237 protein-coding genes, 6 tRNA genes, 7 pseudogenes and 3 riboswitches (2 of these 253 only partly in view) are annotated in these 225721 nt (G+C 53.9%); of the genes and pseudogenes, 51 read left to right on the plus strand and 199 right to left on the minus strand.

The features are described from left to right. Positions 1-223: the beginning of an alpha/beta fold hydrolase gene (locus FHS19_RS20265; RefSeq protein ID WP_246426696.1), read on the minus strand. The gene continues 719 nt to the left of window position 1, outside the view; 223 of the gene's 942 nt are visible here — the first part of the coding sequence; it begins with the start codon at positions 221-223; its stop codon lies beyond the left edge, outside the window. A gap of 189 nt (positions 224-412) precedes the next feature. Between FHS19_RS20265 and FHS19_RS20270 the strand changes: the two genes are divergently transcribed. After that, positions 413-760 carry a winged helix-turn-helix transcriptional regulator gene (locus tag FHS19_RS20270; RefSeq protein WP_183583619.1) on the plus strand — a complete coding sequence of 116 codons (348 nt, stop codon included), beginning with the start codon at positions 413-415 and terminating at the stop codon, positions 758-760. Between the two features lie 166 nt (positions 761-926). On the opposite strand, the gene FHS19_RS35740 is transcribed toward FHS19_RS20270, so the two are convergent. Continuing rightward, the gene (locus FHS19_RS35740) at positions 927-1208 is read right to left on the minus strand and encodes a winged helix-turn-helix domain-containing protein (protein WP_204797549.1); all 282 of its coding nucleotides are present in this window, start codon (positions 1206-1208) and stop codon (positions 927-929) included. Between the two features lie 468 nt (positions 1209-1676). Here FHS19_RS35740 and FHS19_RS20280 point away from each other — a divergent pair, with 468 nt between their 5' ends. Both FHS19_RS20280 and FHS19_RS20285 read left to right on the plus strand, forming a co-directional pair. Then, entirely contained in the window at positions 1677-2336 is a 660-nt protein-coding gene (locus tag FHS19_RS20280) for an FMN-dependent NADH-azoreductase (RefSeq protein ID WP_183583620.1), read from the plus strand. A gap of 426 nt (positions 2337-2762) precedes the next feature. Then, positions 2763-3680, plus strand: a complete 918-nt coding sequence (locus FHS19_RS20285; protein WP_183583621.1) for an aldo/keto reductase — start codon at positions 2763-2765, stop codon at positions 3678-3680. Positions 3681-3733: 53 nt separating this feature from the next. On the opposite strand, the gene FHS19_RS20290 is transcribed toward FHS19_RS20285, so the two are convergent. From FHS19_RS20290 to FHS19_RS20310, 5 genes are all read right to left on the minus strand, one after another. Further along, the gene (locus tag FHS19_RS20290; protein ID WP_183583622.1) at positions 3734-4210 is read right to left on the minus strand and encodes an SRPBCC family protein; all 477 of its coding nucleotides are present in this window, start codon (positions 4208-4210) and stop codon (positions 3734-3736) included. 25 nt (positions 4211-4235) lie between these two features. Further along, positions 4236-5246 (minus strand): serine hydrolase domain-containing protein, encoded by a 1011-nt coding sequence (locus tag FHS19_RS20295; protein ID WP_183583623.1) that lies wholly within the window; start codon positions 5244-5246, stop codon positions 4236-4238. A 33-nt stretch (positions 5247-5279) separates the two neighbouring features. Then, positions 5280-5720: a hypothetical protein gene (locus FHS19_RS20300; protein ID WP_183583624.1), complete on the minus strand. Its 441-nt coding sequence runs from the start codon at positions 5718-5720 to the stop codon at positions 5280-5282. A gap of 15 nt (positions 5721-5735) precedes the next feature. Next, positions 5736-6191, minus strand: coding sequence for a hypothetical protein (locus FHS19_RS20305; protein ID WP_183583625.1), 456 nt, complete (start codon positions 6189-6191; stop codon positions 5736-5738). A gap of 88 nt (positions 6192-6279) precedes the next feature. Beyond that, a complete protein-coding gene (locus FHS19_RS20310) occupies positions 6280-6735 on the minus strand; it encodes an NUDIX hydrolase (protein WP_183583626.1) in 456 nt (151 codons plus the stop codon). Between the two features lie 107 nt (positions 6736-6842). Here FHS19_RS20310 and FHS19_RS20315 point away from each other — a divergent pair, with 107 nt between their 5' ends. Next, positions 6843-7112: an excalibur calcium-binding domain-containing protein gene (locus FHS19_RS20315; RefSeq protein ID WP_183583627.1), complete on the plus strand. Its 270-nt coding sequence runs from the start codon at positions 6843-6845 to the stop codon at positions 7110-7112. A gap of 218 nt (positions 7113-7330) precedes the next feature. On the opposite strand, the gene FHS19_RS20320 is transcribed toward FHS19_RS20315, so the two are convergent. The 5 genes and pseudogenes from FHS19_RS20320 to FHS19_RS20335 all read right to left on the minus strand — a co-directional run bounded on the left by FHS19_RS20320 (position 7331) and on the right by FHS19_RS20335 (position 9958). Next, complete coding sequence (locus FHS19_RS20320; protein ID WP_183583628.1) at positions 7331-7933, minus strand: dienelactone hydrolase family protein; 603 nt, start codon at positions 7931-7933, stop codon at positions 7331-7333. A 47-nt stretch (positions 7934-7980) separates the two neighbouring features. Further along, positions 7981-8379, minus strand: a complete 399-nt coding sequence (locus FHS19_RS35005; RefSeq protein ID WP_312887292.1) for a nuclear transport factor 2 family protein — start codon at positions 8377-8379, stop codon at positions 7981-7983. Then, positions 8353-8895, minus strand: a pseudogene (locus tag FHS19_RS35010) (O-acetyl-ADP-ribose deacetylase); the annotation flags it as partial. The gene FHS19_RS35005 and the pseudogene FHS19_RS35010, both read right to left, overlap by 27 nt. A gap of 198 nt (positions 8896-9093) precedes the next feature. Next, positions 9094-9531, minus strand: a complete 438-nt coding sequence (locus FHS19_RS20330) for a GNAT family N-acetyltransferase (protein ID WP_183583630.1) — start codon at positions 9529-9531, stop codon at positions 9094-9096. Between the two features lie 217 nt (positions 9532-9748). Further along, positions 9749-9958, minus strand: coding sequence for a KGG domain-containing protein (locus tag FHS19_RS20335; RefSeq protein ID WP_076173330.1), 210 nt, complete (start codon positions 9956-9958; stop codon positions 9749-9751). Positions 9959-10335: 377 nt separating this feature from the next. On the opposite strand from FHS19_RS20335, the gene FHS19_RS20340 reads away from it, so the two are divergent. The 3 genes from FHS19_RS20340 to FHS19_RS20350 all read left to right on the plus strand — a co-directional run bounded on the left by FHS19_RS20340 (position 10336) and on the right by FHS19_RS20350 (position 13881). Continuing rightward, the gene (locus tag FHS19_RS20340; RefSeq protein WP_183583631.1) at positions 10336-11511 is read left to right on the plus strand and encodes an AGE family epimerase/isomerase; all 1176 of its coding nucleotides are present in this window, start codon (positions 10336-10338) and stop codon (positions 11509-11511) included. After that, on the plus strand, positions 11508-12689 hold the full coding sequence (locus tag FHS19_RS20345; RefSeq protein ID WP_183583632.1) for a glycoside hydrolase family 130 protein: 1182 nt from the start codon (positions 11508-11510) through the stop codon (positions 12687-12689). The genes FHS19_RS20340 and FHS19_RS20345 overlap by 4 nt, the downstream gene beginning before the upstream one ends. Before the next feature lie 175 nt (positions 12690-12864). Beyond that, positions 12865-13881 carry a substrate-binding domain-containing protein gene (locus tag FHS19_RS20350; protein ID WP_183583633.1) on the plus strand — a complete coding sequence of 339 codons (1017 nt, stop codon included), beginning with the start codon at positions 12865-12867 and terminating at the stop codon, positions 13879-13881. 54 nt (positions 13882-13935) lie between these two features. Here FHS19_RS20350 and FHS19_RS20355 read toward each other — a convergent pair whose 3' ends face one another. The 45 genes and pseudogenes from FHS19_RS20355 to FHS19_RS20570 form a co-directional block, all read right to left on the minus strand. After that, the gene (locus FHS19_RS20355) at positions 13936-14481 is read right to left on the minus strand and encodes a GrpB family protein (RefSeq protein WP_183583634.1); all 546 of its coding nucleotides are present in this window, start codon (positions 14479-14481) and stop codon (positions 13936-13938) included. A 104-nt stretch (positions 14482-14585) separates the two neighbouring features. Beyond that, positions 14586-14726 carry a hypothetical protein gene (locus FHS19_RS20360; RefSeq protein ID WP_183583635.1) on the minus strand — a complete coding sequence of 47 codons (141 nt, stop codon included), beginning with the start codon at positions 14724-14726 and terminating at the stop codon, positions 14586-14588. 51 nt (positions 14727-14777) lie between these two features. Further along, positions 14778-15350 carry a GNAT family N-acetyltransferase gene (locus FHS19_RS20365; protein ID WP_183583636.1) on the minus strand — a complete coding sequence of 191 codons (573 nt, stop codon included), beginning with the start codon at positions 15348-15350 and terminating at the stop codon, positions 14778-14780. A 37-nt stretch (positions 15351-15387) separates the two neighbouring features. Continuing rightward, positions 15388-16158, minus strand: a complete 771-nt coding sequence (locus FHS19_RS20370) for a nucleotidyltransferase domain-containing protein (RefSeq protein ID WP_183583637.1) — start codon at positions 16156-16158, stop codon at positions 15388-15390. Positions 16159-16219: 61 nt separating this feature from the next. Continuing rightward, a complete protein-coding gene (locus FHS19_RS20375; RefSeq protein WP_183583638.1) occupies positions 16220-16606 on the minus strand; it encodes a tautomerase family protein in 387 nt (128 codons plus the stop codon). A gap of 49 nt (positions 16607-16655) precedes the next feature. Further along, positions 16656-17588, minus strand: a complete 933-nt coding sequence (gene cysK, locus FHS19_RS20380; protein ID WP_183583639.1) for a cysteine synthase A — start codon at positions 17586-17588, stop codon at positions 16656-16658. Between the two features lie 135 nt (positions 17589-17723). Further along, positions 17724-18305: a DJ-1/PfpI family protein gene (locus FHS19_RS20385; RefSeq protein ID WP_183583640.1), complete on the minus strand. Its 582-nt coding sequence runs from the start codon at positions 18303-18305 to the stop codon at positions 17724-17726. Positions 18306-18373: 68 nt separating this feature from the next. Beyond that, positions 18374-18580, minus strand: a pseudogene (locus tag FHS19_RS20390) (GNAT family N-acetyltransferase); the annotation flags it as partial. A gap of 17 nt (positions 18581-18597) precedes the next feature. Continuing rightward, on the minus strand, positions 18598-19152 hold the full coding sequence (locus FHS19_RS20395) for an ATP-binding protein (protein WP_183583641.1): 555 nt from the start codon (positions 19150-19152) through the stop codon (positions 18598-18600). Continuing rightward, positions 19149-19538 carry a VOC family protein gene (locus FHS19_RS20400; RefSeq protein WP_183583642.1) on the minus strand — a complete coding sequence of 130 codons (390 nt, stop codon included), beginning with the start codon at positions 19536-19538 and terminating at the stop codon, positions 19149-19151. Before FHS19_RS20400 ends, FHS19_RS20395 begins: the two co-directional genes overlap by 4 nt. A gap of 41 nt (positions 19539-19579) precedes the next feature. Beyond that, positions 19580-19807 carry a hypothetical protein gene (locus FHS19_RS20405; RefSeq protein WP_246426697.1) on the minus strand — a complete coding sequence of 76 codons (228 nt, stop codon included), beginning with the start codon at positions 19805-19807 and terminating at the stop codon, positions 19580-19582. A gap of 31 nt (positions 19808-19838) precedes the next feature. Next, positions 19839-20024, minus strand: coding sequence for a hypothetical protein (locus FHS19_RS20410; protein ID WP_183583644.1), 186 nt, complete (start codon positions 20022-20024; stop codon positions 19839-19841). A 79-nt stretch (positions 20025-20103) separates the two neighbouring features. Beyond that, positions 20104-20748: an HAD family hydrolase gene (locus FHS19_RS20415; RefSeq protein WP_183583645.1), complete on the minus strand. Its 645-nt coding sequence runs from the start codon at positions 20746-20748 to the stop codon at positions 20104-20106. Between the two features lie 18 nt (positions 20749-20766). Continuing rightward, entirely contained in the window at positions 20767-21258 is a 492-nt protein-coding gene (locus FHS19_RS20420) for an NUDIX hydrolase (protein WP_183583646.1), read from the minus strand. A 92-nt stretch (positions 21259-21350) separates the two neighbouring features. Next, positions 21351-21587, minus strand: coding sequence for a DinB family protein (locus tag FHS19_RS35355; protein ID WP_183583647.1), 237 nt, complete (start codon positions 21585-21587; stop codon positions 21351-21353). A gap of 245 nt (positions 21588-21832) precedes the next feature. Continuing rightward, positions 21833-22402 carry an HAD-IA family hydrolase gene (locus tag FHS19_RS20430; protein WP_183583648.1) on the minus strand — a complete coding sequence of 190 codons (570 nt, stop codon included), beginning with the start codon at positions 22400-22402 and terminating at the stop codon, positions 21833-21835. A 25-nt stretch (positions 22403-22427) separates the two neighbouring features. After that, the gene (locus FHS19_RS20435; protein ID WP_183583649.1) at positions 22428-22583 is read right to left on the minus strand and encodes a hypothetical protein; all 156 of its coding nucleotides are present in this window, start codon (positions 22581-22583) and stop codon (positions 22428-22430) included. 269 nt (positions 22584-22852) lie between these two features. Then, complete coding sequence (gene comI, locus FHS19_RS34610; protein ID WP_221224054.1) at positions 22853-22948, minus strand: competence inhibitor ComI; 96 nt, start codon at positions 22946-22948, stop codon at positions 22853-22855. Positions 22949-22993: 45 nt separating this feature from the next. Next, positions 22994-23383 (minus strand): hypothetical protein, encoded by a 390-nt coding sequence (locus FHS19_RS20440; protein ID WP_221224010.1) that lies wholly within the window; start codon positions 23381-23383, stop codon positions 22994-22996. Positions 23384-23464: 81 nt separating this feature from the next. Next, complete coding sequence (locus FHS19_RS20445; RefSeq protein WP_183583650.1) at positions 23465-23983, minus strand: GNAT family N-acetyltransferase; 519 nt, start codon at positions 23981-23983, stop codon at positions 23465-23467. 59 nt (positions 23984-24042) lie between these two features. Next, the gene (locus FHS19_RS20450) at positions 24043-24687 is read right to left on the minus strand and encodes an HAD hydrolase-like protein (protein WP_183583651.1); all 645 of its coding nucleotides are present in this window, start codon (positions 24685-24687) and stop codon (positions 24043-24045) included. Positions 24688-24736: 49 nt separating this feature from the next. Then, positions 24737-25513, minus strand: coding sequence for a Cof-type HAD-IIB family hydrolase (locus tag FHS19_RS20455; RefSeq protein WP_183583652.1), 777 nt, complete (start codon positions 25511-25513; stop codon positions 24737-24739). Positions 25514-25595: 82 nt separating this feature from the next. After that, positions 25596-26027, minus strand: coding sequence for a GNAT family N-acetyltransferase (locus FHS19_RS20460; protein WP_183583653.1), 432 nt, complete (start codon positions 26025-26027; stop codon positions 25596-25598). A gap of 40 nt (positions 26028-26067) precedes the next feature. Continuing rightward, positions 26068-26502 carry a VOC family protein gene (locus FHS19_RS20465; RefSeq protein ID WP_183583654.1) on the minus strand — a complete coding sequence of 145 codons (435 nt, stop codon included), beginning with the start codon at positions 26500-26502 and terminating at the stop codon, positions 26068-26070. Between the two features lie 97 nt (positions 26503-26599). Next, the gene (locus tag FHS19_RS20470; protein ID WP_246426699.1) at positions 26600-27640 is read right to left on the minus strand and encodes an NAD(P)-dependent alcohol dehydrogenase; all 1041 of its coding nucleotides are present in this window, start codon (positions 27638-27640) and stop codon (positions 26600-26602) included. A 75-nt stretch (positions 27641-27715) separates the two neighbouring features. Further along, positions 27716-28240: a DinB family protein gene (locus tag FHS19_RS20475; RefSeq protein WP_183583970.1), complete on the minus strand. Its 525-nt coding sequence runs from the start codon at positions 28238-28240 to the stop codon at positions 27716-27718. Positions 28241-28322: 82 nt separating this feature from the next. Next, positions 28323-28811: a hypothetical protein gene (locus FHS19_RS20480; protein WP_183583655.1), complete on the minus strand. Its 489-nt coding sequence runs from the start codon at positions 28809-28811 to the stop codon at positions 28323-28325. A gap of 147 nt (positions 28812-28958) precedes the next feature. Continuing rightward, the gene (locus FHS19_RS20485; protein WP_183583656.1) at positions 28959-29402 is read right to left on the minus strand and encodes a VOC family protein; all 444 of its coding nucleotides are present in this window, start codon (positions 29400-29402) and stop codon (positions 28959-28961) included. Positions 29403-29430: 28 nt separating this feature from the next. Further along, the gene (locus tag FHS19_RS20490; protein WP_183583657.1) at positions 29431-29784 is read right to left on the minus strand and encodes a hypothetical protein; all 354 of its coding nucleotides are present in this window, start codon (positions 29782-29784) and stop codon (positions 29431-29433) included. 318 nt (positions 29785-30102) lie between these two features. Next, positions 30103-30609 carry a DUF6886 family protein gene (locus FHS19_RS20495; RefSeq protein WP_183583658.1) on the minus strand — a complete coding sequence of 169 codons (507 nt, stop codon included), beginning with the start codon at positions 30607-30609 and terminating at the stop codon, positions 30103-30105. A 13-nt stretch (positions 30610-30622) separates the two neighbouring features. After that, the gene (locus FHS19_RS20500; RefSeq protein ID WP_183583659.1) at positions 30623-31468 is read right to left on the minus strand and encodes a P-loop NTPase family protein; all 846 of its coding nucleotides are present in this window, start codon (positions 31466-31468) and stop codon (positions 30623-30625) included. Positions 31469-31544: 76 nt separating this feature from the next. After that, complete coding sequence (locus FHS19_RS20505) at positions 31545-31757, minus strand: tetratricopeptide repeat protein (protein WP_183583660.1); 213 nt, start codon at positions 31755-31757, stop codon at positions 31545-31547. 160 nt (positions 31758-31917) lie between these two features. Next, a complete protein-coding gene (locus tag FHS19_RS20510; RefSeq protein WP_183583661.1) occupies positions 31918-32475 on the minus strand; it encodes a GNAT family N-acetyltransferase in 558 nt (185 codons plus the stop codon). Between the two features lie 38 nt (positions 32476-32513). Next, entirely contained in the window at positions 32514-32951 is a 438-nt protein-coding gene (locus FHS19_RS20515) for a GNAT family N-acetyltransferase (RefSeq protein ID WP_183583662.1), read from the minus strand. Between the two features lie 249 nt (positions 32952-33200). Then, complete coding sequence (locus FHS19_RS20520; RefSeq protein WP_183583663.1) at positions 33201-33725, minus strand: DNA topology modulation protein; 525 nt, start codon at positions 33723-33725, stop codon at positions 33201-33203. Between the two features lie 191 nt (positions 33726-33916). Beyond that, the gene (locus tag FHS19_RS20525; RefSeq protein ID WP_183583664.1) at positions 33917-34150 is read right to left on the minus strand and encodes a hypothetical protein; all 234 of its coding nucleotides are present in this window, start codon (positions 34148-34150) and stop codon (positions 33917-33919) included. 138 nt (positions 34151-34288) lie between these two features. Further along, the gene (locus FHS19_RS20530) at positions 34289-35473 is read right to left on the minus strand and encodes an alanyl-tRNA editing protein (RefSeq protein WP_183583665.1); all 1185 of its coding nucleotides are present in this window, start codon (positions 35471-35473) and stop codon (positions 34289-34291) included. A gap of 156 nt (positions 35474-35629) precedes the next feature. Beyond that, positions 35630-36169 (minus strand): GNAT family N-acetyltransferase, encoded by a 540-nt coding sequence (locus FHS19_RS20535; protein WP_183583666.1) that lies wholly within the window; start codon positions 36167-36169, stop codon positions 35630-35632. Between the two features lie 142 nt (positions 36170-36311). Then, positions 36312-36905: a YdeI/OmpD-associated family protein gene (locus tag FHS19_RS20540; RefSeq protein WP_183583667.1), complete on the minus strand. Its 594-nt coding sequence runs from the start codon at positions 36903-36905 to the stop codon at positions 36312-36314. 109 nt (positions 36906-37014) lie between these two features. Next, positions 37015-37497 (minus strand): NUDIX domain-containing protein, encoded by a 483-nt coding sequence (locus FHS19_RS20545; RefSeq protein ID WP_183583668.1) that lies wholly within the window; start codon positions 37495-37497, stop codon positions 37015-37017. 51 nt (positions 37498-37548) lie between these two features. Beyond that, positions 37549-38145 (minus strand): NUDIX hydrolase, encoded by a 597-nt coding sequence (locus FHS19_RS20550; RefSeq protein WP_183583669.1) that lies wholly within the window; start codon positions 38143-38145, stop codon positions 37549-37551. Positions 38146-38446: 301 nt separating this feature from the next. Continuing rightward, entirely contained in the window at positions 38447-38995 is a 549-nt protein-coding gene (locus FHS19_RS20555) for a GNAT family N-acetyltransferase (protein ID WP_183583971.1), read from the minus strand. Between the two features lie 33 nt (positions 38996-39028). After that, positions 39029-39403, minus strand: coding sequence for a VOC family protein (locus FHS19_RS20560; RefSeq protein WP_183583670.1), 375 nt, complete (start codon positions 39401-39403; stop codon positions 39029-39031). Between the two features lie 83 nt (positions 39404-39486). Then, complete coding sequence (locus FHS19_RS20565; RefSeq protein WP_183583671.1) at positions 39487-39966, minus strand: DinB family protein; 480 nt, start codon at positions 39964-39966, stop codon at positions 39487-39489. A 1214-nt stretch (positions 39967-41180) separates the two neighbouring features. Beyond that, the gene (locus FHS19_RS20570) at positions 41181-42545 is read right to left on the minus strand and encodes an aminotransferase-like domain-containing protein (RefSeq protein ID WP_183583672.1); all 1365 of its coding nucleotides are present in this window, start codon (positions 42543-42545) and stop codon (positions 41181-41183) included. Positions 42546-42947: 402 nt separating this feature from the next. Here FHS19_RS20570 and FHS19_RS20575 point away from each other — a divergent pair. After that, positions 42948-43538: pseudogene (locus FHS19_RS20575) on the plus strand (penicillin-binding transpeptidase domain-containing protein); the annotation flags it as partial. A 217-nt stretch (positions 43539-43755) separates the two neighbouring features. Here the strand turns inward: FHS19_RS20575 and FHS19_RS20580 are convergent. From FHS19_RS20580 to FHS19_RS20610, 7 genes and pseudogenes are all read right to left on the minus strand, one after another. Then, positions 43756-44322: a GNAT family N-acetyltransferase gene (locus tag FHS19_RS20580; RefSeq protein ID WP_183583673.1), complete on the minus strand. Its 567-nt coding sequence runs from the start codon at positions 44320-44322 to the stop codon at positions 43756-43758. 59 nt (positions 44323-44381) lie between these two features. Then, positions 44382-45443: a CHAP domain-containing protein gene (locus tag FHS19_RS20585; RefSeq protein WP_246426700.1), complete on the minus strand. Its 1062-nt coding sequence runs from the start codon at positions 45441-45443 to the stop codon at positions 44382-44384. A gap of 75 nt (positions 45444-45518) precedes the next feature. Next, positions 45519-45881, minus strand: coding sequence for a VOC family protein (locus tag FHS19_RS20590; protein ID WP_183583674.1), 363 nt, complete (start codon positions 45879-45881; stop codon positions 45519-45521). A 63-nt stretch (positions 45882-45944) separates the two neighbouring features. After that, a complete protein-coding gene (locus FHS19_RS20595) occupies positions 45945-46337 on the minus strand; it encodes a VOC family protein (RefSeq protein WP_221224055.1) in 393 nt (130 codons plus the stop codon). A gap of 78 nt (positions 46338-46415) precedes the next feature. After that, positions 46416-46642 (minus strand): annotated as a pseudogene (locus tag FHS19_RS20600) (class I SAM-dependent methyltransferase); the annotation flags it as partial. A 147-nt stretch (positions 46643-46789) separates the two neighbouring features. Then, complete coding sequence (locus FHS19_RS20605) at positions 46790-47254, minus strand: VOC family protein (RefSeq protein WP_183583675.1); 465 nt, start codon at positions 47252-47254, stop codon at positions 46790-46792. A 494-nt stretch (positions 47255-47748) separates the two neighbouring features. Then, positions 47749-49320 (minus strand): copper amine oxidase N-terminal domain-containing protein, encoded by a 1572-nt coding sequence (locus tag FHS19_RS20610; RefSeq protein WP_183583676.1) that lies wholly within the window; start codon positions 49318-49320, stop codon positions 47749-47751. A 150-nt stretch (positions 49321-49470) separates the two neighbouring features. Between FHS19_RS20610 and FHS19_RS20615 the strand changes: the two genes are divergently transcribed. Then, a complete protein-coding gene (locus tag FHS19_RS20615; protein WP_183583677.1) occupies positions 49471-49854 on the plus strand; it encodes a winged helix-turn-helix transcriptional regulator in 384 nt (127 codons plus the stop codon). Between the two features lie 122 nt (positions 49855-49976). On the opposite strand, the gene FHS19_RS20620 is transcribed toward FHS19_RS20615, so the two are convergent. Beyond that, entirely contained in the window at positions 49977-50483 is a 507-nt protein-coding gene (locus FHS19_RS20620) for a GNAT family N-acetyltransferase (protein WP_183583678.1), read from the minus strand. Positions 50484-50583: 100 nt separating this feature from the next. After that, positions 50584-51429, minus strand: coding sequence for an SDR family oxidoreductase (locus tag FHS19_RS20625; RefSeq protein WP_183583974.1), 846 nt, complete (start codon positions 51427-51429; stop codon positions 50584-50586). A 321-nt stretch (positions 51430-51750) separates the two neighbouring features. Here FHS19_RS20625 and FHS19_RS20630 point away from each other — a divergent pair, with 321 nt between their 5' ends. Together FHS19_RS20630 and FHS19_RS20635 are read left to right on the plus strand one after the other, a co-directional pair. Continuing rightward, complete coding sequence (locus FHS19_RS20630) at positions 51751-52482, plus strand: MBL fold metallo-hydrolase (RefSeq protein ID WP_183583679.1); 732 nt, start codon at positions 51751-51753, stop codon at positions 52480-52482. Between the two features lie 187 nt (positions 52483-52669). Continuing rightward, positions 52670-53761: a M24 family metallopeptidase gene (locus FHS19_RS20635; protein ID WP_183583680.1), complete on the plus strand. Its 1092-nt coding sequence runs from the start codon at positions 52670-52672 to the stop codon at positions 53759-53761. A 120-nt stretch (positions 53762-53881) separates the two neighbouring features. Here FHS19_RS20635 and FHS19_RS20640 read toward each other — a convergent pair whose 3' ends face one another. The 14 genes from FHS19_RS20640 to cobD all read right to left on the minus strand — a co-directional run bounded on the left by FHS19_RS20640 (position 53882) and on the right by cobD (position 69592). Continuing rightward, entirely contained in the window at positions 53882-54565 is a 684-nt protein-coding gene (locus tag FHS19_RS20640; RefSeq protein ID WP_183583681.1) for a queuosine precursor transporter, read from the minus strand. A gap of 291 nt (positions 54566-54856) precedes the next feature. Further along, entirely contained in the window at positions 54857-55939 is a 1083-nt protein-coding gene (locus tag FHS19_RS20645; RefSeq protein WP_183583682.1) for a hypothetical protein, read from the minus strand. A gap of 429 nt (positions 55940-56368) precedes the next feature. Further along, on the minus strand, positions 56369-57763 hold the full coding sequence (locus tag FHS19_RS20650) for an L-cystine transporter (RefSeq protein ID WP_089545559.1): 1395 nt from the start codon (positions 57761-57763) through the stop codon (positions 56369-56371). 238 nt (positions 57764-58001) lie between these two features. After that, positions 58002-59615, minus strand: a complete 1614-nt coding sequence (locus FHS19_RS20655; protein ID WP_246426702.1) for a cobyric acid synthase — start codon at positions 59613-59615, stop codon at positions 58002-58004. A gap of 16 nt (positions 59616-59631) precedes the next feature. Then, positions 59632-60465, minus strand: a complete 834-nt coding sequence (cobS, locus tag FHS19_RS20660; protein WP_246426703.1) for an adenosylcobinamide-GDP ribazoletransferase — start codon at positions 60463-60465, stop codon at positions 59632-59634. Beyond that, positions 60462-61055 (minus strand): bifunctional adenosylcobinamide kinase/adenosylcobinamide-phosphate guanylyltransferase, encoded by a 594-nt coding sequence (gene cobU / locus FHS19_RS20665; RefSeq protein WP_183583683.1) that lies wholly within the window; start codon positions 61053-61055, stop codon positions 60462-60464. Before cobU ends, cobS begins: the two co-directional genes overlap by 4 nt. Beyond that, the gene (gene cobT, locus FHS19_RS20670) at positions 61052-62122 is read right to left on the minus strand and encodes a nicotinate-nucleotide--dimethylbenzimidazole phosphoribosyltransferase (RefSeq protein ID WP_183583684.1); all 1071 of its coding nucleotides are present in this window, start codon (positions 62120-62122) and stop codon (positions 61052-61054) included. Before cobT ends, cobU begins: the two co-directional genes overlap by 4 nt. Positions 62123-62211: 89 nt before the next feature. After that, positions 62212-62997: an ABC transporter ATP-binding protein gene (locus FHS19_RS20675; RefSeq protein WP_183583685.1), complete on the minus strand. Its 786-nt coding sequence runs from the start codon at positions 62995-62997 to the stop codon at positions 62212-62214. Continuing rightward, a complete protein-coding gene (locus tag FHS19_RS20680) occupies positions 62994-64040 on the minus strand; it encodes a FecCD family ABC transporter permease (RefSeq protein ID WP_183583686.1) in 1047 nt (348 codons plus the stop codon). The genes FHS19_RS20675 and FHS19_RS20680 overlap by 4 nt, the downstream gene beginning before the upstream one ends. Beyond that, positions 64040-65053 carry an ABC transporter substrate-binding protein gene (locus FHS19_RS20685; protein WP_105446008.1) on the minus strand — a complete coding sequence of 338 codons (1014 nt, stop codon included), beginning with the start codon at positions 65051-65053 and terminating at the stop codon, positions 64040-64042. The genes FHS19_RS20680 and FHS19_RS20685 overlap by 1 nt, the downstream gene beginning before the upstream one ends. Positions 65054-65391: 338 nt before the next feature. Then, a riboswitch (cobalamin riboswitch) is annotated at positions 65392-65610 on the minus strand. 257 nt (positions 65611-65867) lie between these two features. Continuing rightward, positions 65868-66653, minus strand: a complete 786-nt coding sequence (locus tag FHS19_RS20690; protein ID WP_183583687.1) for a histidine phosphatase family protein — start codon at positions 66651-66653, stop codon at positions 65868-65870. Further along, positions 66638-67612, minus strand: coding sequence for an adenosylcobinamide-phosphate synthase CbiB (gene cbiB, locus FHS19_RS20695; RefSeq protein ID WP_183583688.1), 975 nt, complete (start codon positions 67610-67612; stop codon positions 66638-66640). The genes FHS19_RS20690 and cbiB overlap by 16 nt, the downstream gene beginning before the upstream one ends. After that, positions 67609-68331 carry an adenosylcobinamide amidohydrolase gene (locus tag FHS19_RS20700; protein ID WP_183583689.1) on the minus strand — a complete coding sequence of 241 codons (723 nt, stop codon included), beginning with the start codon at positions 68329-68331 and terminating at the stop codon, positions 67609-67611. The genes cbiB and FHS19_RS20700 overlap by 4 nt, the downstream gene beginning before the upstream one ends. Before the next feature lie 166 nt (positions 68332-68497). Beyond that, entirely contained in the window at positions 68498-69592 is a 1095-nt protein-coding gene (cobD, locus tag FHS19_RS20705) for a threonine-phosphate decarboxylase CobD (RefSeq protein ID WP_183583690.1), read from the minus strand. A 172-nt stretch (positions 69593-69764) separates the two neighbouring features. Here cobD and lplA point away from each other — a divergent pair, with 172 nt between their 5' ends. Further along, entirely contained in the window at positions 69765-70766 is a 1002-nt protein-coding gene (gene lplA / locus FHS19_RS20710; RefSeq protein ID WP_183583691.1) for a lipoate--protein ligase, read from the plus strand. 200 nt (positions 70767-70966) lie between these two features. Next, complete coding sequence (locus FHS19_RS20715) at positions 70967-71431, plus strand: GNAT family N-acetyltransferase (protein WP_183583692.1); 465 nt, start codon at positions 70967-70969, stop codon at positions 71429-71431. 53 nt (positions 71432-71484) lie between these two features. Here the strand turns inward: FHS19_RS20715 and FHS19_RS20720 are convergent, their stop codons facing one another. Next, positions 71485-71745, minus strand: coding sequence for a YqkE family protein (locus FHS19_RS20720; RefSeq protein WP_183583693.1), 261 nt, complete (start codon positions 71743-71745; stop codon positions 71485-71487). Positions 71746-71920: 175 nt separating this feature from the next. On the opposite strand from FHS19_RS20720, the gene FHS19_RS20725 reads away from it, so the two are divergent. Both FHS19_RS20725 and FHS19_RS20730 read left to right on the plus strand, forming a co-directional pair. Next, positions 71921-72823 (plus strand): DMT family transporter, encoded by a 903-nt coding sequence (locus FHS19_RS20725; RefSeq protein WP_183583694.1) that lies wholly within the window; start codon positions 71921-71923, stop codon positions 72821-72823. A gap of 122 nt (positions 72824-72945) precedes the next feature. Further along, positions 72946-73743 carry a Cof-type HAD-IIB family hydrolase gene (locus FHS19_RS20730; protein WP_183583695.1) on the plus strand — a complete coding sequence of 266 codons (798 nt, stop codon included), beginning with the start codon at positions 72946-72948 and terminating at the stop codon, positions 73741-73743. A 125-nt stretch (positions 73744-73868) separates the two neighbouring features. On the opposite strand, the gene FHS19_RS20735 is transcribed toward FHS19_RS20730, so the two are convergent. The 3 genes from FHS19_RS20735 to FHS19_RS20745 all read right to left on the minus strand — a co-directional run bounded on the left by FHS19_RS20735 (position 73869) and on the right by FHS19_RS20745 (position 77274). Further along, positions 73869-75377, minus strand: coding sequence for an alpha-glucosidase/alpha-galactosidase (locus FHS19_RS20735; protein ID WP_183583696.1), 1509 nt, complete (start codon positions 75375-75377; stop codon positions 73869-73871). Between the two features lie 141 nt (positions 75378-75518). Further along, positions 75519-76466: an AraC family transcriptional regulator gene (locus tag FHS19_RS20740; RefSeq protein ID WP_246426704.1), complete on the minus strand. Its 948-nt coding sequence runs from the start codon at positions 76464-76466 to the stop codon at positions 75519-75521. A 31-nt stretch (positions 76467-76497) separates the two neighbouring features. Beyond that, on the minus strand, positions 76498-77274 hold the full coding sequence (locus FHS19_RS20745; protein WP_183583697.1) for an MBL fold metallo-hydrolase: 777 nt from the start codon (positions 77272-77274) through the stop codon (positions 76498-76500). 350 nt (positions 77275-77624) lie between these two features. Here FHS19_RS20745 and FHS19_RS20750 point away from each other — a divergent pair, with 350 nt between their 5' ends. Continuing rightward, the gene (locus FHS19_RS20750) at positions 77625-78884 is read left to right on the plus strand and encodes an MFS transporter (RefSeq protein WP_183583698.1); all 1260 of its coding nucleotides are present in this window, start codon (positions 77625-77627) and stop codon (positions 78882-78884) included. Between the two features lie 133 nt (positions 78885-79017). Here the strand turns inward: FHS19_RS20750 and FHS19_RS20755 are convergent, their stop codons facing one another. The 7 genes from FHS19_RS20755 to FHS19_RS20785 form a co-directional block, all read right to left on the minus strand. Then, complete coding sequence (locus FHS19_RS20755) at positions 79018-80088, minus strand: sulfate ABC transporter substrate-binding protein (RefSeq protein WP_183583978.1); 1071 nt, start codon at positions 80086-80088, stop codon at positions 79018-79020. 211 nt (positions 80089-80299) lie between these two features. Continuing rightward, entirely contained in the window at positions 80300-81364 is a 1065-nt protein-coding gene (locus tag FHS19_RS20760; RefSeq protein WP_183583699.1) for a sulfate/molybdate ABC transporter ATP-binding protein, read from the minus strand. Position 81365: 1 nt separating this feature from the next. Further along, complete coding sequence (locus tag FHS19_RS20765; protein WP_116231956.1) at positions 81366-82163, minus strand: sulfate ABC transporter permease subunit; 798 nt, start codon at positions 82161-82163, stop codon at positions 81366-81368. Further along, the gene (gene cysT, locus FHS19_RS20770) at positions 82160-82975 is read right to left on the minus strand and encodes a sulfate ABC transporter permease subunit CysT (protein WP_183583700.1); all 816 of its coding nucleotides are present in this window, start codon (positions 82973-82975) and stop codon (positions 82160-82162) included. The genes FHS19_RS20765 and cysT overlap by 4 nt, the downstream gene beginning before the upstream one ends. Positions 82976-83302: 327 nt before the next feature. After that, a complete protein-coding gene (locus FHS19_RS20775; protein ID WP_183583701.1) occupies positions 83303-84214 on the minus strand; it encodes a DMT family transporter in 912 nt (303 codons plus the stop codon). A 101-nt stretch (positions 84215-84315) separates the two neighbouring features. After that, positions 84316-85314 carry an alpha/beta hydrolase gene (locus FHS19_RS20780; protein ID WP_183583702.1) on the minus strand — a complete coding sequence of 333 codons (999 nt, stop codon included), beginning with the start codon at positions 85312-85314 and terminating at the stop codon, positions 84316-84318. A 37-nt stretch (positions 85315-85351) separates the two neighbouring features. Next, complete coding sequence (locus FHS19_RS20785; RefSeq protein ID WP_183583703.1) at positions 85352-86236, minus strand: MBL fold metallo-hydrolase; 885 nt, start codon at positions 86234-86236, stop codon at positions 85352-85354. A gap of 310 nt (positions 86237-86546) precedes the next feature. Between FHS19_RS20785 and FHS19_RS20790 the strand changes: the two genes are divergently transcribed. Further along, positions 86547-87092, plus strand: a complete 546-nt coding sequence (locus tag FHS19_RS20790) for a helix-turn-helix domain-containing protein (RefSeq protein WP_183583704.1) — start codon at positions 86547-86549, stop codon at positions 87090-87092. A gap of 128 nt (positions 87093-87220) precedes the next feature. Further along, positions 87221-87622: a secondary thiamine-phosphate synthase enzyme YjbQ gene (locus tag FHS19_RS20795; RefSeq protein WP_116231952.1), complete on the plus strand. Its 402-nt coding sequence runs from the start codon at positions 87221-87223 to the stop codon at positions 87620-87622. Between the two features lie 175 nt (positions 87623-87797). Here the strand turns inward: FHS19_RS20795 and FHS19_RS20800 are convergent, their stop codons facing one another. From FHS19_RS20800 to FHS19_RS20810, 3 genes are all read right to left on the minus strand, one after another. After that, entirely contained in the window at positions 87798-88382 is a 585-nt protein-coding gene (locus FHS19_RS20800) for a TetR/AcrR family transcriptional regulator (protein WP_076173442.1), read from the minus strand. 5 nt (positions 88383-88387) lie between these two features. Next, the gene (locus tag FHS19_RS20805; protein WP_183583705.1) at positions 88388-89020 is read right to left on the minus strand and encodes a YigZ family protein; all 633 of its coding nucleotides are present in this window, start codon (positions 89018-89020) and stop codon (positions 88388-88390) included. A gap of 107 nt (positions 89021-89127) precedes the next feature. Then, positions 89128-90483 (minus strand): glucose-6-phosphate isomerase, encoded by a 1356-nt coding sequence (locus FHS19_RS20810; protein WP_183583706.1) that lies wholly within the window; start codon positions 90481-90483, stop codon positions 89128-89130. Positions 90484-90696: 213 nt separating this feature from the next. On the opposite strand from FHS19_RS20810, the gene FHS19_RS20815 reads away from it, so the two are divergent. Next, positions 90697-91596, plus strand: a complete 900-nt coding sequence (locus tag FHS19_RS20815) for an NAD(P)-dependent oxidoreductase (protein ID WP_183583707.1) — start codon at positions 90697-90699, stop codon at positions 91594-91596. 125 nt (positions 91597-91721) lie between these two features. Here the strand turns inward: FHS19_RS20815 and ppnP are convergent, their stop codons facing one another. Continuing rightward, positions 91722-92039: a pyrimidine/purine nucleoside phosphorylase gene (gene ppnP / locus FHS19_RS20820; RefSeq protein ID WP_076173446.1), complete on the minus strand. Its 318-nt coding sequence runs from the start codon at positions 92037-92039 to the stop codon at positions 91722-91724. A 49-nt stretch (positions 92040-92088) separates the two neighbouring features. Continuing rightward, positions 92089-94131 (minus strand): transketolase, encoded by a 2043-nt coding sequence (tkt, locus tag FHS19_RS20825; protein WP_183583708.1) that lies wholly within the window; start codon positions 94129-94131, stop codon positions 92089-92091. A 435-nt stretch (positions 94132-94566) separates the two neighbouring features. On the opposite strand from tkt, the gene FHS19_RS20830 reads away from it, so the two are divergent. The 4 genes from FHS19_RS20830 (at position 94567) to FHS19_RS20845 (ending at position 98102) form a co-directional block, all read left to right on the plus strand. Beyond that, positions 94567-95259 carry a response regulator transcription factor gene (locus tag FHS19_RS20830; RefSeq protein ID WP_183583709.1) on the plus strand — a complete coding sequence of 231 codons (693 nt, stop codon included), beginning with the start codon at positions 94567-94569 and terminating at the stop codon, positions 95257-95259. 181 nt (positions 95260-95440) lie between these two features. Beyond that, the gene (locus FHS19_RS20835) at positions 95441-96361 is read left to right on the plus strand and encodes an ABC transporter ATP-binding protein (protein WP_183583710.1); all 921 of its coding nucleotides are present in this window, start codon (positions 95441-95443) and stop codon (positions 96359-96361) included. Next, complete coding sequence (locus tag FHS19_RS20840; RefSeq protein ID WP_183583711.1) at positions 96358-97107, plus strand: ABC transporter permease; 750 nt, start codon at positions 96358-96360, stop codon at positions 97105-97107. The genes FHS19_RS20835 and FHS19_RS20840 overlap by 4 nt, the downstream gene beginning before the upstream one ends. A gap of 83 nt (positions 97108-97190) precedes the next feature. After that, positions 97191-98102, plus strand: a complete 912-nt coding sequence (locus tag FHS19_RS20845; RefSeq protein WP_183583712.1) for a sensor histidine kinase — start codon at positions 97191-97193, stop codon at positions 98100-98102. Positions 98103-98297: 195 nt separating this feature from the next. On the opposite strand, the gene FHS19_RS20850 is transcribed toward FHS19_RS20845, so the two are convergent. The 10 genes from FHS19_RS20850 to FHS19_RS20895 form a co-directional block, all read right to left on the minus strand. Beyond that, positions 98298-101237, minus strand: a complete 2940-nt coding sequence (locus FHS19_RS20850) for a VWA domain-containing protein (protein ID WP_183583713.1) — start codon at positions 101235-101237, stop codon at positions 98298-98300. Further along, complete coding sequence (locus FHS19_RS20855) at positions 101221-103230, minus strand: vWA domain-containing protein (RefSeq protein WP_183583714.1); 2010 nt, start codon at positions 103228-103230, stop codon at positions 101221-101223. The genes FHS19_RS20850 and FHS19_RS20855 overlap by 17 nt, the downstream gene beginning before the upstream one ends. Before the next feature lie 34 nt (positions 103231-103264). After that, a complete protein-coding gene (locus FHS19_RS20860) occupies positions 103265-104194 on the minus strand; it encodes a DUF58 domain-containing protein (RefSeq protein ID WP_183583715.1) in 930 nt (309 codons plus the stop codon). After that, the gene (locus FHS19_RS20865) at positions 104191-105180 is read right to left on the minus strand and encodes an AAA family ATPase (RefSeq protein WP_183583716.1); all 990 of its coding nucleotides are present in this window, start codon (positions 105178-105180) and stop codon (positions 104191-104193) included. The genes FHS19_RS20860 and FHS19_RS20865 overlap by 4 nt, the downstream gene beginning before the upstream one ends. Positions 105181-105203: 23 nt before the next feature. Beyond that, positions 105204-106898, minus strand: coding sequence for a DUF8809 domain-containing protein (locus FHS19_RS20870; protein ID WP_183583717.1), 1695 nt, complete (start codon positions 106896-106898; stop codon positions 105204-105206). Positions 106899-107117: 219 nt separating this feature from the next. Beyond that, complete coding sequence (locus FHS19_RS20875; RefSeq protein ID WP_183583718.1) at positions 107118-108053, minus strand: ABC transporter permease; 936 nt, start codon at positions 108051-108053, stop codon at positions 107118-107120. Continuing rightward, on the minus strand, positions 108050-108979 hold the full coding sequence (locus tag FHS19_RS20880; RefSeq protein ID WP_089545525.1) for an ABC transporter ATP-binding protein: 930 nt from the start codon (positions 108977-108979) through the stop codon (positions 108050-108052). The genes FHS19_RS20875 and FHS19_RS20880 overlap by 4 nt, the downstream gene beginning before the upstream one ends. Continuing rightward, positions 108976-111348 (minus strand): DUF8725 domain-containing protein, encoded by a 2373-nt coding sequence (locus FHS19_RS20885; protein WP_183583719.1) that lies wholly within the window; start codon positions 111346-111348, stop codon positions 108976-108978. Before FHS19_RS20885 ends, FHS19_RS20880 begins: the two co-directional genes overlap by 4 nt. Before the next feature lie 369 nt (positions 111349-111717). After that, a complete protein-coding gene (purU, locus tag FHS19_RS20890; RefSeq protein ID WP_183583979.1) occupies positions 111718-112617 on the minus strand; it encodes a formyltetrahydrofolate deformylase in 900 nt (299 codons plus the stop codon). Between the two features lie 70 nt (positions 112618-112687). Continuing rightward, on the minus strand, positions 112688-113809 hold the full coding sequence (locus FHS19_RS20895) for a deoxyribonuclease IV (protein ID WP_183583720.1): 1122 nt from the start codon (positions 113807-113809) through the stop codon (positions 112688-112690). 123 nt (positions 113810-113932) lie between these two features. Between FHS19_RS20895 and FHS19_RS20900 the strand changes: the two genes are divergently transcribed. Both FHS19_RS20900 and FHS19_RS20905 read left to right on the plus strand, forming a co-directional pair. Next, on the plus strand, positions 113933-114403 hold the full coding sequence (locus FHS19_RS20900) for a DUF2621 family protein (RefSeq protein WP_183583721.1): 471 nt from the start codon (positions 113933-113935) through the stop codon (positions 114401-114403). Between the two features lie 197 nt (positions 114404-114600). Continuing rightward, positions 114601-115506, plus strand: a complete 906-nt coding sequence (locus FHS19_RS20905; RefSeq protein ID WP_183583722.1) for a TIGR01777 family oxidoreductase — start codon at positions 114601-114603, stop codon at positions 115504-115506. 17 nt (positions 115507-115523) lie between these two features. Here FHS19_RS20905 and FHS19_RS20910 read toward each other — a convergent pair whose 3' ends face one another. The 13 genes from FHS19_RS20910 to FHS19_RS20970 form a co-directional block, all read right to left on the minus strand. Further along, entirely contained in the window at positions 115524-117605 is a 2082-nt protein-coding gene (locus tag FHS19_RS20910; protein WP_221224012.1) for a DUF6382 and FHA domain-containing protein, read from the minus strand. Positions 117606-117650: 45 nt separating this feature from the next. Further along, positions 117651-118157 carry an A24 family peptidase gene (locus tag FHS19_RS20915; RefSeq protein ID WP_312887279.1) on the minus strand — a complete coding sequence of 169 codons (507 nt, stop codon included), beginning with the start codon at positions 118155-118157 and terminating at the stop codon, positions 117651-117653. Between the two features lie 62 nt (positions 118158-118219). Further along, positions 118220-119251 (minus strand): TadE/TadG family type IV pilus assembly protein, encoded by a 1032-nt coding sequence (locus FHS19_RS20920; protein WP_246426706.1) that lies wholly within the window; start codon positions 119249-119251, stop codon positions 118220-118222. After that, complete coding sequence (locus FHS19_RS20925; RefSeq protein WP_183583983.1) at positions 119220-121445, minus strand: ATP synthase subunit B family protein; 2226 nt, start codon at positions 121443-121445, stop codon at positions 119220-119222. Before FHS19_RS20925 ends, FHS19_RS20920 begins: the two co-directional genes overlap by 32 nt. 32 nt (positions 121446-121477) lie before the next feature. Further along, complete coding sequence (locus tag FHS19_RS20930; protein WP_312887280.1) at positions 121478-122167, minus strand: TadE family protein; 690 nt, start codon at positions 122165-122167, stop codon at positions 121478-121480. Beyond that, positions 122148-122336: a Flp1 family type IVb pilin gene (locus FHS19_RS20935; RefSeq protein ID WP_183583724.1), complete on the minus strand. Its 189-nt coding sequence runs from the start codon at positions 122334-122336 to the stop codon at positions 122148-122150. Before FHS19_RS20935 ends, FHS19_RS20930 begins: the two co-directional genes overlap by 20 nt. A gap of 11 nt (positions 122337-122347) precedes the next feature. Further along, positions 122348-123220, minus strand: coding sequence for a type II secretion system F family protein (locus tag FHS19_RS20940; protein WP_183583725.1), 873 nt, complete (start codon positions 123218-123220; stop codon positions 122348-122350). 13 nt (positions 123221-123233) lie between these two features. Further along, positions 123234-124025, minus strand: coding sequence for a type II secretion system F family protein (locus tag FHS19_RS20945; RefSeq protein ID WP_376771944.1), 792 nt, complete (start codon positions 124023-124025; stop codon positions 123234-123236). 194 nt (positions 124026-124219) lie between these two features. Next, positions 124220-125443, minus strand: coding sequence for a TadA family conjugal transfer-associated ATPase (locus tag FHS19_RS20950; protein WP_183583726.1), 1224 nt, complete (start codon positions 125441-125443; stop codon positions 124220-124222). Further along, positions 125436-126596, minus strand: a complete 1161-nt coding sequence (locus tag FHS19_RS20955; RefSeq protein WP_183583727.1) for a P-loop NTPase family protein — start codon at positions 126594-126596, stop codon at positions 125436-125438. The genes FHS19_RS20950 and FHS19_RS20955 overlap by 8 nt, the downstream gene beginning before the upstream one ends. A gap of 187 nt (positions 126597-126783) precedes the next feature. Beyond that, a complete protein-coding gene (locus tag FHS19_RS20960; RefSeq protein WP_246426707.1) occupies positions 126784-127206 on the minus strand; it encodes a thiol-disulfide oxidoreductase DCC family protein in 423 nt (140 codons plus the stop codon). Between the two features lie 130 nt (positions 127207-127336). Next, positions 127337-127615: a hypothetical protein gene (locus FHS19_RS20965; protein ID WP_089549992.1), complete on the minus strand. Its 279-nt coding sequence runs from the start codon at positions 127613-127615 to the stop codon at positions 127337-127339. Positions 127616-127794: 179 nt separating this feature from the next. Continuing rightward, positions 127795-127959: a zinc ribbon domain-containing protein gene (locus FHS19_RS20970; protein ID WP_312887293.1), complete on the minus strand. Its 165-nt coding sequence runs from the start codon at positions 127957-127959 to the stop codon at positions 127795-127797. Between FHS19_RS20970 and FHS19_RS35535 the strand changes: the two genes are divergently transcribed. Continuing rightward, positions 127912-128166, plus strand: coding sequence for a hypothetical protein (locus tag FHS19_RS35535; protein WP_312887294.1), 255 nt, complete (start codon positions 127912-127914; stop codon positions 128164-128166). The genes FHS19_RS20970 and FHS19_RS35535 overlap by 48 nt on opposite strands. 136 nt (positions 128167-128302) lie before the next feature. Here FHS19_RS35535 and FHS19_RS20975 read toward each other — a convergent pair whose 3' ends face one another. Next, on the minus strand, positions 128303-128722 hold the full coding sequence (locus FHS19_RS20975) for an organic hydroperoxide resistance protein (protein WP_089549991.1): 420 nt from the start codon (positions 128720-128722) through the stop codon (positions 128303-128305). A 237-nt stretch (positions 128723-128959) separates the two neighbouring features. On the opposite strand from FHS19_RS20975, the gene FHS19_RS20980 reads away from it, so the two are divergent. Continuing rightward, the gene (locus FHS19_RS20980) at positions 128960-130309 is read left to right on the plus strand and encodes an Nramp family divalent metal transporter (RefSeq protein WP_183583729.1); all 1350 of its coding nucleotides are present in this window, start codon (positions 128960-128962) and stop codon (positions 130307-130309) included. Between the two features lie 63 nt (positions 130310-130372). Here the strand turns inward: FHS19_RS20980 and kdpC are convergent, their stop codons facing one another. The 5 genes from kdpC to FHS19_RS21005 form a co-directional block, all read right to left on the minus strand. Then, positions 130373-130990: a potassium-transporting ATPase subunit KdpC gene (gene kdpC, locus FHS19_RS20985; protein WP_183583730.1), complete on the minus strand. Its 618-nt coding sequence runs from the start codon at positions 130988-130990 to the stop codon at positions 130373-130375. Between the two features lie 35 nt (positions 130991-131025). Next, positions 131026-133056, minus strand: a complete 2031-nt coding sequence (kdpB, locus tag FHS19_RS20990; protein ID WP_183583731.1) for a potassium-transporting ATPase subunit KdpB — start codon at positions 133054-133056, stop codon at positions 131026-131028. A 16-nt stretch (positions 133057-133072) separates the two neighbouring features. Next, entirely contained in the window at positions 133073-134752 is a 1680-nt protein-coding gene (gene kdpA, locus FHS19_RS20995) for a potassium-transporting ATPase subunit KdpA (protein ID WP_221224013.1), read from the minus strand. Between the two features lie 58 nt (positions 134753-134810). Continuing rightward, a complete protein-coding gene (gene kdpF, locus FHS19_RS35745) occupies positions 134811-134888 on the minus strand; it encodes a K(+)-transporting ATPase subunit F (RefSeq protein ID WP_376771945.1) in 78 nt (25 codons plus the stop codon). Between the two features lie 140 nt (positions 134889-135028). After that, positions 135029-135418, minus strand: coding sequence for a hypothetical protein (locus FHS19_RS21005; RefSeq protein ID WP_183583733.1), 390 nt, complete (start codon positions 135416-135418; stop codon positions 135029-135031). A gap of 136 nt (positions 135419-135554) precedes the next feature. Continuing rightward, positions 135555-135727, minus strand: a riboswitch (cyclic di-AMP (ydaO/yuaA leader). Positions 135728-135849: 122 nt separating this feature from the next. After that, positions 135850-136060: riboswitch (cyclic di-AMP (ydaO/yuaA leader) on the minus strand. Between the two features lie 311 nt (positions 136061-136371). Here FHS19_RS21005 and FHS19_RS21010 point away from each other — a divergent pair. Then, entirely contained in the window at positions 136372-136866 is a 495-nt protein-coding gene (locus FHS19_RS21010; protein ID WP_183583734.1) for a glutathione peroxidase, read from the plus strand. Between the two features lie 143 nt (positions 136867-137009). On the opposite strand, the gene FHS19_RS21015 is transcribed toward FHS19_RS21010, so the two are convergent. Next, positions 137010-137092, minus strand: a tRNA-Leu gene (locus FHS19_RS21015). A 261-nt stretch (positions 137093-137353) separates the two neighbouring features. Between FHS19_RS21015 and FHS19_RS21020 the strand changes: the two genes are divergently transcribed. Further along, entirely contained in the window at positions 137354-138013 is a 660-nt protein-coding gene (locus FHS19_RS21020) for an urease accessory protein UreF (RefSeq protein ID WP_183583735.1), read from the plus strand. A gap of 89 nt (positions 138014-138102) precedes the next feature. On the opposite strand, the gene FHS19_RS21025 is transcribed toward FHS19_RS21020, so the two are convergent. Next, complete coding sequence (locus FHS19_RS21025) at positions 138103-138459, minus strand: helix-turn-helix domain-containing protein (RefSeq protein WP_076173486.1); 357 nt, start codon at positions 138457-138459, stop codon at positions 138103-138105. A gap of 245 nt (positions 138460-138704) precedes the next feature. Here FHS19_RS21025 and FHS19_RS21030 point away from each other — a divergent pair, with 245 nt between their 5' ends. The 5 genes from FHS19_RS21030 to FHS19_RS21050 all read left to right on the plus strand — a co-directional run bounded on the left by FHS19_RS21030 (position 138705) and on the right by FHS19_RS21050 (position 144452). Next, complete coding sequence (locus tag FHS19_RS21030) at positions 138705-139322, plus strand: PAS domain-containing protein (RefSeq protein ID WP_183583736.1); 618 nt, start codon at positions 138705-138707, stop codon at positions 139320-139322. 206 nt (positions 139323-139528) lie between these two features. Beyond that, positions 139529-139912 carry a MarR family winged helix-turn-helix transcriptional regulator gene (locus FHS19_RS21035; protein ID WP_183583737.1) on the plus strand — a complete coding sequence of 128 codons (384 nt, stop codon included), beginning with the start codon at positions 139529-139531 and terminating at the stop codon, positions 139910-139912. A 9-nt stretch (positions 139913-139921) separates the two neighbouring features. Further along, the gene (locus FHS19_RS21040; RefSeq protein WP_183583738.1) at positions 139922-141139 is read left to right on the plus strand and encodes an MFS transporter; all 1218 of its coding nucleotides are present in this window, start codon (positions 139922-139924) and stop codon (positions 141137-141139) included. 292 nt (positions 141140-141431) lie between these two features. Beyond that, the gene (locus FHS19_RS21045) at positions 141432-142271 is read left to right on the plus strand and encodes a helix-turn-helix domain-containing protein (RefSeq protein ID WP_183583739.1); all 840 of its coding nucleotides are present in this window, start codon (positions 141432-141434) and stop codon (positions 142269-142271) included. Positions 142272-142499: 228 nt separating this feature from the next. After that, complete coding sequence (locus FHS19_RS21050; protein WP_246426708.1) at positions 142500-144452, plus strand: amidase family protein; 1953 nt, start codon at positions 142500-142502, stop codon at positions 144450-144452. Positions 144453-144564: 112 nt separating this feature from the next. Here the strand turns inward: FHS19_RS21050 and FHS19_RS21055 are convergent, their stop codons facing one another. The 6 genes from FHS19_RS21055 to FHS19_RS21080 form a co-directional block, all read right to left on the minus strand. After that, positions 144565-145305 (minus strand): SDR family NAD(P)-dependent oxidoreductase, encoded by a 741-nt coding sequence (locus FHS19_RS21055; protein ID WP_183583740.1) that lies wholly within the window; start codon positions 145303-145305, stop codon positions 144565-144567. A gap of 29 nt (positions 145306-145334) precedes the next feature. Beyond that, entirely contained in the window at positions 145335-146000 is a 666-nt protein-coding gene (locus FHS19_RS21060; protein WP_183583741.1) for an SDR family NAD(P)-dependent oxidoreductase, read from the minus strand. A gap of 6 nt (positions 146001-146006) precedes the next feature. Continuing rightward, positions 146007-146663, minus strand: a complete 657-nt coding sequence (locus FHS19_RS21065; RefSeq protein ID WP_183583742.1) for a ThuA domain-containing protein — start codon at positions 146661-146663, stop codon at positions 146007-146009. 148 nt (positions 146664-146811) lie between these two features. Then, positions 146812-146897 (minus strand) — tRNA-Leu (locus tag FHS19_RS21070). A gap of 29 nt (positions 146898-146926) precedes the next feature. Continuing rightward, positions 146927-147002: transfer RNA gene (locus tag FHS19_RS21075), tRNA-Lys, on the minus strand. 56 nt (positions 147003-147058) lie between these two features. Beyond that, a tRNA-Glu gene (locus tag FHS19_RS21080) sits at positions 147059-147133 on the minus strand. A gap of 194 nt (positions 147134-147327) precedes the next feature. Here FHS19_RS21080 and tlp point away from each other — a divergent pair. Further along, positions 147328-147537, plus strand: a complete 210-nt coding sequence (gene tlp, locus FHS19_RS21085) for a small acid-soluble spore protein Tlp (protein WP_076174820.1) — start codon at positions 147328-147330, stop codon at positions 147535-147537. A 163-nt stretch (positions 147538-147700) separates the two neighbouring features. On the opposite strand, the gene FHS19_RS21090 is transcribed toward tlp, so the two are convergent. The 3 genes from FHS19_RS21090 to FHS19_RS21100 form a co-directional block, all read right to left on the minus strand. Then, positions 147701-147789 (minus strand) — tRNA-Ser (locus tag FHS19_RS21090). Positions 147790-147796: 7 nt separating this feature from the next. Continuing rightward, positions 147797-147872: transfer RNA gene (locus tag FHS19_RS21095), tRNA-Asn, on the minus strand. A gap of 31 nt (positions 147873-147903) precedes the next feature. Then, positions 147904-148383 (minus strand): SprT family protein, encoded by a 480-nt coding sequence (locus FHS19_RS21100; RefSeq protein ID WP_183583988.1) that lies wholly within the window; start codon positions 148381-148383, stop codon positions 147904-147906. 137 nt (positions 148384-148520) lie between these two features. On the opposite strand from FHS19_RS21100, the gene FHS19_RS21105 reads away from it, so the two are divergent. Then, positions 148521-148874 carry a hydrolase/acyltransferase gene (locus tag FHS19_RS21105; protein WP_183583743.1) on the plus strand — a complete coding sequence of 118 codons (354 nt, stop codon included), beginning with the start codon at positions 148521-148523 and terminating at the stop codon, positions 148872-148874. Between the two features lie 209 nt (positions 148875-149083). Then, on the plus strand, positions 149084-149212 hold the full coding sequence (gene cmpA / locus FHS19_RS21110; RefSeq protein ID WP_089549977.1) for a cortex morphogenetic protein CmpA: 129 nt from the start codon (positions 149084-149086) through the stop codon (positions 149210-149212). A gap of 106 nt (positions 149213-149318) precedes the next feature. Here the strand turns inward: cmpA and FHS19_RS21115 are convergent, their stop codons facing one another. Next, positions 149319-149807: a DinB family protein gene (locus FHS19_RS21115; RefSeq protein ID WP_183583744.1), complete on the minus strand. Its 489-nt coding sequence runs from the start codon at positions 149805-149807 to the stop codon at positions 149319-149321. A gap of 151 nt (positions 149808-149958) precedes the next feature. Here FHS19_RS21115 and FHS19_RS21120 point away from each other — a divergent pair, with 151 nt between their 5' ends. Then, on the plus strand, positions 149959-150516 hold the full coding sequence (locus FHS19_RS21120; protein ID WP_183583745.1) for a CGNR zinc finger domain-containing protein: 558 nt from the start codon (positions 149959-149961) through the stop codon (positions 150514-150516). A gap of 195 nt (positions 150517-150711) precedes the next feature. On the opposite strand, the gene FHS19_RS21125 is transcribed toward FHS19_RS21120, so the two are convergent. The 9 genes from FHS19_RS21125 to FHS19_RS21165 all read right to left on the minus strand — a co-directional run bounded on the left by FHS19_RS21125 (position 150712) and on the right by FHS19_RS21165 (position 162712). Next, positions 150712-152910, minus strand: coding sequence for a Tex family protein (locus FHS19_RS21125; RefSeq protein WP_183583989.1), 2199 nt, complete (start codon positions 152908-152910; stop codon positions 150712-150714). Between the two features lie 636 nt (positions 152911-153546). Next, a complete protein-coding gene (locus FHS19_RS21130) occupies positions 153547-155736 on the minus strand; it encodes an alpha-galactosidase (RefSeq protein ID WP_183583746.1) in 2190 nt (729 codons plus the stop codon). 210 nt (positions 155737-155946) lie between these two features. Then, the gene (locus FHS19_RS21135; RefSeq protein ID WP_076174838.1) at positions 155947-156297 is read right to left on the minus strand and encodes a type II toxin-antitoxin system PemK/MazF family toxin; all 351 of its coding nucleotides are present in this window, start codon (positions 156295-156297) and stop codon (positions 155947-155949) included. Between the two features lie 3 nt (positions 156298-156300). Next, complete coding sequence (locus tag FHS19_RS21140; protein WP_036648438.1) at positions 156301-156582, minus strand: CopG family ribbon-helix-helix protein; 282 nt, start codon at positions 156580-156582, stop codon at positions 156301-156303. A gap of 230 nt (positions 156583-156812) precedes the next feature. Next, entirely contained in the window at positions 156813-157997 is a 1185-nt protein-coding gene (gene alr / locus FHS19_RS21145) for an alanine racemase (protein ID WP_183583747.1), read from the minus strand. A gap of 316 nt (positions 157998-158313) precedes the next feature. After that, on the minus strand, positions 158314-159420 hold the full coding sequence (locus FHS19_RS21150; RefSeq protein ID WP_183583748.1) for an outer membrane lipoprotein-sorting protein: 1107 nt from the start codon (positions 159418-159420) through the stop codon (positions 158314-158316). 134 nt (positions 159421-159554) lie between these two features. Continuing rightward, entirely contained in the window at positions 159555-160163 is a 609-nt protein-coding gene (locus tag FHS19_RS21155; protein WP_246426709.1) for a YkoP family protein, read from the minus strand. A 306-nt stretch (positions 160164-160469) separates the two neighbouring features. After that, positions 160470-161765: an aspartate aminotransferase type Ic gene (locus tag FHS19_RS21160; RefSeq protein WP_376771933.1), complete on the minus strand. Its 1296-nt coding sequence runs from the start codon at positions 161763-161765 to the stop codon at positions 160470-160472. Positions 161766-162142: 377 nt separating this feature from the next. Then, positions 162143-162712: a GbsR/MarR family transcriptional regulator gene (locus FHS19_RS21165; protein WP_183583750.1), complete on the minus strand. Its 570-nt coding sequence runs from the start codon at positions 162710-162712 to the stop codon at positions 162143-162145. A 365-nt stretch (positions 162713-163077) separates the two neighbouring features. Between FHS19_RS21165 and FHS19_RS21170 the strand changes: the two genes are divergently transcribed. Genes FHS19_RS21170 through FHS19_RS21180 form a run of 3 tightly spaced genes read left to right on the plus strand, consistent with a single transcriptional unit; the run spans position 163078 to position 166022 of the window. Next, on the plus strand, positions 163078-164295 hold the full coding sequence (locus FHS19_RS21170; protein WP_183583751.1) for a quaternary amine ABC transporter ATP-binding protein: 1218 nt from the start codon (positions 163078-163080) through the stop codon (positions 164293-164295). Beyond that, positions 164273-165106 (plus strand): ABC transporter permease, encoded by an 834-nt coding sequence (locus FHS19_RS21175; RefSeq protein WP_183583752.1) that lies wholly within the window; start codon positions 164273-164275, stop codon positions 165104-165106. Before FHS19_RS21170 ends, FHS19_RS21175 begins: the two co-directional genes overlap by 23 nt. Before the next feature lies 1 nt (position 165107). Beyond that, a complete protein-coding gene (locus tag FHS19_RS21180; protein ID WP_183583753.1) occupies positions 165108-166022 on the plus strand; it encodes a glycine betaine ABC transporter substrate-binding protein in 915 nt (304 codons plus the stop codon). Between the two features lie 179 nt (positions 166023-166201). Here FHS19_RS21180 and FHS19_RS21185 read toward each other — a convergent pair whose 3' ends face one another. The 6 genes from FHS19_RS21185 to FHS19_RS21210 form a co-directional block, all read right to left on the minus strand. Then, positions 166202-166963 carry a DUF6081 family protein gene (locus FHS19_RS21185; RefSeq protein WP_183583754.1) on the minus strand — a complete coding sequence of 254 codons (762 nt, stop codon included), beginning with the start codon at positions 166961-166963 and terminating at the stop codon, positions 166202-166204. A gap of 46 nt (positions 166964-167009) precedes the next feature. Beyond that, complete coding sequence (locus FHS19_RS21190; RefSeq protein WP_183583755.1) at positions 167010-167921, minus strand: prenyltransferase; 912 nt, start codon at positions 167919-167921, stop codon at positions 167010-167012. A gap of 410 nt (positions 167922-168331) precedes the next feature. Beyond that, positions 168332-168748 carry a VOC family protein gene (locus FHS19_RS21195; RefSeq protein ID WP_183583756.1) on the minus strand — a complete coding sequence of 139 codons (417 nt, stop codon included), beginning with the start codon at positions 168746-168748 and terminating at the stop codon, positions 168332-168334. 100 nt (positions 168749-168848) lie between these two features. Continuing rightward, a complete protein-coding gene (locus tag FHS19_RS21200) occupies positions 168849-170360 on the minus strand; it encodes a YheC/YheD family protein (RefSeq protein ID WP_183583757.1) in 1512 nt (503 codons plus the stop codon). A 193-nt stretch (positions 170361-170553) separates the two neighbouring features. Beyond that, the gene (locus FHS19_RS21205) at positions 170554-171384 is read right to left on the minus strand and encodes an alpha/beta hydrolase (RefSeq protein WP_183583758.1); all 831 of its coding nucleotides are present in this window, start codon (positions 171382-171384) and stop codon (positions 170554-170556) included. 90 nt (positions 171385-171474) lie between these two features. Beyond that, a complete protein-coding gene (locus FHS19_RS21210; protein ID WP_183583759.1) occupies positions 171475-173481 on the minus strand; it encodes a glutaminase family protein in 2007 nt (668 codons plus the stop codon). A gap of 188 nt (positions 173482-173669) precedes the next feature. Between FHS19_RS21210 and FHS19_RS21215 the strand changes: the two genes are divergently transcribed. Next, positions 173670-174188, plus strand: coding sequence for a DUF3231 family protein (locus FHS19_RS21215; RefSeq protein ID WP_183583760.1), 519 nt, complete (start codon positions 173670-173672; stop codon positions 174186-174188). 165 nt (positions 174189-174353) lie between these two features. On the opposite strand, the gene tyrS is transcribed toward FHS19_RS21215, so the two are convergent. The 3 genes and pseudogenes from tyrS to FHS19_RS35020 all read right to left on the minus strand — a co-directional run. Continuing rightward, entirely contained in the window at positions 174354-175613 is a 1260-nt protein-coding gene (tyrS, locus tag FHS19_RS21220; protein ID WP_183583761.1) for a tyrosine--tRNA ligase, read from the minus strand. A gap of 433 nt (positions 175614-176046) precedes the next feature. Beyond that, on the minus strand, positions 176047-176316 hold the full coding sequence (locus tag FHS19_RS21225; protein WP_094595256.1) for a metal-sensitive transcriptional regulator: 270 nt from the start codon (positions 176314-176316) through the stop codon (positions 176047-176049). Positions 176317-176435: 119 nt separating this feature from the next. Continuing rightward, positions 176436-176801, minus strand: a pseudogene (locus tag FHS19_RS35020) (sulfite exporter TauE/SafE family protein); the annotation flags it as partial. A 31-nt stretch (positions 176802-176832) separates the two neighbouring features. Here FHS19_RS35020 and FHS19_RS35025 point away from each other — a divergent pair. After that, positions 176833-176955 carry an SDR family oxidoreductase gene (locus tag FHS19_RS35025; RefSeq protein ID WP_376771946.1) on the plus strand — a complete coding sequence of 41 codons (123 nt, stop codon included), beginning with the start codon at positions 176833-176835 and terminating at the stop codon, positions 176953-176955. Positions 176956-176990: 35 nt separating this feature from the next. On the opposite strand, the gene FHS19_RS21235 is transcribed toward FHS19_RS35025, so the two are convergent. Together FHS19_RS21235 and FHS19_RS21240 are read right to left on the minus strand one after the other, a co-directional pair. Then, the gene (locus tag FHS19_RS21235; protein WP_183583763.1) at positions 176991-177212 is read right to left on the minus strand and encodes a DUF6199 family natural product biosynthesis protein; all 222 of its coding nucleotides are present in this window, start codon (positions 177210-177212) and stop codon (positions 176991-176993) included. Positions 177213-177667: 455 nt separating this feature from the next. Then, a complete protein-coding gene (locus FHS19_RS21240) occupies positions 177668-177865 on the minus strand; it encodes a YqaE/Pmp3 family membrane protein (protein ID WP_183583764.1) in 198 nt (65 codons plus the stop codon). 131 nt (positions 177866-177996) lie between these two features. Between FHS19_RS21240 and FHS19_RS21245 the strand changes: the two genes are divergently transcribed. Next, complete coding sequence (locus FHS19_RS21245; RefSeq protein WP_183583765.1) at positions 177997-178677, plus strand: SOS response-associated peptidase; 681 nt, start codon at positions 177997-177999, stop codon at positions 178675-178677. Positions 178678-178720: 43 nt separating this feature from the next. On the opposite strand, the pseudogene FHS19_RS21250 reads toward FHS19_RS21245, so the two are convergent. The 3 genes and pseudogenes from FHS19_RS21250 to FHS19_RS35360 form a co-directional block, all read right to left on the minus strand. Beyond that, positions 178721-179006 (minus strand): annotated as a pseudogene (locus FHS19_RS21250) (DUF4183 domain-containing protein). A gap of 129 nt (positions 179007-179135) precedes the next feature. Then, positions 179136-179432 (minus strand): DUF4183 domain-containing protein, encoded by a 297-nt coding sequence (locus FHS19_RS21255; RefSeq protein ID WP_221224015.1) that lies wholly within the window; start codon positions 179430-179432, stop codon positions 179136-179138. Positions 179433-179434: 2 nt separating this feature from the next. Next, a complete protein-coding gene (locus tag FHS19_RS35360) occupies positions 179435-179941 on the minus strand; it encodes a collagen-like domain-containing protein (RefSeq protein WP_221224016.1) in 507 nt (168 codons plus the stop codon). A 210-nt stretch (positions 179942-180151) separates the two neighbouring features. On the opposite strand from FHS19_RS35360, the gene FHS19_RS21265 reads away from it, so the two are divergent. Then, complete coding sequence (locus tag FHS19_RS21265; protein WP_089549950.1) at positions 180152-180379, plus strand: hypothetical protein; 228 nt, start codon at positions 180152-180154, stop codon at positions 180377-180379. 148 nt (positions 180380-180527) lie between these two features. Here FHS19_RS21265 and ppk1 read toward each other — a convergent pair whose 3' ends face one another. The 3 genes from ppk1 to FHS19_RS21280 form a co-directional block, all read right to left on the minus strand. After that, positions 180528-182666 (minus strand): polyphosphate kinase 1, encoded by a 2139-nt coding sequence (ppk1, locus tag FHS19_RS21270; RefSeq protein ID WP_204797551.1) that lies wholly within the window; start codon positions 182664-182666, stop codon positions 180528-180530. Continuing rightward, the gene (locus tag FHS19_RS21275) at positions 182663-183574 is read right to left on the minus strand and encodes a Ppx/GppA phosphatase family protein (RefSeq protein ID WP_183583766.1); all 912 of its coding nucleotides are present in this window, start codon (positions 183572-183574) and stop codon (positions 182663-182665) included. The genes ppk1 and FHS19_RS21275 overlap by 4 nt, the downstream gene beginning before the upstream one ends. A gap of 540 nt (positions 183575-184114) precedes the next feature. Next, complete coding sequence (locus FHS19_RS21280; protein WP_246426710.1) at positions 184115-185950, minus strand: ABC transporter ATP-binding protein; 1836 nt, start codon at positions 185948-185950, stop codon at positions 184115-184117. A gap of 167 nt (positions 185951-186117) precedes the next feature. Between FHS19_RS21280 and FHS19_RS21285 the strand changes: the two genes are divergently transcribed. Both FHS19_RS21285 and FHS19_RS21290 read left to right on the plus strand, forming a co-directional pair. Continuing rightward, positions 186118-186543: a MarR family winged helix-turn-helix transcriptional regulator gene (locus FHS19_RS21285; protein WP_204797557.1), complete on the plus strand. Its 426-nt coding sequence runs from the start codon at positions 186118-186120 to the stop codon at positions 186541-186543. Continuing rightward, a pseudogene (locus FHS19_RS21290) lies at positions 186536-186616 on the plus strand (VOC family protein); the annotation flags it as partial. The gene FHS19_RS21285 and the pseudogene FHS19_RS21290, both read left to right, overlap by 8 nt. An 89-nt stretch (positions 186617-186705) precedes the next feature. Here the strand turns inward: FHS19_RS21290 and groL are convergent. The 7 genes from groL to FHS19_RS21325 form a co-directional block, all read right to left on the minus strand. Continuing rightward, positions 186706-188334, minus strand: a complete 1629-nt coding sequence (gene groL, locus FHS19_RS21295; RefSeq protein ID WP_183583768.1) for a chaperonin GroEL — start codon at positions 188332-188334, stop codon at positions 186706-186708. Positions 188335-188426: 92 nt separating this feature from the next. Then, complete coding sequence (gene groES, locus FHS19_RS21300; protein WP_076174926.1) at positions 188427-188708, minus strand: co-chaperone GroES; 282 nt, start codon at positions 188706-188708, stop codon at positions 188427-188429. A gap of 371 nt (positions 188709-189079) precedes the next feature. After that, positions 189080-189832, minus strand: a complete 753-nt coding sequence (tatC, locus tag FHS19_RS21305; protein ID WP_183583995.1) for a twin-arginine translocase subunit TatC — start codon at positions 189830-189832, stop codon at positions 189080-189082. A 120-nt stretch (positions 189833-189952) separates the two neighbouring features. Next, entirely contained in the window at positions 189953-190210 is a 258-nt protein-coding gene (locus FHS19_RS21310; protein WP_076175208.1) for a twin-arginine translocase TatA/TatE family subunit, read from the minus strand. Between the two features lie 219 nt (positions 190211-190429). Beyond that, a complete protein-coding gene (locus tag FHS19_RS21315; protein WP_183583769.1) occupies positions 190430-190915 on the minus strand; it encodes a MogA/MoaB family molybdenum cofactor biosynthesis protein in 486 nt (161 codons plus the stop codon). A gap of 79 nt (positions 190916-190994) precedes the next feature. Continuing rightward, complete coding sequence (gene moaC / locus FHS19_RS21320; protein WP_183583770.1) at positions 190995-191468, minus strand: cyclic pyranopterin monophosphate synthase MoaC; 474 nt, start codon at positions 191466-191468, stop codon at positions 190995-190997. Continuing rightward, complete coding sequence (locus FHS19_RS21325; protein ID WP_183583771.1) at positions 191449-192075, minus strand: 5-formyltetrahydrofolate cyclo-ligase; 627 nt, start codon at positions 192073-192075, stop codon at positions 191449-191451. The genes moaC and FHS19_RS21325 overlap by 20 nt, the downstream gene beginning before the upstream one ends. Before the next feature lie 192 nt (positions 192076-192267). Here FHS19_RS21325 and FHS19_RS21330 point away from each other — a divergent pair, with 192 nt between their 5' ends. Beyond that, positions 192268-194232, plus strand: a complete 1965-nt coding sequence (locus tag FHS19_RS21330; RefSeq protein ID WP_183583772.1) for an ABC-F family ATP-binding cassette domain-containing protein — start codon at positions 192268-192270, stop codon at positions 194230-194232. 633 nt (positions 194233-194865) lie between these two features. Here the strand turns inward: FHS19_RS21330 and tsaD are convergent. The 6 genes from tsaD to FHS19_RS21360 form a co-directional block, all read right to left on the minus strand. Next, entirely contained in the window at positions 194866-195912 is a 1047-nt protein-coding gene (tsaD, locus tag FHS19_RS21335) for a tRNA (adenosine(37)-N6)-threonylcarbamoyltransferase complex transferase subunit TsaD (RefSeq protein ID WP_183583773.1), read from the minus strand. A gap of 16 nt (positions 195913-195928) precedes the next feature. Next, the gene (gene rimI, locus FHS19_RS21340) at positions 195929-196429 is read right to left on the minus strand and encodes a ribosomal protein S18-alanine N-acetyltransferase (protein ID WP_183583774.1); all 501 of its coding nucleotides are present in this window, start codon (positions 196427-196429) and stop codon (positions 195929-195931) included. Between the two features lie 19 nt (positions 196430-196448). Further along, positions 196449-197225: a tRNA (adenosine(37)-N6)-threonylcarbamoyltransferase complex dimerization subunit type 1 TsaB gene (tsaB, locus tag FHS19_RS21345; protein WP_183583775.1), complete on the minus strand. Its 777-nt coding sequence runs from the start codon at positions 197223-197225 to the stop codon at positions 196449-196451. Further along, a complete protein-coding gene (tsaE, locus tag FHS19_RS21350) occupies positions 197222-197716 on the minus strand; it encodes a tRNA (adenosine(37)-N6)-threonylcarbamoyltransferase complex ATPase subunit type 1 TsaE (protein ID WP_376771934.1) in 495 nt (164 codons plus the stop codon). The genes tsaB and tsaE overlap by 4 nt, the downstream gene beginning before the upstream one ends. Positions 197717-197831: 115 nt before the next feature. Continuing rightward, positions 197832-198383, minus strand: coding sequence for a nucleotidyltransferase family protein (locus FHS19_RS21355; protein WP_183583776.1), 552 nt, complete (start codon positions 198381-198383; stop codon positions 197832-197834). Between the two features lie 192 nt (positions 198384-198575). Then, positions 198576-199064 carry a DUF2269 domain-containing protein gene (locus tag FHS19_RS21360; RefSeq protein WP_246426763.1) on the minus strand — a complete coding sequence of 163 codons (489 nt, stop codon included), beginning with the start codon at positions 199062-199064 and terminating at the stop codon, positions 198576-198578. 351 nt (positions 199065-199415) lie between these two features. Between FHS19_RS21360 and FHS19_RS21365 the strand changes: the two genes are divergently transcribed. Continuing rightward, positions 199416-200153 carry an alpha/beta fold hydrolase gene (locus FHS19_RS21365; RefSeq protein ID WP_183583778.1) on the plus strand — a complete coding sequence of 246 codons (738 nt, stop codon included), beginning with the start codon at positions 199416-199418 and terminating at the stop codon, positions 200151-200153. A gap of 63 nt (positions 200154-200216) precedes the next feature. On the opposite strand, the gene FHS19_RS21370 is transcribed toward FHS19_RS21365, so the two are convergent. The 20 genes from FHS19_RS21370 to FHS19_RS21465 form a co-directional block, all read right to left on the minus strand. Then, positions 200217-200612 carry a DUF1801 domain-containing protein gene (locus tag FHS19_RS21370; RefSeq protein ID WP_183583779.1) on the minus strand — a complete coding sequence of 132 codons (396 nt, stop codon included), beginning with the start codon at positions 200610-200612 and terminating at the stop codon, positions 200217-200219. A 205-nt stretch (positions 200613-200817) separates the two neighbouring features. Continuing rightward, positions 200818-201900 carry an LLM class flavin-dependent oxidoreductase gene (locus FHS19_RS21375; RefSeq protein ID WP_183583780.1) on the minus strand — a complete coding sequence of 361 codons (1083 nt, stop codon included), beginning with the start codon at positions 201898-201900 and terminating at the stop codon, positions 200818-200820. Positions 201901-201929: 29 nt separating this feature from the next. After that, positions 201930-203429 carry a DHA2 family efflux MFS transporter permease subunit gene (locus FHS19_RS21380; protein WP_246426711.1) on the minus strand — a complete coding sequence of 500 codons (1500 nt, stop codon included), beginning with the start codon at positions 203427-203429 and terminating at the stop codon, positions 201930-201932. A gap of 34 nt (positions 203430-203463) precedes the next feature. Beyond that, positions 203464-205545: a dipeptide ABC transporter ATP-binding protein gene (locus FHS19_RS21385; RefSeq protein ID WP_183583781.1), complete on the minus strand. Its 2082-nt coding sequence runs from the start codon at positions 205543-205545 to the stop codon at positions 203464-203466. Between the two features lie 15 nt (positions 205546-205560). Continuing rightward, on the minus strand, positions 205561-206457 hold the full coding sequence (locus FHS19_RS21390; RefSeq protein ID WP_183583782.1) for an ABC transporter permease: 897 nt from the start codon (positions 206455-206457) through the stop codon (positions 205561-205563). 19 nt (positions 206458-206476) lie between these two features. After that, complete coding sequence (locus FHS19_RS21395; RefSeq protein WP_183583783.1) at positions 206477-207403, minus strand: ABC transporter permease; 927 nt, start codon at positions 207401-207403, stop codon at positions 206477-206479. 19 nt (positions 207404-207422) lie between these two features. Beyond that, positions 207423-209078 carry an ABC transporter substrate-binding protein gene (locus FHS19_RS21400; RefSeq protein WP_183583784.1) on the minus strand — a complete coding sequence of 552 codons (1656 nt, stop codon included), beginning with the start codon at positions 209076-209078 and terminating at the stop codon, positions 207423-207425. 89 nt (positions 209079-209167) lie between these two features. Continuing rightward, positions 209168-210496, minus strand: a complete 1329-nt coding sequence (locus tag FHS19_RS21405; RefSeq protein ID WP_183583785.1) for an LLM class flavin-dependent oxidoreductase — start codon at positions 210494-210496, stop codon at positions 209168-209170. Between the two features lie 318 nt (positions 210497-210814). Further along, complete coding sequence (ssuE, locus tag FHS19_RS21410) at positions 210815-211381, minus strand: NADPH-dependent FMN reductase (protein WP_183583786.1); 567 nt, start codon at positions 211379-211381, stop codon at positions 210815-210817. Positions 211382-211383: 2 nt separating this feature from the next. Then, on the minus strand, positions 211384-212622 hold the full coding sequence (locus FHS19_RS21415; RefSeq protein ID WP_183583787.1) for a M20 metallopeptidase family protein: 1239 nt from the start codon (positions 212620-212622) through the stop codon (positions 211384-211386). 11 nt (positions 212623-212633) lie between these two features. Next, positions 212634-213971 carry an LLM class flavin-dependent oxidoreductase gene (locus tag FHS19_RS21420; protein WP_183583788.1) on the minus strand — a complete coding sequence of 446 codons (1338 nt, stop codon included), beginning with the start codon at positions 213969-213971 and terminating at the stop codon, positions 212634-212636. A gap of 191 nt (positions 213972-214162) precedes the next feature. Beyond that, positions 214163-214630 carry a DinB family protein gene (locus FHS19_RS21425; protein WP_183583789.1) on the minus strand — a complete coding sequence of 156 codons (468 nt, stop codon included), beginning with the start codon at positions 214628-214630 and terminating at the stop codon, positions 214163-214165. A gap of 24 nt (positions 214631-214654) precedes the next feature. Further along, positions 214655-215821: an N-methyl-L-tryptophan oxidase gene (gene solA, locus FHS19_RS21430; RefSeq protein WP_183583790.1), complete on the minus strand. Its 1167-nt coding sequence runs from the start codon at positions 215819-215821 to the stop codon at positions 214655-214657. A gap of 2 nt (positions 215822-215823) precedes the next feature. Continuing rightward, on the minus strand, positions 215824-217002 hold the full coding sequence (locus FHS19_RS21435; protein WP_183583791.1) for an amidohydrolase: 1179 nt from the start codon (positions 217000-217002) through the stop codon (positions 215824-215826). A 73-nt stretch (positions 217003-217075) separates the two neighbouring features. Then, positions 217076-218092: an LLM class flavin-dependent oxidoreductase gene (locus tag FHS19_RS21440; protein ID WP_183583792.1), complete on the minus strand. Its 1017-nt coding sequence runs from the start codon at positions 218090-218092 to the stop codon at positions 217076-217078. A 12-nt stretch (positions 218093-218104) separates the two neighbouring features. Further along, positions 218105-218857: an amino acid ABC transporter ATP-binding protein gene (locus tag FHS19_RS21445; protein ID WP_183583793.1), complete on the minus strand. Its 753-nt coding sequence runs from the start codon at positions 218855-218857 to the stop codon at positions 218105-218107. Further along, positions 218854-219564 (minus strand): amino acid ABC transporter permease, encoded by a 711-nt coding sequence (locus tag FHS19_RS21450; protein ID WP_183583794.1) that lies wholly within the window; start codon positions 219562-219564, stop codon positions 218854-218856. Before FHS19_RS21450 ends, FHS19_RS21445 begins: the two co-directional genes overlap by 4 nt. Then, positions 219561-220346 (minus strand): amino acid ABC transporter permease, encoded by a 786-nt coding sequence (locus tag FHS19_RS21455; protein ID WP_183583795.1) that lies wholly within the window; start codon positions 220344-220346, stop codon positions 219561-219563. The genes FHS19_RS21450 and FHS19_RS21455 overlap by 4 nt, the downstream gene beginning before the upstream one ends. Positions 220347-220380: 34 nt before the next feature. Further along, the gene (locus FHS19_RS21460; protein WP_376771947.1) at positions 220381-221184 is read right to left on the minus strand and encodes a transporter substrate-binding domain-containing protein; all 804 of its coding nucleotides are present in this window, start codon (positions 221182-221184) and stop codon (positions 220381-220383) included. 154 nt (positions 221185-221338) lie between these two features. Continuing rightward, entirely contained in the window at positions 221339-222238 is a 900-nt protein-coding gene (locus FHS19_RS21465; RefSeq protein ID WP_183583797.1) for a LysR family transcriptional regulator, read from the minus strand. A 352-nt stretch (positions 222239-222590) separates the two neighbouring features. On the opposite strand from FHS19_RS21465, the gene FHS19_RS21470 reads away from it, so the two are divergent. Then, positions 222591-223130, plus strand: a complete 540-nt coding sequence (locus FHS19_RS21470) for a GNAT family N-acetyltransferase (protein ID WP_183583798.1) — start codon at positions 222591-222593, stop codon at positions 223128-223130. Between the two features lie 94 nt (positions 223131-223224). Here FHS19_RS21470 and FHS19_RS21475 read toward each other — a convergent pair whose 3' ends face one another. The 3 genes from FHS19_RS21475 to FHS19_RS21485 form a co-directional block, all read right to left on the minus strand. After that, positions 223225-224106, minus strand: a complete 882-nt coding sequence (locus FHS19_RS21475) for a phosphotransferase family protein (protein WP_183583799.1) — start codon at positions 224104-224106, stop codon at positions 223225-223227. A 174-nt stretch (positions 224107-224280) separates the two neighbouring features. Next, positions 224281-224460: an H-type small acid-soluble spore protein gene (locus FHS19_RS21480; RefSeq protein ID WP_094595213.1), complete on the minus strand. Its 180-nt coding sequence runs from the start codon at positions 224458-224460 to the stop codon at positions 224281-224283. Between the two features lie 140 nt (positions 224461-224600). Beyond that, positions 224601-224924 (minus strand): hypothetical protein, encoded by a 324-nt coding sequence (locus FHS19_RS21485; protein WP_221224069.1) that lies wholly within the window; start codon positions 224922-224924, stop codon positions 224601-224603. Positions 224925-225087: 163 nt separating this feature from the next. Between FHS19_RS21485 and ku the strand changes: the two genes are divergently transcribed. Further along, positions 225088-225721, plus strand: partial view of a non-homologous end joining protein Ku gene (gene ku / locus FHS19_RS21490; RefSeq protein ID WP_183583800.1) — the 5' portion only. The gene runs 275 nt beyond the window's last position; only the first 634 of its 909 coding nucleotides appear in the window; it begins with the start codon at positions 225088-225090; its stop codon lies beyond the right edge, outside the window.

Raw genomic sequence — 225721 nt, forward strand, 5'->3', positions numbered from 1 at the left:
ACATCCCGAAGCCGGGGTAATCCGGGGCGATCAGCCGGCATCGACCGCTCAACTCTTTGATCACATTCCGGTACAAATAAGACCATGTGGGGTTGCCGTGCAGAAGCACGACAACCGGCCCCTCGCCTTCATCAATATAATGAATCGCACCGTCGCGGTAAGGCAGCCAATGATCCTGAAACGGATATTCCGAAGCGTTTACCTCAAAGGGTCTTTGCATCATATTTCTCCTATCTTCACCATGGTTATATTCCAAGACTTGGATCCAGCAAGCCCGATAATCGATTATGGGTCGGGACCGGAACTTTATGGAATCCGTTCCCTTTCCTAAGATTAGACGACTGTGGTACATTTGAAAAGTAGTTACATTTAAGTGCACTAGTTTCAAAAAATGAACTAGGAGGGTTTAGTCATGATCGATCCCAAATGCCCGGATACCATTACCCCGGTGATCGAGTTGCTGGAGGGAAAATGGACGCTTCTGATCCTCCGCGACCTGTTCAACGGAATGAAACGGTTCGGGGAGCTGCGCCGGTCACTACATCCCATCAGCCCGAAAACGCTGACCGACCGGCTGCGCCTCCTGGAAGAGAATCACATCGTTACACGGACCATTTTTTCAGAAGTGCCGCTGCATGTGGAATATGAGCTTACGGATAAAGGCCGGCGCCTTCAGCCGATCTTTGCTGCCATGCGGGAGTGGGCCGAGCAGCCTTGTCCAACGACACATATAGCGGAGCTGCAGGAAGCCAAGGCCTAAAAACGGCTCGACCGAAAAACTTCTCATTTTCTCCCCAGCCAAAGAGCACGGCGGTATCGAGCAAGGTCACGTGCATAACGCCCATTACTGAAATGAAAAAAGGAGCAATTGCCGCCGGCAAACTGCTCCTTTTTCTTAAAATAACTCTTTTCATGACTAGTGTTATTTATTTCTTATGGGCTGGCGCTGGTTCCACGTCAATAATTTGATGTAAGACCTCTACGTAATTTTTAAACGCAGATTGCCCGGTCTCTGTGATTGCAAGCCAGGTCCTTGGCCTTTTCCCCACATACCCCTTAATTACCTTCACATATCCTGCCTCTTCGAGGACACTAAGGTGTTTAGATAAAAGGGAGTCACTAACCCCAATGGCGTCACGCAAAAATTTAAAGTCAACTCGTTCCGCTGGAGCAAGTGCTGCCATAATAGGATAATCGTATCGGTACATGGATCAATTCATCTAGGACAGGCACTGCAAAAGTAACCACGTATTGCAGCCAGCCGGTCGTAACAGAAGGAGCTAACACGCCGAAAGCCGCGATTACTACCCCTACGATGAACCATAACCATCCAGTCCATTGACCTCCAAGTCGAACTTTACGTTCTAATCGCTTTATTTCAGTGAGTGTGTACTTTACCGCCGTTCAAGTATTTGAATAACGTTATGTCTTGAAGTCAAAAAAGCAGGTTAAAGTTTAATCTTCATTCCACTGCCCCTGTTAGCTTAGCCCAATCCTATCCATGCCTCTTGAGCGTAGCCTTTATTACGTTTTGTAAATTCACATAAATTACATGGGTATATTCATTGACTTGCCTTTGTGGAAAATATATTATAGATTATGTTAATCGTCGATTATATTGATCGACGATTAAATTAGTCCATAATTACAACTTTTCACTTTAGGAGGAAATATACATGGGTAAATTACTGATCATCAATGCACACCCAGATTTTGATTCTAAAACCTCTGCAAGTCTGGATGTATTTAATTACTTTCTAAAAGTATACAAAGAGAGACATTCCAATGACGAAGTCATTGAACAAATCAACCTTTACGACGTTGAAGTACCCATGCTAGATAAAATTGTTTTTAGCGCATGGGCGAAACAAGCAGAAGGAAAGGAGTTAACAAGTCAGGAAAAAAATGTGACAGATCGTATGGGTGAAATATTAAAACAATTCAAAAGTGCCAATAAGTACGTCATTGTGCTTCCAATGCATAACTTTAGTATCCCCTCAAAACTAAAAGATTATATAGATAATGTTATGATTGCAAGGGAAACGTTTAGATATATCGAAACCCCAATGAGTAACGGAAGAGCATCCGTCGGACTTCTCGACGATGGAAGAAGCGTAGTTACAATCCAAGCCAGTGGATCAGTTTATACCAATAATGACTTTTATACCGAACTTGAGTACTCGAATAAATTTTTGAAGTCCATCTTTTATTTAATGGGAATCGAAGATTTTGAAACTGTACGCATTCAAGGAACAGGATTCCTGGACAGAAATGAAGTATTACAAAAAGCATATAAAGAAGCTGAAGAACAAGCTTCAACATTAGCAGCAAAATAAGATATTATTTTGTCTGGCCGATCATTTTTGATCGGCTGCTTTTATATATAAGAAACCAGTTATTCTCAACTACAGCTCCCAACTTAATGTCACTGAACAAGGGATCCCCTGCTCTCTTCCTGCCACCAGTTTGTCGCCATAAACTCATAACTTCCCATTATCCTCATAAAAAGACTTGAATCCTGCCACACGCGGTGTCATTATAAACAGGGGACTGTCTGCAAAACTATTCATCACTAGATCACGCTTACTATATAGAATGGACTAAAGAATAATGCACTTTTCAAGCGGAAGCACTCCGTATGAGGAGAGCACAATGGACGAGCTTTAGTTCAATCTATGTAGAGGAAAACTTCAGCAGGAAGCCGGAACTTTCGTGTTGGAGTCGAAACATCCAAACCCATATGAATACGGAGGACAGGATTCATGAAAACGATTAAGCTTGGCAGCAGCAGCTTGGAAGTACCTGTAGTTGCAGTAGGCTGCATGCGCATCAACTCCCTGGACAAAAACGAAGCGGAGCGTTTCGTACAAACGGCACTGGAGCAAGGAGCCAATTTCTTTGACCATGCCGATATCTATGGCGGCGGTACTTGCGAGGAAATTTTCGCAGATGCCATCCAGATGAACAGCGACGTCCGTGAGCAAATCATTCTTCAATCCAAATGCGGCATCCGTAAGGGCATGTTCGACTTTTCCAAGGAGCACATCCTGAATTCGGTGGACGGTATTCTGAAAAGACTGAAAACCGACTACCTGGATGTTCTGCTGCTGCACCGTCCGGATGCATTGGTTGAACCGGAAGAGGTAGCGGAAGCGTTCGACCAGCTGGAATCCTCCGGTAAAGTGCGCCATTTCGGCGTATCCAACCAGAACCCGATGCAGATCCAGTTGCTGAAAAAATTCGTGAAGCAGCCGATTGTAGCCAACCAGCTGCAGCTCAGCATCACGAACGCCACCATGATTTCCGCCGGCATTAACGTGAACATGGAAAATGAATCGGCCGTAAACCGTGACGGCAGCGTCCTGGATTTCTGCAGACTGAACGACATTACGGTTCAGCCTTGGTCGCCTTTCCAATACGGCTTCTTCGAAGGCGTGTTCCTTGGAAACGACAAATTCCCGGAACTGAACCAGAAGATCGACGAAATTGCCGGTAAATACGGCGTAACCAATACGACCATCGCTATCGCGTGGCTCCTCCGCCATCCGGCTAACATGCAGCCGGTAATTGGCACAATGAACCTTGAGCGTCTGCAAGACTGCATCAAAGCAAGCGATGTGACCTTGACCCGCGAAGAATGGTACGAAATTTACCGCGCAGCCGGTAACATTTTGCCATAAATCACTGTATAGCGGCCGCTCGTATGCACGGACGGCCAGAAACAAAAACAGCCTCAAGTCGACGACTTGGGGTTGTTTTCGTTTTCGATGAGTGCCTTGAGCGTCCGCTGGCGGTAGCGGATAAAGGCCCTCATGTATTTTTCCAACACGAGCGCATCGAACACCCGCCCAACCCATCCGAACGGGGCACTGAAATCGAGAATGTCCCTGACCAGCGTTCCTTCGGCAATTTCCTCAAATTCATGGCGGTGGGTCAAATGGCGAAAGGCCCCCTTTTGCATCTTGTCGGTAAAAGAATAGGGCTTATCCATCTCGGCCACCTTCGAGGTCAGCCGCTGCCGAATCCCAAAATGCCTTGCTTCGAACACCACCGTGTCCCCGGCCTCGAGCAAACCGCTCATCCTTCCCGCGACGACCCGCTCTTTGGTGTGCGGCCATACCGTTCGGGAATGGTCATCCACATTTCGGGAGACGTCAAAGCAGACGCCGATCGGGGCATATATGATCATTTCTTCTCGTATCGTCGACATACCGTTCATCCTGTCATAATGTGTTTTAAAATGATTTGAGCAATTCGCCCGCCATATTTCCGAACTGCCGGATATCCGCTAAATAATCGTAACCTTCCGGATTACCGAGCTGGTTATACATCCGAACGACCACCGTATGATACTCCGGTATGACGAGGCAGGCACATCCTGTAATTCCAAGCACTTGGTAGGCTCCGCCTGGCAGCCGTTCGCCTAGCTGGTTCAAGGGTGTATCCCGCTGCAGCCACCAAATGAATCCGTTGAGCGGTTCATGATTCGGCAAGGAAGGCGGGGTTTGCGGCGAAACGATGCGATCAAACACGCTTTGGGGAATCGGCTGCTCCCCTCTGATGTTCCCTTTGTTCATATGAATCGCACCCCAGCGTGCCAAATCCCTTGCACTGGCGAATAAATTACTCTGGTCCCCCGCCGCGCTGTCATTAGGTCCAACCCAGGTGTCCGGATCTTCATAATAGTTATAAATCAGCTCTTCCCGCTTTTCCGTTCTCCATCCTGTTTCGTGAAGCCCGTAAAGGTCGAATACGTTTCTTTGCATATATGTACTGAGTGGATATCCTGTTAATTGATGGACCAATTCGGTGAGCAGAGCGATGCCTGTATTTCGATAGGCCCAACCGCTGCCGGCAGTAAATTCACGCACGAGCTTGCCCTCCATTTCCATTAACCCGTGGGTATGGGTAAGAAGGTGCCTCAGCGTCACTTCTTCAGCTTGCGGGATGTCCTTATCCAGATAACGACAGATCGCATCGTCAATGCTGTGAATTTCCCCCTGCTCGATCAGCAGGCTGATGGCAAAGCCCAAATACGTTTTGCGAATGGAGCCCAGGTTGAACTGGGTTTTCTCATCTACAGGCCGGGAATCCGGTTCGGATCCATGCCTTCCGCCATACCATTCATTCACCACTTCATCCTCATGGATCATGTAGACTGCCGCCGCCGTAGCTCCGATCGTATCTTGAACCTGATGCACATAATCATTCAGGGATTGAAAGCGGCTGTTTTGAGTATATTTCAATGGAATCCCCCTTTATCTTTGATAATTCTGGGGCTAGTACAACATCAATCCTTCGATCTCTCTAAACTGCAAAATTTCCTCCCCGTCATCTGTATTGATCCATGCCTCATGCTCATGAGCGATATTAACGAGCCAGGGCTGACTGCCTTTAAAAAAACATAAATCCTCCAACAAATCTGGCCACACCCAGTCATATAGGCCATGAGCGGACTCCAAGACCAGCTTTTCCAATGGCGGCTTGCATTCAAAATAATATACGTCGGTATAATGCCCGAACAGTTGGGTTCCCGGCCAAGCGTCCTGCTTTTTCACCACTTTGACGTCAGGCTTTAATCGTTCGACCAGCGCCTCCGTTGCAGGCGTTAGCGATAGTTGATCCTTTTTGACAAGGATAAATTGATCGCACACACGGAATGCCATCGAAATCAACCCCTGATAAGCTCTGCCGCGGGGTTCCTCTAAAATGTATATCAAAAGCTCCCTCCTCTGCTACCTTTGCGACATCGTACTAAAAAAGCTCTTCCCCTGGATCATCCAATACCGTTCCGATTCCGGCACCCGTTCCAGAAAATCGCGATATTCTCCAACCCAGCCCTCGGGAACATAATGCTCGAAGGACATCGGTTCCGGGAACAGCGAATACAGCACACGGTCGTCGAAATGGACGTAAAGCGCCGGAACAAACTCGAGAACCTCATCTTGATGCTGAAAAGAGTCCTGCAGATCTATGAGCATTTGAGAGAGCTCAGTTGAAGACACCCGATAGTCCGCGATAAGACGGAAAAATTCCGCAGCCGTGGTTTCGTCCAGCACTTCGATGCCAAAGCGGTCTTCCATTTCCACATTCAAAAACCAATATTCTCTCTCCGTAATGTACCAGCTCCACTGGTTTTGAAAGACAACGCCGACGATAATATTGCGGGCGTATTCAGACATTAGCTTCATGCTGCTCTCCTAACGGTTACAAAGATGGTTCTGCCAAAAGATAGCCTCTTTCGTTCTTGACTACTATACTACTCTATTTCCATGATACTCATCGAATCATTCCATGAAATACGTCAAGCGGATAGAACTCTTTCCGTAACAACCGCCTGGTGATCTGCTTGATGACTTTCGCTTCCCGCAGCTGTTCATCCGGCTGATGGAGCAGCGTATCAATGGCAACCCACCGGCCATCCATAATTTCATCATTCTGTACTCTTAAAACGCCACCCGCTGCTTCGCCTACAAAATGAAACAAGATCACCTGCTGACCACTGGCGCTTCGAAACGGATACACGCCAGTAGCAGCCTTCAGCCGTACGTCTAGTCCAGTCTCCTCCTTGACTTCCCGAACAGCGGTCTGGGCTAAATCTTCCCCTGTCTCCCGCTGCCCTGAAGGAAAGTTCCACAACCCATACGCGGAGGCCTTCTTCTCCTGGATCATGAGCACCTCTCCGTTCCGAAGAACGGAAACGCTGGCGACAATGATGTTTTCCTCTGGGTTCATTCGATCTCTCCGTTTATGTTCGATTTTTCCTCCAAATTCCCGTTATCGCATGCTATGATAGCGATGGTCCTATGAACCTTAATAGACGAACAGGGGTGGTTTGGAGAATGAAAAAAAGCATTTTACTTTCTCTAAGTGTGATTCTATGTACCGGGATCAGTCTTGGCACCATCAGTCATGCGCAAGCGGCAGGTCAAGTGAAGAAGTACAGGAACTGCACTGAATTAACCAAAGATTACAAGGGGGGCGTCGCCCGCTCGGCTTCCGTTAAAAACAAAGGCGGCAAGACCAAATATAAGCCCTATGTTTCTAAGGAGCTCTATGACGCCAACAAAAGCAAAGACCGTGACAAAGATTCGATTGCGTGCGAAAGATGACGGAAAAGAAAATGACCAGTGCCTCAGCAGTATGATCCCTTTCTTATGGGGTCATGCTTGTTTTCGTTTTTGACCAGTTCGAAGATGGCGGTGTGACCGGCTCTAGTAAACCAGCTCGCAATCCCGATGCTCCCATACGACCCCCCCATTTGGAATTTATACCCATACCCAGTTTACAGGAATGTATGTTCGCATGTAAAGCAAAAAATAAGCCTCTACTACACTTCCCTCTTCGCTACCCTCCGCAAAAAATTAAAGCTCATCTCCAGACATGCCTGATAGGCTTGGGGAAAATAGCTTTTGGAATAAGGATTCATGAACCCATGTTCCCCTTCGATGACGTGAACGTGCGTATTCCGGCGATGCTCCAGTTTCTCTGAGAGCTCCGATACGTCAAATGATTTTTCGTTACTTGCAAAAAACAACAAAGCCGGGCACTTCGGCTCCATTTCGGCGTAGCTGCGAATTCTTGATCCGTAATATCCGATGATCCCGTCGATTCCGGATCCACTGCACCGCCAGGCAATGGTTGCCCCAATACTGAAGCCGACGATCATGATGCAGTCGTATCGATCCCGGTGATCCCGCACGATTTGATTCACTTCATCCACAGCCCGGTCAAAGCCAATCTGGTTCACGAAATAGGAGTAGGCCTCTTCCTCTTGTTCATATGGAAAAGGCCCCCGTATCAGCAGGTTCGGGGTGAGCACCTCGTAACCCGACCGGGAGACCTTATCGCCAAAAGCAAGAATATGCTCGTTAAGCCCATAGATTTCATGGAGTATGATGACCAGTGTCTTTCTGGATGTTGGAAAATTCATGTTTGCCATCTCTTTCTGTATTAAATCGTTAGAGCTCTGTCGCGGCATTAACTGTAATCCTCAATAAGAGACAGCTTTCCATCCCGGATCGTAAAGATCGACCTTCCTTGTAACCGAATGGTATCTCCCGCCTTCGCACCGTCCGGAAGATCTGACGCCAGCACCCCCGTGTAGTCAATGTCTGCCTCGATCCGGCCGTTCATCTCCCGAAGCTCCAAGATGGTCTGAAGCCGGGTTGAAAATAGAGCTGCCGCCTTTTCCGCCAAACCACGAAATGACTGCAGTCCTTTCGTTTCTACTGAAACCTCGTTACCGACGATATTTCTGAAAACAACATCCGGATGAAGCACACTTAGCATCCCCTCAATGTCAAAAGCGTTATAAGCTTCGATGTAATGGCGAATAAGCAGCTCGGCATCCTCGTGTTCTAACAGCTTCCGGTATATCTCTTCATTTTCCTCGTCAAAGCAAACAAACTGCACCTTCTTGATCGAGGTCTGCGGATGAGCCGATAGGAACTCCTTCACCGCACGGATGGCAACCGGCGCCGCCAACGCTTTGGGAAAACCGTAGATTCCCGTGCTAATGTTTGGAAAGGCTACGCTTTCCAGCTCGTACTGATCAGCCAGCTCCAACGATTGGATATAGCAGCTGTGCAGCTTGGCCTCTTCCTCATGCTGTCCGCCGTTCCACACGGGCCCCACAGTATGAATAACATATCTGGCCGGCAGCCGGCCAGCCGTCGTGATCACGGCTTCGCCTACGGGGCATCCTCCTTGTCTGGCCCGAATTTTCTGGCATTCTTCAAGAATTTCGCTCCCCCCGGCACGATGAATGGCCCCGTCGACACCGCCTCCGCCCAGCAGGCTCGAATTCGCAGCATTCACGATGCCATCCACTTCCGCGCGGGTAATGTCTCCCTGAACTAATTCGATCGCGGCCGATTGATAGTTTCGTTCCATACATCGTTCTCCTTTCCGCCTGAACCTTCTAGCGATGGATCTTTATTCTATTTAAATTGTTCCAACTAGCTTTCCCGATGCCTTGTCCTGAATTCCCCATGGCGCCACCTGCTGCTGGCTATATCTTTCCAGCACGGGGAGGTCTTGATAGACGTTTTCCCCCATTCCCTTCACCCTTTATGATCGATCTGAATCGTTTTATGCGGAGCCGCCATTATCCATATTTCTGATGTAATCCGCCATGCGCCGCATCATTTCCATTCTTGTAAAATGGTATTGTTCGTATAACCCGTGCGCATCCTTGGTGCCAAGCAGGCCGTTCAAATCTTTGAACTCATCGGCATTGGTAATCGTCCCAACCAGCTTTTTCCCGATGCCTTGCCCCCTGTATTCCTCGTCCACAAACACGTCGCACAACCAATACATTGTGGCCCCGTCGGTCACGACCCGCGCAAAGCCGACCAGCCTGTCTCCGATATAAGCCCCGTAGCAAATGGAATTTTCGATCGATTTCAGGATTCTTTCTCTGGGCCGTTTATTTGCCCAATAGCTCCGCGACAGAAAATCGCAAACCTTCTCCACGTCCAGTTTTGACTTGTCGGTGCTGATCACCAAATCGCCGTTCAAGTTTTCCATTTATATCCACCCTTTATGTATTTAAGGGCAATAGTAACAAGTCTGATTCCAAAGTTCAATCGTTTTTTTGCAAAATAAAAAGAACAAAACCCGAGAAATCTCGGGCCTTGTTCTTAGGCTGGGCTCCACGTGTCGCAGGATCCGGTTTTTCTTTCAAAAAGCCGGATTCAATCGCCGCTTACCCTAATGTCATATTCCAATTTAGGGGGCCATCGTATTAATCGTTGTCACGCTGACGTGCGCGGGCTTCGCCGCCTTTTTCACCGATTTTACGGTAAAAGTCCTTGTCGTGGGACTCGGCTGTAGCCTCCCCGCCCTTGCGGCCGATTTCCTGATAAAATTCTTTGTCATGATTTTTCGCCGTGGCTTCTCCACCCATACGGCCTCGTTCTTCCGGACTCATTTTGCCATTTTGGTTATTTGCCATGATTAATCACTCCTCTGAATTTTTGGAATTCCTTCACGCCATGTATTTAACCGCATGAAAAAATATTAAACATGTTCTCCTTCCATTTGCCAGCATGAAATTTTTAACTTATTTCAGCTCGATTATACTTTAGTTACGATTAGTTAATCGTTTAGGTTATTGAATAAATCAACATATACCCTTTCTATATCAGCTTCTCATTAAAAAAAGAGAGTGTCTCCATTCTGCCTGTTACAGACTCTTTAATAGTATGCTAAAGATAGAATTCACGTACTTCCAGCCCCTCTCTCATTTCTCATTGACAATATCGCTACCGGATTATTAATATAAATTTGTAAGGTTAACGATAACTTAATATAAAAGGAGTGCGTTAAGCGTTGAAATCCATTGAACAGGAAATCCGTAGGGAGTGGACAGAGCATATCCTCCCCTTTTGGGCGGCATTGCGGGATGACCGGCATGGGGGATATTACGGCGAAGTGAGCGTAGACCTGCAAACGGACACTCTAGCTCCCAAGGGAGGGATCGCCACCGCGCGCCAGCTGTGGTCGTTTTCCGCAGCCTACCGGGTAACCGGCGATGAGATATGGGCATCCCATGCGAAGCATGCCTATTTGTTTTTAAAAGACCGGCTTATAGACCGGGAGTACGGCGGTATTTACTGGATGGTTGATCATGAGGGACAGCCGCTGGACACGCGCAAGCATGTGTATGCCCAGTCCTTCGCCGTCTACTCGCTCAGCGAATACAACCGGGCCACCGGCGATGCGGAAGCGCTTGAGCTGGCACGCGAACTTTTCGGGCTGATTGAAGAGAAAGGCTATGATTCCGGCATTCAGGCTTATAAAGAAGAGTTTGACCGCGAGTGGCATGAGCAGCCAAACGAAATGCTCAGCGAAAATGGGATTAACGCGGACATCACGATGAACACCACCATCCATGTGCTTGAAGCGTATACGACGCTGTATCGCGTATGGCCGGATCCCCGGGTCCGCTCCGCACTGGAACATTTGCTGTCCATGCTCTACAACCGGATTTACGATCCAGAGAAGAAGCGTCTGAATGTGTTCTTTGACCGCAGCTGGAACTCTCTGCTGGACCTGACCTCGTTCGGTCATGACATTGAAGCGAGCTGGCTCATTGACGATGCGATGAAAGCCATCGGTTCCGACCATGCCGATTACGCAAAGATGGTGGTAGACATTGCTTATCAGGTCGCCGATACCGCAGTTTCGGAAGACGGCTCCCTGATGAACGAGCAGCACGGCGACCGTATCGACGATACCCGCATTTGGTGGGTGCAGGCCGAGTCTATGGTCGGTTTCTATAACGCCTATCAGCGGACGGGCGACACCCGTTTTCTGGATCTGATCGACCGGATGTGGACGTATACGAAGACCCATATCATTGATCCTAGAGGCGGCGGGGAATGGTATTGGTCGGTTCAGGCGAACGGGCAGCCGGATCGCCGTGAAATAGCCGGACCTTGGAAGTGCCCTTATCATAACAGCCGATTTTGTATCGAAATGATCGAAAGGATGAATGAAGCATGATCCATAAAAAATACGCCGAGCTGGCTTCCCGCCAGGAGGAACTGTTGTCCCGGCCTAATGAGCGGAATACGGAGTTTTACAATGGAGTCTATGACCGGTACAAGTACCCTGTGATCACCCGCCACCACGTGCCGATCCATTGGAGGTTTGACCTGGATGCGAAGCGCAATCCGTTCTTTATGGAACGGCTGCGCATGAACGCCACGCTGAATCCGGGAGCCATTTATCACGATGGAAAATATATTCTGGTCGTACGGACCGAGGGCCTGGACCGCAAGTCGATATTCACCCTGGCTGAGAGCGAGACCGGAATCGATAACTTCCGTTTCGTGGATCAGCCGTTGGTCTGGGACGATATCGACCCGAACGAAACGAATATGTACGACATGCGCCTCGTCAAGCATGAGGACGGCTGGATTTACGGAATCTACTGCTCCGAGCAAAAGGACCCGGACGCACCGGCTTACGATACGTCGAGCGCTGTAGCGCAGGCCGGGCTTGTCCGCACCCGGGACCTCAAAACCTGGGAGCGTCTGCCGAACATTCAGACCGGCTCACCGCAGCAGCGGAACGTGGTCCTTCATCCGGAATTCGTGGACGGCAAATATGCGTTTTACACGCGGCCGCAGGATGGCTTCATCTCTACCGGTTCGGGCGGCGGTATTGCTTTTGGGTTGTGTGAGGACATCCTGAATCCGGTCATTGACCAGGAGACGGTGATCGACGAGCGCCGGTATCATACGGTATATGAAGTGAAGAACGGTCAAGGGCCTGCCCCTATCAAAACCGACCGCGGCTGGATCCATATCGCCCACGGCGTCCGCAATACGGCAGCGGGTCTTCGCTATGTCCTGTATATCTTTGCAACCAGCTTAGACGATCCGGCCAAGGTTATTGCTAAGCCAGGCGGCCACTTCATCGCACCGTACGATGACGAACGCGTCGGGGACGTCTCGAACGTGATTTTCTGCAACGGGGCGGTCGTCAACGAGAAGAATGAAGTCTTTATTTACTATGCTTCAAGCGATACCCGCATCCATGTGGCCACGACGACGGTAGACCAGCTGGTCGATTACACGTTCAACACGCCGGCGGATGAGTTCCGTTCGCTGGACAATGCGGCCCAGCGCGCCAAGCTGATCGCACAGAACGAAGAGCTGCTGCGCGTGCGCGCTTAAGTTTTACCAACACTGTATAACCCCGGCCTTATTTAGATACATCTTTCTTTATTCGCTTGCCAAAGCAGGCTATACTGTACTATATGATGAATGGAGCGTCCGGCTGCCGTAAGGCAGCCGGCGTTCAATGTAACGGACCTTTCGAATAACCAATCGTTGTAAAGGAGATGGTGGAATGAACAAGCATATCACCTTGCGGGACATCGCCGAGCGAATGGGCGTCAGCAGCGTCACCGTCTCAAAGGCTTTGAATGATAAGGAAGGCGTCAGCGGCGAATTAAAGGAGCGGATCAAGCAGCTTGCGGACGAAATGGGATACCGCATCAATAAAGTCGCCAAGTCGATGAAGGAAGGCTTAACCTATAACATCGGCGTCGTCATTCCCGAGCGTTTTACCGGACAGACGCAGTCTTTTTACCTGAAAGTGTACCAGCAGATTGCGATGGCCCTTGAGCCATACGGCTACGACGGCATTCTGCATATTTTGTCCGCCGAAGACGAGAAACTGCTCCACCTGCCGCGCATCTACTATGACCGCAAAGTAGACGGATTCATCCTCCTCGGCCAAATCAGCAAGCCTTATATCGAAGCGTTGGAGCACATGGAACAACCCAAGCTGTTTCTCGACTTTTATGACGAGCATTCCGACATCGACTCGGTGACGACCGACAATTTTTACTGCGCTTATGAGATCACGAACTATCTGGTCCAACAGGGACACCGGAAGATCGGCTACGTCGGCAATCTGTATTCGACCAGCAGCATCCAGGACCGGTACCTGGGCTACTATAAATCTTTGCTGGAGCACCGAATTCCGTTGAATGACCACTGGATCGTCAATGACCGCGACGAGGAAGGAACGCTGATCGATATGGAACTGCCGGAGGATATGCCTACCGCCTTCGTCTGCAACTGCGACCGGGTCGCCCATTTGCTCGTCCTGAAGCTGAAATCGCAGGGCTACCGTGTGCCGGAGGACTGCTCGGTGGTCGGGTTTGATAATGACGTGTTCGCTACCTTGACTGAACCGCACCTGACGACGGTCGAGGTCGATACGCCGCAAATGGCCCAGACCGCCGTCCACTCCCTGCTGAAGAAGATCAGCTCGCCGGAAATGCGCTTTGGCCGCGTTCTTGTTCAGGGTAAGATCATTTACAGAAACTCCGTTAAGAAAGCAGACTCTACAGGTTGACTCAGACCGTGATCCTCGCTTTACGATGCTACGGCATGTCGGTCTTCCGATTCGCTATGCATCCGATTTCAGCGGCGTCCAGCCGGTCGCTTGCGACCAATCATGGGCTCTCTGCAGAATCTCCCATACGACGGGTCCCTTCCCCTCTACGTATTTCTCGCGTTCATGCTGAAACCGCTGCATCAGAAGATGCTTCTCGGCCGAATAACGCCGGCAGTCTTGGGGATGTTCGCGCAGGTAGTCCCTAAATAATAGGGTCAGCTGCTCGGACCAGCTCCCTGCCTGCCGCACATGGATATGCGTTCTGCGGGTACCGGGAATTTCACGAAAGTACTTTTTCGTCAGGTCGGGATTATCCTCCCTGTGTACAAAACCGACGGACTCAAGCTTGGCCCGGTAACGGGCAACATCCTGCAATGCCGCAACCGACACCTGAATATCAATGATCGGCTTCGCATCCAGCCCGGGAATGGAGGTCGATCCCACATGATCGATTCGCACGGCCGCCTCCCCTAAGGCTTTTCTTAGTTTCTTTCCCAATTCGGAAAAGAGATGTCTCCACACCGGATCGTACGGCGCGATTCTCCACTGGTTTTCCATTTCCGGCTCCTTTCCTGGCGACACAAAAGAGAGGAATCCACGCAGGACGCCTCTCTTTCTTCATGTCAAAGACTTGATGTATCGGGATCGGATGCAAGCCGGCGTCACTCCCTGCTGCGGTCGCTTAATTTCTCACTGATCTCCCGCAGGGTTAGCTGCAGCGCATCCATCTTCTTCAGGCTTGTATATTGGTTGTTGATGATGGCAACCAGAGCGATCAGCAGGATGACAAACAGAAATAGCATGTGATCGTCCTCCAATCGTTATAACTGCTGCTCGAAGTTATTCACGAGCACTTAGGTAGTCCATTCTTTATCCTTCCGTAAAATGGAGTACATCCGTTGATCCACAAACTTCCCCTTCATCTTCAGCTGTTCCCGCAGCACTCCCTCGAAGCTCATCCCGAGCTTCTCCATTACCCGGTAAGACCCCGGATTGCTAGCGTTGCATCTGGCTTCCAGCCGATGGAATCCTGCTTGGACGAAAGCGTAACGCACGATTTCCCTCGTCGCTTCCGTGACGATCCCCTGACTCCAATAAGCTCTGGCCAACGCATAACCTATTTCGGCTTTTTCATGCACCGGATCTACATTAATGAGGCCAGTTCTGCCTATCAGTTTGCCACTCGCTTTCTCGACAATCCCCCAATGGATCGCTTGCTTCATGTCAAACCTTAAATTGACCCTGGTTAGATAATCGATGGTCTCCTGCATAGAAGTATGCCGATCCCACAGTGTTTCAGCCGACACATCCGGATCGCTTGCGAGCTCAAAGTAATCTGCGGCATCAGAGAGTTCCAGTCTTCGAATCCGAAGTCTCGCCGTTTCAAATGTTGGAGGACTTGAAAATAGTTTTCCTACATCCATCATCCATGGGCCTCCCCATTCTAAGCGCTTCTATTAGGCATTAGCTCCAAACAACCTTCAAATACTTTCGAAACAGCTCATCCAGCAGCGGAGTCGGATCCTGGAGTTCTGTCTTAAAGTCCTTCAAAAAATCGATAACGTGTTCAATTTCGGCTTCGATAAAGTCATTGATGCGATCGATCCGCTTTTCATAATCCAGTTCCTCCCCAGCCATCTTGCGACTTAAGAGAGAATGGACCTCTTTTAAAAGGGATTCATCCGAAATTAAATCCGCAACGAGATCCTGAAAGAGAATGGGAGGACTCGTGTTATACTTTTCGATCCATTTGCATGCCAGAATAGGCCGCAGCACATAGAAGTACTTTTTAATCTTCACATGCTCACCGCGCAAATACTCACGGAAATTCCCTTGAGCCATACTTAGATAATGGTGCATGGATGCTTTGGGAGAAAACACCTTCTCTTTGATGTCTAACAATTCGCCTCTAAAGCCGTAGTTCTCATCATAAACGATGTCAGAAACAAGCCATTCTAACAGCGGCGGATTGGACTTTCTAAACAGCTTCAGCGCTTTCCGGATGTCCCACCCGTTGATATCCAGCATATCGTTGATCGGCAGTTCGATCACGTCCCGCTTATCATCGATAGACAGGTACCATTCCGGCCTGTGCACATAGACAAAACGAACATCGTAGTCGCTGTCTTTGGAAGGAAAACCCCATGCACGGCTTCCTGATTCCACAGCGAAAAGAATCTTAACCTGATGGTTCTGTTCAATTTCTACTAAATTCTGTTTTATGATTTCTTTCACCGCTTGCCTCCTCCGGAATGCCCGCATTGATTTCCCCGTCCATTGCTGCTCTCCTTGCTTTTTACACGTCCACCCGATAATTGAGATGCAGCTCGTCCCCCGGAAGTCCGCGAATTCCCCAATTCGCTTTCGGCGTTTCAAAAATCGTGATTTCCAGGTCCGAAACGCCGATCCCAAGGGCGGGAATTCTATCGAAAAGAAGCTGGATCAGCTGCTTTTTCGCGGCATCCGATCGTCCTTCGAACATGCTGATTTCAATAATTGTATATCTGTCGGTACGGTCACCGGGGTAAATGAAGTCTTCTTGATCCATGAAAAAGAACCGATGAAACCTTTTATCCTGAGGGAGCTGCAGCGCCTCCACGGCACAGGCTTGAAGCACATCCGAAAAATCGCTCTGGATCGGCTTCAGCGTGGAGCGCAGACCGAAAATTTTAATTTGAGCCATACGTCTTTCCCCTTCCATGAAATAGGTTCATCCCGGGATGCCGACCTGGTTATACGTTAGGAAAAAGAGGCGTCGAGAGATATCTTTCTCCTGTATCGGGAAGCAATACGACGATCCGTTTATTGTGGTAATCCGGTCTTTTTGCCAGTTGAATGGCCGCGTAAACGGCAGCCCCGGACGAAATGCCCACCAGCAACCCTTCCCATCTGGACAGCGAACGGGCCGTTTCCAGCGCATCTTCGTCTTTAACCTGGATGATCTCATCTACGATGGACGAGTTAAAGTTATCCGGAACAAAGCCCGCCCCGATGCCTTGAATCTGGTGAGCCCCCTTTTTCCCTCCGGACAGAACTGCCGAGGCAAAAGGCTCCACCGCCACGATCCGCACGGACGGATTTCTTTCCTTTAGCACCTCGCCAACCCCAGTGATGGTGCCGCCTGTACCGACACCGCTGATGAAAATGTCCACGTCCCCGCCAGTGTCTCTCCAAATCTCTTCCGCTGTCGTCATCCGGTGAATCGCCGGATTGGCCGGGTTGTTAAATTGCTGTGGAATAAAGGAGTTCGGGGTGGATGCCGCGATTTCTTCGGCTTTGCGGATAGCACCGCCCATCCCTTCATTCGCCGGTGTCAGCACCAGCTCGGCTCCAAGCGCAAGCAGCAGCTTGCGGCGCTCCAGGCTGAAGCTCTCCGGCAGGGTAATAATCAGCTTGTAACCCAATGCCGCTGCCGCAAAAGCCAGGCCTACCCCGGTATTTCCGCTCGTCGGCTCGATGATCACCGAGTCCTTGTTCAGCAGTCCGCGCTCCTCGGCATCCTTGATCATGGCATAACCGATGCGGTCCTTTACGCTGCCTGCCGGGTTAAAATACTCCAGTTTAGCAATGAGGGTCGCCTGAAGCTCGTGCCTCTCCATCACATGGCCCAGCTCCAGCAGCGGCGTATTTCCTATAAGTTCAGTCAAGTTCTTGGCGATTGTCATTTCCGTTAACACTCCTGAGTATAAAATCCAACTTCCTCCGTTGGTCATTACTTCAAGTTATCATTTCCGGAAAATAAAAACAATCCATGCAACCCATGAAGCACCGTAGACAGGCTGCTTGCTCACGCTGCCCTGTCATACCTCTACAATACCGGCGGCTTGGTAGGGGTAGTCGATCTGCCTTTTCACGAGCTGCGCCGCTTCGGCTCCCGCCAATAGCTCAATGACGTATACGCCCAGATCAATCGATGTGGCCACCCCGCCGGCCGTGATGAAATGACCATCTTTTACGATTCGGGCATGAACCACCTCTTCGCAGTAAGGCTGCAGCAAGTCGTAGACGTTGGGATGGGTCGTCGCTTTCCGTCCTTTTAAAAACCCCGCAGCTCCCCACAGCAGCGAACCCGTGCATACGGACACTTTGAATTCCGCCGATTCCGCCGTTCGAATCCAGTCGATAAAGTCCACATCCTCCCGTAGCTTTCGCGTTCCCATTCCGCCCGGGATGAACACCAGGTCATACGCCGATAAATCCGGCCGGATTACATTCACCCTGACCCGCATGCCCAGTTCATCCGTCACTTCCTCCGTCAAGCCGCAAATGTCCCATGTCGTATCTTTCGTTGGCTCAAACTGCCGCAAGCGGTAGATGACATCATAAAAGCCGACAAAATCCAGAAACGTAACGCCATCGAACAAAACCAGCGCAATCCTCAATCGGAATCATCCTCTCAAAAAAAGGGGTGACCTAGGTAACAGCCTATCTGAAACGACCCCGGCCCCTTCTATATTGAACTGCTCAAAGCTGTATGAGATGCGGCATATTCTTCTTTCAGCAAGCCGTAGATCTCCAAATCGACAACGCCTTTACCCGACCAGACGGTTGCCTGCCTTAACGTCCCCTCCAGCATAAAACCGTTCTTCTGCAGCACACGCTTGGAGGCATCGTTCGCCGGCATCACTTCGGCCTGCAGCCGATTGACCCCCACCTGGCATGGACGGACAAGCATTACTCCATCAGTTCAGCAACCTGACGAATAACGTCGCCGACATCGTCACCGTTCCGGATGACAAAGAAATGGTCCGCTTCTTCCGCCGTAGGCTCTATGACGCCGCTGTCTGGAGACTCCGCCTGCTGCCGATCCAAAACGGCTTTAAAGGAAGAAGCCCTGCTGAAGATGGAAGTGCTTCGCTGGCTGTGAGCTACCCGTTCTTGAAGGACCGCATCCGGAAGGTCAAAATAAACGACAACCGTCGTAAATCCATGGTTTTGGTAATATTCGATCAGTTTGAGGCGGGCATGGCGATGGCGGTTGGAATTGCACAGGATGAGATGATAGGAGGTCTGGTTTACCGCATAATCCACAATGGCCTGAGTCACGGCATATTTGATCCGATTAGGTCCTTGTTTCGGCAGCAGAGTCCGATAATGGGTATTGATAAAATCCGCATGGTTGTCCTGATCAATGACCAGGGCGTTCGGCAGTTGTCCTTCCAAGGATTGGGCAAACGTCGATTTACCGCTGTGGGTTACCCCTACGGTTAGGATGGCGAGCCTCTTCACTGCGGCTGCTCCTTAGGCTGATAGGCGCCCAGCTCATTTCCGAATGGATCGACAAATTTGAGGACCCAGCCGAATCCGTGATCTTCATACTGCCTGATATGTACTTCGTTGTCCTGCAGCGCATCGTGCAGCCGGTCAATCTGCCGGGTGATAAACATAAAAGACGGCATCGGAAATTCATCTTCCGCCAGCCAAAATGTCCGCTCATTCTTTGTGCTGCGGTGCAGCATGAGAACCGGACCGGAAGTGAATTTTAACCAAGCCGCATGATCATACACCGTCATAATATCAAGACCAAGCACCTTGTTATACCACTCAACCGCTTGCGGGATATCCTGCACCGGCAATTGCACGTGATCAACGTTCTCTACGAGATGGTTCAACATAACTCCTCCCTTCATCCTTCACGAATTAACCAGGTTTCGGCTTAATAATATTTCAATAATTCCTTGTCGATCTCATCAATATAACCGATGTCTTGTTGACCATCCCAGAATACAATGCTGCTCGCTTCATTATTGATGACAAAAGGCCTCTCCTGATCAATATCCGCACAAAACAATCCGCCGTATTCGGTCCTGCCGTCCTTTAACCGGAACTTCATCATCCCTTTAAATGCAACATGATTCGAGGTTTGATTGGTCTCTTCAGCCATTTCGCGTATAGCGCATTCTCGAAGGGATTCGCTAGGTTCCAATATTCCGCCGGGTAATTCCCAGTGATTTTTCCATGTATTGTGGAGCAGCTTTATTCTTGGCTACGACCAGGGCGTGAGTAATCGGAAAATCCAGGCTCATTTGGGCTGCTTCCTCTTCGGACACGCGCAGAAATTCGTCAAATACATCCCCATTTTGATTGATACAAATCGGCATCTCGATCCTCCTTCACGAAATATAACGAAATACTCAACGGATGCAACTCGGATGCTCTTGTACCAGAACTTCCATCCGCTCAAAAAATCTCTCCAAGCTTGATTTCATCATAAGAATGTACCGTGATATCCGCTTGGTCCAGGTTCTGATTCCCCGAGTTCGGATTCAGATAGCCAATGCACTTCATGCCAGCCTTCTTGGCGGCGATCACCCCGTTTCTTGAATCTTCAAGAACGACGCAATTCTGCGGATCGACTCCGAGCTGCTTTGCCGTCTCGAGGTAAATGTCGGGTGCGGGTTTTCCTTTTGGAACCTCCTCACCGCTGACCACCGTTTTAAAAAAATGACTCAGCCCAAATTTCCCAAGGACACCTTCAATAAAAATCCTCGGGGAAGACGAAGCAACCGCCATCGGAATATTCCGCTGCTTAAGTTGAGCAATCAGCTCCCGAATGCCTGCTATAGGCTCTATTTCGAGATTGTTGAGAATATTCATTTTCAAATTCATTTGATACTCGATCATGTCCTCAATCGTATGCACCAAGTTGTGCTCCTGCCTGAAAATGCCCAGCATCTCGGGATTGGTCATCCCGACAAACCGCTCCAGCTCCTGCTCCGTCGTTTTCACACCAAAGTAATCGAGTGTCTTAATATCCACGTCAAAATGAATCGGTTCGCTGTCAATAATGACGCCATCCATATCGAAAATAAATGCGCTGTTCATGAAGTTCCTCCCTTTCGCCTAACCTGCAGTTATAAACTTATGCTTCAAATAATACATGATCCCAGCCCGGTCCACATCGGAAAATTGTCTTGGGTCCTCTTTCATCAGTTGATGGATTTCCTTGACCGATCTCCAGCCGACATCCGCCGTTTCATCGCCATTTCGCAGCAACGTTCCCTCAGCCCTGCATAAAAAGTACATACCTATGGAATCTACCGGACCTTTGATCGTCTGATATACGCAAAAGGGTTCGACACACTCTACCTCAAACCCCGGATTGATCCCGCGCGTATCAATCCTTTTCTCGCTGCCTTTTATTTCGACGATGGTGAGCCCCGTCTCCTCGCGCACTTCACGTCTTAATCCATCCAGGATCGGTTCAAACAGCTCCAATCTGCCTCCTGGCAATTCCAATGATTCTTCTCCCGGCTTGCAGCGAGTCTGAAGAATGATTTCCGCTTGGTTGCGATGAACGCGTTCAATGATGGCCCTTGCATTGACGAAAAACATAACGCGTGCCCCCTCTTCCACTTTGATGATTACTCATTAAAAACGGATCACATCCGCATCCGGCGGTGTATACCTGAGCATTCTCCCCATCGTCAAATCTGGCCTTTGTGATGGAATTCGTGCGTCATGACGTGAGTTATCAGCTGCAAAATAGAGTATTCTTTCTGAGCATGCAGCGAGAGAATCTCACCGGCGATACGCTCATCGGGACGGTAACTGTATTCCTGCAGAAATCTCTCTACCATCTCATCAACTTCTGAAAATAGGTTTCGAATATCCTGCACCGTGCAAGTGAGGCTGGTTTCCGTGGTTTCCCGGGATGAACGCATGGCAAATCGGCGATCCAAAATTCATAGACATTAGCGATATGAACCAATGTATCACGTATGCTTCCCCTGCCAAAGTCATTTATAGGTAGAATGAAGTCTGCCTCCTTGAATCCTTCGCAAAATGAAAGGACAACCTCCCTCGATCCTTGGACCAAGGCATACTGGTTGGCTAACAACCTAGTCACCTCATTTCTGATATCATTTTTAATGATCTTTAATAGGAATATTGACCGGTGCCCGAGTCGTTATATCTTTAAGGGTATAACGTTGAAAAAGTCTTTGTAGTTGAATAGGTAAAAATCGGCGCCTGGGGTTTCGTTCTGAAATAAACAGGTTTTAATCCCTAACGTCTTGCCGGGAAATATATCGATCTCCCGATCGCCAATAATGAAATCGATCTGGTTTCTATGATGCAAATACAGATATGATGCCGGATCCGGTTTTCTGGGAAAGCCGTCGTCACCAGCGACGATATCTACAAAATAGGGCTCCCAGTGATAATGTTGCAATATTTGGATGACTTCTCTGCGAGGTTTGTGAGTCATTATTACATTCTTTTCTGCTGTCCGTAAAATGTTCTCTAAGTCGGGGAAGGGTGGCGTTTGTTCCGGTTGAAGGCTCTCTTCTCTTCTAAAAATTTCTTTGATTTGAAACTCCGTTAGATTGAAGTACTTAACTGCGTGAGTAAACGAGATCTTCAGCTGCTGCAGGATTTCTTCTGTAGGTCTTTGCCGTTCCAACACCTCATTAAAAATGTTCGTATAGGCTGGGTAAGTATTAAACAAGGTGCCGTCGAAGTCCCATAATATGTTCAATGACCTCCTCCTCCCTTCACTAGGATTAGAGATCCTCTCCCGACTCATCCACTTCTCTGCTACCGCCGCCAAAATACCATTGATGCCTCTCTATGAATTCTAAAAATTCGTCTATAAAAATATCGTTATTCTCATCATCTCGAATTTCGACGATTCCCTCAATTTTGATGAATTTGGCCATTACAAGCCTCCATTAATTAAATTTTTAGTATACTCGTTGATATGTCTCACCACTAGCCACTCAAAATGATTCAGGCCAACTGCGCTCCTCCCAAAAAATACATCCTGAATTACTTCTACTTTGATACATATTTTTTGTGTTATTATATATGTAATGAAGACCAAGTGCTGGTAACACTTGGTCCATACAATTGGCTTGGATGGGATTCCCCTTCTTAGTCAGTTCAAAGGAAAAAAACCACCTTTCGCTTCCAATCTAAGGGTGGGTTTTTACTTTCTCTTGTTGTTATTATTAATGTATGTTAAAAGAGCAAGAATCAGCGTCCCAAATAGGAACATGATCGTTAATGCGTCTTTTACTTCCATGGCTTCAGCTCCTTTCGAAGGGAAACCATGCCCACCCAAGATTAACTACCCCACCGCAACAATCAAACTCGTCACGAGCAATAACACAGAGACGGGCGCCCAGATCCTTCTCTCCCATTTGCTTCGAGTAATCAGGTTCAGCACGGTTGAAATCGTTGAAAAAGCAACCACAAACCAGATCGCTTTGTCGGCAAACGAATCCCATGCCGGAAAGAAGAAGCCCGACCTGATCAGCACGATCGACGCGATGGCGAGAAGAACGATGGCCTGAACGATTGCCCCCATACGCATACCCGGCGGGTACTTTCCTGGGAACTTTCCACCCATCGCATAACTACCCCATGGCATCCCTAATGCCAGGGCCAGCTGAAAAAGAACCACAATAAAAATGAAAACGGTGAATAGCATCGCCGATATGGATACCAACACGGTCATCCCACTCTCCCTCAATTGAAGCCTATTGGGTGAAACCCGCTTTTTTTCTCTGGCAGCGCATCATTTCCGGCCTATGCCCCACTACACCTCGATCCAAAATCGGTTCAAGACATTTCCGTCTTCCTCAATAAAGTCTTGGTCTGGAATCCCGCCATTGTTAAGGATCGTCTTCTTGGAGCCTATATTGTGGGCATCGCAGACCACCAACACTTGATGTATTCCAAGTATCTTGGCTTCTTGTAGGGCTAAGGAGAGCAATCGGGTGGCGTAGCCTTTTTGCCTTTCCGAGGGACGGATCCCATATCCGATATGTCCGCCACTGTTCAATAATTTTTCATTAAGCTCATGTCGTATATTTACGGCTCCTGCGATCCGATTCGTCTCCGTCACTAACCACAACGTGGAGTTCCTTACATATCCATCCGGCAGGTCCTTGCCTTGTTCATTGTCCTCTAAAAACCGGAGTATTGCCGCAAAATCCGTAGGATCCTTTGTAATGACCCAAGGTACCATCGGTTCATTGCTTTCCTTCCAGTCCAGATAAAAAGAGAGGTACTCCTCTTGCAGTTCTGCCGTAGGTTTGATTAATCGTACAGTCATCTCAGTTGCTCTCCTCAATCACATTTGTTTATCGTCTGACCGGCCGTGACAATCCATTTCTAATAGACTACGCCCAGAATGTCCTCGATCTTCTTGATGTAATGAGTGCAATTTTCCCGGAGCAGTTCTCCGTCGCCCCCATATCCATACTCGGCTCCGATAGAGTCAATCCCGTTGTTTTTGGCCCCGATCATATCATGCTTTCGGTCGCCAATCATGACCACTTCGCTTTTCACAAGGTTTCTGTTCTGGAGAAGGTATGTAATGATTTCGGTTTTGTCGGACAGCGTCCCATCCAGATGACTGCCAACGACCCATTCAAAGTAATGGTCTACTTCAAAATACTTGAGGATCTCATCCGCAAACACTTTCGGTTTAGAGGTGGCGACATACAGCGTAAATCCGTCGTCCTGCAGCGTCTTCAGCACGCTTTGCATCCCGGGATACAGCTCATTTTCAAACATTCCGCGTTCCCTAAAATACTCCCTATAGTATTCAACACCTTGCAACGCCTGGCCCTCGGAAAAGGAGTAGATTTCCATAAACGAGTTTTTCAACGGGGGACCGATAAACGGCTCCAGCTTATCTAAGTCATCTTCTTGAATCCCGAACTTGTTCAGTGCATATTGTACCGACTTGGTAATCCCTATTTTGGGGTCCGTAATCGTTCCGTCCAGATCAAATAAAAGATGCTTGTATCTCATGAGCTAGTTTCTACCTGCTTTCTAATTATGGTTTTCCAATAAATAATGCTTACAGAATATTTTCCAGTATCTTCGCAACCCCATCGTTATCATTCGTATCCGTGACCTCTTTTGCCAACGCCTTTAGTTCTTCCACTGCATTTCCCATTGCCACGGGCCAACCACAAACTCTAAATAATCCAAGATCATTTCGATCATCACCAAAGGCGATCACTTTTTCAAGGGGGACATTCAAGCTTTTGCATAGTACATCGACAGCTTTTTCCTTTGAGGCCATTTTAGACGTGATCTGAACAAGTTCTCCATGATCTGTAACGATCACATTCAATTGGGCTGCAAGCTTCTCATTAAATAAGCTGGTATCCATATGGCCGTAAAAAAGAATTTTTGTTGCATCCAGTTTTTTTAGTTCTTCCAACGATTTCACGGTCGGATTTTCCTGAACCTTCATATAGGCTGTATAATCATACTCCTCAAGGCTCAACCATTCATCCATTACTTCCAGACTTATTTTCAAACCCACGCCGCAGCTTAACCCATACTCCAAGACCTCAGCGGTCATTCGAGCTTCAATAGGTTCATGATGATGAATTCCTGTTTGTTCACATATAATATAGGCTCCGTTGTAAAAAATAGTTGAACCCATCCTCAGTAATTCTTCCGGTAATAACCATCTCACAGCTCTTGGTGGCCTTGCGGTCGCAAAGATGATTTTCATTCCTTTCTCGTAACAATCCTGAATAACCTTATAGTTCCGGTCAGTAATTTGTTTATCTGAGTTGAGGAGAGTTCCATCTAAATCCAAAACAACTGCTGCAAAATTCATTGAAATTCTCCCTCCAATGAAATACAAATGAACAAACAAGCCCTTACGTTGCCTGAGCTTGTTGTCATTCCAATCATGTTCCCTAAACTTGATGATCGATTAACTCCTTTATGAAATAGTAATGCTTACTTCCTAGAGGTGCGTTCTCGATCACGGCCATTTCTTTATATCCATATTTCTTATAAAACTCAGGAGCCTGAAAACTGAAGGTGTTCAATTTAATGAAAGTACAGTGCTTTGTCCGTGCAATTCGTTCTGCTTCCTCCAGTAATCTTTTCCCATGCCCGCTTCTACGATGTTCATCTTCTACCCACAAAATATCAACTTCCATCCAATTCCAGCATATCGCGCTGTTTAGGCCGGCTATGATGCGGTCCTCTTCATCCTTAACGCAAAGATTCAATTCTTCATAAATACCATTGGGGACTTGATTTGAGTTAAATTCAATCAATTTATTCCTTACGTAATTCGCTTCATCCGCTGTTCCTCTTCGTATTTTTGGGATTTCGGACATCGTATCCTCCTGTTGGATTTGTATCGTTAAACTTCTCTTCCTAGGAATGACCTGCTTTCATTCGCTCCATAATCGGATGGCCTTCTTTCAATTGAAGCAAGTCCCACAGGTTCCCATACAGGTCTTTAAAGACGGCGACCATTCCATAGGACTGCTCTTTCGGCTCCCTCACAAATTCGACCCCTTTGGCGATCATATCGTTGTAATCTCTCCAGAAATCATCCGTATTCAGAAATAAAAACACTCTTCCGCCGGACTGTTTGCCGATGAATGGTTCCTGTTCAGGTTTCGATGCCCTTGCGAGTAAAATGGTTGTACCTGCCGAGCCCGGAGGAGCAACGACGACCCAACGCTTATCCTGTTCCGGCTGATACGTATCCTCAACTAATGTAAAATGAAGCTTCTTCGTATAAAAATCGATAGCCTCATCGTAATCCTTAACAACTAGCGCGATGTGCACGATGGATTGAATCATATCCTCTTCTCCTCCGATACCTTGTAACATCCCGTGAAACATTGAATTCATTTTATACGGATTCCTAAAATTTACAAGGTTTTTCCTTGAAACAACCTCATTTCTCCGGAACGCCCCCGTCCATACGAACGACCACCTTGCCTATCGCTCGACCTTGGCCGAAGTACTCAAAAGCCTTGGCCGCGTCCCCCAATGAATAAACCCGATCAATGACAGGCTTGACTTGACCCGTTTCCACCAAAGACCTCCAGATCAACTGGTCGTCATGGTTCGGCTTATGGATCAGCAATCCCAAGTTCTTTTTTTGAAGCTTAGCCGTCCATGGTGCAGCCAATAATGTCTGAAAAATACGCGGAAAGGACCCCCCCACCATGACATAGGATCCGCCCGGTTGGAGTGCTCGCTGGATCGCAAATACGGATCGGTTTCCGACCACATCGAGGATCAGATCATACCGCTTATCCCCAGCAGTGAAGTCCTCACTCATATAATCCACAACATGATCCGCCCCCACGGACAGCAGCGTTTCCAGCTTCTCGGCCCGATCTACGCCGGTTACCACTGCGCCATGCAGCTTGGCGTATTGAATCCCAAACGTGCCTACGCCGCCGCCCGCTCCATTAATAAGAACGTGACGGTCTTTCGCAAGCTTTCCTTTGTCGCGTAATCCTTGCAAGGCCAGAACCGCTGCTTGAGGAATGGCTGCCGCCTGCTCGAAGCTCACCCCTTCCGGTTTCGGCGTCAGTGCTTTTTCGTCAGCGCAAACATATTCTGCAAACCCTCCCCAGCCACAGCCGGAAATATCTCCAAATACTTCGTCTCCGGGCCGAAACCGCTTGGCCGCCTCCCCCACGGCGATAATCCTTCCTGCAATGTCCGCGCCTAAAATACGGTACCGGGGCTTACGCATCCCGCCAATACGGTTCACAAACGGCTTTCCACGCAGGAGATCCCAGTCCCAGGAATTTACGGATGCGGCGTGGACTGCGATCAACACCTCATGGTCCTTAGGCTTAGGAATCTCCACCACTTCCATCCGGAGAACATCCGGCTGTCCGTATGTGTCATAGACAAGCGCCCTCATCGTACCCGATCCTAGACTTGCTTGATGGTCTTTCGTCTCGATCCCGGTCTTCATGGCCGACACCATCCTACCTTCAAATTAGGGTTAAACGCTAAGGCGAGCTAGGCAAATCTTCTAAAGCAGAAGAGATTAGCTCCTTTTTAAAATGCCTAAATATGCACTCCACGGCCCAACGTCAGCCCGGTATCTCTCCGCCATCACCCGAACGATTTGCGTCATATGCGTAAAATCATGCACGACCCATGCAGAGAGCAACTCCCTCAACTTCACGACGCCGAATTCCGGATGCAGACCGGTCTTTTCCAGATCCAGGGGATCGACGACTGCCCTCAGTTTGGATAGGTTCGCCATTCTCATGGTGTGAAACTCTAGTAATGCCTCTTCAACGGTTCTTTCAGACGTGCCTTTTAAGTGGGAATAGCGGTCAAATACGGGAAATGGATTATTTTCCCCTTCCGCAAGAATGGATTCCATCCTCGGGATCCAGTTATGCTTCTCCGCTTCAATGAGGTGTTCAACCACTTCAAGCGGGTTCCAGGTTCCTTCCCCTTCATTGCTATGCAGCCATCCCTCGGATAGACCGGATAAAAAGCTCTCTAAGGTTTGTGGCGTGCGTCCCAAAATTTCGAAGGCTTCATTCATATGGAAGTTCATATCAACACTCCTTTTGGCTATTTTCAAGCTCCCTTACTCATCCAGCTCCTCCCACTCCTCATCAAGCACCAGAACGCCACGTTCATTCCGTATGAATGCTGTCCCTGGCGGCGAGTGAAATTTGAAAAGATGGATGCATTGCTTTCGAATGGATCTTTTCAAAATAAATGGGCTTCAAAATAGGGTCGAAGTACATCAAAAACAAGGTCACTCCGATGATCAAGAGGGAACTTCCCCAAGCAAGTTGAGCCCTCCGTATCCAAAAAACATTACCACAAACCCACACCCGAATGAGGAACAAGCAGCTTCCAATGATGAGATAGGCAGGCACATAACCCTCCATACACCAATAAAAAAGGCTGCACCAGTATATCCACACGAGCAGCATCAGCATGTTATTGGAACTAGCGCTAACCTTTTTATCATTCGAAATCCGTCTGACTTCAATCCGATGATCCATAAGCCACTGCCTAGCTTCATCGATATCGGAAACGACAAAACCATACACAGCTTGCGGGCCGCTTGAATACCTCATCTGTGAGTTCACCGCTTCTTCACTTACGATCAGCATGATCCGAATTCCCGTTGTTGACCTCATTTCCACGTACAAAGGATCTTCAAACGCAGGTTCAAAAAAAGCGTTCCAGGTTCGTTACAGGGATATAAAAGTATCGCCTCAACAATTCCATCAAACAACGCCCTCCTCTCTCCATCCGGGTTATCTTCTTACAAAATCCTCTTTTATTTCATCCTGCGGATCCCATATAGACCAAGCGTCCTCCAGCAGATTCCCCTCATGATCTCTAAAGTAAAAATATCTAGCTTCTCCAGCTCCGAGAGTCTGTAAATCTTCGACCATCAGCCCCTTGTCCTTCATGAATTGATGGGTGTACTCAATGTCTGGACAGTTTATCGCCATGATCGGAAAAGGCCTGCCATTCCTCATAATTTCCAGCGGCTGCTTGTCTTCTGTTTCAATGAGCAGCAAAGCAATCGAGTGTTGATGGGGGTGATGCAGTACGGCAATATGAGATCCGCGGTCCTGGAACTTCTTCATTAACTTAAAATCCAAGTTTTCCGTGTACCACGCAATAGAATCATCAATACGGGTTGTCGGAACATATACGTAGCCAATACGGGAGAAAGCAAATGTCGAATTCATTGGATACACTCCTTCGTTTGGATGGTTTTTAGTCTTCATTTAGGTTTGAAGAATAATCAAAAAAGTGATGAAGAATCCCGAAGGCCTTTATTTCATAATCCATACTTCCTTCAGCATACTTATCCTTTACTTGTGTATAAATCCCCGCGTGCATAATATATCTGGACTTCCACTTAACCTCGGCTTCTTGTCTCTTGCACCCAATGTCAAATCCAGTATTCACGCATACTATGCCGTGTTCCTTGGAAAGCCATTTCGTATACCCAGCCTCATTGGGACAGGTCATCACTAAAACTATCAATACAGCGCCAACCAGGCCGAGGGCCCACTTCAAAGCATTACTCATCATATCTCCTTTAACTTTTAAAACATTTCTCTTCACCAGCTGCTTTGCCTTGAATTCACTTTTCTTTATACCACTTTCTAAGCTGTAGTTTTTGGGTTTTCTCTTTTACAGCGGGATATAAGATTCCTACCATGGGCGCCATATTGGCTTCACCTTTTAAATCGTAGAACATCCTGGCTCCTCCTTGATGATATTCGAAATCCTTCCTCTTCCACATTTCTTTATAAAATAACCCAGCCATAGATAGCTCTTATCTTAGGCTGGGTCGTTTGTTGTCTGAATCCTTTTCCATGATTATACAACTAGATGACGGATAGGAGAAAGCCCCCTGGCGACTATACTCCCTTCAACTTATTAGTCTTGTCTAGCATTTCTCATACGGATCATGGAAAAGTTGACGGTGGACTTCAATATTTGTTCTCGCAGGGGCTGTAACGATGGAGTGATCCTTAGCTCTATACCCTCATTCAAAATCGCAGTTATCAAATCGTCGATTCTCTCTACTTCCATTGGTATAAGCGGACGTCTTGATACATAGTAACCCGCATTCTCTTCCTCTACCTCGAAATCAGCTGCATCAAAAGTGTAACGATAGATAGAACCCTTATTTACCCGTTCATACCACCCGGTTTCAATCGCTATGATCCGGCGTGCTTTCGACATTCCAAAAAAACGTTCATTATCCATATCACTTGTATCATCCTTGGGCCAAAGGCAGACTCTCGGGCAATCTCGTGGAAAATAATAATGCGGCGCATGATACTCATCGATCGTCCAGACTTTCGCATCGGTTTGATCATATATGGTCCGAGGTTCAAAGATTTGGATGTCGGGTTCTTCGCTAAAATGAAACAGCTTCATTTGTATTCCCCCTTCATTGCGCTACTTCCAAGAACCCCCTTACCTCCTGTAACACGGGTTCCCAATCAAATTCCGTATTATTTATCGTTAATTTATCGATTTTCAATTGATCCATGATGTCTAATTCATATTCTTTTCGTACCTTCAGCACTTCACAAAGACCATCCACACCGTGATACCCCTTTGCTTTACCGTATCCCTGCTCTGTGAAGTACCGGGTAATATGGCGCAGCCACTCATCCGATCGTTCCTGAATGACTCTGTTGATGGTCGACTTTATATCATCTTGGTAAAAGTAGATGATTTTAGGATCTAAAGGTTGAATCATCGTTTCTATTCTCTTTATAAAATCAGTAATCATTTGTTTTGACTGATTGAACCGCCCGAACATCATAGTCAGCGGATTCTGCAAAAAGCAGCATTCTAGAATAACTATTCTTTCAGATTGTTGAGCATATGTAACGAATTCCGTCCATCTCTCCATGATGAGTTCTTGATATCGATCCAACGATCCATTGTATACATCAAATCCAGATATCTCATCGATAATGTGCTTATATTTTTCCATCGATATTTGTTGTTGCAATTTACCGTAGTAAATTAATTGATACTGCCTGACGGTTTGAGTAAATGAATCTAGGGTCTCGCTTAATTCAGGGTACTTATTTATCAGGATTTTATATACGTTACTATCCAGACAAGCCACGGATTCATAATCCGCCGGATGATTTAAATCCCCTTCGAGATACAATGGATTGTCTTTACCGTGAGCATCCAGCAGCCCCTTAATATATCGAGCTGTAGAGGTTTTACCTGATCCGGGTATGCCTTCTACTAGAATTAATTTTGTTTGGCTCAAGATGTTGTCTCCTTTATGCCGGTGTCTTTTGTAATTGGAGCCCTCGAATCTGTAATTTCACGTTCCAGTGTTACTCTTAATTCTTGAGCTTCATCATCATTCCAAGATAATAATAAGCATCTTCATTTTCAGGATTTATCTTTAGCGCATCATCTAAACACATCTTTGCTTCACTTAGGTTTCCCTGCTTTATGAAAACCCTGCTCTTATTCATGTAAGGTCTTTCCCAATGTGGGGCTCTGCCTATCACTTCATCAAACCAACCTAATACTTGCCCAAAGTTCCCCATTTGTAATTCTCAGCAACCCAGATAGTTGATGCTTGAGTTCAATTCAAGCTGTTTATCGATACATTCTCTAAAAATGTCAGCTGCCTCTTGATATCTACCTTCAAAATATAGTTGATCGCCAATATCGTATAGGGACATTAAGGATTGATCCCTCCAAATTTTAAATCAAGTGCTGATGTAGCTCCTCGTATTCTCTTTTCAAAATACTCATATAAATCGTATCCGAGTAACGTCCGTTAATAAACGTCTTCTCTCTTAACCTTCCTTCTTCCTTAAATCCGCATTTCAAATAACATTGGTATGCTCTCTCGTTGAAATCATGAACTTCTAATTGCAATCGATTCAAATTCAATCTGTTAAAAACAAACTCCTGCAGCACTTTTATGGCCTCCGTACCATATCCCTTGCCAAGCTGCTCTTTTATTCCAATGACAATGCCAAGCTCAGCCGATCTATTTTTCCAATCTAATCTGAACAAATCGATTTGCCCGATATACTCTTCGGTATCTTTGTCTGAAATGACAAATCCTTTTTGTTCCGTTTTGCCCTCAAGTATTGAATTTATGTATTGCTCTGTTCCGTTTAGAGTATGTGGAAATAAAAAAATATCCGACAGATTATCTACGATCTCCGGGTCATTACACCACTTTCTCATAGAAACTAAATCCTCTTTTCTATACTCTCGCAAAACAATCCGGTTTCCAATAAGCTTCGGCATGGTGACACACCCTTTTCTGTTTAATGGTTATCGCTTTTTCATGACAAATGCTTCCGATACCCCTCGACCTTCTCATCTTTAAATCCTAATTTCTCATAAAAAGCATGGGCTTCTTTTCTCTGTCCACCAGACACAAAAATCACATAATAACAGTCTCTCTCCCGCGCTATGGCCTCGATATTCATCATTAACTGCTTTCCTATGCCGAGCCTGCGAAAACGATTTGAAACCACAACGTTCTCAATCACCATGAAGGGACTGCACTCTCCGACAAGATCATGGCAGACAATCCCCATAACGGACCCTGCCAGCTCTCCATCCTTAAAAGCCCCCAGGACATGGTAGTTACCGTTTGCTTGCATGACTTCATATACCTCTACCATTTTTTCGTAATTGGTAGGCTGACCCATAAGTTCCTCATACAGACGGCATAGATCATGCAGATCGTCTTTGGTTACTTCTCTTATAGTAATCATTGAACAGCTTCTCCTTGCTTTCAAAAGTAAAGGCCACTACTCATTTACTGTCTGGTTTTATAAAACGTCCTATCACAAATAGCTTGTTGGAATCATTGGGATTGAACATCGGTGTGGTTTGGCCAGGGTGAACTTCGATCACTCCGTCCGGTTGAACAACGATCTTCGATCGCAATGAATGACCTGCCTCCTTACATCTGGTTTCCCACATGTATATTGATGATACCGCATATACAACACAACATTAACCTAAATTTTTCCATCATTCTTCACCTGATCCAAAAACTCCTGTACCTCTTTCCTTGATTTTAATATGACGACTTGTTTTCGACCCTTTACCTGTTCGAGCGCTTCCATAACCTTGGATCTGCTTCTCTTCTTATAATTCCAGACCCAAATAAAAAAAGCCCAATCCAGTTTTTCGGGGCATTCCTCGTTCAGATCGGGTCGTGTTTTTCCATGGTATCGGATTCGTCTTTTCATGATCCTATAAATGCATAACAGTCTGGGCATATCTAAAAATATGACGGCATCCGCTTCATTCAATCGAATACCTAAGGTTCTGGTGTAATTTCCATCGATAATCCATTGATCTTCGCTTACAGCATCCTTCACAAATTCATCCCATTCGTCGTTTGCGGTGGGAGTCCAGTTGGGTTTCCAATAAAATCGGTCCAGATGAACAACAGGTAACGATAGGATCTCACCTAATTTTTGAGACAAGGTCGATTTACCGGAGCCGGCTGAGCCGATGATCGCGATTCGATTCGTCAAGGGTTATCCTCCTTTCGTTATACTATCTTTCCCTTCCATTTATAATGCGACCCGACCTTAGATCATTAATTTCTTTGGCCGGGTCATAGACGACTTAGATTCCTTTTTTTCAATGTTCCAAACGTAATTCTAATCTTTTCAAATCAATAATAAACTTGTGTTATTTCAGGATATCCAATCCGAGTAACCCTTTATCTCATTAATGGATCCCGGCGTATATGAATCACAAAATCTTGTTTTGAAGTATGATACACGACATGACCAGGCTTCGTTTGAAAAAACTCTTTATTAGCATCTTCTTCTGGGATGGTGCGAATCGGTGCAACTTCGTCTACTATTTTTAAGTTGCCTTCCTCACGATAATTAAGTATGGAAACCAGAACAAATTGGTTAGGGAATAGTTCCCTTACTTCTTGCCATTTCATTCGTTCTACCTCCTATAACTTGTCCTTATAGACCTTGCCACCTTGATTTTATCATCTTCAAATCGAGTTTTTTCAAAGAAATTATGCCTTGATGTCAAAGCGATCATGCTTCGTAAATACCTTCTCCTTGCAGACAACTTACTCCTCATCCACCGACTCCAATAACTCCCCTGTAAAATGGTAAAACGCCATCGCATCCTCCCCGTTGGCAAAACCGGCCTGCGCCATTTTGTCGCTGCCTCCGCCTTTACCGCGATAGTCGGCCAGATGCTGCTTAAATAGCGCGCCGCAGGCGAGTTCACTGCCCCCTCCCCGGGCGAGAAGCACCTTATGGTCCGCCCCCGAAACGAAAAGCGCGATCACATCCGCTTGCTCGGTAAGTTTGGCTGCCAGGTTCTGCATATCTTTCAGCGGCTTGTCAGCAAATGCATGCTTGATCAGGCTACCCTGACGGTCGGCTAGCAGCTTCTCAGCCAGGTAAGCGTCATTCTCGGCTTTTACCGCATATAATTCAGCCTGGAGCTGCTTCTGCTCCTGATCCCATTTTGCAATCCGGTCCATAATCTCTTCCTTGGCGGTATTGAACCGGGCCGACAAGCTGCCGAGAATGTCCATGCCGGCATTAAATTCTCTGAGCGCACGATACCCGCATTTAAAATAAACACGCGTATGCCCCTTCTGCTTCTCAGCTCGCAGCAGTTTGATCATCCCGATCTCACCCGTTGCGGAGACATGCGTGCCGCCGCAGGCGTTATACTCGATGCCTTCAATCTCAACGATCCGGATATTATCGGTCACCTTTGGCTGCTTCACCAGAGGCAGGGCCGCTGCCTGCTCCTGACTCACAAAATAACTCATTACTTTTCGATTCAAGTAAATTTGCTCATTCACTTCCAGCTCCAGCATCATCAGCTCGTGCGGAGGCAGATCGGACCGGGCGATATCAATGGTCGCGTAATCCTGGCCTAAGTGGAAACTGAGCGTCTCCGCTTTACACACCTCCAGACACATGGCCGACAGCAAGTGCTGGCCACTGTGATGCTGCATATGGTCGAACCTTCTCTCCCAATCCAATCGGCAGCGAACGTCATCTTTTTCAGGAAAATGCTCAACTTTATGCAGGATTTCTCCTTCTTCCAGAACGACATCCAGCACCGGGATCGCATTGATCCATCCCAGGTCACAGGGCTGCCCGCCGCCGTCCGGATAAAAGGCCGTCTCCTCCAGGACCACATAGGTTCCGTCTTCCCGCTCCATTTTGCGCGTAATGCGCGTCTCCCACTCTCGAGTATATGCAGATTCGTAATATAGCTTTTTCGTCATATTCGTATCCTCACTGTCATGGTTAAATTTTCTGTAATTCCAGCTTACTATAAAACGGTCCCCATACGCCAAATCCTCTTGAAAAAGAAAAAAACCGTCTGCACCATCCCAGCAGTACGGTCTTCATGATATGTTATAACATTTTTGTACGATCGGTTATGTAGCAACCCCATGCTGTATGCCTCCACTGCTTTCCAAAAAGTCATACCGCTCCACCCTGTACAAATCATAGCGGTGCTGCGAACGATTAACCGATTGATAGACCTGTGAGTACCGCTCATTGGCTAATTTGGCGTATGGCAGCTTTTCCACTGCTTTCTTCGATCGGATGTTCTGGGTGCGTATCTTCAAAAAGATCGTTTCGATATCCTGTCCAAGAAACAGTTCAGCCAAAAATGCTTCCTTTGCGCGTTGATTATACCCTTTTCCAAAGTAAGGAGCCCCAATCCAAGTCGCCAGGAAGCCTGTTCGATGATGGATATGATACAGATCAATAGTGCCGATGGGATGGCCGATCTCGTCAAGAATCGTCCTGGAAATGCACGTCCCCTGCTCTTCCTCAACGATCAACTGCTTGGTGCTGAATAAGTATTCCTCATACGATTGGCAAGGATAACGGACATAGGGAAAAACGGCCGGATCCGTCATCAGGTTGTACAGTGCATGGCATTCGTGCAAGTCACGTTGTTTTAACATGTCATCGCCACCCTAGTCCTTGTGATTAGCTATACTCAGATATAAGTATAAATAAGGACTTGGAGGATTGGATGAATGCTGCATTTTCCAGATGTAAAATCCATCTAAAAACTGAATTTGGCTATGCCCTACGCACCGGATTTTACCGATCGTTTAATCCTTTGCCATCGAGGATTTGCTGCGTACATTTTTCGACCCGGGACTCCCGGGTTTTGGATTGCTTGGGCGCCGAAAAATAGTACACGTACGCTCTTTGCCGCCCCGGCGTCAGTGCTTCAAAAGCCGCTTTCAATGCAGGGTTTTCATCTAGTTTATTTTGAAACTCTTCGGGAATATCGAGTTGTGTTTCTTTAATGATATCCTTTTTCACACCGGATTGTTCGACTTCAATGGCTTCAGCAATATAAGCTCTTAAGACGGGTTCCAGCTCGACGATCTCTTGGGTATCGTTAAACCGGATCTGGCGCCCTACTTTCGTATTCTCCCCGGTTTTAACTAGAATGCCATGGGGATCTTGTAACATGTAGCCTTTGAAAAATAGAAGCGCCAAGTAGGCTTTAAATCCTTGGATGATCACGATGTTTCGTCCCTGTGATGTGTAACAAGGTTTGCCCCACTTTAATTCCTCGGTAAGCCCACAGTCTAGCAGGATCTCTCTCAATTTCTCCGTTTCTTCAAGCCACATCGTGGCTCTGCCTACATAGGCATCTACTTTGGGATTCATTTTATTTTTCATGAATATGCTCGTTCCTTTTCTCGCAATGGTTTTGGTATATATCCATATTTGTTAACAGAAAGGTGGTGTCTGATACAGCAGGGGAACCCTACCATAAATTATTTTACAATTAGTTGGGTAGATAGTAATGATAAGATCTATAACTGTTGTTTGTCCTTACTTTATCCCCTGCATATAAACCATTCTTGGATTCCCATGCTGTCGTAATGATGCTCTTACTCAACTCAATAATCTCATTGGAGTTTTTCACTTCTTCAATGTTCCAATATTTCATATCAGCTATTTCTGCTTCATCTTTTATCAAGGATCCTGAAACAAAATTCATTTCAAAAACGATATACAAACTCCTTTGTATTTCACCATTTCGTTCTTGTGTTCCCGAGCGAAGACATACGACCCGACCTGATTTGGTTACTAAACCCGTTTCTTCTTTGAACTCTCTTTCAGCAGCTTCCTCAATGGATTCTCCTGGTTCGGCAAAACCACCTGGAACCATCCACATTCCTCGATTAGCACCATAATCAATCTTCTCCAGCAGAACAGAATGATTGTAAAACAAAATACCCCCCGCTGAAATTGAGAAATGATTCATACACATCCTCCTGATGGATATTTGAGTGTGAATCTACCATATAGATTGCTGTCACTCGGGCTGCAGCACGAATGCCATGTTATCTGATTTGTTATCTGAGGTATGACCTTTTGTGAACTGCTCATGAAAATACCAATCATGCACCTTTTCTTTATCTGTCATTTGTTCCATATCCTTGTTCATTTCAATCAAGATATCGTGTGTCCATTTGTCATTTTCATAAAAACAACGGTGCTCATAACAGTTACCGTCGCCTATAAATCGGTGTATGCTTTTCGGAATGATATCCGCGATCCCGTTATTTTCCGGGTGCATAATCCACTCCAGGCTCTTCCAGTCCAGGATTCCTTCCGGTGTTTTTATAGGAGTCTCATAGATGAAGTCGGACGGCAGCTCAGCAAAATAAGCATACATCCCGCCGGTAAACTTACCATCTACAATCCAAGTAACAATACCCTTAAATTCAATGGAATCTAGGACAATTCCTGTCTCTTCCTCGATCTCTCTCAGCGCTGACTCTCTTGGCGATTCGTTCTCTTCGATTTTTCCTCCAACGCCGTTCCACCTTCCCATCCAACTCGGCTTTTCCCGGTTAAGGAGCAGGATTTGATCGTATTGTTTAAGGAAGCAAATGTTGTATTTAAACATGGATAACCGCCTTTCAGATAACGTATAAAGAGAACTCGCAAACCAGGGCTTAGGCAAGCAAATAGAACGATATGATGTGATGAAGCTGCCATTTTCGTTTATCCTTCAAACATCCTAAAACTAATCCAACATTTTTTTCATTATGTTATTATATAAGTAATAAAGACCAAGTGCAGCAACACTTGGTCAGTACAATTGGCTTGGATGGTTTATTCCCTTCTAAGTTGAGTAGGAGCACAACCCGCCTCGGCTTAACCTTTGGGTGGGTTTTTTACCATTGTTGATGTATATCTTCTGCTACTTATAGTACTATGTTATCTTTCTTAAGCAACGCAAATATGGCAGTATCAACAAACCGATCTCTCCAATAAAAATGCTCCTTCAGTATCCCTTCTTCGATAAATCCGGCTTTCTCAAGTACCTTCCTTGAATTCACATTCTCCGGTTCAACGAATGCTTCAATTCGGTTTAATCCAAAATCGCGAAACCCGAATTCAATCACCTTCTGAAGGGCCTCGGTCATAAAGTCCTTACCCCAGTAATCTGGTGTCAGTTCATAACCAATTTCAGCTTTATAATGATGCTTCATCCAACTGTGATATCCACATGTGCCAATGACACGGCTCTCAGATTTTAAAGTAATCCCCCAGCGAATGCCTAGATTTTTCTCAAATCTCTGCTGCCACCTATCAATTAATTCCTCGGCTTGTTTAATATGCGTAAAACTCTCCACGTCATAAAATTTTGTTACTTCATCCAATGAGAAATAATGAAAAAGGTCGCCTGAATCCTCCGGTGTAATCTGTCTTAGGACTAATCTTTCCGTTTCTAATATGGGAAATGGGGTCATCTTTTCTTCTTCCTTCATGGTGAGTAATGCAACCTATCCCCCGAACGCAATTCTATACCCATCAATGTCTTGAATTGTAAATTCACTAAAAAAATCGTTCAAATCCGGACCTTGCACAATGGAGATTCCCTTCTCCTTAATCTCTTCTAGTAATTGTCGAACATCTGTATAACAAAAAGCGTCAAAATAGAGTCCGCCATTAACTGAAGAAGAGGGTCTTACATCTTCAGGATCCGCTGCTTGATGAAGAATAAAGGTTACTTTATCTCTTGTCATATGTACATGTTGGACAACCGGACCACCGACTAGTTCATAATGGAAACCCAGCTTCTTATAAAAATCGATCGATTTTTCAATATCCCTGACGAGTAAGACCATGGATGGTCCGGAAAATGCAGCCTGATTCATTTTCGAATACCTCCACTCATAAATTGGGATTGCGTCCAGTTTCTGATAACACCCCTCCTGGTGTAATGAATTTACATCTCCATTTACATATCGAATAATCCTCTCCCAATAAGGTTTGCGGTAACTGGCTTCTTTCCGATTTCTCTTGACCATACGGACAGCTGACCGATGTGGTGGATCTCGTGGGCGATCAAGTGCCGCATGACTTCGCCGTATGTATGGGCTTCTCGTTCCCCTTCGTCCGTGATATCGATCATCACGCGGTCTTCCAGACTGTCGTTCCAATCATAGACAAATGGAGCAAGTTCCTCGTGGCAGCGTGCAGAAAAATCCTTGATCAGCTGCACACTGGCTACTTTCTCGAACGGCGGAAATTCAACCGCTTTTTCTTGTATTCCGCCGCATATCCAGCCGTACTCGACTGCCACAATGTGATACAGCGTGGGAAGGAAGTAGCCTATGCCGCCGGTGCGTTTTTTCAGCAGCTCTTCTTCGCTCACCGTATCGCACCAGTCTAACCAATCTTTGCGAACCTGCCAGTTATACTCGAATAGTTTCAGCATGCGTAGTGGCCTCCTTGAATAAAATAATGGGTTACTCCTGCAATAAGGTCTCAAAAACTTATATGTTTATTTCCCTGTTCTATCAAGCTGCAATGATGTAGATAACGTTCTCATATTCACGACGCGACGCGACCCGACCTTTGATAGCTCCTATCTTAGGCCGGGTCGTGTGTTGTACGAACCATCTTCCATGATTATACATCGGATGGACAAGGAGATGTAAGCCCTTCCAGCATATCCGCTTGATCATGTGAAATACTTACAAGTTTCACTTATATCCCCTATATACTTGCAAATGAATATCTGAAAAACTATTTATCTCGAGTAAGTTTTGATTAAGGGTCCCTTATATAAAAATCTTTATATGGGCCGTTTTTTTCGGCTCCATAGCACCTACAATGCAGAGGATTTTCTTACCTTGATTAGAATTAACGGTATTTTTCACACGCTCTATCAGGATCTGATTCCAGTAGAGCTCGCTCCGATCCAAGGAACGAAATTCAAAGTGACTTTATATAACAAAAAGGAGTCTCTCAATAGTCATTAAATGATGACCTTGAGCCCCCCCTTTTGAACCAAATCCTTCAAGTAATCCAGATTGGTTCCCATCTTTCAGCCTGCACTCTCCTCTTGATCCGACCTTCTCGTCATAGCCAATCGGTTGTGGATGCCGCTTGATTTAACGCCTCAAAACAGCTAACATCCGAGCAATCATTCTAAAAAGCCCTTGATAACAGGTTAAGCAGGAGCATTAACATGAGCACCAAGATAAATAACCCTACCCATTTCCGGTGCTGCTTCCGGTAGACGGCAATTATGGCTTCAATCAGCGTTACCACAGTCAGGCACCACAGCAACGCTTCGGTAATCGGGAACAGAATCACAAACCATAGGATTGAGGCGGCAGCAGTTTGGATGACAACACTCCCAATGAACAAGATCCATAATGGGAGCAATTTTACTTTGGTGGATCTTCGGGTCCAATAAGCCCACGCCTGATAGCATCCAATTAGGCCGTACACTCCATAACGTTCGAACGATAAGAAAAAATCTACTCCCAACACCCCGCATTCTTATAAAAAGATTCTGTCGCACTCGAATCAGGTTGTATCGTGAGTATACCTTGAGCGTCATTGGCGGGAATGATTTTTTTTGGGGCACTGTACCCGTACAGATATGGAGTTCACGTTTCAAAAGCCGTCTTTCTTCATATATCATTTAAACTTCACAGTATGCACTCTGTTGAGTTGTTCTTGTATGACGCGAGCTATAGTTTGAACCCCGATCTCAATGTGCTTCTCTTCCACCTGTGAAACGCTCAAACGGATCACTGAATCCTGGACAAACTCGGGCAGGTACATTTTTCGTGCGTCGTCAACGTGTACGTTTTCCTTCTTCAAATCCTCAATAAATGTCCTAGCCTTAAGCGGACTAGGTAACCGGATCGCCGAATAGAATCCCGAATTCGATCCCGAATATGCCGCGCCGGACGGCAGCTTCTCTTGGTAAGCTTTTTGCAATAAGCCCGCTTTCCTTCTGTAGATGGATCTCATGCGCTGAATATGAGCATTGAACATGCCACTCTTCAAATATATTTCCAATGCCCCTTGCGTAAGGACCGGCGTATGCAGATCAGAAGCGAATTTGGCGCTTAGGAATGAGTCACGCAGGAAGTCCGGAATGACTGACAGCCCCAATCTTAAGCCGGGGAGCATCACTTTGGAAAAACTTTTGATATAAATGACCCTTCCTGATGGATCGTACGCGAACATCGGGTCCTGATTCTTATCCGAATCGAGATCGCCTAAATAATCGTCCTCAATGATATAAACGTCGTATTTTTGGGCCAGCTCTACAATTTTCCGTCGTTCCTTATTCGAATAGCTGCAGCCTGTCGGATTTTGAAATCGGGTCACCGTGTAGAAACATTTAATTTCATGATATTTAAACAGATGCTCCAGCCGATCCAGGTCGAGTCCTTTGTCCGTGATTTCGATTCCGTATGCCGTGGCCTGCTGATACTTGATCGATTCGATCATACTGACATGCGTGGGCTGTTCTACGCAGATATTCTTTTTGCCATTGGGAAAAGGAAGCGAAATCAACAGATGAATCGCTTGCTGTGATCCGGATACCACGCAGATTCGATCAGGAACCGTGAACACTTGCAGGTCACGCAGGTGTCGGGCAAGCTCCTCTCTTAGCGAAGGCAGCCCTTGGATCTCAGAATAGGCAAACATCTCCTCTTTATACACTTCAATGGCTTGATTGATGCAGTGCTGATAGTCCCGGTAAGGCATGGCGTTCTTGTCGGGACCCGCCGACAGAAAATCGATGAATCCCGTGTTAGCCGAATCTGAATGGCCTGAGCGAACCCGCTCCACAACGTAATAACCGCTCTTCGAGACGGAATAGATTTTATGCTTCTTTTCCAATTCGGAATACGCTTTGATGATGGAATTGACACTGCAACCAAACCGCTTGGCCAGTGACCGTATGGATGGCAGCCTCTTCCCCGGTTTTAGCTCCCCGTTGTCGATTAACTGTTCAACCTGATTCATGACCTCGGCATAGATCATATGTATCCCCTCTTCCTATTTTCAATCTGTACAGGTACAAACCTTCAATAACCAGATTTACTTGCAGCACCTGGCACCATAGACTAATAGTATCAAAATGCATTTGATACGGGGAACTTGTTCGATTCGATGGCCATCGAGACCATTCCCACAATAAGATGGACAAGGAGTGATACATCCATGTTACAGATAAAAAAGAAAAACCTCCTCTCAGCATTTGTATTTATCTTCCTTGCAGTCGTTTGCTCGTTGGCTTACTCGCCCAGTACCGAGGCAAAACCGAGCTCCGATCGACTTGAACTGGAACAAACTTTCCGTAAATTTCACGGGACGCTCGTCCTCAAGAACTTGAACACCAATCAAGTATACACATTCAATCCTGAATGAAGTAAACAGCGGTTTACACCGGAGTCCAGCTTTAAAGTAGCCAATGCCCTCATTGGTCTGGAAGTCAAAGCTGTCGCCGACGAATACGAAGTCAAGAGATGGGATGGTATCGTCAGAGAGTTCCCGGTTTGGAACCGGGATCATTCGCTGGCTTCGGGTATGAGGGATTCAGCGATTTGGTATTACCAAGCGATGGCCCGCGATATCGGCCAGGAACAGATGCAGAAATACGTGAATCGAATCGATTATGGAAACCGCGACATCAGCGGAGGCATCGATACGTTCTGGTTGAACAGCAGCTTGAAGATCTCTGCCGTAGAACAAGCGGATTTTATCGAAAAGCTGGTTAAAGAGAATTTGCCCTTTCAGAAGAGAACGATGAAAACGGTCAAGCGCATCATGATTGATGACGAACAGGATGAGTATACCATTCATGGCAAAACCGGTTCGAGGCTGTCCGATATGGGGCTTGGCTGGTATGTCGGTTATGTCGAAACGGATAAGAAGGACACCTGGGTGTTCGCAACGAATGTAGCCGGCAGCGGTGCTTTCGCTAAGCAATTGACGCTGACCACCTTGGAAAAGATGAAGATCTTGAATCATTAAGGAGTTGAGTTGACGACCGCCTGTTCGACTATTCGTACTTAAGAGGTGCAGAATGAAGTTGAAGGCTTGATTCATTCTGCTAAAAAAAACAGGGTCCTGATGAATAGGTTATCAGGACCCTGTTTTCCATGGAGAATTTATAAATAAATAGCTCTATTTAGTCTAAGGCTGCTTGAGGATCGAATATTTTACTAGTTAACTGATGTTGATAAATTGATCAAAGAGCCCTTTCAGTAAAATCTTTCTTCAGCATTGAGAATATCAATGTATCCGTAATGAACTCACCGAATATATAGTCCCGAAGCAAACCCTCCTTTACAAAACCCACCTTTGATAAAGGTCCCACAGATGAATGGTTATCCGGCATGACTTTGGCTTGTATTCGGTTCAAATCCAATTCATTAAAGGCAAAAGGAATAATCGTTTTGAGCACTTCGGTCATGATTCCTTTCCCCCAATAATCTCTTGATAAGTTATAGGATAAGTTAACCATGGACCCTCTAACAAAATCGTTCAATATGCATGTCCCAATAATTTGATCATCATCTTTGGTAGCTATTCCCCAAACGATCATTTCATTTCGAGTAAATGCGTTTTTGAACCGCGTAAATGTTTTTGAGGCTGTCTCAATATTTTTTGGTCCTGGATATCCCCAATATTTTGTTACTTCATGATCTGAGAAATAACTGTAATATGCCTTGGCATCATCAGAACGCAATTCTCTTAATACAAACCTTTCAGTTTCAAGCTTAGGAAAAGAAGTAAATGCTTCTTTAAAAGGCATATTGGATCCTCCGGCTTATGAGTTTTTAATACTTCATTAATTTAAGGTAACGTTCGTACTCATATAATTGGGTTGTAAGTGCCATTAAAAAGATATTCATAGTTGTTATCTATCCGGATATATCCTAATATACAATGCCACCTATCTCTGTAAAAAACACTGGAGTAGTTCTGATTATCCCTATTCCCTTCGGCAACTAAAATTTCATTATCATTGCAAGCCAGTACAATCCCTGTGTGGTCATGTGAATCATTGGATAGTAATTTTTCATATATTACGATATCGCCACGTTGGGGAGTAAAGCCATTATGTTTATCAATATGAAAAAATCCCGTTTCAGGCAGCTGCGCCCATTTCAGCAACGCCCCTACACCAGCAAGTCGATATTTCCCATTAGGGTATCGGATCGGCATTAAAAATCCGGCTTCATAACAACAGTGATACACAAAAGCAGCGCACCAACTGTTCTGTAAGACTTGATAGATGGCTCGATCCGGCCAATATTTACAGATTTCCCGATAGCGCGGATCTCCTGGCAATCCGATGATGTTTGCTCTTCCCAGGTCTTCAGCAATTTCAGCCATCCTCATTCGCTTATCTATGCTACGGAAATCACCTTTTTCTTTGTTGCTCTCCTCAACTATGCAATCTCCCGGAATTCCCAGTTCACGAAAAACCTTCAGCAGTCTGTCTGCATCTTGTTGCTGCACAATGCAACTCGGATTTTGAAAATACAAGTGCAGAACATATGCATCCTTAAGAATTTCATCATGAGGACCATGGATCAGATCTCTGTAATCCCTATAAAAGATTGCCTGTAATATTGTGACCTGCTCTTCTGTAGTAAATGCCTTCAACTCTCTTAAAATCGGTCTTACGGTTTCTGCACTATTGATGCCAGGAAATTCTATGATTCCAGTATTAAAGCGGTAATAATCATGAAGAAGGCCACTAATTGCTGCGATTTCTTGATTTTGATTCCTTCTCTTCGCAAGCAGCGAGGCAGTGCTGGACACTCCATATAATTGAATACAAGCTTCCTGCCGCAGTACTTCACTATCCATTGAATGGATCATCTCTTGAACAAGTATACGAATGCTATCCAGCCGTTTATTTTTCAAAGCATCGCCTCCATGTTTTAATGCGCTTTTAGGATTTACGCTGATTTCTTATAAATTCCCTGAAATTAGTATTTTTTAAATTGGTTTAATAAACTCAACCCGATTGCCAAAAGGATCCCTGAATTCAAATCTTTCATATCCTGGTATTGGTACTGATTCCAGAAGCTCAATTCCATTAGTTTTAAGCAACTTTTCCATTTCTATTAGGTTTTCCACCTCATACGCTAGATGGGCTTTCGTTTGAAGACGATCCACTCCATCTTCTGTTCCAATATGTAATTGTTGATCCCCTACCTGAACCCAAAAGCCGCCTCGACCGACTAATGATTCCGGTTTTGAGGTTTCTGCCAGTTTGAGAATTCCACAATAGAAGTTCCTGGCCTCTTTTTCTTTTCCCTTCGGAATTGTGATTTGGGCATGATGAAATCGCTTTATCATATCAATGCTCCTTTTGAAAATTTTTAATGTATCACTTCGTCTATACATGTAACGTTCTTATATTCACGAATCGTAATTAGAGACTTCTATTAAATTTCCATCTGGATCTCTTAGATATACCGACGTGATCGATCCTAATGCTCCTGTTCTTAATACAGGACCCTCCTCAATCATGACATTGCAATATTCTAAATGGCGTATGACATCGGGTATAGGATCGTCGGTTATAAAACATAAATCAGCAGTGCCTGGCATAGGCATTTTCGCTTTGGGTTCAAACTCTTTGCCTGCTTCGTGCAGGTTTATTTTCTGCTGCCCAAAATGCAGTGCCTTTCGTCCTTCTCCAAACGTTACCGTTCGCATTCCTAAGACCCGAGAATAAAATTCACATGTTTGATCAATATCCGAAACAGTCAAAACTAAATGATCTATACGATTGATGTTTATATTAATCAGCCCCCATTTTAAAGTTTTCTTGCTTTGATCACGAAGGTTACCGGAAACATCTTCGCTCTTTTTACAAAATCATCATTTTATTCCCCATAGTTCAGATGCTTTGCGATCCCCGTGATATTGCAAGGATTGACCGTTTCCACAGCATATCTCTCTAACATCTTTTTCCCGGAAACATCGCCAAAAAGTTGGCATTTTTCTTCTGAAACAAAGGCTCCATAATAAGGAAGCACGATTGCTCTTAAAAAATCATTTCCTTTTGTATCCCAATAGACGCTGTTCGTTTCATATACATGATTCCTATTCAACCTGATGCCTCCTCTTCTTCGATACCTTTGGTAAAACCGAGAGGGCGAATACCACACAGCGTGAATATGGTGTTATACGAAAATCCTCTTCTTCAACAAAAAACCTGCTGTCATTCGTAAAGCAGCTCTCTTGTACTAGCTCTTCAATTAGGGCTGCCAAACTTCCCATATGTTACCGTCAGGATCAGCGAACGTTATGTTCGGTCCGCTTGTCACTCGTTCACTTAAAATGTTCACTCCGTTTTCCTTGAATCGTTTGGACAGTTCTTGAATTCTCGGAGTAATAAAGCATGCCATTGCATGGGGTTTGCCGTTGTCCAATGACCATGAAAAGCGTAATCGGCCGCCTTCTTCGTCCGATTGGTGAAGGAACAATGCAGGTACAACTTGCCTTAAACCAGGTGAAGGCAGGTTTCCATTACGATCGGGAAGATTCAATACAGCCATCTTCATTCCAGGCTCAACAAGGTCGTTGTTGGCAGGTTGGTACCCCAAATTCTTCTGGTACCATTGAATAGACTCGTAAACATCATTTACGGGTACGTAAATACAAGTGATCCCCGTAATGTCTTCCAGGCTCTCTTTCATTTCGTTTCCATCATTTGCGTTCATATTCAATTCCTCCCTCTCATCATCGGTAATCAATTTAGGCTGCGCTTTCAGTTTTATTTCGAGCTTATTTACATATGTAATAAAGACCAAGTGCTGCGAACACTTGGTCAGTACAATTGGCTTGGATGGTTTATTCCCTTCTGAGTCGTACAGGAACAAAACCCACCTTCGGCCTCAACCTTTGGGTGGGTTTTACTTTCTCTAGTTGTTGTTATTATGATGTATGTAAAAGAGCAAACATGAAACATGGCCACCCAAGATTTAATTATAGTTATATTTTACCTTTATTGGCATCTGCGTACAAGTGTTCTCAATTTATTTTTATTACGTTGCATACCCTTTGCTTTTTATCGTAAGTCAACTAGCCCCCTATATCCCTTATACCAACTAAAAAAGGCAGCCCCCAGGGCTGCCTTCATTTCTTCCTTATACGTTGTTCCGCATTCTTCATCCGAGTTTCAAAGCTCTCCAGCTCTCAAAACTCTCGATACATCCTACTCCCGCTCAATCGTCACCAACTGCTCGCTCTTGTCCCAGTTCACCTTCGTGCCGAAGGCGTCGGCTACAAAACGCAGCGGCACGTACAGCGAGCCGTCGCGATTGATCACCGGCTGGGTCAAAGTAACGGTTTTGCCGTCGATCGAGGCTTGCTTGGAGCCTTCCTTGATGACGATCCGGGTGCCCTTCAGGTCTTCGACCAGCGTCAGCTGCTTCGTGGCCCCGTTCCATTTCAGCTGGGCATCCAGCTGATCCGCAACGTATTTGATCGGCACCATCGTCGTGTTATTCACGATAATCGCTTCCGGATAGTACCAGTAGTCATCGTCGTCTTCAGCATTTTGGCGCGTTGTCAGCGAAATCTGCTTTTGCGTAATCTTCGCATCTTCCGTCAAGAGACGGTACAGGTCGGATTTCGCATCGAGATGACGGATCACTTCGCCCGGCGTCACACCGATAAAGCTTGGTTCCCACACGCCTTTGGACGTGTCGACCTTGTTTACGGACACCGGCTGGTTGACGTTCCATGTTTCCGACTGTGAGTGAACCTTCACCTGCTTCACAGGCACGCCTTCACCCTGCGGAATTTGGATCGTCAGGTCCATGTTCTGCTTACGGATCTGCAGCTTGCTGTCCAGGAAGAAGTCCAGGGAAAGCACGGTATCCTTGCCAAGGATCACCGACATATCAGGTTCAGCCATCATTTCTTTGACGGTGTCGTCGTATTGAGGCAGGAACTCGTTCAGCGCCTTCAGCGCCTCATCGGTTAAATAAGTCACTGCCGCATCTTTATCCTTCAGCACGCTTTCCGGCGTACCGAACGCTGCTGCCATATCGTCCATGTCTTCACCGGACTGGCTAAACGCAGATTCGAAAATCGGATAGTAGACGTCATAGACGGCCGAGATCATTTCTTTCAATCCTTCTTTGTCCTGGGATACGCTGGTCAGGAAGCCTTTAACCAGGCCTGCCAGCTCATCCCCGCGAATGTCGATGTGCAGCTTCTGCAGCGACACCGATTCGCCGTTCACCTTGTCAGTCACGGAGGACAGCGCGATCGAGGAAGGGTTCGGCGCGTGTTTGATCAGGAATCCGCCGACATCCTTCACCATTTTCAATGCGCCTTCGTTGGACATTTGAAGTCCGGTCATCGTGAGCCCTTCCATGCCTTCCATACCATTCATTGGAATCACGACAGGTTGAGTCATACCCTCAAGAGACAAGGCCAGGTTGTCCTTATCAACGGACAGGTGGAACGGAATTTGCTTGCCGTTAACCTTCACCGCGCCTTCAACGGATCCGGTGTTCGCATCCTGCGTACGAGCCGAATCAATCGTGAGCGAGATGGAGTTGATCAGGTCGATCATCTGCTTATCCTCTGCCGTCAGGCCGCTATCCGCAGGCACCAGTTCAAGCGACAGTGAGGACTTCGCTTCGGACGATTTGACATCCAGCGTACTAAGCACTGCCTTGTTGACGTCCAGGCCGCCAACGGCCTGACAGCCTGCCAGCACAATCAGCATGATGGCCAGTCCAAGCGCCAATCCCCATTTGAAACGCTTCTTCATTAGTTTTCCTCCCCATTATGTATGTATGGAAAAAATTCCATTTTATATAGTATGCCAGCAGGTAACACCGAATGTAAAGAACATTTCAAACCGTATATATTTAACGCTCCGTTTGCGATATAATGAACATCATAAACGAGGTGAAGAAGCATGCAATCAAGCCATTTGTGCCCCAAATTGGAAAAAGGGATGGAAATTATCAACCGGCGCTGGACCAGTCTGATCATCCATCAGCTGCTGAGCGGCCCGAAGCGTTTTTGCACCATTGAATCCTCTCTGCCGATCAGCGGCCGGTTGTTGTCGGAGCGGCTCAAGGATCTGGAGCAGGACGGTGTCGTCCGGAGAGAGGTATTCCCGGAAACGCCGGTGCGAATCGAATATTCCCTGACCGAGAAGGGCATGGCACTCGAACCGGTCATCCGGGGAATCGAGCTCTGGTCCGAGCAATGGGTCACGATTGATAATGCGGAATCCACGCCCGCCGCAGCCGCCAAGTGCTGCGAAGCGAAGCCTGCCTGCGACGAGGACCTTTGATACGTACGGATTGGTTGGCCCCCTCCTCACCACAACAAAAGGCGCCTGCTGCATGCAGAGCGCCTTTTCAGTATTCCAACCTACAACCCCATATCAGGAGCCGTCATCGCCTTCGGGCTTACTTATACTTTGCGGCCGACGATGACCAAATCCCGTTCCACGCCATCCAGCTCGGCCACGCCCGGCAGCACGCCCCAGTCCTCAAAGCCATAGCGGCGCAGCAGCTTCAGACTCGGTTCGTTATGCCCGAACACAAAGCCCACCAGCCGTTTCAGTCCGAAGCGCGGAGCTTCGGCCAGCGCCTTTTCCAGCAAAATTCGGCCGACGCCCGCCCCGCGGCACTCTTCCGCCACATAAATGCTGATCTCCGCCGTCGCATTATAGGCTGCCCGCCCATAAAAAGACTGGAAGCTGAGCCAGGCCACAACCTTCCCTTCGGAGCGCATGACCCACAGCGGACGGTGATGGCTGTTATGCTCATGGAACCAGGCCAGCCGGCTCTCTACCGTCACGGGCTCCAGATCCGCGGTCACCACTCTGCCTGCCACCGTCGTGTTGTAAATATCGACCACCGCCTGCAAATCCTCCAGTGTGGCGTCTTCAATGATGTAATGTTGTTGCGTCGTCATCTGCCCTGTTCAGCCTCCTACCGCTTGTCTACGATCCATGTTATTTTCTATTGTAAAAGAATCCGCGAATCTGCGCTATAGGAAGCTTTTAGCGCTGCACTCACCCGTTCAGTCCCACCATCTGCTCGCTCCAAGTCCACAAGCGTCTTGCACTCTCACGGCCGGCCGCTTTGGGCTTCAGAGCCTGCTGCTTTTTCCGGTAAAAATATTTCCCGCTCACGCCCGCAACCTCCGGTGAGGCCGCCAGGTAAATGGCAGTGTCCGCCCCCTGCTCCGGCGTCAAAAACACCGGCTTCAGCGCGGCCAGCACCCGCTTTCCAAAGCCCGTATCGCGGTTCACCCCGATCTGCGTCGCGACGGCGCCGGGATGGATGCAGTTTACAGTGACCCGGGTGTGTTTCAGCCGCTCGGCCAGCTCTACCGTGAACAAAATATTCGCGAGCTTCGACTGGGCGTACGCCTTGATCGGGTTAAAGCTTCGAGACAAAAACGGATCGTCAAAGTGGATGCTGCCGGCCTTATATGCTCCGGAAGCAACGACCACAACTCTCCCCTGCTCTGCAGCGGTCAGCCGGTCCAACAGCAAGTTGGTCAGCAGAAAATGGCCCAGGTGGTTTACGCCTAGGTCCATTTCGAAGCCATCGCGGGTCAGCTGTCTTTTCAGCATGACCACGCCCGCGTTGTTGACCAGCACATCCAGAACCGGATAGCGCGCCTTGAATACCTCCGCAAAGCGGCGGATACTCGCCAAATCGCCCAAATCGCACAGCATCAGCTCAATCGCCTCCGAGCCGCTCCGGCGGATAGCCTCCTGCAGCGCAGCTTGGCCGCGCGACTCGCTCCGGCACACCATCATGACCCTCGCTCCCTGCTTCGCCAGCTCGACCGTCGTCGCAAGTCCCATGCCAGAGTTGGCGCCGGTCACGACCACCGTTTTTTGCTCCATGCTCACCCTGATCCCTCCCTTTCTGCTTTTTCTAAAATTCTAGCACAGCGGCAAGGGAAAGCGTATATAGTTCTGCAAAGCTTCCCCTCCTTTTACAGCATCGGCGGTGCGATAAGGGACGGCCTTCCTACCAGGCTGTGTTCAAACGGCATCCCGTATCCCACAAGCCCGTGCCATAACAGACAGCATTTTGCAGCACCAAGGCCCAAGGCATTTTCAAGGACTGCTTTTTCTTTTTGGAAATGAGAGGTTTATAATAGAAGCAACCAATGCTATTTCATTCAAAACGAACATAGGAGGTGTACCGGATTTATCCGGGAAATGATGCAAATCGGACATCAGATCGTTTCCATTGAGCTCTTTGCTCAGCCGACAGCCGAGCAGCCTGCCTACCAGCCGGTCCTGCTGTGGGATGAAACCGGAGCTACGCTCGTCGATACCGGCAATGTCGGCCTGTTCGACCAGGTCCAGAAGGCAGTCTCCGAAACCGGCCTCATCCTGAACGATATCAAGCGCGTCATCCTTACGCACCAGGACATCGACCATATCGGCAACGTATCCCGCCTGATTGAAGCTAATCCCGGGATTGAGATCTGGGCCCATGAGGACGATATTCCCGTCATCACCGGACAAGAGCCGCTGATCAAGGTCACGCCGGAGCGTCTAGCCCAAATGCCCGAAGCGGCCCGGGAGGCGATTCAAAACGTTCTCGACGAGCGTTCCACCATTTCCATCAGCCGGGTGCTGCATGACGGAGATCAGCTGGAGCTGCACGGCGGCATGCAAGTGATTCACACGCCGGGGCATACGCCGGGACACATTTGTCTGTACCTTCCCAAAGAAAAGCTGCTGCTCGCTGCCGATGAACTGATTGTCAAGGACGGCGAGCTGCAGGGACCGGTGCCCGGTTTTACGCCGAATATGGCGCAGGCCATCGAGAGCATGGGCAAGCTGGCCGATCTGCCGCTGGACCGGGTGTTCTGTTACCACGGCGGCTTGTACGACAAGTCTCCGAACGAACGCATCCGGGAGATCATTCAAAGTCACCGGTAACCAAAACGTCTATCGACGTCATTGCATTGAGAATGAGTGGGTTTAACGGAAGTTTTCCAGCCGCGTAACCATAGGATTGAAGTGACTCGGGGAGCCTGGATCGGGCAGTTGGATCATCGAGCCATCGGGCAATCAGGCAAAACTGCCTGTCCACCAGCTCTCTCTACATAAGAAAGGATGAATGACCATGAGCAACCGAATGACCGCCTTGGAGAAAGCCCTGAACGAACACGGCCTCGACAGCCTGCTCGTTACCGACCCTAAGCATGTTTACTACCTGACCGGTTTTGCCAGCAACCCGCATGAACGGTTTCTCGGCCTGCTGCTGACCCGCGGTGAACAGCCGCTCCTGATCGTACCCGCCCTCGATGCCGAGGCCGCCCAGGCCGCATCTTCCGTAAAAAACATCATCACACATGCCGACACGGACAATCCGTACGACCTGCTCCGGCAGCAGTTCAAGAACACGATCGGCACGCTTGGCATTGAAAAAGAACAGATCAGCGTGGCGCGCTACGAACAGCTGCAGCAGTCGGTCGGTGCCGGGCAGTACGAAGATATCGGCCCGCTGCTGCGCGCGATGCGCGTCAGCAAGACGCCGGAAGAAATCCAGCGCATGAAGCATGCGATCGACCTCATTGAGGAGGTACTGCGGCAGGGCCTCTCCCGCGTGAAGCCGGGCGTGACCGAAATCGAAATCGTCGCTGAGCTGGAATATTTAATGAAGAAACTCGGTGCGGACGGTCCTTCGTTCGACACGATGGTGCTGACCGGACCGAAAACGGCGCTCCCTCACGGCACACCGGGCCAGACCAAGATCCAGTCCGGCGACCTGCTCATGTTTGATATGGGTGTCTACGCCAACGGCTATGCTTCCGACATCACCCGGACGTTTGCGGTCGGCGACATTTCTCAGGAGCTGACGAAGATTTACAACACCGTGCTGGAAGCCAACCTGCAGGGCATTCAGGCGATCAAGCCCGGCGTGACGCTGGCTTCCATCGACCTGGCAGCCCGCCAAGTCACCGAGGACGCAGGCTACGGTCAGTACTTCATGCACCGTCTGGGGCACGGCCTCGGGATGGATGTCCACGAGTATCCGTCCGTGCACGGCGGCAATACGGATCTCGCGCAGCCGGGAATGGTTTTCACCGTGGAGCCGGGCATTTATGTACCGGGACTGGGCGGCGTACGGATCGAAGATGATATCGTCGTCACCGACAATGGCGTTGAAGTCCTGACCTCTTACCCGAAAGAATTAACGGTTATCGGCGGTTAATGCCCGATGAAACGGCAAAACCGGAAGAACCCATCGCTAGATGGATCTTCCGGTTTTTTGTGCTGCTACCATATCAGCCTATTTATTGAACAGCCGCATTGTTTCAGGCCGCCGTTCTCTTTAATCCTCGTCCTTGAATTTGAAATCGCGGGCGATATATAGAAACGGCGTTCCCACCGCGGTCAGCACGAACTTGATCAGATACGTCGTCAGGAAAATCTCGATCCAGACCGACAACTCGTAGCGTCCAGCAAAAGCGATCGTACAGAAAATAAGCGTGTCCACCAGCGAGCTGATCATCGTGCTGCCGTTGTTGCGGATCCAGAACTGGTTCCGCTCGCCGAACAGCTTCCGCAGCCAGGCATACAGGCGCACGTCCAGGAACTGACTGACGAAGTAAGCCGTCAAGCTTCCCAGCGCCAGACGCGGCATCAGGCCGAAGATGTTCTGCAGCGATTCCTGCGCGAGGTCGCTCTCATCCGGCGTAAAGAACAGCGCCATCTGCATCAGCAGCGTCGTCATGAGCAGTGTGAAAAAGCCGAACCACACCGCCTTCTGTGCTTCCTTCCGGCCGTATTTTTCGTTCAGCAGGTCACTGGTCATATACAGGCTGACGTACATCGTGTTGCCCAGCGTCAGGACGATGCCGAAAATATCGATCGTCTTCGTCACCTGAATGTTCGCGATCACCGTCGCGACTCCGATCCAGGCGTACAGCCCCTTTTTGCCGAATAAACGGTAGCACAGCAGGTACAGCGAAAAATTAACAAGTACGAATAAAATACCCCACATCAAATTGTACACTCGTGTTCCTCCTAGTTTTGATTACGCGGGATGGTTGCGAACCGCGGCTTTGGGGCTCTTTGTCTGATCTATCAGACCCAAAACATGTACTACTGTATCACACGGAAACGGATGTTGCCATGTTTTTTTCTGGGACTGGAAATGTCTTAGGCAGTCTCCGTGAACCATCGGGAGGCGCCGCTGCAAACAAAAACTGCCCACGTTCCGGCGCTCGCAGCCGGCATGGGCAGTCTCTCAATATCGCATATATAAGTGATCACTCTCGTTCATCACCATGCACAAGGCAATGTTTTACTTCACGTCCGAATTGGTAAAATACAGCGTCTGCGGTCCGGCCGCCCCACCGGTCAGGCTCAGCTCAGCCGCGATCGTTTTGCCTTTTTGGTTCACCGTAAACTCGGTAAACTTCCAGGCGTTCTGATAGCTTACAAACGGCGACTGCAGCAGATCCTTGCCCCAGCCGATCACATAGTGGCCCGCGCCGCCGGACGGGTTGTCGTACACCGAAATGACCCGCTTCACGTCCTCTTCGTTGTTGATGGCCACGCTGAGGTTATACATGACCCCGTAATTGCCGTTGTTGATGACGGTTCCGCCATCCACCGCGTTCCAGCCTTCCTCATACTCACCCGGCATGCTGTCGCTCCACGGGCCGGTTGCCGCCGAGGAAATGCGGATCAGCGAATTGCCGCTCGACGTATTGTAGTCCAATGTACCGGTACGGTCCGCATGAGGGAATGTTCCGCGCACGTGCACATCCTTCGGCAGAATCGGCACGTCCAACGGGTTGGCCGGCTGCTCTTTATAGCCCAGCGTCGTTACCGTGACGGTCGCATCCCCATGCCCTTGCTGCGTATACGCGGCAAAATTGGCAATACCGCTGGCGGTGTGTGTATTTTCCGCGAGGGCGGTCAAGTAATAGCTCTCACCCGGCTGCAGGATTGCTTCCTGCTTCTGGGCCGCACGATTGCTCATAAAATCAGCCAAGGCCATCTGACCGGCGACATCCGGATAGTAATCCGTCGCAAGCCCGATCCCCTCCGAGAACAGCATGACAGGCTCGTCGGATGTGTTGGTCACGGCCACGGCCACGGTCAGCGGCTCTCCGGTCATATTTTGATGATGCCAAAATATGCGGAACGATCCGGTCACTGCATCCCTGTAGTAAGCGCCTTCAACTTTGGGGGATTCCGGGGAGTCGCTCAGGATCAGGGATCCGCCCGTTCCCGTCAGCACCGGTTTCACCATGGGGACCGCCGGTTTCAGCGTCTCAATCGGCACAAGCTCCGCGTCGTCCGCAAACGCCGCAGCCGATCCGGACAGCAGCAGCGTGCCCAGCAGGCCGATGTTCAGTAGCCATTTCGTTTTTTTCATGCTTATTCCCTCCTGAATTTGTAAGAGTATCCTTCCAGGTGGCGAATCATGGGATGTCATTTCGGATGGTTAACATGTTCGCGAGGTTGCGGCGTTTTCCTTTTTTTACGGACTGCGGCCAAAGGCCCATTTCTTGACATACTTCCGTGACGGATTTTATTTTTCCCGATTGTGCGGTGCTTTCAAACATCTCAGCGCTGTTAAGCCATGCGGCGGCCCGTACCCTTTTTCTCCGCAGCCTGTTCCGCCCTGCGGACCGTTTGCTCCGGCTCGCCGGCCGGTCCTTTGGACGCAGAAAATAACGTCGAATGGTCTAGATTTTTATTGCAATCTAAAAATGCCGAGCCTCTCAAGCTGATACTTACTCGTATCAAAAAAAGAAACCAAAGCCCGCAAAGGCTTTGATTTCTTCGGACGCGTCTCGCAAGCTTACGCATGCGCCGAGTCAAGTTCGACATGATTGTTGTTAAACGTATCCTGGTCGTTCTCTTTCAAAATTTTACTCGAGATCAGGCCGGCCGTGATCGAGTCGTTGACGTTCAGCGCCGTGCGTCCCATGTCGATCAGCGGTTCAACCGAGATCAGGAGACCGGCGAGTGCCACAGGCAGGTTCATCGTGGACAGCACGATCAGGGATGCGAAGGTGGCACCGCCGCCAACGCCGGCAACCCCGAAGGAGCTGATGGTTACGATCAGAATCAGTTTAATAATGAAATCCCAGCTCGTCGGATCGATGCCGACCGTCGGTGCGATCATGACCGCCAGCATGGCCGGATAAATACCGGCGCAGCCGTTCTGGCCGATCGTGGCACCAAAGGTTGCCGACAGGTTGGCAATCCCTTCCGATACCCCAAGCTTCTTCGTTTGGGTTTCCACGTTCAGCGGAATGGTTGCCGCACTGGAACGGGAAGTGAACGCGAAGACGAGCGTCGGGAATACTTTGCGTACGTATTGGATCGGGTTAAATCCGAACAGCGTAATCAGAATCAGATGAATGATGAACATGACGATCAGGGCTACATATGAAGCGCCGACAAATTTGGCCAGCTTCAGAATCTCATCGATATTCGTGGTAGCCGTCGTCTTCGTGATCAGGGCCAGGATGCCGTAAGGCGTCAGCCTGAGCACCAGCGTAACGATTCGCAGGACCACCGCATAGACCGCTTCGACCATTTTGCGGAAGGTTGCCGCCTGCTCCGGTTTTTTACGGTCAATGCCGAGAACAGCAACTCCGATAAAGGCCGAGAAAATTACGACGGCCAGCGTCGAGGAGCGGCGTGCTCCGGTCATGTCCGCGAACGGATTGGTCGGAATGAATTCCAACACCTGCTGCGGGATCGACTTGTCCTCGACCTCGCCCACTCTCTCTTCCAGCTTCTGACCTTGCGCTTGTTCGCGGTCACCCGCTTGAATCTCAATCGCCTTTAGGTTGAAGGACAAGCTGGTTACGATACTTACCGAAGCTGCGATCGCTACGGTGATGAGCAGAACGGCGATAATCGAACCGCTCATTTTGCCGAGGTTCTGTTTGCCCTTCAGGTTCATGATCGCCGAAATGATCGATACCATGATCAGCGGGATGACGACCATTTGCAGCAGACCGACATAACCGCTGCCGACAAGGCTGAACCAGTCGGTAGACTTGCTGACGACCTCCGACTGCGTACCGAAGGCCCATTGAAGGATAAATCCGAAAATAATACCGAGCGCCAGGCCGGTAAATACGCGTTTCGTGAACGAGACGTGCTTTTTCTGCATCCAGATCAACAGGCCGATCAGGATGAGCATCACAACGACGTTCACCACAGTCCAAAGTGTGTCCATCTCTCTTTCGTCTCCCCTCTTATATCAAATAATAACGCCTGTGCCTGCGGCTTGCCCGCGGGCAGGTCGCTTGCTTTTTTTGACAATCTGTGAAACTGGATTTTAGTGTAGCATAATCCATACTATTTGGGTAGGGTTAATTTCATGTCATAAGTTGCTGCAAAAAAAGAAAAAAAGAAGTCATCCGCCACGTCAACATCGGAATGACCTCTATTTATTACCCGTTTCCCGTTTAAAACTATACCGTCTGGGCGGATATTCCCATGATTTGATACACCCGCTCCAGATCAAGGTGTTCTTTGACGACCGACGCAACCCGGTCAAACTCCTGCTCCTTCAGCCCCGACGCGGAGAATGTCTCCTTTACCGGGCGGAGCCCTTTACTCTCGCGGATCCGGTCGAGCCATAAACGGCGAAGGCGGTCATTATGAAACACGCCGTGCAGATAGGTGCCCCAGATCCGCCCGTCCAGCGTCCCCCAGCCTTCGGCGGCCGGCTGCTCTCCGTCCGGTCCCAGCTTAAACACCGGGGCCATCTGCTCCCCTTTCAGGCTGCGGCTCTGACCCATATGGATTTCGTATCCTTCGACGGGAATCGCTTCGCCGGAAGCCAGCTGGCCCCGGCTCTCCGCAGACAGCAGGAGCGGGGAATGGTCTGCTACCCTGCCGGCAACGCGGACCGTGCGCTTCTCCTTCGCAAACGTCGTTGTAACCGGCAAATAGCCGAGTCCTTCCTCCTCCCGGGCGACGCCTCCATCGGCGGCGTCCGGATCATGCAGCATTTTGCCGAGCATCTGGTACCCCCCGCAAATGCCGGCCAGCTGAACATCGCCCGATTCGACGGCCGCGGCGATCGCCAGGTCGAAGCCTTGAGTGCGGAGATACTGCAGATCCCCAATCGTATCCTTCGTCCCCGGCAGAATGATCACATCCGGATGACCGAAATCGGCCGCCTTGGTAATAAAGCGGACCCGGACGTCCCTTTCCTCCTGCAGCGGGTCAAAGTCGGTAAAGTTGGAAATACGCGGATAACGGATGACGGCAATGTCGATGTCCGGCTCCGGGCCGGACTGCCCTTTGGAGGTCAGCTCATCCAGCACGACGGAGTCCTCCGCCTCGATGCGGATGTCCGGGATGTACGGAAGCACACCCAGCACCGGAATGCCGGTCCGCTCTTCCAGCCAGTCCAGCCCCGGCTGCAGCAGGGACAAGTCCCCCCGGAACTTGTTGATGATAAAACCCTTAACCCGCTGCCGCTCGTGCGGCTCCAGCAGCTCCAGGGTACCCACCAGGAACGCGAACACGCCGCCCCGGTCGATGTCCGCAACGAGCAGCACAGGCGCGTCGGCCCAGCCGGCCAGGTTCATGTTGACGATGTCCCGGTCCTTCAGGTTAATCTCAGCCGGGCTGCCTGCGCCTTCCATCACGACGATATCGTACTGCGCGCGCAGCCTGTCGAGGGCTTCCAGCACCGTCTCCTTCGCTTCCGGCAGAAAGCGGCTGCGGTAATCGGTTGCACTCATGTGGGCCAGCGGGCGCCCGTGAACGACGATCTGCGAATGCATGTCACCCGTCGGCTTGATCAGGATCGGGTTCATGTCCGTGGTCGCCTCAATCCCGCTAGCCTCGGCCTGCATCCCCTGCGCCCGTCCGATTTCCTTGCCGTCTGCGGTCACGTAGGAATTCAGCGCCATATTTTGCGACTTGAACGGTGCCGTGCGGTATCCGTCCTGCACGAAGATGCGGCAGAGCGCCGCCGTCACGACGCTTTTGCCAACGTCCGAAGCCGTTCCCTGAAGCATCAGCACGGCCCCTGGAGAACCGCTCTTCCGTGTTGTATCGGTTAAATCCATCGCGTCTGCCTCCTTGTCAAAAACGGTAGATAAGTATGGCCAGCACGAGCAGCAGGACGGTCTCAATGCCCTCATTCAACGCGCCGTAAGTGTCGCCTGTTAATCCGCCAAGCTTGGCGTTCATCCGCCGCCCGGCCCACCATCCGGCAGCCCATGCTATCAAGGGAAGCAGCAGCCACGCCAGTCCGGCATGAAGCCAGGTGATGCCTTGAAAGTTCCAGAGCCCGGCAGGACCGTAGGGGAGCAGCGGAGACAATAGCGCCGTGATCAGGGTGAGCCCTGCCGCCAGCAGAAAGGACTCCATGCTCTGCTTCCGGGTCATGCTGTTGAAGTAGCTGCCCGCCAGCCCCTCCTTGCCCCGCGCCATCGGCCAGGAGGCCATCGCATAGACCATGAACCAGCGGCTCCACACCGGCGGCAGCAGCAGAAGCAGCGGCGGAAGACCGCCGAGCAGCAGCGAGTAAATCAGCGATGCCTTGAGCAGCAGAAGCAGCACGCAGGCCATGACGCCCATGGCGCCGACCCGGCTGTCCTTCATGATCTCCAGCATCCGCTCCCGCGAGCGGTAGCTGAGCAGGCCGTCCGCGGTGTCCATCCAGCCGTCGAGATGCAGGCCCCCGGTCAGGCCGACCCACAGGATCAGCATGAGAACGGCGGCAGGAAGCGGTGGAAGCAGATAAGAAGCAGCCGCTCCGCCGATCCAGACGGTCAAGCCGACCCCCAGGCCGACCAGCGGATAGAAGCGCGTGCTCCGGCGGAATAGCTCCGGCGTATAATCCAAGGTTATCTTGACCGGAAAACGGGTCAGAAACTGAAAAGCGGCCGCAGCCGCTTGAACGTACATTTTCATAAGTGGTACTCCCTGCTCTTGAGCTCGATCGGAATGCCGGCCGTCACCAGAAAGACCTGGTCGCTGACGGCTGCCACCTTCCGGTTCAAGATGCCTGCGTAATCGCGGAACACCCGGCCCAGCCGGTATTCCGGCACGATGCCGTCGCCGACCTCATTGGTGACCAGCACCAGCGGGGCGGGATACGCCTGAATCTGCTCTACGAGCTGGTTGATGGCCACCATGAGGCGCGGCTCCATATCCTTCTCGCCCTCCAGTGCCAGGAGCGTGTTGGACAGCCACAGGGTCAGGCAGTCCACCAGCACGGCAGGTACGCGATCCTCCGTGGATGAAGCATCACCAGCGGAATCAGTCCGTGCCGTGCGCAGCACCTGAAGCAGCTCCGCCAGCCGCAGCGGCTCCTCCCGGGTCTCCCAGGGATACGCCGCTTCGGTGCGCTGCTGCCGATGGAGGGCGATCCGCTCCTCCATCTCCCGGTCAAAGGCCTGCGCCGTCGCCACGTACACCGCCTGCCCCGCGTGGGCCATCATCCAGCGCTCCGCAAAGGAGCTCTTGCCGCTGCGGGCGCCGCCCGTTACGAGTACGCTCACTCGGACGTCACCGCCTCGCCGCCGGAGATGCCGGCGCTTTCGAAGGTGGCCATCTCGCGCACGATGCGGCACGCCGCGTCCACCAGCGTCAGGCCGAGCACGCCGCCGGTGCCTTCGCCGACGCGCATGTCCAGATCAAGCATCGGCGCCAGCCCGAGCCCCTGCAGCAGCAGGCGGTGCCCCTGCTCATGCGAGGCATGGGACGCGATCATGTATTCCGCGGCCAGCGGGCAGACCGCCCGCGCCAGCAGAGCGGCGGCGCTCGAAATGAACCCGTCGATGACCACGGGGCATCGATGGGCGGCGGCGCCGAGGATGACGCCGGCCAGGCCGCCGATTTCGAGCCCGCCGACCTTGGCGAGCACATCGACCGGGTCGGCCGCGTCCGGCGCGTTGACGGCGAGCGCCTTCTCGATGACGCCGATCTTATGAAGCAGGCGCTCGTCGGTCAGGCCCGTCCCGCGCCCGGCCGCCTCCTTGACCGGCGTGCCGGTCAGCGCGCACATGACGGCCGAGCTGGCCGTCGTGTTGCCGATGCCCATTTCGCCGGTGACAAAGATGCGGACGCCCTCGGCCACCGCTTCCTCGACAACAGCGATGCCGGTCAGGATCGACTGCTCCGCTTCCTCGCGGGTCATCGCCGGTCCCTTGGCCATATTGGCCGTCCCGTACCGTACCTTACGGGACACGAGCTGCGGATGGGCCAGGTCGCTCTTCACCCCGATGTCGACGCAGACGATGTCCGCGCCGGCCAGCCGCGACAGCACGTTAACCGCCGCGCCTCCGGCGAGAAAATTGAGGATCATCTGCGGCGTCACTTCCTGCGGGAAGGCGCTGACGCCTTCTTCGCACACACCGTGGTCCGCGGCCATGATGATGACCTGTTTGCGCTCGAACAGCGGCTTCGTCTCGCCGGTTATGCCGGCCAGACGGATCGCCAGCGACTCCAGCTTGCCAAGGCTGCCCGGCGGTACTGTCAGGTTGGCGATATGACCTGCCGCCTCCTTCGACGCGGCCTCATCCAGAGGCTGGATCCGCTCCACGTACTGCTTCAAAAGTTCGTTCATCTTGAATCTACTCCCTCTCTCGTAAAACTGCCCTCTAACACGATCAATTCACGGCCCGTTCACTTTCCGCACCCGCTCTCCGGGCTGCTCTAATCCTCCCGCTGCCTGGTCACCAGTACCTGAGGAATGCCGCTGACCGGATGGGGAACGATCACCGGCTCAATGCCGTATACCAGACGGATCGTTTCCTCGGTCAGCATGTCTTCCGGCGTTCCCATGCCGACCGCCTGCCCGTCCCTTAATACCAGCAGTTTATCACAAAACTGCGCCGCCAGGTTCAAATCATGCAGGACGGCGACGACCGTAATGCCCTCTTCCTTCCGCCACTGCGCCACCAGCTCCATGAACTGGTGCTGGTAACGGATGTCCAAGTACGTCGTCGGCTCGTCAAGCAGCAGAATCCGCGGCTCCTGTGCCATCACTTTGCCAAGGGCGACGCGCTGGCGCTGCCCGCCGCTCAGCTCATCCAGCGGGCGATCCGCAAGCGCGTGCAGCTGCAGCTTCTCCATAATGCTCTCGATCAAGGCGTCAGAATCGCCGCCTTCGTCCCGGCCGAGCCAATCCTGATACGGGTAACGTCCCATCTCCAGCACCTCCCTGACCGGATAATGGACAGGAGGAAGGCCGTCCTGCTGGAGAACGGCCATCATGCGGGAGAGGATTTTCCGGTTATAGGCAGAGGCAGGTTTGCCGTGAATCAGCACCTCGCCGCTGCTGGCCTTCTCCACGCCGGAGACCAGCTGAAGCAGCGTCGACTTGCCGCTGCCGTTCGGCCCGATAATCCCCCACCATTCGCCTTCCTGAACCGACCAGTTGAGGCCGCGGAGAGCTGTGATCCCGCCATACTGTTTCCCTGCTTCCCTGATCTCGATCATGTCCATCTCCCCTTCCGCTGCTTTTTGTTCCGGTACAGCAAATAGGCAAAAAACGGAGCGCCTACGAAGGCCGTCACTACGCCGAGCGGAATCTCGGTCGGCGCCAGCAGGGAGCGGGCGATCGTGTCGGCCCAGACCATAAAGACGGCCCCACCGATGGCCGACAGTGGAACGATCAGCCGGTAATCAGGGCCGGTGATCAGCCGGATCACATGCGGAATGACGAGTCCGACGAACCCGATAATGCCCGCTACCGATACTGCGGCGGCCGTGAGCAGCGTGCTGACGAGCAGCACCCCCAGCTTCACGCCGTCCACGTTCATCCCCATATGGGCCGCCTGCCGCTCGCCCAGGGACAGCAGATTAAGCGCACGGGCCCGGCTCCAGACCACCACAAATCCCACCAGAAAATACGGCAAAAGGATGGCCGTATACGACCATCCACGCAGGCTGAGGCTGCCCATTGTCCAATATATAATTTCATTGATCGTCCGATTCGACATCGCCGAAAGGAAGGATACGACCGCCCCGAGAAAGGACTGCATCACCACGCCGGACAGAATGAGGCTGTTCGTCGGGATCTTCCCGCTCTCCCTGGCCAAAGAGATGACCATCCACAGCGTCAGCATCCCGGTCACGAAAGCGACCGCAGGCAGTGTCCAGCCGCCGAAAAACGAATACTGCAGCCCGAAAAAGATCAGGAACGACGCGCCTACGGCCGACCCCGAGGAAACCCCGAGCGTAAACGGATCGGCGAGCGGGTTGCGCAGCACACCCTGGAACCCCGATCCGGCCACGGCCAGAGCCGCGCCGACCAGCATGCCGAGCAGAATCCGCGGCAGCCGCACCTTCACGATAATCTGCTCAAACGACGCGTTCCACGTCGGGTCGATATGGCTGCCGATCCATGGAATTCGGTGCAGCAGAATAAGGGCGATGTCCCGGATCGGCAGCGCGACCGAGCCGATCCCCAGACAGATCAGCAGGGTCAGGACGAGCAGGAAGATGCCGATTCCTCCATAGCCTGCCAGCTTTTTGCTCATTATTTGAAGAGGTCCGGATAAATGGCTTTCGCCACTTCCTTCAGGCCCTGCGTGACGCGCGGGCCCGGACGGCTCAGCAGATTGTCGTCAAGACCGATGACCGCATCGTTCTTCACGGCTGTAATCTGGTCCCAGCCGCTGCGGCCTTTAATGATGTCGCCAAGGCTCTTCTTCGTCTTCTCGTCGATGACGCTGTTGGCATACAAAATCACGTCCGGATTGTCCTTGATGATTTTCTCTTCGCTGATTTCGCTCCAGCCCTCGGTGTCCGCCGCCACGTTCACGCCGCCGGCCAGAGTGATCAGCTCATCCATGAACTCGCCCTTGCCGACCGTCCAGCCCGGGGAAAATTCGATGTATACCTTTTTCTTCTGCTCCGGAGTCAATGATTTTACCGCTTCGGTAACCTCGTTCTCCTCCTGCTTCATCTTGTCGACTACCGCTTTGGCTTCCGCCTGATGATCGGTGATGAGGCCGTAGGTCTCGATATTTTTGATGACGTCATCAACCGTTTTCGGATCGGTCTTGAAAATCTGAATGCCGAGGTCGCGCAGCTTCTTCACCGCTTCCTCGCTCATCGAAATACCGGTGAACACGATGTCCGGCTGGGCCGCAATGATCGCTTCCTCGTTCGGCTTGGTGATGCCGCCCATTTTTGCCTTAGACTTGGCCGCTTCCGGGTAATCGTCATAATCGGACACCCCGACGATCTCACTGTCCAGCCCGATCGCAAAGAGCGCCTCCGTCTCGGCTGGAGATACCGAGATGATATGCTTCGGCGCTTCCTTGAAGGTAAAGGATTCTCCGGTCGCATCCTGAATGGTCAGCGGATAGGTTGTTTTCAGTTCGTCTGTCTTTGTCTGCGACGCGCTGTTATCCGTGCTTTGCTCCGTTTGGGCCGCAGGCTGCTGCGAGGCGGAGCTGTCTTCGTTCTTGGCGCCGCAGGCGCTCAGCGATAAGGCCAGCAGCAGCGCCGCGAGGCCTGTGGACCAGCGTTTTAATGTTACGTTCATGATTTCGTTCTCTCCCTCTTTGTCTGTCAAATGATATTCACAAAAGAGGCCTGACCGGTATACGAAAACGGAATAAACCTGACGGAAATGTAAGAGATGCGGCGCTGATACGATGAGCAGGTGTATGGCGCCTGCCGCTCTATTCTTTTCAACTAAAAAACCCTGACTCTTGTTCGATCAAGAATCAGGGATTACGTCTGCACGGAACATCCCGCGGCATCGCCGCGATGGACCGGTGTGCCTTGGCATGCTGCGAAGTCAAGCCAATATTTGCTTGAGCCGCGGCGAAGCATGCGATGTAAAGGGCACGTGAAACGTAATCCTTTCCTCGAAGGACCGTCATTTCTTCTTCTGAGGCAGGTCTCCTGACTCACAGGCTGGGTAACATCATCCCCGCCTTCCCATCCCGCTGCAGCGGCGGAACAGTGGCTTTCTGGGGACATACCTGTTTACAGTGGCGGGACCGTGCCGGAGTTGCACCGGCTTCCCTTTTCACCCGGATCGACGCTCGCTTTATACGGCAGACGGCTTCCGGGACCTCACAAGCACTCCTATTTAATTATCCTGGCCATGCTTCTTTTGTCCTGATTATAGGGGAAAAGCCTGCGGGTGACAATGGAATTTTTGTGTCCAGCACTTGCCGATGTGCATGTCCGGTCGTGTGTCCGAGGGCATATCCAAACTAGGAGGAACAGACGAATCGGGGAGCGACCCCTTGTACGTCGGCGGCCTGAGCTGTTTTGCCGCTTCCTGTTGGCCGGATCGTTGGATCCTGATCAGTCGATGACGACCGTTCCCCCGTTTGTATCCTCTCTCAAGCTTCATTCACCAGGATGCCGTTCCAACTGCCGGTTTCTTCGCTGAAGCTTAGCCGGATCCGCCGTAAACTCCCGGGCTGAACATGAACGTCCCAGAAGGACAGCCCTGGGACGAGGCTAACCGCGAGCTGCCGCAGGACGCCGCCATGGGCGACGATCAGCATCTCCGGCAGAGCCTGCAATTCGGGGCCTGTGTCTTCCGATCCTTCCGATCGGGAAAGGACCGCCTCGCTGTCTTTGCTCCCTTTCGATCCGGAAGGTCTCACCCCGCCAATCTCGATCCCCTTCGATCCGGAAAGCAACCGCCCACTGCCAATCGCGGTCCCGATCGTTTTACTGCATACCTTTTCCACGTCCTTTAGCAGGTTGCCGATAAACCCGTCGATCCTCCCGGCAAAATCTTTCCATGACTCCCCGCCCGGCGGGGTAACCTGCTGTGGCGAATCGATCCACTGCCGGTAAAGAGGCTCATGCTGCAGCTGCTCATAGGTATGCCCTTCCCAGGCGCCAAAGTCCATTTCCCGCAGCCGCGGGTCATACACCGCAGCGTCTGCGTACGCCGGACTGACGATCGCCAGCGTCTCCCGGCAACGGGCCAGGTCGCTGCAGTACACACCGCTGAGCACCTTCCCGGCCAGCTTCCGGGCCAGCGGCGCAAGCTCGTCCCTGCCGCCCGGATCCAGCGGGATATCCGTATGCCCGAGATACCGCTTCTCCCGGTTCCACGGCGTCGTGCCGTGTCGGACCAGCAGCAGATCAGCCTGTCTCACCATCTCGTCCATAAGCTGCCCCCTGCCGCCCACAGCACGGCGATGCCCAGCAGAATGAAGATGACCGATACCGAGATGAGCAGCCGGATCGTCATCGTGATGTCGCGTGCCTCCATCGGGCGCAGCGCCTCGCCCATGTAGGCGCGGAACGAGGCGACGCCGTGGTACACGTTCTCGCCGCCGAGCCGGATGCCGAGCGCGCCCGCCACCGCGGATTCGGGAAAGCCGCTGTTCGGGCTCGGATGCCGGCGTGCGTCCCGGCGCACGGTGCGCCAGGCTCTGGCGGCATCCAGCCGGAGCAGCCAGGCGGATACCACCAGGATGCCTGCGGTGATCCGCGCTGGAATGAAGTTCGCGATGTCATCCAGCCTCGCCGACGCCCAGCCGAGATGCAAATATTTGTCGTTCTTGTAGCCGACCATAGAGTCCAGCGTGTTCACCGCCCGGTAGGCCATCGCCAGGGGCGCGCCGCCGATGATGGCGTAGAACAGCGGCGAAACGACGGCGTCGACGATATTTTCCGCCACCGTTTCGACCGTCCCGCGGACGATCTCCGGCTCGTCCAGGTGGGCTGTGTCCCGGCCGACGATCATGCCGAGCGACTTGCGCGCCTCCGGCAGATCACCGCGCCGCAGATGGCCACGCACTTCCTTGCCGGCATCCTTCAGCCCTTTGACGGCGATCGTCGTGGCGATCAGCACCGCCTCCACAGCCCAGGCCAGCCAAGGATGCACCTTATGAAGCCCCCAGAGCACAAGCCATGTCAGCAGCAGGGAGCCGCCCGCCACGATGACCGGGAGCAGAATTCCCGCTCTCTTGAGTCCTTCCGGGCGGGTGACCCTTGCCCGAATGGCGTTTTCCACCTTTTTGATCGCCTTTCCCATGCCGATGACCGGATGGGGAATCCATCTTGGATCCCCGATGATCCAATCGATAATAAAAGCCGCTGCAAGGATCCATACCGCGGTCATTTCCGCTCGCTCCAGGCCGCCAGCAGACCTTCCTTCACCGTGCCGTATACTGCGCGGCCGATCATCGCGCCGAGGTCGGTCGCAGTGCCCGCATAGCGGTGCAGCCCGGCGAAAGCGGCGCTTTGGCTGACGCCGAGGACGACGGCGTCCGTCGTCGTCCCCGTTGCGATCAGCCCATTGTCTGGGTCGCGCACGTCCAGGTCGGCCAGCGCCGCGGCCTTGGCCTCCACCGCCGTCATGACGGCGTTCAGCATGGCCGACTTCGTCAACTGGCCGTCGATGGCCAGCATAATGTTGATCGTTCCCGGCGTATAGGCCGCGAACGTCCGCCGCTCCGAACCCGCACGGGCCGCGTTGGATACGCCCGCCGTCGTGCAGCAGAACACCGCGGCCTGCTCGTTTTTCTCTTCATGCACCGCCGCATGGCGCAGCTGGACTGCCGTCAGCAGCCCTGCCGTCGTCTCCAGCGGGTATCCCCACGCCGTGAGCCATTCCTCCGCGTCGCGAACGGGGTCGCTGCAGTCGTACGTCCGGTCCACGTACATATTCGTCACCCGCTGCAGCCTGCTCATGCCGCCTCCGTGAATGGAGCTTCCGATGCTGTCCAGCAGCTCCGGCGCCTCAAGCAGCAAATGCCGCCCTTTCCGCGTCAGCACGAGCCCAGGCCACACGGTGGAACGGTATGTATCCTGCAATCCGTCCATAAATGGTGTCGTCATCGCTTCTTATCCCCCATATCGATCTTGTGTTTATACGGCATCCGAAATTCAGTCCGCAAAGGATGTGCCCATCCCGCGCCAGCGCCTTTCCGGCATAGCGGCCGTACCAGCCATTGCCGCTTATGCCTGCACAGTCTGTCTGTCCTTTCGTGAAGATCAGTGCAGATCATTCCGCCCGGCTGGCGAGCACGTCGCCAAGCACGGCAAGCAGCCGTGCGTTGGCGTCCGCTCCCTTCACCGCAAACCGGACATGTCCCGGCCCCAGGCCCGGGTACATGGCGCAGCTGCGGATCAGGACGCCGCGAAGCCCGAGCTCGCGCTGCAGCTCCCCGGCACTCCACGGTGCCGGCAGGTCCGCGAGCAGGAAGTTGGCTTCGCCGCCGCTCACGCGGCAGCCCAGGTCCCGCAGGCCAGCCATCAGGCGGGCGCGCTCTGCGGTAATCAGCTCCAGCGTCTCGCGCTCATGCGCCTCGCCGCCCTCGAGGCAAAATTCACCGGCGAGCAGGGCCAAGCCGTTGACGCTCCACGTCACCTGCTTGCCCGTCATCGCCCGGATCACGTCCGGATGAGCGGCCGCATAGCCCAGCCGCAGGCCCGGAATGGCATAAAACTTCGTCATCGAGCGGACCAGGATCGTCCGCGGAAACCGCTCCAGCTCCAGCAGCAGCGTCATCCGCCGCCCTTCCGGGATGAAGTCGATGAACGCCTCGTCGACGACGAAATAGGTCCGGGTCCGCTCCGCCTCGGCCGCCAATTCCCGGATCTCTTCAAGCGGATACTGCACGCCGTTCGGATTGTTCGGCTGTCCCAGAAAGAGCAGGTCCACTTTTTTCATCAGTCCGGCAATGTCCGAGACCTCAGCTCTCCAGTCACGCTCCCGGCTGCCGAACACGGCGTGCACCTCGGCGCCGAACTGCTCCGACAGCTGCCGGTACTCCGAAAAGCAGGGCTGCACGATCCCGACCTTCGAGGGCGCCAGTCCCAGCAGAAGGAGCGCCATCGATTCCGCCGCCCCGTTGCCGATGCTTAAATGTTCCGGCCCAACGCCCAGTTTGCGGGACAGCAGCGCTTTTAGGCGGCGGTGTCCCGGATCCGGATAGCGAAGGATGGAAGGCAGCGCCTGTTCCAGCTTTGCCATGACGCCTTCCGGCGGACCCAGCGGGTTGATGTTGGCGCTGAAATCCAGAAAGGACGCCGGATCGCCACCGTACAATTCCGACGCGCTCTCCAGATCCCCGCCATGTCCGTATCGTTCCAGCATATGTATTTCCCCCCCTGCAGTTCTCTATCTTGAATCGCTTGCGAATGACCCCATTATTACGCCAAATTTCGGTGCGCGTCAATTCGGTTTTCGCTTTTGTTTCTTGTCCGCAATTGGTTTACAATAGACGAGGAACCGAATTAATTAAGGCCTTTTAACGGAGGAATCAAACATGCTGTTTATCGATAACCAGGGAATTACCGACCCTGCCGTCAATCTCGCGATTGAAGAATTCGCCCTTAAGCATCTGCCTATGGACGACAGCTACCTGCTGTTTTATATTAACCGTCCTTCGATCATTATCGGTAAACATCAGAACACGATCGAGGAGATCAACCAGGAATACGTGAAAGATCACGATATCAAGGTCGTTCGCCGGCTTTCCGGCGGCGGCGCGGTGTACCACGACCTCGGCAACCTCAATTTCAGTTTCATCACTAAGGACGACGGTCAATCGTTCCACAATTTCCTGAAGTTCACCCAGCCGGTGATCGACGCGCTGCAGCATATGGGTGTGAACGCGGAGTTAAGCGGACGCAACGACCTGCAAGTCGGGGAGCGGAAGATTTCAGGTAACGCCCAGTTCTCGACGCGGGGCCGGATGTTCAGCCACGGCACGCTCATGTTCAACCTGAATCTGGACGATGTTCAGGCTTCCCTGAACGCCAATCCGGAGAAATTCAAGTCGAAGAGCACCAAGTCCGTACGCAGCCGCGTCGCCAACATCAGCGAGCTGATGAACCAAAAGATGACGATCGAGGAGTTCCGCTCCGAGCTGCTCCGCTACATTTTCGGCATGGAAGCAAGCGAAGTGCCGCAGTACAAGCTGACGGAAGCCGACTGGGAGATCATTAACCAAATTTCCAAGGACCGGTATCAGAACTGGGAGTGGAATTACGGGCAGTCTCCGCAGTCCAACGTCAAGCATACGAAGCGTTTCCCGGTCGGCATTATCGACATCCGGATGGACATCAAGGACGCACGGATTCAGGACATCAAAATTTACGGCGACTTTTTCGGCGTCGGCGATGTGGCGGATATTGAAGACCGTTTGCGCGGCAAGCGCTATGAAGAGTCCGAAGTCCGGGAAGCCCTCGCGGACATCGACGTGAAGCATTATTTCGGGAATATCGTGACGGACGACCTGATCGGTCTGATCTTTTTGGAAGAATAGTCCGCTTCGGAATTCGTTCGGAATTCGTTCGGCATACTGATACGGTATACAGCAAAGAGAGAGGTACCCTGAACTTGATGGGCCTCTCTTTTTTTCGTTCGAGCCTCTTCCATTCTATGCTATAATCGGCTGCAAAAGCTTGCGGACGGGTACCGATTCGCTCACCCTCAGGCCGCTATGAACGGAGGTCAGGTTTTTCCATGAAAATCAGGCCGATCCTTGAGACCGACTATGACCGCGTGATCCCGGTCGTCAACGACTGGTGGGGCGGACGCCAAATGACTCATTTGCTGCCGAAGCTGTTTTTCGAACATTTTCAACAGACCAGCTTTGTGATGGAAGAAAAAGAGAATGGAGAACTTGTCGCCTTCCTGATCGGTTTCCAGTCCCAGACGCATCCGAACGAGGCGTATATCCATTTTGTCGGCGTCCATCCGGATTATCGCAAGCAGGGCACGGCCCGGACGCTGTATGAGCTGTTTTTTGAAAAGGTCCTTCTGCTCGGCTGCGATACGGTGCGCTGCATTACCTCGGCTGTGAACGAAACGTCCATTAAATTTCACACCCGCATGGGCTTTAAGCTGACGATGGCTAAAGACTATGCAGGTCCCGGGCAAGATTACATCTTATTTGAAAAGATGCTGCATATAGACAGTGAAAAATAAGCACACAAAAAGCTGCCGCTAACCGGCAGCTTTTCTTTTTAGATTTCATTTTTTCATTTATATTTACGCCAGTCCATGCTGCTGTTCTCCAGCAGATGTTCAAAATCGTTATCCAGGCGCTTCTGTTCCGCTTTGCGCGCTTCGGCCGCTTGTCTCTCCTGCTCTTCCTTCTGCTTCTGCTGCTCCGCCTTCAGATCGCTGGACTGCTGCTTCAGCTTCTCCAGCACCTCGCTGCTCAGGAGATCCTTCAGCGTCGCCGGTTTATCCGAGACTTGCGGCTTGCTCGGGGCTTGGTTTCGGTTCTTCTTAGCCATCGTATCATCTCCGTTTCCACCCACATTATAGCAGGTTTCCCAGGCTCCGTCATGCCCTGGAACCGCCCTTCCGGCCTTTTTGATCCTTGTTCTCCCGCCGGTTTTACGTTACAATTTGGTCGCTTGCCTGTATTGCGCAGGCCGATCGTACGAACCGTGAAAGGAATGACATCATTTGAACCGCTCCCGTATTGCCGACCTCAGTCTGCTCATCGTGGCGATGATGTGGGGATGTACCTTTTTGATCGTGCAGCATGCGGTCCGGGTCCTGCCTCCTCTGGCCTTCAACGGCATCCGCTTCTTGGGTGCTGCGGTGCTGCTGGCCCTGATCATTACGTTCTTCTACCGCAGCCAGTGGCGGGACATTTCCGGCAGGATGCTGCTCCACTCGTGCCTGCTGGGCCTTTTTTTGTTTCTGGGCTATGCCTTTCAAACCGTGGGACTGCTGTACACGACTACTTCGAACGCCGGTTTTATCACCGGCTTGTCCGTCGTGTTTGTTCCGTTTCTGGCACTCCTGCTGCTGAAAAGCCCCATTTCCCGTTATACGTGGATCAGCGCGCTGCTGGCCGCCGCCGGCTTGTACCTGCTGGCCTTCGCCGGCACCGCCCTTTCACTGAACAAAGGCGACTTTCTCATCTTCCTGTGCGCAGTCGCGTTCGCTCTGCATGTCGCGTATACGGGCGTGTTTGCGCCCCGCTATTCCGCGCTGCCCCTGGCTGCGATGCAGATGGCTGTTGTTGGGCTGCTCAGCATCTTCTCTTCGCTGCTGTTCGAGGATGTGGGCCCGTTGACGCAGGTGGCGGATCGTCTGCTGAAGCCGGAAGTAATCTGGGCGCTGCTAGTGTCGATCGGTCCGACCAGCGCGTTTGCCTTTTGGATTCAAACCGTGTGCCAGAAATATACGAACCCGTCGCGGGTTGCCGTTATTTTTGCCATGGAACCGGTCTTTGCGGCATTGACGGGCGTCACCTTCGGCGGAGAGGTGCTGGGCGCCGCGGCGGGACTGGGATGTATTTGTATTTTTGCCGGAATGATCCTCGCGGAATTGAAATCTGCCCCGCGTGAGGTACAATGATAGGAGCCATACTGTGCAGGAACGTTTAGAGAGTTGCCCTTCCTGCGATAGAGAGAACATGGACAAGCCGTTCTGCGCCCTTATAGGCAGAGAGGTTCGCCATGACCAAAGGAGAGAGAACCATGTACAAATTGATCGCGATCGACATCGACGATACTCTGATTAACGACGATAAAGAGGTGACCCCGGGCACCCAGCAGGCGCTGGAGCAGGCGGTCGCCAAAGACGTAGTCGTCACGCTGGCCACGGGCCGGGCCTATGCCTCCGCCCAAGCCATTGCCCGTCAAACGGGGCTGAACGTGCCGATCATTACGTACCAAGGGGCGCTCGTCAAAAACCTGATGGACGAAAAAGTGCTTTACGAGCGCTACGTGCCGAAGGATGCGGGCTACAAGCTGTTCCAGTACTGCATCGAGCATAACCTTCATTTGCAAGTTTATATTGACGACAAGCTGTACGCCCGCGAAGAAAACCAGAAGCTGAAGGATTACAGCGAATTGAACCGTACGCCTTACTATATCGAGCCGGATTTTGAAAAGCTGATCGCCCAGAAAACGCCGAAAATGCTCATCATCGACGATCCAGCCTACCTGGATCAGCTGATCCCGATTCTGCGCGACCTGCTGGGAGACGAAGTGCACATTACCAAATCGAAGCCGCACTTCCTTGAAATCATGCACCGCGAAGGCACAAAAGGCCACGCCCTCACCTTCCTCGCCGGCCACTTTGGCTGCGACATGTCCGAGACGATCGCCATCGGCGATTCCTGGAACGACCATGAGATGCTGGAAGCGGCAGGTCTGGGCATTGCGATGGGCAACGCCATCCAGGCGCTGAAGGACATCGCCAATTATGTGACGTTAAGCAACAACGACGAAGGCGTGAAGGCCGCGATCGAGAAGTTCGTGCTGAACGTATAATTCGGTCGAATATTTAGAGATAGGCAAGATCTAAAAAAGACAGCTGCGAATCAGGATCACCGATCCTTGCTCGCGAGCTGTCTTTTCGTTTGCCGGCTGGGTTCTACCAGCTGTTGGTTTACAGTTTACTGAACCGCCTTGGCCCGGTCCTTGCCTTTATCCGATTCGCCGGCGTTTTTGTTCGCGGCTTCCCGGTCCTGCTGCATTTCCTCTACCGTCTTGACCTTAAGGCGAGCCGCTCCGCGGTAGCCTTCCCGGGTCGGAATCAGATTGCCGGAAGCCAGACGGACCGACGCCTCGGCGATGGCATCCCCGTATTGCGGGAGCCACTGCTCCTGTGCGACGAGCATTTCGTCGACCATCTGCCAAATTTCGTTCGGGTTGCACACCGCGCCGACCAGCGGGTCCATCATAAACGCCTGGCGGAGGAGCTTATCGTCGCCATGCACTGCTGCTTCCACTGCCAGCCGCTGCACGGAAATGCTCGCATTGCAGACCGCTGCCGGTCCGAGCGGCAGATCCCCAACCACCGGCATGGAGATGCCGTTGCGGTCGACGTATCCCGGCGCCTCGATGATCGCGTCATCCGGCAGGTTGGTGATCACTCCGTTGTTGACCACGTTGAAATGTCCACGGTACACCCGCCCCGTTTCCAGGCCCTCGATAATGTATGAGCCATGCTCATGGCTGCGCTTGTCCTGCTTGTATTCGAAAGGCTTCTCCTTCATCCAGTTGGGAAAGTCAGTCTCAAACCAGTTGCGCCCTTCCGTGCAGACGCGAAGGTATCCTCCGGTCTCCCCGTTGATCCAGCTGCCGAGGTCGATCCAGTCGTTGATTTCGTCGGCCCGCTTGCGGTACCACGGCACATACTCGCTCAGATGGCCGTTCGATTCCGTGCTGTAATAGCCGAAGCGGCGCAGCATGTCGATCCGTACCTTTTCCGTCCGGCTGAAATCCGGATGCTTCTCGAACGCTTCCAGCAGCTTGCCGGTCAGGTCCTCCCCGTTATGGCGGATCTGGATATACCAGGTCTGGTGGTTGATGCCCGCGCAGATGATATCCACTTCTTCCTGCTTCAGGCCAAAAGCTTCAGCAATCTGCCAGTGGCCGCCCTGCACCCCATGGCACAGTCCGACCGTGCGGACCCCGCCGTACTTGTTGCAGGCCCACGTAAGCATCGCCATCGGATTGGCGTAGTTCAGCAGCAGCACATCCTTGGACGCCATTTCGCGGATGTCCTTGCAAATGTTCAGCATCTCGGCGATGCCGCGCTGTCCGTACATGATACCGCCTGCGCACAGCGTGTCGCCAACGCATTGATCGACGCCGTATTTCAGCGGAATGTCCACATCCGTCGCGAACGCCTCCAAGCCGCCCACGCGGATCGTACAGATAACGTATTTGGCATCCTTCAGCGCCTCGCGGCGGTCCGTCGTCGCGTGAATGTGAATGTCCAGCCCGTTCTCCCGAATGTCCCGCTGGCACAGCTCGGTTACCATGTCCAGGTTGTGCGGATTGATGTCCGTAAAAGCAACTTCCACGTTATGAAATTCCGGAACGGACAACAGGTCGCGCAGCAGTCCGCGGGTAAAGCCGATGCTTCCCGCCCCGATAAAAGCAATTTTAAATGACACGGCAAAAACCGCCTCCCTCAAGAATAGTCGCCAGGTTCACCCTGATACAGGTATTGTAGCAACCCTTCTTGGGAAAACGTTATCAAATTCATGACCTCTTTGCCGGAAAAGTGTCAACGATTCTCACTTTTTAGATTTGGGTTAGTTCACGTCCCGGGAATCCACGTACCCTGCGATCCGGGAAGCCTTCCGGTACTCGACCGGCGTCTGGCCGGTATGCTTCTTGAACATCAGATGCAGATACTGGCGGCTGCCGATCCCCACATAATCCGCGATATCCGCCACCGGAATTTCCGTCTGCCGCAGGAGCATCGCCGTTTTGTCCATCCGGTAGGCATTCAGGTATTCCATGATCGACATGCCTGTCTTCTGCTTGAATACCCGTTGTAAATACCCGGGGTGAAGCCGGACATGCTCGGCGGCGTCTTTTACCTGGATGCTGCGGTCATAGTTCTGATACAGGTACTCGATGCACTGCCGCACGTACATGCTCTGCGTATCGGGACCGGCCTCCACGAATTCCTGATGCAGCCGGGCGATCCGGATCAACAGCTCGGCAAGCATCAACTGCGGCATCAGCTCCTGTCCGGATTCGGCGGCGTCCAGCTCGAGAACGAGATTTTTCAGCAGCTGATGCACGTCATGAAACTCCCTCAGAACCACATAGGGAGCCGGGTTCCGGAACAGCGCCGCCAGCGCCTCCTCTCCCTCGGCCAGCTGCTTCGTCGACGGCAGCACCCCATCCCGCTCGACAAAGCGGAATTCGATGTTGAGCATCCGGCAGCGCCCTGTCACTAACAAACGATGGGGTACGGTTCCGTCCAGCAGGATAAAGCCGCCCTTGGTCAGATGCACGACCGCCTCGTTTTCGTCAGACGGCTTCACCCCGACCGAGCAGTTCCCGTCCATGACATACATGATTTCGGAGGATTCATGGGTATGCAGGGCCATGTCAAAACCGTTCCACTCTTTAAAATAGTAGGCGCTCACCTCCGGACGGCAGTCCGCCAGCATCAGCTTGTCGGGAAATAATCCGCCGAGCCCACGGCCGTCCAGTTCGCTGCCATTCCATCCGCCGGCGTTTGCCATGAATGCCAACCTCCCTTTTTTCCCTTAACGGTCAGCCCAACTCAACCTTCATCCCGGCCACGGCTAACGTCACCTGCGGAGGAAGCGGATAAGGCCGGTTCAGGTCGATATCATGCGACATATGCGTGTAGAACGTTCGCAGCGGCTTCACCTCTTGCAGCAGCTCTGCCGCTTCCTTCATATCGTACACGGACCGGGTAGGATAAGGCGCCTTCTCATGGAAAAAGCTCGTCCCGAGCACCAGCAGATCCAGGTCGTGCAGCGGCCTTTTCTCCTCCTCGTTCAGACCGATGGAATCCGAGCAGTACACCCAGCGGAAGCCGGGTTTCTCCAGCCGGTATGCATAGGCATAACCGTTCGCGCCATGCGTCACCTTCCAGGTGGTGATGTTCCAGCCCCCAAGCTCGATTCCATCGTTCGCGGGAATCATTTGAAGCTGCCGGTGGATCCACGGAAACTGCCGCTGAATTTGGTCGAGCACCTCCTGCGGGGCATACAGCTCCCCTTTGGCGTGACGCCAGCGGCATTCATCCGCCCACTCCGGCAGTCCGCCGATATGGTCAAAATGCGCATGCGTCACCAGCATCCGTACCGTCGCCCGCTGCCCGATCGCCTCCATCTGGCTGCGCCAATCCGGCCCGCAATCGATGAGAAAGCTGCCGCCTTCCTCCTGCCCTTGGACGAGCACCGAAGAACGCAAGCGGCGGTTCATCCCCGTTGTCCGGGCCTCTTCGCACACTTCGCAGCTGCAGTACACGCGCGGAACCCCCATTGCGTCCCCGGTTCCCAAAAAGATCAATGCGTCCATTGCGTCGGTCATCTCCTTATTTTCCTATGTATGTAGGGTGGTGGTTATATTCCTGGTCCATTACAGCTATGATACCATATTCGACTTTCCGAGAGTTCTCGGTCCAGAGACCGACTTCAAAATCATTCCAGCGGCGATTTTTGCCGGCCCTTTATTCGAGTACACTGAGATTAAAGCTGCGAACGACGGACGCATCAGGCACCGCTGTTAAAACTGCCCCCTGACCGGCGCAAGCCGGACACGGATGATCGGATGAACCGCATGATGCGGATGCCCGGGTGAAGTCCTTCAGCCATTCCAAGTTCGCCATCGTTGTAACGTAAAATTCGAGAAGAAACGAGGTCACCTGCATGGAGCTTTTCCGCAATGCCACATTTGTTAAAATGTTTTTGGCCAACTTCGCGTCCCAGCTTGGGTCGATGGTTGGCAGCATGGCTTTCGCCTTTTATCTCGTCGACCGCTTCAGCAACCAGCCCGCCTACGCGACGTTAGCCGAGCTGATGTATTCTCTGCCGACGCTGGTCGTGTTCCTGTTCGTCGGCGTGCTTGCCGACCGACTCGACCGCAAACGCATCGCCGTCAACAGCGACTGGATCCGCGCGGTCCTCTCCCTGGTCCTGCTGTTCGCGATATCTGAAAATTGGATCGTCGGCGCGTTTGCCCTTCTATTTCTGCGCAGCGCTATCTCGAAGTTTTTTGCGCCTGCCGAAATGAGCCTGCTCCAGGGGGTAATGAAGCCCGAACAGTATGTGCAGGCCTCCAGTCTGAACATGTCCATCTCGGGCGTATTCATGCTCTTCGGCATGAGCCTCGGATCGGCTGCTTACTATTACCTCGGCATTGAAGGCGCCATTCTGATCGACTTGGCCAGCTTCGTCATCTCCGCCCTGCTTCTCATGTCATGCCGTTTTCCGCAGCATGTCTCCCAGCCTAATGGTAAAGTGCGTTTAAAAGACCTGAATCTGAAAAGCATCACCGCCGACTTCGGCATGGGCTTTCAATACATCGTCCGTTCGCGCCTGCTGCTGGCGATTATCCTCGGATTTTTCTTCTTCGGCATCGTCAACGGCGTGTTTTCGATCCTGCCCCTCTTTACGATGAAATACAAGCTCAGCCCGGAGCACTACGAAGTGTACACACCGCTGGTGATGGTGTTTCTTGGGATCGGCTACCTTGTGGGCAGCGCCATCAGCACCCTGCTCATCAAAAAAATCGGAAAAGTCGGCGTGCTGATCACCGGACTGTTCCTCATCGGCATCATTACGCTGGTCGCCGGCGGTTTCCACCACATTCAGCTGTACTTGGGCACGATGGTGCTGCTCGGCGTGATCCTCGCACCGATCAACGTTGTGCTGGGCGGATGGCTGCCGGAGCTTGTCGATCCCCAAAGCATGGGCCGTGTCAGCGCCTGGATCGAACCGCTCAACACGACCGGCCAGGCGATCGCGCTCGGATTTCTGGCCGTCGCCTTCCCCGGCCTGGTATCCGTCACCGCACTGTACTGGATCCTGGCGGCCAGCGTCTTTATCGTCAGCGTCTATTACCTCGCCGTCCTGCCTTCGCTCAGCCGCAGGCACCAGCAAGAGATGAACGTCGACATGCCCGGCTGATGCCGGGCTTTTTTGCTGAGTGGGGATATACCTTCGTCCGCCTACTGGCCATTCTTGCCGCCGGGCACAAAAAAAGCAGGCCCCGCCAAGCGGTCACCTGCTTCAACCCATTTACTGCTCCGATTCCTGCCACTCAAATCCCCGCCAGCACCTGGTACCACACGCCCCGCTTGGAGTAGAGCGTGCTGCGCACCTCGTCCCAGCCGCCGAGGTAGTTGATATCGAACAGCCCTTTCGGCACCGGATACTTGGCCGCGTTGGCCTTCAACACCTCGTCGTCGACGGGGCGAAAGCCGTGTTCAGCGAAGATTTCCTGCGCTTCCTTGCTCCACAGGTACTTCACGAACGCCTCGGCTACCTTGGTGGTGCCGTGCTTCTTGGCAAAAGCGTCCACGACGGCGGCCGGATTCTCGATCAGAATCGTGTTCTCCGGAATGACGACGTCGTATTTGACGCCCTGCTGGATGCGCGCCAGGAGCTCATTTTCATACGTCACGATCACGTCGCCCACGCCGTACTCGAACGCCGCCATGGACGCCCGGCCGCTCTTGTCGAGCGACTCCACGTTCTTGTGCACCTGCTCCAGGAAAGCCTTGGCCGCGGCAGGATCCTTGTGTCCCTGCTGCTGCTCCGAGGCCTTAAGGCCAGCACCGTAAATCGCGTTGATGTCCCACTGCGCTCCTCCCGAAGTCTTCGGGTTGGGGTACAGCACTTTGACCCCCGGCTTCGTCAGATCCTGAAAATCCTTGATCCCCAGCGGGTTCCCTGCCCGCGTGCCCAGCACGGCGATCGACCGGGTAACCATGCCCTGGTCCGGGTTTTTCGTCTTCCAGTCCTTGTCGATGAGCCCCGCGGTGACGAGCTTATCGACGTCTCCTTCCATCGCGAGCAGGGTGACGTCGGCCTCAAAGCCGCCGGCAATCGCGCGCGCCTGGGTTCCCGACGCCTCATAGGCCTCCTGGAACTTGACGGTCTGCCCGGTCTCCTCCTTCCACTCCTCCTGAAACTTCGGCAGGATGTCGGCCATCGCATCCTTCGCCACGCTGTACGCGCCGATCACCAGGGTGACGTCGCCGCCAGCCGCCGATACCGTGCCGTTCACCGGCGCATCCTTGCTGCAGCCGGTAAAGACGAGAATGCAGGCCAGCAGCAAAGCGCCGAGAAGACCCGGGCGGAGTGCCGGCTTTCTATCGTAATTTTGCATCGTCTGCTTTCGCATCGTCTGCCACTCCTTTAGGCTGAAACTTGCCGTGTTTGCCGCATCAGCCTGCCGGGGGGCAGGCTGGAATCGTAATATGGATGATCTTCACCGAGGCAGTATTGCTGTGTCGGCTCCTAATCACGGAAATATCCGTGTTAAGTAAGTATTTGTCGAGTCCAAGATGAGATTTCATAGCAATGGTACTCGGATCCCTCTAAATAATGACCGGCATCGGATCAACCTTGAGCCGGTTCTCTTCAATCCAGCTGTGCTCGTCGTTAAACAGGTAAGCACGGTGCACCAGCACCCGTACCGGCTGACCCGGCTGCAGCGTATCCTTTTCCAGCGAGCGGTACGTCATCAGCTTGTGGCCGCCGACTTCGACCTCCACCATCCACTCGCTGCCGCGGAAATGCAGATGGCGCACGATACCTTCCTCCGTCGCCGACAGCACCCGGAATTCGTCTGGCCCGCCGACTTCGATGTACTCCGGCCGGATGAGCGCCCGGGTGCCGCCGCCCCCGGCAGCTTCCTCGAAGCCTTTCAGCTCGCGGGCATTTTCTACCACGGTGGACTCCCCGATAAAGGTCGCGACGAACGGCGTCTTCGGTTCTTTGTAAATATCCCACGGGGTGCCCTTCTGTTCCAGACGTCCCTGATTAATGATCATGATTTCGTCGGCTACCTCAATCGCCTCGTCCTGGTCATGCGTCACGAAGATCGACGTAATACCCACCCTCTCGATCAGCTCCCTGAGCCAGGAACGGAGCTCCTGCCGGATCTTGGCGTCGATCGCCGCAAACGGCTCATCCAGCAGCAGCAGCTGTGGCTCCGGCGCCAGCGCCCGGGCAAAGGCGACCCGCTGACGCTGCCCGCCAGAGAGCTGCTGCGGGTAACGCTTCTCAAAGCCCGCCAGTCCGGTCAGCTCGACAAGCTCCATGACCCGGTCCTTGATCTGCGACTTCGGCGTCTTCTTCACTTTCAGGCCAAACGCGATGTTGTCGAACACCGTCATGTGCTTAAACAGGGCGTAGTTCTGAAACACAAACCCGATGCCCCGCTCCTGCGGCGGAAGCGCGTTGACCAGCTCTCCGTGGAAGCGAATTTCCCCGCTGTCCGGCGACTCCAGCCCCGCAAGCATCCGCAGAATCGACGTTTTGCCGCCGCCGCTCGGCCCGAGCAGACCGATCAGATGGCCCTTTTCAATCCCAAAATGCACATCCTTTACGGCATGAAAATCACCAAAATGCTTGTTCAATCCGCGAACTTCCACATGCATATCAGCGCACTTCCCTTCTTTTTTTGGCCCATTCCATCAGGAGGAGCAGACTTACCGAAAAAGCAGCCAGAACCAGCGCAACGCTGTTGGCCGAAATGACGTTAAAATTTTCGACGTCCTGGTACACCAGCGTCGTCGCCGTTTGGGTCCTGTTAATGATATTACCCGACACGACGAGCACCGCCCCGAACTCGCCCAGCGAGCGCGCCACCGTCAGCACGATGCCGTAAATGACCGCCCAGCGGATCGACGGCCAGGTTACCTTCCAAAACGTCGTCCAGCCGTAGGCTCCCAGCGTCGAGGCAGCTTCTTCCTGCTGAGCCCCGATCTCCTGCAGCACCGGCATCACCTCGCGCACCATGAGCGGAAAAGTGACGAACAGCGTGGCAATGACCATCCCCGGAAAGGCATACACGATTTTAAAGCCAATATCTTCGAAAAACGCCCCCACCGCGCTTCCCGGCCCCAGCAGGAGCACGATCATCAGCCCCCCAATGACGGGGGACACCGCATACGGCAGGTCGACGATGCTGTTCAGAAATCGCCGGAGCCCGCCGCTCATCCAGCTGCCGCGAACGAGATAGATGGCCATCATCATGCCGAGCAGCGTGTTCAGCACCGTCACGGTGACGACGATGAGCCCTGTCATCATCAGAGCGTGCAGCGCCTCAGGCCTTGCCAGGGCATCGCCCAGACCGCCCAAACCACCTTCGAAGGCACCCATGACCATTTTGCCGAGGGGAGCGATCAGCAGCAGGAAAAAGACCAGGTATGTCAGCGTAATCCACAGTTTCTTCATGCTCTCTTCCCCTTCGTCTGCACAAAATTCACGACCCAGAGTATGACAAAAGACAGCGTCAGCAGCAGAATCGACACGGCGGCGGCCCCGGCGGTATTGTCGCTCTCAACCTCCCCGTAAATAAACACGGAGGCGATCAGCGTCCGGCCCGGAATGTTGCCGGCGACGAGCACGACGGCCCCGAACTCCGCCAGCGCCCGGGAGAAGGCCAGCATCCCCCCGCTGAGCATACCCGGCAGCATGGACGGCAGCACGACTTTGAAAAAGATTTTGGTGCCCGAAGCCCCCAGCGTACGCGCCGCCTCCTCCTCGGAAGGATCGATTTCCTCCAGCAGCGGCTGTACTGCGCGGATAACGAAAGGAAACGTGACGAACACCATGGCGATGACGATCGCCGGCTGATGGAACACAATTTCGAAGCCGAGCGCCTCGGCGGCTCCGCCGATCAGGCTGCCCGGTCCGAGCAGAAGCAGAATCATGAGGCCCCCGACCGCGGTCGGCAGGGCAAACGGGAGATCCACCAGGCTGTTCAGCAGCGATCTGCCCGGAAAACGGTAGCGGACGATCACCCAGCCGATCATCGTACCGATCAGAACGTTAATCATCGTGGCCACGAGGGCCAGTTTCAGCGTAAGGAGCACGGCTTTCCATGCGATCGGGTCTTTCACGCTTTCGGCAAAAGCGCTCCATCCCAGCGAGAACGAATGATAATACACTCCCAGCAAAGGGAGCACGACCAGCAGTACAAAATAAAGAAGAACGGTGCTTCGAAAACCCCAGGTCCAGCCTTTATGTCGCAGCAGTGTATTCACTTGACCCCTCCCTGCCTCCGGGAATCGGCCCGGTCGGCGCTTGAACGATTGATGATTTCCATTATAGATTAAATTATTCCTATTTGACTACTTGGTTTTTGCTTATCAGTACTTTACCAAAAACTGTCTCACACCGTCAATACAAAAATAGATTTATTTCCAGTCTTTATTTACGCCGCGAAGAAAAGGGCCTGCACGAGTGCAGGCCCTGTATTTTTCAGTCCGAAACATCCGGCCCATTTCGGGGCAAAGTTAAGGCTAACCGTAATGATCCTTTGCCTGCCTCATCGAGGCCGTGTACGACGGAATTCCCAGCATTCCACTCTGTTATCGCTTCACCACGGACATCTGGAGTTGATCGGCATGCGCATTTCCTTTCGAGCGTCTTTGGAACGTCGCCAGGATAACGCCGCAAACAATCAACACCGAACCCGCAACTTGCATATAGGTAACCGGCGTACCTAGGATGAAATAGCCCGATACCATCGCAACGAATGGCTGCAAATTTAGAAACAGGGACGCCGTCGCGGCGCCCACCTTGCGAATTTGTGCGTTCCAGACAATTGCGCATAATCCTTGGATAAGCAGCGCGGATCCAATTAAGGCAAGCCACCACCCGTAGTACGAAGGCAGTTCAGCGTGCGGTTCGCTCCAGAGCGATACCGGGAGTACCGCAACACAACCCAGTACCGTAGAGTAAGCCGTTGCCGCTAGCGGATCCATGCGCTCTGTCAGCTTTTTCATAAGAATGACTGAACCGGAAAAAGCCAGCATGCAAATCAGCATCCATCCAATCCCGGACGAGATGCGAAGCATGAAACCTGCGCCATTTACCACAACGAAAAAGACACCGGCAAAAGCGACGACCGATCCGATCGTCATCCGAAGCGTAAACGATTCCTTCAGAAACAAGCGGGCAAACAGCGCAGTGCAAATCGGTGATAACGATAATACCAATGAAGCCGTCGTCGCATCGACCGTGCGCAGCCCCGTAAAGAAGGAGACCTGATGCAGCAGCATCCCCACTAGAGCATACGGTATGAGGTACACGGCATCCCGCAGCGTAACCTGCCCCCATCGCCGGGTCACAATCAAATAAACGAGCAGGAACACCGAGGAGACGGCAAGCCGATAGGCCGATAGATGCAACGCGGGAAAAGCTTGCAGCAAAAGCGACCCCAGCACGAAGTTGCTACCGTAGAGTGATGCGCAAACCAATAGAAGCAGATAGGATCGCAAACGATTCGCCTTCTTTCAAAAAGGTGGGTACGAAAAATAGCCTGCGGCAGCATGCCGCAGGCCTCGGTTAGGCATATGAAGCTTTAGGCACTGCGCCCGGGTTATTTCGCCGGGATGTACGTTTCGTCCAGGAAGACGCGAATAGCTTGGAAAGCCTGCATCCTGTTTTTCTCCAGCAGCACCATGTGCGTTCCTTCCCCAATCTCTACCCAGCGGCGATAAACGGCGCCGGTCAGTGACGTGAAGAAGTTTTGCGCCAATTCAAGGGGCACATCGATGTCCCATTCCGCGTGAACAAGAAGGACAGGCACCGCGATCTCCTTGGGTTCATAAAAAGCTCTGTTAGCCGTCCAGTATTGACGGATGTCCAGAATCGGACCATTGGTCGCCCGAATATGTCCCGGGTGGGCGCTTTGGCTCCCCGGGTCGGAGGCTAACGTCGCTTCGGTCCATTGCTCGAACCAGCCTTCCGGAATCAGATCGCCGCGTTTATCTTCAGGGGCAGCGCTTAGCCAGCGTTCCTTCGTGCTTCCGACCGGGACGAGACGATAGGAGCCAAGCGCACCTCCGGTATCGATAGGGACCGGTTTCGTACTCAGCCACTGAGGTGCGACAAGAATAAGCTTATTTACTTTATCGTTGTTTCGGCTCGTATACGCCCCGGCAACCGTTCCGCCCCAGGACATTCCCAGAATGTTGACCTTCGATAAATTTCGATGTTTTATAACGAAGTCTACCGCCGAGCCCAGGTCGCGAACCCCCGTTTCCGTGCGAACCAGCGGAGGGTTGGAGTCAGCGGGCTGCTCCATTTCAGGGGGTCTCGTCGAACCCCCGTAGCCGCGTACATCCACGGCATACACGTCGTAACCATGGCTGGCCAAATAGTCCAAGAACGTGAAACCATCCAATTCAACGTCATACAAACTGCCGATCGGATATGTGGCACCGTGAACCATGACAATCGTTTTCTCGTTCGTGAACGTGTTCATGGAAGCCGGACGTTTGTTGCGTACATAAAGCTCGATTCCGGACGTATCGCTGGGGATACGATGGTCTTCGGTCAAAATCGGTATATCGTGCCTAAAATCGTTTGCCGTCATGGTGTCAGCACCTCTCAATGTGATTTATGGTAGTTTATTAGATGAATTCCCATTTGAATCCGTTGCCGTCACGAGTCACGTACCCCGCAGAACTCCCCGGAAAGTGGGTACTGAAATAAATGATGGGCCGATCCGCGACATACTCCAGTACTCTGCGCCGGGAAACGCGTGCTTGTTCCGTGAATTCGCAATACATGGAATTCCACTCGGGACGATATACCTGAAACGGATGGTGCATCACATCTGCGCCGAACAAAGCTTCTTCTCCGCCGGACATGAGGCTGATCGACATTTGACCGATGCTATGGCCGGGAGTCGGAATAAATTTGAACATGTCGAGGAACTCTCCCCCCTCGGGAGGGATCGTTTTCACCAGTCCAGCTTTGACGACAGGCAAAACGCTCTCTTCGTATGCGTTAAAATTAGGTTCGTTTTCTTTATTATGACTGGCCGGGCTGGAGTAATATTGTTGTTCCGAAAGCGGAAATACATAGGTGGCGTTCGGAAACGTCGGTACCCATTTACCGCCTGCTAGCCTTGTATTCCAACCGACATGATCCACATGCAAATGCGTCAACAGGACATAGTCCACGTCTTCCGGCGTAACCCCCGCCTCTTGAAGACTTTCGAGGTAGGGCAGCTTTAGGTTGGACAATTCCGGATTATACGGAAGATTTTTATCGTTTCCCGTCGCGGTATCAATAAGGATCGTATGGTCCGGAGTCTTCACGACCCAAGTTCCAATACTAACGACAAGCTGGGAATCCCCGTCGATTAGACCGGAAGGCAGGGTATCCCGATTCTTTTCCAGAAACGCCGGGTCCCACGAGCCCGCAAAATAAATTTCCGGCGGGACGCCGCTCAGCGTCATTTCCGTGACACGGGTTACGGTCGCGTCGCCTACTTTATAGACTTTGTTCATTTGAAATCCTCCGGTTTTCGTTCTGAATCGTAGATCGCTTGGGACAACTATCGTATCGTATTTATAATGGGACCTTCATCTATCCCGAGAATTTCGTTCTATATGGAAATGGTTGATGGAATTCATAAATACCCGGGTATGAGGCTGCACATCAACCTTGATATAATAGTAGTTCTTAAACCCTGATATTTCAACGCTTTTACAGCGTAATTCCCTATGTTTCAAAATGCTTGATACCACTGCAAATATCCGATATGATACACGTAAAAATTACGTTCACAGCGAAATTTTCAGGTGAGGAGGACTTCTGATGAATTCAATCGGCGATACCATTCGAAGTACGAGAAAAAAACAAAGATTGACGCTTAAAGAGGTTTCCACCATGGCCTCCATCTCTTTGTCTTTTCTTAGCGAAATCGAACGCGACAAGGTGAATCCATCCCTAAGCGTTCTCAAGCGCATAGCTAACGCTCTGGGCGTGAATTTTACCGATCTGTTCGGCGAGGAGAAACGAAGTATCATTATTAGAAAAAACGAACGAAAACCTCTCGTTCATTCCGAGGGTTCCAGAATCACTTGGTATGCACTCAGTCATGGAAGCAGCAACAAGATGGGACCGATTTGGGGGGTTCTTGAAAAAGGTGCAACATCAGGGGACGTCGGCGTTGGACATCCCGAAGGGGAGGAATTTCTTTTTATCCATACCGGACGTTTGGAGTTTATCCTCGGAAATGAGCGGTTCACACTCGAAGAAGGCGACAGCATTTATTACGATGCCCGAACGCCGCATAGCTACAAAAATATCGCCGAAGGGGAAACCCTGTTGATTGCCGTTCCCTCTCCGGCTTCGTTCTAGATTAGCTTTATCCTGTGGATGAATAGGCTAGCCGTTCATTGTGCATGCGGCGCGGCAGTTGTATCATAGGCTTATGACATGTCCAATATCAGGTAAAAAAATACACTTTAGGAAAGGAGACATACGACATGCTGCATACCCTTGAATTAAGTACGGCGTCACGGGACGAAATGAGGGATATTACCCGTGAGATTATTTCGCTGGTTCATCAGAGTGGGGTCAAGGAGGGGACGGTGCTGATTTACTGCCCGCACACAACCGCCGGCATTGCCATTAACGAAAACGCCGATCCGGACGTCAAGCATGATGTGCTGCTGCGTTTGGATGAGGTGTATCCGTGGGAGCATCCAAAATACCGCCACGCCGAAGGCAACACGGCTTCCCATTTGAAGTCGATCACCTGCGGGCCTTCGCAAACGGTGATCATCACGGAGGGCGAGCTGCTGCTCGGACGCTGGCAGGGGATTTATTTTTGCGAGTTCGACGGGCCGCGCCGCAGACAATACCATGTGAAAATTATGAAGGGATAAGGAAACCACCGTCCGTATCCCCAAAAGCAGGCATGACAAAACAGGTGTCGGGGTGTGAGGCATTTCTGCATGCCCTCCCCTTCACCTCATGATCCTCCATCTGCCCACACTCACCACAGCATTTATACGTTGGCGCAATACCAATTCACCGTTATAAAGTAAGTACCTAAAAAAATTACCGCAGACTGCGGCAGCATATCTTCACATGCGTGATGGCCGCGGGTTTGATCTCCTCAAAAGTCACGCGATCCTGGATGTAATACGATATGAATCCGTGCATGGACAAAAATAACGTTAACGGCAGATTGCGGCAATGATCGGGGCCGTGCTCCTCCTCGTTCATGTAACGTCGCACCATGGAGGCAAACAGTTCGAAGCAGCGCCCCTGCTCTGAACGGCAGTAGGACAGCAGTTCTTCGTCCCGGATCATGAACATGATCTCGTACTGATAAGGATGGTCCAGGCCGAAACGGATGAATTCCAGCATGAGCTGTTCCACCTTGGTCAAGTCCTGGGTCGGAGCGACCTTGAGCACCTTATTCAGCTGTACAGCGAGATTGTTGAAATCCTCTACCACGATGGCGTAGAACAATTCTGCCTTTTCCTTGAAATGATAATATAAGGAACCATGACTGTAACCTAAATGCTGACCAATACTGCGCATAGAAATGGCCCGGTATCCCTTGGTCACAAACAAATGCCTGGCCGCTTCCAGAATCCTCTCCCTCGACAACTCCTGTTCCACTGCTCTTCTTGCCATAGACCTTATTCCCCTTCAATAAAATAAAGCTTTTCGCCCTCCGTAATCAGGGATTGCCCCTGCGTCAAATCCACCATCCACGACATAAACGTCTCCGCTTCGCGGTCTTCCGGCAGGCACGTCAGCCGCACCTTATCCGTAAACACCGTTTCCCCCATTCGGACCTCGCGGCCCCGAAGCTCGTTCTCGACCTTCCCCAGCCAGGTATAGTCGATCTCTACAAAAACCTCGCGGTGCAGCACACACGTAATGGCTTCACCCGCTTCAATCGCCGCCACGGCACCGTCCGTATATGCCCGGATCAGTCCTCCCGCCCCCAGCATAATGCCGCCGAAGTACCGGGTCACGACGATCGCCACATTTTTCAAACCTTGATTCCGGATCACCTCGAGAATCGGCTTGCCCGCCGTTCCACTTGGCTCTCCGTCATCCGACTGCTTCTGGATTTCATCCCTCTCCCCGATCATGTAGGCGGAGCAGTTATGCGTGGCGTTCCAATGCAGCTTCTTGATTTCTTCAATAAAAGCGTTTGCATCATCTTCGCTGTCCACCGGTTTCACATGGCCGATAAAGCGGGACTTCTTAATGACAATTTCCTTGGATCCCGCCCCCCGGACGGTCCGATAGCGATCAATCATATTCATGCCCTTTCATATTTGCTAAGAAAGCAGTCCCCCGCTGTTGATTAACCGGTGAACTGCTTCCCTAGCCTTGTATGTCTATTCAAAAGTTGCTGATGTTATTCTTATTCGGACAGTCTTGCTTCCAGCTTCGCTTTTTCTTCTTCATAGCCCGGTTTGCCGAGCAAAGCGAACATGTTCTTCTTATAGGCTTCCACGCCAGGCTGGTCAAACGGATTGACGCCAAGCAGATAGCCGCTGATACCGCACGCCTTTTCAAAGAAGTACACCAGATATCCGAAGGAATACGGAGTCATATCCGGTACGGTTACGATCAGGTTAGGAACCTGTCCGTCTGTATGTGCCAACATCGTGCCTTGGAAGGCTTTTTTGTTGACGAAATCCATCGTTTTGCCAGCCAGGAAGTTCAGGCCGTCCAAATCGTCCGGATCGCTTTCGATCGTAATTTGCTTCGCTACATTGTCCACCTGGATGACGGTTTCGAAAATGTTGCGGCTGCCTTCCTGAACGAATTGTCCCATGGAGTGCAGATCGGTCGAGAAGTCGACGGATGCCGGATAGATACCCTTGTAGTCCTTGCCTTCGCTTTCGCCGTACAGCTGTTTCCACCATTCGGATACGAAGTGAAGAGAAGGCTCGTAGTTCACGAGAATCTCGATGGCTTTGCCTTTGCGGTACAGTGCGTTACGCACGGCAGCGTATTGGTAGCTGAGGTTCTCATGCACGTTCGGGTTGCTGAATTCCTTGGAAGCGTCAGCGGCACCCTGCATCATCTCTTCGATGTTGATTCCGGCTGAGGCAATTGGCAGCAGGCCAACCGCAGTCAGTACGGAATATCTTCCGCCCACGTCGTCCGGAATGATAAAGGACTCATAGCCTTCTTCATTCGCAAGCTTCTTGAGGGCTCCTCTTTCCTTATCGGTTGTTGCATAGATGCGCTTGCGGGCTTCTTCCTTGCCGTATTTCTTCTCCAGCTCGGCTTTGAAAATACGGAATGCAATCGCAGGCTCCGTCGTTGTGCCGGACTTGGAAATGACGTTCACGGAAAAGTCCTTGCCTTCGATCAGATCGAGCAAATGCGCCACGTAAGTGGAGCTGATGTTGTTGCCGGCGAAATAGATCTCAGGCGTCTTGCGCTTGTCCTTTGGTAATACATTATAGAAGGAATGGGACAGAGCTTCAATCGCCGCGCGTGCGCCGAGGTAAGATCCGCCGATTCCGATGACGATCAGAACGTCAGAATCGCTTTGGATTTTTGCTGCTGCTTTTTGGATGCGTGCAAATTCTTCCTTGTCGTATTGGGTAGGAAGATCGATCCATCCCAAGAAGTCAGAACCGACGCCTGTCTTGTTATGAAGCTGCTCGTGAGCGAGTCGGATCGGCTCCGCCAGATAATCCACTTCGTGCTGACCGATAAAGGAGAGCGCCTTACTGTAATCGAAATTTAATTTGGTAGACATATCTAATGTAAACCTCCTAGTTTGGCTTCATCTCTATTCTATTTACGCTCCGAAAAAAACAGCTTTAGAATAGGATACTGTAATTGGACTGCATTTGGCAAGGACAATATGAAGCTTATCCACCCACAATTTCACTTCTTCCCCCATGGATTGTCGCATGGCCTCATGGTACACTTAATGAATGCTTATATCTCACAGGAAAAGGTGATTCTCATGAAAAAAATAGGCTTCATCGGACTGGGCACCATGGGAGCGCCCATGGCTTCCAATCTGTTAAAACAAGGTTACGAGGTAACCGTCTATAACCGCACGGCTTCCAAGTCCGAGCCGCTTGTCCGGGAAGGCGCGTCCCAAGCCGCCACACCTGCCGAAGCGGCCGCAGGACAGGACGCGGTCATCACGATGGTCAGCAATGACGATTCCATCCGCGAGGTGTTTTACGGCGAGGATGGCATTCTGAAAACGCTGGCTCAAGGCACCACCGTCATTGACAGCAGCACCATTTCCCCGGGGCTCGTAAAAGAGCTGGCCGCCGAGGTTCACAAGCTCGGAGCCAATTTCCTCGACGCACCGGTTACCGGCAGCAAGCCGGCGGCCATCGACGGCACACTCGTATTTATGGTCGGCGGAGAAGCTTCCGTGGTGGAAGCCGCATCCGGCCTGTTTGATACGCTGGGCAAGAAGGTCATCCATATGGGACCAAGCGGCAGCGGTTCCGTTGCCAAGCTCGCCCATAACACGATGGTCGGCATCAACAACCTGGCCCTGGCGGAAGGCTTCGCCATCGCCGCCAAATCCGGTATTCCTGCGGACAGCTTCCTTGAGCTGGTACAGCTCGGTTCGGCCGGCAGCAAGGCTGCGGACCTGAAAGGCCGCAAAATCATCGACCACGACTTCAGCAACCAGTTCTCCCTTGCGCTGATGCTCAAAGACCTGAAGCTTGCCTCCTCCCTCACCGACGCCACCGGCGTGCCGTCCCCAATGCTGAACCTGGCGAAAAGCCTGTTTCAAGCCGGACAGACGCAGGGCTTCGGAGATGAGGACTTGTCCGCTGTCGTCAAATGCTATGAAGCATGGATCGGACAGACGATCGGCGGCAAGCCGCTGCAATAATTGGGACAGGCTCCTTCCATATACAGCCATAGGTTGAATGGAACGGCACCAAATTATGCAGAAAAGATGAGTTTAACCGGAGAGAAAAGGGTAAGTCCGCCAGATGACGGACTTACCCTTTTTCGTTACTCCGCCGGGTAGGAGCAGCAGTAATCGGTTACGCTGAACACTTCCAGAGCGAATTTGGAATGGGCAGGCACGTGAAACGTGTGTGCTCCCTGAATTTCTTGCCAGGATTCTTCACCGGGAAGAAGGACCTTCAGGTGGCCGGACAGGATTTCCATAATTTCAGGACCGTCCGTCCCAAATTCATACGTGCCCGGAAGCATGATTCCGAGCGTAACCTTGCTACCATCTTCCAGAATGACGGTGCGGCTGGTCACCTGGCCGTCATAATAGACGTTGGCTGCTTTGACGATGGTGGCATTGCTGAACTGCGACATGTGCTCACTGCTCCTTTTGAACTCAAAATATGAATGAAACGGCTGGACCTTACAGCAGCGCTTTGACACGGCTGACTACATTGTCCACCGTAAATCCGTATTCTTCGATGACGCGGTTGCCAGGAGCGGATGCGCCAAAGATGGAGATGCCGAGAATGTCGCCTTTGTCGCCGACATAACGTTCCCAACCGAATGGAGAAGCCATTTCGATGGCAAGACGCGCTTTGACGTCAGGCAGCAGGACGGAATCTTTGTAAGCTTGGTCTTGTTTCTCGAACAGATCCCAGCTTGGCATGCTGATAACGCGAACTTCGATGCCCTCTTTGGACAGCGCTTCGGCGGCTTTCACAGCCAACTGTACTTCGGAACCCGTAGCGATGATTTGCACTTGAGGTTTGCCGTTCTTCGCGTCGGCTACCACATAAGCACCGCGCTTGATACCTTCGCGTGCACCCTCGGCTGTAGCGGCCAGGATCGGCAGGTTTTGGCGCGTCAATACGAGCGCTACAGGGTTCTCTTTATTTTCAACCGTGTAAGCCCAGGCAGCCGATGTTTCGTTGGCGTCAGCCGGACGGATCACAGTCAATCCAGGAATGATGCGCAGCGATGCCAGCTGTTCGATCGGTTCATGGGTAGGACCGTCTTCACCAACCGCAATACTGTCATGAGTCAGAACATAAGTGACAGGCAGCTTCATGATGGAAGCCAGACGAACCGCCGGACGCAGGTAATCGGTAAATACGAAGAACGTACCGCCGAATACTTTCAGTCCGCCGTGCAGCGTCATGCCGTTCATCACTGCAGCCATCGCGAATTCGCGTACGCCGAAGTAGATGTTACGGCCTTCGCGGCTGTCAGGCGTGAAGTTGGACAAATTGTTCAGGTGAGTCATCGTGGAGCTTTCCAGGTCAGCGGATCCGCCCAGAAGCTGAGGTACGCCGCCAGTAAGACCGTTCAGGGCGTTACCGGAAGCGACGCGTGTGGATACGGCTTTGTCTTCCACGGAATACTTCGGAAGATCCTTATCCCATCCTTCGGCAAGGTCGCCGGCAACGGCTTTTTCGAATTGAGCGGCCAGTTCAGGATAAGCTTTCTTGTAAGCTTCGAACTGCTCGTTCCATTCTTTGTTGACTTTCACGCCGTGTTCTTTCACTTTCGCGAAATGAGCGCGAACTTCTTCAGGCACGTAGAAGTCTTCTTCGTATACCCATTTGTAAAATTCTTTGGTCAGCTTGGCTTCTTCCGCACCCAGCGGAGATCCGTGAGTACCGCCATGGCCGCCTTTACCTTGTTTGTTCGGGCTTCCGTAACCGATGACGGTCTTCACTTCAATCAGAGTCGGCTTGCTCGTTTCGGCTTGCGCTTCCGCAATGGCTTTCTCGATGGCCGGAAGATCGTTGCCGTCTTCCACGCGCAGCACTTGCCATCCGTATGCTTCGAAACGCTTCTGTACGTTTTCGGAGAAGGACAGGTTGAGTTTACCGTCGAGGGAAATGTCATTGGAATCGTACAGCATGATCAGCTTGCCGAGCTGTTGATGGCCCGCCAAGGAAGCAGCCTCGTGCGAGATGCCTTCCATCAGGTCGCCGTCGCCGCAGATCGCGTACGTATAGTGATCAACCACTTTGTAGTTGTCTTTGTTGTAAGTTGCCGCCAGCTGTTCTTCAGCCAGTGCCATACCAACAGCCATAGCCACGCCTTGTCCAAGAGGACCTGTCGTTGCGTCAACGCCAGCGGTGTGACCGAACTCTGGGTGACCTGGAGTCAGGCTTCCCCATTGACGGAATTGCTTCAGTTCTTCCATCGGAAGATCGTATCCGCTCAGGTGGAGCAGGCTGTACAGCAGCATGGAGCCGTGTCCGGCGGAGAGAACAAAACGGTCGCGGTTAATCCAAGTCGGATTCTCCGGATTGTGGTTCATCGTCTTTGCGAACAGCTGGTATCCCATTGGCGCAGAGCCCATCGGCATACCCGGATGTCCGGAGTTGGCTTTCTCGATCGCATCGATCGCGAGGGTACGGATCGTCGTAATCGACAGATTATCGATGGTCGCGTTCTCGGCCTTGTCAATCGCTTGATTCTTGTCAGTCATGGTTATCCTCCTCAGTATTTCTGGGAAATTAACATGAAGCGGGCACACTTGAAAGCACGGAAAAACCCGGCGGCTTAGAAGAACATCCGCTTGAATGTTTCATTTTGACTTATTATAACACTTGCCTTTCTTCTTTTCCATAACCTTTATCACCATTCCCCATGAAGAAGGTCATTATGCGGATCAAATCAGATCGGAGGAAGGGGCGGCAGATCCCCGTCGAAGCCATGAGCCGGGCGGGATTGGGCGAGGTTTCCCCCGCCCTCCGTCTGGCAATAGTTTCAAACATTTTTCATGTACCCTGCCGGTTGACGCGTCTTCCATCTATGACCCGCGCTGTCCGGTCCTGAAACAGCAAAAACCATTGGAAACGGCCGTTTCTTCGAGTATGATAGTTCGTAATTCAACTGCATGTAACCGAGGTGAAAACGACAAATGAACGGAAATACGCACATCCTGGTCGTGGAGGACGACAACGACATCAGCCGCCTGCTCTGCAGCGTCGTCCGCCGCGGCGGTTATACCGCACAGCCCGCCTTTTCCGGAACCGAGGCCCTCATTTATTTGAAGCAGCAGCCCTGGGACATGGTCCTTCTGGATTTGATGCTTCCGGGCTTATCCGGCGAGGAAGTGCTGAACGAAGTTCGGGAACACGGCGCTCCGCCGGTGATCATCATATCCGCCAAGGGCGACCAGTCCGGAAAAATCGCCGCCCTCCGCGGCGGTGCCGACGACTATATCACAAAGCCGTTCGATATCGAGGAAGTGTCCGCACGCATCGACTCGCATTTAAGGCGGGTCCATCGCGCCGCGAACTCCGCCAAGCCGGTGACCTATTCGCATAAAAATTTGGTCCTCGACCCGGAAGCCAAAACCGTTCACGCCGACGGTGAGCCCATTTCCTTGACCGCCCGTGAATTCGACATCCTTCATCTGCTCATGGCATCGCCCAAAAAGGTATTTTCCAAATCCAATCTGTATGAGAGCATCTGGGGCGAGGAGTTTCTCGGGGATGACAATACCGTCAACGTGCACATGAGCAATCTGCGCAGCAAGCTGGCCAAGGCTGTTCCCGGCGAGGAATGGATCGAAACCGTCTGGGGCATCGGCTACCGGCTGAAGCCGTGAGGAACCGATGGACTTAGGGGCGCAGCCTTCGCCCTGCAACCGCATGGCGTTATCCGCTGCAGTCCGGTACCGGACGAAGCACGGCTTCAGCTTAATCCTTTCTTAAGAATTGCCTTAAACTTCTCTTACGCTTTCCGCAATACACTGAGCCTATCACTGGAGGGAGGCTGATGAGAAAATCATGAGCGAATATGTTCTTCGCACCACGGATCTCACCAAAACGTTCAAAAACGGCATCGCTTTGGACAAGGTGAATCTCTCGATCAAACGGGGATCCATTTACGGATTCATCGGGCAAAACGGAGCCGGCAAATCCACGCTCATCCGCATAGCCGCAGGACTGGCCTTTCCAACGGAAGGCGCAGTGGAGTTGTTCGGATACAGCGGTCCTGCGGAAACGATCGAAGCGCGCAAACGCATCGGATCGATCATTGAAAGCCCGGCGCTGTTCCCGCAAATGACGGCGGAGGAGAATGTCGAAGCCAACCGGCTTCTGCGGGGCATACCCGGAAAGGATATCGTAAAACGATCGCTCGAATGGGTGGGCCTGGAAGAGACCGGCCGAAAAAAAGCGAAAAACTTCTCGCTGGGCATGAAGCAGCGTTTGGGTCTGGCAATCGCCCTGCTGGGTGATCCGGAGTTTCTCATTCTGGACGAGCCCACGAATGGGCTTGACCCCATGGGCGTCGTCGAAATGCGCGAGCTTCTCAAGCGGCTGAACCAGGAACGGCGGATCACCATCCTGATTTCCAGCCATATTTTAAGCGAGCTGCATCTGCTGGCCACCCATTACGGTATCATTCACCGCGGCGTCCTGCTCGAGGAGCTGACGGCCAAGGAACTGCAGGAGAAATGCCGGCAGTTCATTCATATCAAAGTCAACGACCCTGCCGCGGCAGCATCGGTCCTGCAGAACCGGCTGGACACCACGGAATTCGAAGTGATGCCGGACGGTTCCATCCAGCTCTACGATCATTTGGAGCATCCCGGGCGCGTATCGACCGCACTCGCCGCATCCGGCCTGGAGATCGAGCAGTTTATGCCGAAAGGCGAAGACCTCGAGACGTTTTTCACGAAACGGATCGGAGGTGTGCAGCCATGAGCAACGTCATCAGAGCAGAATGGTTCAAGCTGCGCAAGGACCTCTCGTTCCGGACTCTGTTCCTGTGCATTGCGGCGGCCGCCATCGTGTACCCCCTGCTCATCATCATGGACCATACCGCCGGCGAGCCGGAAATCACGAGCCTGGCGTTTATGCAAAATGTGCTGGCCGGCAACGCCTATGTGCTGAAATTTTCCGCCGCCCTGCTGGCCGGTTTCTTTATTTCCAGCGAATATTCGACCGGCGTCATGAAATGTATCGCCTCTTCCGGCAACAGCCGGATCCGGCTGTTCATCGCGAAGCTGCTGGTCTTCACCGTCGGTGCCGTCATGCTTGCGCTTGTCCTGCCTGTGGTATCGACAGCCGTGATGGTGATCGCAAGCGGGGACGCAGGATCGTTACCGCTGCCTTTTGTCCTGCGCGCCCTGGGATTTACCGTCCTCTATGCGGCCGGATTTGCCGGCATCGCCGCCTTGTTCTCCACTCTGTTGACCGACAGCGGCAAATCGATCGGCTTCCTGTTTATCCTGTTCCTACTGGCCGATTCCCTGTTCGCCGGAGCCGGTGGATACATTCCTTTCATCGGAACACTCTACGACTACTCCGTCTTCAAGCTGGTCAATAACGTGCCGATCCTGGAACGAAGCAGCGGACAGCTCACCGCCATGACCGTTGTTCCGGTCGTCTGGTTCCTGATGTTTGGAGCTTTGGGGATTCTGGCCTTCCGGAAGAAGGAGATTAAGTAGAAACAACTCCCTGCGGTAGATTTGCTGCAATAAGTGAATTTCTTTTCGTGGGGAACCATTTCACCTAAGGAGGCGGACAAACGATGCTCTACCTCACGATAGTCGCTATCGCCGTAATCGCTCTGCTCGTCGTCCGCCTCCTGCGGATGCGCAGGGAACTTCGGCGAGTAACCGTCCAGCTGAAAAGCTACAACGAAGGCAGATCCGGCAAGAAAACCGATTTGTCCTATTACGAAAAAGGTCTTGAAACGCTTGCGGCTGAAATCAACCGTTTGATAGACCGGGTGACCGAGAGCGGCGCCCTGCAGCGCCGAACGGAAAACGAGCTGAAGCAGGCGATCGCCAACATGTCTCATGATATCCGCACGCCGTTGACGTCGATCTTCGGTTACATCCAGCTGCTCGAGGCCGATGATCTCAGTCCCGAAGAAAGGCATGCCTATTTAAGCGTCATAAAACACCGTTCGCAGCGTCTGCAGGCGCTGCTGAACGATTTTTTCGAGCTGTCCGTGATCGAGTCCACCGATTACGAGCTGAAGCCGGCGCGCATCCGTTTCGTCCCGGTGCTGCAGGGTGTCATCATGAGCCTGTACGACCAGTTCACCGACTGCGGCATCACCCCATTGCTGGAGTTTCCTGAAGAGGAGATCATCGGGTTCGCGGATGAGTCGGCCGTCAAACGGGTCATCGAAAACCTGCTGCTCAATACGATCAAGCACACGCGCGGCGAAGTCGGCATCGGGCTGAAGCGGCAAAATAACGAGGCCGTGCTGATCATCCGCAATGATGCCCCGCATCTCGCCGGAACCGATCCCTCCCTGCTGTTTGACCGCTTCTATACAGCGGACCAAACGCGCTCCGGTAAAGGGACCGGCCTCGGCTTGTCCATCGCCCGCAGCCTGATGGAGAAGATGGGCGGCCGGCTGTCCGCCGAGCTGAGCGGGGACGTGCTGACGATGACGTGCCGCTGGGGGCTTGCCGGCGGGAATTCTTAGGGGATGTTGAGGGATGTTGATCACCTTATAGGAGATGCTGTACGGGTTGACGTTTATACAAAAAAGAACCCCTTGGAATGGCTCTGCCGGGCTTCAGCCCTCCTGCCACCAAGGGGTTCTTTGATTGGCGTGTATATGGGTATGCGCGAGTTCTGCTATTAAGCGCACGGCAGACAGTCATGTCTGCTGCGGGCCCTAGCGCGAGTTCCGCTTGCGGGCGGCCAGCAGGCGGTCCATCGCTGCGGACCGCCCTTCTTCCGGCTGCGGCGGGCTTTGCGCCGCAGCTTCCTTGCCCGGCCCGGCCTCCGTCGGCCGGGCTGCAGGCGCCCCGCGCGGCGGCGAAGGCGAAGCCGCCGGGCGGGACGCCCCCGAAGCCGGACGCTCCGCTCCGGCTTCCTGCGGGCTGCGCCCGCTGGCGTCGGCCGCGCCGCGCTCCGCGCGCGCCTGCGGCGCCGGTGCCGGCGGCCCGGCCGAGCGGCCGCCGTAGAAGGCGGCGGTGCGCTGCTTGCGCGCCGCCAGCCGGCCCAGGCCGGCGTCCGGGGCCTCTGCCCCGCCGGCCGGTGCTTGCCGCCGCCGCAGGATGGCGGCGGCCCGCGATGCGATGGCGCCCCATGGGAGCGCCAGGCGGCGGACGGCAATGTCCGCCACCCACAGCACCAGGGCGGCGGCCAGCAGCGCGTAGCTCCAATCATGGAGCTGGCGGCTCGGCTTGGCTTTGGCGGCAAACACCTGCTCCGGATGGTCGATCGACAGCATCCGGCCGCCGGTCAGCTCAGCCAGGCGCTGAAGCTCCTGATCCGCATTCCCGTCCGCAATCCGGTATTCCGGGGAGTAAGGGACGACCAGCCCGCTGCCGGGCGCGGCCGGCTTGCCGCTGCCATCCAGCAGCGTCATCAGATACGAACCGGACTGCTCCACCGGCAGCTCTCCGGTATAGCTTCCCGGCGCCTCCTGAACGAGATCCACCTTATGCTCCTGCAGATCATCCCCGGTAATGACCGCCTGCAGTTTATCCGTGCCAGCCGTATCCGATTTGACTTCAAAACGAACCTGATTTCCCTCGATCTGCGTGCTTACCTCATAAGGGGAAGCCGTAAACTGCGGGAAGGTCCACTTCACCATCTGGGTCACGACATTAGAGAAGGCGGGCCAGGCTACCCAGTCCTTCGACCATTTGCCCATCAGATCGCTCGTCCAGGCAACGGATCGGCCGGATCCGTACTGCCACCTCGCCAGCAGGGGGTCGGGCTCCGGACTGGTCAACACCGTCTGCGCCCCCTGCTTCGGCGTCGTGGCGACATAGCCGTAAATTTGCGGCACGCCGTTTTCAAACAAAGACGTCCAGTCTCCGCCGTTTTGCAGGGCCGGTACAAACGGCTTGTCCACGATGTAGGACTTGGACATCATCGCGGCTTCACGGCTGAAAATCGCCGGTATCGACGAAGCGTCATCCACGAAGTAGTAACGTCCCTTGGCTTCATCTGCCAGCGACTGCAGCAGATTGACGTCCGCGTCCATCCCGACCGCAACCGTGGACATCGTGATTTTGCCGCCCTTCATCTGCTCGATCAAATCGCTGTACCCGCCGTTTCCGGCCGACTGCCCGTCGGTCATCAGAATGATATGCTTCCGCTGGGCCTTGACCTTCAGCATTTCCTCCACGGCAGACGCCGCGGCCGGGTAAATATCGGTCCCGCCCTCGCTTTGGATGGATTGGATCTGCGATATGACGTCTTCTTTGCCGTTCGCCAGGGGCTGAGGGGTCACCACCCACCACGGCTGGGAATCAAAAGCGACCACGCCGACCGTATCCTTGGATCTCAGCATCTCCACCGTACGGATCGCCGCTTCCTTGGCCAGCTCCATTTTGTCCCCGCTCATGCTGCCCGAACGGTCGATAACCAGGATCAGGCCGAGGGACGGGATCTCCCGCTTGCCCTCAAGCTCCATGGAGACGGGCAGCAGTTTTTCGATCGGCGTCTTGAAATAGCCGCCCATGCCGTAACTGTCCTCACCTCCGGTCATCATAAGGCCGACCCCGTAGGTGCGGACCGCCTGTTCGATCATGGCCATCCGACGCTCGCCGACCTGGTCACCGGATACGTTGTTAAAAACGATGGAATCATACGCCGCATACTTTGCCGGCTCCAGCGGCAGAACACTCGGATCGATCCGGTCGTACTGAACCAGGCCCGATGACAGGGCCGACGCAAGATTGGCCGCGTTCCCCTTCTCGCCTTCCACGATCAGCACCTTGGGCGGACCGTCCACCCGGGTAAAGGCGTATCCCGCATTGTTGGCCGACTGGCGGTCGCCGTCCATGAAAATTTCGGCACGATAGCGGTGAAGCCCCGTTTTTTTCGCCAGCCCCTTCACGGCATACCGGTTGTCTCCCGGGGTCACGTCCACCGACTCGCGTCCGATCTCCGCGTTGTCTTCATACAGCCGGAGCTCGCCCTTGCCTTTATAGGTGCTCCGCACCAGCACTTCGATATAATAGGACTCTGCTTGATAGAGCTTCTCCGGGACTTTGACCTCTTCCACGGAAACGTCCTGCTGTTCGGACGAAGGCATCTCCAGCACGTCAACCGGGATGCCCTGGTCCTTCAACAGCCGTCCGGCCGACAGCATGCTGCCGACATTCTCCTCTCCGTCGGTGATCAGGACGATCCGGGAATCCGACCGGCTGTCCAGCATGCTCCCGGAGAGTGTCATGCCGGCTTCCAGATTCGTGTACTCCCGCTTCAGGTCCGCATTAAGCCGAAGGGAGCCCGGAACCTCGCGTGTCTCTTTTTGTTCAACAGCCGCGTCCAGACCCGTTGATACCACCGCGATGGTGTCCTTAGGTTCCTTTCCCTTGGCCGATTGTCCGATAAACGCTTCGGCGCTTTCCGTGTCCGTCATGCTCATCGAGCGGTCGACGACATATACAACCTTCTTTTGGTGCAATACGGTGTAAGACTGCAATCCGGACAGCATCAGCACAAGCAGCAGCAGGATCACGGAACGGATGGCGATCGCCCAGGTCTTGCGGCGGCCGGACAACCGAAAATCCGATCTGTACGCATACACCATCAGAAGCGCCAGCGGCAGGACCAGCAGCAGCAGCCAAGGGTGATTAAATTGAACGCCCACGCTGGTACACCCCCCATTCGGTCACAATCATCAGCAGCACGACGGCCGCGGCCAGCCACATGAGCGAGTAGCGGCTCTGACCGATTTTCCCATCCGCTCCGTGATTCCCTGCCTGTTCTCCGGCAGCTGCCGCCGCCCTGCCTGTATCGTCGTCTTGGCCTGATTTCAAAACAACCGGCTTAGAGGAGGCAAAGGACCCCTCAAAAGGATCGGCAGCCGCCTCCACCAGATAGCTGGTGGTGTTGCCTTGATTGTTCCGCTCTTCGAAAGCATATAATCCGGGTACTTGCGGCGCCGTCTGCAGGGAGGATATCCCCCGCTCCCGCTTCTGCACCTCCGGAACCAGCGCTCCCGCACCAGGCACTCCGGTATGCTGCACCTTCCATTCCGCTTGCTCCGCATCCGCCGCGATCGGCACCTCCATGCCCGATCCGGCGATTACCCTGCCGAGACCCGTGCCTTCGCCTTCGTTCAGCCAAGACACCGCGTTATGGACGAGGATCGGAAATTCCGCCGATAGCGGCAGATCCGTGTCCTGCAGCCGGAACAGAAACGACAGGCGCGGATGTCCCGCCTCCTTGCCCGCATATATTGCCGGCGTACCGCCGATCGTCACCAGCGGCTCGGCCCAGGCCGGCAGCGGTTTCTTGTGCAGCGCACCCACGTAGAGGCCTTTCAGCGTGATGTACCGGTTTACCGGATGATCGGATACTTTAGGCTCCTGACCGTTCACCTTGACTTCCGGACCGCTGCCGCCGATCGACCACAGCGGGGTTTCTTCAAGCAGCTGCTTCCAGGAACCTTCCTTCGTAAAAGCAGGCGCCTGCCCGTCCACAACAATCAAATCCGGCGGATCCTTGGGAACCTGTGGAACAGACGCATGGTTTCCTGAATCCGCTGTTTTTGCGGAATCGCTGGATGCCACCTCTTCCGTCGTCATCCGGGTCACCTGCGCTCCGGTCAACTGCAGCGCCTTCTCCAGAAACAGATTGCCCGGCGTCAGCAGCAGAATGCTCGGCTCCCGGCTGCTTTTCCCAAAAGCGTAAGCTGCGTTGTCCGCGGCATATCCGTCATCGCCATCCAGCTCAATCCGGTAAACATCCGCCGGCGCCAGAGACTGCAGGACCAGCGTGGCGCTGTGCCGGGTAAGATCGGCCGATTCGGTAAGCAGCAGCTTGTTGTCCCCGTAAATGCGCACTTCGACCGGCGTATCCCATGTCCCGCTCGAGCCGAGCACGGCCACCGCATCATTGCCTTCCTTGCCCTGCTGAATGCCAAACTGCTGGATGCCGGCATTTTTCACCGGACCGCTTCCAACCAGGACCGTGTGGGCCGGAACTTCAAACGTCACCTGGTCGCTGGTGCCCTTCCATTCGCCGTCCGTAAAAAGGACAACCTCCGCCTTCTGCTCCTCCCGTGTAAGCGCAGAGGCCAGCGATAGCGTCTCATTATACGCCGCCTGTCCGTAGTAAGGCGTGAGGCCGTCAATCGCATCCTGAATGCGCTTCACATCCTTTTCCCGGGAAATGACGACGTCGGGCTCGGATTTCATACTGAGCAGGGTAACCTCGCTGCCACGGGCATGCTTCTTCACATATTGCTTCATCTCGGATTTCATCCGTTCGATCCGCGTCTCCTGCGGGTTCTGGGAAGGCTGTTCTGCATTGCCGGCCGGTGGCCCAGCTGTTGCGCCCATGCTCCCGGATGTATCGGCAACGAAAACGATATGCCCCCCGCTATTTCCGGATACCCACAGATAAGGCTGCAGCAGGGCAAAAACGAGCAGCGCGGCGGCAAGCAGCTGGAGCCACATCAGCAGACGATTTTGCAGCTTCTGCCACGGGCGGTTGGCTTCGATATTCTTCAGCACCCGGTCCCACAGCAGGTGGCTGGGCACGGTGGTGTCTATAAACTTGCGTTTGAGCAAATACATCAGCAGAATCGCCGGTATGCTGAGCGCAAACCACAGCCCTGCCCATGAACCGATTCCCACAATGCTTCCCCCCTTTCTCTGTAAGCCTGGCCCGTCAGGCGATGACAAGACCTGCCCCCGCCATGACGCCAAACACCGCCTTTTGCAGGCTCATATCTGTCGAAACCCGGATGAAGGTCATGCCGCGATCCGCAGCCAGCTTCATTAGGTATTCCTGATACCGTTCAAGCTCGTCCCGGTAGGCTCGTAACACTTTGCCGGTGAAGGCGATATCCTTACCGGTGCGCAGTTCGCTGTCGATCAGCCTCAGGTCGCCGCTGTAGGCCGGATCAATTTCCTCCGGGGCCAGCACCTGAACGAGCACGACCTCCTGCCCTGCCCCTCTTAGGCGGCTCAGCATGAGCCCGAGATCCTCTTCCCGTTCATCCAGCCAGAAGTCCGAGAAGATCCAGGTCATGCCCGGCAGCCTGGGCATCGCTCCCGGTGCGCCGAAGGCTGCCGCCAGGCTTCCTTCTTCTCCGGGTGCTGCGTCCTGAAAAAACCGAAACAGGCGATGGGCCGCCCCGCGCCCGCGGAGCACGGGCAGGCGGGAGTCGATCTGGCTGCTGAAGCAGCAGGCCTGCAGCCTTTCATAAGAGCTCAGCGCGATATATCCGATGCTGGCGGCCAGCTGCTTCGCATACCGCAGCTTGGAGGGAACCGCTTCATTCCCTTCCCGTCCAGGGGTCCCGCCTGCAAAATCCATCGAAGCGGAGCAGTCCACGTACAGGCTGACCATCAGCTCCTGTTCGTCCATAAACTGCCGGACGAACGGTTTGCCTGTCCGCGCATACACGCCCCAGTCGAACCGGCGGATGTCATCCCCGGGAGCGTAAGGCCGATAATCGGCGAATTCGAGCGAAGAGCCGAGCCGGCTGGAGCGCCGTTTGCCCTGGAGGGTACCGGCCACGCGTTTCGCGGAGCCAAGGCTCATCCGCTCCAGCCGTACCATCCAGTCCGGGGGCAGCAGGTATTCCGCGCTCATCCCTGCGCCTCCGCCCGCTCCAGCATCTCGCGGATCACCTGGTCTGTCGTAATACCCATGGCCTGGCCTTCAAAGTTCAAAAATATCCGGTGCCGCAATGCCGGCACCGCGACGGCATGGATATCGCTTGTGGACAGGTGCATCCTTCCCTGGCAGACCGCCCGGACTTTCCCCGCCGAAATGATCGACTGGATGCCGCGCGGTCCCGAACCGAAGCGAACGTACTTCTTGACGCCCTCCGGCGCCGATGCCTCTTCCGGATGGGTCATCATCAGCAGCCGGGCCGCATAATCCAGCACTTCATCGGCGACCAGCACTTCCCTTGCCCCCTGCTGGATTTCCAGCAGCTCTGCGGCACCGGCCTGCTTCCGCACCTCGGGCTGACGGTTCGTCGTCGTCCGCCGGACGATTTCCTTCAGCTCCTCGCTTCCCGGATATGGCACGAGAATTTTGAGCAGGAACCGGTCCAGCTGGGCTTCCGGCAGCGGATAGGTCCCTTCGTTTTCAAGCGGGTTTTGCGTCGCCAGGACGAAGAACGGTTTTGGCAGAACATGTGTCTCGCTGCCGACCGTCACCGTTTTCTCCTGCATCGCCTCCAGCAAAGCGCTCTGCGTTTTCGGGGTGGCCCGGTTGATCTCATCCGCCAGCACGATGCTGCTGAAGAGCGGCCCGCGCTGAAAAGACATCGAAGTCTCCCCCTGCCGGCCGAAAGAAATAACCTGCGTACCCGTAATGTCGCTTGGCATTAAATCCGGCGTAAACTGGATGCGCGAGAACGACAGGTCGAGCGTGTCGGCAATCGTACGGACCAGCATCGTCTTGCCCAGACCGGGAATGCCTTCCAGAAGAGCATGGCCCCCCGCAAAGATGCACCACAGCATCTGCTCGACGACCTCCTGCTGGCCCACGATCACCTCGGCGATCTGCTCCCGTACCCGGGATATCGTCTCTTTCCAAGCTTCCGGTTGAATTTGCGTATCCAGCATTAGCCTTCCTCCTCAATTGTGGATCAGGGATTCGGATTGATTCCCGTAAAATACTCCTCGACCAGGCCCTGCATCTGCTGCGGCAGGTCGCTGCGCCCCAGCGACTTTTTGGCCTCGGCCTCATATTCTTTGTACACTTCCTCGTAAGGACGGCTCGCTCCCTCGACTCCCGGGGCCACGCCGCCTTTCTGGACCGTTCCGCCGCCACCTTGAATTGGACCGTTGTCTGCCTGCACGTTCCCTTTGCCGGCAAATTCGCGCGGCGTCGTGACGAGCTCGCGACCGCCTTGGCCCAGGCCTGCACCGGAACCGCCAGGCCCCTGGCCTGAGCCGCCGCGCCCGGATCCGCCTTGACCTGCGCCGGAACCGGATCCGCTTCCTGATCCGCTGCCGGATCCCTGGCCGGGGCCGTTGCCTTGCCCACCGGCTGAGCCCGCTCCGCCAGCCGGCTCCGATGCATCGCCCCCGCCGCTGTCCGAAGGCTCGCCCATCCCGGCCGACTCCGCCAGGGCCAGCTGTTCCGCCGCGCCGCCGGTGGCCCAGGCATCCGATACGGGCATGCCGGCCGCCGTCATCTGCGAAGCCAAGCCGAGCCCCTGCGATGCCAGGCTGGCAGCCATTGCCGAAGCGGCGTCGGATTGGCTGGAAGACGCCAGGCTTGCGGCAATCGCTTTAGCCAGTTCATCCTCCAGCCCCTTCAAGGCTTCGTCCAGCTTGGAAGGGTCCGTGCCGGCCAGCGCCTGCTCCGCTTTGTTGAGCGCTTCCTGAAGGGCCCTGGTGTCCTGCTTCTTCGCGGCCTCTTCGGCCATCTTCTTCAGAGCCTCCCGCAGCTGCTCCTTCTCTTCCGGCGACAGCTTCTGGATTTGCTTCTTCAGCTGGTCCAGCGCTTTCTTCATCGCAGCCTGATCTTTCTGCTCCAGGCTCTTCCCGATGGAAGACAGCTGGGGCGTCTGCTGCATCTTCCGGCCCAGCTCCGACAGGTTCCGCGCCTTCTCTTCCTGCTGTTTGGCCGTCTGCTCCATGGCCTTCATCGTTTTCTCCAGCTGCTCCAAGGCCCGGTCCGGATCCTTGGTCCCGCGCAGTTCCTTTTGCAGCGATTTGAGGTGGTCGGCCAGCGGTTTTTTCGCCGTCAGATCCAGCTTCTTCGTCTCGAGCTCTTTCACCAGATCTTCCGTTTTCTTCCGCTGTTCCTGAACCCACTGCTTCTGCTCCGCCGCCTGGGCAAGCTTGTCGTCCATCGGGCTTGGCAGCAGTGCCAGAGCAAGGCATACAGCAAGTCCCCCACCGCAGCCAGCCCACCACTTCGTCAGCTTCGGCCTGCTCAGCCTTGTCTTCAGCTGTGCCGTAAACAGGCGGCCGTATTCGGCGGCCTGGGTCCGCTGCCACCGAGCCGCCGCCGAATCGTTCCCGGCAAAAGACAATGCGGTCACCATCATGTCGCTTCGCTCCGCGCTGCCGCTGGCGAGGTCCATCGCCTCAGCCGCTTCCTTCACACGGATGCGGTGCAGCAGCCCGGCGGCCAGACCGGCAGCCGCCCCTGCTATCACAAGCCCGGCAGCGGCCAGCTGGTAGAAAGGAATCGGCCACAGCCTGGCGGCGAGCAGGAGAAGCAGCGCTGCCGTCAAACCACAGAATAACCCGTATGCCAAATACCTCTGCATTCTGAAGACCTGCAGACGGGCGCGGGCCCGGTGAATCGCCTGCATGATCGGGTCCATGGTTTCACCTCCTTTTTAAATCGGTTTATCTCCTCATCATATCGTCCGCCAAAAGCGGCTCAAGTCAGGTGCCATTTATTGCGATCTCAACCGCCTGCCAGCGTGTTTATTGACGCCAGGTTCACCTGTACTCAACCATCTGAATCATTGTCGGCCCCATAAATACTCGGCAGCTGTCCTTATAATTCCGTCCTGTCTCCTTACAATCCCGCCTAGCGCTCACTTCACGGGCTTCATCGTTGCTCCGCCATCCGTGCCGTCTGTCTCTGCCTGCTTCCTTCTCCGGCGAACGGGACGAATCCGGCGGATGCTGATCCAGAGCGACACGATGATGACCACGCTGTACACCACCACAAATTCCTGCCACAGCTGAATCGGCGCATCCGCGTTGAGCGTCGTTCCCCGGACGAGGAAAGCCTGTTTGGAGAAGCTCGGTTCGAATAAGCTGATCAACGCCGCCGCCGGATTCAAGCCGAGGATAAAACCGACCCAGGAGTAATCCGGCTGCAGTACTGATTGTGCATTTTGATGCTGAACCATGCTCAGTGCGAACAGATACAGTAGTCCGGTCAGCAAAAAGATGCACAATCCCACGCCATAGGTCACGATCACGGAGATCATCGTCCGCTTCAGCAGGGTGGAGAAAAGAACCCCCAGCGATCCCAGCATCAGCATAATGAACAGATAGAACAGGAACAGTGAGACCAATTGATTCAGGGAGATGCCGCCATACATAAATACGATGCTATACACCGGCAGCGTCGCTACCACGATCAGCGCCATAAAGCTGAGCGAGGATACCAGCTTGCTCAAAATAATCGTCGACGAGCTCTGTTGGGTGGTAAGCAGCATGCTGAGCGTCTGCTTTTCCCGTTCGCTGCTGATGACGCCCGCCGTCAGCGCCGGTGCCATGAATGCAATCAGCACCAGCTGGGCAAAGCTCAGCACATAGAACATGATCTGCCCCATGTTCGAGTTGAATCGGGTCTGCCCGCCGCCGTTCCCCAGGTACATGCTTACATAAATAAAGCCCAGGGCAATCAGCCCGAGAACCAAAATATACACCATCAAGGAAATCGCCGACCGAGGGGTCCGCATCCGCAGCCGAAACTCCTTATCCAGCACGGGATTGATCCATTTGCGCGTCCAATTCATGTCGCGGGCCCTCCTTTCGTAATTTCGAGGAATACGTCTTCCAGGTTGGTCTGCGCCTCGTGAAACGATAGCACGGGGTAACCCCATGAGACGATTCTCTGCAGCAGCGCTCCCTGATCCTCATCCCCGCCGCCGAAATGAACATGGATGCCGGTATTGTCGGCAAGCACGCCGCTGACGTAAGGTTCATCCCGCAGCCGTGCCGCAAGCTCCTCTTCCTTATCCAGCGAACGGATGTGCAGCACTTTTTTGACGCGAAGACGATTCTGGATATCGGCCACCCGGCCTTGGGCGACCATTTGCCCGTGCTCGATGACGCCGATTTCATCGACCATTTCCGCCAGCTCGGGCAGGATGTGCGAGGAGATGATGATCGTTTTGCCCATCAGCTTCAGTTCCTTCAAAATTTCGCGCATTTCGATGCGCGCCCGCGGGTCGAGCCCGGATGCCGGTTCGTCGAGAATGAGCACCTTCGGGTCATGCACCAGACATCTGGCCAGGCACAGCCGCTGCTTCATCCCCCGGGACAGACTGTCAACGTAGGTGTCCGCTTTGTCGCTCAGGTTGACGAGCTCCAGCAGCTGGGGAATCAGTTTGTCCCGCTCCCCGCGCGGGATGTTGTAGCTGGCTCCATAAAAGTGCAGGTACTCCGTCGTTTTCAGCTGGTCATAGACCCCGAAGAAATCCGGCATGTAGCCGATTCTTTTGCGGACCTCCTTGGGGTTTTCGGTCACTTCAAAGCCGTCTACCCGAGCGGTGCCCGAAGTGGGCAGCATGAGCGTGGCCAAGATCGACATTGTCGTCGACTTGCCAGCGCCGTTCGGGCCGACGAATCCGAAGACCGTTCCCTGCGGAATGTACATATTAATATCTTTTAACGCCTGAAAGCTCCCATATGTTTTCGTTAAATGTTCAATTTCGATCATGGCTTCTCCGCCCCCTTCAGGCTGATCTCCGGAAGTTTCAACTGGACATGCTCCTGGGCTGTCAGCATCAGGCGGATCCGGCCACCCGCCAAGTATTGCTGGACGTTCTTCTCCGCCTTCCACTGCTTGGTGGCATCCCAGGTTACCGGGTCCCACGTCTGCTTGTCATTGTTGAAAATCCGGTATTCCGTTTTCTTCCCGGGGTTGTTCGCACGGAGAGTCAGCACGGCAGAGGCACCCTGCTTCAGCGCAGGCACCGTATATTCAAACGTGATGCTGCCTTGATCCATTTCGGTGGATCCGCTCGGATCCTCATACCATCCCGGCGACGATATTTGCGTAACCTTCGGCTGAATAAAGCCGAAAGGAATATTGAGCTTCCCGTCCTGCGCCCAGTCGATGGAAACGGGCTGAGCCCACAGGTTCAGCTGATTGCCTTCCAGCTTCTTACCCTCCATGGTGTAGCTGACCAGCGGATCCTTGCTCCACGCCATTACGTAGGAGCCTGACTGATACCATGCCGTATTCGGAACCGAGGTCATGAGAATTTCCCGCTCCCGCGTAAATTCGTCCGCCTGTCCTCCGGTCTGGTTGCCAAAGATTTGGTTGGCCATATTGTACGTCTGGATAGAGGTCGGTTTGCCGGCAGCCGACAGCGGCTTGGTTTCCCCCTTGCCGAGGTCGTCAAGTTCAAAGAGGCTGCCGCCTAGCACCAGCACCGCATGATTCATGTTATACGAAGTGTTGTTCGTCACCTGGCCGCCGATATTGCCCTTGGCGTCCAGCTGGATCTTTACCTCGAACTGGCCGACCTTCCGGTTCTCCCGGCGATCGGACCATACCTTTGCGAGGGACCACTGCGGCATATCACTTAAGGTCAGGCGGGTCGCCTGATCACCGACCTCCACGAAGCTGCTCGAACGGTTCGAGCTGCCGAAAGCCCCATTGGTCCGATCGACCGTCAGATAGGTATGCGCCGGAAAATCGATCGTGAACTCCCCGCTTCGGGGCGTAAAGAACGCCGAGGCGCTTACTTCAGAAGCATTGCCCTTCCCGTCCAATTCGAGCATGTTGATGGTATGGGCAAGCTGCTTGGTCTTATCCGCCGCCCCAATCATGTAGACGGCGCCGCTCGCAATAACGGCGATAAGCGGAATGATCCACCAGGCCCATTCGCGTTTGTCGGCCCTTTTCAAAATCCAGTACAGCACGGGAGCCACAATCACTGCATAAATGATGAGCAGCCAGGCCATGGCCGGAAAAGACGGCATTTTCAGCGAAGGAAAATAATCCAGCACATTAATGAGATTATACATCTGGCTTTGCTTCATATTGAACTTGTTGTTCGGCTGATTGGACAGCGCCAGGTGATCCCTCAGCAAATACGACCAGACGGACGGGTGACCGCTCCAGGAAGCCAGCGGCTCCATCGACAAATCGTAGGCCGCATAGAGCACGGTGCCCTGCTCAACTTGGCGGGAGGCGATGAGCGGCTTGCCGCCGGCCTGATACATGACTTCTCCCCCTTCTACCGGAGAAGCGTCGGAGAGCGTGAGCTCACCGCCCAGCTCCAGCGGTTTGCCGCCCAGCTTGGCGAGCTCCGGAAGGGATGACGCCGTGTAAGTGCCTGTATACTGAACCGGGGCAACCTGCTCGAAAGCGGCCGCCGTCTTCGGATACGCCGCACCGCCGGCAAGAACCAGCTCCCCGCCGGAACGCACCCACTGCTCCACAGCTGCGGTCTGCCCTTTGGACAAGGTATCCGAGGCAAAACGGTTCAGCACCATGACGTCAAGGCTGTCCAGCAGCATCGGATCCTCCGGTAAATCCGTGCTTTTAAGCGGCAGAACGTTCAGATCATACCCGCTGCTCCGCAGCACGTTCAAAAAATTCATGGTGTCGGGATCCTCCGACAGAACAGCCACATTGGAAACTGTTGCAGACATGCCCTTTAAATACGGCGTGCCGGAGCTGAAGCTGATGAGCCTCCCCTTCTGAAAGGAATCTTTATAAAAACGGATCTCATTGTTATCCTTGGTGAAGTTGTCCCCCGGCACGCCCATGACGATGACCTTGGCCGTATCCTTCGGCAGCTCGACGTGCTGAACGTAAGTCGTCGGGGCCAGCCCGCCGTTGATCTGAATGACCAGATCCCCGGAAATATCCTGGCTGCTGGTGAGGGTTAGTTTGACGGGATTCCAGCTGCCCATTTTCATTTTGCCGCCGTAGCCGATTTCGGTTTTCAGCGAAATGGAAGGGGCATCCTCCGCGTGTGCGGTGCCGCCCCATCCGGGCAGGAGCAGCAGCACCCATACGGTAAGCAGTACTGGAAGTACGACCCGCCTTATGTAACGTCGAAATGATTGCATGATTGTCTCCTCTCTTCTCTCAAGCTTCTTTGGTCATTCTACTATAGGGATGCGGCGAAATTGGTAAAATATTTTCATAATTTTGGATAAATTGTCCGGACTGGGCTAAATCGACAAAAAAAATCCCGCTCCATGTTAGAGCGGGACGGACATACCTACAGCTTGATGCGCACGGTGATCCCCACAGCTCCATGTTATTCACCCTATTGACGAACGCGGCTGGGTCAAACCCTGCATCCACGTCACATCTTCCTGAAACTAGCGAGCCGCTTCACGTACGTAAAAAGCCTGTATTCAATTTTTCGATGATTCATAGACACTGGCTGCCATCGCAAAAGTTACGCGCAAAGGGTGCCTGCCGGTTGTGGGTTACCCGTTAAATACGACCGTCTTATTCTCGTGCACGAGAATGCGGTCTTCGATATGCCATTTCACCGCGCGCGCCAGCACGACACGCTCGATCGTTCGGCCGATCCGCTTCAGCTCGCTGACATCGTCGCGGTGGCTGACCCGCTGAACGTCCTGCTCGATGATCGGTCCTCCATCCAGCTCCTCCGTCACGTAGTGTGCGGTCGCCCCGATGATCTTCACCCCGCGCTGGTACGCTTGGGCATACGGTTTGCCGCCGACAAAGGCCGGCAGGAACGAATGGTGGATGTTAATAATCCGGTTGCGGTAGTGCTCGATAAAGAACGGCGAGACGATCTGCATATACCGGGCAAGGATGATCACGTCGATGTCGCCGCCTACGACTTCAAGCTGGCGCTGCTCCGCCTCCTTTTTCGTATCCGCCGTCACCGGAATGTGATGGTACGGAATGCCGAACGATTCGACGTATTCCTTCATATCCGGATGGTTGCTGACCACCATGGCGATTTCGGCATCCAGGTCGCCAGCCTGCCATTGCCACAGCAGCTCGACCAGACAGTGGTCTTCCTTGGATACGAAAATGGCCAGCTTCTTCTTACGGCTGACGTTCTGCATTTTCCAATCCATCCGGAAGGTCGATGCCACTTCGCTGAATCGGCTTTCCAGCTCCGGCAGCCTCTTCTCCAGCTCAGGCAGGTCGAATTCAACGCGCATAAAGAACATGCCGCCTTCCGGATCCATTGTATATTGGTCCGACTGGACGATATTCGCGCCGTGCTGATGCAGAAAATGCGATACTGCCGCCACAATTCCCGGTCCGTCCGGACAAGAAATCAGCATTCTTGCGCGGTTGGCGTGCGCATTTCCCGTGTTGCTTTCCTTTTTGACATGCAATTCCATGTGTAAATCCATTCCTCTCTCTCGTGTTCTCTCTCTTAAACCGTATGGCCCCTCTGTGATTCCGTTCGGCTTACGCCAAAATCCCTTTACCCGCAAGCCATGCGGTCAGGCGCAGATTGATCTGCTCCTCGCTGAGCTCAGGGAACAGCCCCGCTTCCATAATCATGTCGTACAGCCGCTCCAACGGCTCGCGCGGATCGGCCTTCTTCGCCTTGGCGTCGGTCTTCAGCACATTCCACACGTCCAGCACATATTGGCGTGGATCGATTTCCTGTTTGTCAAAGAAGGAATGCATCTGTTCAACTTGTCCGAGGAACTCGGAGCCGAACCGTTCGCCGACATTGCCGCGAAGGAGCGCAATCTCCACCTCGTACATCGGCCGCTGCGTCTTGGCATCCTTGCCGATCCACGGCGTTTCCAGAATGAACGGGAGCCCTTGCAGCTTCTCATGGTGGACAACGCGGTTGATGGCGTCAAAGCCGATCCAGCCCGATCCGATTGGCGTATGGCGGTCTTTGGCGGCGCCGCGCGGATTTTTACTGTCATTGATATGAACGACGCCGATCCGGTTCAGACCGATGATCCGGTCGAACTCTTCCAGCACGCCATCAAGGTCGTCCACGATATCATAACCGGCGTCATGAATGTGGCAGGTGTCCAAGCAGATCGTCAGGCGTTCATTTTGCTTGACCTTGTCGATCATTCGGGCGATCTCGTCGAACGTACGTCCCATCTCCGTGCCTTTGCCGGCCATCGTCTCCAGTGCGATATGAACATCCGTCTCGTTGGTTCCGTCAAGCACTTCATTCAAACCGTCGGCGATGCGCTGAATGCCGTATTCGGCATCCATGTCGGTGTAGGCGCCGGGATGCAGCACGATGTTTTTGACACCGATGGCATGGGTGCGCCGGATTTCCTCCTGCAAAAAGTTTACGGCGAGCTCAAACGTATTCGACTTATAAGAGCCGAGGTTAATAATGTAAGGCGCGTGAACGACGATTTCGTCGATGCCGCTCTCTTTCATTTGGGCTTTGCCTTCTTCGATGTACATCGATTCAATGGGCTTGCGCCGCGTATTCTGCGGTGCGCCCGTATATATCATAAACGAACTCGATCCATAGGTGTCCGCTTCTTTGGTTGCAGTTAACAGGCCCTTGTCCGAAAAGGACACGTGAGAACCAATTTTGAGCATGGTTTATCCCCCTTAAACGAATTATCCCTTATTTTATCGTGGATAATGAAATAAATCTATAAATGCGTTATAATTCTAAAGAATGGAATATAACTGCGATCAACGATTTATAGAGGTGAAAATATGCATAGTTCACTGGGCACAAAGTTGCTGACTGCAACGGCGCCGTCCAACACGTTTATGAATTCCATATTTGTGTGGGCCATCATTTTGCTCGTGTGCATGGTGATCGGCGGATTTTTCATGATCCGCAAATTTCTGAAGGTGCTGCCGAAGAATGACGGCAAGTCCAAGCTGGACTGGCAGAATTACTGGGTCGAAACCAGCCGGCATCTGTGGACGGACGAATCCAAGGCGTTTCTGGACAAACTGGTGAAGCCGGTACCGGGTCCCTTCCGGGATATCGCCAAGCATTCGATCGCGGCCGAAATCGGAAAAATTGCGGTGGAGAGCGGAGCCAAGGAAGTGACGCAGGATCACTGCATCCAAGGATATATTAAAGCAACGCCAAAGCGGGACAATAAATTCCTGGTAGCCTTTCTGAACAAGAACCAGATTGACTATACGCCTTACAAGCATCTGATGGATAAATAATCCGCAGCTGGGCCTGGGTTTTCAGGACCTCTTATGGAAACCCGGGATTGGAAAAAGAATAGCGCTTATAGACGGAACACCCCCGTGCAAGAGTACTCACATTGAAGAAATGGGTTCATTTCGACAGTCTGATCTCTCGCCGGGGGTTATTTATATACATATCACAAAATGAGATCAACTTCGGAGGAGAGGATAGGATGAGAGTCGCCATTTGCGGAGGAACCGGCTTTATCGGCAGCGCGCTGTCGGAGCATTTGCTTAAAAACGGGCATGAGGTGACCGTGGTCACCCGCAGGATTCCGCCCGATCATAAACGCGACCCCAGGCTGGTGTTGTATACGTGGGATGAGATTGCGAGCCATCCCGAATGGATGGAGGGCATGAATGCGGTGGTCAATTTGGCCGGTTCTTCATTAAGCCAAAGATGGACCGCCAAGGCAAAGGCCAGCATCATCCACTCCCGTCTCACTACCGTGGCTGCCGTCGCCAAGCTCGTGAAGGAGCTGCACAGCAAGCCCGGGGTTGTTATCCAGGCCTCAGCTATTGCCGTTTACGGCACCTCATGGACCGACACTTTTGACGAAAACAGCCCGAAGCGGGCCATGGATTTTCCTTCAGATGTCGTCAGCCAGTGGGAAGACGCCGCCGACACCATCCAGGGCGTGCGGCTCGTCAAGCTGCGCATCGGAGTCGTGCTTGGAAATCAGGGCGGAGCCTTCCCGATCATGCGCCTCCCCTACCGGCTGGGGGTCGGCGGCAGAATCGGCAGCGGCCGGCAGTGGCTGTCGTGGATTCATTTGGAGGACATCGTCCGGCTGATCGAGTTTTGCATGACGCATCCGGCGGCCGAGGGTCCGGTGAATGCCACGGCACCCGAACCGGTAACCAATGATCAATTCGGGCAAGCCGTGAGCCGTGCGTATCACAGGCCTCACTGGTTTCCGGTACCCGCTGTGATGATGAAGGCTGCTCTTGGCGAACAATCCTTGATCATCTTGGAAGGCCAGCGCATTCTCCCGGCCAAGGCGCATGAGCTGGGCTTTGAATTCCGGTATCCCCGTCTTCGGGAGGCTCTGAACAACCTTGCGAACGAGCAGGGATGAACGCTCCCTAAGGACTATCAGGATACCTTGAACGTATAGACCCCGCTGATGATGGTGAAGGTGTCCCCGTCTTTCAGCGGATACTCCTTATAGGGCACCATAGGCTCACCATGGAGCCTGGTTCCGTTGCGGGAGCCCAGATCCTTGATCAGGTATCCGCCGTCCTTGCTTCTGGCCAGCTCGACATGCGCGCGCGAAGTGCCCGTGGAGGCTTCAACGTACTGGGCAACCTCCTCCGACCTGCCGATCACGAAGTGCGGCAGCGTCAGCTCGATCCGTTCGGAGGGGTGCCCCTGCTCCCCTTCGCGAATCAAATAATAGCCGGGACTGCCGGAGCGATGGTTTTTCCTGCCGGCAGCGTCATTCACAGGCGCGGATAGAAGTACGGTTGCATGACTTTGTCCGGTGCCGAACATAACCGGTCCTTCTTCCGAACGGACATCGTATTCGGCGCTTCCAACCGATCCAGCATGCTCGTTGGCCGCACGTTCAACCCTGGCTGCATGGTCTGCCTCAAGGTGGCTCCACAGACGCTGCCGGATGTCCGAATATTCTTCCCGGCCGGCTGAAGCTTTGGATTCTTCCCGTCTTCCCCTTCCTTCGCTTCCTTCTCGTCCTTCCAGTACGCCCCCCAACTCGCTCCCCAGTCCGCTCCCCCTATGGTTAGAGCCTACCGGCAAGAAGCTCGGCTCGCTTGTCCTTTGCCCCCTTCCCCTTAGCTCAATACCTGTTGAGGCTGCAAGTAAATCCTGCGAAAACTTCCACTTCCAATCCGGCTCTGCGTCCTCTTTACCGTGATCGTCATCATCGCGATCCTTCCGTCTGCTGCCTTTACCGAACCAGCCGGTCAGCTGCTCCACCTGAAACCGCGGGGTTCTCTTTCGTGAAGGCGCATGGCGATCATCATCGTCGATTTCACCTGACCCGAAATCCGGGATTTCCCCTTCCACCGCTTGTTGCGCAGAGCGGCCCAGCTTAAGCTTTCCGGTCCACCCAAGCCAAGCCGCCGCACCAAGCAAAACCGTCAACAGGACACTGATCAGCAATGAGCTGGTCGTGGGTTTCGGCATATAAATCATCCGCCAGACGACGGCGGCACACAATAGACAACCCAAAGCAATATAAACCTTTGCACCAGACTTTCCGTTTGCTTCCTGCTCATCGTTTGAATCTAAGACATCATCACGATCCGGATTCCGGTTCCACTGGTCAAACGCCTCCTGAAGCCCGCCCAATCCCGGAACGGAGTCCCTATCGGGACCCCAGCGGTCTGCCTGGTTCAGCGGCATGGACCGCAGCCGTTTCCCCTCAGCTGACCTGGTATTTGTTCTGGCTGTATGAAAAGGGACCACGCTGCTCTCTGCAGAATCCTCTGCTTCTCTTGTTCCTTTTCCCGGCACACGACCGCCGCCTGGTAACCCTTGCCTGTCAGCCTCCTGAATATGATCTTGAAACCCTTCTAACGGCTGGTCGCCTCCCGAATGGCCGGCATATCCTTGTCCAACATCCTCCTCAGCGGTTAATAGCTCGATCAGGAGCTTTTTAAAGCCAGAGACCGAAAAGTCCTCGCCCCCGGTGAATTGAAGCAGTCTTTGAACACCGTTTCCCTTCAGCTCCTGTACCGTGGCCATCAGCCGCGTGACTAATTCCTTCAGTCGGATTCGCAGCGGCCTGTCCTGAAACGGCTCCTCCAGTGGAACATACGTAAAATAAAGCGTTCCCGAGTGCAGGGACCCGTCAACGAAGATGAAATCCTCGTCCAGCACATACTTATCCGGCTGCAGCATGTAAGACTTGCTGTCTTCCAGCGTCCCGGCCACCTGGCACAAAAGCCCGTAATAATCCGGCATGCTGAGCTTCTCTCCCCTGAGGATATGGGATAGCATCTTCTTGCCTGTAATGTCATACTGGAGCGTTACCCGGAGATCCATCTCCTTCAGGCGCAGCGGAAGAAATCTGGCGATCCGGGAGGCCGAAATCATAGATAATTCTATATTGTTTAATTCGTCGGGACTGTACCCTTCAGCAGGGCCAATGACCATAAAGGTTCCGTCATGATGAATAAAGTCACGCGTCAGGGACTCCAAAACGATGTTCACCTCCAAAAACATCTCTAGGAACTTATCTTTTCGTAAACTTGAGGATCAGAAATACATGCACACGCATATAAAGCCAGGCAGCACGGCAAGCATAAACGGAAAATGAAGCTGCTCTTGCCGGTTCCCCCTCAAGCTGGTCAGACTCCTTAATACAAAAAATCCGGAAAGGCTACCGACAGCCTGGCGCAGCCTCTTCATTGCGTCCCTTCTCCACAAGGAGATCAAGAGCCCGATGATTCCCGCAAAGATGACCGAATAGACCACGCACTGAACCGCAAACAGAACGCCCATCCAGGCGCCGATCCCGGCAAACAGCTTCACATCTCCCGCTCCGACTGCCCCCATCCAGTACATGACGAGCAAAATCAGGAATCCGGCGGCCATCCCTTTCCCTGCAAACGCGAGCCCGGACCAGCCGTTCCAAATTCCGTGGAAGGTTATCCCCGCGATGATTGCGCTGAAATTAAGCTTATTCGGAATCTTCATCGTCCGGATGTCGGTCACAAAAGCAGCGGCAATCAGCACTGCACATCCAAATATGGCTGGATTCACGGTACAACTTCCCCCTTTCCCCTTCTTTTTATTGAAGTTAATACATCCCCCGCGGTTCTGAGCTATCCCTTTACGACGGTAAACATGACTTCCAGCCGCTGGCCGTCCGAAGTCGTGATGACGAAGGGCCAGGTCCCGGGTGTCGTATTAGGTCCGACCCACCATTCCCACTCGATGGTTCCGTCCGCGTCAGCCTGCTTTTCTCCCAAGTATTTGGCGGTGCTTTGACCGCTTTTATAAAACACGGATAAATTCGCCGATCCGTTTGGAGCGATCTTGGCACGAACCTTGGCCTTTTTGCCGACATATGCGGGATCCGGTTTGGATAAAATGCTGATGGTATTGTGTCCCTCACCATCCCCTTCACCTTCTCCGGAGCCTTCTTCATCGGTCGCGCCGATCCACAGGCGTTCTTGCGCTTTGGCCTGGATCACAATCTTCCTATTGATAAAAGGGACCTTCATTGGCAGCTCATAGCTCAGTTCAATGCCAAAGTACGGATCCGTCCTTTTCTTGAGGTCAGGGATTTGAATATTGGAAACATGAATTCGCTCGTAGCTTAGAAAATGGCTTTGCATCTGTGGCTTCAATATCGGTTTGACCACCGGATCGAGCACCGCCTCTGCCGTCTGATTTTTTAAATTCTGGAGCGGGGCTTCAGCCCGCCCCACTGCCTCATTCGTCCATTCCTTCAGGGGAGACGGGAGAGCCCCCGTATATTGGGAAGCCCATTCGCTCAGCGACAGCTCGGGAACAGACCAGCTCCCGGAGTCACGCTCCTTGGATTCGTCTCCCGTCCCTGCGGATGCTTCCGGCTGAATGGCTAAAGCCACCGGATATATATGGGAAGATACCAGCTTGACGGTATCCGAAGCGGTGCTCTGCAGCGCCGTAGAAATGAGTGTCATCTGAACGATATAAATCAGAAAAATGACGAAGAACAAAAAAACAGGCAGCACCAATGAGGCTTCCAGGACGATGCCGCCCAGCTCCCGCTTCTCCAGCTTCGGAAACGCCTTGGCGATAACAGAAGCTTTCCCCCAATTCATGCGGTGCAGCCGATCAATAAGCAAAATCCGCCTTTTTCGTAACATAGTAACGGTTTCCTTCCACATTATCCGGACTGCCTCCGGCATAACCCGCCATTTTGATCACGCCGGGCAGGAACCACAGGCTCATTCCGATCCGGACTTCGCCAGACGTATACGTGGCGCGTTCTGCGGGATTAATTCCCGTATTCAGACGAATCAGAGCCAGCATTCTGGACATTTTCTTCTCATTGTCGCTGTGGATCAGCAGAAACAATCTCAAGTAGTCGCGGTAAGTCATTTGAAGCTTGACGTAGCTGGACAGCTCTACGGATCCATCTTTGCAGAGCTTCACCATGTCTGCCATAGCCATCTCTACTCCGTACAGCAGAGCTGCTGCGAGCACGAGCAGCGGATTTCCCAGTTTGCTGTTCTTCACCAGCCCCTCCATGGTCCGAACCGCCAGCCGTGCCGCAAAAATTTCGGCATAGGCCGCTGACACATTGCCCACCGGGTTATGGAGGCCGTACACGATATACTCCAGCTCTTGATGGTTAACGCTCATCTCATCGGCAACCGCATCCCCAAGCCGGCTTCCCGGGCTTGCCGCCGCCTCTTTCAGCAGTCCAAGATCAAAATGGGTAAAATACAGCGCTGCATATTCATTCTGGAACAGCTCATCCTTGATGCCCGACACCATCCCCGCCATGGATCCATACACTGAGTCCGTCTGCTTCATGGCCGATTTGCCCGCATCATAGGGGTCATGGTCCAGATCGGTCCCTTTATACTCGCTGCCTGGGTCTTTCTTATTAAAGGTCAAGCTATCGTCGTAATACTGCTGAAGCTCCTGGTATTCCTCCTTGTGCTGCTTCACTTTCTGGTCCAGCTTATTAATGCTTTCCAAAATGCCTGCCGCTTCGGACAGCTTGGCCTTACTCTGTTTCTCTTTTTCTTTCCTTTCCTTGTCGGATTCCCGATGCTCCTGCAGCTGACCCGCCACCCGGTCAAGCTTATTCCCGCTGCCTGAAAGAGCGTAATCCTGGGCATAACGGTCAGCGGCGCGTACTCCCTGGATCACCTCATTTTTCATGCGCCCACTGCTTCCTTGAACACCGGAAGACTCGGCAAGGGAAGATAAAAGGGTGGATAATCGGTTGTTAACGGCACTGTAATCTTGTTTTTGGGTCTCAATTACATCATTCAATTCCTGAAGCAGACGGTCGGACAGAAGCAGTTGGTCTATGCCGTCCCGGATGCCATGAATCGCCGCTGGATCGCTTCCGGACGCTTCCGGTGCCGCACCCGGAATCACGGCGCTCCCAACTTGATCGTAACCTTCGGTCCCGCCGCGCTCCCCGGCTTCTGCAATCACTTCCTCCATCTTATCGTTGATGCTTCGGGCCTCCTCCCAATACTCCCGGGCATTCTGGAGTTCCTTCGCGTGGCTCTTGGCCGCCGAGGACTGGATGCCCTGCAGGCGGGAGACGACCTTTCCTGAGCTGCGGTTATACTCCCGGATTTCCGAGCTGTACTGCTCCTCTTCGTCTTCACCGCGGTTAGCATCCTCATTGACCTTCTCCACGTAATCCTCATATTGTGAGGCGATATCGGCCGCGGTGACCACTTCCGAAGAACCGAGCAATTGGTCCGGTATCGCCCCTCCGGCAGGGCTCATGATCATATCCGGAGCATCCTTCAGGCTTTGACCGGCCTTCCTCTGGGACGCCAGCATCTGATCGAGGGCCTCCTCACGCTTGTCATACAGCTTCTGCAGCTTGCTCAGCACATCCACCGTATCCGAAGCTTCCTTCATGGATTCGGACAGCGGCTTGAATCGGCTGACGAGCTCCAGAGAAAAGTCGATGGGCGCTTTATACTTCATCTCCTCGCTGACTTCCCTATTAAAAATGTCATACTCCCCCAGCATCCGTTCCATCTTGAGCGATGAGGTGTCCAGCTGAAGCGGAAGCAGATCAAACCGATCGCTGCGGTCACCCTTGTCCATCATGCTGTTAAGCACGCCTGCCATAATCTGATCGCCGCTCGTGGTGCCGTATGCAAAGAGTCCGTACCTTTCCTGCAGTTCAGGGTCGTACGACGACATGACCGACCGGACAGCCGCGCGGACCAACCGCTCGCTCTGCGCTTTCATCGCCGCAATCCGGGCGTAATCGATAAATAGCGCGACAAACGCAAAAATCAATGCCAAAACTCCAATAAGAAAGATGGATACCGAACCACTTTCCGAGCGTCTCATGCCGAACACCCGCAATTCCTCCTTTTCGGGTCCTACGGCTGGCTTCCGGAAGCTTGGAGCTGCTGCAGCACCCCAGCCGCGCTGCCTCGATCCATCCCTTCGCCAGCATCATGCTTCTTGAACTTCGAGCCGTAGTATCTCATCAGATGGATGCTGCGGATAAATTCTACCGGATCCACGACTAATGAGCTGCCGGAGGTTTGAAGCTCGTTCCCTCCGCCGTCCAGCATGGCATCGAGCGGCCGAAGGGAGATCATTTGGTGCAGGCTGGCGGTCACCTTCCGTTGCAGCAGAGCATTCTGATAAGTCATATCCCCCTGCATGCCTGCCGGAATAGCCGAGCCGGTTTTGCTCAGCTTGATCGACGTCAGTGCTCCTTGCGCGGAAGATGTACTTGGAACGAGTACCGTCTGCGAGTTTTCGGCCCCTGCCCACCCAAATAACGCACCAAGCCATTGATCATCTGTCAATCGCCAATACAGCGGATCGTATTGATTGACCGGCACCGAGCCGTCCAGCGCTTCTTTATGGCTGTTATCCCAGCTGTAGGCCGTACGCTCCGCGGCTGCGGACGCCGCTTGATGCAGCATGCTCTGCTGATAGATATACAGGGACAGAAACAGCAGAATCATCGTCGTGAACAGAACAACCGGCATGACGAGGGAGGCTTCCAGTGTAAAGCTTCCCTCGCATTCTTTTAACCTAGCTCGTAAATTCTTCACTTTTCTTGTTAACGTTAGCCAGCAGCTTGTTGATCAGCTCCATAATTTGTTTCTTAAATAGAAGCGCTATAATGAGGATTACGACGATAATCAGCAGCATTTCGAGCGTTCCCAGCCCCTCCTCATCTTTCCATAATTTCATGCCACTTCGTCTTATCATTGTCAGCATTTATACCCCTCCTACATGTTCATCATCATAAAAGCCGGTGTGCCCACCAGCACAATCACGATCATAAAAATGACCATCATTGGAAAAACGAGCTTTGACGAAGCCTGCTCTCCCCGTGTCCGGGTAATGGCCTTGCGCTTCTCCCATAATCCCCGGGACAAGTCGTTCAGAGCCATGGCAAAGTCACTGCCCCCTCGCCGCAAATTTAGAAGTACGGCCGTCGTAAACGCAGACACCTCCTGCACGGCACAGCGTTTGCTAAAGTTTTCAAACGACTGCTGAAAGGAATATCCGCCTTCCAGATCACCGATCATCCGGATTAGTTCCTTATAAAGCGGATGATCCCTTTGGGAATCCTTCTGACGTGCGCACCGCGTGATGGCCTTCTGTACCGTCTCGCCGGCTCCGACGAGCAGGACGATCTTGTTCAGCAGCTCGGCCAGCTCGATCGTAATATCTTGGTCCCGTTTATCGACCTTTGTGTGCAGGTCCTTAATGATAGCGGCTGGCAAAAGGATGGCCAGCAGTCCTCCAATAACAAGCCCCGTGTTTCCCCCGGCGGCAAGCGTCAGCAGGCAGCCCAGCATCAGCACTAGCCAGCTGTAACACAGCATCTCTCCGGCATACAGGAGCGTCATCTCCACGCTGTGCCGCTGCCCATAAATCTTCTGGATCGAGCGCTGGAGCCTGAAGAAGAAGAGCGGAAAACGCGCAGTCAGCTTGTACCGGTCGATGATGCACAGCATGGGCCGCATCAAGGCTCTCAGCCGGATCCCTTCCATCGGCAATGTCATCAACCGCTTATACTTGTCGCCGCAGTGCTGGTTCTGCACCACCCAACCTCCCGCCAGCAGAGCCAGCATCACGGCAGCCAATAACTTCATGACTTCACCCCGTTCACACCTTGATATTCATCATTTTCATAATCCATACCAGGCAGCCGGCCAGACCCGCCAACGCAGCTGTCGAGATCAAGATGCCCATCCCCGTGTACAGCGGCTTCATATAGTCTCCGGCCGTAAAATTCATAAACATCAGCATCAGGACGGGCGCAGCCAACAGCGCTCTGGATTCAAATTTCTTCTGGGCAATCATGACCGAGATCTCCTGTTTGATATCCAGCTTCTCGCCAATCACAGTTGAGGTGTGCCGGACAACCTCGACAAGGTCCCCGCCCGTGCGTTTACACGTCGTAAACACATCCGCAAAATTCGTAATATCCTCCATTGCCGCACGGCGGCTGAAGTCATTCAGCGCATCTTCGACCGGTTCGCCGTATTCCATCCGTGCGCAGATAATGCCCAGCTCGGTAATCAGGTCATTCTCCGCATCCGGGTCGAGCATTCGCAGGTCCTGAATGGCCTCCCTAAATCCGTTCTCTACCGATTTGCCCGCAGACAGGGAGGAGGAAAGCGAATACAGCGCCTGCTTAAAATGAAGATTCATCGCGGTCCTCCGGCGCTCCAGAAGATGAGCCCTCCAAAACCGTGGAACGATCAACCCGCCGGATGCCATGATGATAGCTATAAGCCAATGATGATAGAACAAATAGCCGATTCCGAAGCAGAACAAGCCCCCAATAGCAATGCATGCCGTACGCTGGAACCCGTTCAGATCATAAGTCCGGTAATCCGGAAGCTTCTTTCCCATGCCCTCTGGAGGGGAGGAGCCGTTCATGCTCCGTCTCATGAGGACCCCGCCTGATTTGGTGGGAGCACCGGCCTCCCGCCGCTTTCCCTTGCTCTCGGCCCCCTGCTGTTCACGTAACATCGCTTTTACCTCCCTGGTGAGACTACTCAACTAATCATTCAGGCTTATTTTTTTGATGCTGAGACAAGCAGCTGGCGACCCTAAAATGTTCATAACCTGAGACTAAATCTGCCTCACCTCTTTGCAGCGATCCCCGCAGCCTGAAGCTTGCCGCCATGAATCAGCCTGTTTCCCGTCGGCTCCAGCTCCCCTTCGACCCTTCCCTCCTTCTCCCCCGTCTCCCGAAAACGGAACAGCGGATTCAGAACCACCTCGCCGTTCTCCAGCCCGGCCACCTCGCTGATTTCAGTGACCTTCCGTGAGCGGTCGCGCATCCTGGACAGATGGACAAAAATATCGATCGCCGAGCTGATCTGCTGGCGTACGACCGGCACGGGCAGATCCGCTCCGCTCAGCACCATCGTCTCCAGCCGGCTGATCATATCGCGCGTGCTGTTCGCATGGCCGGTCGATAAGCTTCCATCATGGCCGGTGTTCATTGCCTGCAGCATATCGAGCGCCTCGCTCCCCCGGACCTCGCCGACCACAATCCGGTTGGGACGCATCCGAAGGGAGGAGCGGATCAGATCCCGTATGGCGATTTCCCCTCTTCCCTCGGTGTTGGCGTTACGGGTCTCCAGAGCGACCAGATTGGGGACGGTGACAATCTGAAGTTCAGCCGAATCCTCAATCGTAATCACCCGTTCATCCGGCGGGATGAATTGCGACAGGGCGTTGAGGAACGTCGTTTTGCCGGAGCCTGTCCCGCCGCTGATAAAGATGTTGTATTTCCCCACCACAAGCTGCTGCAGAAACTCGGCCGCCTCCTGACTCAGTGCTCTCCGGAAGATCAAGTCCTGCATCGTCATCGGCGATTCGGGGAACTTCCGGATCGTCATTGTGGGCCCCTTCAGCGCAACCGGCGGCAGGACGATGTTGACCCGCGAGCCGTCTTTCAGCCTGGCGTCCACGATCGGCGAAGACTCGTTGACGACGCGGTTCACGCCGGCGACAATCGACTGGATGATGTCTTCAAGCCTCGACCTCGACTCGAACTTCAGCGGCAGCCGGGACACCACGCCGTCCTGCTCTATAAAAATATCCTCGTGGCTGTTGATCATAATTTCGGTAATCGCAGGATTATCCACTAAAGGCTGCAAAATGTCGAGCCCGCGGAATGAATCGAAGATCCGCCGGATCAGGCTTCGCTTCTCCTGCGCGGTCAGCTCGCGAAGCTCCTGCCTCCTGAGCACCGTCCGCTCGATATACTGCATCAGCTCCCGGTTGCCTAGCGCGGAAGTCACGTCCAGTCCGGACCGGATTTCTTGGCGAAGCTCGCGGAACAACTCCTCATCCATATCCCCTCACCCCGGAATCACTGACAAATGAATCCCCCAGAAGGGACTTGCACAGCTTGAGGATATCCCGCTGGTAGATCGGCGAGCTCAGCAGCAGCTCTTCGTTGCTGTTCTGCTTCCAGGAAGGGATATACGGCAGAACGCCGTCCACCTCCGGTATGCACGGGGGCAGCGGATTGGTCAGCTGCCCGGTGAACCGGTTGACTACGTACCGGCTCTTCCGGGCCAGCTCGGCGAACAGCTCCGGCTGGCTCCGCTCCATAAACCCGAACCACTGCCCGTTTTTGTACAGGTTGGCGATATCGTCCAGCATCAGCCAGACCAGGTGGCGGCATCCTTCCAGGACGGCGGCCAGGCGTTCGTTCGGTACGGAATCCGTGTCGGCGATCACCACGTCGTACCGGCCGCTGGCCGCGATGCTCTGCAGCAGCTTACGCGTATCGGCTTTACCCAATTGAACCAGCTCTTTCAAATTGGTGACGGGTTTGAACCAATCCGCACGAATTCCCGGATGATGGACGGTATACGGCTCCGGAGATACCAAAGTCTGCGCATGCTTCTCCTCCTGGGCCGCTTTCAGCACATACAGCATTCCGGGCAGCCCCTCGGCACTCTCCGCACCGCCTCCCGGTCTGGGAAAGATTCCGCTGCTGTTCACAGTTTCCAGGTTCAGATAGAATACGGACAGGCCGGCGGCCCCCAGCTGTTTGGCCATATTTACAGCAGCGGTCGTCTTCCCGCTCCCGCCCACGACGGAGACGAAGCCGATCGTCACGGCCTCTCCCTCCGCCATCGGCAGCGTACGACGCTGACCTTCCCTCCGGCATAATCCGAGAATGGACGCCATCAGCTCCGGAAGGGGCTGATATTTGGGGAGAACCGGTCCTTGTATTGAGGCTGCCTCTCCATGTCCGAGCAAAATCCAGTTTGGCGTATCGCCGTTCTTCCGGGCAAGCCAGGGTTCTAGAAAAGCAGCCTCCCCAACGACGGCGTCGGGCAGCTCCTCACCGTCCAAATACTTCATAAAAGTGTCCAACTTAGTGAACCCGGATATGTGCAGCTTGTCCCCAAACTCGCTGTTGTGAACATAGTGCAGAATACCCTCCAGATACTGCGCCTCCTTGACCGCAAGCGTAATTCGGTATGGTACCATCCCGAATGATCCCTCCTCGTTTCAGACAGCAAAAAAGCACCGTCCAACAACCCGCCAGGCGGGTGTTAAACGGTGCTTCCGTTATTGGTAAGTATTAACTTAATTTAGAATTTATCACATCCGGGCCGGAAACACAATACGCTTTCGATAAAGAAAAACGTCGATCGTCCGGTGACGGTTGATTTTTTCACAAAAAACGGTTCCTGATCTCTGGCGTGGGCAGCAGGCAGGCTTCCTCCTTGCCAAACCAGCGGTACCGGTTGCGCGCAACCCAGCGGTACAGCACGTTCCGAAGCGGCGCAGGCACAGCGATGAAAGCGTACAGAAGCGGCCAAGGCTGCTTTAAACGCCGCACAATTCGCAAAGCCGCGGCGGATTCCGTGTAATAGCGGCCATCTTCAATCAGGACGACGGTATTTAGGGTTCCAACTGGCAGTCCGCCTTCCCGAAGCAGTTTCTCTCCGATCTCGGACTGAAGCGAGGCAAAATGGAAAAGTCCTGCCGGATCCCGCTGGAGAATGAACTTCGTCAGCCCCTGGCATAAATGACAGACGCCGTCAATCAGGACTATCGCATTTGGCTTACCTGCGCTTCCTTGCTGCATGGTCATCGGCGAGCCCTCCCTTACCTCCAGTATCTTCCTTATCGCTTCGTAAATCAAGCCACCATCCATCATTACTACCCGAAAATAGAAAAAAGCACGGGATTCATAATCCCGCACCTGTATCTCCTGGATGATATTAATGGGCAAGCGCCTTATCAATCCATTGGTTCTCGACGATTTGCTGTTCCAGCTCGCCTGTAAAGCTCTCCATGCATTTGCAAATAAAGTCTTTGCGGCATACAGGACAAGGAGTTTTCTGCAATCGGCTGATGTTAGTCATTTTCCATTCCGGAAAACGGTTATAGAACGCACGGCACTCTGTTCCGTCAGCCAGGTTGATAATGAATTCGTACAATCCGCTTTTTTCATTGCTGCTGGCTTCTCTGACGTTCGTAATGATCGGTCTGTAAGACATATGCATCACCCGTTTATTTAGTTTTCTTGCCTCGGACAATAGTACGTAACAAGTACTTAGACATATTAAATGAATTTTATATATCATGTCAACAAAGAAGGGTATGTAATTCATGTATTTGTCCCCAATATGTCTCTACAGTACCGATCGCTTTCGCTTCCCTTCAAAATAAAGGATGCCTAACTCTCAAAGAGAATATCCAGAATCGTGCCAAGCTGGCCCTTATTTTTCCCTTCCAAAATATCGGGATTAAACACCTCGACATTCCCACAATGCTTGCAGGAAACAAATAAATAATGGATATGCTGGATCTCGAACATCTTGCTGAGGCCGGTTCCCGTCATGGAAACCTCACGGATGTCGCAGATCCGCCCCTTGCACTTGGCGCATACAAAACGATCCTCGATAGTGTCCTTGATTCTCAAGCTGATCTCCCCTTTCCTTTGGTGGCTAACTATTTTACGCCCGGGCAGTGGAAATCGTTCCAGGGATATGGTTATGCCGAAAAAGGATACGACAAAAAGCCGGAAGCAGCCGCCACCGCGTGGTGAGCCCCCGGCTTTTGTTACGATGATACAGTTCAGCGGAGCTGAGCCATTCCATAATCGCAAAGAAAACGTCCGCGAAGAAGCGGCCTGTTTTCTATGAAGGTATGTCGATCGACGTTCTGATGCATCATGTCGATACTTAAATCACGTTCAGCTCAACATCGATATTCCCCCGTGTGGCTTTGGAATACGGGCAGAATTCATGCGCCTTTTTCGCAAGCTCTTCCGCTTGTTCGCGTTCAATTCCGGGAAGCTTAATATCGAGACGGGCCGCAAGGCGGAAACCGCCGTCGCTCTCGTCTTTGCCGATCATAACGTTGGAAGTGACCTCCACATCGTTCAGCTTCACGCCGGCCTGACGGGCCACATTGGCCAGTGCGCTTTCGTAGCAGGCACCATACCCGGCCGCAAACAGCTGCTCGGGGTTGGTTCCATTGCCGCCGGCTCCGCCCAATTCTTTGGGCATACTGAGTTCATGCTTCAGGACACCATCGGAGGATGCGACCGAACCCTCCCGGCCGCCATGGACCGTTGCCGTTGCCGTATATAGAGCTTTCATCTTCATCGACTCCTTTTCCTGAATTTAACCTACCTTCATTAATTAAAGCGATCCTTCTTATTTGAAACGGGATCTTTCGGGTAATGGCAATTCAGAAAATGCGCATCCCATTCTTGTGTGCTCCAAAAATAATTGTACAACCACATAAAAGTTTCCCTAGACAAACAAATTTGTATGAGTACAATGAATAGTAGAACGTTTATTACATTACAATAATTTTAACAAGGTGTGATGCATATGAAAGACACCGAAATCATACATCCTTCCAAGTCCAATACGTGGGAGAAACCGAAGGAAAGAACTTCGCTGTCTGACGTAAACCAATCCATGAAAGTCCCGGTGAACGCCTCGACTTTTCGTAAATTTCTGGCCTTTGTCGGCCCCGGATATCTGGTTGCTGTAGGTTATATGGACCCCGGAAACTGGGCGACGGACATCGCGGGGGGCTCCCGGTTCGGCTACTCCCTGCTCGCCGTGATCCTGCTGTCGAACCTGATGGCTGTCCTGCTCCAGTCGCTGTGCAGCAAGCTTGGCATCGCTACGGGCCACGACCTGGCGCAGGCATGCCGGAGCCATTACAGCAAACCGGTCAGCATCGTGCTGTGGGTGCTGTGCGAGCTGGCCATCGCGGCCTGCGATCTGGCCGAAGTCATCGGTTCGGCGATCGCCCTGAAGCTGCTGTTCGGGATTCCGATCCTGTACGGGGTGCTGATCACCGCCCTCGACGTCCTGCTCGTGCTGCTGCTGCAGCACAAGGGCTTCCGGGCGATCGAGACGCTCGTCATCGTGCTGATCGTGACGATCGGGCTGTGCTTCGGGATCGATCTGTGGCTCTCCAAGCCGGATGCCGCCAGTATCTTCACCGGGTTCATCCCGACGGCCGATCTGGTGACTGATCACCAGAAGCTCTATATCGCCATCGGCATCCTGGGAGCGACCGTCATGCCGCATAACCTGTACCTTCACTCATCGATCGTGCAGACCCGGCAGTATGAAAATACCGACAAGGGCAAGCGGGAAGCCATTAAATTTTCCGTCTGGGATTCAACGATCGCCCTGACGCTGGCCTTGTTCATCAACGCGGCGATCCTGATCGTGTCGGCGGCCACATTCCACAAGGCAGGCATGACCACCGTCGCCGACATCAGCGATGCGTACCATCTGCTGACGCCGCTGCTCGGAACGACGCTCGGAAGCATTTTGTTCGCCGTTGCCCTGCTGGCATCGGGCCAGAACTCGACCCTGACGGGCACGCTCGCCGGACAGATCGTCATGGAGGGCTTCCTGAACCTGCGGCTGCCGTCCTGGCTGCGCCGGCTGATCACCCGGATGATCGCCATCATCCCGGCGGTCATCGTGACGGCCATCTACGGCGAGAGCGGCACCGAGGATCTGCTCATTTTGAGCCAGGTTATCCTGTCCCTCCAGCTGCCGTTTGCGGTGGTTCCGCTGGTCAAGTTTACTAGTGACAAGAAGATTATGGGCAAATTCGTCAATCCGGTTTGGGTCAAAATATTGGCCTGGGTCGTGACGGCATTCATCATTGTCCTGAACGTGTACCTTCTTGTTCAGACCATTTTCGGTTAATAAGAACGGACACAATAAAAGCCCCGTATCTCATGGATTCCATGGATACGGGGCTTGTCATTGTCAGGACTTGCCAAGCTCACTCAAGGCCAGGTTCAGCTTCAGCACATTGACCCGCTTCTCGCCGAATACGCCGAGGTCCCGGCCCTCCGTGTACCGCTCGACGAGAAGGTTCAGCTCATCGACCGAAACGCCGCGAAGCTTGCTGATCCGCGGTACCTGGGCTTTCGCTGATTCGGGCGTAATATGGGGATCAAGCCCGGAGCCCGAGTTGGTGATCAGGTCCACCGGAAGCTCGCTCACCGGCACGTCCGGGTTGTTCTTTTGCCAATCCGCGATCGAGGCTTGAACCCGCTTCAGCAGCTCGGGATTGGATGGGGCATAGTTGTTCGATCCCGAACCTTCTGCCTGGTAATCAATGCTGGAAACCCGCCCCTGGAAGAAGGAAGGATCCGTAAAGGACTGGCCGATCAGCTCGGAACCCACGACCCTCCCCGTGCTGTCCTTTACCATGCTGCCGTCCGCCTGGCTCGGGAAGATTAGCTGAGCCAAGCCGGTGCACACCAGCGGGTACGCAATCCCGCATAGGACGATCAGCACCAGACTCGTGCGCAGCGCGACACCCCACAAGGAACCGTTCCACTTTTCTTCGCCGACTGCCGTCGTCACCGTCGTTTTCATATCGTATCATCCTTTTTTCAAAATCTTTCGTTTGATCAAATCCACAAATGAACCGCCAGATCAATCAGCTTGATGCCGATAAAAGGCGCAATCACGCCGCCAAGGCCAAAGATCAGCAGGTTGCGGCTGAGCAGGCGCGACGAGCTTATCGGCTTGTAGGCCACTCCTTTCATCGCCAGCGGGATCAGCAGCGGGATAATGACCGCATTGAAAATCAAGGCGCTCAAGATCGCCGAGAGTGGTGAGCCGAGATTCATGACGTTCAACACGTTCATTTCCGGGATGGCAGCCATGAACATCGCGGGGATGATGGCAAAATATTTGGCCACATCGTTTGCGATGCTGAACGTGGTGAGCGCGCCGCGGGTCATCAGCAGCTGCTTGCCGATGGCCACCACCTCGATGATCTTCGTCGGATCGGAATCGAGGTCGACCATGTTCGCCGCTTCCTTCGCGGCCGCCGTGCCGCTGTTCATCGCCAGCCCGACATCGGCCTGTGCCAAGGCCGGCGCGTCGTTCGTGCCGTCGCCGGTCATGGCGACCAGCTTGCCTTCGGCCTGCTCGCGGCGGATGACCGCGATTTTGTCCTCCGGCTTGCTCTCGGCGATAAAGTCGTCGACGCCTGCCTCCCGGGCGATCGTAGCCGCAGTCAGCGGGTTATCGCCGGTACACATGATCGTCTTGATGCCCATCTGCCGGAGCTGGTCAAAGCGTTCCTTCATGCCGGGTTTGACCGTATCCTTCAAATGAATCAACCCGTAAATGCGATTGTCCACGGCGATTGCCAGCGGCGTCCCGCCTTCCGACGCGATTTTATCGGATTCCACATCCAGATCTGCCGGAATACTTCCGCCTTGGGCCAGCACCCAGCGCTTCACCGCGTCCACCGCCCCTTTCCGGACATGACGTCCGTCGGCAAGGTCGATGCCGCTCATCCGCGTCTCCGCCCTGAACTCGATAAACTCTCCGGCCGCTGCCGCCCCCGGATGTACCTCCATCGACTGCTTCTTCACCAGCTCCAGCACGGAGCGGCCTTCCGGCGTCTCGTCTTTAACCGAGCTGACGGCCGCCCAATAGGACGTTTCCGTGTAATCCGCGCCCCCTACCGGAATGAACTGGCTCGCCATCCGGTTACCGAAGGTAATCGTACCCGTTTTATCCAAAATGATCGTGTTGATGTCGCCCGAAGCCTCGACGGCTTTCCCCGACATGGCCAGCACGTTGAACTGGGTGACCCGGTCCATGCCTGCGATGCCGATGGCAGACAGCAGCCCGCCGATCGTCGTCGGGATGAGACACACGAGCAGGGAAATCAGCACCGGGATATCCAGCGAAATGCCGAAATGCTTGGCAATTGGCGCCAGCGTAACGACCACGATCAGAAAAATTAGCGTCAGTGTTGTAAGCAGCGTGTTAAGCGCAATCTCATTAGGCGTCTTCTGCCGCGCGGCTCCTTCAACCAGCGAAATCATCCGGTCCAGGAACGATTCGCCCGGGTCGCTGTTGATCATCACATTGATCTGATCGCTTACGACGCGGGTTCCCCCGGTGACCGAGCTGAAATCGCCGCCGGCTTCTTTGATCACCGGTGCCGATTCGCCGGTAATCGCCGATTCGTCCACCGACGCCAGGCCTTCGACGACTTCCCCGTCACCCGGGATCATCTCGCCTTGGGAGACGATGACGACATCGCCTTTACGCAGCTCGGCCGAACTGACGACCTTGACTTCGCCGCCCACGATTTTGTTCGCCGTCATTTCTTTTTTGCTCTTCTTGAGCGTATCGGCTTGGGCCTTGCCCCGCCCTTCCGCCAGCGCCTCCGCGAAATTCGCGAACAGGACCGTGAAGAGCAGGATCAGAAACACGGTCAGATTAAACCCTATCCGTTCCCCGGTATGAAAATACGAAGGAAAAAGGACCATCAGCAGCACCACGAAGGTGCCCACCTCTACGACGAACATGACCGGATTTTTCATCATTACGGCCGGGTTCAGTTTCATCAAGCTGTCTTTTAGCGCCTGTTTGGCAATGCCGCCAGACAGCAGGCTTTTGCGTTGTCCGCTCATGACTTGTTCCACCTCTTTAGTTCAGTGTCAAAAATTCGGCGACCGGCCCCAATACGAGGACCGGAAGGAAAGTCAGCGCCCCGATCAGCAGCACGGTTCCGGTCAAAATGCCGGCGAACAGCTTGTTGTCGGTCCGGAAAGTGCCTGGAGTCTCGGCGACTTTCTGCTTCACTGCCAGCGAACCCGCAACAGCAAGCAGCGCGATAATCGAAATATAGCGGCCAAGGAGCATCACGAGGCCGGTGCTGACATTCCAGAATACGGTATTGTCCGCCAATCCCTCGAATCCGGAGCCGTTATTCGCCGCCGAGGAGGTGAACTCATAGATCGACTGACTCAAGCTGTGATACGAAGGATTGGAGAAGGCGTCGGTTCCCAGGTGCGTCATAAACGAAATCGCCGTCGGCGCAAGAATAATGAAGGGATGCATCAGGATCGCCACCGCAATCAGCTTCATCTCCCGGGCTTCGATCTTCCGCCCCAGAAATTCCGGCGTCCGGCCGACCATCAGGCCGCAGATAAATACACCGAGAATCGCATACATGATCATATTGACGAAGCCGACCCCCTTGCCGCCGAACACGACGTTCAGCATCATTTCGGCCAGAGGCGCAAGTCCCCCCAGCGGCGTCAGCGTATCATGCATATTGTTGACCGACCCCGTCGTTGCCGCGGTGGTGACGGTCGTAAACAACGCGGACTGCGCGATGCCAAAGCGCACCTCCTTGCCTTCCATACTGCCGCCCGAGCTGTTGATTCCCAATTGGTTGATCAGCGGATTTCCGGCTTTTTCCGAGAAATACGTCAGGCACAGGAACGCTACGAACAGGGTCATCATGACGCTGGAAATCATCCAGCCCTGCTTCTTGTTCCGGGCGAACCGTCCGAACGTGTAAGGCAGCGACGCCGAAATCGTCCACATGCTGAGAATTTCGATCACGTTGGTCAGCGGGCTCGGGTTCTCGAACGGATGGGCCGAGTTGACGCCGAAGAAACCGCCCCCGTTCGTTCCAAGGTGCTTGATCGATTCCAGCGAGGCTACGGGGCCCAGCGGAATCTGCTGCATGCCGCCTCCCAATGTTTGCACGGCCCGCATCGGCTCCAACGTCTGCGGCACTTTGAGCCCGACCAGCAGCAGGGTCACGATGAAGGCGAGCGGCAGGAACAGGCGGACATGCGCCTTGATAAAGTCCTCGAAGAAGTTCCCGAGTCCCTCACCCCTGCGGGTGATGCCGCGCATAAAAGCAATCGCGATGGCAAGACCCGAGGCTGCCGATGTGAACATCATCATCGTGATGACGATCATTTGGCCAAAATAAGACATGCCGCTCTCACCGCTGTAATGCTGGAGGTTCGTGTTCGTCATAAAGCTGATGACCGTATTGAAGGACAGGCTCGCCTCCATATTGCCGATGCCGCTCGGGTTGCCCGGCAGGGCGCCCATCGTCCGGAGCAAAATATAGCTGACCGCCACCAGAACAATATTGGTTGCGATCATGCTGAGCGCGTACTTTTTCCAGTTCATGCTGCCCCGCTGCTTCAGCCCGATGATCCGGTACAGAAATCTCTCCACGCCGCCAAAGATCCGGTCCGTCCGGTTTGGTTCATTGGAGAAAATATGATAAACGTAAGTGCCTACCGGCTTCACAAGCAGCAGGAGCACAAAGATCACGATACAAATTTGCAAAATATCCAAGGCTGGCTTCCCCCTCTTACGAGCATGTTCTGCTATCACCCCATAGGGCCTGGCAGAATTAAAATTTTTCAGGATGGATCAAGGCATAAACCAAATAGACAAACACAAGCACGGCGAATGCTCCAACGACGATCATCGGTCCCTGCCCCCTTCCTCCACCACTCGGCCGCACCAATGAAGAAATAACAAGAACACGCCATAGGTGGCAGCGAGCGCAAGTATCATATATACATCCATCATCGTCTCCGTCTCTCCTTTGCATGGTTGAACTCATCTTTATTTCAATAAAAATCCGACCTCGCCGTTTAAGGTATAAATGATGTGATCGGCTCCAAGCCCCCGGTATATGCCGGGTGAGCTGCCCCTCTGCGTAATGACATATACCGGCTCCGACGTCCAGGGACGACAGATTTGCAAATAGCGGCAGGTCAGGTTAAGGCTGCTTTCAAACAGAAAGATTTTGCCGACCTCCATTTCGGGTACCACCCAATCCTCCGCGTGATTCGTATCGAGCCGAATGATCCGCTGCACCCCCATTTTTCTCAAAAGGCGTTCCTCCTGAGCGCTGTTGGTCAGCACGGCAAACGGCCTTTTCCAATACATCAGCAGCTTGATAAAATTGCGTCCCGCCTCGTTCGGGGCGGTCACGATGACGACGTTGTCCATTTCAAAGGCTCCTCCAATGCGGCAGCCGCGTATACGCAAAAGAAGCCGCAGGGAAAGAAGGACCTTTCCCGCGGCTTCTTGAACACGGACGAATATGAATAGAACGTCCTTTATTCAAAATGCGCACGACAAGTGCTGCCTCTCCCGTTACGCTGACGAGGTTAGCTGTCGGATTCGGGCGTGAGAGTCGCCCTACTTTCCGGTACTTACCGTACCGGAAAGATTCACCCCGGCGGCTTCCATTCCAGTCGGCCGCTGTGGTTCCCCCGCTCCCGGCCGTTTCCGGCCGAAATTAAGCGTTATTGATAAGTGTATGTGATTGTGATGAGTGCTCTCTTTTGTTCCAATAAGCGAAAAAAGGGTAAAAAAAACACAGAGGTCAGCTGATCCCCCTGTGATCCGAAAGTTTATTCGGGTCGCAAGTTTCATCATTCCTCTCTCAAACGACGCTTACGAGGTTAGCTGACGGATTCGAGCGGTGAGAGTCGCTCTACCCGGCTGGATCCATGGCATCCGTAGCCGGGATTCACCCCTGCGGCTGGCAGCAGACCCCCGACTCTCACACCGGTTCGCCGCTCCATGGCACGCGTTTGGTTCCCCCGATTTCCGCGCTATTTTGCGGAAACTCAGCGATTAGTAATGGAAACTGTATTGAATACGCTCTGAATCATACACCCGCTCCTTCCAAGCTGTAAAGGCAGTCTAAAAATCATGAACCGCGAATTTTGGAACATTCAGGCTCTGATTAGCGCTTACATTTTGGCTTTTTGACTTCTACCTCTTTCATGCTCCCGATTTGGAGCGTTTATGAAAACCAGGGCATTCAGGGACACTGGCTCGGCACGGATACCCGCATTGACATTCTAGTTCAATCGTTTAAAATTAAATTGTGTACTTGGTAATGCTTCGGCTGGATGATGATCCATAGCAGCAAAATAAGGAGGAGGATGGCAGTGAGCGTCTATGATTTTCAAGTGAATACACTGCGCGGCAAAGAGGTATCGTTAAAGGAATATGAAGGTGACGTGCTGCTGATCGTGAACACGGCCAGCAAATGCGGATTTACGCCGCAGTTTCGCGGGCTGCAGGAGCTGTACGACGAGTTCCGTGACCATCATTTTCAAATACTCGGCTTTCCGAGCAACCAGTTTGCCAATCAGGAGCCGGGTACCAGCGAGGAGATCGGCGAATTCTGCCAGATGAATTACGGGGTCACGTTCCCGATGTTTGAGAAAATCGACGTCAAAGGCAATAACGCCCATCCGCTGTTTCAATACCTCACCCGGGAAGCGCCGGGCGTGCTCGGCTCGAAAGCGGTCAAGTGGAACTTCACCAAGTTCCTGGTCGATTCCAAGGGCAGAGTCATCAAGCGGTACGCTCCCAAAACAACGCCGGACAAAATCGAAAATGACATCCGTGAGCTGCTGGAATCCAGAAAAAGTGAATAGGCAAAATCCCTGCCCACAATGTGACACTCTTGCTGCGATATGAATGCATTGACTTTGCGGGGACCTGGAAACACAAAAATGCCACTAAGCAAAAAAAGCTTCCCTGGATTTCTCCAAGGAAGCTTTTTTCCTGTGTTCATAGATGCGGTAGAGAGGACTCGAACCTCCACGGGCGTACGCCCACTACCCCCTCAAGATAGCGTGTCTGCCATTCCACCACTACCGCATATTCAAAAGTTCAATTAGCGAACTTTTTTATTATACACAAAATTATACGAATTGTAAAGAGAAAGGCATTAAGCCATTGCATTTGTCATATTATATCACACAAAACCAGCACAAACAGTGGTTAATTCGCCTTTTCATTGACAAATCACTATAATTATGTAATATTAACTTACATATAATAACATTCGTTGATTCAATGTTGTAAATTATGTAATATTTTTTACCATTACAAATGAATGGATATCAGGAGGTGACCGTGTTGAATGACAAAAACACCAAACTGCTCGATTACGTGCAAACGCTGGATAACGACTTGTCGGTTGGAGGCTTCAGCCATGTGTTCGACCTCCAAACCCGGATCGCGGAAGGGCGCATCCAGAGCCAAGAAGATCTGGAAGGGTTCATCCTTCATCCAATGATGAATCGTTTGGTCCGCCAAGACGGCACGGCGATCCAGGCGATTTACGCGGCTGCCGACCAGCGGGATATCCGTCAGATCGCCCGGATTGACCGGTACATCCTGAGCAGAATCGCTGCAAATGAAAATGTTGAGGCGGCAAGCCAACGCGGCAGGAGACTTTTAAAGCTGGCCCAGGCCCTGTACCCCTGGCTCAATCTGAAGGTTCTTGACGAACTCGTCCAAAAGGAGCTGTCTCCCGTCAGCCTGGCCACGGCGCATGCTTATGTCAACTACCAGCTCGGGTCCAGCCGGGACCACACCGTTTACGGCTACATGCAATCGGCGGTCTGCACGTGCATCCAGTTCGCCGCCCGCTCGCTGAGCATCCCGTCTCAAGACGCCAAAGCGCTGGCGGGCAAATGGACGGCTGAAATGGAGCGCGCATGGACAGCGGAGAAAGATTCCCTGCCTACAGACCTTTTTAATATCCAGGAGAACGACTCCCATATCGCCTCGTGATCCCTTTAACAACACCACAAAGGCACTCCGCTCTGCCCTGCTGCAGCGAAGTGCCTTTTCTGTTCCCATGTATGTACTTGACCTTCATCTTACTGATCGCGGGACTGGTTCTTCCGGTATTCCACAAACTTGATGTACTCCTTGATAAACTCCTTTTCGTGATCGGATAGCGGCATTTCGTTTAACTGCCTTCCGTTCTCCCACAGATATGGATCCTGCTGCTCCTTGACCATATACGGCCCCGGTTCCTTGCCCAGAATCAACCAGTCAAGGCTGACGCCAAAAAAGCTCGAAATTTCGATCAATTTATTGGTGCTCGGGGTGGATTTCCCTCTTTTCCAATCACCGAAATTCCCCGTGCTGATATTAAGCTGCTCGCAAAACGATTTTTTGGTCATCCCCTTCTGCTTAATCAATGCCTCAATACGTCCGTAAATGGATTGCATAAAAACCGCCTTCCAGTCATGTCGCAAAAAACGACGCATTTAAGTAATTTTATGCTTGCAATATGACGCAAAAACGTGTATAGTATTCTTTATATTAGGAATTTCCATACCTATGGCTCTTATTGTATCATTAGTCCCTTTCCTAATCCAACCGCCCTGCAATCATTCACTTCATATCTGACGTTACCTTTCCAACGCGATTCGGGCCCGCTTATGACCAATACCAAGACAGGGAGCGACCGCTTTTGCACACACTCGACATTTCTTACCATGAATTGATCCATGCCATGCGGCAATCGATTGCCGTCGTGGATGCCGGAGGACTTATCATTTCAGTGAACCATGCCTGGATTCAAAATGCACATGATGAAGGCGTCCCCCGATCCTTCAACTGGGTTGGTATTAACTTTATGCAAATTGCCGACGCCCTTTCCGGAGAAGACGAACAAGACCTGGACAGACTCCAAGCGGTTTTGAAGGGTATTTCTACATACTATAAGAACGAATTCCGGTCAAGCTGCATTCAGCCCTCCCGCTGGTTTCAGATTGAGGCTTTCCCGCTGCGGAATGACGCCAGGCAGGAGCCCCGGGGAATGATCGTCTGCCTATCGGATATCAGCCGAAGCAAGCAGCTCGAGAACGACTTGATGACCGCCTTATCCCAGATCCGCACTCTACGCGGATTGCTGCCCATCTGCGCCGTCTGTAAACGAATTCGAGATGACGATGACATATGGAATTCCATCGAGAGTTTTTTGCAAAAGCATGCACACACCGAATTCACGCACGATATTTGTCCGGACTGTATACGGCGGCTGTATCCCAAGTACTCGTCCATATTGGATACGCCTACTCACCAGTAGTATTTGCACCAACCCCCAGCCTCTTCCACAACAAAACGCTTCTTCAAAATCATCGTCAACGCACCGCAGCTTTTTTTCGTTGACGTTCTTTGTTCATATCCATATAATTGTTATGACAATTATATTTTGAAGGAGTGTTTTCTCTGACCCGCTTCTCATCTTCGTCTCAAACGATCGGTTTCCGATACGGAAATATGTCCCGCAGAATGTCATCTATTTTTGCAGGCCTGCTTAAGCCTTACGGCATCACACCCGAGCAATGGACCGTGCTGTACCAGGTTCACCTCCAGGAAGGCATTAACCAGAAGGAACTCGCGCTTCGCTCCGGCAAAGACCAGCCCTCCATCACCCGCATTCTCGATGTGCTGGACAAGAAAGATCTGATACAGCGCAAGCCGGATCCGGCTGACCGCCGTGCTTATTTAATCTATGCCACACCGACTGTTCAGGAGCTGATGAAAGAAACGATCCCGATGGAGCTGAAGCTCAATGATGAGCTGATTGCCGGCATTACGGACGAGCAATTGGAGTCGCTGAACGGCATTATGGACCAAATCAATAAAAATATAGACCGAATTTTAATGGAGTAGGAGTCACCTATGAACGACACCCGAGAGAAACTGTGGACACGTGAGTTTATTATGCTTACGCTGTGCAACCTGCTGTTATTTTTAAATTTGCAAATGATCGTATCCCCTCTGTCCGGTTATGTAAAAGAACACTTTCACGCCAGCGCCTTTATGGTCAGCATGTTTACGACCCTCTTCTCGCTGGCTGCGATCGCGGCACGCCTGTATTCCGCCAAAGCTCTGGAGAGAGGCATCCGCAATCAGATCTTATATATCGGTCTTGCCTTGGCACTGCTCGCCACCTTCGGTTATCTGTGGAGCGGCACGATGGCGCTGCTGCTGCTGATGCGGATCGTGTTCGGCGTGGGCTTCGGCATGGGCAGCACGACGCTGCCTACGATGGCATCCGGTATCATACCGGTCCGCAGACTGGGCGAGGGCATGGGCTACTTCGGATTGTCAACGAGCATCGCCCTTTCGCTTGGACCCGTCATCGGGACAGCACTTTTGGAGAACAAAGGGTTCGACACGCTGGTATACGCCACATTAATCGTCATTGCCCTGATCTTCCCGCTGGTCATTCCGCTGACCAAAAAAGTAAAGCCGGCCGCCCCGGCCATTCCGAAAGAATTTACGGCGGTTCCCCAAAAGCAGGGCTTTCCGAAGGCGCTCCTCCTGCCCAGCCTGATGAACCTGCTGATGTCCATTACCTATGGCGGACTGCTCAGTTTCATTAATTTGTTCGGAAAAGAGGCCAGCCTCGCGAACGCATCGCTCTTCTTTCTGTTCAACGCCGCTGCTGTCGTACTGATCCGGCCCATCTCAGGTAAAATTTATGATCGCAAGGGGCATATCGCCCTGCTCATTCCGGCGGCGGTGCTGCTCATTGGAGGGCTATGGCTGCTGTCCTATGCCCATACCACCGGATTTTTGGCCCTGGCCGCCCTGTGCTACGGCCTTGGATTCGGCACGGTTCAGCCAACCCTTCAATCCTGGATGCTGCAGCAGGTTCCTCCTCAAAAGCAAGGACTCGCCAACAGCATGTATTTCAACTCGCTCGACCTTGGCATCGCCGTCGGGGCCATGATTTTGGGCCAGATCGCCCAGTATTCGACTTACGGCGCGATGTATCGTTTCGCATCCTTGTTCCTTGTCCTGTTCATCATCGTATACGCGTTCTATCTTGCCAAACGGGCCAAGAGCAACAACATGCCAAACCGCCATAACGGAACGTCCAAAACTGTATAACCTTTGGCTTGATCGATTCAGCACCTTTCTGCACCCGGCAGAAGGGTGCTTTTTATTTCTTTTACAATCGCGGCCTTAAGTCCCCACCCCACACCTCACTCTACCCGCTTCAGTTCCCCTGAGTTCCTCTTCAGAGTTCCCTAACTCAATACTGAAAAATTAGCAGAAACTAATGTTATATTTTATTACTTATAAGGTTAATTATACTTCCAAATCTATCGACTAGAGAGTAAAATAGTCATATTATCTACCATAAGCCATATTCCTATTTGATTCCGGGGGAGAGATTACGATGAACATGCCGGCCGCATCCACTGCCTTCGAGACGTTTATGCCCGTTCAGCCGGGCTTTGCCAAACATTTTACCGATTACACAGAGCATCGCGACATGTTACCAGACACTCCGCTCCCTGTTCTGTTCTACCAATTCTCGGTCCCGCCAGGCCAATCTGGACGCTGCCCCGTGCTGCCCGGGGGCCATGTCGATATGTTGTTCCCGGTCGGCGGCCCCCCTGCCGATTCCTTGATTCTCGGCAGCGTTCTTTGCCGCCGGGAGGTGCCATTTCGCCCAGGCACGATATACTTCGGTATCCGGCTGCTCCCCGTCTCCCTGGCTCCCGCATTTAAAATTCCGTTAAAACAACTGGTGGACGGATTCACGCCGCTTGCCCGCGCCTTGTCCATTCCGGTCGCCATCATGCAGCAAATCCAGCAGGAAGAGGCCTCTTTTCATCGCAGAATATCCGCATCCCACAGCGGCTTCCGCAAGCTGCTTCATTCTGCGCCATGCACTGAAGCTTCAGTACCGCCGCCATTTTATCAGGCCATCCGGCTTATTATCAAGTCCCGCGGCAATATCACCATAGCCGAGCTCTCGACGGTCATGAACTGCTCAACGCGGAGTTTTCGTTCCCTGTTCGAGGCGTATATAGGCCTCTCCCCCAAGCTGTTCTGCCAAATCATCCGCTATCAATCGGCCGTGGGCAGACTGCTGCATCCATCACGGACGGCTTTTAACGACATTATTTCGGAATACGGCTATTACGACCAGGCTCACTTTATCCACGAGTTCAAAAAATTCAGCAACGAATGTCCCACCCGCTGGATGGTGCAGCTCCTCCGGAAATCATAGTCCAGTCCTATTACGTCAACTTTCCTTACATAAATTCCGTTTTATACAATCCATGTTAACTCTTCTTCAATATAATAGACTCCAATGACGGAGTGAAGGCATTCGTTTATCCCCAGTTTCTGCAGGTTCGTCCTCCATCCTGCGAAGTTTCTCCTGCGGAAATTTCAAACGATGCCTTCCTTCCGCCGAACCGTCAGAATACATAACGCTGTATTGGAGGAGAACGATTTGAAGAGTTTTAAGAGAAATCTATTTACGGTTTTATTCGTTTCCGCTTTATCTCTGACCCCAACACTGGCCTATGCCTCACCAGCCGCTTCCGCAGCAGCTCTAAGCAGCGAGACGGCCGATGCGATGTCCCAGAGCTGGATGCCCAAATCTCTGACCTCCCTTACCGCCAGCAGCAAGCCGATGACCGCCGCTGAGTTTGCCGAAGCGATGAAACTCGCGGCCGAACAAGCCGGGACGGCGGTGAGCCCATCCGGTTCCAACATCAGCGGTACATTGACACGCGAAAAGGCCGCCGTACTGCTGGATTCCGTCATCCATGTCCCTTACGCCGTTACCGCAGACTATCAAGACATTGCCGGAGGCAGTCCGTACAGCAAGGCTATCGCCAATGTCTATACCGCCGGCCTCATGCAGGGCAGCTCTTCCCAAACTTTCGGATATGGCAAGCCGCTGACGCACCGGGAAGCCGCCACGATCATCTACCGCCTGTATCAATATTTGCAGCCGTTCAAGCTGACGGAAGCGACCATCGCGGAGATGCAAAAAGCGATGGAAACCGGCCGGCTGACGTCCGAGGAGCTTGTCCAGCAATATTTGGACCGGATCGCGAAGTACGATGATCAGGGTCCGAAGCTGAACAGCATCATCACCTTGAACGAGAAAGCACTGGACACGGCGAAGCAGCTGGACGCCGAACGTGAAGCCCAAGGGGAGCGCAGCCCGCTGCACGGAATTCCGGTGATCATCAAAGATAACTACAACACCTCCGACATGCCAACCTCTTCCGGAAATATCGGCTTAAAGGATGTGATCCCTCCGGAGGATGCCACACAGGTCAAGGAGCTGCGCGATGCCGGAGCAATCATCATCGGCAAAGCCAACCTGCATGAGTTCGCCTTTGGCTATACGACCGTCAGCTCTTTGGGCGGGCAGACGTTGAATCCTTATGACCCGACCCGCGTACCCGGCGGATCCAGCGGCGGAACCGCAGCCGCAGTAGCCGCGAATCTTGCCGCCGTAGGCATGGGTACCGACACCGGTGGATCGATCCGGATTCCTTCCTCGTTCAACAGCCTGGTCGGCATTCGCCCGACGGTCGGCTTGTCGAGCCGCTACGGCATCGCCCCGCTTGCCCTGACGCAGGATACAGGCGGTCCGATAGCCCGGACCGTGGAGGACGCCGCCTTCATATTGAACGCGACGGCCGGCTATGACCCAAAGGACATCGCAACTGCGAAAAGCGTTGGCTTCGTGCCGAAGGATTATACGGATTATCTCGATAAGGACGGCCTCAAAGGAGCACGGATCGGCATCGTTCGCGAAGTATTCGGAGACGACGCCCAAGTCAACGCAGTTGTGTCCCAAGCCATCGAAGAGATGAAAGCTGCCGGGGCAACGTTGGTAGACAACGTCAAAATTCCGAACTTCGATCTCATCAATAAATATGGGAGCCTAAGCGCTTGGGAGTTCAAGTTCCAATTCAACGACTACCTGAAGTCCCTTGGCGACGCTGCGCCATACAAGTCTTTGGACGAGCTGATCGCTTCAGGCAAATACGATCCATCGATCGAAAAAGCCCTGATCGACCGCAACAATCGTGAATCGCTGGATGCCCAGGAGTACAAGGACATTGTCCTGTTCCGCACTAAGTATGTGCAGGAAGCGGTCCTTAAAATGATGGCGGACAATCATCTGGATGCCCTCATCTTTCCGACCTCATCCAAAACGGCGGTGAAAATCGGCCAGGAACAGGTGGCGGGCGACGCCTTTAAACTAAGCTCCTTTACCGGTTGGCCGACAGTCACCGTACCGGCCGGTTTCACCAGCGACCATCTGCCGGTAGGCATCGATTTCTTCGGTAGAGCTTTCAGCGAGCCGGAGCTGATCAAGCTGGCGTACAGCTTTGAGCAGCACACCCACCACCGCGAAGCTCCGCAAATGACGCCTTAAAAATCATAAATTAAGCGCACCCCCGGCTGCTGTCCGGGCGGACACTTGATCAGGTCCGACCCTTCCAGCGTGCCGCAAGGTGCGCTTTTTTCCTTTTTTCCATATCAGCTTCCTACCATGGCCACTCCCGGCCCAGCCAGTCTCTCATGACCAGCCGGTCCTCCTCCTGCATCCCTTGATCTTCATAGCGGTTCCGCAGAAAATAAGCCACCGCCATGCGCGCCGCATCATCAGCATTCAGATCACCATCCGTATTCAGCTCACCCGACATATAGGATCTGACCCACCCCGGATGGTACAGGCGAAAGGTAAAGCCTTCGGGACGGAGCTCGTCAAACAGGCATTGGACGCCCCGGTTCAGCGCGGTCTTGGACATGCAGTACCCGTACCAGTTATCGCGAAAGCTGCGGTTGATGCTCCCCGCTTCCGAGGACACAAAGCACATGCGCTTTCCGGCACCCGCTCTCAGCAGCGGTACAAATGACTGTGCCATCCGCATCGGGCCAACCGCGTTCACATTGTAAATTTGCAGCAGCTCTTCCTCGACCTGCTCTTCATGAATCGTTCTGGGGTAATGCGTGGCGATCCCCGCATTATTGATCAGTACATCCACCCGACCGGACGTAGCCTCAACCGCCCGGCTGGCTGCCTGAACGCTCTCATCACTGGCTACGTCCAGCGGAATGACATGCAATCGCTCCGGCTCCTTCTGGCTTAACTCTGTCAGTTCCGGCCAATCCGCCAGGTAACTCCCGGCAAAAACGTCCCAGCCCAGCTCCAACAGCCTTTTCGTGATACCAAGCCCTAAACCTCGGTCCGCGCCTGTGACAAAGGCAATTCTGCTCCTGCTCATTCCGTAAGCATCTCCTCTTTTAGCGTCCGTTATAAAGGAACCTCTTGTCCCCGCCAATCCAGCATAACCATCCGCTCTTCATCCTCCCGGGACCCGGTAAAATAAGCAGCCGCCGCTTCAGCCGAAACTTCCGTTTCAGGCTCGGGTCCAGGCTCAAACAACCGGAACGTAAACCCCTTCCTGCCCAGATCCCCATGCAGCATGGTGTACGCCATATGCAGCGCAGCTTTGGACATCGCATATCCTGTCCCTGCCCCCGAAAGGCCAAGCCCCAAACTGCCCTGGACATCGGACAGCAGCGCGATTCTTCGCAGCCCATGATCCATAAGCGGCAGGCATGCCTCGATGACACGAATCGGACCAAGCGCGTTCGCCTGATAATCTTCCAGCACGAGATCCGCCGACATATTAGCGATTCCGGCAGACTCCTTACCTTGGCTGGATAACGTTCCGCACACGAGCAGATCTACCCGGCTGGTTTGCTCCTGTATCCGTTCGACTGCCTGCTGCACTGATTCCCTGGACCTCATATCCATCGTGAAGATATGTATTCGATCCGTATCAAAAGCATCCTGAAACATTTCCACAGAAACGGGACTGCAGGCCATAACGCGCCATCCCTTTTGGGCGAATTCCCGGACAAGCGCACGGCCCCAAGGATGATGGGCTTCCGTAATCAAAACAATCTGGTCCATGACTCGTTATTCTCCTTTCGGCGCTGAGGCGGTCCACGTCAAAGCTTGCTGCAGCAGCTGCTGGTAGCCCGGATGCAGCCATACCGCCAAATTGTGGCCGGGCGTCAGCACGCAAACCCTTCCCCCGCCTTCCATTCGGGTCCATCCGCCCGGCTGCTCCCCATGTCCCGACCGGGTCACCATAAATATGTCCACGTTAGTTGGATCGGTCATATCCATAAAATAATGCTCGTCCTGCACCGTGAAGGCCTGGATTCCCCGGGTAATCTCCGTGTCTTGTACCGGCTCGACCGTGACCGGACACTGCTCCGGATGGTGATGAAAGACTCCGCCGATCAGCCCGCACATGTCTTCCATGTCCGGGTATCCCACCGTACCGGAGTGCAGGACAAGCAGACCGCCGCCTGCGCTGACGTAACGCTGCAGCAGACCCCCGGTTGAGTCGATGATCCACGGATGTTCTTTGACCGCAGAGACCCGGTTGGATTTCGCCAAGATTAGCAAGTCATATTCCGTAAGCAACCGTTCCAGCGAGTCCTGCCATTCGGCATCGGTTTCCAAAATATAATGAAAATCGAACCCTCTTGTCCGCAGCGGCTCCAAGCCTCCCTTCACCACATCGGCCGGATGCCAGTTATCGTCGCATAATACGAGTATGTTCACGATGCTCCCCTCCATTGACAGCGTTTGCAAAATGTATTAATCCCAGTATTCCAGAAACCCGCTTGCCACGCAACCCGGTTCAGTTCTGACGAGGCGGATATAACAAAAAATCCTTGCTCATTCGCAAGGATTGTCATTGTTCAAGTTATGGTGCGGTAGAGAGGACTCGAACCTCCACGGGCGTACGCCCACTACCCCCTCAAGATAGCGTGTCTGCCATTCCACCACTACCGCACATGTAAAGGGAAATGCTATTAAAAAACTGGTGAGCCATGAAGGACTCGAACCTTCGACACCCTGATTAAAAGTCAGGTGCTCTACCAACTGAGCTAATGGCTCTCGATGACCCACAACTTGTGCGCCCATAAGCATAGATGGTACATCATTAATGAAAGTGGTGACCCGTATGGGATTCGAACCCATGTTACCTCCGTGAAAGGGAGGTGTCTTAACCCCTTGACCAACGGGCCATATCGTAACATCACTTTCTTGACGACAAGACTGAGTATAGCATAGAACAAAAAAGGTTGGCAAGCCCTTTTTGTAATATTTTTTTAAAAGGTGTCGTATGCCGTTTCTTCCCCTCTCCCGGGCATAATATCATCCCCTATTAGGCATCCTATACACGTCAATGACATCAACACACGACAAGGAGACAAAATCAATGGCTAAACCAGACGACCGTTCGGATAACGCGGAAAAGATCAAAACCGCCATTATCAACACGCAGGACAACATTAACGAAACCAACGATTATTTGGCCGAACACGCCGAGGAAATTTCCGGACAGGAAGTTCACAACCTTCAGCACAAAAACGCCAAGCGCGAAAGAGCGATTGAAGGAATGCGGGAAGAGTACGAAGACGAAAAATAAAGCTTTGAAGATTCGCACAAACAGCCCCTTTCCGATGATGGATGGGGGTTGTTTGTTGAAAGTCTATGCTCCGACGAGCCCTCCCCGAAGGTCCTCATCCCTTTACGCCAAAAAGCCCCCAGCCGCAAAAGCGGTGGGAGCTTTCTTACGAAGTATATCAAAACGGAGAGAGAGGGATTCGAACCCTCGCACCGCTTACGCAGTCTAACCCCTTAGCAGAGGGTCCCCTTATAGCCACTTGGGTATCTCTCCAAGAAACTGGCTCCCCGAACAGGACTCGAACCTGTGACAACTCGATTAACAGTCGAGTGCTCTACCAACTGAGCTATCAGGGAACGTTGTTATATGGTAACACCAAATAATTTATCATGATTTTGCAGTGGAGTCAAGCTTGCTCAAGCGAAGATTTCCAGCACATTTCCCGCACCGGTAACGGCGGGGATCCACCTTGCGTTTGCGCAGGTACACCATCCCGCATTGGCGGCACACCAGCTGGTACCGGTAAGGCTGCACCTTACGCTCCCGCGCCGAAGGCAGCGACTGACAGTAACGGCTTCCCCCGACCTGCTGCAGCAGCTTTTTAAAATCCGGGTCCCGGTGTTTGTAGCCCCTTCCCATCAGGTGCAGATGGTAATGGCACAATTCGTGTTTGATGATTTTTTCCACTTCCTCCTGCCCGTTCGCTTCGAGCTGATGGGGATTGATCTCGATATGATGGCTTTTCATAAAATAGCGCCCGCCTGTTGTGGACAAACGCCGGTTGAACGTGGCGCGGTGCCTGAAAGGCATGCCGAAGCTTTCCTCCGAAATCCGCTCCACCCATGCTTGCAGCTCTTCATTGCTCATGACGTCCATGAGGTCCTCCTCTGACTGAATTACGGTCTTCGGGGCGGTTGTCCCGAAAGAAACATTCTCTTGAATTATAACTTCCCCATACGCTACACTGACAAGTAGAATGTTATGGAGGGAGATTTTTGCGCCTTATGCCGAAGATGAGATATGTAATTTTACAGAAAAATGCCGACCTCTTTTTTGTGGAAATGCCCGCCGATTACGCTTACCAGCTCAGCGCGCTGAACCTGCGCCTCAATAAGGAAATAGACAAATTGACGGCTTCCGTCGTCCCTGAACTGCCGCTCGCCGTGGCGGAATGCGATCAGCTGGATCTGCTGCAGGAGAATCTGCAAATTCAGGACGGACTTGCCTACATCAACGCACTGGAACAGTCCTTTGCCTCGATCGATGAACAGAGCTATCCCCTCATCGCCCTGCTGACCGAAATCCGTGCCCTTCAAGCCCAACTGGAACAGTGGTACGAGGAGGAAGCAGAGGGCTAGGCGGCCGCAGCGTTGATACCGAAATAGCCATGATCAGAAACTGGGATCGCAGCGAAGAGGAACGTGAAGAGATGCATGATGGGATGCGTTTATAAAAATACATTCCCTCCCCTTGAAGAACCCGGGAAATTCAGGTGAGACCTGCACGCTTTGGGCGTTCTCTCCATATGCTGACCGTAGAGACGGAATGCAAGAGGAGGAGATCACCCTTGCCGCAATGGCTCTGTAATCAGCTGAGGAAGGCGTTTCATAAAAAAGACAGACGCCAGATCAAACTGCTCAACGAATGCTGGTTCTTCTACCGAAACGCCCCGGAAGAAAACTCGGACGCCCGATAAATATTCAGAAATGAAGCCCGCTCCATGCAAACAGGCCGGTACCGTGTACCCGCCTGTTTTTTGCGTTTGGTTTGACGATTTCTATAGTCGGTGTGCTCCTTGTTGCCTACTCAAAGCTTCTCGAAGCCGGCCAGCTCCCTTTCAGCTTGCGAAGCAAAATGATCTGGCCCGTATGGTAGGCGTCATGCATCATGAGGCTGTGAATCAAGCCGGAAAGCGGCCTGTCTCGAAACGGCGCGTTCAGCTCGCTGTCGCTCAAACCGGACAGGAAGCTTCGGATCTCGAGATGGATCCTTTTGAGCCGATCGACCGTCTTCTGCCAAGCTTCGTCCCCATCTTCGACGTTGCTGAACGTCTCATCGTTGCTGGACGCCTTGAAGTCAGGGTTCTCGCCACGCATCCGCTGCAGGTGATATTCCTTGTAATAAAGCAGGTGGTTCACGTTCTCCCAGATCGAGTTGACGGCTTCCCCTTCCGGCTTCCATGCCGCTTCCTCAGCGGTCACGCCGTCCAATGCCGGCACAAGCGGCGGATACCAGCCTTCCTGATCAAAGCATTCATCCCATCTTTGCAGCTGCTCTTGAATTTGGCCCATCTTCAAATCCTCCCTGTCCGGTTTTTTTGTAACGAACTAAAATCAATTTATTAGTTACACCCATAAATTAACACAGTCTATTTCTGCCGGTCAAGTAACTAGCAAAATAATTATTTAGTTGTTACAATGAACCTGAAAGGAAGGATAACGTATGCTTTGGGATGATTTTTTGAACAGCGACTGGCATGATTGGCGGGGCACCGGCAAGTCCGAGGACCGATTGGACCGGCCCGGGTGGCTGCGGGCATGGCTGAAGGAGCAGCATCTGCCTATACTCGATCAGCCGAACCCCCACGAGCTGCAGCAGCTTAAAGAGCTCCGCTCCTTGATCCATGGCATGGTCACCTCCATCGTTCAAGGCGTTTCCCCTGACGCCGAGACTATTGGCAGGCTAAATGACGTCATGTCCGACGGTCCCGTCATTCGGGAGCTGTTCTTCCGGGAAGGCAGCCTGTCCACCGGAAACAGACCGGTCCGCTGGGACTGGCAGCAGGTCATGTCGGACATCGCCGCGTCTTTTGCCGATACGATCGCCAATGGAGAAACGGCAAGAATCCGGATCTGTGACAATCCGGACTGCCTCTGGGTTTATTATGACGATACCCGCAACCGTTCCAAGCGCTACTGCGATGACAAAATGTGCGGGAATCTGATGAAGGTCCGGCGTTTCCGGGCCCGAAAGAAGGCCTCCGAAGATGACCAGCCTTAAATCCGTACAAGCCAAAATCCCGAAGACCGGAAACATTTTTTTCCATTCTTCGGGTGGGTTATAGGATGGAGTCCGGCAGCCGCTCGTGAACCACTAATGAACGCCATGCTGGCCGGAACTCCATATATACCGAGCTTATTAAATCCTTTTCTGGTTATAAATCCGATCTTGTTTACTTACAGTCTAGAGATAAGGTTATTCACCCTGATGCGGGTTGCGCATCGTCAGGCCGACGCGGCCTTTTTTCAAATCGACGTTCAGTACCCATACCGTCACGTTATCGCCGACGGACACCACGTCCATCGGATGCTTGACGTAGCCGCTGCTGAGCTGCGAAATGTGTACGAGCCCATCGCTCTTGATCCCGATGTCCACGAAGGCCCCGAAGTCGATGACATTGCGTACGGTGCCCTGCAGCTCCATGCCAGGGGTCAAATCCTCGATCTTCAGCACGTCCGTCCGGAAAATAGGCAGCGGCAGCTCCTCCCGCGGGTCACGGCCCGGACGCTGAAGGCTCTCCAAAATGTCGCGCAGCGTAGGCACACCGACTTCCAGCACCTCCGCCAGCTTCTCCACGTCCTGACGCCCCAGCAGCTCGGACAGCTCAGGCGTTCCCAGCTTCTCCATGCCGACACCAAGCTCGCGGAACAGACGGTCCACCACCTTGTACGATTCCGGGTGAATCGGGGTGCGGTCGAGCGGGTTATCGCCCTCGGAGATGCGCATAAATCCGATGCACTGCTCGTAGGTTTTGGCTCCCAGCCGCGGCACGTTCTGCAGTTCTTTACGGCTCAAAAACTTTCCGTTGGAATCACGGTATTTCACGATGTTTTTGGCGGTCGTCGCGTTGACGCCGGACACATAAGAGAGCAGCGACGGCGAAGCGGTATTCACGTCGACGCCGACATGGTTGACGGCCGATTCGACAACGGTCTTCAGGCTCTCGTCCAAATGCTTCTGGGAGACGTCATGCTGGTATTGACCGACACCGATCGCCTTCGGCTCGATCTTTACAAGCTCAGCCAGCGGGTCCTGCACGCGGCGGGCGATGGACACCGCACTTCGCTCCGCAACGTCAAGATCCGGGAATTCCTCCTGGGCAAGCTTGGAGGCCGAATACACACTCGCTCCGGCCTCGTTGACGATCAGGTAAGCCAGATCCGGCACGCCGATGTCGCTGATCACTTCTGCCACGAACTGTTCCGTCTCGCGCGAAGCCGTACCGTTGCCGATCACGATCAGCTGGATGCTGTACTTCTTAATCAGCTCGTTGAACTTCGCGGCGGCTTCTTTCTTTTTGTTGTTCGGCGGCGTTGGGTACGTCACCGCCACCTCCAGCAGCTTGCCGGTATCGTCCACAACGGCGAGCTTGCAGCCTGTCCGGTAGGCCGGATCCACCCCGAGGACACAGCGTCCCTTGACCGGCGGCTGCAGCAGCAGGCTGCGCAGGTTGCCGGAGAAGATAGAAATCGCCTGATTCTCCCCTTTCTCGGTCAGCTCAGCGCGGATTTCGCGCTCGATGGAGGGGGCGATCAGCCGTTTGTAAGCATCTTCAATAACGGCCGCGAGAATCGGCTGCACCGTCGAGCTGCCCTTGATGACCTGACGTTCCATGAATTTGTGGATCGACTCCGGCTGCACGTCCAGTCCCACTTTAAGAATATTTTCGCGTTCTCCGCGGTTAATGGCCAAAATGCGGTGAGGCGGCATCTTTTTCGCCAGCTCCCGGTAATTGTAATAGTTCTCGTACACGGACTCCTGCTCGGGATCCTTCGCTTCCGACGTCAGCATCCCATGGTCCATCGTATAACGCCGCACCCAGGCCCGGATGGCCGCATCGTCGGCCAAGTTCTCCGCCAGAATGTCCATCGCGCCGGAGATTGCATCGTCCGCCGTTTCCACGCCCTTTTCGGCATCGACGTATTTGGCGGCTTCCTTATGAACATCCCCCTGCTTCGGCTGGGCCATGATCCACTCGGAGAGCGGCTCGAGCCCCTTTTCCTTGGCGACGCTGGCACGGGTTTTGCGCTTCTGCCGGTATGGACGGTACAGGTCCTCCACTTCCTGGAGCTTGGCCGCCTTCTCGATCGCCGTCTTAAGCTCCCCGGTCAATTTCCCCTGCTCGTCGATAATCCGGATGACCTCACGCTTGCGCTCTTCCAGATTCCGCAGGTAAGTCACGCGCTCCTCGATTCCGCGCAGCTGGTTCTCATCCAATTCCCCGGTCATTTCCTTACGGTAACGGGCGATAAACGGAATCGTATTTCCCTCATCCAACAGTCCCACCGTTGTCCGAATCTGCTTCAGGGACAGCTGCAGCTCCTTGGCAATCTGCTGCACGATCCGCTCCTTTTCCCGCGCCTTCATTTCTTCACCGTTCTGTTCGATAACCATTTCCTTTTCCGTCAAAAGAAATCCCTCTTTCCCATTCGTACTTGCGTTTCCATGTATTCAAACGTTCTCTCATCATCGTCGTCATTAAAACATTCATTTCGTCATCATGTGATTGGTCCACAGACTTGTCCGAGTTAAGAAAAACATCTATCGATGTACCTTCAAAGAAGACAGACCGCGTTTAAATGAAGTTTTTCTTGCAATATCAGGAAAGCAATGGCTCTGGAGTTTATACTTGCTGATATGATTAAAAATCGGCTTGGTCTGGTTTATAAACGCCGGATCCCGCAAACCACGTATACCGAAAATTTCATATCAGTGGAGCGGCTTCCAGCATGCGTTATAGGTATCAGCATCAGCTTGCCTGGCGACAGCCTCTATGGAAAACTGTGAGATCAAACCAAAACTTTAGGCAAATCTACAAAGTTTTCATATCTTATTATCACAAACTTTGAGCCATTTTTCCAGCGGTCATGTTTGGCAGGAGAAAGCTTCCACGCCACGGTAGATTTCTCCTGAAAAAGCAAAAAGAACCTTACCCCATAAACAGGGCAAGGTTCATCATACTGCTGCGGCCTCCATCTGTATAGACCTTTACGTTGGACGGAGGCCGGTTAATTCTGGAAAGGGCCGGACTTAAACGCGCCGGAAGCGGAAAAACTCGCTGTGGTAATCCCCGCGCTCAGCGCCTACCGCGATGCCCGCATACATCAGGGCGTCGCCAGTGTACACCTCGCTTGTGCCCACCAGCGCATAATCTGCGGCAGGGTCGAGGCCCTTCAGCTTGAGGCGGTTCAGCGGCGCGTTGGATTCAGCCAGTACCCGGAAATAGAAGACCGCTGCGATGCTGCCGTCTTCCGCCACGAACATCCAGGCAGTCTCATTGCCTTCAAACGGGCTGAGGAGCCGATACATCTCGCCTGTCTGGACGAGTCCGCGGATTTCTTTATAGAGCGCCACCTGCTGCTTGACGACTTCCTTCTCCTCTTCGGTGAACTTCGTCAAGTCGAGCTCGTAGCCGAAGTTGCCTGACATGGCGACGTAGCCGCGCATGTCGAGCGGTGTGGACCGTCCCACCTGGTGATTCGGAACGGCGGAAATATGCGAGCCCATGGCGCTCACCGGGTAGACGAGGCTGGTGCCATACTGGATGCGCAGACGGGACACCGCATCGGTGTTATCGCTCGTCCACGTTTGCGGCATGTAATAGAGCAGGCCGGGGTCGAAGCGTCCGCCTCCGCCGGAGCAGCTCTCGAACAGGATGTGCGGGAACGCCGACGTGATTCGTTCCATCACTTCATAGAGGCCGAGCATATAGCGATGGGCCGTCTCCCGCTGACGCTCCGGCGGCAGCAGCGCCGAACCGATCTCCGTCATGTTGCGGTTCATATCCCACTTCACGTACGTAATCGGCGCGCTGCTCAGCACCTCCGTCAGCATCCGTACGATTTCCTCGCGCACATCCTGCCGCGAGAAGTCGAGGATCAGCTGCTGGCGGCCTTCCGTGCGGCGCCGATCCGGTACATGCAGGCACCAGTCCGGGTGCTTGCGGTACAGGTCGCTGTCCGGGGAAACCATCTCCGGCTCAAACCACAGGCCGAACTGCATTCCCATGCCCGTCACGCGGTTCACCAGGTCCTCCAGTCCGCCCGGCAGCTTGTTCTTGTCCACCACCCAGTCGCCAAGCGAGGAGTTGTCGCTGTCGCGATGGCCGAACCAGCCGTCGTCCAGAACGAACAGCTCGATCCCGAGCTCTTTGCCTGCCTTGGCGATGTCGACGATTTTATCCGCATTGAACTGGAAGTAAGTCGCCTCCCAGTTGTTGACGAGGATCGGGCGCTCCTTGTCCCGGAACTGGCCGCGGGCCAGACGCTCCCGGTACAGCCGGTGATACGTCCGCGACATGCCTCCTAGTCCTTGGGAGGAATAGACCATAACGGCCTCCGGCGTCTGGAACGCGGCTCCCGGCTCCAGCAGCCAGGTGAAATCGAACGGGTTGATCCCGATCGACAGACGGGTCGTCCGGAACTGGTCCACTTCGGCCTGGGCGATAAAGCTTCCGCTGTACACCAGGCTGAAGCCGTATACCTCGCCGTGGTCTTCATCCGCCCCCGGAGACAGCAGCGCCGCAAACGGGTTCTGCTGGTGGCTGCTGGCCCCGCGACGGCTCTCCACCGCCTGCATGCCGTAGACGACCGGACGGCGCACAACGTCGCGTTCCCGGGTCCAGGCGCCGGACAGCTGCAGCCATTCGTAGTCGGCGCGCAGAAAGTCCACGCTCGCGCTGAGGGCTCTCAGCAGCTCCACCGGCTCGGTACTGTCGTTCACGATTTTTAACGAGCGGGTCAGCGCATCATAAGCTTCCATTACCGTGTACTGCAGCTCCACATGAAGCCCCGACACAGGGTCCTGCATATTTACAAACAGCGTTTCCGCTTCGGACTCGCTCTCCACATACGTCGAAGGAAGCCCCTCCATCCGTGGTTTGCCCTGCTCCACCCGATGCGACACGTACTTGAATTCGGTAACGGTCGAGCCGTCAGGCAGCCGGAATTGTACCAGCGGGTGACGGAAATCGCTCGTTCCGTACACCGGAAGCTCCTGCGGCAGCGTGTCCAGGGAGATCGTACGATCCTCCGGCACCGGATTCGGACTGAAGGAAGCCCGCTCGGTCGTCACGAGCAGCCAGCTCAGGTCAGCGTCACGCAGCCTTTTCCCGTAATAGAGATGGGCGGCATAGCCGGACGGAAGAATCTGAAATACATAGCTTGAACTGCGGGTCTGAAGATGAAATAATTGCTGCTTAGCATCGATATGAATCGCCATAATTCCCTCCCTGATATCACAAGCGGATAGACGCAGATGCAGTACTCACCTGCCCGCTCATACGTTGCATACCATTCATTATAGCCGATGCGTAACCCCTTACAATGGACTTATGTGACTTAAAAGCGAATGTAAAAACGAGAAAAAGGCGCCCCTCTCCGGGTACGCCTTATCCTTCATAACCATATCATCAACCTTATGGTTCAACGCTTAAAAATCGATCAGGCTGAGACTGATTTGCAGCGAATCATCCACCTTTTTCATCGTTTCCTCATCCAGGTGGGTAATTTTGTCCGTCAGTCTCTGCTTATCAATGGTCCGGATTTGCTCCAGCAAAATGACCGAATCTCTGTCGAAACCATGCGAAACCGCATCGATTTCCACATGGGTCGGCAGTTTTGCCTTTTGAATCTGGGCGGTAATGGCCGCCACGATGACCGTAGGACTAAAACGGTTGCCGATATCGTTCTGAATAATCAGAACAGGCCTGACTCCACCTTGCTCAGAACCGACTACGGGTGAAAGATCCGCAAAAAAAACGTCGCCGCGTTTTACGATCAATGTCTACACCCCGCTCACTAAGCGGCCTAGAGTGCTGTCTGCATCTTCTTCCGCGTGAAAGGCCTCCGATGCCATCGTCAAATTGATCTTGGCCATTTCCATATAGCCGCGTTGCATTGACTCCCGTATATAACGTTTCTTCCGCTCCGTTAAATACAGTTTCATGGCTTGCCTGATGAGTTCACTGCGGTTCGAATTCTCCATCGCAACGATGCCATCCACTTCCTGCAAAAGATGATCCGGCAAGCTGATCATAATTCGTTTGGTATTCTGCATATTAGCCACCTTCTGTTCCACCCCCACAATACCTTCTCACCCTTGTGCCCAGTATAACTTGAATCAAGGAAATTTATACAAAGGAATATATATGCCGAAGATATACCAGGTATGCTGCATACATTATAAACTAGACTCGGCATTTACGTACAGTCATTCCGTCATTACCTTTATTCGGGATGCGTGTGCCGTATTCCTTCATTTCCAGCAAAAAGGCTGAAATTCCGCCTTCTTTCGCACTAGGTGAGCAATGGGTTGACCCGGTTGTACAGTGCGCCGTGCTTCAAGTAAACACGAGGCACCCGGTGGGAAATCATACAGATGACCTCATAGTGGATGGTACCCAGCTGAGAAGCCAGCTCATCTGCCGTAATGCACTGGCCAGACTGCTGACCGATGAGCACAACCTCCTCGCCCGCATGAATTTCTTCTGCCTCTCCGGCAAAAGATTGAAGTGTTACCATACACTGGTCCATACAGATCGTTCCGACAACGGGAACGCGGCGGCCGCGGATCAGGACTTCCGCTTTACCACTCAGCATCCGCGAGTACCCGTCGGCATAGCCGATCGGCAGCGTTCCAATGACTTCATCTTGATCCGTCACATATCTGGCGCCGTAGCTGACGCCCCAATGCGGCGGAAGGGTTTTGACATATACAAGCTCTGTCTTCAGCGTCAATACCGGGGAAAGTGCGACAGTCTGATGATTCACCTCATCCGATGGATACAATCCGTACAGGCTGATGCCGACGCGGACCATATTGTAGGACAGCTGAGGGGTATCAATCGCTGTGGCGCTGTTGCCCGTATGTATAAGAGGAGGGCTGATTCCTTTCTCCCCGAGCGAGGCCACCACGCTCTCGAAACGCCGGTACTGCTCCAGTGTATAGCTTTTATCTTCTTCGTCCGCTTTGGAAAAATGGGTAAACAAGCCTTCAACCTCAGCCTGCGAAAGAGCATAGAGCGAATCGATATACGAAATGGCGTCCGGGCCGGGAAGAAGTCCCAGTCTGCCCATTCCGCTGTCGATCTTAATGTGCACCTTCAGCGGTCTGGACTCGGCGTCCGCCGGAAGCTGCCGGATGGCTTCCAGTACCTCCGGGCTGAACACCGTCACTGTTATGTTATTCTCCCACGCCGTTCTTATGCCTTCCGGAGGCGTGTAGCCAAGCACCAGGATGGGCAGCGTCACGCCGGCATGCCGCAGTTCGATCGCTTCATCCAGGAAAGCGACGCTTAAATAGTCCACCCCGATGCTCGCAAGCTCCCGCGCCACCTGCACGGCTCCATGACCGTACGCGTCCGCCTTGACGCAGGCCAGAAACTTCATGCCCTCGGGCAAAGCCCGGCGAAACGCCGTAACGTTCGCCTGCAGATGGTCCAGATTGATTTCGGCTCTAGTTGCTCTATATTGTTGCTGCATTCAGTCGTCACCTTCTCTAAGAATTAAACACTCGCTGCATAGATTGACAAAAGATGTTTGTCATCTTTCGCTCGTTCTATGGACATAGAGATACTTTCGTTCATCCTATGCACATAGATGGGATGAAAGTGAGTTGTCGTTTACTTTCATTCATTCTATGTAATCGTAATGTTCAGGAAGGTGACTGTCAATGAACCACGCCCCGGCGGAATCCGGCCGGTTTACCGTACCACAGCGGTTTTCGAAGATGGATAGGCGAAAGCCCCTTCGCCGGAGGACTTATGCCCCGCCGGCGAAGGGTCCGCCTACCTGCGTATTATTTACCCGATTGTTCCTGTAAAGACGCTGCGATCTGTATCATTTCGTCCACCGGCAGGTTTGCACTCGTAATGCGGAACTCGACGCCGTCTCCATTCATCCAGGTCAGCGTCTGCTGCTCATCGCCAGCCAGGAGGCCCGCCGTAAATCCAAGATCCACCACTTCGCCCGACATCAGGGATACAGCTCGGTCCTGCGGACGGGATTCCATGATCGTGAACTGGTATGTACCGTCATACCGGAGCAGCAGCGCATGGTTGTCACTGTTGTCCAACTTGTTGCTGTCCTTGAGCGTGACGCCTTCAGGCAGATAATCCGGGATAATCATGCCAAAGTCGCCCAGTTCCTTCGTAACTTCCTGCGCCGCTTCCCCGTTATCGCCCTGCGGCTGATCCTGGGATGCGACCGGATTGCCGTTCTCATCGACTTCGGCCACCGTTCCGACCGACGGATCGCTTTGCACGGTCATGTTGCGTTTCATGTCAAAAGAGTCCTTGTCGAATTTCGCATCGAACTGGAACTGGTCGAACTTGACCTCAACGACGACATGGGCGTCAGAGTCGGAGACTTGTACTTGTTTTGGCGCGTAATTATCCTTGTTGAGCCAGATTTTCTGGCGTACGAGTGACTGGCTGTGATAGTTGGCCGCAACATCGAATACATAGCTGTCCTTGTCTGCGGCAAACTGCCGGGTGTTATCGCTTAAGATGCCCCGGACGAGCGTTTGGTATAAATAGACTTGCCCCTGGTTGTCCGGCCAATCGCTTTTAAACCGGAAGCTTTTGTTCAGGCTCGGTGTCAGCACGAATACGCCGTCGTCGTTGCGGAGAACGATTTGCGTGACGTCCTTCTGGGCGTTCGTCAGGCTGATCCGGTAGTAGTTTGGATTCTGGTACCATACCTCCACCTGGTATTCCTGCGGCTTTTCCCCGGTATACAGCGTCATTTTCCCCGTTCCTTTGTAAGAGCCATCCTTGCTTTGCAGTGTATCGACCACGTTGTTCAAGTCTTTGACAACGGAAGCGGCATCCTTTTTGCCACCACAGCCTGCCAACACAACCGTAACGCACAAGATCATGGCGAGCATCCATGAAATCCGGCGCATGACATCATCCCCCTTAGCACTTGGTTTGAACTGATTGATACATGTCTATGAGGGACTTGGTCACATTATGCAGACTAGCATGACAAGCCTGATGCCGAATCCGTATTACCGAATTGAATGTTATTAATTCATTGTTATACGACGTTATATAAAGGTGTTTCGCGGCGGTATCGCTCCATGAACGCTTGCCTGGTCATGAGCAGCATCTGCGGAACCAGCTTGGGAGCGCTGTGCTTCACGCGTTTTTGCCCGGCGGGATGCAGCATTCGCAGCAGAAACCTTAAATAAATCGTCGTCAGCAGCCGGAACCATCCGGCCTTAAGCTGGTGCTGCTCGAAACCCAGCCCATGGGTCAGTCCCCGGTGAAGCAGCGTAATTCCGGTCAGCGCTTTGACCTCGGCCAGTTCGGGAACCTGATCCATCGCTTCACGGATCTGCCTGAGCGATTGCTTCAGAAGCCTGGCGGTTTTCAGCGCCGCCCTGTCCGGCCCGAGACTCCGCGACAGCTCCAGCACCTGCCCGTTATCCAAATGGAGCTCTCCGATCCAGTCGCCGGCATGAAGCCACTGCCCGCTGTCGCTGCAAATGCTTTTCCCGTGAAAAGGCCGAACCACCAGCTTGCAAATTCCGTAACTCAGCACCCGCTTGCTCCGCAGCCGCGTGATCCGGTCGAACAAGCCCTCCCACTTCATCCATGCCGTCTGGACTCCCGTCTTCAAAGCCGTCGTTTTGATCAATTCCATCACATCTCTTCTCTATTAAGTTCGTTCTATTCAGTTTGACGGTTCAGATAAGGGAATCCATGCAAAGCATCCAAAAAAGATATTTACCTAATGGACTGACCACCAAACGTTCCTCGTGGAACAAGGGCGTCCGAGGGGCTGTCTAACGACATGCTGGATTCCGTTTGACTAGGGCAGGCCGCCATATTCCGGTTCATCGGGCAAAAAGAAACGGCAGGCCGGAGGCTGGGCCGGGATACCGACCCTGCGGTATCTTCTCCGACCCCATTCCTCCTGACCTGCCTGTCTTAATAAAATGCTGCTGCTCTATTGATCCGCCAAAATACGGTCGATCGATACCAGCTGCACGCATACGCACAAAATATCAATGGCCTGTGCAAGCTCTTCGAGCGATGGATAGGTTGGCGCAATACGGATGTTGCGGTCCCGCGGATCTCGCCCATACGGATAAGTAGCTCCGGCAGGCGTTAGGGTCACCCCGGCTTCCGCCGCACGCCGCACAATCTCCTGTGCGCAGCCGTCCATCGTATCCAGGCTGATAAAATAACCGCCGCTGGGCTTACTCCATGTAGCGATATCTTTAGAACTTAGCCCGGACTCCAGCTTGTTCAACACCAGATCGAATTTCGGCTTGATGATTGCGGCATGCTTTTCCATGTGGCGGCCCAGGTGCTCCATATTCTTCAGAAAGCGGACGTGCCGCAGCTGATTCACTTTATCCGGGCCGATCGTCTGCACGGACAGCTGTTTTTTCATATGACTGAGGTTGTCCCTGCTCGCTGCCAAGGCTGCTACGCCGGAACCGGGAAAGGTCACCTTGGAAGTGGATGCAAAGATGAACACACGGTCGGGATTGCCGGCGTTTGAGCAGGCTTCCAGCATATTTTTCAGCTCGTCATGACTTGAAGTCAGATGATGGACCGTATAAGCGTCGTCCCAGAAAATGCGGAAGTCGCCCGCCTTCGTCTTCATCCGGGCCAGCCGTTCTACCGTCTCGTCGGGATAGGTGATGCCGCCAGGGTTGCTGTACTTCGGCACGCACCAAATCCCCTTGATGGAGTCGTCTTCGGCGACAAGCTTCTCTACAGCGTCCATATCAGGCCCTTCCGGCGTCATATCTATGGTGATCATTTCGATATTCAGCTGCTCGCAGATCGCAAAATGACGGTCATACCCAGGGCTTGGACACAGAAATTTGACGGACGGGAGCCTGCTCCACGGCTGCTCACTGCCAAGCACCCCGAACAGCATCGCCCGGGCAAGCGCATCATACATCAGGTTTAGGCTGGAGTTGCCCTGAACGATCACCTCGGAAGGCGAAACCCCAAGCATTTGGGCAAAAAACCGCTTCGCCTCCGGGATTCCGTCAAGGCCTCCGTAATTGCGGCAGTCCGTCCCGTCCTCCGCCCGCAGCTCTTCTCCGGACGGCAGAACGTCCATCATTTCGTTCGAAAGCTGCAGCTGTTCCGGGCATGGCTTGCCCCGGGACATATCCAGCTTCAAATTCAGACGCCGGTACGCCTCGTATTCAGCTTGCAGCCGGCCTTGCTCCCGCCTTAACTCATCTTCCTGCCATCCGGCATAACCCGTAACCATCTTCATCTCTCCTCGCTCAGCTCTTCGTCTAACTTTTACTAAATTACACCATATGACCGAAGGCAGCCGGATGTCAACTACAAAAATCACCACGCCTGGCGTCTTGAAAATAAAAAAAACGTCTATCGACGCACCTTCAAAGAAGACAGACCGCGTTTAAAGGAAGTTTTTCTTGCAATATCAGGAAGCAATGGCTCTGGGGTTTATACTTTCTGATATTATAAGAAAAACGTATATCGACGCACCTTAAAAGAAGACAGACCGCGTTTAAAGGAAGTTTTTCTTGCAATATCAGGAAGCAATGGCTCTGGGGTTTATACTTTCTGATATTATAAGAAAAACCGGACTGCTGTATCGCAGCCCGGTTCCGTTGCTTTTTATAATTAGCTATGTGGGGTTGGAGGCTCCTTCGGGACCAGCTTGAAAATTTCTCCGCTCTCAAACGTATCAATGAGCCGGTCCAGCCAGCCGTAATAGGCAATAGCCTCGTGCAGCTTGGCGATATCCTTGCGCAGCAGCTCGGTGAACCCGGGATCATGCTCGTACTCTGTCAGCAGCCTGCCCATCTCGTCGATGGACTTGCTCAGAATCAGGATATTGCTCTCAACCGATTTTCTCCATTTGATGTCGAAAAAGTCGGTAAACGTCTGATACCAGTCGTATTCCACTTCATATAAGTCCTTGCGGGAGCCTTTCTCCCACACTTTATTGACCATCTTCAAGTCCAGCAGCGTCCGGACGCCCGTGCTCATGCTGGTCTTGCTCATTTTCATTTCCCGTCCCATTTCATCCAGCGTCATCGGTTTGTCTGCAAAAAAAAGCAGCCCGTATAAATGTCCGGTAGACTGGGAGATTCCATATAAGTCCATGTTTCTTCCGATCGTTTCAATGACGCGCTTGCGCACCTTGTGGATTGCTGCGTCGCGTTCATCTTCGAATTGGTCCAAGCTCATGCTTGCAACCTCCTTATTTGTTCAACCATTCTCCGCAGAATCCCCGGCCCGATAAGCCTGTACAAGGTCCGGAATCCGCTTGTGTTGCCCGTGATTGTAAGTGAAAAAGTATGGAGAAGACCAAACCTTCATCGTCTATTGTATGTAAACCGATTTTAATTGTAAAGAAACCGATCCGTCAGGAAAACGGCGGATATGGGAGCATTCGGCAGTAAATTTCGTACAGTTTTTTCTGTACGTTCTTTACGTACGGTTAAAACGTTTGATACTATATATATTAATTGTTACACTGTTACCGTTGGTTATTCACGCAGCATCGTGTTCGCACTTATCAACGATAGAGAAGCAATAAGGGGGTATCACAGTTGTCTATTTTGCAGCTTAAACAAGTCAGCAAATTGTTCGGAACCCAGGCGGAGCAAAGCGTCGGGCTACTCGAACAAGGCTGGAACAAGGAGAAGCTGGCGAAGGAAAAATCCGTGACCGTCGGGGTGAACCGGGTCAACCTCAGTATTGAAGCTGGCGAAATTTTCGTCATTATGGGGCTGTCCGGCAGCGGCAAATCCACCCTCGTCCGGATGCTGAACCGGCTGATTGAGCCTACGGCGGGGGAAATCCTCGTTCACGGGCAGGATTTAAGAAAAATGAACAAGGAGCAGCTTCGAAAAGTACGGCGCCAGACGATCAGTATGGTCTTTCAGAAGTTCGCGCTGTTTCCGCACCGGTCCGTACTGGAAAACGTGGAATACGGGCTTGAGATTCAAAAGGTCAGAAAGCCGGAGCGCACGGAAAAAGCGATGAAGTCGCTCGAGCTGGTCGGCCTCAAGGGCTGGGAAAATAAATCCCCCGACGAGCTGAGCGGCGGCATGCAGCAGCGTGTCGGGCTGGCCCGGGCGCTCGCGAATGACCCGGAGATTCTGCTGATGGACGAAGCCTTCAGCGCGCTCGATCCGCTGATCCGCCGCGACATGCAGGATGAGCTGCTCGAACTGCAGGAGACGATGAAGAAAACGATTATCTTCATCACGCACGATCTGGACGAAGCGCTGCGGATCGGCGACCGGATTGCGCTCATGAAGGATGGTGCCGTCGTGCAGGTGGGCACGCCGGAGGAAATTCTGACGCAGCCGGCCAACGCCTATGTGGAGCGGTTCGTCGAGGACGTCGACCTGTCCAAGGTGCTGACCGCCGCTCATGTCATGCGCCGTCCGGAGACGATCATGCCCGACCGGGGGCCCCGTGTGGCGCTCGAGCTGATGCGCGAGCGCGGCATTTCCAACCTATTCGTCATCGACCGCAGCAAGCGGCTGCTCGGCGTCATCACGGCGGAGGATGCCTCGGAAGCGATGCGCAGCGGCAAAACGCTTGCGGATATATTGATCACGGATGGCCCCAGAGTGCATCCGGACGTCCTGATCAACGAGCTGTTTGAGATCACCAGCATGTCCAAGGTGCCGCTCGCCGTCGTCGACGACAACGACCGTCTCGCCGGCGTGATCGTCCGCGGCGCTCTGCTTGGAGCGCTCGCCGGAGAGAACAGTCCGAAGGAGGTGAGCCCAAATGCCGAAAATACCGCTGGATGAGTGGATTGAAGCATTGGTTGGCTGGATGGGAGACCATCTGACGGTCCTGTTCGACTTCATTTCCAGTGTCATCGAGGGCATCGTTAACGGATTTACCTGGCTGTTCATGCTGCCGCATCCGTTCCTGTTTATCGTCATACTCGGTATTCTTGCCTTCCTGGTCGGACGGATATCCCTGACGCTGTTCTCGGTGATCGGATTTCTGTTGATCTATAACCTGGGGTACTGGCCGCAGACGATGGACACCCTCAGTCTGGTCATTACCTCCGCCCTGATTTCGGTCATCTTAGGCGTTCCGATCGGCATATGGTGCGCTTACAGCAGAGGAGCTTCCCGCATCATTACGCCGATTCTTGATTTCATGCAGACGATGCCGGCCTTCGTCTATCTGCTGCCTGCAGTCACCTTCTTCAGCCTGGGCGTCGTGCCGGGGGTCATTGCTTCGGTTATCTTCGCCATTCCGCCGACGATCCGCCTGACCCTGCTCGGCATTCAGCAGGTGTCCGGCGAGCTCACGGAAGCGGCCGATGCCTTCGGTTCCACCGCACCCCAGAAGCTCTTCAAGGTGCAGCTGCCCTTGGCTATGCCGACGCTGATGGCCGGCATCAACCAGACCATCATGCTGTCGCTGTCCATGGTCGTCATCGCTTCGATGATCGGCGCCCAGGGCATCGGAGCCGAAGTATACCGCGCAGTAACCCAGCTCCAAATCGGGAAAGGCTTCGAAGCGGGTCTTGCGGTGGTTATTCTCGCCATCGTGCTCGACCGCTTTACGCAAAACCTATTTAAATCCAAAAAAAGGGGTGCATAACATGAAAAAACAGAAAAAATGGACGATCCTGGCAAGCTTGGGCCTGGCAGGCGCATTGATGCTGTCCGCCTGCGGCCAAAACGGCTCCGGCGAATCGGCAAGCGGAGAAGGCAGCGCTGATTCCTTCGGTAAACAGGTCAACTACGAGATCATCGGCATCGACCCCGGTGCGGGGATCATGAAAGCGACCAACAAGGCCATCGAAGAATACGGCTTATCCGACTGGAAGCTGATCGAAGGCTCCGGCGCAGCGATGACGGCTACGCTGGCCAAAGATATTAAGGCCAAAAAGCCGATCGTCATTACCGGATGGACACCGCACTGGATGTTCTCCAAATATGACCTGAAATATCTGGATGATCCGAAGAAAGTATATGGCGAAGCCGAGGAAATCCATACGATCGCCCGCAAGGGTCTGGAACAGGATGAGCCGACCGCTTACGCATTCCTTGACCGGTTTGAATGGTCCTCCGATGAAATGGGCGAGATCATGACCGCGATCCAAGAAGGCAAGAAGCCGGAAGAGGCCGCCAAGGCATGGGCTGACAGCCACGCCGACCGGGTCAACGAATGGATCAAGGACCTGAAGCCCGTTAACGGCAACCCGCTGAAGCTCAGCTACGTAGCCTGGGATTCGGAAATCGCCAGCACCAACCTGCTGCAGTACATCCTTCAGGATAAGCTGGGCTACAAGGTAACCGCCCTGCAGGTAGAGGCGGGACCGATGTGGACCGGCGTTGCCAACGGAGACGTGGATGCATCGGCCGCAGCCTGGCTGCCGCTGACCCACGCCGATTACCTCGCCAAATTCAAGGATCAGATCGATGATCTGGGCGCCAATATGACCGGTGTCAAAACAGGACTGGTCGTGCCGTCCTATGTAGACGTTCAGTCGATCGAGGACCTGAAGAAATAATTCAATTCATTCTCTATAGATTCATAGAATATGTAGAAGGGCTGGGCCCCGGTAGATTGATCTACCTGGGGACCAGCCCTTTTTTCCTGGAAGAGGAGCCAGATGCGTCATTCAGACGCCGTACCGGTGCGCAACCATCTTATATTATGGCTTTGATGCGCACCGCTCCCCTCCTACGTTTACTCTTCTTCAGCAGCCCGTTTGTTCTCCGAACGGTCGTCGATCGTCACGGTCACCGGCGAATACTCGGCCGTCACGACCTGCCCATGAACGGACACGCTGCCTTCCGGCGAGATGTCCTTCTCGGTCATGATGCCGAGCGCGATCGTAAACTCGTTGAACTTGATCGGGATATTTTTCTCCCGGCGGATTTCAGTGCCGTTCAAATAGAACACGGCTTCGTCGTTTCCACGGTCGTACGTAATTTTGTATGTGTTGAATTCCCGTGCCTTAAAGTTGGTGTCTTCTTTAAAGATGCAGAAATACCGCGTCTTGTCCGATGGCGGAACCTCTACCCCCGGGAAGGGAAGAACCGCGTACACACTGGCATACTTGTCGTTGCCGGCAAAGAAATCCAGCGCCGCTCCGGTCGTGAAATCCAGCAGGTTAAGCGATACGTAGCCGTCGTACAGATCGTTCGGCACGGTATTGACCGAGCGTGCGCGGATCTGCAGTTCGAAGTCGACCACTCCGTTATCCGGTACTTTGACCGTTTCCACCGAATAATACATATGCTTCGCATTGTCCAAAATTTGAATCTGATCGTTTTGCCGGCTCAATGGAGCACGGACGTACAGAATGCCGTTGCGGACGATGACCACCGCATCAGGCTCCCGGTATTCCCAGAACGTACCGTCCGGCAGCGGAAAGCCGCCGATCTTCCAAACTTCACCCTCCGACAGAATCGTGTGAAAATCCCCAAAAACGCGTTGTTGTACCATGTATCATCGAACTTCCTTTCTCGATTAAGTCAATCGGGCCGTAAGGTCAGATCAAGCCTTGAATCAGCAAACACACAATCATAATGATCCCGCTCCGCTGGGTCGATCTTACAGACGCTCCCATCAGCGGAATATAAGCATGGCTGTTATTATGAGACTTCAGCTTGCCGTACACCTGATACAGCGGAATCATGCCAGGCAGGGCCAGCAGTCCGTATACCGGAAGCGCCCCGGCAATGACGCTGACGACGAGCATCAGCGCGGACAGAAGCAGCAGGAACCGGGAGAAGCCGAGCGCTCTTCGCTCGCCCCACACGACCACCAGCGTGCGTTTGCCGGCCTGACGGTCCGCCTGCCAATGCAAAAAGTGGTGGTTGAACAAAATCAGCGTGGTTAACAGGCCGATCGGCAGGGACAGAAGCAGTGCCCGCAGATCCAAATGCGAGGTTTGCACATAATAGGCCCCCATGACCGGAAGAACGCCGAACGAGAGTAGGATCGCGATTTCCGAGTAGCCTTTGCCCCGGTATCCGAACTGCAGCGGAGGCGCCACATAGAAGTATGCGATTAAGCCGCCAAGGGCGCCGAAAATGAAAGCCCACGGTCCTGAAAATACGGTCAATATAATCCCGCATGCCGCGGCAACACCAAACAGCGCCCAAGTGACCGCCGCAAACTTGCGAATGCTCCACACGCCGCCCGTCAAAAAGCCCGAGTTCGTGGAGACCGCATCCACTGCCTCTTTGGCGGCCGTATCGGTCCCGCTCTTGTAATCCCACAGGTCGTTCACCATGTTGGAGAACAGGTGGGCCGCCGCCGCGCCGACGAGCGTGATCAGAAACAGCCAGACGTTAAAAACGCCGTTCCATACAAAAGCCCCCAACGCTCCGAGCGCGACCGGAATCAGCATGACCGGCACAACCCCGAAGCGTGAGGCTTTCATGAATTGTTTGAGCATGCCTCATGCTCCCTTCCTTATAATGTACCCATGACGAATGGGTTCGTATAATTTCCGGGCGGAAACCCGCCATAAATGCCAAACAAATGATATTTTTCACAAACTTTCCCATAATGGATATCACTAACGAGAATCTATAGGAAAGCAGGTTTGTATCATCCTTCACAAGGATATCACACATTCGCGGATTTTGTCATCGGCGTGTATAAATCAGGAAGATTCCACGCAGGGGCCAGGTTCCAGTCCAAGCCAAAAAAGCCACGGTCCTCGTTCCCGCTGCCCTTCGAATGGAGATCGCAGCGGTTCGATTGTGCCGTGGCTTATTTCTGATTGACGCGTATTAAGCTGGCGGATTGCCTTAGCAGCATTTGTCTGGATTCGCAGTCCGTACCGGCCTGCCTATTAAATTCCTATTGCTCTGTGCTGACCTGCCACGTGATGCCGAACTTGTCCCGGACCATGCCGAATGCCGGGCTCCAAAACGTCTCCTGCAGTTCCATCAGCACCTGCCCCCCATCCGACAATCCGGCGAAAACCGATTGGAGGCGCTCACTGTCTTTCGATGTAATGGCGATGCTCAGCTGATCTCCCAGCTGATACGGATTTCCCGGAAACGTATCGGAGAAGAGCAGCGTGTTGCCGTCAAACTCAAGTGCGGCGTGCAGCACGCGATTTTTGGCCTCATCCGGCAGCGGATGATCCGGATCCGGCATATCGCTGAAGCGGGACAATCCCAGGTTTTTGGCCTGCAGTACTTTTTCATAAAACGCAACTGCCTCTGCACAATTGCCATTCATTACAATGTAAGGCGATATTTTTACACTCATTCGGATGATCCTCCTTATCCTATGGGACATGCACGAATCCATTATATCCCACGCCTCTGCGATTGATAAGGAGTGCTGAAAAATGATGACCAAACGCTGCCTAAGGGCAGCCATCCTCTTCAATCACCCGGCGGCCTTTGATAAACAGCCGATTCCAATAAGGATCCGAAAGCTCCGTGACCACGACGCCGCCCACTTTGCAGGAATGAAGGAACCGGCCACCGCCCAGATAAATGCCGACATGGCCGATTCGTTCCAGCCCTTTTTTATGCACTCGGGAGTGGACGGAAAAGAACAGCAGATCGCCCCGCTGCAGATTCTTTCTGGCCACGTCATATCCCAGCAGACTTTGCTGTCTGGACGTACGCGGCAGCAGCAGTCCGTTTCTGGCAAAAATAAATTGCATGAACGAGCTGCAATCGAACGCGTCGATGGACCAAGGCACCGCACCGAACCGGTATGGAGTCCGGTAGAAGGCCATGCCGTCCTGGACGATCTGTTCGATGAGCTCCGCTCTGGAGCATCCGGACGTATCCCGCGACCATGGAGGTGCCGCCGGAATAACCGCCGCTTGCGTATGAGCCAGATAAGCCGCGTATTGGAACGGCACCCGGATGCTTTTCAGATAAAGTTCGCGGTCACGCTCTGTTCGCATGAACGGCTTGCCCGGCTTATGATTCACTTCCAGAATATAAAGGGACCCATCCTCGCCTATGGCCAAGTCGACGCCCAATTCGGCAAAGCTCCGGTTGTAATATAGCTCCAGCTGCTCCGCGACCTGTCGTGACAGGTCCCCCACCTGGTCATGCAGCCTCTTTGCTTCCTCCGGCCCAAATCTTTTGGCCAAAAAGGGATACCCCTCCAACGTCTGCCCGCCGTGCTCCGGATGCGTCGTCAGACGGCTTGTCTGTCCTACATGGACGACGAGTCCGGTAAAGCTCCAGCTGCCCAGCCCATCTTTCTGGATCAGCGCCCGGCAGTCCCAAGGGTTTCGGCTGTTTACGCGTAAATCGAGCGCCGGCTGCATCAGATAACCTTTGGCGGCCAACTGATCGAGGTATCTCCCTGCCGATTCCACCTTGATGCCGCGGCATGCGGCCCCGTCTTCCTCAATCAACAGCATATCCTTGTGAAGACTGATTCGTTTGATCCCGGTGCCCGAGTCTCCGCTAACCGGTTTCAGCATGGCCGATTTGTGCCGCTCCAGCATGGAGATTCCATCTGCCGCCTGAATCAGCAGCTCCGTCTCCACCAAATGCTCCGCGATTTCCGGGGACGCCTTCAGTCCCTGATAGACGACCCACTTATTGCCAAGCCAGTCACCAACAAAGGGCAGCCGGCCGAAAGACTTGATCTCTTCCGCTTGCTGGTAACCGCGGATCGTCCTGTAATGGCCTATATCATAGATAAGATCCGGGAAGCCCTGTACCGTTCGTACCCATTTATGATTTTGATAAGCGTAACCGGTGATTTTTCGCCGGCTCAGGTCCACATCTTCAGGCGCAAAAAGAAGCAGCCGTTTGAAACCTGCCTCACTAGCTGCCTCGACATAGGGAAGATAACGGGATCTCCTGGCCGACTTGGCAGACATAAGGCCGAGCGTGGTGTTCATACCCATCCCCTGCCTGGGTTTCCGATGCCAAAAGTACGGGTCATCACTTCTGTATCATCCTCCTGGAGGTTTTCAATTCAACTCGTTCGTAACCAGCGTATGCCTTGGAGAGGAAGGAAGTGCTTATCCCTTCCTTAACGGCAAGAAGGGACGTCCGCTTCATAAGCGTCGTCCCTTCCTCCGGGTGCAAGCATTATTGTATGAAATGCCGTTCTCTCAGCCAGGTCGCGCACAGGTCCGGCCATGCCTTGACCGCTTCTTCTTCCTCCGCGAGCCCTAGCCCGTGACGTCCAGCCTCGAACACATGCAACGCATAAGGAATCTTCTCGCGGCTTAGCGCGAGGGCGAAGAGCAGGCTGTTCTCCGCCGGAACGGCCCCGTCATCGGCGGTATGCCAAATAAAGGCCGGCGGCGTGTCCGGCGTGACGCGCGTCTCGTTGGACAAATACTGGACCAGTTCCGGGTCCGGCTGATCCCCAAGCAGCGAATACTTGCTGCCTTCGTGAGTATACGGCCCGAAGCTGATGACCGGATAGCACAGCACCTGCAAATCGGGACGGCTGCTCTCACGCTCAACCGGATCTTCCGCATCCGCCTGGCCCGCGTCAAAATGGGTGCCGGCGGTGGACGCCAAGTGTCCACCGGCGGAAAAGCCCAGAATGCCGACCCGCGCCGGATCGATGTTCCAATCCGCTGCAAGGCTTCGCACCGTGCGGATTGCCCGCTGAGCGTCTCCCAGCGGAACCGGGTGGCGGTTCGGCGATACGCGGTAGTTCAACACCACCGCCGATACTCCGATGCTGTTCAGCCACAAGGCGATCGGTTCGCCTTCATGGTCTGCGCGCATGACGTATCCGCCTCCCGGGCATACCACCATCATCGGATAAGGTCCTTCTCCTTCAAGCAGATAAGGCGTAATGCTGGGGCAGCCCTCGTTCTCCGGCCCGCCTTGTCCCAGCGGAACATCCTCCCATAATGGTATGCGCTGCTTGCTGTCAGGCAGCCTGCTCGCTGCTGTGCTCATTCGATCGTCCCCTTGTCATATGGTTTTGTCCACCATTTTACAATGGGAGCGCACATAATTAAAGGGCTTACACTCAATTAAGCCGAAAGGTCAGCGCGAAAGCCCCTGATCCTTCAGCAGCTTGATATACAATCCGCCAACGACGCTCCGGTGCTGAAAATTCATCTGCCGGTCGGTTTCGGTATCGTACCAGTCGGTCATCGGAACGCGGTCCGGCGTATCATGATAGGCAGCCCATAGCGGAGCTACAAGCTTCTCGAAGTCCTCCTGCCGGGACGCAAGCGAAGCAGCCCATACGAGCCAATCGGACTTGGTATAGGAAGCTCTGCTGTCCAGCGGCACGCCATACCGGCTCCGCCGGGCCAGGTACCAGGCCACTTCCTTCTCCGCGGTCTTTTCGCTGAACAACCGGGTATCGAAGATCTGATCCCAAATAAGATTGTACTTGAGGCTCCAGGTCCCCTCTTGGCCAAAAGCCAGCTTGGTATGGTCACCGTCCTCCGCCAGCGTCTCCCACTTCTCCGCCATCTCCCGGGCGGCCGCAAGAAAGCGGCCGGCCTCCCCGGCATGCCCGCGAATCCGGTTGAGAAGCGAAAATGCAGCCACGCCCATAATCGCCTTGACGGACAGGTTGGCGTTTCGGGCCAGGTGGCCGGCAAAGTCGTCGGTGCACAGCTGATGCTCCGGATCCAGGCCATGCTCCAGCAAATAGGCGGCCCATGCGGCGAGAAGCTCCCAATGCTCGGCGGCAAAATCCGCATTCCCCTCCGCCAGGGACACCGCCGCGGCCATAATCAGCATATTGCCGCATTCCTCGACGGGCATTTGCCCTTCCATCCGGTTCTCCGCATAAACCTGTCCGTTCGCGAGCGGGTATTGGCCGACATCATGGGGCGCAAAATCAAACGGCCAGGCGTCGCTTGACGCATAGCGAAAAATCGGCCGCATCATGCCTTTGACCAGCTCGGGATTGTACAGCAAGAACAGCGGAATCGACGGATAGCTCACGTCGACGGTGGCGATGCAGCCGTTGCTGTAGCATTCCTTGGACATGAACAGCACGTTCCCCGCTGCGTCGGTCACCAGCTTGTGGGCGGCGATCGCCTGCCGGTATCCCAGCACGAGCAGTTCGGCGTACTTCTCGCCTCCGGCCGCAACCGCATCCGCCCATAATTTCTGATGGAAATCCTCGCACCGCCGGATCACGGAAGGAAGGTCGGCAAACGCCTGCCGGATCATCGCGTCCGCGGATCCTCCGCTTCTTTTCCACAGCGCCTCCCGTTTGTCTCCGAAATACTCAATGGCATACACATCGTCATAAGCCAGAACGACGGTCCATTCGGTGGCCTCGGCTCCGATGGCTCCCGCATCCCAAATGCTTCCCAGTACCATCGTCCGCTCCCGGACCGCCTGCGGCATAGGCTGAGATCCATCTGGTGGAATTCCCTCTCCCCGGACGAAGCGCTTGCGGAGATCTGCGGTATCGATAAACGTATGGACCTGCGGGCCGGCCTTGACGGCCAGGTACATCCGCCCCCAATCGATTCGCAAATCGTCGCCCGAGCGGTTCAGCACCTCCTGCTGCTCATGGCTCATTTCCAGCAGGACCAGTTCTTCCGCTTCCCGGCGCTGCCATATCACCTTCTGGTCGCTGGTGTCCACGCACCACTCGCCGGTCACGTCAAAATACACCTGCACGTCATGCCGTTTGCCGTCTATAGCCTTGACATCAAACTGAACGTACGATGCCGGACGCGACAGCAGGTCCAGATCATCCATCAGCAGCGGGGTCGTAAATCGAACCTGCAGGCGGATTCCCGCCTGTTCAAACACATAAATCGTGGACAATGCCGTCAGGCGGCATTCCACTTGGGTCATCGCTTCCGGCTCGGTATAATACCGCTCTGCGTTGGGCTCTACGCGTCCGGCAAACCTCAAGGTCTTGCCGTCAATCCGGATCAATCCGGCCATGCCTTGCCGCTGTCCGGTCCAATGCCTCGTATCGTCATCCGTCAGCCGGTCGGCCATCGACCAGACGCTGAAATAAGGATCCACCGTCACCAAAGGGACGGCAGGGGGGCGAATCTGCATAGTCATCCTCCTTTTGCCAATGTACCTATATGGTAGAACGTCTCATTTCAATTTTCTATATTAAATATGTCAAAAATATATCAATTTTTTATCGTGTTGTTCTCCCGCGGGCCGGCTGCGTACATGAAACCGATGGGAATTGCTCATAATGTAATGGTACTGCCCTACCTAAAACTAAGGAGAGAATGAAATCGATGGGTATTCTCGACGGAAATCCGAAACATCAACCGATGCACTATGGCGAAGTCTTCAATGTATGGGAAGTTTCCATGATGGCCAAAGGACTCGTCTCCTGCTATCAGGTGTACCTGAACCATGCCGGAGACAAAGACCTCAAACAAATTCTTGAGGACCTGATCGACCAAGCGAAGACCGAAATCAAGGAATGCGACAAGCTGCTGACCGACAACGGCGTCGTCCCCGCGCCGATTATTGCCGACAGACCGGCCGTCAATCTGGAAGACATACCTCCCGGGGCCCGCTTTGTGGACCAGGAAATCGGCGCCAAGCTGGCGGCCGACACCGCCGCGGGACTGACCGCCTGCAGCGCGATTATGGGCATGTCCATCCGCGAGGACATCGGCGCGTTATTCGCCAAATACCATGCGACCAAAACCGCCCTCGGCGTGCGGATTTTGCGCATGAACAAGGAGAAGGGTTGGCTCGTTCCTCCACCGCTTCACGTTGAGCGTCCGGTTGAGGAAAAGGCGTAACCCGGCCCTTCCGCCGCCTACGGAGACTCCCGTCCTCGTAGGTTCGGATGCACAGCAAAAAGGCTTTCCCTTCGTCCCTATGGACGGCAGGAAAGCCTTTTTTTTGTGATAGATCCCGTTTGACGTTCTAACGCAGTTCTTGACCCCGATAAATCGTCCGGGAGACTAGGACAGCTTCACGAGATGGTATTTTTTCTTGCCTTTGCGGATGATGATAAACCGGCCTTCGATGGCGTGGTCCGCACTTACTTCCAGCTCGGCGTCGGTGACGCGCTCGCCGTTCATGGAGATGGCTCCCGAATTCAGATCCTCGCGCGCTTGGCGCTTGGACGGCTCGATGCCGATATCGACGAGCCAGTCGACGATGTTCTTGGATTCCTTCGACGCTTCAAACGTCGGCATTTCCTTGAAGCCCTGCTCGATTTCGTCCGCGGTGAGCGACTTGATGTCGCCGCTGAAAAGCGCAGCCGTGATCTTCTTAGCTTGGGCCAGCATTTCTTCGCCATGGACGAACCGGGTCATTTCCTCGGCCAGCGTAATCTGCGCTTCGCGTTTGTGCGGCTCGGTCTGCACCTTTTCGGCCAAAGCGTCGATCGCTTCTTTGTCCAGGAAGGTGAAGTACTTCAGGTACTTGACGACGTCGCGGTCATCCGTGTTCGCCCAGAACTGGTAGAACTCGTACGGCGTCGTTTTCTTCGGATCGAGCCAAATGGCGCCGCCGGCGGTTTTGCCGAATTTCGTACCGTCCGCCTTCAGCATAAGCGGAATGGTCAGGCCGAATGCTTTCGCTTCCGAGCCCTCCTTTTTCCGGATAAGATCCAGGCCGCTCGTGATGTTGCCCCATTGGTCGGAGCCGCCGATCTGCAGCTGGACGTCCTCTTCCCGGTACAGGTGCAGGAAGTCCATCGACTGCAGGATCTGGTAGGAAAATTCCGTGTACGAAATGCCGGTTTCGAGCCGGTTTGCAACGATATCCTTGGCCAGCATCGTGTTGATGCTGAAGTTTTTCCCGTAATCGCGGAGAAAATCAATGACGTTCAGCTGATGCGTCCAGTCATAGTTATTCACCATGCGCAGCTGGTTGTCGCCTTCCGTAAGGAACAGCTTCTTCATTTGGGCGGTGAGGGCGTCCACGTTCGCCTGCACCTGCTCCATCGTCTGCAGCGTACGTTCGGACTGGCGTCCGCTCGGGTCGCCGATCGTTCCGGTCGCGCCGCCGATCAGAATGACCGGCCGGTGTCCGGCCAGCTGGAACCGTTTCAGCATCATGAACGGGATGAGGTGCCCGATGTGCATGCTGTCCCCGGTCGGGTCGACGCCGCAGTACAGGGAGATCGATTTCTCCTCCGTCAATTGGCGGAGTCCCTCCGCGTCCGTCTGTTGGTTAATGGCCTCGCGCCATTCCAGTTCGTCAATAATGTTCATTCCTTGTCCAGCTCCTTTGTTTGTTTATGATATATGGGGCTAAAAATCGGTTATACATGGATCGAGGCGGGCTCTGCCCGGATGCAAGGCTTCCTCATGAAGACGGGAAACGCAAAAAATCGCCCCCCGGCCTGAAACAGACCTAAGGGACGATTGTAAATAACCGTGTTACCACCCACATTGCGCAGGGCCGCCTCGTTCAAGGCATGCTGCACCACTCGACGGCGCATGTAACGTTGGCCATTCCGCTTGGCATTACCCAAGATACTCCAGAGTGTAATTCGTCAGGACCGTGTGCTGCCGGGTCGCATCGACCCCCGGCTTTCTGAGAACAGGGACTTCCCGCTACTTCGCTCTTTCCGCGTATATTCCGAATATTCATATGGATAAGCAAAGTATATTGATTTCCTCCGGGGTTGTCAAATGCCAGGGTTTACCGGCTTTTCACCAGCAGCTCCACGGCTTCCTTCACCATTTTTCCGGTGTCCATATTCCCGGCCGCCTGTTCCGCCAAGATACACTGCTGCAGGTTTTCGGCGACGATCTGGGCGATCGCCTTGTCCGAGGCGTTGCGCACGGCGGACAATTGGGAAACGACCTCCTTGCATGATTTTCCTTCATCCATAAGGCGCAGCACGCCCCGGATCTGCCCTTCGATGCGGCGCAGACGTGTTTTCATTTCATCCGTATAATTGTATTCCATGTGAGGATCCCACCTTTTCTATCGATATACCGGTATGGGTATATTATAGAGCAAAAAAAACAAAACTACACTTGCACGGTTCCGGATGCCGCAATGAAACTTATTCCATCCGGCCCTTCTTACAGCAGGGACGCCCAGATTTTCACGGCCGTGAGGGCAATTAACACCACCAGCGCATACCGCAATAATGTCACGTTCATCCTGGAGCTGATCCTCGATCCGAGCGGTGCTCCGATCAGGCTGCCGAGGACGGTAAAGACGGTCGGTCCGAGCGGAATGCCCCCGCCGGATATTTTGCAGATGACCCCGCCGACCGCCGAAATCAGCACGATGGCCAGCGAGGTAGCGATCGTCGTCCGGATGGGAATGCGCAGCACTGTCAGCATGATCGGAATCAGTATAAACGATCCGCCCGCACCCACGATGCCGGAAACAGCGCCGACCAGAAAAGCCGCCGTGACGGCCGCGGTTTTGTTAAACGCAACGGGCGGCTATATGCCCGAAGAAGTCAGCAGTATGCGGATCGGCCGCTACGCGCAGCCGGAGGAACTCGCCGAAATGGTCTCTTTCCTGGCCTCAGACCGGTCGAGCTATATGGTCGGCTCCGTAGTCCTCGTGGACGGCGGCCTGACACTGTAAGCGGCTTAGCGTTTAAGAGAAAAACCTCTCTGGAATCAGAGAGGTTTTTTGTATTCAAATACTATAGACACCTGCCAAACATAACAGCCCGCCAAAATGATCAGGATCATGCCGGCAAAGCGAAGGTACCAACGCCGATCCTCGCTCAGCTCCGCATACCGGTCTTCGCCGAATCTGCGGAACCACCACGATTCCGGCTTTTTTCTGGCAAACCATCCAATCGCAACAAACACGATTCCCATAATCAGCACCGGCATATGTATCGACTCCTTTATGGATAGAACGGGATCACGCAGCCGGCCGTTCCGGAATAATCAAGTCAGCTCATAACGTTCGATTGGATTATACCTCAAATTTTTCAGTGGGCCACCCCTTTTATATCAATTGCTGACCGCTCACGGAGCAAATGACACATGCTGGATGATGTAACGTACCACAAAAAAACTGATGATAAACAGTGCCGCCAACCCGAGCAGGAAAAAAATCAGAATCTTATCCCCTAAGGAAAAACGCTTCATGGGTTCCACCTCGCATCTTTTCCTTAATTATACAGGAAAGTGAATCCTATGTTAATTTTCCCTGCCAAAGAAAACGGCTGACCGAAATAACATGGTTGGATCCCATACAAAAGAAAAGGCCCCTATTCGGGAACCTTTAACTTGATATTAGACCTATATTATAAAACGTCGATTTACTTAAGAATACCCTCATTTTATCGATGCTCTTCCCGAATAGCCCGTACGATCCGATCCGTCCGTTGATCCGCTTTGTATGAATGAACCACAAGCATCGCATGAATGACGCCCGGAATGTAGCCGATGCACGTTAGGATGATGCTTAAGATGAACTGTCCCAGTTTACCGCAGCTCAGAACGGCCAGCGGCGGAAGAAAGCATAATAAATAACGCATTGGCGTTAACCTCGTTTCTGTTTGAATACTCTATAATACGACGCCGCTGTGTCTTCGTTTCATTTTTGCACGCCTCACTCATTTTTGGGGTAATAAAAAGAAACGCTGGGATCAAATAAGGAGGACATGACATGTGCGGACGTTATACATTGGCGGTTGAAGAAGAGGAGCTCGTCCAACTGTTTGACATCGGTGAGGTCCAGTATGAGATCACTCCCCGGTATAATATAGCCCCGACGCAAACGGTTGCGGGCCTTCGAAGCGATCACGGTAAGCGGATACTGCAGGGGTTTCACTGGGGGCTGCTGCCGTTCTGGGCCAAGACGAAAAAGATGGCCTACCATACGTTTAATGCCCGTGCGGAGTCGATTGACAGCAAGCCGGCATTTCGGTCAGCTTTTCCTGAGAAACGAATGGCCGTGTTGGCCGACGGATTCTACGAATGGACTCATGAAGGCGATCATAAGCAGCCCTACCGGTTCCGGGTGAAATCGAGAGACGTGTTTGCCTTTGCCGGCCTGTACGATGATTGGAAAAGCCCAGAGGGCGAGCTGATCACGAGCTGCACGATCATTACGACAAAGCCGAACTCCCTTACGAAGAAGGTCCACGACCGTATGCCCGTTATTCTTGGTGAGGAAGAGCTGAACATTTGGCTGGATCCCGGCGTGTCCGATAAGGACTTGCTGCAGGGACTGCTGCGGCCTCACGAGGCAGAGGACATGTACTCCTATCCCGTATCGAGATCGGTCGGAAATGTACGGAACGAAGGAAAAGAATTGATCGAGCAAACCGCCCTCAATTCCAAATAACATGCAAAGAGGACCTCCGGCCGATCCGTTATTCCTCGTCTGATCAAGAAACAACAATCTGAACGACAACCGGGGTACCGGGGTCCAACACGTCGCCTCCAGGAATGGTAAGCGTCGTTGTCGTCACTGACGAGACGTCGGCCGTCTGCATCAAACCGTTCAAATAAAGGTTGTAGTAATTGAACGTCCCCGGAAAAGCCGTGGCAGCCACTCCCGCGTCATTGGTGAAGGCTGTTGCGGCAATGACGAAGGTCGCTCCCGTTCCGGTACCTGAACCAATGGTTGCAGTGAATTCTAACGCTGTTCTGATATGGGGATACGATTGGCATATTCTCCCCTCCCTTTTTGGTTGAGGAACATCCAGGTTTTCAAACCAGAATCTTTGAAAACCATCCGATCCTCTTCCCTAGTAAATGCAGGAAGGTTTGAATCGGCGTGGGGGAAAATACAAAAAAGTGCTAGACTGTAACATTCGCCGTTAACTGCACCGTTTCCAAAACAATAGGAGTCCCCGCATAGATCGTCGTGCTTTGCGGCGGAAAATATAGTTCCGACGGATTGACGCTGTACGAATTTCCCGGCTGGATGATCCCGTTGATATAGAGGTTGCTGAAACTATTGGGCCCAAGCGTCGAAAAATCCGCAACCGCGTCACCTTCATCATTCGTGAATTGACTGACCGCGACCGCAGCTGACTCCGTTAAATCCAGATCTGTCTCCGGCATGTAAAAATAACGGGCTGCCGTCGGTAACACGATTACTCCTGGTATAACGACGGGTCCAGGCGGTCCCTGCGGACCTTCGGGTCCTTCTGGACCTGCCCTGGAATTCCCGGTGCGCCTGGTGTCCCTTGCATCCCTGATGCTCCTTGGGGGCCAGGGCCTCCCGGTTGTCCGGGGAGACCCTGTGCGCCTTGCGGCCCCTCCGGCCCGCGGAGGCTTGCCGTCCCCGAAGGGCCTTGCACCCCTTGTATGCCTTGCGGTCCGGGAATCCCGGGCAGTCCTGCCGTACCATCCGTCTCCCGTTCCGCTCTGGGGTCATGAGCGCGCTGCATCCCGGTCCATAGGGCCAGCTCTGCTTTGATTTGTGACTTGGCTTCCTCGATTGCTGCTTGTAAGGCATGCTGATCAATAAAGATTCGGATCTTCCGTTTTCTTTGACGCTTCGCCTTTTGGTTACCAACGCTCTTTTTGATTCTTTTAGCACCGGTGCACTTTCGTTTTTTCTTTACATATGTGCGCTTCGTTTTCCCTCCTTTTCCCATTAGCGGCACCCTTCCCTTAAAAAAATAAGGAATATGTGTATAACATATGTATATGTCCAGTACGTATCATGGGAGTGGACTAATCACTTTCTTCGGTGTTACCGGATAGAGGTTGGAGAATAAGGCGTAATGAGAAAAACTGGTGGCACCCATGCAAATCGCTTTCCGTTCGGGTACAATAAAACCAAACGACTTATGGAGGCTGCAACGATGAATATGGAAGAAGAACCAAAGCAACAGGCGATTCCCGCCGAAGACGACCAAGGCAATTTCAAGCTGCTCGACACCCAGCGCATTCTCTCGATCACGTCCGAAATCGAGGGCGATGAGGACAGCGCGGCGATTTTCCATTATGACGACGGCAAAAAATATAAATACGTGCACAGCGAAAAAGCCATGAAGCAGTTCGGGGAGTGGATTCAAAAAGGGGAAGGTTAACTCTAAAGTTGAAGGTCGAAAGGCTCCTAGGCAGCTTTATTTATTTGGCGCACAGCTATTAAAAAAGATGGCCCCTGTATCCGTACGGGAGTCATCTTTTTTAACTATTGTTATCGTGGATGGTAATAGTACTGAATATTTTGTCCAATCAATGCTGCAGCAAACGGGCCCACCTGCGCCAAAAGCGCACATGTCTCGGCTGCCGCCGATCCATGCCCTGCGTCGCCTCTTCGATGAAATGTTTCTGGCTGTCCATCAGGTTGGCTTCATACGGCGAGGACAGCCGTTTGTACTGCCCGTTGCCGGACATCTGTCTTGCTTTATCATTGTCCTGCAGCATAACATCCAGATGGTGTAGGATGCGCTGCTTCAGTCGTGGGTCATACACCGGGCAAGCCGTCTCGACACGACGGGTCGTGCTGCGCGTCATTAAGTCCCCTGACGAAATGTAGATGGAGCAGTCTTCATCCGCACCGAAGCAAAAGATCCGGGAATGCTCCAGAAAACGTCCCACGATGCTGCGAACCGTAATATTGTCCGTTTTTCCCGGGACTCCCGGCAGCAGGCAGCATATCCCGCGGATGATGAGCTGGACCGGAACGCCGGCTTCCGAAGCCTCGAACAGCTTCTGCAAAATTTCCCTGTCCGTCAAGGAATTGGATTTCATTAAAATCCGGCACGGCTCGCCCCGCCCCGCTTTCTCAATCTCCCGGTCCATGCATTCAAGCAGCGGCTGCTTGAAATGATTCGGCGCGACGAGCAGATGCCGATACTGCCCGTCCAGATTCGATATCGCCATATTTTTGAAAAAGGCATCCGCGTCGCGCCCGATCTCTTCATGCGAGGTCATCATCGAGACATCCGTGTACAGCTTAGCGGTTTTTTCGTTGTAATTGCCTGTGCTGATCTGCGTAATATATTGAATTTTATTCCGGTCCTTGCGGGTAATGAGGCATATCTTGCTGTGCACCTTAAAGCCCTCGACGCCATAGATGACCTGGCAGCCGGCCTCTTCCAGCCGCTCGGCCCAGTCAATATTATTTTGTTCATCGAATCTCGCCTGCAGCTCAATCAAGACGGTGACGTCCTTCCCGTTTTCGGCTGCGAGGCATAAATACTGGGTAATGATCGAGTGCTGAGCCAACCGGTAAATCGTGATCTTGATCGACACGACATGAGGATCCTCGGCGCTTTCCTTGAGCAGCTGCAGAAAAGGCTCCATCGAATCATAGGGGTAAAAGAGCATCATATCTTCCTTCAGGCACCATTCCGTGACCGTAGGGTAGGCCTGCGTATCGAGAAGATTGTTGGCCCTGAAAGGAGGATACGTGCACTTCATTTCCAAATGCTTCGGCATGCGTTGGATCAACTCGAACGGATAATTCAGCACGATCGGTGCCACGCTGTTGAACACCTGTTTGCGGCTCAAATGCAGCTTGTCGCACAACAATTGCCCGACACGTTTGGGAAGCTGGCCTTCGACCTCTAATCGGACCGGTGCCAGGCGCGCCCGCTTCTTAAGCGTCTTCTTCATCAGCTGCCGGATATCGTCATCGTCGTCGTATTCCAGATGTTCGTCGTCCAGCGCAATATCGGCGTTCCGGGTAACGGCTACCAATTGGGTGCTGCTCACTTTATACATATTGAACAGCTGCTTGGCATATCCAAGGATGACATGGCTCGTCAATATGTACCGAAACGAGTCTCCAGGTAATTGGATGAAGTCCGGAAAAGACGGCGAGACCGGGATAATGCCGAGCGTCTGGTTCTTGTCCTCGAAACTGCACATCACGTACTGCTGCTTGTTCATCAGATGCGGAAACGGATGATGCGAATCGACCACAATCGGCGACAGGACCGGGAAAATATGCTCTGCATAATAATCCTCAATGAACTTTTTCTCCTGCTTGCTGAGGTCCTCCATGCCGACGCGGTAAATCTGATAGTTCTCCAAAGCTTGTTCGATCTGGGCAAAAATAGCGTTTCGCTTCTCATAATAAGGCTCGGTGGCCTCAAAAATGGATTTCAGCTGCTCCTCAGCCGTCCATCCGGTTTTGTTATCCCTATGCTCTTCCTTCATACCGGCCAAGTCTGTTAAACTGCCGACCCGAATCATATAGAACTCATCCAAATTGCTGGTGAAGATGGAAACGAATTTCAGACGCTCGAACAGCGGAACCCGCTCGTCCATCGCTTCCTCAAGCACGCGCTCATTAAACCTGAGCCAGGATAGCTCCCGGTTCTGCATAAAGGGGGTTTGTGTTTTCAATGGCGTGGAGGCTGTCATTTCTCTTCACTTCCTTTGGCTAAGCGATCATATAAAAACCCTTCACGAACACCAAAGCGACTGATATGCACCACTTCGCTTTGAAAAAACCGGGCGATTTCGTTAAGCAAAATCATCCCTGGTATCAGGGTGTGAATCCGATCCGGCGTCTTCACCAAGATGGGAGCGATATGCTTTTTTTTGTGATTTTTAAAACGCCGAATCATCCCTTGCAGCTCTTCGATGCTCATCTGGTTGGCATGGTCCGTTTCGCTAAGAACGCCCTTCAATTTGAAGGATGCGCGGATCGTGCCCCCAACGCCGCAGATCGGCAGGGGATCCAGTTCCGGGATGGACATGGCCTCCAGCTGCTTTTGCACCAGTTCCGCAATCGCTTGACGCTCTTTTTCGGACGGAATAATTTTCTCGACGCATTTCTCATAGGCATTCAAACATCCGATAGGCAGGCTATCGCTGTAACAAATCTCTTTATTTTGAAAAACGGCAATTTCAGAGCTCCCGCCGCCGATATCGACGAGTACGCCCTCCTCCAGCTCTACGCTGTGCATGGCTCCTACATAGCTTAGCCGGGCCTCTTCATCGCCTGAAATCACCTCCACCTCAATGCCGGCGCTCTCGCGGATCGCATCGACCACTTGCCGGGTATTGGCGATATTGCGGATGGCGGCCGTTGCAAACACATGAATGCTATCCGGTGTTACGGGCAGCTGCTTCAGCATGCTCATATAGTCGTTCAGGGTCTGGCAGACGACGCGTATGCCGGCGTCACTCATGCGCTTCCTGTCGATATAATGGACGAGCCCGGCCATAGTCTTGCGATGAAATAATACCTGTGTATCCTGACCTTCGTATTGGTATACGGTCAGACGGATCGTGTTCGATCCGACGTCGACGATTGCAGCTATCAACCTGTTCACCACACCTTAAATCTACATTTTCTCTCATATATTAATCTCGAAATGTTATCGCAATGTAAAATCAGGAAGATGTCCTAGAAATAGCCGCAAATTAGGTCGATAACCGCACAGGAAGAGTCAGGATTTCCGGCTGAGCAGCATCATCATGCGCGTTACGGATAGCACGGAAACCAGCAGCAGGACGATCTCGGCCTGATCCGCAACGATTAGCCATGCTCCCACCTTGTTATGCGGTTGCGGCCGGAGGCTTTGAAATGCCTAGTCTGCATCAAGCCGCCCATAACAATAAGCAGGTTCATATGCGTTTCGCTGTTCCGGCAGCAAAAAAACGTCAAGTACATGGAGGAATGTACCTAACGTTTACGCGTTTCCAGTCATTTGAGCCCTTCTCTTTAGACCGCGTACTGGCTTCCAGCCGGTTCGTGGACTGGCGATTTCCTTCGTGTTTCCCCATCCACCCTCCGTCCGACGTCCTACTCCAGGGAAGTCATGAACGTCGGGCCGGGGGTATGAAAAATGTCATATCGTAGACTACAATTCGGTGCTGAATGCTTTTCGTTCAAACTGCTTGCTGTGCAGATCGGTATAAACCCCGTTTTTAAGTAGAAGTTCTCCATGATTTCCCTCCTCAATAATAGCTCCGTCCTTAACGACGAGAATCTTGTCGGCGGCCATGATCGTGGAGAGGCGGTGGGCGATCACGATGCTCGTTTTGTCCCTCAGAAGGAGATGCATCGCTTTTTGAATGTAATATTCCGATGCCGTGTCCAGCGATGAGGTAGCCTCATCCATAATAATAATGGACGGGTTTTTCAAAAGAACTCTCGCAATGGAAATTCTCTGTTTCTCGCCTCCGGACAGCTTGATTCCCCGGTTTCCGACGACCGTGTCGTACCCTTCGGGTAGCCCGGTGATTAAATCATGAATATACGCCGCTTTGCAGGCCTTGATCATCTCTTCCTCGCTCGCACCGCTATCTGCGTACAACAAGTTCTCTCGTATCGTTCCGTTGAAGAGGTAACTATCCTGTGTGACGAGGCCAATTTGCGAGCGCAAGGATTCCAGCGTCATATCGCGAATATCCGTCCCTCCGATGCAGATGCTTCCGGCATCCATCTCGTAAAGACGCGGAATCAGGTTGGTGATGGTCGTTTTCCCGGCTCCGCTCGGGCCGACGAGGGCAGTCATTGTGCCGGAGGCTGCGGTGAAAGAAATGTCCTTCAAGGCCTGTTTATCCTTCTGGTACGCAAAACACACGTCTTTGAAAACGATGTCTTGTTTCATTAAGTCCACGGCCTTGACAGGAGGCAGATCCACGATTCCGGGCTCCATATCAAAATAATCAAAAATACGTTCAAAGAGCGCAACCGATCTTTTAATATCCACGTATAGATTCGTCATTTGGCCAAAGGGGCCGTAAATCCGTCCGAGCAGCGCCACAAAGCTGATAATCGCTCCGACCGTAATTTCTCCATGGATGAACAGGTAACCTCCGTACAGATAAATAAGCATCGGTCCCAGGCTCGTAAACGTAGATAAGATCATCATGAACCAGCGGCCGGCCATGGATTCCCGGATCTGGAGCCGCGTCGACTCCCTGTTAATGGTTCTGAAGCTGTCATACTCCTTCTCTTCCCGCGTGAACAGCTTCATCAACAAATAACCGCTGAGGCTCAGCGTCTCCTGAATGATATGGTTCTGTTCAGACATTTTTTCCTGCGTCTGCTTGGCCAGCTTCCATCGCACGTTGCCCATTTTTCTTGTCGGTATAATAAACAATGGCACGATCAAGATGCCCATGACGGCTAGCTTCCAATTCATGACCACAAGCGTGGCAACCGTGGTGCAAAGCACGAACAGATTACTGGCAAAATTGATCACCGTGCTGTTGAAGACGCCTTGGATGCCGGAAATATCGCTCGTCATCCGCGTAATGACCTCACCCTGCTTGACGGCGGAGAAAAACTGCAGAGGCATTTGCTGCAAATGCCTGTACATCTGATTCTTCATATCGAAAACGATACTCTGAGAGATAAAAGAGTTTAAATAGCTCTGCCATACGCCGAGCAGTCCCGACACGACTGTGGTTCCCAGTGAAATCAGCACCAGCTCTGCCAGAAGTCTCATATTTTTGTCCGGAAGCGCATGATCGACGATCCGCTGGATCAGAATCGGAGGCAGCAGCCCCAATAAAGACGAAACCAGCAGGATCAACAGCACCAGCATCGTCTGCTTCCAATATGGCTTGAAATACTTGAAAATACGAATCAGCATAGCCTTCGACATATTGGGTTTCTGCTGAGTGTCATCGAATTTCATCCTGCCAAAGCCCGCCCCTGGCATGCCTCCCCCATACATTTTGGACATGGGTCACCCTCCCTATGGTTATGGATACATTGATCAGATTATTGACTTGATAATAAGGTACCTGTATGATTATGTCAAGGTACCTTATTATCAGGTACCTGAATATTAAGGAGGAACGAACCATGAACGAAAACAATACAAGCTTAATGGAAGAGATATTCCAGTTTATGAAACTATTGCGCAGATATCAGTTTCATGTTCGCGGAGATCAGGATCATTTCGGAGATCCCCACCGGGGACAAGGACGAGTGCTCGCGCTTCTGAAAATAAAACCTGAAATTACGCAAAAGGAGTTGACGTATTTGCTCAATATGCGTAATCAGTCTCTTGGCGAGCTCCTCACCAAACTCGAGCGGAATGGCTTAATCACCAGAGCCCCGTCGGAAGATGACCGCAGGGTCATGAACGTAAAACTGACGGAAGCCGGGGCGAAAGCCGCCGATCAGCTCGAACAGCAGCAGCAGGATGAGAATAAGCTCTTCGATTGCCTGAATGAAGAAGAGCAGGCCAAATTAAGCGAATATATGAATCGATTGATCAATCAGATGGAGCAGCAGTTGGGAGGCGATGCAGGTTCGGGAGACAGAGAATGACAGTTACTTTCCAACGGAACAACAAGTGGTGTTAAATTTCCAAGTGCATAATCTAAACGAGACGATCAAACACGAGTAAGTTTCCTACCGATTATATACAAAAAAGGCTCCCTCGCGGGAGCCTTTCTCTTATTGCTATAATCAGGCTTTGGGAGCCTTATATTACATCATGCCGCCCATGCCGCCCATGCCGCCCATGTCTGGAGCAGCAGCCTTCTCAGGCTCTGGCTTGTCGGCGATTACGGCTTCTGTGGTCAGGAACATAGCCGCAACGGAAGCTGCGTTTTGCAGAGCGGAACGCGTTACTTTCGCAGGGTCAACGATCCCTGCTTCGAACATGTTCACCCACTCGTCCGTAGCCGCGTTGTAGCCGATGCCCACTTTTTCTTTCTTCAAGCGGTCCACGATAACGGAACCTTCTTGGCCAGCGTTGGCAGCGATCGTGCGGATTGGCTCTTCGAGAGCGCGCAGAACGATGTTCACGCCTGTTCTCTCGTCGCCAGTCACGTCAACAGCAGCTACCGCATGGAATACGTTCACGAGGGCTGTACCGCCACCGGATACGATGCCTTCTTCAACCGCAGCGCGGGTTGCGTTCAGGGCGTCTTCGATGCGCAGTTTGCGCTCTTTCAGTTCGGTTTCGGTTGCAGCACCGACTTTGATCACCGCTACGCCGCCAGCCAGTTTAGCCAGACGCTCTTGCAGTTTCTCTTTGTCGAATTCGGAAGTGGTTTCTTCCAGCTGCGCACGGATTTGGGAGATGCGTGCGTTGATGTCGCTCTTCTCGCCGCTTCCGTCAACGATGGTCGTGTTTTCTTTCGTTACGCGCACTTGACGGGCGTTACCCAATTGCTCGATGGATGTAGTCTTCAGATCCAGTCCGAGCTTCTCGGTGATCACTTGGCCGCCAGTCAGGGCAGCGATATCCTGCAGCATCGCTTCGCGACGGTCGCCAAAGCCAGGAGCTTTAACAGCTACCGCGTTGAACGTGCCGCGCAGTTTGTTCACGATCAGCATCGCTTGAGCTTCGCCTTCGATGTCTTCGGCGATGATCACAAGCGGTCTGGCTTGTTGAACGATCTTTTCAAGCAGCGGCAGGATTTCCTGCGTGCTGCTGATTTTTTTGTCAGTGATCAGGATGTATGGATTTTCAAGCACAGCTTCCATTTTATCCGTGTCTGTGATCATGTATGGGGAAATGTAGCCGCGGTCGAACTGCATACCTTCCACGACTTCAAGCTCAGTAGCAAATCCGCGGGATTCCTCAACGGTGATAACGCCGTCTTTGCCCACTTTTTCCATGGCTTCGGCGATCAGTTGGCCCACTTCTTCGTCAGCTGCGGAAATGGAAGCGACTTGAGCGATTTCCTGATGTCCTTTAACTTCGTTTGCGATGTTCTTCAGCTCAGCAACTGCCGCTTTAACCGCTTTGTCGATCCCTTTGCGGACAACCATCGGGTTAGCGCCTGCAGTTACGTTCTTCAGACCTTCGCGGATCATGGCTTGAGCCAGAACCGTAGCAGTCGTCGTACCGTCACCGGCTACATCGTTCGTTTTGGTTGCTACTTCTTTAACGAGCTGAGCGCCCATGTTTTCAAAAGCGTCTTCCAGTTCGATTTCTTTGGCGATCGTCACACCGTCATTGGTAATGAGCGGGCTGCCGAATTTTTTCTCCAGAACGACGTTGCGGCCTTTAGGTCCGAGCGTCACTTTTACAGCGTTAGCCAAAGCGTCTACACCACGCAGCATGGAGCGGCGTGCGTCTTCACTGAAACGGATATCTTTTGCCATGTTGATAAAAACCTCCCATAAATGATATAGATGTTGCTCATATGTTCAGGCTCTTCGCCGAAAATTCAATCCTTGCCGGATCAAAGAAACGCTTAGCCTACGATTGCATGTATGTCGCTTTCTTTCATAATCAAATATTCTTTACCTTCATATTTGATTTCTGTTCCGGCATATTTGGAGAACAATACACGGTCGCCTTCTTTAACTTCCAAAGGAACGCGTGCCCCGTCTTTAACGGCTCCGCTGCCAACAGCGATAATTTTGCCTTCTTGCGGCTTTTCCTTGGCGGAGTCCGGAAGGACAATCCCGAACGAAGTCGTTTCCTCTTGTTGGATTGGTTCTACCAAAACGCGGTCACCCAAAGGTTTGATCATGAAAAATAGCCTCCTTATTTAGTATGTTGTGCTTCGGTTAAAGTCTGGTTGACGATTCTTGTTAGCACTCGACAACGTTCAGTGCTAACAACCACTTTTATGATACTCAACTTGGGAACAGATTTCAAGTCCTCTTTGAAGCATTTTTCTAAGAACTTCACACTTTTCATAGCACCTCCGCCGAACCCGTCCCATCCTCCGCCGGACAAGCCTGTTACAGGCCTCCGCAGCGAATAAGACACCCTCCATCATTGTATCCACCCGAATCCGAAATATGCCGTTTTCCGTGATTTCTGAAAAAGAAATGCGCGTTTTCGAAGAAAAGAAAAAAGCATTCTTTTTCCGTCAAGAAAAAGAATGCCTGTGTCCTCTTATTGCGGTTCGGCCGGGAACCGGTATCTGGCCTCCACCGCCGCATCCGCGGCCAGCTGCTTGCGGTACACGACAGAGGATAAAAACACGCTGAATTCATACAGCACAAGCAGCGGAATCGTCACGAGAAAATCCGAAATGAAGTCCGGCGGCGTAATGACGATCGCGATAAATACGAGGGCAAAATAGGCGACTTTCCGCATTTTCCGCAGCCGCAGCGGGTTCAGAATCCGCAGCTTGGTCAGAAACATGACGATGATCGGCAGCTCGAACAGCAGTGCCACCGGCACGACCAATGTAAACAAAAAGCTGAAGTATTGGGAGATGCCGTACGTCTCCTTTAGTCCCATCGACTCGGTCACCTGGGTCGTAAAGCCCAGCGCCATCGGGAATACAACGTAATAGCCGAAGGCAAGACCGGCCAGGAACAGCAGGAATACGTAAGGCACATAGCGCAGCGCGGCTTTGCGTTCCACTTCACGGAGTCCCGGGCTGACGAAGGCCCACAGCTGGTACGCCGTAAACGGAATCGTCGCTACGAGCGATACGATCATGGCGATCTTCATGTACATGCCGATCCCGTCCCAGAAGGAAAATGCGTGCAGCTCGAAATCCTTGGCCGAGTCGACGCTGATCAGGTACTGGTAGATGGGATTGGCGCAGACCAGGCCGACCACAAGCCCGAGCACCAGCACGACCAGGATGTATATGATCCGTTTGCGCAGCTCGCCCAAATGCTCGACGATCGACATTTCTTCCTGTTTTTCCACGTGAGGTCACCTTCCTTCTCGGTTCCTAAGCCTTCCGGACAAAACAAAATCCCTCCCCGCAAGGAAGGGATGGATATGGACTGCCTGGATTTCTCCCCGAAATCACTCCGGCAGGCGCTTATCTTGGGCAGCGCTGCTCTGCACAGGTGCAGGCTGCTGCGTTTCACTTGCGGCCAGCGGCTTAGGCTCGCTCTTGCGCGGCGCCTGATCGTCCTCGCCGATGATATCGCGGGCACCGTCCTTGAACTCGCGGAATGTGCGGCCTACGGCCCGTCCGAGTTCAGGAAGCTTGTTGGGTCCAAACAGCAGCAATGCCAAAATGACCAGTAAAATAATCCCTGGCACTCCGATTCCACTCAGCATATAGTATTCTCCTCTCTGTACTTTACTCTTAACCAAAATCCGGATATGTAACACACCGTGTCCGAGTAAAGCAGATCATTGATGGAAGTTTGCATGTCGATTGGGCTTGTTCACAGCAATGACATAAAATTGCCACACCGCCATCATACCATAACACGGATGATTACAATATCAATTAAGTGTGACAATTTTGAAAAAAGTCAGGTAAATGCTGGATTATTGGCGGAATTGCCCGGTCACCATCAGCAGCGCTTCCGGCAGCTGGTCCATAATGGCCGCCAAATGCTCGTGCACGCCCTTGGGCGAACCCGGCAGGTTGACGATCAGCGTCCGTCCGCGGATGCCGACAATGCCGCGGAACAGCATGGCGGCGCGGTTCTTCTGCATGACGGTCGCCCGCATGGCCTCCGCAATCCCCGGCACCTCCCGCTCGATAACCCGGCGGGTGGCCTCCGGCGTTACGTCCCGGATGGCAAGCTCCGTACCTCCGGTCGTGAGCACCAGATCCGCCTGGAAATAATCCGTTAATTCAATGAGCGACGCGATGATATCATCCTGCTCGTCGGGAACGATGCGGTACTCCACGATCTCCCCGCCCAGTTCCTCCTCCACCAGCTCCCGGATGACCTGTGCGCTCGTATCTTCACGTTCACCTCGGGCTCCCTTATCGCTTGCCGTCAGGATCGCTGTTCTCCACACCATAAGATCACCCCTCCTCCTTTAACCCTAAGTTCTTATCTTTGTGAACCCTCTGATCCGAGCAGGTCTTCTTCGACTATGCTCAAGCTTCGCGGCTGTAATCGCCGCTCTTGCCCCCGGTCTTGGATTCCAGCCGGGTCGGACCGATGACCATATCCTTCTGCAGCGCCTTGCACATGTCATAGACGGTCAGGGCGGCAGCCGATACGGCGGTCAGCGCCTCCATCTCGACGCCGGTCTTGCCCGTGGTCTTCACGGTTCCTTCTATATAAAGTTCATCATTTCCATTATCGCTGAAATGAATATCAATGCCTGTCAGCGGCAGCGGGTGGCACATCGGAATGATATCCGACGTTTTCTTCGCCGCCATGACGCCGGCGACGGAAGCGACGGCGAGCACGTCTCCTTTGCCGATCCGCCCTTCCTTGATCCGCGCCAGCGTCTCCGGCGCCATCGTGACCGTCGTGCAGGCCACCGCCGTACGCGCGGTGACGTCCTTCTCCGAGACGTCCACCATTTTGGCCCGGCCTTGTTCGTTAAAATGCGTCAGATCCATCGTCAGCCCCCTCGTTCATCGTGTATATCCCTTGGTCGGTTATGAGGACCTGAAGACGGGCGTCGTTCTCGTCCATGGGGACCCGGTCCACGACCTGCGGCGCAAAACCGATCCCCGCCCACACGGGCATGGTACCGTCCCCGGCCTCAGCGGACCACCGTTCGTGCAGCCGGTCGTAGTAACCCGCACCGTAACCGAGTCGGCCGCCCTCCATATCAAAAGCGAGACCGGGCACCAGCACCGCATCCGGCAGCACTCCGTCCGGCTCGGCCTGCACCTGCCCGGGATCCGGCTCCAGGATGCCGTATGCGCCGGCCTGAAGCTCGCCCCACCGCCGCAGCCGGTGAATCGTCATGGAACGATCCTCCGGTTGGCAGCGCGGGACGTACACATCCACGCCCCGAAGCCAGGCCCGCTCGATCAGCGGCCGCGTGTCCAGCTCGCTTCGGAACGGAACGTACACCATTACGCTCCGGCAGCCAGACGCTTCCATCCACGCCCATGCATGACGGCAAGCCTGATCGGAGGCGTGTCTTCGCTCCTCTTCCGGCAGACCATCCCGCACCTGCCGCATGGCAAAGCGAAGACGCGCCTTCTCTTCTTTCATTCAAGCCGCCCCCTGTGGCATCCAACGACGCTTTCGATATTCAGTCCTGCATCCGTTGATTTGCTCTTATCTTACCACTGTTGCTTCTCTTTCGCCAAGATTGTCCTGAAGTCCTGCACCGCAAGTCGCGCATTCTCCGTATTTCATGTAAACTGATCTTATTAAGATGATAGATGGAGGTTGCAACGGCACATGCTTCTTCAAGCGAGTGGAATCAAAAAATTATACGGCATCACGCCCGTGCTGGAAGGCATCAACCTGCAGGTTCAGGAGAGGGAACGCATTGGCCTCGTCGGCGTCAACGGCGCGGGCAAGTCGACCCTTCTGCAAATTTTGGCAGGGGAAATGTCCTATGACGGCGGGCAAATTTATAAATCGAAGGAAACGACGATCGGTTATCTCGCCCAGAACAGCGGTCTGCAGTCCGACCGCACCATTTGGGAAGAAATGCTGAATGTGTTCACCCCTTTAATCGAAACGGAAAAAGAGCTCCGGGTGATGGAGCAGCAGATCGCCGATCCGGCGGTCATGGACAATCCGAAGAAATACCAGGAGCTTCTGGACCGCTATGCCTCCCGTTCGGACTGGTTCAAGGACCACGGAGGCTACGAAATGGAGACGCGGATCCGCAGCGTGCTGCACGGCATGGGCTTTGGCAGCTTTGCGCCGGAGACCCCGATCGCCACGCTCAGCGGCGGGCAGAAAACCCGGCTCGCGCTGGCGCGCATCCTGCTGCAGGCCCCGGACCTGCTCATGCTCGACGAGCCGACCAACCACCTGGACATTGCGACGCTGACCTGGCTCGAGGATTATTTGCGCGCGTATTCCGGATCGCTGCTGGTCGTATCCCATGACCGGTATTTTCTGGACCGCCTCGTAACGACCATCGTCGAGATCGAGCGGCATCAATCCAAGCGGTATACGGGCAATTACAGCCGGTATATGGAGCTCAAGGCGGCCGAGTACGAATCCCAAATGAAGATGTACGAGAAGCAGCAGGACGAGATCGCCAAGATGGAAGCTTTTATCCAGCGCAACATCGTCCGCGCGTCGACCACCAAGCGGGCCCAAAGCCGTCGTAAGGCACTCGAGAAAATGGACCGGATGGACAAACCGGCCGGCGATTTGAAGAAGGCCCACTTCTCCTTCGAGGTCGAGTACATGTCCGGCAAGGAAGTGCTGCAGGTTCGGGACTTGTCCGTGTCGTTCCAGCCACCGAAGGCGCTGTTTAAGGACGTATCCTTCGACCTGCGCCGCGGAGAAACGGTCGCGCTCATCGGGCCGAACGGGATCGGCAAATCGACCCTGCTCAAGTGCCTGATCGGAAGCAGCCAGCCGCAGACCGGGGCAATCCACTGGGGGACCAAGGTCAAAATCGGGTATTACGACCAGGAACAGACCAACCTTAATCCTTCCAATACCGTGCTCGAGGAGCTCTGGAGCGCCTACCCGCACATGGAAGAGGCCCGGATTCGCACCGTGCTCGGCAACTTCCTGTTCAGCGGCGAGGACGTGCTCAAGAAAATCGCTGCGCTCAGCGGCGGCGAGAAGGCCCGGGTATCGCTGGCCAAGCTGATGCTGCTGGAAGCCAACATGCTTATACTGGACGAGCCGACCAACCATTTGGACCTCTTCAGCAAGGAAGTGCTGGAGTCGGCCCTGATCGATTATGAAGGCACCCTGCTGTTTATTTCGCATGACCGGTACTTTCTGAACAAAATGGCCGAACGCATTATTGAGCTTCATCCCGAAGGGACCGAGCATTATCTCGGCAACTATGACGACTATGTAGCGAAAAAGCAGGAGCTGGAGGAGCTCAGCCAAGAAGCGCTTGAGCAGGCAGGCGGAGCCGCTGGCAAGAACAGCCCGTCCAAGCCGGAGGCAGCAAACGATAACGGCGATAAATCCGGCGTATCTTCGTTCGAGGCCGACAAGCAGGCCAAGCGCGAGGAGCGAAACCGTCAGCGCAGACTTGCCGTGCTGGAGGAGCAGATCCAGAGCCTGGAAGAGGAAATTTCGGAACTAGACGCGGAAATGGCCAAGCCGGAGGTTTACCAGGACTATGTCGCGTTGCAGGAGCATCAGCAGCAGCAGGAGGAAAAGAAAAGCCAGCTGGAAACGGTTTATGCCGAATGGGAGACATTGGCCGCGGAGTAAGCCGATTTTCCACAAATGGAGCCGGCGGAAGCTCAAATGTTCGAACTTTTGTCAAATTTACAAAAAAAGTTTTGATGTTAAGATTCCACTTATTCACAGCCTTATCCCCAAAAAAAGTGCATAACTTCCAACAAAAGATGGCCTTAAGGGCCTTTTTTTGTTGAGCAAATGCGCCTCTTTGTAAAATATCCATCTTTATCCACCAAATTATCCACATTATCCACAGTTCCCACAGGAAACCTGTGAAAAACCTATCCCCGATTTTCACCCCTTTATAAACCAGCGGTTTTATTAAGAAACAGGTGGTTGTGCACAATTTCGTTGGTATATGTGGATAACCTTGTCCACATCTTGACAAGGACCAGGTCCTAAGATATAGCCCCAAAATAGGTCCCGATCTGCCGATTCGCTTTTTTTTCCGACAAGCATGACAGGAGCCTTCGACGGCATGGCGGCTTTTTCGTCTCCTATTCTCGGACAACAACCGCCATCACCGCCAAGGATGCAAAACAGCCTGCCGTCTCATCAACGAGACAACAGGCTGTTCACTTTCACCAGGTCTATGTTTGCTGATTTCCCTCCGGCTCGGGCCGGGTATCATGATCGGGAAAGCGTACGGCCGGGCGTTCGGGCTCAAGCGCGGACGGACCATTCCTCCAGCGAAAATTGCGGCATCGCCCGCAGATCCAAACCGGCGAACTGCTGCTCCTTCCATTTCAAATAAGCGGCAGCTCCGATCATGGCCGCATTATCCGTGCAGTATTTGAACGGCGGGATAACCAGCTCGATCCCCTCCTGCTCGCACTGGCGGGACAGCTCCGCCCGCAGGCCCTTGTTCGCCGCCACGCCCCCGCACAGCAGCAGCTGCTTCGCATGGTAAGATTTCACCGCGCGTATCGACTTGGTAACGAGCACTTCCACGACGGATTCCTGGAAGCCGCGGGCAATCGCGCCCTCCGCGGCCGGCTCTCCGCGCATTTTGCGCTGGTTCACCACGTTCAGCACCGCCGACTTCAAGCCGCTGAAGCTGAAATCGTAGCTGTCCGGCTCAAGCCAGACCCGCGGAAGCGGAATGGCCTCTTCCGATTCCAGCGCTAGACGGTCCACATGCGGGCCGCCCGGATACGGAAAGCCGAGCGCCCGCGCCACTTTGTCGTACGCCTCGCCGACCGCGTCATCCCTCGTGCGCCCGATGACTTCGAAGTGGCCCTCTTTTTCCAGGTAGACCAGCTCCGTATGCCCGCCGGAAGTCACCAGCGCCATACATGGGTACTTCAGGTCGGCCACCAGGTTGTTGGCGTAAATATGGCCGGCAATATGATGCGTGCCGATGAGCGGCTTCGAGAGCGCAAACGCCAGACTGGTCGCTGCGACGACGCCTACAAGCAGAGCTCCGACGAGACCGGGGCCTTGGGTGACGGCAATCGCCGACAAGTCCTGCAGGGTGATGCCCGCGGCCTGCACCGCCTCCTGAAGCATCAGCGTAATATTTTCAACATGCTTGCGGGAAGCGACCTCCGGCACGACACCGCCGAACGCCTTGTGGGTTTCGATCTGGCTGGCGATCAGGTTGCTGAGCACCTCTTTGCCGTCTTTGACCACCGCGGCGGACGTTTCGTCACAGCTCGTTTCCACCGCCAGAATATAGCATGGTTGTGATTGTATGTTGGCTTGATTCATTTGTGTACTTTCCTTCCTAGCCGCGGGCGTTCTGACTGCGGTCCGGAAACAGCTCGGCCCACATGATCATCGCGTCCTCCTGGTTGTCCGAATAATACCCTTTTCGGAGCCCGGCCGGCTCGAATCCCATTTTCATATATAAGTTTTGCGCCACCCGGTTGGAGACCCGGACTTCGAGCGTCATCCGTTTCATCCCAAGCTGCGAAGCCGTCTTCATCAGTTCAAGCAGCAGGCGCTCTCCCCATTTGCGGCCGCGGTACGGGGACAAAACGGCAATATTCGTCACGTGCGCTTCGTCAATGACCGTCCACATCCCCGCATATCCGACAGGTTCCCCGTTCCATTCCATCATCATATAACGTGCAAAATGATTATGCGTCAGCTCGTTCCGGAACGCCTCCTCCGTCCAGGGCAGAGTGAATGCGTCATGCTCGATCACCATCACGGCGGGTATATCCTCTAATGTCATCGGACGGAAAGTTAATCCTTCCGCTTCCTGTTTGATCTCCTGCTCCATGATTGTCAAAAGACTCCCTTCACGGCTTGCGCAGGAGCTTTTCAGCTTCGGCAAGCTGCGTATAGTTTGGCACCAGGGCGTGCAGCTCATCCCGCTCTCCCCGGAGGAGGCGGTCCGCACCAAGCTTTCCTACCGGCTCCCCTTTCATATCGCAGGAAGTCAGATGAAGCCGGTCTCCCAGTATGGGACGCAGCCGCTGCGCCGATTCTTGATGATTGCCGATCTCGCCGACAAAATGGACGGCATCCGGCCATTCTTCCTCCGGTATGGACAAGAGGAGCTGCTCCAGCTCCTCCACCCACGGCTGCATCAGGCGGATGGCATCGTCCTTCTTCCGCTGCGGGATGACCGCCTGCCCGGCCGCAAACAAGGCCGTATACGCCTGGCCCCTTCTGGCGTCCACGAGCGGAATGACCCAGCTCTTCCCGCCTGGAGCCCGTGAATCCGGGCCGGCTATCAGTCCGCTCCAGGCCAGCGCATGCAGGCTGGAAATGCCGGCAACCGGCACGTTCCAGGCCCAGGCCAGCGTCTTGGCGGCCGTGACGGCAATCCGGGTCCCGGTATAAGAACCCGGGCCAACGCCGACGGCAACGCCATCGACTTGGGATGCTTCCACGCCGGCTTCCCGGAGGCCTTTCTGGATCAAAGGCAGCAGATGGACCGAATGATTCCGCTCGCCTGAAGCTTCGATCGTATGGAGCACGCGGCCGTTCTCCATTATCGCCAGCGCCAGGCTGGCCGTCGAGGTGTCCAGCGCCAAAAACCGCCGCAGCGGCTGTGAATTCTCGTTATTCATGTTGATACGACTCCATTTCTGTTCAAACTGCCGACCCATTCTTCATAAGGCTGTCCATACCCCCGGACCGTAAAGCTTCGCTCCGTGAGGCCGGCAGTCTCGATGTAGATATGCAAATGCCGGTCCGGCAGCAGTTCTTCGATGATTTGCGACCATTCGACCAGGCTGACGCCGTTTCCGAAGAAGTACTCGTCCAGTCCCAGATCCTCGGCCTCCTCCAGAGACACCCGGTAGACATCCATATGGTAAAAGGGCAGCCGCCCTTCGTATTCCTTAATAATGGTGAATGTGGGGCTGTTCACAACATCCTGCACGCCAAAATGCCTGGCGAACGCCTGCGAAAAGGCGGTCTTTCCCGCCCCCAGATCGCCGTCCAGACCGATCACGGTCCCCGGCTCCGCTACGCCGGCCAGCCACGCGGCCAGCGCTTCCGTATCCTCGGGGCTGCGGGAGGAATAGATGAACGGTTTCCCGTTATGATTGCTTTCCACGATGGGATTCCACCCTTCTCCTTCCAAATCCTTGAATGCAAACTTGCCCTTAATTATATCGGTCAACCCTGACACCCGCAAGGACCGGGGGCAGCGTGTCCCGGTCAGCCATATCCTAATCCTCGAGGATAGTCAGCTGCGGCCATTGCCGCTTCCAGTTTTTCAACCGTACCCGGCTGATATAGTAGGCTCTATCCTCAAACCGGGGACTTCTGCGGACGACGAGGCCGAACAGATCGTCCAGCCCGTAAGGGGCCATGATCTCCGGCCTGTTCCCGGAATCCAGGCATGCTCCGACTGCGGTCGCCGTCTCCGGCCACCAGCTGACCGCGTCCTCTGAAGAACGGTAAGGCGGATTGCCGTTGCGGACATGCATGCGAGCCTGATTTTTAACAGACCATTTATCGTTCCCGGTTTGATCGATCAGCCTCTGCTCCAGCCGCCGTTCGCGCTCCTCCGACAGATCGGCGGGGTCATAGAAAATAACGTCAATATCGGTATGAGCCGCCTGGTTCGCAAATCCGTGCAGCCGGTCCCACACCGTTCCCCTGACGTACCCGGCGGCGATGTAGCATTGCGGAAGCCCCAGCTCCCGCACCCGTTCCAAATCCTTCATTAAAAGGTTATTTTCCAGGATATACTGTCGTAAACGTTCTTCGTAGGACATGCGCATCCTCCCATCCCCTTTGGCGGCTCATCCGCCGTGTTCCTTCATTATATCACGGAATCACCGCAGAACCGTTCCCGGAGAGAGGCGGCCAGCGGACTCCAGCTGCTTCTTGCCAACGAGTAAAGCCCCTGTGCCGGAAGGGACAGGGGTAATGTTTCGCGCATAAAGCGTGAATGATCGAAACGAAGGCTATTTTCGTTTCTTTTTCCATGGCTTGAGGACTGAAATGATAAATATGATCAGCGTCAGGACGATCTGGATGAAAACGAACACATTTCTGAGCGCATGGTTTCGGAGAAATCCAGAGTCTTCAAGCACCGCCGGGCCCTTCGCCTCCAGCAGATGAAGATTGGCAAGCATCAGCTTATCCACAACAAAAATGCCGATAAACGTCTGCAGAAGAAACAGAATCCATTTCACGGTCAGCCAGCGATGCCTGAAGAAGCCCCATGGCGTAAAAAAGCCGTACACGAAGGCAACCGCCAGCGTCCCCACGGCTCCCGTCCGGATCACACCGTCGCTGATGAGCACGATCACTTTATAGGATTTCAGCGTATTTTCATAGCTGCTTAACCCCAGCGCAAAGTTGATGGTCACCGAGCTCAGGATGCCGCCAAAAAACAAGGACACCAATACGATATGGGCAATTTTCAGCCACTTCATGGCGGGTGCGCTCATCTTCTTCACCTTTGTCTTCCTCCATTTCCTTGGCCCGCAGTTCATCCATTTGCGGATTTGGGCCACAAGTCCTATCCTACCGGCCGGAGATTGCAAACCTGTGACAACGATGTACGCAAGCCGTGAAATTTGACGGCAAGCCCCGGCAATCGCGGAACATGGCGAATCAAGGAAGCCGCGGAATCGACAGAAATTTTAGGAAAACGGCCATTCGACAATCTCCACTGACCGGAGTTGTCAGTGAAGTGGGGGTATGATGGGGTTGAAGGGCAAACAGCCGCAAAATTGCCAATGCGCTGACAGTATAGCTGCCGGCTTTACATTAAAAAATCAATATGGAGGGGATTTCAAATGGAAAAGGCTCTCGAGGATCGCAAACCAATCGGATATGTATTTATTCCCGGGGCGGGCCTGGACGCCCGAATATGGGACAGGATGGCAAGGGAGCTGCCGGCGCCTTGGCTGGCGGTGGACTATCCGGGCAGAGGAACGGATAACGGAGGAACAGGCAAGCTGTCCTTAAAGGACTATTGTGCACATGTAAAGGAGCAGATTCGCAGCTGGGATGTGGAAAAATTCATTCTGGTCACTCATTCCCTCGGCGGTGTACCCGGTCTGAACATCGCCGCCGAAATGGGGGACCGGGTCGCCGGTTTTGCCGCCGTCGGAGCAGTCATCCCGGCTGGCGGAGGATCGTTCGCGTCCGCCTTCCCTTCAGGGCAGCGGCTTCTGCTGCCCCTGATGATGCGCCTGTTCGGGACCAAGCCTCCGGAACAAGCTATCCGCCGCGGGCTCTGCAGCGATCTCACCGACGAGCAGGCCGACGAAATCGTCCGCCGGTTTACCCCCGAATCGATCCGGGTCTACACGGACCGGGTGGAGGCAGCGTCCAGGCTTCAAATCCCTTCCCTGTACATCAAGCTTGGTCAGGATCAGGAGCTGAAGCCCGGCATGCAGGACCAGATGGCTGGAAATCTGGGCGCGCGCGTCGAACGGCTGGAGTCCGGGCATCTGCCCATGCTGAGCCATCCGAATGAACTGCGCCAGCTGCTTCAAGGATTCTGTACATCGGTGTCTGCGGCACGTTAACGAACAGTCGGCCCGGCAGATGAGTCTACTTTATTGGATGGGCGCCTTCTTCCTTTGTCCTTGTTAACCGGAGACGTCCAGCCATCTGCGGATGACGGCCTGCAGCACTTCCCGCTTGGACTCAACGTCTTCCATACCGGTAAATCGGATCGTTGCCCGGTCAGGCGCAGACCATTCCAACAGCTCCTTCGCATGCTCGAAATGCGGCCTAAGGTCGACAGGATCTTTTGACTTAGCCCCGCAATGAAGCACCAGCCTGAAGAAGCCTTTCCCATGAAGATTAAAGGTCAGCCTGTCGTCATTTTGGAAGAGAAAGCTTGGGGCGTTCCACTTGATATGCTCGGAAAGCCCTTCATCCGTGTTCAGAATGATTTTGCGCACTTCCTCTATTTCAAGCTTAAGCGGATGATCCAGCTGGGTTAGAAAATCCTCCACATGCTGGCTGGACGGCTTTGGCATGGTTATCACTCCTGACTTGGATATTTTGGTGCACTACATTCGCTGCTTTATCCCGTATGTCCTGCCTTCTAGGCGTCCGTTTTACGAATCCGGATGTGACCCGATTGCAAAAATGACACACAGAAGAGGAAAATGAAAAAAAGTGCGTAAACTTACGCACTTGTTTGTATCTTCTCCCGGGTCTGTTGATTGCCTTTCAACCTTCTCAAGATTCGGACAAAACCGCTGTCTCTTCCCCGGCCAGCACCGGTCCGCTCTCCCAAACCCGACTCGGAATTTCGCGCCTGAGCACCGGCATCACCTCCTCCGCGAACCGCTGCAGCTGCTCTTGCTGCTCCGTCTCCGTCAGCCCGTCCACGCTGATGCTCAGCACCGTATGGCCAAACGCCTCATGGTAATTCAATATCTTCTCGATGACCTTTTCGGGGCTGCCGATCAGCGCCGGGCCGTTTTCAATCTGATCCTCCAGGCTGTGAAAAGGCGATTGGTTATGCTTTGCCGATTCCGTTTCACTGAAGGCCGTATAATACGGCCGGTACCGCCGGATCGCCTCCTCGGTCGTATTTCCCAAGTACAGGCTTCCGGAGCCTGCCCCGACGACCGCTTTGGCGGGATCATGGCCGTAATAGGCCAGACGCTCGCGGTAATGATCGATCAGCGCTTTATACTTGGCCTGCGGATGGAAGGCGTTCGAGGAAAAAATCGGCTCCCCGAACCGGGCTGCCAGCTCGGTTGAGCGCGTGCTCGAGGCGCTGCCGTGCCAGACCGGAATGGAGGCCTGGTACGGACGGGGGAACGTCGTCACTTCGCGCAGCGGCGGCCGATACTTTCCTTCCCAGGTCACGTTTTCCTCAGTCCACAACCGTTTCAGCAGCCTGTACCGCTCTTCCATCGAATCCCACTGCTCTTCCTCCGTAATGCCGAACAGCGGATAATGCCGGGGGTCGTTTCCTTTGCCGATGATCATCTCCAACCGGCCGCCGGACAGGTGATCCAGCGTGGCATAATCCTCGGCCACCCGTACCGGATCCAGGACGCTCAGCACGGTGACGGTCGTGAGCAGGCGAATGCGGGACGTGCGGGACGCGATGGCGGTCAGCACCATGGGCGGCGCCGAGGACAGAAACGGAGCCCCGTGCCGTTCTCCCACACCGTAAGCGTCAAAGCCAAGCTTCTCGGTGAGGACCGCCTGCGAGATGACGTTGTGGAACTTTTGCTGCGCAGTCAGGGACTCTCCTGTCACGGCATTGGGAAGATTCATCATCAGGCTAAATACAGCCACTTTCATATGGGATCTGGCCTCCTATCCATTCAAAATCAGTTAAGTTCGGTCGGCTGCTCCAGGCGCTGTCCGGTGCCTGCCGCTTCTTTCCGTTTGCGGAGAAGGAGCGCCAGGGGAATGGCCAGCGCCACCAGCATGCTCGCGAACAAAAACGCATCGTCGATGCTCCGCGTATACGCCTCGCGGTGTATCCACTCCGTGCCCTGCGCCGCATATTTAGTGTGCAGCCGGGACTCGTGCACGCTCATCCGCGCATAAAACACCGATGTGAACATGCCGAGCGCTCCCGCGCTGAATAACTGCCGCAGCCAGTTGATCAGGGCCGACGCATGGCCCGATTCCGACTGCGGAACCGCCGCCATCGCCGCGCTGGTCGCCGGCGTCAGCGACAGCCCCGTACCGACGTTGCGGATCGCCAGCCAGATCATGACGGAAACAAGCGTCGTTTCCGTGCCGAGCCGGCTGAAGCGAAAAGTCGTCACCAGCAGGGTCAGACTGCCCAAGGCAATCAGCGCTGCCGGCCCAAAGGTGCGGTACCCCTTCCCTGACAGGAACGTGGCCAGGGTCAGACATGCGGCCGCGGGGAGAAAGAGCAGTCCGACCTGAAAGGACGACAGCCCTTGAACTTCCTCCAGGAATAGCGGGACAAAGTATACGCCCGAGTAGAGGGCAAAGGACAGAATCAGCGATACGCCGAGACTCGCCGCAAACGTGAAATTGCCGAACAGCCTGAGGTTCAGCAGCGGTTCCTTCGCCCGAAGCTCGACCCGGATGAAAAAGAAAGTGCATGCACCGCCAATCAGCAGGGAGGCCCACGTCCAGACCGACCACATGCCCCAGGCGTGCAGATTACCGAACAGCAGCAGGATGGCAAGGCTGCCCGCGGTGGCCAGCAGGAGTCCGGTGGCATCCAGACGCTTTCGCGTACCCCGAACATCCTTCGGGAGCAGGATACGGCCTGCCAACCAGGCCAGAATGCCGGCCGGCAGCGTCACGAGAAAGATCAGGTGCCAGTCGTGCTGCTGAAGCCACCCGCTAACCGAGGGGCCGACCGCCGTGCCAAGTACCGTCGAAAACGACCAGACGCTGACCGCTAGAGGCTGTCTTCCTCGCGGCAGCGTCTGATAAATCATGGCCAGGGAAACGGGCTGAATCAGTCCGCACCATAAACCTTGCAAGATGCGGAAGAAAATCAGCGCATGAATATTCCAGGACAAGGAACACAGCACGGAACTGACGGTGATTCCCGCCAGCGACAGCAGGAACATCCGCCTGCCGCCAAAGCGGCTGGAGAGATAGCCGCTGACGGGGGCGATCATGCCGAAGGCCAGCGTAAAACCCGTAATGATCCACTGCACGGTCCCGAGGCCGGTGTGAAAGATGCCGATAAATCCTGGCAGCGAAACGTTTAAGGAAACCATGGGATACATGCCGACAAAGGAACCGCAGAACAGCGTGAGCAGAACCGGCCAAAACGGCAGACCGCCCTGCCCTTCTTCGGCCTTTGCCGCGGCAGCGTTCATCGTGACTGACAATTCATAACCTCCCGTTCAGGTGGCGGCTATCCCGTCACAGCGCATAGTGGCAGGCCGCGTGGTGACCGCTGTCCAGTTGGCGCAGCGCCGGCTCCTCCTGCCGGCAGCGGTCTGTGGCAAACGGACACCGGGTATGGAACCGGCAGCCCGAGGGCGGGTTGGCCGGCGAGGGAATTTCCCCTTCCAGGCTTCCGGCCGGCTGGCCTTGGCGGGGCGTGGTCTGCGGTATGGCCTCGATCAAAGCCTGGGTATACGGATGGGCCGGGGCGAGAAACAGCGACTCGCTCGGTGCGATCTCCACGATCTTCCCGAGGTACATCACGCCGATCCGGTCCGACAGATGCCGGACGACCTGCAGGCCATGGGCGATGAACAGGTAGGTCAGCCCCAGCTTTTGCTGCAGGTCCTGCAGCAAATTGATGATTTGGGCCTGAACCGATACGTCCAGCGCGGATACGGCTTCGTCGGCGAGAATGAACCGCGGGTTCAGGGCGATCGCACGGGCGATGCCGATCCGCTGCCGCTGCCCGCCGGAGAACTCGTGCGGATACCGCTGGGCCCACGTCGGGTCGAGCCCCACCAACTCCAGCAGTTCGCCGACACGGCGGCTGATGTCGGCAGGGGAGTACTGCCCCTGACCGTGTACCTTAAGCGGCTCGGCGATGCTGTCGCCGATCTTCCAGCGCGGATCCAGCGATCCGTACGGATCCTGGAAGATTGTCTGCATATGCTGGCGGGCGGCACGCAGTTCGCGTCCTCCCAGATTCGTCAGGTCCTTACCGTCAAAGTGAACCGTTCCTGCCGTGGCACGCTCCATCTGGAGCAGCACCCGGCCCAGCGTCGACTTTCCGCTGCCGGACTCGCCGACCAGGCCGAAGGTTTCGCGCTTGCGGATCGTAAAGCTGACGTCGTCTACGGCGCGGATTAGCTTCTTGGCTTTGCCGATGCCCCCGCCATGCACCGGGTAATACTTTTTCAGGTGATCTACCGTAAACAAAACGTCCGCTTCTTCCGCTGCCCCGGCTGATCCGACTTCGCCGCGTCCTCCAATGTTCTCTTCTGCGCTGCCTTCCCTTGTAACGCGTAAAGCAGCCGTCACGTTGGAATCCGCGGTAGCCACGGGGGCCATCCAGGCCTCCGACTGCACCAGCTCCTCCGCATGCCAGCAGGCGCTCCGGCGCTCGCCGGATTCGGTTAAGACCGGCGCTTCCTGCATACAGCGCTCCGTGGCAAAGGGGCAGCGCGGGTGAAAGCGGCAGCCCTGCGGAAGGGCGGCCAGGCTCGGGATCGACCCTTCGATGGAATGCAGCTTCGTGCCGCGGACCGTGTCGAGCGTCGCGACGGAACGGAGCAGGCCGCGCGTATACGGGTGGCGCGGAAGGTGAAACAGCTCGGAAGCCGGCGCCTCCTCGACGATTTCGCCGGCATACATGACGACCACCCGGTCGGCAATTTCGGCGGCGATCCCGAGATCATGGGTGATCAGCAGGATCGACATGCCAAGCTCGGCCTGCAGCTCTTTCAGCAGGCGTAAAATTTGCGCCTGGATCGTGACGTCCAGCGCGGTAGTCGGCTCATCCGCGATGAGCAGGTCCGGCCCGCAGGACAGCGCCATGGCGATCATGGCCCGCTGCAGCATTCCGCCGGACAGCTCGCCCGGATACTGTTTCAGCCGCAGCTCCGGCTCCGGAATGCCGACCCGTTTCAGCAGCCGGACGGCGCGCTCCCTGGCCTCCCGCTTGGAAACTTTCTCATGCTGCAGAATCGTCTCCTGAATTTGCTGCCCGATCGTAAAGACCGGGTCGAAGGCCGCCATTGGCTCCTGGAACACCATCGCCATCCGTTTGCCGCGAATCCGGCGCAGTTCGGCCTCCGGCAGGCCTGCCAGATCCGTGCCTTCCAGAAGAAGGCTTCCTCTGCTGATGCGCCCGTTCTCATGGTCGATCAGACGCATGATCGCTTTGGAGGCCACCGTCTTGCCGCTGCCCGACTCCCCGACGAGGCAGACGGTTTCCCCGGCCTCGATCGACAGCGTCACGTCCCGGATCGCCTGCAGCGTCCCTTTTCGGGTCGTAAAATCGACGGACAGCTCCCGGATATCAAGCAATGTGCTCATTGACGTTCCCCTCCTTTAACGCTGCGTAACTTTCTTCGGATCGAAATGGTCCCGGAGCCGGTCGCCGATGATGTTGACGGACAACACGAAGGCGGTGATGGCCAATCCCGGGAAAGTACAGATCCACCAGGCCGCGGTCAAATAGCCTCTGCCTTGGGAGAGCAGTGTCCCCCAGTCCGGAACCTCGCGAAGAACCCCGAGGCCCAGAAAACTCAGGCCCGATCCCGTCAGAATGGACGTACCGATACCGATGGCCGCCATGACCAGCAGCGGGGACAGACTGTTCGGCAGCACATGCTTCCAGAACACCCGCAGCGGCGAAGCGCCGATGGATGCCGACGCTTTGACGAACGTCCGGCTCTTGATGCTCAGCACCTGCGCCCGCATCACCCGGGCATAACCAGGCACGGAGGATACGGCCACCGCCAGCACGATGTTAAACAGGCTCGGCCCGAGCGCACCGGCGATGGCCAGCGCCAGCAGGATGCCCGGGATCGTCATCAGCACGTCATTGAGCCGCATGATCGCCGTGTCGATCCAGCCGCCCGCATAACCGGACAGTGCCCCGATCGTTCCCCCAAGGAGGCCGCCGACGAGGACGGAAGCAAAGCCGATAAAGAGCGAGTCCCGGCTCCCGTACACGACCACGCTGAAAATATCCCGGCCGAAATAGTCGGTGCCGAACAGATGCGCGCCGCTTGGCGCCTGCATGATGCTGTCCGTCCGCATTTCCGTTGGGGCATAAGGTGCAATCCACTGCGGCACGACGGCACAAGCCGCCACAAACAGAATGATTAATCCGGCTGCCACCAGGAACAGGTCGCTTGCCGTGAACTTTCGGGCTTTCGTTGCGGCCGTGGCCGCAAGCTTCCGCTCGCGCCAGACCGTCTTGGCGGATACCGCTTCCCTCATAACTGCTCCCTCCTAAGGTTCATGTTGAACGTCTCACGCGCGGATCGATCAACGTATAGGACAGATCCACCAGCAGATTAACCAGCGTATAGATGATGGCTGAGAACAAAATGACGCCCTGGACCACCGGGAGATCCTTGGCCATGATCGCGTCCGAAATGATCCGCCCGATACCCTGGCGGGAAAACACCGTCTCGACGACAACCGTGCCGGCCAGCATGTCACCGATCAGCATGCCCGTCATGGTGACGGCCGGAATCAGCGCATTGCGCAGCGCGTGACGGTACATGACCGCCCGCTCCGCCAAGCCCTTGGAACGAAGCGTCACGATGAACTGTTCGCTGATGACCTCCAGCATGCTGTTGCGGACCATCCGGATAATAAAGCCGCTCCCGACCGTGCCGAGCGCCAGCGCGGGCAGAACCAGCGTCCGCCACCCGTCCGAACCCATCGCCGGAAACCAGCCCAGCGTAATGGAGAAGATCAGGATGAGCAGGATGCCCGACCAGAAGGTCGGCATGGAAATGCCGAACAGGCCGATGACGCGGGCAATGATGTCAATCGCCCCATTCCGGTGAATGGCCGACAGGACGCCCAGCAGCAGACCCACGGTCACGGACACCAGTACGCTGGCTCCGGTCAGGGCCAGGGTAGCGGGGAAGCTCTCGGCGATTTTGGGCAGCACCGGATCGGAATTCAGCAGAGATTTGCCGAAATCCCCCTGCAGAATGCTTCCGAAGTAATGGAGAAGCTGGATGTGAAACGGCTGGTCCACGCCCAGCTGATGCCTTAAGTTCGCAATGACCTCCGGCGTCGCCATCGAGGGGTCGACCATGTTGTCGGTCGGATCCCCGGGAAGAACGTAGAGGATCGTGAACACCAAAACGAGCGAGCCGACAATGACGAGGAGCGACGTAAACAGGCGCCGGGTTACCATCCACAGCATGCCGCCTCAAGCCTCCTTTCTATTTTTGCAAAGATACGTCGTTGAACAGCGGGTACCCCAGGGAATCAAAGGTAAGCCCCTGCACCGATTTGGAAGCGGCCACCGTATACGGGAATACGTAGATTGGCAGAATGACCGCATTGTCGATGATATAATGCTGAATTTTCTTGTACAGCTCCTCGCGCTTGGTATCGTCCTTTTCGACCCGTCCCTCTTCCAGCCACTTATCGACTTCCGGACTGGCAAGTCTCGGCAGCGTCGGCCGGCTTTTCGGGTCATAGGAGTGGTAGAAGGAATACAGCGCGTTCGGATCGGAGTTGACCTGGCTGTTCCCGTACAAATCATAGTTTCCGTTGGTGTAGACCACGGTGCGGACATCCTTTGTAATCTCGACCTCGACGTCCACGCCGATCTGTTTCAACTGCTGCTGCACCATGACCGCGATGTCGTTGCGCTTCTCCCGGTTTGGGGTACCGTCGACGTAATGCAGGGTCAATTTCTTCCCGTCCTTGGTCCGGACGCCGTCCGCCCCCTTGACCCATCCCAGCTCATCAAGCAGCTGATTCGCCTTGGCGATATCCGGTTTGACCGAGTTTTCCAGCGACGGGTCATAACCGAAAGTGCCCGGGGTCAGCGGGGACCAAGCCCGCTCGTACGTACCCAGGTACAGCGTCTTGACGATAGCGTCCACGTCCACGGCCAGCTGAACCGCCTGCCTTGCCTTCAGCTCGTTCCACGGCGCGCGCTCCTGGTTGAAGAACAGCGTGTACGGCAGGCCGAGCGTATTTGCCTGCAGCAGCTGAAAATTCGGATCCTGCTTCAGGGACAGGATATTCTGCGGCGGCACTGTCTCCGCGGCAAGCACCTGCTTGCTCTGCACGCTGCCGATCCGGGTGGCCTCTTCCGGTACGATTTTGAAATCGATACCTTCGAGGTAAGACGCCCCCGTATTGGTCACGATCTCCGGCGCCCAGGCGTAGTCCGGATTGCGCTCGACCTTGATGTCGGCATTCTCATCCCATTTCACGAATTTGAACGGCCCCGTGCCAACCGGATGCTGCCCCAGCTGGTCCCCGTATTGCTTGGCTGCAGTTGGCGACACAATGCCAAGCAGTGCCTGGCTCAGATTGCCCAGAAAAGCCCGTGAAGGCGTCGACAAATTCAGCTTGATCGTGTACTCGTCGATGACCTCGGAGGACTTGTAGGGCTGAAGCAGGGCGGCCGCATTCGCCGCTTTGGTGGCGGGATCCAGAATCCGGTCGAAGTTAAACTTGACCGCCTCGGCGTTAAACGGCGTTCCGTCCTGGAACTTGACGTCCTTACGCAGCTTGAACGTGTAGCTAAGCCCATCGTCTGAAATGGTCCATTCCGTTGCCAGCCACGGCTTGATCGTATTGTCCGGCAGCTGAACGACCAGGCTGTCGTAGATGGTGCGGATGACGCGGACCGCGACGGCCAGGCCGCTGCGGTGCGGGTCCAGTGTATCCGGTGACGTCGCCAGAGCGTAGGTGAGCTCGCCGCCCTGGGCGGATGCTCCCTGTACGGCCGGTGCCGCCCCGCTCTCCGTCTGCCCTTGGGAAGCCGTTGGCTTGCCTCCGCAAGCGGACAGCAGCATAACCAAGACCAGCAGAGCGGCTGCTGCCGATTTACGCCTGTTTTTCGAATAAAACTTCATCTCTCTCAGACTCCCTTCAGATCCAAATATCGTTTGCATGCAGTGCACAGGGACTTGGCAGAGCCCTCGTCACGAAGCCCCCGTCCTGTTTAGGACAGTGCCTTTTGCTTCGTATAGCGGTTCTCAGGCACCGGCAGGCCCAAATTTCCCCGCAGCGTATCTCCCTCGTATTCCGTGCGGAACAACCCACGCCCACGCAAAATCGGCACCACCAGCTCAACGAAGTCGTCCAATCCGCCCGGTACGCCGGATCCGATAATAAAACCGTCGGCGGCCTCTTCCTCAAACCACTGCTGGACCAAATCCGCCACCTTCTCCGGCGTCCCGATAAACACCGTCCGCGGTGTCGCTTCCTGCAGCGCAACTTCGCGCAGCGTCAAATGATCCTCTTTGGCGCGTTTCTTGATACGGTCGGTCGTGCTCCGGAAGCTGTTTGAGCCGAAATCACCCAGGTCGGGAAACGGCTCATCCAGCGGGTATTGGGAAAAGTCGTGGTGCTCAAAGTAACGCCCGAGGTATTCCAACGCCTTCTCGACCGTCACCAGCCCGGCGATCTCCTGGTATTTGCGCTCGGCTTCCTCCTCCGTACGGCCCACGATCGGTCCGATGCCCGGAAAGATCAGAATTTCCTCCGGAGCGCGCCCGTGTGCGGCTGCCCGCTGCTTCACGTCCCGGTAAAAGGCCTTGGCCTCCTCAATCGTCTCCGGACCGGTGAACACAGCGTCCGCCGTTTTCGCCGCCAGGTTGCGGCCGCTGTCCGAGGAGCCCGCCTGGAATACGACCGGCTGCCCCTGCCGGGAACGCGCAATGTTCAGCGGCCCCTGCACGGAGAAGAACTCGCCTTCATGGTTCAGCTGGTGCAATTTGTCCGGATCGAAGAACACCCCGCCCTCCTTATCCCGCACAAACGCGTCGTCTTCCCAAGAGTCCCACAGCCCCTTGACCACCTCGAGATACTCTTCCGCGATCCGGTACCGCTCGGAATGAGCCGGATGCGGCCGGCCGCCGAAATTCAGCGCGGTTCCCTCCAGTGGTGAAGTCACGACGTTCCACCCGGCGCGCCCGCCGCTGATGTGGTCGATGGAGGCGAACTGCCTGGCGACCGTGAACGGTTCGCTGTAAGAGGTCGACAGCGTGCCGACAAGCCCGATCCGGGAAGTGGCCGCGCCGAGCGCGGACAAGATCGTAATCGGCTCAAACCGGTTTAAAAAGTGCGGAATCGACTTTTCGTTGATATACAGTCCGTCGGCGATGAAAACAAAGTCGAACTTGCCTGCTTCCGCCTTCTGGGCCTGCTGCGTATAGAACGAAATATTTACACTCGCATCCGAAGGAATTTGCGGATGTCTCCAGGCGGTGTGGCTGCTGCCCACGCCGTGTATGGTGGCCCCCAGTCGAAGCTGTCTATTTTTGCCCATAGTTCTCTCACTCCATCTTGTTTAAATTTGAGTTAATGCCTGAAATGACTCCAAAAGATGACCCGCGATGATTCCAATATTATTTTTCCAATGAGTATAGTCGGGATTATTGCTGATACTGTACCATCTATGCCTTTCGGGCTACAATACCGTATTAAAATCTTCTATTCATGATTATCCATTCTCTATAAGGCTTTACACTGCGGGCTTTTCCGGGTATGTGAAAAACCCCGATCCGTGCTTGGCGGACCGCGGTTCTCAGGGTTGTTTCGGACAGCTCTGTATTGTATGTGGAGAACAGGGGGGATGAATTAGAGGTCAGACGGCCTGCTCTTCAGCCGGCGTTAATGCTGCGTAACGGGTAAGCTCACTGCGAAGCTCGGTTAATGCGGACTCCAGGCGCTCCCTCAGCTCTTCCTTGATCTCGAAACCGCCGTTCTCCAGGCGCGTGATCCATCCGTCCACGGCGAATACGCCGCCGAGAATATGCGTGCCGCCCAGTGCGGCTACCACCGGCTTCAGCGCATAATCCACAGCCAGAAGATGGGCGATCGTGCCCCCGATAAACAGCGGCAGCACCAGTTTGCCCTGCAGGCCCTTCTGTGGAATGACGTCCAGAATCGTCTTCAGCGCCCCCGAGTAGGAAGCTTTATATACCGGGCTCGCGATAATGACCGCGTCCGCTTCTTCCACGGCCGCAATCACCTGCCGGATCACCGGACTGTTGAAGTCCGCGCGGAGCAAGTCCTCTGCCGGTAAATCCGCCGCCGAGATGAAATCGATCCCGTATCCGGCCAGCGCCAGCCGGTCCTCAAAAAACTGGGTTAAAGCGAACAGGCGGGACCCATGCGTCGGGCTCCCCACAATAAATGTTATTTTCGTCATCGTCATTCCTCCTCATGGGATGGGTTTGAGACTGCCAGCTTCACCAAAATCCGGACCCCGTGGACCAGGACGTCCTCGTCAAGGTCAAACCGGGGCTGGTGGATCGCATGCACGATTCCCGCTTCCTTGTTCCCGCAGCCGATAAAAGCGAAGGCGCCGGGAATGCGGTCCAGGTACCAGCCGAAATCTTCGCCGGCCAGGCTGGGTGGATCGAGGAAGCTCACCCGCTCCTCGCCGAGCACCTGCCGCGCAGCAGCCATGATCCGACGGACGGCAGCGTCGTCATTCACGACGGTGATGCCTTCGCGCAGCTCCATGGAGTAACTTCCTCCAGCCGCTTCCGCGATGGTGGCGGCCAGACGCCGAAGCCCTTCCGTAATCGCCGCAACGGTTTCCTTCCGGAAGGCCCGGAAGGTCCCCTTCAGCTCGCTGTCGGCTGCAATGACGTTCACGGCCGTCCCGGCATGCAGCGTGCCGAACGCAAGAACGGCTGCTTCTGCGGGATTAACCCGGTTCGCCATCAGGCCGTTCACCTCGGTGACGAACCGCGCCGCCATCTGCAGGGCGTCCACCGCCTGGTGTGGGGCGCTGTGATGCCCGGACGCGCCCTGAAACCGGACGGTGAAATGGCTGGAAGCCGCCATCGCTTCGCGCGGATGCACGCCGAGCGTGCCGACGGGCAGCTCCGGCATGACATGCAGCGCGAAGCATTGGTCGACGCCTTCCAGCACGCCGTCCTCGATCATGTCGCGGCCGCCTGACAGCAGCCGCCCGTCCAGCGGGCTTCGCAGCGCGCCTTCCTCCGCCGGCTGAAACACGAACCGGATCGTCCCACGGATCCGGTGGCGGTGCGCGGCCAGCGTCCGGGCCGCGCCAAGCAGCATCGCCGTGTGCGCGTCATGGCCGCAGGCATGCATGACGCCCTCATGGACCGAGCGGTACTCGGCCTCATTCTCCTCTTGGATCGGAAGCGCGTCCATGTCGGCGCGAAGCAGCAGGGTCGGGCCGCTGCCGCCGGTACCGTGCAGCGTTCCGACGACCCCCATGCCAAAGTGCTTGCCGACGCCGCGCCTGACCTCGATCCCCCAGGATTCCAGCAGGCCGGCCACGATGCCCGAGGTGCGGACCACATCGTACAACAGCTCAGGATGGCGGTGCAGGTCCCGCCGAATCCGGACGAGCTCCTCACGGAGCCCTCCGGCGAATTCCATCAGTTCATCCGCTCGTGTCAGCCCGATCATCGTCCGCTCCTTTAAGAACGTCCCGCCGCGGCCTTGGCTCCGGCATACCGGTTCTCCGGCACCGCCAGCCCGAGATTGCCGCGCAGCGTGTCACTCTCGTATTCGGTCCGGTAAATGCCGCGTTCCTGCAGAATCGGCACCACCTGATCCACGAATTCCTCCAGCCCTTTCGGCACGGCGGCCGTAATCATGAAGCCGTCAGCCGCGCCTTCCTCGTACCACTCCTGAATGTGGTCCGCAACCTGCTCCGCGGTTCCGATAAAATTGCCGCGCGGCGTAGCCGACTGCAGCGCCACCTGCCGAAGCGTCAGGCCTTTTTCCTTGGCGTCCTTTTTGATTTTGTCCGTGCCGCTTTGGAAGCTGTTCTTGCCGAGATCGCCAAGATCCGGGAACGGCTCGTCGAGCGGATACTGGGAGAAGTCGTGATGCTCGAAAAACCGGCCAAGGTAGTTCAGCGCATTTTCGATCGTCACCAGGCTGGCGACCTCCTGATACTTCTGCTCGGCTTCCTCCGGCGTGCTGCCGATAATCGGGCTGATGCCCGGGAAGATCAGCACGTCGTCCGGATTGCGGCCAAACGAAGCGGCGCGGGTTTTGACGTCCTGATAAAAGGCTTTTGCATCCTCCAGCTTTTCGTGCCCCGTAAAGACGGCGTCCGCTTCCTTCGAAGCGTAGTTTTTGCCGACCTCAGACGAGCCCGCCTGAAAAATGACCGGCTGCCCCTGCTTGGAGCGGGCGATGTTCAGCGGCCCTTTGACCGAGAAAAACTCGCCTTCGTGGTTCAAGGTGTGCATTTTCTCCGGATCGAAGAATACCCCGGTTTCCTTGTTCCGCACAAACGCGTCGTCCTCCCACGAATCCCACAGCCCCCGGGCCACTTCCAGGAATTCGGTCGCGATCCGGTAGCGCTTGTCGTGCTCGGGATGCTCCATCTTGCTATAGTTCAGTGCCGATCCTTCCAGCGGGGACGTCACGATGTTCCAGCCGGCGCGCCCGCCGCTGATCATGTCGAGCGAAGCGAACTGGCGGGATACGGTAAAGGGCTCGCTGTAGGAGGTGGATAACGTGCCGACGAGCCCGATGTTCTTGCTGACGGACGCGAGCGCGCTCAAAATCGTGATCGGCTCAAAACGGTTCAGAAAATGCGGGATCGATTTTTCGTTAATATACAAGCCGTCCGCGATAAAGATGAGGTCCATCTTCCCTTCCTCGGCTTTTTGGACCCAATGTTTGTAAATCTCAAAATTGACGCTGGCGTCGGGCCGGGCGTCCGGATGGCGCCACATGGAGGTTCCCCCTCCGACACCGTGCAGCAGCGCGCCGAGCTTCAACTGTCTTTTCTTGGCCATTTCTTCCATCCTCCTTTAGTTAAAAAGCGATTCTATTATGGATAAAGAATTCACGTAACCTTTGCCATTTGAAATTCTTCAAGCGTTACCAAGCGCCGCACCAGTTATGTCATCCTCAATGGCTTCCAATGGTATGCGCTTCGCGGCCTATTCGCTTCACCCATCATTCCAGCCACCTTCCCGGAAAGGTTTCAGACCAAGGCGGCCGCCTGCTTAATCCGATCGATTTGCCCCAAGTGGTTCTCCACGTGCCGGATAAATCCGTTAACCAAATCGGCGACGCTGACGGTCTGCCCTCTAGGATTCACGCCGGTTTTCGCCAGGTCTTCGGGCGTAAGCCGCTGGAGCAGCAGCGTGTTGTACGTGAGCAGCGCGTGGAACGCACCCAGGATGTCCGGCGTGCTGCCCTGATTGGCATGCTGGCCGCTGACCCAGGCGTCCTGTTCGAACGCCGGCAGCTGTGCTGTCGTACCCGCAAGAATATCGCGGATGCGAAACGAGGTCACAATGCTGTGATCGGTCAGGTGCGAGAGGACCTCCTGCACGCTCCATACTTCCGGCGCCCGCTTCCAGGTCAGCTGCTCCTCGCTCAGACCTTCGATGGCTGCGAGCAGCTGACGGTGCGTGCCGCTGAATTTGTCGATTTGAACCTCACTCATATGAACGCTCCTTCCAACCTTGAATTAGGATACGGGTGATTTCGCACCGCCGGCGGGCGATGGATGAAACCGGGACAGGGAGAACGGCGCGATAGGATGCGGACTGCGGCCGTCCACGATCAGGTCCGCCAGCAGGCTGCCGACCGCGCTCGAAAATTTAAAGCCATGCCCCGAAAATCCGCCCGCTGCCCATACATGCGGGTGCTCCGGATGCCGGTCGATGATAAAACCCTCGTCGGGCGACATTTCGTATTTGCATACCGCTCCCCGCTTCAACCGGCCCGAAGCTCCCGGCATGTAGGCATTCAAGGCGCGCCTCAAGTCGCCTTCGTCCTCGGAGAGCGTGCCGAAGGGTGCCAGCTCCCCGCCAGGCTGCCAGGCATGCCCGGTGTCGTGCCGGCCGATTTTGAGCCCGGCCCCGCCGATACTCGGGAAGCCGTAATAGGAGCCCTCCAGCGCATTCAGCGTGAACCCGGGGAACCGTCCGTTATCGAAGGCGGGGGTGTTCGTCTCGAACCACCCCACCGTTTTGCGGACGGCCCGAACCGGGAGGTTCACGAACGGGGACAGCGTGCCGAACCAGGCGCCGGCGCTCAGAACCGCGAACGAGGCATGGTAGGTGCCCTCCTTTGTCGACACAGTGACCCCGTCCTGATGCGCCCCGATGCCCCGGACCTTCGCGTAAGTCAGCAGCTCCGCGCCTTTGGAAAGGGCCAGCTTGCGGTAAGCTCCGACGCAGCGTTCGCTGTGCAGATATCCGGCGGCCGGCTCATACATCGCTTCGAACGAATCCGGTACGCGCAGCTCGGGCCAGCGTCTGCGGATCTCCGCCGCGTCCAGCCATTCGGGATGGATCCCGTGCCGCTTGGCCAGCTCGATCCGCTCCCTGTAGGAATACAGGCCGCTGTCGGCGAGGTTCAGCACGCCGGATTGGACGAGCAGCTTCGTCTCGGTCAGATCCTCGACTTCGTTCCAGAGCCGGTGCGCGCGGATCGCCATTTCCGTATAGACCGGATCGCCGCTGTAAGCGTGGCGGATCAGGCGCGGCTCCCCGTGGTGGCTCCCCTCCTGGTGCGGCGGGTCAAACGCATCGATCAGCAGTGTCTTCACTCCGCGCCGGGCCAGATAATATCCGGCGCTCATACCGACCGAGCCCGCTCCTGCAACAATGACGTCGTACAATCTCCCCATGGCTATTTCGACGCACCCCCGTGGCCGAAATGCGCCAGGGCGTCTTCGGCTAACTGCGTAAAAAAGGCGACGCTGACCGGGATCGCCTGCTCATCCAAATCAAAGGCGGGGTGATGCCATTCCTGCCTCCCCTCCGTCCCCATGAAGACGAACAACCCGGGAACCGCTTGCTGGTAGACGGCAAAATCCTCCCCGGCGGGTGAAGGAACCGGCACGATCGCCCGGTATCCCGCTGCCTCGACTGCGGCTGTGCCAAGCTCGGCCAGAGCGGGGTCATTGTCCACCGGCGGCGGCCCTTCGATCCAACGGACCGCGGCCGTGGTGCCGAAGGCTTCCGCCACGCCCCGGACGACCTGCTCGAACCGCGTCAGCACCTGCTCGCGTACCTGCTGATCAAACGTGCGGATCGTGCCCTCGAGGAGCGCCTGCTCCGGAATGACGTTCCACGTCGTTCCACTGTGCAGCTTCGTGACGCTGATCACCGCGCTGCTCAGGGAGCTGATGCTTCGGCTCACCACCGACTGCAGCGCCGTAATGATATGCGAAGCCGTCACGATCGGGTCCAGCCCGGCCTCCGGAACGGCCGCATGCGAGCCCTTCCCGGCGACTTCGACGATGAAGCCGTCGGCCGCCGCCATCAGCGGTCCTTCCTTGATCCCGATCGTCCCGACGGGAAGATCGGGCTTGTTGTGCATGCCGAAAATGGCCTGCACTCCTTCCAGCGCGCCGCTGTCGATGACCTGCTTCGCGCCCTTCGCCTTCTCCTCGGCCGGCTGAAAGATCAGCCGGACGGTGCCGTTGAGCCCGTCTTCACGGGCTTTCAGCGCGTATGCCGTCCCGATCAGGGCGGCGGTATGAAAATCATGCCCGCAGGCATGCATTTTGCCTTCATTCTCTGACGCGAACAGGAGTCCCGTCTCTTCCTGGACCGGAAGCGCGTCGATGTCCGCGCGCAGCGCGATGACCGGCCCTGGCTGCAGACCGCCGACCTCGGCCACCACGCCGGTGGCCAGCGGAAGGTCCAGAATCCGGATGCCTGCTTCGCTCAGCCAGCCCCGGATCCGGCGCGTCGTTTCATATTCCTCGCCGGACAGCTCCGGAAAGCGGTGCAGCTCCCGGCGGATTTCGATCAAGCGGTCCACCCCCGCGACGGAGGGGGTTCGTACAGCATCGCTCGGCATGTCGCCATCCTCCTTTACTGATGTCTAAGGGTACTTAGGCGGATTTGACCCGCGCCCTGTCCCGCTCACAGCCTCAAGCCTCTGCCGGCACTTCGGCCAGCGCTTCCGCCAACAGTTCAAACGAACGGAGCCGCTTGTCGAAAGGCTGGATGTTGGTCGTGACGACGAACTCGTCGATCCCCGACGTCCGATGAAGCTCAAGCAGTTTCTCGCGGACGGTTTCCTTCGTGCCCTTCAGCACCGAGGGCTCCTGCTCCTCGACGGTATAAGGCTCATTGGCCTGGCGGCCGAATTCCTCGGCCTGCTCCAGCGTACCGACCGTCAGCGTACGGCCGCTGGCGAGGTGAATCTTCACGAGCTTGTGGGACCCGGCAAGCTCAACAGCTTCTTCCACGCTGTCCGCCACGACGACGGACAGCGCCACGATGACCTGCGGCCGGGTTCCGTGCGAATCGTCAAATGCGTCCCGGTAGGCGCGAATGGCCGCCAGCGCGGTCGCTTCATCCCCGTTGATGAACAGGGAGAATACATAGGGCAGCCCCAGGCCGGCTGCGATCTCCGCGCTGCCTACGCTGGCGCCCAGCACGTACAGTTCGGGGGCCGCCTCCGGCAGCGGAGTGGCGCGCAGCCCGTGCAGCGGATGGTCCGTCTCCAGCCGATTGTGGAGATGCTTGCCCAGCTCCACGATTTTATCCGTCAGGGAAGCGGAATCCCCGGCTCCGCGCTGCAGCGCCTGTGTGCTCCGCGGCAGCCCTCCGGGAGCGCGGCCGATGCCGAGGTCGACCCGGCCGGGCGCCAGGGACGCCAGCACATTGAAGTTCTCCGCCACCTTATACGGGCTGTAATGCTGAAGCATAACGCCGCCCGATCCGATGCGGATCGTTTGGGTTTTGGCCAGCAGGTAAGAAATCAGCACCTCCGGCGAGGAGCCCGCTACATGATCGGAATCGTGATGCTCCGACACCCAGAACCGCCGGAACCCGAGCGCCTCGGATTTCTGGGCCAGCCGTATCGTATGCTCGAACGCCTCCGCGGAAGTCTCTCCGGGATAAACCGGGCTTTGATCCAGAACGCTAATTGTAATGCTCATATGGATCTCCTCCTAAATGCTGTAGTTCAGTTCCGGCGTAATCCGCTTCAGAAACTGCTTGGTCCGTTCTTCGCGGGGATGGTTGAACAGCTGGGCCGGCGGCCCTTCCTCCACGATGACTCCCCCGTCCATAAACACGACGTGGTTCGCCACATCCCGGGCGAAGCCCATTTCATGCGTCACGACGATCATGGTGATGCCCTCCTTGGCAATTTTGCGGATGACCTCCAGCACCTCGCCGACGAGCTCGGGATCCAGCGCCGATGTCGGCTCGTCGAACAGGATGACCTCCGGTTCCAAGGCCAGTGCCCGGGCGATGCCGACGCGCTGCTGCTGCCCGCCCGACAGCTGGCTCGGATAGGCGTCCAGCTTGCCCGCCAGCCCCACCTTCTCCAGGAGCGCTGCGCTGCGCTTGCGCGCTTCGTCCTTCGGTATTTTTTTGACGATGACGAGGCCCTCCATCACGTTCTCGATCGCCGTCTTATGCTTGAACAGATTGTACTGCTGGAATACCATCGCCGTTTTTTGCCGGAGCGCGTGGATGTCCTTCTTTGACGCATGCTCCGCATTCATCCGGAAGTCGCCGATGGCAATCTCTCCGCTGCTCGGCTTCTCCAGGTAGTTCACGCACCGCAGCAGCGTCGTTTTGCCGGAGCCGCTCGGCCCCAGAATGACGACGACCTCCCCTTTGTTCACGGTCAAATCAATCGATTTCAGCACCGGGTTCCGGCCGAAAGACTTGGATATATTCGTCAGCTTGATCATGCCACTCCCCCCCGATTGTACAGATTGATGCGTTTCTCCAGCAGTGCCGTCAGCCTTTCGATCAGAAGCGTCAGCCCCCAGAAAATGGCCGCAGCCGCCAGGTACGCCTCGAAGAACTTCCAGTTGGTCGACGCCACGATTTGCGCTTTGGCGTTAATGTCCACGACCGATACGGTAAAAGCGAGCGTCGAGCCATGCAGCATTCCGATCACCGAATTCGACAGATTCGGCAGGCTGACGGCCAGCGCTTGGGGCAGCACGATGCGGCGCAGTGCCTGCGGCGTCGTCATGCCGATGGAATAGGCCGCCTCCAGCTGGCCGCGGTTCACGGCGAGCAGGCCGGAGCGTATCACCTCGGACATATAGGCTCCCGCCGTGATAGAAAAGGAAATGAAGGCAAAGCCGATCATCGGAATGGACGAGGATTTGAAGCCCAGCCCAAGAGCGGCGGATACCGCGTCGACGATGACCGGCAGCCCGAAATAAATAAGCAGCAGATGCGTAAGCATCGGCGTGCCGCGGATGAAGGTCACATAAGCCGTGGCGATCTGGCTGAACACCGGGACTTTGTAGATCCGCACCACGGCTCCGATCAGCCCGATGATAAAACCGGCCGTCACAGAGACGGCGGTAATGAGAAGGGTGGTTGGTATGGCGGACAGCAGGTGGACAAAGGCGGTCCAAATAAACGAAACGTCGATTTTCACAGCTCAGCGCCTCCTTTCTCCGTTCCAATTCCCGCGACCACGCGCCGGTAGGACCCTTTCTTCTGGATCCGGAAGCCGGATCGTGCCGGCGTATCCGGAAGCTCATGCCGCAAGAGGCGGACCTCCAGGGCCTTGAGCAGCTTCTCCAGGGTAAAGCTCACAACCAGGTAAATGAGCGCCAAAGCGATGTAAGACTCGATAAAATGCTGGGTGACCGAACCGAGCGTCTGCGCTTTTCCCGTCATCTCCATCACGCCGAGCGTAAAGGCCAGCGACGTATCCTTCAGCAGGGCGATCACCAGGTTCGAGAATACCGGGACGGCGATCGCCAGAGCCTGGGGCAGGACGATCCGGGTAAACGCCTGACGGCCTGTCATCCCCACGGCATAAGCCGCCTCAAGCTGCCCCCGGTCCACCGCCATGACCGACGCCCGGATCATCTCCGACATGAAGGCCCCGGTGTGAAGACCGTACGTCAGGATGACAAACACGAGCACCGGCGCTTTTGACATGTCGATCCCGATGAGCTTCAAGATCTCCGGCAGTCCGTAGTAGAACAGGAACAGCTGGATCAGAATCGGCGTACCCCGAAAGAAAGAGACGTACACCTGAGAGAACGTTCGCAGTGCCGGTATCCGGTACAGCCGGGGAAGGGCGATCAGAAAACCGACCAGCATCCCCACCACCAGCGAGCCTGCAACGATCAGCAGGGTGATGCCCAGCGTCGATGCCAGCTTCGGGAAAAAGCTGAGCACAAATGAGAAATCGAACGGTGCCCCCATGTTACAACCTGCCCCCTTCCTGGTTTCGTCCGGACTATTTATCCGCCGTAAAGTCGCTGCCGAGCCATTCCTTGCTCAGCTTACCAAGCGTTCCGTCCTGCTTCAGCTCCTTGATCGCCCCGTCTACCGCATCGGCCAGCTTCTGCTCTTCCGGATCGTCCTTCCGGAAGACGAACAGAATGTCATGCTCGGACTGGTCGTCGCCGGTGACTTTCAGCTTGCCCTGCGGGTCGATCAGCGGCAGCGAGAAGTCCGCTCCGATCGTCGCGTCCACCCGTCCGGTCGTAATTTGATTCACGGTATCGTTGGCGGCGCCGTTTTGATAGACAATTTGGATCGCATTATCGTGTTCCTTGTTGTAGTTCTCGAGAATTTGGGCTTCCGCGCTTGTAGCGCCGGTTAACACTTTTTTGCCCTTCAGATCGTCCAGCGAGTGGATTGAATCGTTGTCCTTGGCAACGATGATCTTGTTTCTCCAGTGGGCATACGGCTCTTTGTTAAAAAGGTACTTTTCCGTCCGCTCCGGGTTTTTCTCCATTTCATGCGCCACAAAATCGATCTTCTTCGTCTCCAGGCTGAGCAGCAGATTGGAAAACTCCTGCGTCTGGATATCGAACTCGTAGTCCGGCAGGCGCTTGTCGATCTCACGCACCAGCTCTACGTCGAAGCCGGTCAGCTTTCCGTTCTCATCGATAAAGCAAATTTTCGGAAAGGCCGTGCCTGTGCCTACGACGATTTTTTTGACGGCTCCTCCTGCGGCGGCGTTCGCCGCCGTATCCGCGGACGTTTCCCCGCCCTTCGATCCGGATCCGCACCCGGCAATCACCCCTGCCAGCATGATCCCTGCAACGACTGCTAATGTTTTTCTCACGACCTCATCCCCTTTCATATGGCTCCCATTTTCTCTTGTTTGATAATTCCTATAGATTTAGTAAGGATTATGTTGTCAATAACTTTACCGCGATTTGCACAACGCGTCTAATAGAGTTTTTCTATCCGATCATGTAATTCATTAATGGGACGGACGACTGCTTCAAATCCAGCAGAAATTCAAGGATATCCGTGTTCTCGCCGGTGAGCGAAATCAGGTTGGTCTGCAGCGAGACACCCGCTGTTTCGGTGATGTCCACGGGAACGAGGCTGCCCCTCTCCTCCTCCTGCCTGGCGCAGAGGCCGGGAAGAAAGCAGATGCCCGCCCGCTCCAGAACGAGCTTCTTCGCCGTTTCAGAGTTGTCGACCTGATAAACGATGTTCGGCGGCTGATCCAGGCTTTCGAACACCCGGTGAATCCGCAGCCAGTCAAGGGAGCCGCACTCGAAAAATACCAGCGTTTCGTGGCGGATTTCCCGGATGGACGCCCGGCCGGCCGAGGCGAGGCGGTGATCAGGGTAGACATACAGGCGAATGGGGTCTTCGTAAAAAGGATAGGACTGGAACGCGGGATTCATCATCTTGCGAACAAAGGCCAGATCGAGTTCCCCGGCTGACAGCTTGGCGGCCAGCTCGTCGGTTGGCGCTGTGGTCAGCTTGAATTTGATATCGGGAAAACGCCGGGTCAGTCCCATCAGCAGATGGGGCATCAAATAGTTGGATACGGAGACAGTGCTGCCGATCCGCAGTTCGTTGGGCATGGCCCGTTTGGACTGGAGGTGGTGCTTGCCCTTCTGGTAGGTCTGGAGAATTTGCTGGGCGTAGGGGAGAAATTGCTTGCCTTTTTCCGTCAGATGGATCTGTTTGCCCAGACGGTCGAACAGCCGGCAATCAAGCTCGCGTTCCAGCGACTGAATGCGCGCAGTGACCGTGGGCTGGGACAGAAACAGTACATCCGCAGCCTTGTTGAAGCTGCCGTAATGGTTGATGTACACAAAAGCCTCCATGTTTTCGATGTTCAAGGTAACACCCCCGAAGTTTTATCACTCACTATTCCAATGAATTTAGGTGGTTTTAAACCTGAAAAAGGGTATAAATTATCCTTATCTTAGGCAGGTGGCAAAATATTGTCAATCGTTAATTTTCATAACGGGCTCTTCCGTTAGAGTGAAAAAAGGCCGGAGCGACGCCTATTTTTGGATTTTAGGGGATCATCCGGATCTGCCTAGGCTTCCATTGCCGAAGCATTGAACCTTATAGATTTTTTTGATCTGTAAATTAATTATTTTATTTTCCGATGCGAATAGTTGGTATTACCTGCTATACTGAGCTCACACTAAATTACCTGAATCCCTTCCAAAAGGAGTGAAAGCGATGAATCCAGAAGAATTGATCCTCCGGGACGCCAAGGATTCCGAACGCGAATTGATTGCCGAAGTGATGCTGGAATCCTATCAGCAGTATGCCTTTGATATGCCCCAGGAACGGTGGGAGCAGTACCGGGATTCCATCCGGAATTCCGTCTATGGGAACGCCCCATATGCCCGAATCGTTGCCGAAATCGACGGCCGGATCATCGGAAGCGTCCAGATGTTCCTCTCCTCGGAAGCCGCTTACGGCAATCCGGAGATGGGCATTCATTCGCCGATCATCCGCCTCCTGGCCGTTCATCCTTCTGCGAGGGGACGCGGGGTGGCCACTGCGCTTATTCGGGAAGCGGCGCGCCGTTCGCTGGAGCTTGGAGCCACGACGCTTAACCTCCACACTTCCGACATGATGGCCTCGGCCGTAAAGCTGTATGAGAGGCTCGGGTTCCAGCGGCACTATGAGACCGATACAACCAATGGGGAAACGCTGGTTAAAGGATACCGGATCGACGTTCCCGGTTCCCTGCTGCTTCAGAACGCGGTGTAGCCCTCATCCCATCCATGCTTCCATACAAAATACGAAAAGGCGGTCCGGTTGAAACCGGGACCGCCTGCTATATGCCTTATTTTGTCCAACCGGATCATGCCACAGATCCGTCTTCCAGTGCCTCGCGCACCAAAGCGAGCAGATTGGCCTTCTCGGCTTCGGGAATCCATTCCGTCAGCCGGGCCGCCGCGACCGGAAGCCGCCAGGCATCCACATCCGCTTGGCTGAGGCTCCCGCTGCCGATGTACTGCCGCGTATACTCCTTGACGAGCTCCTCCCTCATCCGTGCGAACTGCTTCACGACCTCATCCGGCGTGCCTTCAGGCATGGTGCCCATTTGGAGCAGCACCAAAGTTCGCGCAACGTCTCCGGCCGGATTCCCGCGCATGCCGGTCATCCAGTCAATGACCCAATCCTTCTCTCCGAGAATGATGTTGTCCGGATGAAAATCTCCATGACACAGCTTCGATCCTTCCGGAAGCTGCTTCAGATAGGCCACAATCCGCTCTTTCTCCTCTTCCGCCAAGGAAGGCGAATGCTGAATGCGGTTTTTCAACACCGTCTTCTGCTCCGGCAGGCCGTAAATGTCCCGGGCGTGCAGCTCCAGATGAAGTCTGGCCATCCGGGCCGCTTCTTCGTGCAGGATGTCCGGATTAACGGAAATGGCCTGTAGCATGGTTATGCCGGATGCCTGCTCGTAGACCACCCCAAAACGGGTGCCGAGCTCCGCAAGCCGAACCGGCCGAGGTGTCATCACTCCCGTGTTATACACCTTCAAGCTGATTTGATATTCCTCTTCCGCCGTCCCCCGCGGCATGCCTTCCCGGTACAGCTTCAGCACCTGGCCTGGCTGATAGGACAGAACCTCCGCCGTTCTGCCGGCAGCGACCACCGGACTTCCCCCCATATGTACCCAGCTCCTCTCTGCCGCCCCGTTCCTTTTCCAAACCGAAACCTGGGCCGCTTGCAGGTCCATTGTACCTCATCTCCCGCGGGGATGGATACGGGGATTTTGCGCTGCGCCTTATTCGTGCTCCCGTCGGAAGCAGACGTCAAAAAGCCGCCAGGGCGGCAGTATACTCTCCGCAGCCCGAGCGGCTTGCTTACATCCATCTTCTCCTTCATCCATAAGGATAACGGGAAATCAGGTTTATCCTTCCTTCAGACGTTCCACATTCACCGTTTGGGTGTCGGTAGGCCGGGTCCCGACCTGAACCGTGGCCACCCCGTTGTCCACATCCACCTTTTCAATCCATACCGGCACCCCTTCCAGGTTTACGGGAATGGTGTCTTTTGCCTGATAAATATCCAGCGCGCGCTGAGCGTCCATCTTGGTTTCAGCCTCCTGTATAGTAGAATCATATGTTATTTGTGCGCAGAACCTGGCATTCTTTGCTAGAACCTGGCGCTCTCGTGAATTTTTACTTTGTAAATCTTTATGGCTTGAACTTTGCTCGAATGCCCGGACCCTCAGCCTTCCTCGGGATCTCCCTCTTGCGCGGGACCGATCATGCCCGGTTCAACGACGATCGTGTCGGTCGTGCTCGCCCCGATGTAGCCGTTGTCAGCCGTAATGTTGCCGCCGCCCAATCCCTCGTTGACCATCCGGTCGATATCGAGCATATGGGTATCCAGCGATATATCTTCATCCGGCGAGGTTACGTTATGCCAATTGACGTTGTCCGCATCGATATAATCCGCAGATTCGATCGCGTCTCTGGCTGCCTCGTAATTTTCGAGCGCTTCCAGCGTCAGCTCCTTGTCGTCGTCCGGGTCCTGTCTTCTGTCCTTCAACCTTGCTCCCTCCTCGCTTCAGCATGCATGTGGTCATGGGTTCAATATGCCCCGCAGGCGGTTAAACCATTCATTTTTTCCCTGGCCAAATCGGCGGCGGGCCTTATAGAAACGGGATATTTTCCCCATACTAGTAGGAAAAAGCGTTAAAGGAGCGATAACTATGCATACCGTCTGGAAGGGAGCGATCAGCTTCGGTCTGGTGCACGTCCCGGTGAAAATGTTCTCCGCCACGGAGGACAAAGATATTTCCATGAGGTACGTCCATAAAGAGTGCGGCAGCCCCCTCTCTTATGTCCGTAAATGCCCGGTCTGCGACGAGGAAGTGGGCTGGGAAGAAATCGCGAAGGGCTATGAATATGAGAAGGGAAAGTTCGTTTTGTTTGAAAAAGAGGAGCTGGAGCAGATTACCGAGCAGGCCAACAAGGCGATTGCCATCCTTGACTTTGTCGATCTGTCCGAAATCGATCCGATCTACTTCCAGAAGACGTATTACCTCGCTCCGGATCAGGCCGGGGGCAACGCTTACCAGCTGCTGAAAGAGGCGATGCAGCAGAGCGGCAAGATCGGAATCGCCAAAATCTCCATCCGCTCCAAGAGCAGCCTCGCGGCGATCCGCGTGCTGGATGAATGCCTTGCGATCGAAACGATGTTCTACCCGGACGAAATCCGCCCGGTCTCCCAGGTGCCGAACCTGCCGGAAAATATCCAGGTCAACGATAAGGAGCTCGGCATGGCGCAAATGCTGATCGAGCAGCTCTCCACTCCGTTTGAGCCGAAAAAATACGGGGACGATT

The organism is Paenibacillus rhizosphaerae (genome assembly GCF_014192015.1).
GTDB lineage: Bacteria > Bacillota > Bacilli > Paenibacillales > Paenibacillaceae > Paenibacillus_AQ > Paenibacillus_AQ rhizosphaerae.

Excerpts from the sequence above, each read along its gene's own strand:
- FHS19_RS21400 (WP_183583784.1), bottom strand. The coding sequence starts at position 209,078 with ATGAAGTTTTATTCGAAAAACAGGCGTAAATCGGCAGCAGCCGCTCTG.
- FHS19_RS21045 (WP_183583739.1), top strand. The coding sequence starts at position 141,432 with ATGAACATGCCGGCCGCATCCACTGCCTTCGAGACGTTTATGCCCGTT.
- FHS19_RS20845 (WP_183583712.1), top strand. The coding sequence starts at position 97,191 with ATGCTCTACCTCACGATAGTCGCTATCGCCGTAATCGCTCTGCTCGTC.
- FHS19_RS20980 (WP_183583729.1), top strand. The coding sequence starts at position 128,960 with ATGAAAGACACCGAAATCATACATCCTTCCAAGTCCAATACGTGGGAG.
- FHS19_RS21175 (WP_183583752.1), top strand. The coding sequence starts at position 164,273 with ATGCCGAAAATACCGCTGGATGAGTGGATTGAAGCATTGGTTGGCTGG.
- kdpB (WP_183583731.1), bottom strand. The coding sequence starts at position 133,056 with ATGAGCGGACAACGCAAAAGCCTGCTGTCTGGCGGCATTGCCAAACAG.
- FHS19_RS20365 (WP_183583636.1), bottom strand. The coding sequence starts at position 15,350 with ATGATGGATGTAGGAAAACTATTTTCAAGTCCTCCAACATTTGAAACG.
- FHS19_RS21435 (WP_183583791.1), bottom strand. The coding sequence starts at position 217,002 with ATGCCGAGCGATGCTGTACGAACCCCCTCCGTCGCGGGGGTGGACCGC.
- FHS19_RS20410 (WP_183583644.1), bottom strand. The coding sequence starts at position 20,024 with ATGCCGATTTGTATCAATCAAAATGGGGATGTATTTGACGAATTTCTG.
- FHS19_RS20480 (WP_183583655.1), bottom strand. The coding sequence starts at position 28,811 with ATGCTGATCGTAAGTGAAGAAGCGGTGAACTCACAGATGAGGTATTCA.
- FHS19_RS21160 (WP_376771933.1), bottom strand. The coding sequence starts at position 161,765 with ATGAAGATGGTTACGGGTTATGCCGGATGGCAGGAAGATGAGTTAAGG.
- comI (WP_221224054.1), bottom strand. The coding sequence starts at position 22,948 with ATGGAAGTAAAAGACGCATTAACGATCATGTTCCTATTTGGGACGCTG.
- FHS19_RS20545 (WP_183583668.1), bottom strand. The coding sequence starts at position 37,497 with ATGAATCATTTCTCAATTTCAGCGGGGGGTATTTTGTTTTACAATCAT.
- kdpF (WP_376771945.1), bottom strand. The coding sequence starts at position 134,888 with ATGATCGTCGTTGGAGCATTCGCCGTGCTTGTGTTTGTCTATTTGGTT.
- FHS19_RS20840 (WP_183583711.1), top strand. The coding sequence starts at position 96,358 with ATGAGCAACGTCATCAGAGCAGAATGGTTCAAGCTGCGCAAGGACCTC.
- cobS (WP_246426703.1), bottom strand. The coding sequence starts at position 60,465 with ATGAAAATGTACGTTCAAGCGGCTGCGGCCGCTTTTCAGTTTCTGACC.
- FHS19_RS21355 (WP_183583776.1), bottom strand. The coding sequence starts at position 198,383 with ATGTCCTACGAAGAACGTTTACGACAGTATATCCTGGAAAATAACCTT.
- FHS19_RS20940 (WP_183583725.1), bottom strand. The coding sequence starts at position 123,220 with ATGAAGTTATTGGCTGCCGTGATGCTGGCTCTGCTGGCGGGAGGTTGG.
- FHS19_RS20285 (WP_183583621.1), top strand. The coding sequence starts at position 2,763 with ATGAAAACGATTAAGCTTGGCAGCAGCAGCTTGGAAGTACCTGTAGTT.
- FHS19_RS20720 (WP_183583693.1), bottom strand. The coding sequence starts at position 71,745 with ATGGCTAAGAAGAACCGAAACCAAGCCCCGAGCAAGCCGCAAGTCTCG.
- FHS19_RS20790 (WP_183583704.1), top strand. The coding sequence starts at position 86,547 with ATGAATTCAATCGGCGATACCATTCGAAGTACGAGAAAAAAACAAAGA.
- FHS19_RS20780 (WP_183583702.1), bottom strand. The coding sequence starts at position 85,314 with ATGACGGCAAACGATTTTAGGCACGATATACCGATTTTGACCGAAGAC.
- FHS19_RS21060 (WP_183583741.1), bottom strand. The coding sequence starts at position 146,000 with ATGGACCAGATTGTTTTGATTACGGAAGCCCATCATCCTTGGGGCCGT.
- FHS19_RS20685 (WP_105446008.1), bottom strand. The coding sequence starts at position 65,053 with ATGAACGTAACATTAAAACGCTGGTCCACAGGCCTCGCGGCGCTGCTG.
- alr (WP_183583747.1), bottom strand. The coding sequence starts at position 157,997 with ATGCAGCAACAATATAGAGCAACTAGAGCCGAAATCAATCTGGACCAT.
- FHS19_RS20960 (WP_246426707.1), bottom strand. The coding sequence starts at position 127,206 with ATGACCATGCAGCAAGGAAGCGCAGGTAAGCCAAATGCGATAGTCCTG.
- FHS19_RS21150 (WP_183583748.1), bottom strand. The coding sequence starts at position 159,420 with ATGCGCCGGATTTCATGGATGCTCGCCATGATCTTGTGCGTTACGGTT.
- FHS19_RS21040 (WP_183583738.1), top strand. The coding sequence starts at position 139,922 with ATGAACGACACCCGAGAGAAACTGTGGACACGTGAGTTTATTATGCTT.
- FHS19_RS20835 (WP_183583710.1), top strand. The coding sequence starts at position 95,441 with ATGAGCGAATATGTTCTTCGCACCACGGATCTCACCAAAACGTTCAAA.
- FHS19_RS21025 (WP_076173486.1), bottom strand. The coding sequence starts at position 138,459 with ATGCAATCCATTTACGGACGTATTGAGGCATTGATTAAGCAGAAGGGG.
- FHS19_RS21235 (WP_183583763.1), bottom strand. The coding sequence starts at position 177,212 with ATGCCGGTGCTGATTATGGGAATCGTGTTTGTTGCGATTGGATGGTTT.
- FHS19_RS20680 (WP_183583686.1), bottom strand. The coding sequence starts at position 64,040 with ATGAGCAAAAAGCTGGCAGGCTATGGAGGAATCGGCATCTTCCTGCTC.
- FHS19_RS21460 (WP_376771947.1), bottom strand. The coding sequence starts at position 221,184 with ATGCTGGCAGGGGTGATTGCCGGGTGCGGATCCGGATCGAAGGGCGGG.
- FHS19_RS21005 (WP_183583733.1), bottom strand. The coding sequence starts at position 135,418 with ATGGACAACGTCGTCATCGTGACCGCCCCGAACGAGGCGGGACGCAAT.
- FHS19_RS21195 (WP_183583756.1), bottom strand. The coding sequence starts at position 168,748 with ATGAGTGTAAAAATATCGCCTTACATTGTAATGAATGGCAATTGTGCA.
- FHS19_RS21210 (WP_183583759.1), bottom strand. The coding sequence starts at position 173,481 with ATGACTATGCAGATTCGCCCCCCTGCCGTCCCTTTGGTGACGGTGGAT.
- ppk1 (WP_204797551.1), bottom strand. The coding sequence starts at position 182,666 with ATGACAGCCTCCACGCCATTGAAAACACAAACCCCCTTTATGCAGAAC.
- FHS19_RS21055 (WP_183583740.1), bottom strand. The coding sequence starts at position 145,305 with ATGAGCAGGAGCAGAATTGCCTTTGTCACAGGCGCGGACCGAGGTTTA.
- FHS19_RS20950 (WP_183583726.1), bottom strand. The coding sequence starts at position 125,443 with ATGGATGAGGAGTTGTTCCGCGAGCTTCGCCAAGAAATCCGGTCCGGA.
- FHS19_RS20675 (WP_183583685.1), bottom strand. The coding sequence starts at position 62,997 with ATGATCGAGATCAGGGAAGCAGGGAAACAGTATGGCGGGATCACAGCT.
- FHS19_RS20760 (WP_183583699.1), bottom strand. The coding sequence starts at position 81,364 with ATGCATGTGGAAGTTCGCGGATTGAACAAGCATTTTGGTGATTTTCAT.
- ppnP (WP_076173446.1), bottom strand. The coding sequence starts at position 92,039 with ATGTCGCAGTTCAGCAATGCCACCATCGTCAAAGCAGCCAACGTCTAT.
- FHS19_RS20905 (WP_183583722.1), top strand. The coding sequence starts at position 114,601 with ATGAGAGTCGCCATTTGCGGAGGAACCGGCTTTATCGGCAGCGCGCTG.
- FHS19_RS20900 (WP_183583721.1), top strand. The coding sequence starts at position 113,933 with ATGCATAGTTCACTGGGCACAAAGTTGCTGACTGCAACGGCGCCGTCC.
- FHS19_RS20315 (WP_183583627.1), top strand. The coding sequence starts at position 6,843 with ATGAAAAAAAGCATTTTACTTTCTCTAAGTGTGATTCTATGTACCGGG.
- FHS19_RS21215 (WP_183583760.1), top strand. The coding sequence starts at position 173,670 with ATGGGTATTCTCGACGGAAATCCGAAACATCAACCGATGCACTATGGC.
- FHS19_RS20935 (WP_183583724.1), bottom strand. The coding sequence starts at position 122,336 with ATGCTGACAATGATAAGACGAAGTGGCATGAAATTATGGAAAGATGAG.
- FHS19_RS20740 (WP_246426704.1), bottom strand. The coding sequence starts at position 76,466 with ATGGCAAACGCCGGCGGATGGAATGGCAGCGAACTGGACGGCCGTGGG.
- FHS19_RS20745 (WP_183583697.1), bottom strand. The coding sequence starts at position 77,274 with ATGGACGCATTGATCTTTTTGGGAACCGGGGACGCAATGGGGGTTCCG.
- FHS19_RS20565 (WP_183583671.1), bottom strand. The coding sequence starts at position 39,966 with ATGCTGAAACTATTCGAGTATAACTGGCAGGTTCGCAAAGATTGGTTA.
- FHS19_RS20555 (WP_183583971.1), bottom strand. The coding sequence starts at position 38,995 with ATGACCCCATTTCCCATATTAGAAACGGAAAGATTAGTCCTAAGACAG.
- FHS19_RS21225 (WP_094595256.1), bottom strand. The coding sequence starts at position 176,316 with ATGGAATACAATTATACGGATGAAATGAAAACACGTCTGCGCCGCATC.
- FHS19_RS20625 (WP_183583974.1), bottom strand. The coding sequence starts at position 51,429 with ATGGAGCAAAAAACGGTGGTCGTGACCGGCGCCAACTCTGGCATGGGA.
- FHS19_RS20495 (WP_183583658.1), bottom strand. The coding sequence starts at position 30,609 with ATGAAGCTGTTTCATTTTAGCGAAGAACCCGACATCCAAATCTTTGAA.
- FHS19_RS21190 (WP_183583755.1), bottom strand. The coding sequence starts at position 167,921 with ATGCTCAAACAATTCATGAAAGCCTCACGCTTCGGGGTTGTGCCGGTC.
- FHS19_RS21425 (WP_183583789.1), bottom strand. The coding sequence starts at position 214,630 with ATGAGTGAGGTTCAAATCGACAAATTCAGCGGCACGCACCGTCAGCTG.
- FHS19_RS21315 (WP_183583769.1), bottom strand. The coding sequence starts at position 190,915 with ATGGTGTGGAGAACAGCGATCCTGACGGCAAGCGATAAGGGAGCCCGA.
- FHS19_RS20475 (WP_183583970.1), bottom strand. The coding sequence starts at position 28,240 with ATGAACTTCCATATGAATGAAGCCTTCGAAATTTTGGGACGCACGCCA.
- solA (WP_183583790.1), bottom strand. The coding sequence starts at position 215,821 with ATGGGGAGATTGTACGACGTCATTGTTGCAGGAGCGGGCTCGGTCGGT.
- FHS19_RS20450 (WP_183583651.1), bottom strand. The coding sequence starts at position 24,687 with ATGAGATACAAGCATCTTTTATTTGATCTGGACGGAACGATTACGGAC.
- FHS19_RS20560 (WP_183583670.1), bottom strand. The coding sequence starts at position 39,403 with ATGAATCAGGCTGCATTTTCCGGACCATCCATGGTCTTACTCGTCAGG.
- FHS19_RS21445 (WP_183583793.1), bottom strand. The coding sequence starts at position 218,857 with ATGATCAAGCTGACGAATATATCCAAGTCTTTCGGCCGGAACCCGGTG.
- FHS19_RS21165 (WP_183583750.1), bottom strand. The coding sequence starts at position 162,712 with ATGAGCTTGGACCAATTCGAAGATGAACGCGACGCAGCAATCCACAAG.
- FHS19_RS21105 (WP_183583743.1), top strand. The coding sequence starts at position 148,521 with ATGCCGAAGATGAGATATGTAATTTTACAGAAAAATGCCGACCTCTTT.
- FHS19_RS21480 (WP_094595213.1), bottom strand. The coding sequence starts at position 224,460 with ATGGACGCTCAGCGCGCGCTGGATATTTATCAGGCAAAAGACACCATT.
- FHS19_RS21420 (WP_183583788.1), bottom strand. The coding sequence starts at position 213,971 with ATGGCCAAGAAAAGACAGTTGAAGCTCGGCGCGCTGCTGCACGGTGTC.
- FHS19_RS20375 (WP_183583638.1), bottom strand. The coding sequence starts at position 16,606 with ATGGCTCAAATTAAAATTTTCGGTCTGCGCTCCACGCTGAAGCCGATC.
- FHS19_RS21390 (WP_183583782.1), bottom strand. The coding sequence starts at position 206,457 with ATGAGGGAAGCGGTATCCGCCAAGACGGTCTGGCGCGAGCGGAAGCTT.
- FHS19_RS20280 (WP_183583620.1), top strand. The coding sequence starts at position 1,677 with ATGGGTAAATTACTGATCATCAATGCACACCCAGATTTTGATTCTAAA.
- FHS19_RS20970 (WP_312887293.1), bottom strand. The coding sequence starts at position 127,959 with ATGACGGGAACCGGCCTCAGCAAGATGTTCGAGATCCAGCATATCCAT.
- tyrS (WP_183583761.1), bottom strand. The coding sequence starts at position 175,613 with ATGAACATTATTGACGAACTGGAATGGCGCGAGGCCATTAACCAACAG.
- FHS19_RS20730 (WP_183583695.1), top strand. The coding sequence starts at position 72,946 with ATGTACAAATTGATCGCGATCGACATCGACGATACTCTGATTAACGAC.
- FHS19_RS21365 (WP_183583778.1), top strand. The coding sequence starts at position 199,416 with ATGGAAAAGGCTCTCGAGGATCGCAAACCAATCGGATATGTATTTATT.
- FHS19_RS20765 (WP_116231956.1), bottom strand. The coding sequence starts at position 82,163 with ATGAAGAAACTGTGGATTACGCTGACATACCTGGTCTTTTTCCTGCTG.
- FHS19_RS20755 (WP_183583978.1), bottom strand. The coding sequence starts at position 80,088 with ATGCAAAATTACGATAGAAAGCCGGCACTCCGCCCGGGTCTTCTCGGC.
- FHS19_RS20805 (WP_183583705.1), bottom strand. The coding sequence starts at position 89,020 with ATGATTGATCGCTATCGGACCGTCCGGGGGGCGGGATCCAAGGAAATT.
- tatC (WP_183583995.1), bottom strand. The coding sequence starts at position 189,832 with ATGTCGATCGTCGAGCATTTGGGCGAGCTGCGCAAACGGATCATATAC.
- FHS19_RS35025 (WP_376771946.1), top strand. The coding sequence starts at position 176,833 with ATGCGGATCGGCCGCTACGCGCAGCCGGAGGAACTCGCCGAAATGGTC.
- FHS19_RS20485 (WP_183583656.1), bottom strand. The coding sequence starts at position 29,402 with ATGAATTCGACATTTGCTTTCTCCCGTATTGGCTACGTATATGTTCCG.
- kdpC (WP_183583730.1), bottom strand. The coding sequence starts at position 130,990 with ATGAAAACGACGGTGACGACGGCAGTCGGCGAAGAAAAGTGGAACGGT.
- FHS19_RS20810 (WP_183583706.1), bottom strand. The coding sequence starts at position 90,483 with ATGTCTACCAAATTAAATTTCGATTACAGTAAGGCGCTCTCCTTTATC.
- FHS19_RS20470 (WP_246426699.1), bottom strand. The coding sequence starts at position 27,640 with ATGAAGACCGGGATCGAGACGAAAGACCATCAAGCAAGTCTAGGATCG.
- tsaD (WP_183583773.1), bottom strand. The coding sequence starts at position 195,912 with ATGAATCAAGCCAACATACAATCACAACCATGCTATATTCTGGCGGTG.
- FHS19_RS20895 (WP_183583720.1), bottom strand. The coding sequence starts at position 113,809 with ATGCTCAAAATTGGTTCTCACGTGTCCTTTTCGGACAAGGGCCTGTTA.
- FHS19_RS20865 (WP_183583716.1), bottom strand. The coding sequence starts at position 105,180 with ATGCTGGATACGCAAATTCAACCGGAAGCTTGGAAAGAGACGATATCC.
- FHS19_RS21120 (WP_183583745.1), top strand. The coding sequence starts at position 149,959 with ATGCTTTGGGATGATTTTTTGAACAGCGACTGGCATGATTGGCGGGGC.
- FHS19_RS20570 (WP_183583672.1), bottom strand. The coding sequence starts at position 42,545 with ATGATCTATGCCGAGGTCATGAATCAGGTTGAACAGTTAATCGACAAC.
- FHS19_RS20535 (WP_183583666.1), bottom strand. The coding sequence starts at position 36,169 with ATGTTAAAACAACGTGACTTGCACGAATGCCATGCACTGTACAACCTG.
- FHS19_RS20355 (WP_183583634.1), bottom strand. The coding sequence starts at position 14,481 with ATGGAAAACCAGTGGAGAATCGCGCCGTACGATCCGGTGTGGAGACAT.
- FHS19_RS20965 (WP_089549992.1), bottom strand. The coding sequence starts at position 127,615 with ATGTCTTACAGACCGATCATTACGAACGTCAGAGAAGCCAGCAGCAAT.
- FHS19_RS21245 (WP_183583765.1), top strand. The coding sequence starts at position 177,997 with ATGTGCGGACGTTATACATTGGCGGTTGAAGAAGAGGAGCTCGTCCAA.
- FHS19_RS20445 (WP_183583650.1), bottom strand. The coding sequence starts at position 23,983 with ATGACTGTACGATTAATCAAACCTACGGCAGAACTGCAAGAGGAGTAC.
- FHS19_RS20330 (WP_183583630.1), bottom strand. The coding sequence starts at position 9,531 with ATGGAAAACTTGAACGGCGATTTGGTGATCAGCACCGACAAGTCAAAA.
- FHS19_RS21330 (WP_183583772.1), top strand. The coding sequence starts at position 192,268 with ATGCTTCTTCAAGCGAGTGGAATCAAAAAATTATACGGCATCACGCCC.
- FHS19_RS20540 (WP_183583667.1), bottom strand. The coding sequence starts at position 36,905 with ATGAAAAATAAAATGAATCCCAAAGTAGATGCCTATGTAGGCAGAGCC.
- FHS19_RS20975 (WP_089549991.1), bottom strand. The coding sequence starts at position 128,722 with ATGAAAGCTCTATATACGGCAACGGCAACGGTCCATGGCGGCCGGGAG.
- FHS19_RS20885 (WP_183583719.1), bottom strand. The coding sequence starts at position 111,348 with ATGCAATCATTTCGACGTTACATAAGGCGGGTCGTACTTCCAGTACTG.
- FHS19_RS20860 (WP_183583715.1), bottom strand. The coding sequence starts at position 104,194 with ATGAGCGCGGAATACCTGCTGCCCCCGGACTGGATGGTACGGCTGGAG.
- FHS19_RS20580 (WP_183583673.1), bottom strand. The coding sequence starts at position 44,322 with ATGCCTTTTAAAGAAGCATTTACTTCTTTTCCTAAGCTTGAAACTGAA.
- FHS19_RS20785 (WP_183583703.1), bottom strand. The coding sequence starts at position 86,236 with ATGAACAAAGTCTATAAAGTAGGCGACGCGACCGTAACCCGTGTCACG.
- FHS19_RS21455 (WP_183583795.1), bottom strand. The coding sequence starts at position 220,346 with ATGGGGGCACCGTTCGATTTCTCATTTGTGCTCAGCTTTTTCCCGAAG.
- FHS19_RS20455 (WP_183583652.1), bottom strand. The coding sequence starts at position 25,513 with ATGAATTTTGCAGCAGTTGTTTTGGATTTAGATGGAACTCTCCTCAAC.
- FHS19_RS20605 (WP_183583675.1), bottom strand. The coding sequence starts at position 47,254 with ATGAACGCAAATGATGGAAACGAAATGAAAGAGAGCCTGGAAGACATT.
- FHS19_RS21440 (WP_183583792.1), bottom strand. The coding sequence starts at position 218,092 with ATGAGCATTACAATTAGCGTTCTGGATCAAAGCCCGGTTTATCCCGGA.
- FHS19_RS20305 (WP_183583625.1), bottom strand. The coding sequence starts at position 6,191 with ATGAAGCTAATGTCTGAATACGCCCGCAATATTATCGTCGGCGTTGTC.
- FHS19_RS20815 (WP_183583707.1), top strand. The coding sequence starts at position 90,697 with ATGAAAAAAATAGGCTTCATCGGACTGGGCACCATGGGAGCGCCCATG.
- FHS19_RS21130 (WP_183583746.1), bottom strand. The coding sequence starts at position 155,736 with ATGGCGATTCATATCGATGCTAAGCAGCAATTATTTCATCTTCAGACC.
- FHS19_RS20700 (WP_183583689.1), bottom strand. The coding sequence starts at position 68,331 with ATGACGACACCATTTATGGACGGATTGCAGGATACATACCGTTCCACC.
- FHS19_RS20800 (WP_076173442.1), bottom strand. The coding sequence starts at position 88,382 with ATGGCAAGAAGAGCAGTGGAACAGGAGTTGTCGAGGGAGAGGATTCTG.
- FHS19_RS21200 (WP_183583757.1), bottom strand. The coding sequence starts at position 170,360 with ATGAACACCACGCTCGGCCTTATGTCTGCCAAGTCGGCCAGGAGATCC.
- FHS19_RS35535 (WP_312887294.1), top strand. The coding sequence starts at position 127,912 with ATGGATATGCTGGATCTCGAACATCTTGCTGAGGCCGGTTCCCGTCAT.
- FHS19_RS20795 (WP_116231952.1), top strand. The coding sequence starts at position 87,221 with ATGCTGCATACCCTTGAATTAAGTACGGCGTCACGGGACGAAATGAGG.
- FHS19_RS20590 (WP_183583674.1), bottom strand. The coding sequence starts at position 45,881 with ATGATAAAGCGATTTCATCATGCCCAAATCACAATTCCGAAGGGAAAA.
- FHS19_RS20630 (WP_183583679.1), top strand. The coding sequence starts at position 51,751 with ATGATGCAAATCGGACATCAGATCGTTTCCATTGAGCTCTTTGCTCAG.
- FHS19_RS20870 (WP_183583717.1), bottom strand. The coding sequence starts at position 106,898 with ATGGACCCGATCATGCAGGCGATTCACCGGGCCCGCGCCCGTCTGCAG.
- FHS19_RS21375 (WP_183583780.1), bottom strand. The coding sequence starts at position 201,900 with ATGAAAGTGGCTGTATTTAGCCTGATGATGAATCTTCCCAATGCCGTG.
- FHS19_RS20550 (WP_183583669.1), bottom strand. The coding sequence starts at position 38,145 with ATGTTTAAATACAACATTTGCTTCCTTAAACAATACGATCAAATCCTG.
- FHS19_RS21325 (WP_183583771.1), bottom strand. The coding sequence starts at position 192,075 with ATGAAAGAAGAGAAGGCGCGTCTTCGCTTTGCCATGCGGCAGGTGCGG.
- FHS19_RS21470 (WP_183583798.1), top strand. The coding sequence starts at position 222,591 with ATGAATCCAGAAGAATTGATCCTCCGGGACGCCAAGGATTCCGAACGC.
- FHS19_RS20360 (WP_183583635.1), bottom strand. The coding sequence starts at position 14,726 with ATGCTATTTCTGTTTGTCATCCTGCTGATCGCTCTGGTTGCCATCATC.
- tkt (WP_183583708.1), bottom strand. The coding sequence starts at position 94,131 with ATGACTGACAAGAATCAAGCGATTGACAAGGCCGAGAACGCGACCATC.
- FHS19_RS21475 (WP_183583799.1), bottom strand. The coding sequence starts at position 224,106 with ATGGACCTGCAAGCGGCCCAGGTTTCGGTTTGGAAAAGGAACGGGGCG.
- FHS19_RS21285 (WP_204797557.1), top strand. The coding sequence starts at position 186,118 with ATGAAACTATTGCGCAGATATCAGTTTCATGTTCGCGGAGATCAGGAT.
- FHS19_RS20945 (WP_376771944.1), bottom strand. The coding sequence starts at position 124,025 with ATGAGACGGAGCATGAACGGCTCCTCCCCTCCAGAGGGCATGGGAAAG.
- FHS19_RS20405 (WP_246426697.1), bottom strand. The coding sequence starts at position 19,807 with ATGGCTGAAGAGACCAATCAAACCTCGAATCATGTTGCATTTAAAGGG.
- tsaB (WP_183583775.1), bottom strand. The coding sequence starts at position 197,225 with ATGAATAACGAGAATTCACAGCCGCTGCGGCGGTTTTTGGCGCTGGAC.
- lplA (WP_183583691.1), top strand. The coding sequence starts at position 69,765 with ATGCTGTTTATCGATAACCAGGGAATTACCGACCCTGCCGTCAATCTC.
- FHS19_RS20620 (WP_183583678.1), bottom strand. The coding sequence starts at position 50,483 with ATGACGACGCAACAACATTACATCATTGAAGACGCCACACTGGAGGAT.
- FHS19_RS20335 (WP_076173330.1), bottom strand. The coding sequence starts at position 9,958 with ATGGCAAATAACCAAAATGGCAAAATGAGTCCGGAAGAACGAGGCCGT.
- FHS19_RS21415 (WP_183583787.1), bottom strand. The coding sequence starts at position 212,622 with ATGATCGGGCTGACACGAGCGGATGAACTGATGGAATTCGCCGGAGGG.
- FHS19_RS21185 (WP_183583754.1), bottom strand. The coding sequence starts at position 166,963 with ATGGTACAACAACGCGTTTTTGGGGATTTTCACACGATTCTGTCGGAG.
- FHS19_RS20525 (WP_183583664.1), bottom strand. The coding sequence starts at position 34,150 with ATGAAATGGCAAGAAGTAAGGGAACTATTCCCTAACCAATTTGTTCTG.
- FHS19_RS20655 (WP_246426702.1), bottom strand. The coding sequence starts at position 59,615 with ATGGATTTAACCGATACAACACGGAAGAGCGGTTCTCCAGGGGCCGTG.
- FHS19_RS20510 (WP_183583661.1), bottom strand. The coding sequence starts at position 32,475 with ATGCCGAAGCTTATTGGAAACCGGATTGTTTTGCGAGAGTATAGAAAA.
- rimI (WP_183583774.1), bottom strand. The coding sequence starts at position 196,429 with ATGGAGCAGGAGATCAAACAGGAAGCGGAAGGATTAACTTTCCGTCCG.
- FHS19_RS21370 (WP_183583779.1), bottom strand. The coding sequence starts at position 200,612 with ATGCCAAAGCCGTCCAGCCAGCATGTGGAGGATTTTCTAACCCAGCTG.
- FHS19_RS20715 (WP_183583692.1), top strand. The coding sequence starts at position 70,967 with ATGAAAATCAGGCCGATCCTTGAGACCGACTATGACCGCGTGATCCCG.
- cbiB (WP_183583688.1), bottom strand. The coding sequence starts at position 67,612 with ATGACCGCGGTATGGATCCTTGCAGCGGCTTTTATTATCGATTGGATC.
- groL (WP_183583768.1), bottom strand. The coding sequence starts at position 188,334 with ATGGCAAAAGATATCCGTTTCAGTGAAGACGCACGCCGCTCCATGCTG.
- FHS19_RS21205 (WP_183583758.1), bottom strand. The coding sequence starts at position 171,384 with ATGAGCACAGCAGCGAGCAGGCTGCCTGACAGCAAGCAGCGCATACCA.
- FHS19_RS20530 (WP_183583665.1), bottom strand. The coding sequence starts at position 35,473 with ATGACGAAAAAGCTATATTACGAATCTGCATATACTCGAGAGTGGGAG.
- FHS19_RS20830 (WP_183583709.1), top strand. The coding sequence starts at position 94,567 with ATGAACGGAAATACGCACATCCTGGTCGTGGAGGACGACAACGACATC.
- purU (WP_183583979.1), bottom strand. The coding sequence starts at position 112,617 with ATGGAATTGCATGTCAAAAAGGAAAGCAACACGGGAAATGCGCACGCC.
- FHS19_RS20270 (WP_183583619.1), top strand. The coding sequence starts at position 413 with ATGATCGATCCCAAATGCCCGGATACCATTACCCCGGTGATCGAGTTG.
- FHS19_RS21360 (WP_246426763.1), bottom strand. The coding sequence starts at position 199,064 with ATGAGCGCACCCGCCATGAAGTGGCTGAAAATTGCCCATATCGTATTG.
- FHS19_RS21100 (WP_183583988.1), bottom strand. The coding sequence starts at position 148,383 with ATGAGCAATGAAGAGCTGCAAGCATGGGTGGAGCGGATTTCGGAGGAA.
- FHS19_RS20875 (WP_183583718.1), bottom strand. The coding sequence starts at position 108,053 with ATGAATTGGACGCGCAAATGGATCAATCCCGTGCTGGATAAGGAGTTT.
- groES (WP_076174926.1), bottom strand. The coding sequence starts at position 188,708 with ATGATCAAACCTTTGGGTGACCGCGTTTTGGTAGAACCAATCCAACAA.
- cysK (WP_183583639.1), bottom strand. The coding sequence starts at position 17,588 with ATGACAATCGCCAAGAACTTGACTGAACTTATAGGAAATACGCCGCTG.
- FHS19_RS21115 (WP_183583744.1), bottom strand. The coding sequence starts at position 149,807 with ATGGGCCAAATTCAAGAGCAGCTGCAAAGATGGGATGAATGCTTTGAT.
- FHS19_RS21035 (WP_183583737.1), top strand. The coding sequence starts at position 139,529 with ATGTCATCTATTTTTGCAGGCCTGCTTAAGCCTTACGGCATCACACCC.
- FHS19_RS20650 (WP_089545559.1), bottom strand. The coding sequence starts at position 57,763 with ATGGACACACTTTGGACTGTGGTGAACGTCGTTGTGATGCTCATCCTG.
- FHS19_RS20515 (WP_183583662.1), bottom strand. The coding sequence starts at position 32,951 with ATGATTACTATAAGAGAAGTAACCAAAGACGATCTGCATGATCTATGC.
- FHS19_RS20320 (WP_183583628.1), bottom strand. The coding sequence starts at position 7,933 with ATGAATTTTCCAACATCCAGAAAGACACTGGTCATCATACTCCATGAA.
- FHS19_RS21180 (WP_183583753.1), top strand. The coding sequence starts at position 165,108 with ATGAAAAAACAGAAAAAATGGACGATCCTGGCAAGCTTGGGCCTGGCA.
- FHS19_RS21125 (WP_183583989.1), bottom strand. The coding sequence starts at position 152,910 with ATGGTTATCGAACAGAACGGTGAAGAAATGAAGGCGCGGGAAAAGGAG.
- cobT (WP_183583684.1), bottom strand. The coding sequence starts at position 62,122 with ATGAACGAACTTTTGAAGCAGTACGTGGAGCGGATCCAGCCTCTGGAT.
- FHS19_RS20955 (WP_183583727.1), bottom strand. The coding sequence starts at position 126,596 with ATGGTACCATACCGAATTACGCTTGCGGTCAAGGAGGCGCAGTATCTG.
- FHS19_RS20400 (WP_183583642.1), bottom strand. The coding sequence starts at position 19,538 with ATGTTGAACCATCTCGTAGAGAACGTTGATCACGTGCAATTGCCGGTG.
- FHS19_RS20460 (WP_183583653.1), bottom strand. The coding sequence starts at position 26,027 with ATGTCCGAAATCCCAAAAATACGAAGAGGAACAGCGGATGAAGCGAAT.
- FHS19_RS20465 (WP_183583654.1), bottom strand. The coding sequence starts at position 26,502 with ATGATTCAATCCATCGTGCACATCGCGCTAGTTGTTAAGGATTACGAT.
- FHS19_RS20925 (WP_183583983.1), bottom strand. The coding sequence starts at position 121,445 with ATGAGACGCTCGGAAAGTGGTTCGGTATCCATCTTTCTTATTGGAGTT.
- FHS19_RS20420 (WP_183583646.1), bottom strand. The coding sequence starts at position 21,258 with ATGTTTTTCGTCAATGCAAGGGCCATCATTGAACGCGTTCATCGCAAC.
- FHS19_RS35740 (WP_204797549.1), bottom strand. The coding sequence starts at position 1,208 with ATGTACCGATACGATTATCCTATTATGGCAGCACTTGCTCCAGCGGAA.
- FHS19_RS20635 (WP_183583680.1), top strand. The coding sequence starts at position 52,670 with ATGAGCAACCGAATGACCGCCTTGGAGAAAGCCCTGAACGAACACGGC.
- FHS19_RS21385 (WP_183583781.1), bottom strand. The coding sequence starts at position 205,545 with ATGAGCACATTGCTTGATATCCGGGAGCTGTCCGTCGATTTTACGACC.
- FHS19_RS20690 (WP_183583687.1), bottom strand. The coding sequence starts at position 66,653 with ATGGACGAGATGGTGAGACAGGCTGATCTGCTGCTGGTCCGACACGGC.
- FHS19_RS35355 (WP_183583647.1), bottom strand. The coding sequence starts at position 21,587 with ATGCGTTCATCCCGGGAAACCACGGAAACCAGCCTCACTTGCACGGTG.
- FHS19_RS20350 (WP_183583633.1), top strand. The coding sequence starts at position 12,865 with ATGAACAAGCATATCACCTTGCGGGACATCGCCGAGCGAATGGGCGTC.
- FHS19_RS20290 (WP_183583622.1), bottom strand. The coding sequence starts at position 4,210 with ATGTCGACGATACGAGAAGAAATGATCATATATGCCCCGATCGGCGTC.
- FHS19_RS20750 (WP_183583698.1), top strand. The coding sequence starts at position 77,625 with ATGGAGCTTTTCCGCAATGCCACATTTGTTAAAATGTTTTTGGCCAAC.
- FHS19_RS20345 (WP_183583632.1), top strand. The coding sequence starts at position 11,508 with ATGATCCATAAAAAATACGCCGAGCTGGCTTCCCGCCAGGAGGAACTG.
- moaC (WP_183583770.1), bottom strand. The coding sequence starts at position 191,468 with ATGGATCTGACGCATTTTAACGAACAAGGCCGGGCCAAAATGGTGGAC.
- FHS19_RS35360 (WP_221224016.1), bottom strand. The coding sequence starts at position 179,941 with ATGGGAAAAGGAGGGAAAACGAAGCGCACATATGTAAAGAAAAAACGA.
- FHS19_RS20440 (WP_221224010.1), bottom strand. The coding sequence starts at position 23,383 with ATGACCGTGTTGGTATCCATATCGGCGATGCTATTCACCGTTTTCATT.
- cobD (WP_183583690.1), bottom strand. The coding sequence starts at position 69,592 with ATGCTGGAACGATACGGACATGGCGGGGATCTGGAGAGCGCGTCGGAA.
- FHS19_RS21240 (WP_183583764.1), bottom strand. The coding sequence starts at position 177,865 with ATGCGTTATTTATTATGCTTTCTTCCGCCGCTGGCCGTTCTGAGCTGC.
- FHS19_RS21155 (WP_246426709.1), bottom strand. The coding sequence starts at position 160,163 with ATGGAATTGATCAAAACGACGGCTTTGAAGACGGGAGTCCAGACGGCA.
- FHS19_RS20880 (WP_089545525.1), bottom strand. The coding sequence starts at position 108,979 with ATGATCGAAATTGAACATTTAACGAAAACATATGGGAGCTTTCAGGCG.
- tlp (WP_076174820.1), top strand. The coding sequence starts at position 147,328 with ATGGCTAAACCAGACGACCGTTCGGATAACGCGGAAAAGATCAAAACC.
- FHS19_RS20615 (WP_183583677.1), top strand. The coding sequence starts at position 49,471 with ATGCAATCAAGCCATTTGTGCCCCAAATTGGAAAAAGGGATGGAAATT.
- ssuE (WP_183583786.1), bottom strand. The coding sequence starts at position 211,381 with ATGACGAAAATAACATTTATTGTGGGGAGCCCGACGCATGGGTCCCGC.
- FHS19_RS20505 (WP_183583660.1), bottom strand. The coding sequence starts at position 31,757 with ATGGGGAACTTTGGGCAAGTATTAGGTTGGTTTGATGAAGTGATAGGC.
- FHS19_RS20645 (WP_183583682.1), bottom strand. The coding sequence starts at position 55,939 with ATGAAAAAAACGAAATGGCTACTGAACATCGGCCTGCTGGGCACGCTG.
- FHS19_RS21395 (WP_183583783.1), bottom strand. The coding sequence starts at position 207,403 with ATGCTGTGGATGGTAACCCGGCGCCTGTTTACGTCGCTCCTCGTCATT.
- FHS19_RS20920 (WP_246426706.1), bottom strand. The coding sequence starts at position 119,251 with ATGTTACGAAAAAGGCGGATTTTGCTTATTGATCGGCTGCACCGCATG.
- FHS19_RS21265 (WP_089549950.1), top strand. The coding sequence starts at position 180,152 with ATGAATATGGAAGAAGAACCAAAGCAACAGGCGATTCCCGCCGAAGAC.
- FHS19_RS20610 (WP_183583676.1), bottom strand. The coding sequence starts at position 49,320 with ATGAAGAAGCGTTTCAAATGGGGATTGGCGCTTGGACTGGCCATCATG.
- FHS19_RS20310 (WP_183583626.1), bottom strand. The coding sequence starts at position 6,735 with ATGAACCCAGAGGAAAACATCATTGTCGCCAGCGTTTCCGTTCTTCGG.
- FHS19_RS21280 (WP_246426710.1), bottom strand. The coding sequence starts at position 185,950 with ATGTCCAAAATGTATGGGGGAGGCATGCCAGGGGCGGGCTTTGGCAGG.
- FHS19_RS21405 (WP_183583785.1), bottom strand. The coding sequence starts at position 210,496 with ATGGGCAAAAATAGACAGCTTCGACTGGGGGCCACCATACACGGCGTG.
- FHS19_RS20435 (WP_183583649.1), bottom strand. The coding sequence starts at position 22,583 with ATGGCCAAATTCATCAAAATTGAGGGAATCGTCGAAATTCGAGATGAT.
- FHS19_RS20415 (WP_183583645.1), bottom strand. The coding sequence starts at position 20,748 with ATGAACAGCGCATTTATTTTCGATATGGATGGCGTCATTATTGACAGC.